Consider the following 228,593-nt stretch of genomic DNA (forward strand, 5'->3'; position numbering starts at 1 on the left):
AACGGCGGCCGTAACTATAACGGTCCTAAGGTAGCGAAATTCCTTGTCGGGTAAGTTCCGACCTGCACGAATGGCGTAACGACTTCCCCACTGTCTCCAGGATATGCTCAGCGAAATTGAATTCTCCGTGAAGATGCGGAGTACCCGCGGTTAGACGGAAAGACCCCGTGCACCTTTACTGCAGCTTCAGAGTGGCATTAGGAAAGAGCTGTGTAGCATAGGTGGGAGGCTTTGAAGCATTGGCGCCAGCCGATGTGGAGCCATAGGTGAAATACCACCCTGCTGTTTTCTGATGTCTAACTACGTACCGTGATCCGGTACTGGGACCCTCTGTGGCGGGTAGTTTGACTGGGGCGGTCGCCTCCTAAAGAGTAACGGAGGCGCGCGATGGTAGGCTCAGGACGGTTGGAAACCGTCTGCAAGAGTGCAATGGCATAAGCCTGCCTGACTGCGAGACCGACAGGTCGAGCAGAGACGAAAGTCGGTCATAGTGATCCGGTGGTCCCTCGTGGAAGGGCCATCGCTCAACGGATAAAAGGTACGCCGGGGATAACAGGCTGATGATTCCCAAGAGCTCATATCGACGGAATCGTTTGGCACCTCGATGTCGGCTCATCACATCCTGGGGCTGGAGCAGGTCCCAAGGGTTTGGCTGTTCGCCAATTAAAGTGGTACGTGAGCTGGGTTCAGAACGTCGCGAGACAGTTTGGTCCCTATCTGCCGTGGGCGTCGATACTTGAAAGGAGTTGCCCCTAGTACGAGAGGACCGGGGTGAACATACCTCTGGTGTACCTGTCATCCTGCCAAGGGTGCCGCAGGGTAGCTATGTATGGACGGGATAACCGCTGAAAGCATCTAAGCGGGAAGCCTCCCTTGAGATTAGGTATCTTAGAGTCGTGATAGACCATCACGTTGATAGGCCGGGTGTGGAAGTGCGGTAACGCATGAAGCTAACCGGTCCTAATAACTCTGTTCACGCTTGATGAATCCCACCATCAACGACAGGCCTGATAATCATCAGGCCCAAGTTGATCAAAGAACGTCATCACAGCCAGACAAACAAACATCGATTAACCCGCAGGCCACATTGCTTGGTGGCCATAGCGTCTGTGACCCACCCGATCCCATCTCGAACTCGGCCGTGAAACCAGACAGCGCCAATGGTACTAACGCTCAAGCGTTGGAAGAGTAGGACGTCGCCAGGCATTGTAGCCTGCGGGCAAAAACCCATCACAATACATCAAATGCCGCTGCCGGACAAAATCCGAGCGGCGGCTTTCGTGTCTCTAGTCACCAGAGATACAACACAACGCGGGGTGGAGCAGTCCGGTAGCTCGTCAGGCTCATAACCTGAAGGTCGTAGGTTCAAATCCTACCCCCGCAACCAAAAAAATCAAGGGCTTAGCCGAAAGGCTAGGCCCTTTGTTTTTGGATTTGGCACAATTTTGGCACAGTAAGCCAAAAAATGGCACAGCAAGTCACAGCAATTCTCAATGGCGATCAATCATCCGAGGGATGCCGACATCATCCGCCACCGCTTTACAGACCCTCGAGAGACGCTGCGGGAGTTGTTCTCGCGGATCGTGTTCAATATCCTCTCGGGGAACACCGATGACCACGCCCGTAACCACGCAGCATTCTGGGACGGCGAAATGCTGTCGCTCACCCCCGCGTATGACATTTGCCCGCAGGGGCGGGCGGGGCAGGAAGCTACACAGGCGATGCTCATTACCGACGAAAACCGCGCGAGCCGTGTCCAGACCTGTATTGAGGCAGCCCACCACTTCCTGCTGTCTCAGGATGAGGCGATAAGCATCATAGAAAACCAACTGCGCTACATTGCCAAGAATTGGGCAGCGGTATGCGATGAGGCAAGGCTTTCCGAAACTGAGCGGAACTTCTTCTGGGGGCGGCAATTCCTCAACCCCTATGCCTTCACAGCACTTGAAAGTGCTTCATCGGCGCTCACGGACCTGGCAGACGAACTGCGCAAAACTGTCGCTTAGATCGATGCTCAAGAAGGCTGACGGGAAGGGACGAAACCCTCCGGTCATATACAGCAATCGACAGAATGTCTGGCTCGCAATCCCGACCTGTCAGTTTTGACAGGGTCAGGCCAAAGAACGGCAGATTTCCGACCACTTCCATAAGTAGGCAGACCATCATAACCTATGAAAGGGTCTGTTCATGGATGGCGAAAACATCCTTACTATCGACCAGCTGGTCTCGGCCTTTCCCGCTTTTGGCGAGAAAACCGTCCGCTGGTGGATTTACAACGGCAAGATCAACGGCTTCGAGGCCTGCCTCATACGGATTGGCTCCCGCATCTATATCGATCGGAAGCGCTTCATCGATTGGGTCAAGAGCCATCGACCGGTGAAGGACGTTCCTCCGGAACATTTCGAACCGGCGGCGGAGCTCGAAGACGTTGAATAGGCCATTCCTCGCGAAACAAGAAACAGGCCGCTTGCCGTCCTCCAATGCGTTTCGGCCCCTTGATGCTCTTGGGGGTGCAGCGCCCGGCTGAGACGGTCTCTTTCTTTGGCCATGGAAAGGCTCGCGACGGTCGCGGGCTTCCGAACCAAAACAGGAGACACTTACCATGACCACCATCGCAACCTTCACCAAAACCGAGAACGGCTACATCGGCGCCATCCACACGTTGGCTCTGAAATCAAAGCTGACGCTGAGCCCCGCAGACAACACCAAGGGCAAGGCTCCCGACTTCCGCGTAATCGCTGAAGACGGCATCGAGATTGGCGGCGCCTGGAAGCGCAAGAGCAAGAGCGGCAATGCCTACCTGTCAGTCCGCCTCGACGATCCGAGCTTTACCGCTCCGGTTTACGCCAACCTCGTCGAACGTGACGGCCAGCACCTGCTGATCTGGAATCGCTAATGATGGCCATCGGATACCGCCGCCATGCATGGCGGCGGTATTTCGCGGGCTTCTCAGTGTCCAATTTCCTGCCTTCGATCCATCTTTCATGGTATAATTTTGCAAATACGAAAGGGTGGGAAATTGCAGATTACATTACCGCCGGATTTGGCGAAAATTGTTCAAAGAAAAGTAGACTCGCGGCTCTATAAGACGCCTGATGATGTCATACGGATGGCGCTTGAAGTTCTGGTCGAATACGACCGTGAAGACGAGGCGCGCCTGAAGGAATTGCAGGACATGGTTCGAGAGGCTGACGAGTCGTATGAACGAGGGGAATCCATAGAGTTTACGACTATGGAGGACTTGCTCAAGGTTGATGACTAAGGAAGCCATGTGGCGAAACCTCCGGCCCCGAAGATTGAATCGCCAGCCCGCAGTGACCTGCGACGGATTGGAAAGGAAACCGCTGAGCAGTGGGGTGAGGCGCAAAAGGCACGCTATCTTTCCAAAATCGAAACCCTGATAAAGACCATCGCTTTGCAGCCTCGAATGGGTCAGGCCAGAGATGACCTTCGGGGTGGTGTGAGAACTGTAGTCGCCGGGAAACATCACATCCTTTATTGCTTGCGCGATGACCGCGTTCACGTTCTGCGTGTTGTTCATCAGAATAGAGACTTGAAGCGGGAGATTGAGCGAAGCCGGTCCAGAGAGCTGGACCTTAGTCGATGACGAAAACCGCCCCCATCGCTGGGGGCGGTTTGTCGTTATGAGTGGCCTCAAGTGCTGGGCTTCGCACGGCTGTAGAGAGACCATTGGCCATGCTTTTCCCACCATTGGTAGACCTTGTTATCGGTCCCGAGGCCGTAGATCGTGCGGCCAGGCTCAGCCTGCCTGCGGCAGAACCAGTTCGTAGCTTGTGCTGCGCCCACCGCCGGGAAGCTGACGGAAAACGCCGAGGCCGGATAGTTCAGACAGATCGCGTGTCGCCGTTGCTTTCGAGCAGCCCGTGATGCTCACATATTTCTTGGCGCTCATGCCCCCAATGAAGCCGTCTGGCCCTTCGCGCATCATGCGCTTGATGACACGAGTCTGCCTTTCGTTCAGGGTGTCTTCGTGCGTTTCCCAGAAGCGTGCTTTGCCCAGCACGAACATGATCATCTCGCGTGCCTCCAATTGTGCCTGAAGGATAGTGTGCGCAAACCATTCGACCCAGCGAGTAATGTCGAGATCGCCGTGGCTGGCAAGGTTCAGCTCATCATAATACTCTTTCCGCCGCGTCTGGATGACTGACGACAGGCTTAATAGAACGGGACTTCCCAGTTCCTGCGACAGCGCTACTTCCGACAGGGCGCGCCCGATACGACCGTTACCATCGGCAAAGGGGTGAATGGTCTCGAAATAGAGGTGCAGAACCGCCGCACGGATTGGTGCAGGCATGTTTGCCTTCTCTCCCTCAGGTGCAGTTGCGTTAAACCACTCGATAAATCCTGTCATTTCATCGGGTACTTTGTCTGGTGGCGGGGCATTGAAATGCACTGTCTCGCGTCCGATCGGGCCAGACACGATCTGCATTTCATCATCGCGCCAGTTTCCGACGGGCACGCGCGTGCGCAGGCTATCGTCTGTCATGACCATATCGTGCCATTGAAAGAGGCGTTCTTTGGTCAATGGGGTGCGGAAGGCCTCCCGCGCGGAAATCATTAACGCGGAAATGCCATTTGCGCGGGGATCGCGCACAGGTTCGGGTACGCTGACCAAGCCGAGCTGGTTGCGGATGGATGAGCGCACATCATCGCGGTCATAATGCTCGCCTTCAATCTGCGAGGTGCGTATGGCTTCCGTCACCATCAGGTCGATGAGTGCTTCGCTTTTCTCTTCCTCATCAACACCGGCCAGCCGTCCAGCTAGGGCATTGGCTTCAGCCGCATATTTATAGAGGACATCCTGGAGGGCGTCCGTTTGGTAGGTAAATTGCGGCCATTCCGCGTGTTTCCAGATTGCTTCCATGCGTACCTCTAATCTCCTTTGAGCCGATTATATCGCATAATCGGCTCAGGAAATAGAAAAAAATGAGCCGAATAAGGTTGCTAATCGCCTCAAAGATGCGCTGGACGCATGTTTTTTTGGCCACGTTCAATCTGAGTATTCCTCCTGTGGCCAGGGTAGCAACCCGCTACGTTTGTCCCGTCTCAACGCCTTTGAGACAGTTTGGGTTTAACGGATAAGGGAGGATTTTGGCTCATCATAGCTCACGTAAAGGAAGTGACGATGAGACAGAAATCCGGGCTGCAGAAGCCGACGGCAGACAAGGCGATCAAGGATATCCGCCGCGCCACCCGCAAATCCTATTCCGCTGAGGAGAAAATCCGCATTGTGCTGGAAGGCCTGCGTGGCGAAGACAGTATCGCCGCGCTCTGCCGCCGTGAGGGTATCGCCGAGAGCATGTATTACACCTGGTCGAAGGAGTTCCTCGAGGCCGGCAAGCGGCGGCTGGCCGGCGATACGGCACGGGCCGCAACCACGGATGAGGTTAAGGCATTACGTCGGGAAACGCGTGATCTGAAAGAGGTCGTGGCCGAGCAGACGCTGGAGTTGCGCTTGCTCAAAAAAAGCATGATCGGGGATGGGGACGCAGAAGAATGAGATACCCCGCTTCTGAGAAGCTGGAAATCATCCGGCTGGTCGAGCAGTCCCATCTGCCGGTGAAGAAGACGCTGGAACAGCTCGCCATTCCACGACAGACCTTCTATCGCTGGTATGACCGCTTCCAGCGCTTTGGCGTAGAGGGGCTGGAGGATCGCTCATCCGCTCCGTCACGGGTATGGAACCGTATTCCCGATGATGTCAAGGAGGAGCTGATCGAACTGGCGCTTGAAGAGCCGGAACTGTCGCCGCGCGAACTGGCGGTGACGTTCACCGACACAAAAAGCTATTTCGTATCAGAAGCGTCCGTTTATCGTCTGCTCAAAGCCCACGATCTGATCACCTCGCCAGCCTTCATCGTCGTCAAGGCGGATAATGCGTTTAAGGACAAGACTGTTCGGCCCAATGAGATGTGGCAAACCGTTTTCACCTATCTGAAGGTGATCGGCTGGGGCTGGTTCTATCTGTCCACCATTCTCGATGATTTCTCGCGTTACATTGTGGGATGGAAGCTGTGCACGAACATGAAGGTCGACGATGTGACCGATACGCTGAACATCGCGCTTTCCGCATCCGGCTGCGATAGCGTCAAGGTGGAGCACAAACCGCGGCTGCTGTCGGATAATGGCGGATGCTATATCGCCGAAGATCTGGCGGACTGGCTGAAGGACAGGAAAATGGAGCAGCTTCACGGCGCCCCAGGCCATCCCCAGACGCAAGGCAAGATCGAGCGCTGGCACCAGACGCTGAAAAACCGGATCCTGCTCGAAAATTACTTCTTCCCCGAGGACCTGGAAGCTCAGATCGGTGCATTCATCGACCATTACAACAACCGACGATACCACGAGAGCCTCGGCAACCTCACGCCGGCAGATGTCTACTTCGGCAGAGGAAATGAAATCCTGAAACAGCGAAAAAGGATCAAGCAACAGACCATTCAGCACCGCCGCTTGCAACATCACGCAAACGCCGCTTAAATCAACAAACCAGACGAGCCAGACCCTCCTGATAGCCAGACCCCATTCTGTCCATAATCATTCGATGACGGACAGACCGGCCATGCACGTCTCAACAAATATCTCAGTTTCATTATGTGGCGTCGTTCACGATCTGCAGAGCGTGAACGCGCGCAGACTTCCATTGACCCCTTCGCCGGCTCCGGTGGCTCGTGACAAAAATAGCTATGGAGTATTTATGAAGTATATTTATGTGATGTATTGCACAAGTCCAACTGTTTAACAGAAAATATCGTATAAAGCGCATTATTCGATCGGATTAATTTTTGGATTCAAAGTGTATCTCCTCATTTGAATCAAAGTTTTGCCCGTTGTAAACAGTTGCAAGAAAATTTCACGTTTTTATATTTTGTCACCCTCGAATGCGCTCCTGGGTGTTGCCAATCTCTACCGGCTGCGTGTGGAACGTCTGACGGAGGCGCTAAACGATCCAGATGGCGGCAGGCAGGCGGCAGAGGCACTGCGCTCGCTGATCGGCGAGATCGTACTGACCCCCGGCACCAAGCGCGGGGAGGTTCATGCTGAGCTACGCGGCGAGCTGTTTGGCATTCTCGGACTTGCGAATGCGGAAGCAGGAGGGCCGCAGAACAGCCCTTTTATGCCATTCGTTGAAGCGAGCTCCCGCAACCATTCATAACTTCACAACATTAAACACAACTCTCAGGCAATCTAAAGGACGCCAGACCAGCAAGGTCCGACGTCCTTGTCCCAATGGCCTTATAACCCAGGGCTCCATGATGCCGGCAGCGTCAGAGCCGGCAGTTTGACATTCACCCTTTCCGTCATCGCATCGGCTGAACTGCCCAGCATGACCTGATAGGTGCCCGCAGCACGTACCCAACTGTTTGTCTTGGCGTCAAATACAGCTAGCAGGCGTGGATCAACCCTGACCGTGGCGCTGCTGCTTTCGCCCGGAGCAAGGTCGAGCTTGGCAAAACCGGCGAGGCGGCGGGGAGCTTCCCAGCCTTCACCTGCAACATAGATCTGCGCCACATCTTTGCCAGCGCGTTTGCCAATATTGCTAACGGTGAAGCTGGCTTCCACTGTATCACCCTGTGCTTGTGCACTGAGGCCGCTATGCGTGAAGTCAGTGTAAGAAAGGCCATGGCCAAAAGCGAATTGGGGGGCGTGATCCTTTGCGTCGAACCATTTATAACCCACCGTTGCCCCTTCGCTGTAAACAACATCGCCCTTTTGCGGCTTTTGCGGATGGGGAAGTTGGTCGAGGCTTTTGGGGAAGGTCATCGGGAGATGGCCTGACGGGTTCACCTTGCCAAACAAGATATTCGCAATCGCTGCGCCGCCCTGTGTGCCGGGGTACCAGGCTTCAACAATACCGCTGACCTTTTCGGCCCAAGGCGTGAACACAGCACCGCCCGTTTCGAGCACAACCACTGTGTTGGGATTGGCGCTCGACACCTGATCGATCACCGTATCCTGATCGCCCAGTGAAAGTGAGACGTCGAAGGCCTCACCTGCCCATTGAGTCGCAAAGATAACCGCCACATCTGCTTTGGCAGCCGCTTGTGCCGCTGCAGCCGGGTCTGTGCCGTCAACAAAGGTGATGGTCGCATTGGGCGCCTGTTTGCGGATTTCCTCCAATGGGGAGGAGGGGTAATACATGACAGGGCCAGGCCAGATTTTGGGTTCAAGTCCGGGCACTGCATTGCCATCCACCGGATAGACGAGCGACGAACCGCCCCCTGCCAGCACGCCCTTATCTGCGTGGCCGCCGATGATGGCGATGGATTCTACCTTTGGCGAAAGCGGGAGGATCTTACCTTTGTTCTGCAAGAGGACGATTGCTTCTTCGGCATCGGCCTGCGTCACTTTGGCATGGGCTGCCAACATATCGTCAGGCAGTTTCATCGGCGCGGACGTTACGGGCTGATCGAACAGGCCATGCGCAAACATCGGGTAGAGGATGCTGGACACCATCCGATCAAGATCGGCGGCAGAAACATCCCCCTTGTCGAGCGCTTCTTTCAGCAATTCGCCATAATAGGGCTTTTCATCAAAGGGGTAGCCTGATTGCTGATCAAGCCCGGCTTTCACGGATGCGACTGTAGAATGGGTGGCGCCCCAATCGGACATGACATAGCCTTTGAAGCCCCAGTCCTTGCGAAGCACTTCATCCAGCAGCCAGGGGCTTTCGCAGGCAAAAGGTCCATTCACCCGGTTGTAAGAACACATCACCGAACCGGCGTCAGATTTCTCCAGCGCGATATGGAAGGCCAGCAGGTCTGACATTTGTGCGGCAGCGGGCGTGATGATGGAATTGCCCGCATTGCGATCTGTTTCCTGATCGTTCACCGCGAAATGCTTGATGGTGGAGATGATGTTATTGGACTGAATGCCTGCGGTGGCAGCACCGGTCATGATACCGGCGAGATAGGGGTCTTCACCGCCATATTCGAAATTACGGCCGTTGCGTGGTTCGCGGTTGAGATTGACACCACCCGCCAGCATCACATTGAAACCGGAAGCGCGCGCTTCCGCGCCGATCATCTTGCCACCTTCATACGCTATTTCAGGGTTCCAGGTGGCCGCAGTGGCAACATTCGAGGGCAGGGCAGTGCGCCCACGCTTTTCTTTGGCACCGCCTTGTGTGGCCACGCCGATAGCGGCATCGGTCTGCCATTGAGGTGGAATGTTAAGCCGTGCAATTCCCGGCACATAGCCGGCAGATCCGGGGCGGGCACCTTCAGGGGGCGTGAATTGCTTGAAAGGCAGGTTCGAGCCGAAATAGCCGCGTACCAGCACAAGCTTTTCCGCCTCGGTCATTTGGGGCAACAGCATATCAACCCGCGCTTGCGGAGGGAGACTGCTATCGAGCCAGGGCTGGGCATCTGTTTTTGCAGCTTCTTGTGCGCTGGCCGTTGCCGGAATGCCTGACAAAGCCAGGCTTGCAAGGCTGACAGTGGCGAAAGCTGATGCAGTCAGCCTCATAGTACGAAATGAATGCATATTTCCTCCCCATTAAAATTAGTCAGGATTTTAGAATTTTCCCTGAGTCTTTTAATTGTATAAATTAATTTTTTAATTCTATGAATTTCTGAAAAATAGCAAATAGCTGTATGCAATTTCGATAAATCAGCAGAGGTGTTGGAGCGGCAGCTCAAGCGACAAAAAGCCTGAGGACCCGCTCAAGATAATTCTATAATGGCAATCGATGGAAAAGTCTTGCGCAGATGACAACGTAATCAATTACAAATTTCAATAGACCTATACAAAATTTCTATTTTGTAGGGCTAAAATATGGGTGCATATCAACCTGGTTGCAGTGTCGCGGTACCATAAAATGATGGGCCGTGATGCAGGGGGGACTGCGAAACAGCGCCAGAGAGGGAAATTACCCTGATCTGGGACTGTGTCTCCTGCAGAATTGATGCGGGAAGAAGCACTAAAAAATGCTCTCCCGCTGTAACCAGGGAGAGAGAAATGAATAATTCAAAGCGGTGGCTTCTGTGTTGTGCAAGTGTCGCTGCATTTTCATGCGGTGTGGCCTTTCCGGCCTATGCACAATCCAGTAACGCCGATGATAGCAGCGTCGGTGCTGATCCGATTGCGGAACCTCAATCCTTCGATCCTAAAACGGAAATCATTGTCACCGGTACGAATATTTCCGGTGTAAAGCCAGTTGGTTCGGAAACGATTGCGCTGGATCGCAATGCTATTCTCGACACCGGTCTGACCAATGTCAGTGAGGTTCTCAACACGTTGCCACAGGTGCAGAACAATCCTAACGCTGGTGGTTCAGGGCCAGTCTATCGCCAGGGCGGCACCTCCGGCTATGGCGGCAATCCGACGCAAGGCACGGCGATCAATCTGCGCGGTCTGGGGACATCTGCCACGCTGACTTTGGTGGATGGCCACCGGGTGGTGCCAAGCGGTGCATCCGATACATTCACCGAAGCCATTCAGGTGCCGATTGCAGCGGTTGAGCGGATCGAAATCGTGAGCGACGGTAATTCCGCCATCTATGGTTCCGATGCCATTTCGGGCGTTGTGAACTATGTTCTGCGCAAGGATTTTGATGGACTTGAAGTGTCCGGAAGGGACACATTTAACGACTTTTATAACACGTGGGGTGCGTCGGTCACTTTCGGCAAGAGCTGGGGCAGCGGGAACTTCATCGCTACGTATGATTATGAAAATCGTGGTAGCTTCAAGAGCAGCAAATCGCGTTTTACAAGGCAGGATCTGAGGCCTTTAGGCGGGCCGGACCGGCGGGCGATTGATGATAATCTCAGTGTCGCCAGTCCAACTCTGCTGGTGGGTGGTAATGGCCAGCCTTATAGCTATTACACCATCCCGGACAATGCGGCGCCGGGTGTCAGCTTTGGCGATCTTACTGAGGGTGCCAATCTCCAGGACGCTTCTGATTACACTGACTTTCTTGGTAAGCAGCAGCGCCATCAGGCGGCAGTGTTTATCAATCAGGATCTGTCAGACAGCTTGTCGGCTTATGTAGAAGCCTTTTACACCCATCGCGATACCAGCACGAAAAGCTATGGCAATTCGCGTGTGGGTTCCGATGTGACGGTTTGCCAGGGCAGCCCCTATTATATTGCGGATGCTCCGGCGGCGGCCTCCCGCTCCAGCGCATTATGCGGCGGCGGCCTGGGGCAGACGGTGAAAGTTGATCCGGTGAGCTTCTTTGGCTCCCCTTCGGTCACCGATAACACTACGGAAACGATCAGTGCCACCGCAGGGCTCAAAGCTGGCCTCGGTTCAGGCTGGAATGCTGACACCTATTTTACCTATGCACATGATTCCACCTGCGGCATCTGCAATTATGATAATAACGCGAATGGCGCGGCACTGGCGGAGCAGATTGTTCTGGGCAATATTAACCCCTATTCCACTGATACGCTGACCGAGGACCAGCTCTCCACATTCATGGGCTCGAATACACAGGATGCGAGCAATACATTCTATGATTGGGTGCTGAAATTTGACGGCCCTGTCTTTGATCTTCCTGCTGGGATGGTCAAAACCGCTTTCGGCGGGGAATGGGCACATAACAAGCAAAGTCTTGTCAATGGCAGCAACAATGCGTTCGAAAACTCGGACCCAACCAATAACGAATATACGATCACCAACGATACAACCAAGACGCGCACGACGGTTTCGGCTTTTGCAGAATTGTTCGTTCCTCTTGTGTCTGATGACATGGAAGTGCCACTGATTCAGGAACTGAATGTTGATGCTGCGGTGCGGTATGATCATTATTCAGACTTTGGCAGCACAACCAATCCCAAGATCGGTGCGACCTGGAAATTGACGGATTCGCTCGATCTGCGCGGGTCATGGGGAACATCTTTCCGTGCACCTTCGCTGACCGACACGAATATCTATAATTTCTCAGCCGCTGTGATCGGTGTGCCATGGGCCAATAATTCTGGCCGCAGCGATATTGCCAATATCTTCCCCGGCAATGCCAGTGGTTACCTTTTGATCGGAGCCAATCCTGATCTGAAACCCGAAACAGCCACGACGTGGTCTGCCGGGTTCGATTTTTCACCTGTGGGATCAGGCTTCCGCTTTTCCGGCACCTATTACAGCACGAAATATTCCCAGCAGATCATCGGTCAGAATACCGGCCTTTATCTCTCCAGCCCGGAAAATGCCGCGCTCTATTCCAGCTATTATACACCTGTCAGCAACCCTGGAACCTGCGTGAATGGTTCACCGTCAACCTATGATCCAGTGCTGGCCGCCTTCATCGAGGCCAATCCTGCCCTTTATAACACGCCGGTAATGGGGGCCTGTTCGGTTACGGTCATCCTTGATGGTCGTAAGACCAATGCGGCAACCACCTTTCAGGATGGTCTGGATTTTCAGGCAAACTACGCTTTTGATTCCTCGGTGGGGAATTGGACGCTTTCGCTCAATGTCACGAAAATCCTGAACCAGACGGTCGAATTCGTCGAAGGTGCTGGCAAGCAGGATGTGCTCGACACCTATTACTATCCCGTCAGCCTGCGCGGACGTGGCCAGATTGGCTGGAACAACGGCAGCGGGCTGGGGGCCAATCTTTTCGTGAACTATGTGGGGTCATACACCAACACCATCCCGCTGACAGGTCAGCCGGAAAGCAAGGTTCCTGAATGGGTGACAGTGGATCTCGGCCTCAATTATAAGGTACCAGATGATGCCTCTATTCTTGGCGGGCTGCGGATGTCGGTGAATATTCAAAATCTGACCGATGAAGACCCACCCGTCGTGCTGACGCAAAGCGGCAATAATTATTCAGCCTATGATGCTTCCAATGCCAATTTCTTTGGCCGCACGGTAAGTGTTCAGGTCACAAAGACATTCTAATTTATCTGGGGCGGGGGGAGCCGAAAGGCTATTGCCCGCCCGGATTTTACGCGGGAGATTGAACATAATGAAACGCATGACCATCGCCCTGTTGGGCCTTGCCGGAACTGCTCTGGCACTGGCTCAGCCGCTGGCGGCCCAAGATGCGGCCAGCCCGGTTGTCACCGTGGATACCGGCAAGCTGCGTGGAACCACCGAAGATGGCGTGGAAAGCTGGAAGGGTATCCCCTTTGCTGCTCCCCCGGTTGGTGATCTGCGCTGGCGGGCGCCGCAACCGGCTGCACAATGGAACGGCGTGCGCGATGCCACGCAATATAGCTCTGACTGTATGCAGAAGCCTTTCCCCAGCGATGCTGCGCCACTTGGCACAACCCCGGCAGAAGATTGCCTCTATGCCAATGTCTGGAAGCCCAGCAAGGCGTTGCTGGCAGCTCAGCCGCAAATGCCTTTTGGCCCACCAGCCAAGACCGATAAACTGCCGGTCATGGTGTGGATCTATGGCGGCGGCTTCGTGAATGGCGGCGCTTCACCGCCAACCTATTCCGGTGCGAATATGGCCAAGCAGGGCCTCGTATTTGTCAGTTTCAATTACCGCATTGGACGCTTTGGTACCTTTGCGCATCCCCAGTTGACTAAGGCGGATGCTGACAAGGGATTGCTTGGCAATTACGGGTTCCTCGATCAGATTGCTGCGCTCAAATGGGTGCAAAAGAATATCGCTCAGTTCGGCGGTGATCCAGACAATGTCACGATCATCGGCGAAAGCGCTGGGGGCATGTCGGTCAATAATCTGCTGACCTCTCCGATGAGCCAGGATTTGTTCGACAAAGCCATCATCATGTCTGGCGGCAACGGTCAGGCATTGGGGCAGACTGATCTCAAGGGCACGGAAGAAATTGGCGTCAATTTCGCCAATGCGCATGGGATTAAGCCCAACGATCCGCAGGCCCTGAAAAAGCTGCGCGCCTTGAGCGCTGAAGAAGTAACCGATGGGCTCAGTATGGCGGCCATGTTCGCTCCAAGCGGCGGACCGAAAACTTTTGCCAGTCCTTTTGTAGATGGCAAAATTGCGGTCAATCAGATGGATGCCTATCAGAGCGGCAAATTCGCCCATGTTCCGGTGATGATCGGTGCGACCAGCGCAGATATGGGTGGAATTGCCGGCATGATGGTCGGCGGGGCTCGCAGCATAGCTCAGGCGATCTCTGCACAGGGCGTACCGGTGTATGAATACCGCTTCTCCTATGTTGCGGATTCCGTCGGTCGTCCGGGCGCTGACCATGCCACGGATATCCCATTCTTCTTCGATAATGCCGCGATTAAATATGGCGACAAGACGACGGAGAAGGATGTGATGATGGGCAAATATATCAGCTCTTATCTCGCCAATTTTGCCAAACGCGGAGACCCCAATTTCTTCGGTCAGATGGAATGGCCGCGTTATGAAACCAAAACCGATATGGTGATGGATTTCGCTGCCGATGGCAAAGCAGAGCCCAAGGAAGACCCTTGGGGCGAATATATCGATGCCAAGCTTGCTGAAGAAGCAGCGGCAGCAGGCAAATAACCCTCTCCCCCCAGCATCAGCAATGATGCATCAGGGCCGGTCCTTTCGCAAAAGGGACCGGCCTTCTTTTTGGCTGTGTTTGGGCGCTTTGTGGTACAGTTGCAGGCGCTTCAGGCTCTTTTATGTCCTGCTGTGTTGCGTTCAGCGGCTTGAGACTCGCCAATATGGCCCGATTTGCTGGCTCTTCTTATTTTAGAACTGTGCTGGCTTTGGCTTCAGCAATCAGTTTTCGCGCGTCATCTGGCAGCAGCCAGCCACTTGCCTGCTGCCTGGCAACCGCTTCCTTTACCTTCTGCACAAAGCCCGCATGATCGCCATAACGCTCTTCCAGTGACAGGCGTGGATCGCCTTTGGCCTGCCGCTCTGCCTTGGTTTTGGCAAAAGGGATGAAACCGCCGATGAAAAAGCATCCACCGCCTTTGCCATAGCCGTTCTGCTGCATGTTCCACCCGGTGTACGTTCCCAGAGGAACCTGCAATTGCACCGAGGGAATACCTACGGTCTCATTTCCATCAGCGTTCACCCGGGGAACAAGCTGAGGGATGATTTGGCGAATGGCGGGTGGTTGCTTGGTCAAAACACCGCTTAAACTATTGTAATCCAAATCATCGCCGAAATCATAGTCCGGCATGATATTGATTTTGCCATCCGCCGTGGGTTCACCGGGGATAGCAGGCCAGCCCATCGCACGGGCGGTTGGTTGAACCAGATCACCATTGGCCAGCATGGGGTAGCGACTGGGCGGCGGGGCTTTACCTTCGGTTGCCCATGCGATCATCGCCTTCCAGGCAGCGTGCAGGGATTCACCCGAAGGGTTGGGATTGCCGGGCATTTGGCAGAGGTCACCGGGAATGCCGATCTTTTCTCCATCCGTTGAAAAACCACCGAGAGGTGAACCGCCATGGGTGACGCTGGGGAAGTAATAACGGCGCACATTATCGGGTAATGGAATATCTGCTCTGGTGTCTGTGCCGACGAGGTTGGGAGACATTCTCAAACCCCAAAACTCTGCCGAACCAAAGGTCTCCATCACCTTAGGGCAGGTGCCATTGGCATGGCAGCGATCAAGCAGGCTGCTTACACCGCGCCCGCGGGGCTGGTCATCATAGCTGGCCCACCACAAGGTTCCTTCGCTTCCCGGTTCGAACAGGCCAGCAGCACCTCCCGGCACGCCAAAGCGCAGATTCAGTGGAACCTGACGGGCGGCAATGTTGGGATTGATCGCATCAAAGACAATGCGTCCAGCTTCGTCTCCATTAAAGCCCAGATTGACAAAGCTGCGCAGGTAATTGCCCGATTGAGAGGTTCCACTGGCCACTGCCCATTGTGCAGGCTTGCCCAGCGGATTGGGATGGCCTGCATCGTCCGCACTGTCGCGACGGAGGAAAGAAACCAGATCGCGCGTTGCAGCAAAGCCGATGCCCAGAACCTTAGGGTCTTTGCCTTGATAGACCAGCGTATAGGCATAGGCCGGGTCGAAGCCGCCCTTGAGGCAGATTTTGGCTGGATCGGCGGTGCCTGGAAATGCTTGTTTCTCGCAATCAGCAAAGGCCCAGTCGCTGCTAGGAATGAGGTTGAGAGGCTGGTCGTCGGCCGATTGGCGAAACAGTTTGGCCTTGGTGGTATCCAGGCTGACAGGTGCCGGGCGTGAGGTCGGAAGGCCAATGCTGCCGGTGATCGGCAGGGTATTCTTACCTTTTGGGAATAGGCTGAAACGGTTGAGAACGGGTGTGGTGAGTGCAGTGCCATCCGCGCGGCGCGCGATGGGGACAGTCAGGGTCTGCAAGCCGCGATCAGTTGGCAAATCACCCTGCCAGCCGCTGATAAGCTGAATATTGCCATCGGGGTCGGCGTGCACTGCGCCATTGCCGCGATTGGGCACGTCATAAAAAATAACACCGCTCGATTGTGCCATATTCTTTGGTTTGGCGATCACGAATGTATTGGAATACTCAACTTTCCCGTCCGTATTGCGTGGGGCAAATTGAATGTCGGTGATGATGGCATTGGTTGGATCTTCGGGGTCAAGTTCCCCATAGGCCCGGCCTTTGAGTATCTCATATTCCGGTGCACCGTCCTTTTGTGCGGGCGCATCTTCCCGGCTTTCAATCACGATCCGGGTGGTTTTTGCCACAGCTGGGGTAGCGGTGATTGGCAGCAATGGAACGGCGCAGATTGCTGTGGTCGTCAGGCGCAAAATGCGGGTGTTGAGACTCTGCGTTTTCATACAGCCTTATCCATTACCGAGAGATTCTGAGCATCACCGACTGGCAGATCGAGCAATTGGGCACCCAGGCTCTTGCCATGCGCATCAAGCGCGAGAGACCGCGTAACGCCGCCTGTCAGCGCGCCTTCCAGAACGAAATTAAGCGCGCCCAGATTGGGCAGTTCATAGCGGTGAGCGTGGCGCACCGAAATGTTCGGCAAGTGGTCCAGAAGCCTTTCCACCGTGACTTCACTTTCGAGAAGGGCATAATCTTCGGTCGAAAAGGCGATCACAGAAATCTGCGATACGTCGCCTTTATCGCCAGTGCGCAGATGAGCGATATCTCTCAGCAGCATCTCAGGCGACTTCATAATGGATAGATGTTTTGACGGCTTCACGGGGGATGAGCGTGGAGGCGACCGCGATGACTTCGCGCGCAAGGCTGATTGCCCCTCCGCCGCCCAGCGGTCCATTGGTGTAAAGGGCTTCGACCTCGGCACCGATGGCGCGGGCATCTTCCAGCGTATCGGTGCGGCCAGCTACTCTCACCCGAACTTCGCGCAGGGCTGATGTGTCCGCCTTGCCGGTGCGATTGGTGGCATCCATGCCGATCAATTCACACCGTAACTCGCGCAAGGGGAGGTCGATGAGATCCAACCTTTCGCGGATGATGGCGATGGCGAGTTCACCACGTGCCACTGCGCCAGGCCCGGCATAGGAAATCTGCCCCTCACCAATAAAGCCATCCTTATAGCCGATGGAAACTTTGATATGTTGCGGGCGCTCTGTCCCGTGCCCGCCCGAAACTGCAATGCGGTTAGGGCCTAATTCCTTGAACCGGGCGGTGGTGAAATCGGCAGCGACATCAGCCTGAAGGTAACAGGATGGGTCGAGTATCTCATATAGCAACTGTTCCTTGCAGGTTGCGATGGACAGCAATCCGCCAGAGCCTTCAACTTTGCTGAAGATTGCGCTACCATCTTGCGAAACCTCTGCGATGGGAAAGCCAAGCCGGGCAAGATCGGGGACATCCTTGATGCCAGGGTCTGCAAAATAGCCTCCGGTCAATTGCCCTGCACATTCCAGCATGTGGCCGATCATGGTGCCGCGTCCGAGGGTGTTCCAATCATCTTCAGGCCATTGGAAATGGTGAATCAACGGGCCAAGAAACAAGGCCGGATCGCCCACGCGGCCCGTGATAACAATGTCGGCCCCCCCATCGAGAGCCTCGACAATACCGCGTGCGCCGAGATAGGCGTTGGCTGATAAAATCGCCTTTCCAAGATCGGCGCTGCTGCCTTCCCGATCCGTTAAAGGCCAGTCTTCTGCATTAATCAAATCCAGAACATCATCGCCGATTACGGCCGCAATTTTGATGCCGTCAAACCCCATTTCGCGGGCGATAGCCAATGTCTTGCGGGCTGCGGAAAGTGGATTGGCGGCTCCCATGTTGGTGACGATCCTGATGCCATTGGCTCGTGCTGCTGGAAGAACGGCGCACATCCGTTTTTCCAGCAGGGGATCATAGCCGGCTTCAGGATCAGATTGCCGCGCAGCCTGGGCGAGGGCAATTGTCCGCTCAGCGAGACATTCGAAGATAAGAAAATCCAGTTCGCCTTTTTCGGCCAGCTCTGCAGCAGGTTCAATTCTGTCACCTGAATACCCTGCGCCTGCGCCTATTCGAAGCGGTTGCTTTGCAACATTTGTCATATCGTGAATATCCCGAAGGCAATGGCGGCCAGCGTCATGATGACCGACGCAGCAAACAGCCATGGAATAGAAAACCGTTGGTGAGCGCCAAGCTCGATCCCGCTGAGACCCGCGACCAGAAAGGTTGCAGGGGTCAGCGGGCTGATGGGAAAGCCGGTGGTCATTTGTCCCAGCAAGGCAGCCTGTGCGACCTGCACCGCGGGCACATCGAAATGGCTACCGACTTGTGCGATCACCGGAAGGACACCGAAATAGAAACTGTCGGGATCAAACAGCAGGCTCAAAGGCATGGAGAGAAAGCCGAGGAAGACTGGAATATTGGCACCAACAGGATCGGGCACATGGGCAACCGATGCTTCTGCCATCGCACGGATCATGCCCGAACCGGTCATGATGCCGGTAAAGGCTCCGGCACCAAACAGGATTGCCGCCATCAACAGTGCAGCACGCGCATGAGCATCAATCCGCTGGCGTTGCTGGCTGGCTGAGGGGTAATTGATTACGAGGGCTACTGCCGTTCCGACCATGAAGACCACGGCCGGTTCCATCAACCCGCTGATCATCAGGCTGACAACGACCAATGTCAGCAATACGTTGACCCAGTATAGTTTAGGCCGCCGTAAAGCGATGGTTTCGGCATCTTCTTCCATTACCGGGATGGTTTGGCTCTGGACGCTGCTCTGCGGCAGTCCTGTACTCCCGGCGCTTGTGGTTGCTGCGCTGTGATTGGAGAGGCCCAGGCGCTTTTCTTCCCGCTTCCCCAACCACCAGCTTGCTGCAAACACAAAGACGAGTCCGGTCAATTGGACGCCGATCATCGGAGTGAAGATTTCGTAAACCGGAATGTCCAGTGAAGCGCTCGCGCGCAAGGTTGGCCCTGTCCAGGGAAGGAAGTTTACACCCGCAGCCATGGACGCCGTGCAGGCAAGGATTCTGCGGTCCATTCCCAACCTGTCGTATAAGGGACGAAGCGCCGGAATAGTGATCAGGAAGCAGACCGCGCCGGAACCGTCGAGATGGATGATCAGCGCAAGCAGCGCTGTGCCCACGGTAATCCGTGAAGGGCGCTCGCCCACAAGCTTCAGGATACGGTTCACAATCGGCGCCAGCAGGCCCGCATCTGTCATGACCCCAAAGAACAAAATGGCAAAGACGAACATGCCGGCAACAGGAGCAATATTTGTCAGGCCAGTGACGATATATTCCGGCACCGCCGGCCCTAAACCAGCGATTGTTGCGCCTATGACAGGGACAAGAATCAACGCCGCTAAGGGCGACACGCGGTTGGTCAGGATGATGGCCAACAAGGCAAATAATGTTACTGCGCCGATTGCTGCGAGCACCGCCTGTCCCTCCCTGCTGCATTCCTGTGTTTGTTACAGTCATGCGGGAGGAAAATTGATCCAACAATTACAATTATTGGATAGAATAATCAGCTTTGGCGATTGATTGCTTTGGTTTTGCCCTGATAGCGAGAGATTTCCTCCATCATGGAGGGTTTGCTGAGAAAGTGCTTCACGAAGGCTTGTGCCACCGGAGGCATGGTCCGGCTGGCAAGATAAGCTACCCCGATCTGCCGGGTTACAACAGGAGAAGACAGCCGATGCGAGACCAGATTGTCTCTTCCCAGCATCGCCAGTGTCGAGGCGGGGAGCGCTGTAATCCCAAGCCCTGCGGCCAGTAGTCCACCCATGGTCGCCAATTGGGTGCATTCATAGAGGGGTTTGACGCTCATCCTTGCGCTGGCAAAGGCCTGATCGGTGGCCGCCCGAACACTGCTTCTTGGGGTCATGGCCAGGAAGGGGCTCTTTGTGAAAACGGACCAATCTATCTCACCCTGCTGATCGAACTCAGTCCCTCTCTGGCAGACCATGACATATTCATCGCGGATCATGGGCAGAAACTCGAAGGCATCGCTCGTCGGCTCTGTGGTGATGGCAATGTCGATCTGCCGATCGTGCAACTGCTGATAGAGTGAACCATCCAGATGATCATGCACAATGATCTCTGTATAAGGATGCGCCTCCCGAAATTCTAAAATGCGTTCCGGCAAAACGGTCGCGGCAATGGATGGCAGTGCGCCGACTACTACACGGCCCCGCTCGCCTGCAAATGTCTGCTCAAGCGATACAAAGGCATGGTCAAAATCGGCAATCAGCCTCTCCACAATGGGGAGCAGCGTTTCACCAGCAGGGGTCAGAACGACATTGCGCGAATTGCGGTCAAACAGGCGGACATCAAGCTGTTCTTCCAGCAGGCGAATAGTCCGGCTCAAGGCTGGTTGTGATACATGGGCAAGACGAGCAGTTTTGCTGAAGCTGAGGTTGTGAGCCACCTGAACGAACAAACGAAGGCTCGCCATGCTTGGCGATCTCGACATCAATTTTCCCCTCCCTTCTGCGACTATCTATAAAGTAGTTCGATAGATCAATGCTTAAAATGTATTTTGGATATGGTGCAGAAAGAAAGATAACCTCGTTCACTCATAACGGGAGAGTTGAATATGAAGAGACTTTTGTTTGCCAGCGCTGCGGCGATAGCGCTCTTGTCTACAGCAGGGTGCAGCACATCATCCAGCGCAGACGAACGGCCCTGGATGAACACTTCGCTGTCTCCGGATCAGCGGGCGGATCTGGTCATCAAGGAGATGACGCTGGATGAAAAGATCGCCATGGTAAACGGCACCATGGGCATGGCTCTGCGCAAAGAAAACCCCGATGAAAAGCGGATTGGTGCAGGGCATGTTCCCGGCGTGCAGCGGCTGGGAATACCCGATCTTTACGAAACAGATGCAAGCCTTGGCGTCAGCAATGGCGGTGAAATGCGTAAAGGTGACGTCGCTACCGCACTGCCGGGCAGTTTGATGACAGCTTCAACCTTTGACCCGGCCATTGCCGAAGAAGGCGGCAAGATGATCGGGAGCGAGGCACGGGCCAAGGGCTTTAATGTCCAGCTCGCCGGGGGTGCCAATCTCGTCCGTGACCCGTGGAATGGGCGCGATTTTGAATATTTGAGTGAAGATGTGCTGCTGACGGCGGAGATGGCCGCTGCTTCAATCAACGGCATTCAGTCAAATGGCATCGTCTCCACGATCAAGCACTATGTGCTGAACGCTCAGGAAAGCGGCCGTAACGTGCTGGACGCAAAGCTGGGTGAAGCCGCTTTGCGGGAAAGTGATTTGCTGGCTTTCCAGCTCGCGATTGAGAAAAGCCATCCCGGTTCGGTGATGTGCGGTTATAACCAGGTCAATGGACATTATGCCTGTGAAAGTGATTTTCTGCTCAATGAAGTGCTGAAGCAGGATTGGGGCTATACCGGCTGGGTCATGTCGGATTGGGGGGCTGTCCATTCCACCGTCAAGGCAGCCAATGCTGGCCTGGATCAGGAATCCGGGCAGGAATTGGATAAGGAAGTCTATTTCGGCGCGCCCTTGAAGAAGGCGGTTGAAGATGGCGCAGTTCCGATGGCGCGGTTGGATAACATGGTTCATCGCATCATCCGGACGATGTTCGAACATGGTCTGGTCGACCATCCTGCGCCCGAAAAGCCGGAAAAGATTGATTATGACGCTCATGCCAAGGTCGCGCAGAAGACGGCTGAAGCGGGTATGGTGCTGCTGAAGAATGACAATGATCTGCTACCACTTGCCAGCAGTGCCAAAAAGATTGTGCTGATCGGTTCACATGCAGATGTGGGTGTGCTCTCCGGTGGCGGTTCTTCGCAAGTCCGCTCTGTGGGCGGGGATGCGCTACAATTGCCAATGCCTGATGGTGGCCCGCTGAGTGGTTTTATCAAGATCACCTACCATGCCTCATCTCCGTTACAGGCGATCAAGGCCCGCGCGGGGGCAGGGGCCGAGGTCAGCTATGTTGATGGCACAGATATCGAAGCGGCTGCCAAAGCTGCCAAAGATGCGGATATCGCAATTGTCTTTGGCTCGGAGTGGCGAACGGAGGCGCAGGATGTTGAAAACCTCAACCTCCCAGGAGACCAGGACAAGTTGATCGAGGCGGTTTCGGCGGCCAATGATAAAACTGTGGTTGTGCTCGAAACAGGCGGCCCGGTTGTCATGCCCTGGCAAAATAACGTCGGAGCGATCCTGGAAGCCTGGTATCCTGGGCAGAAGGGCGGAGAGGCTATTGCAGCCGTTCTGTTTGGCGATGTGAATCCTTCAGGCCATCTGCCAGTCACGTTTCCGGCAGCGCTTTCTCAGGCACCGCGCCCTCAGATTCCGGGTATCGATCTTGTTCATAAAGCGAAGGAAGACGCCAAGAACAAACCTGCAAATACCGATCTCAGCACTGTTGACCTGACCGGTGGCGTGCCACCCTTTCCGGTGGAATATCGCGAAGGGGCAGATGTTGGCTATCGCTGGTATCAGAAGAAGGGATTTACCCCGCTCTATCCCTTTGGTTACGGCCTGTCCTATACCAGCTTTGCCTATAGCGACCTCAAGATCACCGATGGCGAAAATCCGTCCATCAGTTTCAAGGTCACCAATACGGGCAAGCGTGCGGGGGCAGATGTTCCGCAAGTCTATGCCGCTCCGGACAATGAGATGCGTCGCCTTGTTGGCTTCCAGCGTGTCATGCTCGAACCTGGTGAAAGCAAGGTTGTGACGGTGAGCATCGAACCCCGTTTGATCGCGGATTATGATACCGGTAAACGCGGTTGGGTAATCAAACAGGGAGGTCTGCCAATCACGGTTGGGCATCACGCAGGGGATGCCAGCCTGACCGGTGTCGCCGAAGTGTCTGCACGGACGCTGAAACCGTAAGCTCTTCTAAGATAAGTTCAAAATGAAGCCGGCCTGTCATGTGATGGGCCGGCTTTTTTGTATCGCAATAATGACGGTGGAGCCTGTCGATGTACCTTCCTGCTCGATTGATAACTAATAGTTATCAATCAATCATAAAGTTGTATTTTTTGTTTTAGGTGTGGAGGAGTAGGCAAAATGTGAAGAGGGTAAACATACTTCACTTCACAAGGGAGAGGGATGCGGGATCGGGGCAAAAATATGCCTCCTTGCAGCTCCTCATGTCATGTCATCCGCTTGCACTGCGGACTGGGTTGCTGGCTTTTGTCGCAGAGACAATCTCTGTGTGCTCGGCGCAAGTGCGGCTGGATTCTGAAAGGGAGGAATCCGTGAAAAGTTTCATTCTATTGTGCTCTGCCGCTGTATTGGTGCCAGTAGCGACGCCGGCAATGGCTCAGGATGCTGCGCCGTCCAGTCCCAAAGTTGCTGACGGTGAAATCATCGTTACGGCCACCCGTAATGAAACGCTGGCGTCCAAGACGCCTATTGCGCTGACGGCTATGAGTGGGGATGACCTCCTGAAATCAGGCGTCACAGATCCTACCAATCTTGCAGAAGATGTGCCGAACCTTTCAATTGATCGCGGGAATGGCCTGCAGATCACGATTCGTGGCATTACCAGTTCAGATGGTACGGAGAAGGGCGATCCGTCGGCTGCTTTCATGCTGGATGGCATTTACATCGCGCGCCCTCAGGCTCAGGAAGTGAGCTTCTTCGACGTCAATCGGGTGGAAGTGCTGCGTGGTCCGCAAGGAACCTTGTTCGGGCGCAATACTACCGCAGGTCTGATCAATGTGATTTCGAACCATCCCACAGACCGGTTGGAAGGATCATTGGACGCCTCTTACGGCAGTTATAACGCAACCAATATCACCGGCGTGCTCAATGTGCCGGTGAACGATGCGATTGCTGTACGGGGCGCGGTGAATTATGATCGCCGGGACAATTATTACAAAGCGGGTGAGGCCCTCACTTCCGACATCGACCCTTACAAGAATAACGTGGCAGGGCGCCTGTCTGCATCTTTCGATATGGGGCCGGCGCAACTGCTCATCGTTGGCGATTATTCGAAAATCAAAGGCAAGACGTTAGGCAGTGTTCCGGTATCAAACCTCTATAGCGACTATAGCGACGCAGGCGTAAATCCAACATATGATCCCATCGGCGATAATTCCGCCGTGCGGACGAGCAATATTCCATATTCTGACAATTTGAATCGCGACAATGAAAGCTGGGGAGTTATGGCTGACTTCTCGTATGATTTTGGTCCGCTTCAGCTCAACTATCTTGGGTCACACCGGGAATTTGATCGGCGCGAAGAATTGTTCACAGGGCGCGATGATGCCAGCGCCGCCTATCGCTCCAACGCCAATGCGCAATTCAAGCAGGACAGTCACGAGCTTCGCTTCTCTACAACGGGCAGCGGTCCGCTTTCCTTACAGTTCGGCGGATATTATTTCAAAGAGAGTGGCTTCATGAAGTACTACATATATGGGCTTCTCTCGCCTGATGAAGGGACGCCCGGATATGTGTTTGGCTTCCCTCAGCGAGATGTCCAATCGGAAAGTTATGCCGCTTTCAGCCAGGCGACTTATGCCATCATTCCAGAACTGCGGCTGACTGCCGGAGTGCGCTATTCACACGATAAGAAGAGCCGTCTGGGTGCGACTGTTATCTGCGGTTCTGTAGCGTGTGATGGCGAAGGCGATAGTCAGACAGTGAACGATGCCTCGCGCTCCTTCTCCAAAGTCACATGGCGTGCCGGGCTGGACTATGACCTTGATGATCGCACGCTGCTCTACGCTACCGTTTCTACGGGCTATAAAGCTGGTGGGTTTAACGATGGTTGCGAAGAGGGCACAGGTAGCGGATGCACGCTCACAGCAGATGCCCTCTATTACAATCCCGAAACGCTGACATCTTATGAAGCTGGCGTCAAAACGCGCCTGCTTGATAATATGCTGCGGTTAAATCTCACTGCGTTTCACTATGATTTTAAAGGGATTCAACTTAGCCAGCTTAGCGAAATATGTGGCGGTCCATGCCAGGTCACGACCAATGCCGGTCAGGCTAAGGTTGATGGTGTGGAGCTGGAAACGACCCTTACACCGGCCAGCAATACTAAGGTCAATTTCTCCGCTTCCTGGCTCAATGCACGCTATACTGACTTCAAACCCAACCCTGATGTGAGCTGGGCCGGATATAAGCTGGATCGCTCGCCTGACTGGACGCTTACCGGCGGCATCACGCAGGGCTTCGATCTCGATAATGGTGGCAAGATCGAGCTGGGTGTCACCACGCGCTTTGTTGATCATTACACGATTGCGGCGCTTGGCACGCTCAACCAGTTCGAGCAGCCAAGCTATACCAAGACCGATCTTCAAGTGACGTATAACGCGCCCAATGATGTCTATTATGTACAAGGCTTTGTAAGGAATCTTGAAGATTCGCTGATCGTTACCGGCGCAGGATCGAGCACATATGGCACGGTCGTCCTCGCTGACCCACGCACCTATGGCGTTCGCGCAGGCGTTCGGTTCTAATGATCTGTTGAGCGATACGGAAACGCGCCACCCGGTTATGGCTAGGTGGCGCATTTCTTTTGCCTGCCATGGCTGAAGCAACATGACTTACCCAGTTTGGTTGCTGCCCAAACGGTGTATGGGGGGCACCCAGCGATGATCTGGCCATAAGAAAGTAAGATTGATGCACACCCCAGCGCTTCAATGGCGTTTGATGACCGTGGCGGACCTTCCGCAAGTATGCGCCTTGGCGGACGCTATTCATCAGGACTACCCGGAAGGGGCAGAAATCTTCGCAGAACGGCTGGCTCTATACCCGCATGGCTGTTTCATGCTGGCTGGTGCCGAGGGGGGCTTTGGCTATGCCATCAGCCATCCATGGACACGCGGCAGACCAGTGCCTTTGAACCAGCCACTTGGGGCGCTGCCGGAGGCTGCCGATGTTTACTACCTTCACGATCTTGCACTTGCCCCCCAGGCGCGAGGGCAGGGCGCTGGCGGGATGATCCTCAACCACTTGCACGAATGGGCGCGCTCTCAGGGGCTTTGTGCCATGGTTCTGGTCGCTGTGGGTAATGCTGGACCTTTCTGGGAAGGGCAGGGGTTCGAACCCAGGATGGATGAGGCCATGGCCCAAAAGCTTGCCCAATATGGAGGGCCTGCGATCTATATGGAAAAAGCCATCTCCCCGGCAATTTAGTTGCAGGCGTAAAGAAACAGACTTACTGTTTGGCTTATGCGTATTCTCTTTGCTGCTGCCCTTATGGCAACTGCCGCTCCGCTCGCTGCACAATCGAGCGCGTCTCCTGCACCGATCCTCACAACGCCAGAAGCGCTTGATGTGTGGACCCATGCCGAACCTACGGTTGCACGGGTCACTCATGTCGGGCTGGACCTGAATGTCGATTTTGCCAGCGAGACTCTGACAGGTTCGGCCAAGCTCGATATTCTGGCTCAGCCCGATGCCAAGCAAATCGTGCTCGACGTGGATGATCTTGATATTTCGGCTGTCACCGATGGCAGTGGCAAGGCCCTGCAATGGAATGTCGGCGCGGATGATCCGGAGCTGGGTTCCGCTCTGACGGTTCAGCTTGATGGTGCCAAGCAGATCATCATTACCTATCGTACACAGCCCGGCGCCACAGCGCTTCAATGGCTGCCGCCGGAAATGACAGCAGGCAAGAAAAAGCCTTACCTCTTCAGTCAGGGCCAGCCGATCAACAACCGGAGCTGGATTCCGACGCAGGATAGCCCCGGCATCCGCCAGACATGGGATGCTACGCTGACTGTGCCGGGTGATCTGGTCGCCGTGATGAGCGCCGAAAAGCTGAGCGGGGACAAGGGTGAGAAGCTGAAAGATGGCCGCCGTCGCTTCCGTTTCCGGATGGATAAGCCGGTGCCGCCCTACCTCATCGCTTTTGCCGTGGGTGATCTGAAGTTCAAACCTTTAGGCCCACGTTCTGGTGTCTGGACGGAACCGTCCATGCTCGATGCCGCAGCGCATGAATTTACCGATGTTGAAAAGATGATTGATGCGGCATCAGACCTTTATGGCCCCTATCGCTGGGGCCGGTATGACATGCTCGTCCTGCCACCATCATTCCCCTATGGCGGCATGGAAAACCCCATGCTTACCTTCCTGACGCCGACGATCATTACCGGTGATCGTTCCAACACGGATGTGGTGGCGCATGAGCTGGCACATAGCTGGTCGGGCAATCTGGTAACCAATGCGACATGGTCTGACAGTTGGCTCAATGAAGGCTTCACGACCTATTTTGAAAACCGCATCATGGAATCGGTCTATGGAAAGGAACGTGCCGCCATGTATGCCGATCTCGATTGGGACGGGATGAAGCGTGACCTTGCGCGTTATGGCGGCAAAACCCGAACGGGAGCCGCTACCCGTCTGCATGGTGATCCGGGCGCGACCGGCGGGCAGCTTGATTATTTCAAAGGCTCCAACTTCCTGCGGATGCTGGAAGTGACCGTGGGGCGCGAAAAGTGGGACGCTTATCTGCGGTCTTACTTTGATCGTCACGCCTTCCAACCGCAGACAACGGCTGGATTCCTGGCCGATCTTCGCGCAAATCTGTTGCAGGGCGATCCTGCGCTTGAACTGAAATTGCAGCTTGATCGCTGGGCCTATGCCGCTGGCCTGCCTGACAATGCTGTTCATATCACCAGCACTACGCTGGCGGCGGTGGATACCAAGCTTAAAGCCTTCAATGCTGGTGGACCTGCCAGCGCGGTGCAGACCGATGGGTGGAGCACGCAAGAATGGCTGCGCTTCCTGAACGGCATCCCGCGCAAGCAAACCCCGCAGCGTCTGGCTGAACTGGATAAAGCGCTGGGTCTGTCCGATTCCACCAATGCCTATGTACGTTCTGCATGGTTGGAACTGGCGATTGCCAATCGCTATGAGCCGGCACTGCCATCGCTACAGGAATTTGCCACACGCGTGGGGCGTGGGCTTCTGATCCGGCCGCTTTATACCGGGCTGATGCAGCAGGGTGATTGGGGTGCTGACATCGCGCGCAAGCTCTTTGCCGAAGCCCGCCCGACTTACCACCCAACCGTTGCCAGCGGGATCGAACAGATCATCGCAGGCAAGTGATAGCGCGGCAGGAAGGCGATGATTGAGCATAGCCGATGACGGCATTCTTCATCGCCTTCCTGACCTGTGCCTTTGCCAGTCTTGTTGGGCGGGAACCTATATTGGTTGCGCGCCTCTCTGAACGGCTGGGGCAAGGGCCGGGTCTTCTGGCGCTTATCTGGGTATGTTCTGCACTCAGTGCTGCCACGGCGGCATGGGCAGCGCAGACCATCGCTCCGATGTTGGTGCCTGCTGCAAAGCAGATTTTTGTCGCGGCTGCCTTGGGGCTGGCAGGGCTGGACACATTGCTCCGCCGCCAGCGCCGTTTGCCTGTGGAGCCGACCCGGTCCCTCGGCGCGATAGGGGCTGTGTTGCTTTTCGGGCAGCTTACAGGGTCTGCGAGCTTCCTGATTTTGGCATTAACGGTGCTGACTGGGGGGCCTTATCTACCTTTCCTGGGCGGAACACTTGGCTCGGCAGGCATACTGACATTGGCTTGGCTGGCGGGCGAATATTGGGAAAAAAGGCTACCTTTGCGGGTTTTTCAATATGTTGCTGGCGGCTTGTTCCTGCTCGCTGGGATAGTCGTTCTGCTACTTGCAAAGGGGTTGCTTGCGTGATCGAAAAAAACGATCAAAGCGAATTGTAACTTTCTCGAAACTGATCTGTGTTTTGGTGCGTTCCACCCACGTAATCTGACGAAAGGGGATCTAAAATGGCCCAATCTGGTGACAATTCGAAAAAAGCTCTGATCGCTGCACTTAATGGCGCGCTGGCGGATCATCTGGCACTTTATCTCAAAACCAAGAACTTCCACTGGCACGTAGCCGGTTCGCGCTTCCGTGATCTTCACCTGATGTTTGATGAACAGGCTGTGCAGATCGTCGGCCTGGTGGATATCATCGGTGAACGTGTCCGCAAGAATGGCGAATATACGCTTACCTCTATCGGTTCTGTGGGCAAGACGACCAACATCGCCGATCAGGATGATGTGACGATTACGGCTGACGATATGGTTCGCGAATTGCGTGACGATAACAAGAAGCTGCTCGAACGCCTCAAGGAAGTGAAAGAAACGTCTGAAGAAGCGGGCGACAATGCCACCAATGGCATGGTGGACGACTGGATCGATCAGGCTGAAGAACGCGTTTGGTTTCTTACTCAGACGCTCAAGTAATTTTGGCAAAAAGCTGATAGGGCGGTCGGCGCAGCGCAAGCTGTGTCGGCCGTTTTCGTTGAATAAGGATTATTATGGCGCATTGTGAAATCATCGAAGGGGCAAGTGATCATGACATCGCTGTATGGCTTGAAGGCCGCCTGACGCAGGCTCTGGAAGCAACCAGTGGGCCGATTGCCATCACCGTTCCCGGTGGCTCCACTCCCTTTCCCATTCTGAAGGAATTGGCGAAATCCGATCTCGATTGGAAGCGCATTTCAGTGTGGCCGGGTGATGATCGGCAGGTGCCTGAAACGCATGAGGCCTCCAACACGGGCAAAATCCGTGCCTTGTTGGAGCCTGCTGGCGCAGAGGTGGTTACGCTTAGCGAAATGGAGCAAGTGCCGCATTTCGCCTTGGCGTGGCTTGGCATGGGCGGTGACGGGCATATTGCCTCGCTGTTCCCCAACACCAATCCGCAGGTAAATGATGCCAAGAAGATTCGCACGCTAACGCCTGACCCATTGCCACCTGAAGCACCATTTGACCGGATCACGCTGACGATACCGTCCCTGCTGGCATCGGATGCATTACTGTTTGTTATTCGCGGTGACGAAAAGCGTGCCGTGTTTCAATCTGCGGTGAGCGGTGATAATGATTTGCCGATTGCACGCCTGTTGGGTGCGGCAGAACAGAAAGTCACATGCTTTTCCTGATCCCCAAAAGTCTGCACCGGGCGATGTTGCCCATAGCGCACCGCCTACGCAGTCTTTGGTGGGGCTGGCACAAACCACGCATACGCGGCGTCAGCATTTTGGCGTTCAATGCTGCAGGGGAAGTGCTGCTGGTGCGGCATTCCTATGGCCGAGATGTCTGGAGCTTCCCCGGTGGCGGGTGCGGCAAGAACGAAAAGCCGCTTGATGCGGCGAAGCGTGAATTTGCCGAAGAATTGCACTGTAGCGCTGAAAATTGGCAGGATCTGGGCGTGCTCAAGGAAAATCTCCATGGCGCGCGCGTTTCTTCGCATATTTTTCGGGCAGAGCTTGCCGGAGAGCCGCAGCCCGATAAGCGTGAGATTGTCGAAGCGCGCTGCTTCCCGCTGGACGCTTTGCCCAAGGGGGTAAGCCGAAGGGTACGCCCGCGTCTCGAAATGTTGCCTTAAGGCTGTTTGTTTTCGGCCTCAGCCGCAGCTTTGGCTTTTTCCTTTGCACTGGTCTGCAGAACCTTGCCGCCGAGACGGCACCAATTGACGAATTCTCCCGGCAAACGGCTGCCGGGGATTTCCAATGATCCACCGCCTGGAAGCGTCGCTTCCATTTCACGCGGGCCTGTAAAGACATCCAGTTCAGGCGCATCGGCGCGATAGGTGCCTTCCCAGCGCCATTCCCCATCATCCAGCGCGGCTTCCATCTTCAACCGGCTGATCATGCCATTGCCGATAATCGGGAATAGTGCGCTGGTACCGGGGCGTGCCTCAATATGGCGGATGATCTGCAATTGCGGCGGTGTTTCCTTGAGGCGGCAGGCGAGCGACAGATAAGGCTTCTGTTTGGGCAATCCGAAATTGATCGCTCGCCCATCCTTCGAAACGCTCCACAATGCGCCTTCCACATCGGGGGAAGGCAGCGGTTCTCGCGGGCGGGTAATCGGGTCCGCCTTGGGCAGATTAATCCGCACCGGCGCACTGGCATCGCTGTTTCCGCAAGCCGCGAGAAAGGGAAGGGTCAGAAGGCAAAGCAAACGGGGAAGGTTCTGCGGCAAGGTCGAAAAGCCCATGGCTGCGGGATGGAATAGGTGTGCAATAGGCGCGTTGGCCATGGGCATTCAAGGCATTAGCGCGGCAAAGTGTTGATAGGGGGAAATGGCGCGGGATGCGCGCCTACTTCCCCCATTTCTTTTGCGTTTTCCCATAGCGGGTTTTGCGCGTGCCCGGTTTGCCTTCATTGCTTCGGCCCACAATCTGCGCCTTGCGGTCCGGATCGGGGAGGCCCAGCTCCTCGCTTTGCAGCTTGCGGATTTCATCGCGTAACCGGCCGGCCTCTTCGAATTCAAGATCACCGGCAGCTTTGCGCATTCGGGCTTCCAAGTCCTCGATATGGGCACGCAGATTATGGCCGACGAGGGGGGGGCTATCCTCTTCATCAAATTCACCGCGCCGGTCATTGGCCGCGCTCTGCCCAACGATATCGGCAATGTCGCGCTTAATGGTCATCGGGGTGATGTTATGTTCAAGATTATAGGCGCGCTGCTTTTCGCGGCGGCGTTCGGTTTCTGCCAAAGCGCGTTCCATACTGCCCGTGGTCCGGTCGGCATATAGGATTACGCGCCCATCCACATTACGTGCAGCGCGGCCAATGGTCTGAATCAAGGATGTTTCGGACCGCAGGAAGCCTTCCTTATCGGCATCGAGAATGCAGACCAGGCCGCATTCAGGAATATCGAGACCTTCACGCAGCAGGTTGATCCCTACCAGCACATCATAGACACCGAGCCGCAAATCGCGGATCAGCTCGATACGCTCCAGTGTTTCTACATCGGAATGCATGTAACGCACACGCAGGCCCGCTTCATGCATGAATTCGGTGAGGTCTTCTGCCATCCGCTTGGTCAGAGTGGTGACGAGGGTACGGTAGCCTTTAGCCGCCGTCTCACGGCATTCATTGATGCAATCCTGCACCTGATCTTCGGTTGGGCGGATTTCTACCGGTGGGTCAATCAGGCCGGTTGGGCGAATGACCTGTTCTGCAAAAACACCGCCGGTCTGTTCCATTTCCCAAGGGCCGGGGGTGGCGGAGACGGCCACGGTTTGCGGGCGCATCGCATCCCATTCGTTGAAACGCAAAGGGCGGTTGTCAATGCAGCTGGGCAGGCGGAAGCCGTATTCTGCCAGCGTTAACTTGCGGCGGTGGTCGCCTCGCGCCATCGCGCCGACTTGCGGCACGGTCTGGTGGCTTTCGTCGCAAAAGAGAAGAGCATTTTCGGGCAAATATTCGAACAGGGTTGGCGGCGGTTCACCCGGCAGGCGGCCGGTGAGAAAGCGGGAGTAGTTTTCAATTCCCGCACACGATCCGGTGGCGGCAATCATTTCGAGGTCAAAATTGGTGCGCTGCTCCAGCCTTTGCGCTTCCAGCAACAGCCCTTCAGCCTGCAATTCCTTCAGCCGTTCTTCCAGTTCGAAACGGATTGCCGCCGCAGCCTGTTTCATGGTGGGGCCGGGGGTTACATAATGTGAATTGGCGAAGATACGGATCTTGTCCAGCTTGGCTCCAGCCTTGCCCGTCAGGGGGTCAAATTCGCTGATCTCTTCGATCTCATCGCCAAAGAAGCTGACGCGCCATGCAGCATCTTCATAATGGCTTGGAAAGATTTCGAGATTGTCCCCACGTACCCGGAAATTGCCGCGCGCAAAGGCTGCGTCATTGCGCTTATATTGTAGCGCCACGAGTTTGCGGATGATTTCGCGCTGGTCGGCACTTTCTCCCTTCTTCAGGTCGAAAATCATTGCCGAATAGGTTTCGACCGAACCGATACCATAGAGGCAGGAAACAGACGCCACGATGATGACATCATCGCGTTCCAGCAGAGCGCGGGTGGCCGAATGGCGCATCCGGTCAATCGCTTCATTGGTGCTCGATTCCTTCTCGATATAGGTATCGGAGCGGGCCACATAGGCTTCCGGCTGATAGTAATCGTAATAGGAAACGAAATATTCCACCGCGTTTTCGGGGAAGAAGCTCTTGAATTCGCCATAGAGCTGCGCGGCGAGAATCTTGTTGGGGGCAAGGATCAGTGCTGGGCGCTGCAATTCCTCGATCACCTTGGCCATGGTGAAAGTCTTGCCCGAACCGGTGACCCCCAGAAGAACCTGCGTCTTGTCGCCTTCCTTGATTCCATCCACCAATTCGCTGATCGCGGTCGGCTGATCGCCAGCCGGTTGATAATCCGAAACCAGCTTGAAGGGCTTGCCGCTGTGAGTCTTCTCAGGGCGTTGGGGCTTATGCGGTATGAAAGAGCCGGATGTATCAGGTTCTTCCAGTCCGCGACGTATTACGAGTTCAGCCATGCGGAACATATGGGGGACAGTGCGGCTTTACGCAATGTGCTGATATGCACAACATTGGCATGTTGCCCAAGGGTTGGTAGCACATGGTTATATGAATGTGTCTGGGGCAGCTATCTGACCCTGGTGATTTGGAGAATTTTATGCGTCTGGTTCACCTTTTCCCGATCGCGGCGGCCATTGCGCTTTCGGCTTGCGGCAGCAGTGATAGTGGCGAGGCAGCGGGCGATGCGAAGCCCATGTCAAAGGATGAAGTATCCGCGAAGGCGGGCAGCATGATCCATCAAAAGCCCGGTCAGTACGAAACACAGGCTGAACTCATTGATTTCACCATTCCGGGGATGAGCGATGAACGTGCCAAACAGATGAAAGGCATGTTTGCGGGTGCCTTGGAGAAGGGCAACAATTACTGCCTCACCAAGGAGGACGCCGATAAAGGGCCTGAACAAATGTTGCAGCAGATTGCGGAAGCGGACTGCACCGTTAATCAGCTTGATGTGCAAGGTGCCAAGATCAATGCTGATATGCAGTGCAACGCTGCTGGCGATAAGCCTGGAGACTTCAAAATCAGTGGGACCCTGGAAGAAGAAGGAAGCGATCTGACAATGCAAATCGCACAGCCTATTCCGAATATGCCGGGCGACGCCAAAATGACAATGAAGCTGCGCATGAAGTCGCGGCGCATTGGTGACTGCACTTAAGCCTCAGCATTTCGCTTTAATCTTAGACTAAAAGGGGCTGGGTACGCATGTATCCAGCCCCTTCTATATGTGACAGTTTCAAGACTCTGGAACATGATGGGTGGCTTTCTTGTTCATCCTGTAACAAGTCATTTTTGTTACAGAGACACTATGACCATGAACACTCAACTCAAAGCCCGCACAGGCTCTCCGACATCGGCAGTGAAAGCTGCGGCTCTTCGCGATGCGCTTGGCGCGCGCCTGTCATTGGCGCGTGAGCCGGCACCGGCCGACGTGCGTGGCCCCAAATTGCGTTACATGATGGGTGAACTTAGCGTTTTTGCGGAACCTTTCAGGCGTGCAAGGCGGGAAATGGACATTCCGCTGGCGACCAGCCCGCAGGTGGTGATGCTGCTTCCCGGATTTGCGACTCATCCGATCAGGATGCGCTATATGGCGCGGCAGCTTGAGAAGGCGGGGCATAAGGTCAAACGCTGGGGGCTGGGGTTTAACTTCGGCCCGACAGCGGAAAATCTCGATTTTTTGTCAGAGCGGCTCAATGCGCTTCAGGCGCGCTATGGTCGCCCGGTTGTGCTGGTCGGCTGGAGCCTTGGTGGCTTGTTTGCTCGTGAACTGGCCAAGCGCCATCCGCAATGTGTGCGCAAGGTCGTAACCATGGGCTCGCCCTTTTCGGGGGACCCCCACGCCAACAATGCCTGGCGTCTGTATCATCTCGTGACGGGCCATTCGGTCAGCAACCCGCCGATAGAACATCACATGGCGAGCAAGCCTCCGGTGGAGACGGTCGCGCTGTGGAGCCCGAGAGACGGGATCGTATCGCCCAGAAGCTCGCGCGGGTTTCGCGGTGAGCGTGATCGGGAAATCGGACTGCGCTGTACACATCTGGGATTTGCTTACTCTCCTGAGAGTATTCACACTGTTCTGCGGGAACTGGAGCGGCGTTAATGAATTCATAACTGTATACCGGTTGGCCCTTGGCAGCGTGTGAATAACGTGCACTATAGGGCAGCAGCATCGGGGGGTTATGAATCAGTCAGCGGACCAGAATTTCGATGAAATGCATAAGCCCGACGGTTCTATCCGCGAGGCCTATCATGGATACAATAATTGGTTGTCCAAGCAGGACGCGAGCCGAATGCGCCGCAAGGGTTCTGAAGCGGAAAGTGTCTTCAGACGAACGGGCATAACCTTCAATGTCTACGGGGAAAGCGACGCGGAAGAGCGGCTGATCCCCTTCGATATGATCCCAAGGATCATTACCGCAAATGAATGGCGACGCCTGTCGCGCGGGATTGAACAGCGTGTGCGGGCGCTCAATGCCTTCATGTACGATCTCTACCACCGGCAGGAAATCATTCGTTCGGGGCGTCTGCCGGAACGGCTGTTCCGGCATAATGCGGCATGGCTCCCGCAGATGGTGGGCTTTACGCCGCCAGGCAGCATTTACACCCATATCACCGGGGTTGATCTGGTGCGTACCGGGCCTGATGAATTCATGGTGCTGGAAGACAATGCCCGCACCCCCAGCGGGGTGAGCTATATGCTCGAAAACCGCGAAACCATGATGGCCATGTTCCCTGAGCTGTTCACGCAGGTGAAGGTGCGGCAGGTGTCCAATTATCCGCGCCAATTGGCCAAAAGTCTCGCTGCTTGCGCGCCGCCTTGTGCAGAAGGCAAGCCGACGGTCGCCGTATTGACACCGGGTATCTATAATTCCGCCTATTTCGAGCATGCTTTTCTGGCGGATCAAATGGGTGCCGAACTGGTTGAAGGCAGCGATCTGCGCGTGATCGACGGGCGTGTGCAAATGCGCACCACGCGCGGCTATCGCCCGATTGATGTGCTTTATCGCCGGGTAGATGATGATTTTCTTGATCCTTTGACCTTCAACCCCAACAGTGTGCTGGGCATTCCGGGTATTATGGATGTCTACCGGGCAGGGCGCGTCACGATTGCCAATGCACCGGGAACAGGCGTGGCTGACGACAAGGCGATCTATTCCTTCATGCCGGAAATCGTCGAGTTCTATACAGGGGAGAAACCGATCCTCGCCAATGTGCAGACATGGCGCTGTGCGGACCCTGACAGCCTCAAATATGTTCTCGAAAATCTGGCGGAATTGGTGGTCAAGGAAGTCCACGGTTCCGGTGGTTATGGCATGTTGATCGGCCCGACATCTTCCAAGCGCGAAATTCGTGAATTTCGTGCCAAGCTGGAAGCAAAGCCTGATAATTACATTGCGCAGCCAACGCTCTCGCTTTCGACCTGTCCGGTTTACACCCGCAAGGGGCTGGCCCCGCGCCATGTGGATTTGCGGCCCTTTGTGCTGATGTCGCCAGAGGGGGTGGACATTACACCGGGCGGCCTCACACGGGTGGCGATGAAGAAAGGCTCTCTGGTGGTGAATTCCAGTCAGGGTGGGGGAACCAAGGATAGCTGGGTGCTGGATGATTAAGGCGGAGACAGACCAATGCTAGGCCGGACCGCGCACAGCATCTTCTGGATGTATCGTTACCTCGAAAGAGCGGAAAACACAGCGCGCCTGCTTGAAGCCGGGCATCGCATGTCTCTGACGCGTGCAGAAGATGCGGCGAATGCCGAATGGCGATCTGTCATCACCACGCTCGGGATGCGCGGTGATTATGAACAGCATTTTGATGACTACACCGGCGCCCATGTTTGCGATTTTGTGTTGCGTTCCAAGCTCAACCCGCTTTCGGTGCTGACCATGCTGGAAAAAGCGCGCATGAACGCTCGTGCATCGCGTTCAGCCATTACCGGCGAAGTGTGGGAAGCGGTCAATGAAGGCTGGATGGTCCTCAGCGATATGCTGGCCAGGCAGGTGAAGGAAAGTGATCTTGGCACAGTATTGGCGAGTATCCGCCGCCAGTCCACGCTGGTTCGCGGGGCTACGCATGGCTCCATGCTGCGCAACGAGATTTACTCCTTTGCACGCACCGGCACATTCATCGAACGGGCGGATAGCACTGCGCGTATTCTGGATGTGAAATATTACCTGCTGCTGCCATCGCTTGCGCATGTCGGTACGGTGCTGGACACCAGCCAGTGGGACAATGTGCTTCAATCGCTGTCGGGTGAACGGGCCTATCGCTGGCTTAACTCTGGTCGGATGGATTCACGCTCCATCGCCGATTTTCTGATTCTCGACCCGCGCTTTCCGCGCAGTCTGGCGTTTTGTTATTCCGCTTTGCGGGAAAATCTTTCAGCGCTGGCGCAATTGCATGGCGAAGAGACGGATGCCCATGTGGCGATGAGAGCGGCAGAAATGGCGCTCAGCGACCGCCGGATCGAGGATATTTTCGATCAGGGGCTACATGAATTTCTTATCGAATTTATCGCTTCGAACCAGACGATTTCCAACACCATTGCTGAGGCTTACCGCTTTACCGCCTGAAGGAGTGCAATCGACCAATCCATGCGCCTGTCTGTCCGCCATACCACCCGCTATCGCTTCGCTGGCCCTGTGAATTACGGGGTGCAACGATTGCGCCTGACCCCGAAAGAGACGCAGGGGCAGAAGATTCTGAACTGGCAGATGGAGTATGAAGGGGCGCAGGAAGAACTGGTCTATGATGATCAGAACCACAACAGTGTCACGCTGATCTCAGCTTTTGAAGGGGCTGAGGAGATTGTCATTACTTGCCACGGTGAAGTGGAGACAGAAGATCATGCTGGTTTGATCGGCCATCATGCGGGGCATTTGCCCTTGTGGTCATTTCTTGGCTTTACCCCGCTCACGCAGCCAGGCCCGCAGATCAAGGCGCTGATCGCCAAGGTTGCCCGCAGCGAAGATGGGATGGTCAGCACATTGCACAACCTTTCCGATGTCATTCGCCAGAGCGTGAAATATGAAACGGGCACCACTGAAGTGACGACAACGGCGGAAGAAGCCGTGGGCCATGGGCAAGGTGTATGTCAGGACCATGCGCATATTTTCATTGCTGCGGCGAGGTCTTTGGATATTCCGGCACGGTATGTGAGCGGCTATCTCATGATGGATGACCGGATCAATCAGGAAGCGACTCACGCCTGGGCAGAGGCCTATGTGCAGAATCTGGGCTGGGTGGGCTTTGATATTTCCAACGGAATCAGCCCGGACCCACGCTATGTCCGGGTCGCTACAGGCCGCGATTATCGTGATGCTGCCCCCATCACCGGCATTAGCTACGGCGCGTCTACCAGGGATCTTAATGTCAATCTGGCGGTAGAACAAAAAGCCGTGGAGCAGTAAGGGCTGACCGAGGGTGGAAATATTGCCGCGATGATGCCGCCCCGGCAGTGAGGAAGTTTACATGACATATTGCGTAGGGCTGTCGCTTGATAAAGGTCTCGTGCTGATGAGCGATACGAGAACCAATTCCGGCGTCGATAATATCTCTGTGTTCCGCAAGATGTTTCATTGGTCCGTGCCCGGTGACCGGGTGATCACGCTGATGACGGCGGGCAATCTGGCCACCACACAGGCTGTGATCAGCCAATTGGAAGAACGCTCCAAGGCATTGGAAGATCGCCAGAATTCTCTGCTTGAACTTCCTTCCATGTATCGTGTTGCGGTGGAGGTTGGGCGCCTGCTGCGATCCACTGTGCGCGAAACACAGAATGAGAATGGCAATTCGGGCAAGGGGCGTTTTACCGCCTCGATCATCCTTGCAGGGCAGATCAAGGGCATGGAGCCGCGCCTGTTCATGATCTATCCTGAAGGCAATTTCATCGAAGCCAGCAGCGACACGCCGTTCTTCCAGATTGGTGAAACCAAATATGGCCGACCGATCATCCTGCGCGCTTATGATCCCAAGATGAGTTTTGAAGAGGCGGTAAAGCTGTTAATGGTCAGCTTTGATTCCACCTTGAAAGCCAATCTCTCTGTCGGCCTGCCGATGGATCTCATGGTGATCGAACGTGACAGATTTGAACCGAAATATGAACGCCGGATTGAATATGGCGATCCCTATTTTGAAACCATATCGTCGGGCTGGGGCGATGCTCTAAAAGATGCGTTTCAGGCGCTTCCCAGCTTCACTTTTGAAGAGTGAAATTTATAAAAATTAAGTAATAACACGTATTTACTTGTTAATAGGCAATTTGCCGGAGCGTGTGATTACTCAAGACCGTATCCAATATGGAGGGTTTTGAGAGTAGCGTTTTGGTGGCAAATCCCAATTAATGAATTGTTAACCATTCATTTCGGCGGAATGCTTCGGTGCACCGGCCACTATCTCGCTGCACATTCTACGCATGGAACAGCGACTGACGATCCATTTTGTCGATAATGACAGCCGGGCCAGGGCGGAAAAGGCACGTATCGCATATGCTTCGGGGCACCATGCTGAAGTATATTCCGATTTACAGGAATTGATCACCATTAAACCAAATAGCGGGATTTTGATGGTGGTTGACCGGATCATCTCAGGTGATCCCGAGGGGGTCATGACACGTTTGGGGGAGGCAGGAATTTCGCTCCCACTCGTGGTGACATCTGAACAACCTACGGTGGAACATGTAGTCCACACGATGAAGGCGGGGGCGCTGGATTATCTGAAAACCCCATTTACCCAGCCACAATTTGACAGTGTCATGGCATCTATCGCTCGGGAAGCCGAAGCGCATATGGAGGCGCGCCGAACCTTGATTGAAGCGCGTCAGCGGATTTCAAATCTCAGCAAACGGGAACGTGAAGTTCTGGACTGGCTGGCAGAAGGAAATTCCAACAAGGCCATCGCCAGAGCGCTCAATATCAGTCCACGGACGGTGGAAATTCACCGCGCCAATATGATGGAAAAATTGGGCACGCATCATTCGGCGGAAGCCGTGCGCTTGCGGATTGAAGCGCAATTGGAAGAAAATGCCGCCCGTCAGGGGGAAGAAGAACTGCCGCCACAGGTTACAGCCGTTCGGCGGACCAGTGATCGCTCGGTTTTTGCCAGATAGGCTGAAATCTGTTGGGGCTTGTAAAGTGGGCGCATTGGGAGCGCGCTCAGATGGTGGGGGGGCAGAGCCATAGGGCATTGAGAAGCAAGCAAGAGAGACATGCCAGGAACAATGCCTGGCCGCCCACAGGGTTCTCTTTCAGGGTGTTCAACGGCAGTAGCTTTTGCCGTCAATCACCCGCTCTACGTGGAAGTGATCTTTATGCGCGGCATTATAATCCGGGCCGAGAACGGTGGCGAAGCGTTTGCAGGCGCTTTTATGTACGACGCGGAGGAACTTGCGTTCGTCTGCAGTGCCGCCGTCCCAATCCTGTTTGACGCTGATCCGTCGCCCGTCGGTGAGCACGAAACCGGAAATGTCGATCGCTTGGGCCGTGGCATGAGCAGAGCGCCGATTGCTGCCAGCCACGTTACGGCAGGAATAGCTGCCAAAGGTCTCGATCCGGGCAATCGGCGCGCCAAGAATCGCTCTTGCGGCACGATCTACGCCGTAATGCGCCCAGCCGGCAAAGGCGGTGGCAACGGGGCAGGTAACGGGTCCGATATTGGCAACGCCCAGGGCAGATTTGTCAGAATAAACCGCAGACAGTTGCACCGTGTTGAGGTTGGAACAGCCTGAGCCATAATATTTATCAGGCAAGGGTTTAAAGCTGGCTTGTGTCAAACCCAATTCGTTGAGGCATTGGCCTGCTGCCGGGGAGTGTGAGATCGGTGCTTCCGCCCGCTGCGGCGCTTTCGCACCATTTGATGGGCCACCGCTATTTGATGGCATGATGGAGCAACCCGTCAGGGCGATAGCTGCAACGAGGGGAGGTATTGGGCGCAACATACTGATTGTTTAGCGGCTCATGCTTAACGCCTCACTAACAAAGTTGCTGGTGAGGCTCACTATGTCATCTGAAATATGAAACCTCTGATCGTGGTAACACATAACAACAGTTGACTTGGCACTGCGCATCTTTATTGCGGCGAGCGGGCCACGCGGTCCCAACGCCGCGCGTGCTCTCTGTGAGGAGAGTCTTAAATGACTGAATTAAACGTACCCGCGCGCAAACCTGCGCGTCCGCATTTCTCGTCCGGCCCCTGTGCGAAACCGCCAGGCTGGTCCCCCGAAAAACTGAACACTGAAAGCCTCGGTCGCTCGCATCGCAGCAAGATCGGCAAGTCGCGCCTTGCCTATTGCATCGATCTGATGCGCGAAGTGCTGCAGGTGCCAGAGACCCACAAGATCGGCATTGTCCCCGGTTCCGATACCGGCGCGGTTGAAATGGCGATGTGGTCGATGCTCGGCGCAAAGCCTGTGACAACGATTGCGTGGGAAAGCTTCGGTGACGGTTGGGTTACGGATGCGGTCAAGCAATTGAAGCTCGACCCGACAGTTATCAAAGCCGATTACGGCCAGCTTCCTGATCTGGATCAGGTCGATTGGTCCAATGATGTGATCTTCACCTGGAATGGCACCACCTCAGGTGTGCGCGTGCCCAATGGTGACTGGATTTCTGACAGCCGCGAAGGCCTGTGCATCGCTGATGCCACCAGCGCCGTTTTCGCGCAGGATATTGACTGGAACAAGGTCGATGTCCTCACTTTTTCCTGGCAGAAAGTGCTCGGCGGTGAAGGTGCGCATGGCGTGCTGATCCTCGGACCCCGCGCAGTTGAACGGCTCGAAACTTACACCCCTGAATGGCCACTTCCCAAGGTCTTCCGCATGACCAAGGGCGGCAAGCTGATTGAAGGTATCTTCAAGGGCGAAACCATCAACACCCCGTCCATGCTGGCGGTGGAAGATGCGATTTTTGCGCTGGAGTGGGGCAAGTCCCTGGGTGGCCTCGATGCGATGAAGGCTCGCGCCAATGCCAATGCGGCGGCGCTTGATGCCATTGTCGAGGAACGTGACTGGCTGGGCCATCTGGCTGCCGATCCTGCCTCGCGTTCCAACACCAGTGTCTGCCTGACGGTGGAAGGCGCGGATACCGATTTCATCAAGAAAATGGCTAAATTGCTTGAAGAGCAAGATGCAGCCTATGATGTTGCCGGTTATCGCGATGCCCCTGCCGGCCTGCGTATCTGGTGCGGCGCGACGGTCGATACGGCTGATGTCGAAGCGCTCGGCCCCTGGCTCGATTGGGCCTACGCCAGCGCGAAAGCCTAAGCGCTCGCAATCTCTATTTATGGTGCATCCCGGCTCTAGAGCCGGCCGGTTTTAAGCTGGGATGCCGCCCTTCCTTCGTTTCCGCGCCACAATGCGCAGGTCCCCGCAAATTATTCGGGTGATACGAATTTCAGGAATTTCTTATGACTAAGCCTAAAGTCCTTATTTCCGACAAGATGGACCCCAACGCCGCCAAGATCTTTGCCGATTCAGGCTGCGATGTTGATGTCAAAACGGGCATGACCCCGGAAGAATTGATCGCTGTTATCGGTGAATATGAAGGCCTTGCCATCCGTTCTTCCACCACAGTCACTAAGGAAGTGCTGGCTGCGGCGACCAATCTGAAGGTTATTGGCCGTGCGGGTATCGGTGTTGACAATGTCGATATTCCAGCCGCTTCTGCGCAAGGCGTGGTGGTGATGAATACGCCATTCGGCAATTCGATCACGACCGCTGAACATGCCATCGCAATGATTATGGCGCTGGCTCGCCAAATCCCGGAAGCCAATGAACTGACGCAAAAGGGCGAATGGCCCAAGAGCAAGTTCATGGGTGTCGAAGTCACCGGCAAGACGCTGGGTCTGATCGGTGCCGGTAATATCGGTTCGATCGTTGCCAGCCGTGCACAGGGCCTCAAGATGAAGGTTCTGGCCTATGACCCGTTCCTCACCGAAGAACGGGCCGTGGAACTGGGCATTGAAAAGGGTGATCTCGAAGCCGTCATCACGCGCGCTGATTTCATCACGTTGCACACTCCGCTGACCGATGAAACCCGCAATATTCTAAGTCGTGAACGTCTTGAAAAGACCAAGAAGGGCGTCCGTATTGTGAACTGCGCACGTGGCGGCCTGATCGACGAAGCAGCGCTCAAGGATCTGCTCGACAGCGGCCATATCGCTGGCGCGGCGCTGGACGTTTTCGCCAAGGAACCGGCCAAGGAAAGCCCACTGTTCGGCACGCCGAACTTCATCTGCACCCCGCATCTGGGTGCATCGACCACTGAGGCACAGGTCAATGTGGCGCTTCAGGTGGCTGAACAGATGAGCGATTATCTGCTGACCGGCGGCGTGACCAACGCACTCAACGTGCCATCACTGAGCGCTGAAGAAGCTCCCAAACTGAAGCCCTATATGGGTCTTGCGGAAAAGCTGGGTTCGCTGGTCGGCCAGCTTGCCCATGGGACACTGCCCAAGATCAGCATCGAAGTGGAAGGCGCTGCGGCCAAGCTCGATCAGAAGCCCATCACTTCGGCTGTGCTGGCAGGTGTGATGAAGCGCTATTCCTCCAGCGTGAACATGGTCAATGCGCCATATCTCGCCAAGGAACGTGGCATTGAAGTGAGCGAAGTGCGCAAGGAGCGTGAAAGCGTCTATCACACGTTGGTCCGCGTCACGGTGGAAACCAGCCAGGGTGATCGCTCTGTTGCAGGGTCGCTCTTCGGCAGCGGCGCACCGCGTCTTGTCAATATCTTCGGCATCGGGATCGAAGCTGATCTCGACGGCAACATGCTCTATATCGTGAATGACGATAAGCCCGGTTTCATCGGCCGTATCGGTTCACTTCTGGGTGAAAACGGCATCAATATCGGCACTTTCCATCTTGGCCGCCGTGAAGCGGGCGGTGAAGCGGTTCTGCTGCTGTCTGTCGATCAGCCGATCCCGGAAGATCTGGTGGACAAGGCTGCTGCCCTTGAAGGCGTGAAGCTGGTGAAGCCGCTCGCTTTTTGAGCCTTTGGCTGGAATGTAATGTCACTCGGGGCGCGGAAGGCAACTTTCGCGCCCCGTTTAGATTGGGGCCTAAGCTCTTTCGCCGGGCGCCTAATCATGCCATGGCGCTGCCCGTCGCTCGGGCCTTCGTGTCCGGCTCCGAAATTTGTGAAGCGGAACAATGACAGATTCGATCAACGACCTCCTCCCCGAAGGCCTGCAAGACCGTTTGCCACCGCTGGCGGGTCAGGCTGCCCATATCGCCCGTGCTATGCTCGATAATATGGACAGCCACGGCTATGACCGGGTCCATCCGCCTTTGATCGAATTTGAACAATCGCTTGCCGGGCGGATGGACGGGGTGCAGCCGCGCCAGATGTTCCGCTTTGTCGATCCGCGCAGCTTGCGGATGCTGGCGCTGCGTTCTGATATGACGGTGCAGATTGGCCGCATCGCTGCCACTGGCCTTGCTGACGCGCCGCGCCCTTTGCGCCTGTGCTACGCTGGCCCGGTTGCGCGGATGACGGGCGACCAGCTCGACCCATCGCGCGAGAATATGCAATTGGGTGCAGAGCTGATCGGCTCTGACACTGTGGCGGCTGCCGCTGAAATGGTATGTCTGGCGATTGATGCGCTGAAAGCTGCCGGGGCCACCGGGATTTCGGTCGATTTCACTCTGCCTGATCTGGTGGACACACTGGCCCGCGAAGCTCTGCCACTGGCGCCTGAACAGGTTGACGCGGTGCGCCGGGAGTTGGACGCGAAGGACGCCGGCGGCCTGCGTGATGCAGGCGGTGAAGCTTATGTGCCGCTGCTGTATGCCACTGGCCCGTTCGATGAAGCGATTGAAAAGCTCGCTGCGATTGATGCTGGTGGCACGCTGGCCACGCGGATCACGGCACTGCGCCAGATTGCGGCACAGGCGGCGGGCAAGGCACGGCTGACGCTAGACCCGTCAGAGCGCCATGGTTTTGAATATCAGAGCTGGTTTGGTTTCACGCTCTATGCCGATGGCGTGCGCGGCGTGATGGGGCGGGGCGGCACCTATCATATCAAGGGCAAGGAAGAACCGGCCACCGGCTTCTCGCTCTATCCTGAACAATTGGCTGATGCACAGGGATTGAGCGCAGACATTCGCCCCAAGCTGTTCCTGCCCATCGGGCATGACCGGGATGTTGCCGCTGCTTTGCGCGCTGAAGGCTGGCGCACGCTGGCGGCGCTTGATGCAGGTGATGATGCGGCAAAGCTTGGCTGCACGCACCGGCTGGATGGAACAGTGCCCGCTCCCTTGTGAAGCGGGCACCTGTCCGATTTACCAAGCTACGCCCCGATCAGGAGCCGGCGTTGACTTCGAGCGGATGCGGGCCAGTGCGGCCATCGGGATCATCCATTGTGTCGATCCGGTTCATCTGATCGTCATTCAGGGAAAAGTCGGTCGCGTCGAAATTGCCGGAGATGTGATCGCGTGATGTGGCCTTGGGAATTGGGGCCAGCCCGTGCTGTATATGCCAGCGCAGCACCACGGCGGAAGGCTCACGGCCCACTTCCTTGGCAATCCCGGCGATAATCGGATCATCAAAGCTTGCGCCCCGGCCAAGCGGGGACCAGCTCTGCGTGACGATGCCCTTTTCCTGATGATAATCCTGCAATTCGCGCTGCTGGAAAGTCGGGTGCAATTCGATCTGGTTGACCGCCGGCGTCACCCCGGTTTCAGCAATGATCCGATCGAGATGTTCGGGCAGAAAGTTTGACACGCCGATGGACTTGGCCAGCCCCGCTTCGCGCATCGCGATCAGCGCCTGCCATGTTTCGACATAGCGATCATCATCCGGGCAGGGCCAATGGATGAGGAACAAATCCACCGCATCCCGGCCCAACCGATCAAGGCTGCGCTTGAAAGCATCATGGGCCTTCTCTGCGCCCTGATCGGCGTTCCAGAGCTTCGTTGTCAGCCAGATGTCAGGCGCATCGGTCAGGGCTTTGCCCACCCCTTCTTCATTGTCATAGAAACTGGCGGTATCCACCAATTGATAGCCCTCGTCCAAAGCGATGGAGATCGGCTCACCAACTTTATCGTTGTCCAGCTTGTAAGTGCCGAAGCCCAATTGCGGCATAGTGCGCCCATCGTTGAGGGTGAGCATGGGGGAGGCGGGGCTATCTGTATCAGTCATCACGGTCCTTTTGGGGTTTGCGTGGGGCTTTGTGTACCTACGCATGGAACGCAAGGGCGTGCCATCAGGAGGGAAATTGTCCCCTAACAAGGCGGCGCGATGGATGAAATGTTTGTGGTGGGGGGTGGTGTTTAGGGGGAGCTTCAATCAGAAGTTCTATTAGCGGCGAATTATGGGTCGGGAGGGGCCGGCGGGTTCCGCGCGACTGACAAAGGATAAACGACCTACCGCTTCCAGTCATCCTTTAGTGTCGTCAGACCCATTTCCATTATTAGACTGGGTCTAGCGTTCTGCCTCCGGAGCCGTTCTTCCGCGTGCACGGCCAGGGGAAGATAAATCATAGCTGCGCGGGCGATCTTCAGAAGACGCAAGGACTTGGCCGCGAAGTCCATGACGTCAATCGAATATCCAACCCCTGCTGTGATTGGGTCGGAAAGCCCCATACGCTCGTAATGGATTTGCAGATATTTATGCTCGAGATGGTTGCGGATGATGAAGATTTCGCGCGCATCGGGAGTGGTGACGCGCTGCAATCGCTCGTCGAATAGATCCTTGGACAGCCAGAACAGTCCACGCAGTGGCCAGTTAGCATAAGTTTCAAACCGCGAATTTAGCCTACTCTCGCCGCTCGTATCATCGTACCAAACGCTGCGGAATCCCACGCGGTGTTTCTTTAGGCCTAGCTGCCAGTAGATGTTGATGAAGTACCCCACTTTGTCGAGAATCGAATAGGCTAGCCGGAAAGAGGTCCGCAACTTTTCCGTCGCGATCGAGAAGCTGGGATAATCGAGCGTATTGTGCAGTAGCACCCGGCGATCGGCGAAATGCACACTATCTTCAGGTTGACCTTCATACAGAAGCAGCCTGGCAAAGGCATATTCCTGTTTCATCTGATTATAAAGCCCGATGATCGCTGGCATGCCGGGCTCGTCAATTTCAGTCCAGAGCGTGGGAAGCATCAGCGGATCGCAGGCGGCCACCTGATGGGTGACCAGATCGTTAAGAGGATTGATGAATAGGCGCCGATCTAGTGACCAGCGACGATAGGATTTCTCTTCGTGACTGCGGCCGAGGGAAGCGCCTTTGGGATTGAGCTCGGTGGCAATAGCCGTCATGTCGAGCAATTCGGCGATTTCGCAGGCCTGTCTCCGGAATCCATCGGCCACGCTGGTGGGGTAGTCGCTATCCCAGAAGACGCCATCGGCGCTTGCGGCAGCGAAAGCGTCATGCGCGGCAACCGTCAATCTTTCGAAGTCCGATCCGTCCTCGCAGGCCCGGCCGTAATACTTGAGCCCTAAACCGCGACTGCCAAGCGCTATGGCGAAGTTCGGTATGATCGCGAGCGCATTGTCCCACAGTTCGATTGCTTCGATGAAGCGTCCAACTTCGTTGAGCCTAATACCGAGGTTAGTAAGGATTTGGCAGCGGCGAACTTTGTTTAACTTGCTGAAACCATCGTGATTGCAGGCCAGCGACAGCGACAGGATTTGTTCTTGCCAATTCGCCCGCTCCCAAGAGTCTGAGTCAGACTGAGGGTCGTGACGATGCTTAGTTTTCCAAGCATTGGCGCGAAAATAGTGCAGGAGAGCTTGGTCTTCCGGCAAAAGTTTCCGCCGCTCAATTTCGCTTAGCATGCTGAATGCGCGTTTGATGCCAGCTATCGAACCAATCTCGCCGGAGAAGTCGATTAACTCTGCCACGCATTTCAGTGCCGTGGCGTCAGACATTTCGCTTATGGGAGCCCTGATGAGCTTTTGGACCACGGCCTCTAGGGAAGAATCGGACATGTAGTAATTCTCGATGGTCTCAACGTGACAATCGTCAATACATGCTATCAAGGAGGCGCAGCAAGCACGCTATGACAATAGACATTCGCCCTCGCAAAGTTAGCAGCAAGCGCTGACTTTTCAGTCCGTATCAGCGCGTCCTTTTACAGGTTCAGGGAACGACAGCGAATGGATGCCCCCTTCTTGGTGCAATAATTTAGCATGTGAACAGCCGGATTTGGGGCGTAAAGCTGCTGTTAGGCCTGACATACAGAATTCTCTTCACTGAAAAGCATGAAGCCCACCCGTAAAGCCCCCCACCAACCATCTACCCAAACCACCCTCTCTTCACCAACTTCACCTTGACAGGCGCGCGGGGGAGGGCCTACCCGGCGCTCCGAATTTCCGGGCTTTGATGCCCCCTTGTTCCCGCCCCTGTGCCGAGTCCCGTCGAAGGGCGCAGCGGGTTCTCCTTGGCGGGGTGGAGGAATCTATCCATGGCTAATGTTACCGTGATCGGCGCCCAATGGGGTGACGAAGGCAAAGGCAAGATTGTCGATTGGCTCGCTGCGCGTGCCGATGTGGTGGTGCGCTTCCAGGGCGGCCATAATGCGGGCCACACGCTGGTGGTGGGTGATACGACCTACAAGCTCTCTTTGCTGCCATCGGGCATTGTCACCGGCACGCTGTCGCTGGTGGGCAATGGGGTGGTGCTCGACCCGTGGGCGCTGCGCGATGAAATGACGCGGCTGAAGGCACAGGGCGTGTCGATCACGGCGGCCAATTTCGGCGTGGCGGATAATTGCCCGCTGATCCTCCCGCTGCACCGCGATCTAGATGGTCTGCGCGAAGCTGCGGCTGGCAAGGGCAAGATCGGCACGACAGGGCGCGGCATTGGCCCGGCTTATGAAGATAAGGTCGGCCGCCGCGCGATCCGTGTTTGCGACCTGGCTCATCTCGATGCGCTGGAACCTCAGCTTGACCGGCTTTGCGCGCATCACGATGCCTTGCGCGCCGGTTTTGGTGAACCGCCGGTGGACCGCGAAAAGCTCATCGCGGAACTGAAGGAAATCGCGCCTTTCGTCCTCGAATTTGCGCAACCTGTGTGGAAGCGCTTGCGTGATGTGAAGAAGGAAGGGGCCAAGATCCTGTTCGAAGGCGCGCAAGGCGTGCTGCTCGATGTTGACCATGGCACCTATCCCTTCGTCACCAGCTCCAACACGGTCAGCGGCACCGTCGCTTCGGGGTCTGGGCTTGGGCCAAATTCTGCCGGTTTCGTGCTCGGCATTGTGAAAGCCTACACCACCCGCGTGGGGTCCGGCCCGTTCCCGACCGAACTGGAAGATGAAGTCGGCCAGCGGCTGGGCGAAAAGGGCCATGAATTTGGCACCGTCACCGCGCGCAAACGCCGCTGCGGCTGGTTCGATGCGGTGCTGGTGCGCCAGAGCTGCGCGATCTCCGGCGTGACCGGCATTGCGCTGACCAAGCTCGACGTGCTCGACGGGTTTGAAACGATCAAGATTTGCACCGGCTATAAGCTGCGTGGTGAAGTGATCGATTATCTCCCCTCCCACGCTGCCGATCAGGCTGCGGTCGAACCGATCTATGAAGAGATCGAAGGCTGGAGCGATACAACAGCAGGGGCCAGAAGCTGGGCTGAATTACCTGCTCAGGCGATCAAATATATCCGCCGGATCGAAGAATTGATCGATTGCCCAGTGGCCAGCGTTTCGACCAGCCCGGAACGTGATGACACGATTTTGGTGCGCGATCCTTTCGCGGATTGATGGATAGACAAGCGCGGCGGATGGTCTGCCGCGCTTGTCCTGTGTTTGGGCGCCTTTGTGATGCCTTTATGTGCTTTTGGGGCCTGCTAGGTTCTTTTCAGCACACCCTATAGCTCTCAAAAATTGCTGATTTCAGGGTCCGGGCGGTGCGCTGGGGATGCAGCTATGCTGTGTTTGAAGGTTGATTTCAGTCTTTCAATGGGGTTTTGGAGAATTACAGAATCCAAACCCGTGCAGAAATGAAAACAAAATAAGCGTATAAGAAACATAGCAAGAACAAACTTGACTTGATCCGTATTTGTACTCATCCTGTTCTCATGGATCAGGGGGAGTAAATCATGCTTCAGACCGACTTTAATTATCGCCAAAACAATGACTTAGGCGAAGCCACACTGTCCGTTTCCGTCTACGCCAATCGCGCCCATATCCGCGACATAATGCGCGAAGATGTTGAATCTGCAGGATTTTTTCTATGCGAAGCCACTGGCACTGATGCTCTGTTGGCCGACCCTGATCGAATACTCAGCGATGTAATCCTCCTAGATTATCCGCAATGCGATGCGCAAGGAATGGCGGAACTCTGCCATTTTGACATGCTGGCAGCGCGCAAAGGCTCCCGCATAATCCTCTCCACAACTGTCGATGCCCTCGACGCAGTTTTTGGCAGTTTTACGCAGGCTGAGGCGCAATTTCTCGTCAATCCGTCCCGCGCAGATCGGGTGATTGCTTTAGGCCAATTGCTGGCGGAAGTGCCGGGTGCAAGGGTGAGAGAATTGTCCGAGGAGGACCGGCTGGCCCTTCTGCGAATGACCGAACAGGTTAATCACATTGCCCGCAAAATTGACGGTTTAGGCCGTCAGGATGTTTCAGGAAATAGTGACCGGATAAGTGCTTTCTCATTTGGAAAACAAGATGATACACGGCCTTGTCATGAGGGTGATCGAATGTTCCGTTCGACCCGACCACCGCTGCCTGATCCCCGCCTTGTTCGCCAGATTATTCGCCAACGGCAATTGCGCGGCCGGTTTTTCGATTCCGATCTTTTCGCCGATCCAGCGTGGGATATTCTGCTCGATCTGACGGCAGCAAGGGCAGAACATTCTCGTGTTTCGGTTACGTCTCTTTGTATTGCATCAGGCGTGCCGCCTACCACGGCCTTGCGCTGGATTAGCCAGATGACCGAGGCGGAATTGCTGCAAAGGGTGGAAGATGAAACTGATCGCCGTCGGGCTTTCATCGTTCTGACTGACAAAGCAGCCGACGCGATGGCGCATTATTTTCATCAAGTCGGAAAGGATGTGATGCAGTTGCTTTAAAGTTGCTGCATGATCAGTCATGCTGGTCAAAGGCAGTTTGCAGGGAGGTCATGTCACGATGCCCTTCTGCGATGAGCAGTTGCAGTAAAATCCTCGCTTTTTGGGGGTTGTAGGCTCTTGCAGCAACGAAGCCAAAGGCGTCGTCATTAACTTCAACATTACGGTCGACCAGTCCGTCATCCACACGGCTTGCTCTTACAACAGGGATACCTGCTTCCACGGCTTCAGCCAATGCTGCGATAATTGCGGTGGGGGCATTGCCTTGTCCCAAACCTGCGATCACAACCCCCTCGGGTCTGGTTGATAGTATCGCATCCACTGGCTGCCGATCCATACCGGCGTGAAGATACAAAATATCCACACGGGGGAGGCTCTGGGGGAAACTATTGCGCGCGGTTGTTTCCATGCGATGGGGGGGCATAAACCAGTCCAGAGAGGATGGCGTCACCGTGCCTAAAGGCCCCCGGGGGAAGCTTCCAAATGCACTGACGCCCTGAGTTGCTGTTTTTCGGATGTCTCGTGCCGTGTGAACTTCGTCACCCATAACGACCATAACTCCGCGCTGCGCTGAATTGGTATCAGCTACTACGCGCAAGGCATTGGCAAGATTGCGCAAGGCATCGCTACCCAATGTGTCGCTTGTCCGCATCGCACCAACGAGAACAATTGGTTTTGGAGTGGTCAGCGTTCTATCGAGCAGCAAAGCGGTTTCCTCAGCCGTATCTGTTCCATGCGTTATTATGATGCCGGAGACAGTATCGTCATTCATCGCTTCCAGAACGGCTTTGTGCAGCGCCTGCCATTGCTCCCAGCCGATGTCTTGAGACCCGACGGATGAGATATCACGCGTTTCAACAGACCAGGACAGCCCCGCTTTTGCGATTTCATTGAGTAAAGGTGCAATGCCCATCTCGCCTGCTGTATAGGCTTTGCCCGAGAGAGAGGCTGCGCGCCCTGCGATCGTGCCGCCGCAAGACAGAATCCTGATATGTCCGATGCTCATTACGCCCGCTTAGCAGCCTGCCAAGAGCGGAGGAAGAGGTGAGCTGTTCCGAAGCGGTTCAACCCTATGCTGACGATCCCTTACTCAGTATTATTGCGGGTAGTTTTGGAGGTTAAAGGCAGGAAAAATAACACCTTCCAATCATATGATGAGAATATGATGGAGGATAATGAATGTGGTTTGACGGAACATCTCAGGCAACGAGAGTCTGCTTGCAAGGGCGACATGATGAGTGCTGATGCCGTCAAAACCGTACCGATCAACTGTACGCAATACGCTCAGCGGATCCGCGATCTTGAAGCGAAGTTGAAGAACGAAAAGCACGCGCGGCATCGGGCTGAAACGCTTGCCGAAACAGGTTTGCAAGAACTTCGTGAAAGCCAAAAGCGGTTGGCGCTGCTCCAGATTGTCACGGAAGGAGCAAACCGTTCATCAGATGTGAGCGCCTCTTTGAAACTCGCGCTTTCAGAGATATGTGAGCAGATGGGGTGGGCATTTGGTTGCGCCTATCTGGTGGAGAGAAGTGGCCTTGAAGCGGTAGGCTGCGACATCTGGTATGCCCGTGATCCGCAGAAACTTGCGCCGATGATTGAGCTTTCACGCAAGGCTCATTTCAGTGTTGGTGAGAGCATTCCGGGCCTAGCTCTGTCTGCTCGTGCACCAGTGATCATTAACCACCCATCGGCAAACCCCAAGCTGCTGCGGTTTTCAGCTGCTCGGCAATGCGGCCTTGTGGCGGCTTGCGCATTTCCGATCTGGACGGGTGAAGAAATAGCGGCCGTTATTGAATTTTCGTCCTTCGATACGATAGGTAAAGCACCAGAAACGATCAATCTTATACAGCAGATCGGAACGCAACTCGGCAGAGTGATTGAGCGTGAGAGAAGTCGCCAGATATTGCTGCGGGAGGCCCTGCACGATCCGCTGACCGGGCTTGCCAATCGCCTTCAATTCTCGCGCAAAGGAGAGCAGGCTTTTGCTGCATTACGTCGGGACCGAAAGGGGTTGGCAGTTATTGCCATCGATCTTGATGGCTTTAAGGCCATTAACGATTGCCATGGCCATGCTGCTGGTGATGCTGTGTTGGTGCAAATTGCCCGCAGCTTGCAGTGCGTATCGGCCGATTGGCAATCTGCATTGAAAATTACAGGCAAAGCGGTTGAGCTTTTGCCTGCACGGATTGGTGGAGACGAGTTTGTCATTATGATTCGAGGTGATGTTGGCCAAGAAGATTTGGCTGCGTTTGCAACCTTGATCCATGATCGTCTCAGAACCAGTCACGGGGCTTGCGATGCTGTCCATATGGCGCTTGGTACATCCATCGGAATCGCTCAGATTGGAACAGGTCATGTCGAATTTGAGCAACTCTTGCGCGATGCTGACCTTGCTATGTATCAAGGCAAAGCCGATGGCGGCGGGCAAGCTGTTTTTTTTACGGTCCAGCTCGGCAATGACGTGCGGGAAAGTCGGCAGTTATTGGCTGAGCTGCAACAGGCACCTGAATTGAACCAGCTCATATTGTATTATCAACCGATTGTTGATGTTGCCTGTCCCAGTCGGATCATCGGTTTTGAAGCGCTGGTAAGATGGGATCATCCTGTCCGGGGGCTGCTCGAACCTGGGGCGTTCATTCCTGTTGCTGAGGCAGGCGGGGTGATCGGTTCTATAGGCGGTTGGGTATTGGAAGAAGCGATTTGCTGCTTGCGGCGCTTTCAGGAAGAATTACCTGAAGAGCTACAGCCGGTGATCAGTGTTAATATTGCCGCAGCGCAATTTCTTGATGCTGGATTCGAAAATAAAGTTATCCAGCTTTTGCGCGATAATTGCGTACATCAGTCTGCTTTGACGCTGGAAGTCACCGAGAGTGTCGCCTTGGTCGACCCGGCCAGAACTGCGCGCGTGCTGAATCGACTGCGCAAATCGGGTGTCCGAACAAGCCTTGATGACTTTGGTACCGGCTATTCATCGTTGAGCTATCTTAAAAATCTGCCGTTCGATACGATCAAGATCGATCGCTCCTTTATTCAAGCGCTTGCAAATACGGGGTGTCGGAGCATCGTGCGTGCAATCCTTGATATTGCGGACAGTATGAATCTCAAGGTGGTCGCCGAAGGAATCGAAACTACGCAGCAATGTGAAACAGTACGCCTGATGGGGGTGGAGATGGGGCAAGGCTATCTGTTTGGTCGCCCAATGCCAGAACGCATGGCAATTGAATTGCTGACAGGTGGTCAAATACCGGATGCGAGTCTTCGCTACGGATAGACGGAATCGGAAATCCAAATTAAAGCGGTGGCTTATCCAGTTGAAAAAGCGAGAGCCCCCAGATGCAAGAAGCAAGCGATGGTTCCATGCTGCGCGATGGCTTCCTGCTCCTTAGCTTTGCTTTGGCTTTCGTGTTGCTGTTTCGCAAGATCGGTTTAGGCGCGACGTTAGGCTATCTTCTGGCAGGTGTGATGGTAGGCCCTTACGTGCTTGGGCTTGTGGGAGAGGCCGAAACCAAGCTGCATATAGCCGAGCTTGGCATTACCTTGCTGCTCTTTGTGGTTGGTCTTGAACTCAACCCTGCACGGCTGTGGCGCATGAAACGCGACATATTTGGCTTAGGCCTTTTGCAGGTTGCTTTATGCGGGCTGGGCGTGGCGGCGATCATCGCTTTGGCAACCGAATTTACGCCAGCCGCGGCATTGGCCCTGGGGCTTCCGCTGGGCCTGTCTTCCACTGCGCAGGTGCTGCCGATGCTGCAATCGTCGGGCAGGATGAAAACACCCTTTGGCGAACGGGCATTTTCGATTCTTCTCTTTCAGGATTTGTCGATCATCCCGCTGATCACTGTGATTGCTGCGTTGAGCCGTAACCCACTGGATGCACAGGGCCCTCCAGGCTGGTTGTTGATGCTTTATACGGTCGGTGCGATTGTCGGGCTTTTTCTTGCTGGCCGTTTTGTCATCAACCCTATCTTTCGGTTAATCAGCCGCTTGGGTGAACGCGAAATGTTCGTGGTGGCGGCCCTGTTCACCATCGTCGGTTCTGCTGCATTGATGGAATATCTTGGCCTGTCCACCGCTCTTGGCGCTTTCGTTGCCGGAGTGATGCTTGCGGATTCGCCTTATCGGCATGAGTTAGAGGCGGACGTTGAGCCGTTCCGTTCCATTCTGCTTGGCCTGTTCTTTCTTGCGGTGGGCATGATGCTCGATCTGCATGCGATCGCTGAGCGTCCGATCTTTGTTCTTTCAATGGCAGCTACCCTTATTGTGACCAAAGCGACGGTCATCTTTCTGATCGGTCTGGCCTTCAAGATGAAGTGGCGTAGTGCTTTCGCCCTTGGGTTGTTGCTGAGCCAGGGTGGCGAATTTGGATTTGTCCTGTTCTCTCAGGCTGAGAACGCATTGCTGATTTCGCCTGAGGCAAGCAGTGTTTTTGGTGCGGTGGTGACCTTGTCGATGGCTTCAACGCCGTTTCTGATGATGATGACCAGATGGCTCCGCACTCAGAAACCTGAAGGTGCCAAGGGTATGCGGGATGAGCCAACCGCTGATGGCGCTACTGCTCTGGTGGTGGGTTATGGCCGCTTTGGGCAGACTGTTGCGCAGATGCTGCTGGCTGCCAATATCTCTGTGACATTGATCGACCGCGATATCGACATGATCGACCGATCTGGCCGATTTGGTGCGAAAGTTTACTATGGCGACGGAACCAGGCTTGACCTGCTGAGGCAGGCGGGGGCTGGGGATGCGCAATTGATCTTGTTCTGTATCGATGGCGACCAGGTCACTGCGGAGATGCTGGCGGCCATTCATGAACATTTCCCGCAGGCAATGGTTTATGTGCGGATCTTTGACCGGCGCGCAGTGATGCATCTTGCTACCAGTCCGCAAAACGGGCTTGTGCGTGAAGTGTTTGAATCCGGCGTTGCCATGGCGCGAATGGCGCTGGAAGGCGTTGGCCTGAGCCAGGAAAAGATTGAGCGCGCAGAGGGTAATTATCGGGATACCGACAAGGACAGGATGAGGCAGCAGATTGAATCTGGCGATGTAACAACAGCCAGAGACCGTATCTTCACTGTGCCACAATCTTGAAATTGCCTGTGCAAAAAATCGCCTGATGATGATCTCTGGCTTGACCCCATCAGAAAAGCCGTTAAATGCCGGCTCCCGATGGGGCGGTTAGCTCAGCTGGTAGAGCATCTCGTTTACACCGAGAGGGTCGGCGGTTCGAACCCGTCACCGCCCACCATCTTATTTCTTAAAGCATGAAGTCTGGGCAAGATGCGTTGCAACTCCTCGCATTGCGGAATGTCGGCTGTTGAGGCGGCGGTCGCGATCCTCTATTTGCTTCCATCAACGAGAATTGCTGGCATATCTGTCTGATGGCGACGGTGCTTCTTCTGATCTGTTCCAACCTGTTTATGACAGTTGCCTGGTATTGGCATCTCAAGGGCGGGATGAACAAACCGCTTGCCGCTGTGATTGCGATCAGTTGGGGCCTTGCCTTTTTCGAATATTGCCTGGCAGTGCCGGCTAATCGGATTGGCTATAGCGGCGGGTGGACAGCCGGCCAGCTTAAGGTCACGCAGGAAGCGATTGCGCTGATTATATTTGGCGGTTTTATGGTTGTGGTTCTTAAGGAGCCACTGCATTGGCGCCATTTCGCTGCGTTTGGCTGTATCATGGCAGCCGTCGGCTTCCTGTTTGTGGGGCGCTAACCATCGCATTTTGCGCAAGGAGACCGGCAGGGTAATGGCTGTATTTGCCCTGCCATGATCTTTCGTGCAGCGATCTGGTGGTAACCTGTCTTAGCTGGGCTTCGCCGTTGCTTCATCAATCAGCTTTGCCGCGGCATTGCTTGTCCAGTCAAAACCGCCGGTAATCCGCCAGATTTCCTTGCCTTGTGCATTATACATGATCGTGAGCGGCAACTCACCACCGCCGAATGCGAAGATGAGATCATTTTCGGGGTCCATCCAGCGCGGAAGGTTCTCAAACTTCTTCTCTTCAAAGAAAGCGTTAACCTTTTCAGCGCCTTGCATGTCTTCGCTGATTGTCAGGAGGCGCAGGTCACCCTTGCGTTCACCGGCGATTGCATCAAGCTGTGGCATTTCCACGACGCAAGGGGCGCACCATGTCGCCCAAAGGTTGATCAGCACCGGCTTGCCGGTCAGTGACGCCAGATCAAGCGTGGTTCCGGTCGGGTCTTTCACGATGTTCTTGGGGAGAGGGGAACCTGCGTGAGAGCGGTCTACTGTTCCGCTCAGCTTGGCCGGCAAATTGTCGCCAGCAGCTTCCTTCTGTTGCGCGGGCTCTGCGCTTTGCCTATCGCAAGCTGAAAGCATGGAGGCAAAGGCAAGCGTGAGCGATACGGACAACACAGGCCCCGATAAGGCAGGCAAAGGCAGTTTGGGCACAGCGAAAAACTCCAACCAGATGTGGGGCGGGCGGTTTGCGGAAGGCCCCAGCGCCATCATGCGCGAGATAAACGCCTCTATCCCTTTCGACAAGGCGCTGTGGCGGCAAGATATTTCTGCCAGCAAAGCCCATGTCGCTATGTTGGCCCATTGCGGTATCGTTTCACGCGATGATGCCAGGCTGATCGAAGGCGGTTTGGACCGGATCGCTGGTGAATATGAAATCAACGGTGTGCCCGAAGATTGGGACCTGGAAGATATTCATATGACGACAGAAAGCCGTCTGGCGGAATTGATTGGGGCCGCGGCAGGGCGTTTGCACACAGCTCGCAGCCGTAATGATCAGGTGGCGACCGATTTCAAGCTCTGGACTCGCGATGCGATTGATCAGGTGGATGCGGGGCTGGCTGCCCTCCAGCGGGCTTTGGTGACCCGTGCTGCTGAAAATGCCGATTCCATCATGCCGGGTTTTACGCATCTTCAAACGGCGCAGCCGGTAACGCTGGGCCACCATCTGATGGCGTATTACGAGATGATCCGCCGCGATCGCTCACGCTTTCATGACGCACGGCAGAGGCTCAATCAAAACCCTTTGGGTTCTGCGGCTTTGGCAGGCACGGGCTTTCCCATTGACCGTGATATGACGACACAGGCGCTCGGCTTTGATGCGCCCACGCGCAACAGTCTGGATGCGGTATCAGATCGCGATTTCGCACTCGATTATCTGCAGGCCGCTGCGCAATGCGCACTTCATTTGTCGCGGCTGGCAGAAGAGTTCATTATCTGGGCCAGCCAGCCCTTCGGTTTTGTCCGGATGCCGGACACGCTGAGCACTGGCAGCTCCATCATGCCACAGAAGAAGAACCCTGATGCCGCTGAACTGGTGCGTGGTCATGCAGGGCGGATCATAGGGTGCCTGACATCGCTGATGGTTTCGATGAAAGGCCTTCCGCTGGCTTACTCCAAGGACATGCAAGACGATAAACCGCCGGTGTTCGAGGCCGCCAACTTGCTTGGTCTCTCCATCGCCGCGATGACCGGGATGGTCGCAGATACCACGTTCCGGACCGATAAGATGCGGCAGGCTGCCGAAATGGGTTTTGCCACCGCAACCGACCTTGCGGACTGGCTCGTGCGCGAAGCGGATATTCCTTTCCGTGAAGCTCATCATATTACCGGGGCAGCGGTGAAGCTGGCTGAGAGCAAGGGCGTAGCCTTGGAAAAGCTTAGCCTCGAAGAGCTGAAGGCAATTGACAATCGCATTGATGAAGGCGTTTACCCGGCTTTGTCTGTTGAAGCCTCTGTTGCCGCGCGTTCCAGCCTTGGGGGTACTGCACCCGAACAGGTGCGTATTCAGGTCGCCACTGCGGCTGCGGAATTGGGGATTACGGTGTAATGCGCTTGAAAACGCTTGGGTGTTGCCTGTCCTTTGCGATGCTGGCGGCTTGTGGCCAGAAGGCAGATCTTGCCCCTTTGCCGGGGCATGATCTGCCACCATCTCCTTATGGCCGCAGTGATAAGCCCAAGCCGGAAGAACTTTTGGAACTGCGTACACAAGCTGCACCTGAACGAAGCGTTGAGCTTCGTAAGCGCTCGGAAGAGCGCGAAGATGACCCTTTCGACCTGCCGCCGGATGATTGAGTAAACCATGGATTATTTTGAACTGAAGAACGGCGAGCTTTACGCCGAAGATGTGGCGCTGGCCGAAATCGCGCGCGAGGTCGGTACGCCCGTTTATATCTATTCCCGTGCCACGCTGGAGCGTCATGCGAGGGTGTTTCGGGAAGCACTTTCAGGTCTGAAACATGTTCACCTTGCTTTTGCAGTGAAGTCTAACCCCAACCTTGCTGTGCTCAGCCTGCTGCGTCAGGAAGGCTATGGCGCTGATGTGGTTTCCGAAGGCGAGATGAAGCGTGCGCTGACAGCGGGTGTTCCGGCTAAAGACATCGTTTTTTCGGGCGTCGGTAAGAGCAAACGGGAACTGGCGGCCGCATTGGATGCAGGTATTGGCCAGTTTAATCTGGAGAGCGAAGAAGAAGGCATTGAGCTTGCTGAGATCGCGGAGGCCAGGGGCAAGCAGGCGATAGCCGCACTTCGGGTCAATCCTGATGTGGATGCTCGGACCCACGCCAAGATTTCTACTGGCAAGGCCGATAATAAATTCGGTGTCGCCTATGGCGATGCTGCGGCGATTTATACGCGGCTTTCTGCGCTTGAAGGCCTGACAATGCGCGGCCTTGCGGTGCATATTGGCAGCCAGATTTCCGATCTGGAGCCATCGCGTGTTGCCTTCATCAAGATGGGCGCCCTAATGCGCGAATTGCGCGAAAGCGGCTCGTCGGTAACCCATATGGACCTCGGTGGGGGGCTGGGTGTGCCATATAAGCTTGGTGAGCAATTGCCCGGACCTGCCGATTATGGCGCAATGGTTGAAGAGGTTACCAAGGATTGGGATGCCACCATCATGTTCGAGCCAGGGCGTGTGATTACCGGCAATTCCGGTGTGCTTGTGACGGAAGTTATCCGCGTGAAAGCCGGCGTTACCGCGCCTTTCGTGGTGGTCGATGCAGCTATGAACGATCTTGCGCGGCCGGCACTTTATGATGCCTGGCATGATTTTCTGGCAGTTCGCCCGCGTGGCGAGAAGATGGTTGCGCATATTGTCGGCCCGATCTGCGAAAGCTCTGATACTTTTGCTAAAAATCGTGAGATCGATGTTGTGGAAGCGGGCGATCTGGCGATTTTCCGTACTGCCGGGGCCTATGGAGCCACCATGGCGAATACTTACAACAGCCGGGCGCTGGTGCCTGAAGTGATGGTGGATGGTGACAAATGGGCCGTGGTGGCTGACCGGCTTGAACCTGAAACGATCTTTGCCGCTGAGAGAGTGCCGGAATGGCTGATTTGAGCCCTATATGAGGAGTCTCCCGCTCTTCCATCGGATCGCCGGAAGGCCTGTGATTGTGCTCGGTAACGGGCCGATGGCGGAGCCTAAACGCCGGTTGGTGGAGCGGGCTGGCGGGCTGGTTATTGATGAGGAAAAAGCGGGGGTTCAGCAAGGTGCTCGGCTGGCTTTTATCGCGTTGGAATCCCCCGAAGACTGCGAGAAAGCGGCCACCCGATTGCGCGATTGCGGCGTGCTGGTGAATGTTGTGGATCAGCCCGATCTGTGCGAATTTACCACGCCCAGTATTCTCGAACGTGACCCTGTTTTGCTGGCGATTGGAACCTCTGGCGCATCGGCGGGGCTGGCCAAACAATTGCGGCTTCGGCTGGAGGCTTTGCTGCCGGCCGACCTTGGCAAACTGGCCCAGCTTTTAAGCGATAAACGCAAGGAAATCCGAGCAAAATTTCCCGATGGCGGAGAGCGCCGCCAAGCATTGGACGAGGCATTGGGCCAGGGGGGAATGCTCGATGTTCTGGATGAAAAAAGCGCCGCCAATTTCGCTGACTGGATAGGCGGTAGAGCCCCACAATCTGCCCAGGGTAAAGTGGTGCTATACATCACCAGTGATGACCCGGAAGAGCTGACTTTGCGCCAGTTTCGGCTGATGGGAAGTGCCGATCTGATCCTCTATGAAGAGGGGGTTTCATCGGCCATTCTGGACCGTGCCAGAGCCGATGCGGAGCGTATTAGGCTGGGTGACAGTGAGGTACCTAAAGGCACACAAAAGGGCCTGACCTTGATTTTGAAGCGCCAGAAGGAGGCCTGAAGCGCGCTTAGTTCCCCAAGCGGGCACGTAGCTCCGCAAGCTCTTGTGAAGAGGCGCGCGGGCGTTCGATCGCCTGCTTGCCTTCACGCAATCTTTTGGCGTCTTTCTTGCTCGGAGTGACGACGCGCACTCTCACCGGGGCGATGCCCCTGGCACGAATGCCGAGCTGCTCGGCAGCCCCTTTCGACAGGTCAATAATTCGCCCGGAGTTGGAAAATGGACCGCGATCATTGATCCGCACCAGAATGGTCCGGCCGGTATCAAGATCGGTCACTTCGGCATAGGTTGGGAGAGGCAGGGTGGTATGTGCTGCGCTAATGCCTTTGGCGCGGAAACGTTCGCCATTCGCCGTTTGGTGGCCTGATTCCGAACCATACCAGCTTGCGAGTCCCACTTCATCATAAGTTGGGTCAACAGCGGGCCGGTAGGTAACACCGCGAACAGTGTAGGGCTTCCCCACGCGAATGGGCGTGTCCGTGACCGGGCGATAATGCACACCGCCGCCACAGGCTGAGAGCGCCAGTACCAAACCGATCACCGCTGAGCGCTGGGTGATGACGGGAAGGCTTGCAAACAAAGGGTAAGGGCGTGCCATATCGATCCGGCCCGCCTAAAAAGCACTGCCCGCAGCAGCATCTATCGCGGCTTGCAGGATGATCGCGGCTGCATGGCTATCGATCCGGGTGGCGCGTTTGGTGCGGCTCATATCCTGAGCAATCATGGCGCTTTCCGCAGCGGCGGTGGACCAGCGTTCATCCCAGAGAAGGATGGGCAGGCCGAACTGTGCAAGATTGCGGGCATAGGCGCGGCTGGACTGACTGCGTGGGCCTTCGCTGCCATCCATATTGAGCGGCAGGCCGATGACGATGCCTTTCACGCCGCGTTCTTTCAGCAATTGTTCTATCGCGGCGCGGTCGCGGCTAAATTTTCCGCGCGGCAAAGTCTTACCGGGGCTGGCAAAGCTCCACCCGGCATCGCAAAAGGCGGTGCCGATGGTTTTGGTGCCAAGGTCCAGCGCCATCAGCACACCGCCATCAGGCAGTGCATCGCTAAAGCTGAGCGCGCCGGTAGTGATTAGTGTTTCTTCGCCCATATGCTCACTCGTCTGGCTACGTCTGTTTGCAGATTCTCCCAGAAAAGGGGGATGTCATAAACGTGATAATTGTTACCCGGCAGAACATAGGGGCCAAGATCGGGTGGATCACCAATCAGGAGAAGCCCCTGTTCGTCACACCGCGCAGACACAGCGCCAGGCACCAACTCACCCGAAGTGAGCGAGGCGTTGGGCACCAGCGTGCCCAGATTATCGCTCGCCGGAGCATCGCCATTGATCGTCCCGGATAGCGGATTGACGCAAAGGATCGGGCTGTCTCCACGCAATTGGCCGTCATATCCGTCTGAATCAGCATAAATATGCATCACCGGGCCGGGGTTCGCCGGTTCGCCAAAGCTCGACCATGTGGCAATGCAGCCACCTTGATCCGGCGTTTCGCAAGCGGGAAGGCCCAGCGCAGGCAAATCATGGTCCACCGATAATGGCCAGCCAATCGGATAGACCATTGCAATACGGTTCTGCAGCGGCGTGCCGGCGATGCGATCTTTCAGCAAATGCAGAATATGGAGCGAACCCTGACTATGGCCAGCCAGCACAATCGGCATGGTCGGCGGGATATGCTGCACGAAATAATCGAAGGATTGCTCCACGTCCTGATAGGCCGCTTCAATCGCCTGAGCAGCTTCCGGTGCATCGGTCAGAAAAGCGCCGAAGGCTGCCTGACGATAGCGCGGAGCCCAGATTTCTGCCGCCTGATTAAACGGGCTGGCAAGGCCGCGCACGAAAATCCTGGCCCGGCTTTGGGACTTGGGATCATCAAGCGGTGCGTTCCAATAGGACTTTTCCAGATAGCTGGTCGGATGCACGAAAAAGACCGCAAATTTGGGCACTTTCGCAAGGGTGGGAACAGGGGCATAGGCTGTGGGTGCATCACTTTGCGCTGCATCCGCCGCCGCCGTTTCTTCCAGCTTCACGGCATCGGCGTTGCTGTCTTCGGCTTCATCCGTTTCATCAGGCTTGGCAAATTCGGGTTGCCAGCGCGCAGGGTCCGTGCCTTCGGCCATGCCGGGGCGGGCGAACCACATCTTCGGGTCCTGATAGGCGTTTTCTTCTAGCGGCTTTTGTTCAATAAATTCCCCGGTGGGCACGAAGGCAAAGCGGGTCAGTTCATCGGACCAGATGCGCATCGCCAGCAAGGCTGCCAGCACCAGAACAATCAGAAATGCAAAAACATACAGAAACTTACGCGCCATCTTTGGCTTTTTCACCTTCCTGATATGCACGGTGTAATTCGGAACGACGTTCCAGTGCGACCTTGATCATGGCCAGCAGTGGATCGGCCAGAAACAGACCCAGAATACCGAACAATATGCCCATGATAAGCTGCATTCCCAGCACCAATGCCGGGGCAAGATCAACCGTCTTCTTGGCGATCAGGGGAATCACCACATAGCCATCAAAGGTCTGCACGATGACGTAAACGGCGATTGTATAAAGGCCCATATCGGTGCCGCCGGAAAAACCGACCAGCACCATCAATATGCCTGAAACCACCGCGCCAACATTGGGAATGAACGCCAGAAGCCCGGTCAGGATCGCCAGCAAAATGGCCATGGGCACGCCATACACCGCCAGCATGATATAGGTGAAAACGCCTTCGAACAGCATTCCCACAAGACGGCCAGCCATCAGGCGGCGCATCTTTTCGGCCATTTGCTTGATGGTCAGGAAGAAGTTTCTCCGGCGGCCTTTGGGCAGCATCCAAGCGACGCCGCGTTCATACAGGCGCGGCTCAAATGCGACATAAATGCCGATAATGACGATGAGAAACAGAGTGGTGAAACCGCCGACGACGCCAGTGAGCGCACGGGTGACTGTGCCCACGCCATCCACCAATTGCCCCGCTATGCTCTCCACATTGCGCGCTTCCACTTCAAAGCCATTGCTTTGTGCCCAGGCGATCGCGCGATTGGCCTGATGTTCGACAATGGAAGGAAGGGCAGCGGCCTGTTGAGTGACTTGAGAACCCGCGAAATAGGCAAGCCAGATCAGAAACGCCGTGGCCGTAACCAGCACGATGAGCAGGCGCACACTTCGGTTGATCGGCAGAACCTTGCCGAGCAGGCGAGAGCCGCCATCGATGATCGAGGCAAAGACCATTCCGCCGAAAATCACCAGCAGTGATTCAGAAATGTAGACACACAGCGCGGAAAGGCCAATCACCAGCACCCAGACGAAGGCTTTGCCAGCCTCCTGCCGCAGAACCGGATTGGAAATGAAGGTCGGGCTTACGCCGATATTTTCGCCAAATTCATCATCTGCATCACTTTTCGCCATCGCCTGTTCCTTCCGTGGCGAGAGCAGGCCGCAATGAGGTCCATGAACGGCCGCTCCGCAATGCGGTGAACCAGCTTATCGGATTCCAGGTAGAACTGCCATCCAGAGAAAACGTAATGAATTCAGCTCGGCCACCAACGTCAGCGATCGGAACCGGACCACCCAGGCCGTTGTTGAAAGGACCAGCCGGGACGCGGCTGTCTGCTGAATGATCGCGATTGTCGCCCATCAGGAACACATCGCCTTCAGGAATGGTGATCTCCGCCATATTATCATAGGGCTGCTGCATATGGTCGATGATCAGATAGGTTGCGCCATTGGGCAGCGTTTCACGATAGGTCGGCGGTTCATAGACCTGCGTCCCATCGGCAAGCGTGGTGCGATATGGTTCAAATTCTGAAAGACAATGCACCCCGTCACACATCTGCTTGTCAGAAACAGGGATGCGTACAGGTGGTTCCACCTGTTGCGGAACAGGGTTGCCGTTCAGAATGATTTGCCCATTGACGAGAGCGATCCGATCACCGGGCAGGCCGACCACGCGCTTGATATAATCTTCGTTCTTATCTGGCGGCACAGCAATCACGATGTCGCCATATTGCGGTGTTCTGGGGGCAATGCGCCAGTTGCTGCGGGGCAGCAGATGGAAGGAAGCGGAGACCCAGCTCCAGCCATAGGGATATTTGCTCACCACCAAACGGTCGCCCACCAGAAGGTTGGGAACCATGGAAGCAGAGGGAATATAGAATGGCTTGGCCACCAGCGTATGGAAGGCGAGCACGGCCAGCAGCATCAGCACCAATCCGCGCAATTCAGCGAACCAGTTTACTTTCTTGCTTGGCGTATCCTGATGTTCGGAAGAGGTCATCCCGGCCTGGTCTTTTCTTTATAAATTCAGATCAAATATGGTTCAAAGCGGGCGCGCTTCGAGGATCACGAAGGCTTGCGCCCATGGATGATCATCTGTGAGTGTCAGATGAATAAATATCTCATGTCCAGCGGGGGTGAGTTCTTCCAATCGTGCTTTTGCTCCACCTTCAAGGGCCAGCGTAGGCGCGCCGGAAGGGGCATTGACCACACCGATATCCTTCATGAACACACCACGCTTGAATCCGGTCCCGACGGCTTTGGAAAAAGCTTCCTTGGCGGCAAAGCGCTTGGCGTAGGTTCCGGCACGGGTGAAGGGACGGCGCTCGGCCTTGGCACGTTCTATCGCGGTAAAACAGCGTTGTTCAAACCGCGATCCATGGCGCTCCAGTGCCGCAGTGATGCGGTCAATATTGCACAGATCCGAACCCAGGCCGATAATCACCGGGCTGCATCCATTAACTCGCGCATCCTCAAAACAGCGCTTTCGAGGCCGGAAAAGACTGCTTCGCCAATGAGATAATGGCCAATATTCAATTCTGCGAGCTGCGGAATGGCGGCAATGGCCTGCACATTGTTATAAGTGAGGCCGTGGCCTGCGTGCGGTTCAATCCCGTTTTTGGCAGCCAGCGCGGCCATATCGGCGACACGCTTCAATTCACGTGCCTGCTCTTCGCCAGTGGCATTAGCATATTCGCCCGTATGGAATTCCACCACCGGGGCTTTAAGGCGAATGGCTGCTTCAAGCTGGCGTTCTTCAGGCGCGATAAACAGGCTCACGCGAATGCCCGCATCAAGCAGGCGGCTGACCACCGGCACGAGCTGGTTGTGGAGGCCAGCGGCATCAAGCCCGCCTTCGGTCGTCCGCTCTTCACGCTTTTCCGGTACGATGCAGGCCGCATGGGGCATATGGGCCAGCGCGATCTTCACCATATCCTCGGTTGCAGCCATTTCGAGGTTGAGCGGCAGATCCGTGGCGTCCTGAATGCGCCTCAGATCATCATCGCGGATATGGCGACGGTCTTCGCGCAGATGGGCGGTGATCCCGTCTCCGCCTACTTTTGCGACAATCTCAGCCGCGCGAACCGGATCGGGATGATCCCCGCCGCGCGCATTGCGGATGGTCGCCACATGATCGATATTGACGCCAAGGCGCAGCTTGCCTGGCTGCAAGGGATGGTTCAATTCTTGCGGCTCCCCGGCTTTTCGACCGGCTTTGCCGCCAGTTCTGCTGGGATGGCATCTTCCGCAAACGTTGGGAAGTTGAGCGCGACAAGCGGGAAGAAGGGCACATCAAACTGCACTTCACCGCCCGAACGATCAACAAGGGAAGCCACCGCAATGACCTTGCCGCCTTCTGCTTCGATCGCCTTGATCGCTTCGCGTGAAGAAAGGCCGGTGGTGATGACATCTTCCACCAGCAGAATTTTTTCACCCGGTGTGACTGTAAAGCCGCGGCGCAATTCAAAGGTGCCGGTCGGACGTTCAACGAACATCGCTTCCTTGCCCAATGCGCGGCCCATTTCGTGACCGATGATAATGCCGCCCATGGCCGGGGAAATCACCTTGTCGATCGCGTTGCGAACATCGCGCGGGATTTGCTGAACCAACGACATTGCGAGGCGGCTCGCACGTTCGGCGTCCATAAGAACACGCGCGCATTGTAAATAATGGGCAGTGTGAAGTCCCGATGACAGTTTGAAATGCCCTTCCAAAAGAGCACGACTGGCACGGAATTCCGCGAGGACCTCGTCTTCGGTCATGATAAGAAATCAAACCCTTGATTATTGTTTCCCAGCCAGACCAAATCATTGATTGTGATCATGGCTTTCGAAAAATCTCCCTAGAAGCGCTTGAGGCTGGGGGCAAGCATGCGTATACCTCTTCTGATAATAGGGGGCAGCTTTGGTAACAAAGCATGTCGTGCGCCTCAACTTTCGGATTCGGAAAGCGTGAGACATATGAGATTTGGGGATGTCGCTGAAAAGCGGTTTAATTTGAACGCAATGCCGGCTTTTGCGGCGGGTTTCCTTGCGTTATTGGTGCTTCTTTGTGTGGCCTTGGCCCCGCAAATGGCTCTGGCCCAAGATGGCGTGAACGGGGCGTCTGAAGCGATGAGTGTCGGCCAGGCCGATGCTCGTGCGGCCAATGTTGCCGATGATTCCATACCTGCTGCGCAAGCCGCTGAGGGGCAGACGGTTGAACCTGCCGCCGGTGCCGAGGCTTATAAGCCGCTGGGGCCGGAATGGATCAAGGGGCAACCGGAATCGGGCAAAACCAGCTTTCAGAAGCAATATTCCGACATCGGTGAATATGGCCTGTGGATGCATAATGCAGTGCTGCTGCCGGTTATCACCGCGATCACCTTGCTGGTTCTTGGCCTTATTCTCTGGGTTATCGCGCGTTATAATCGCCGGCGGAGCCCAGTGGCTTCGAAATCCAGCCATAATACGCTGATCGAAATCATCTGGACGATTTTGCCGGTCTTGATTCTGTTCGTGATCGCCATCCCTTCCATCACGCTGCTGGTTCGTCAGTATGAAAGCCCGCCCAAAGATGCGCTGACCGTCAAGGTGACGGGCTATCAGTGGTATTGGGGTTACAGCTATCCTGACAATGGCGGCTTTGAAGTCATCTCCAATATGTTGGATGATGAAGAAGCGGTGAAGCGCGGCCTGCCGCCCAAGCTTGCGGTGGATAACCGCCTTGTGGTGCCTGCCGGTGAACCGATTCGTATTCAGACGACCGGTGCAGATGTGATCCACTCCTTCGCAGTACCATCACTCTGGTTCAAGCTGGATGCTGTGCCGGGCCGGTTGAATGAACGCCAGCTCACGATCAAGGAACCGGGCATTTATTATGGCCAGTGTTCCGAATTGTGTGGTGTTCGCCATGGTTATATGCCGATCGCTATTGAAGCGCTGCCACGCCCGCAATTTGATGCCTGGGTTCGCGCTCAGGGCGGTACTGTTGGTGGGGAGGCAAGTGACGCCAAACCCGCCGCCGCTGATTTGCAGGAACCCGAAAGCTCTGTGGAAGGCGCGCCTGGTGCAGGTGCTCCGCCCACTCAACTCGATTCGCCCGCCGCTGATGCGGAAGTCTGAGCCCAGAGCTGAACTGAATAAGGTCCAAGTATAATGGCCACGACCGCAGATACATTCCAGGCTCACACTGAAGAGCACCACCATGACGCTGACCATAAGCCGGCGTTTTTCGCCCGTTGGTTCATGTCCACCAACCATAAGGACATCGGAACGCTCTATCTGATCTTCGCGATCTTCGCCGGGATCGTGGGGGGCGGCATTTCCGGCATCATGCGTTTCGAACTCAAAGAGCCGGGGATTCAATATCTCGGCTGGTGGGTCGAATTCATGGGCGGGGAAGCCGGTTTTGATCAGGCGCTCCATCTGTGGAACGTGCTGATTACTGCCCATGGCCTTATCATGGTGTTCTTCATGGTCATGCCGGCCATGATTGGCGGCTTTGCCAATTGGTTCGTGCCGCTGATGATCGGTGCGCCGGATATGGCCTTCCCGCGTATGAACAACGTTTCCTTCTGGCTGACTTTCGCGGGCTTCATATCGCTGATGATGTCCGCCTTTGTGCCCGGTGGCACAGGAATGGGGGCCGGGATTGGCTGGACGGCCTATGCCCCGCTATCAACTTCAGGCTCGCCCGGGCCGGCGGTTGATTTTGCGATTTTTGCGCTTCATCTGGCGGGCGCGGGCTCCATTCTTGGCGCGATCAATTTCATCACGACCATTTTCAACATGCGTGCGCCGGGCATGACACTGCATAAAATGCCGCTGTTTGTCTGGTCCGTTCTGGTGACGGCATTCCTGTTGCTGCTGGCTCTGCCAGTGCTGGCGGCGGCCATCACCATGTTGCTGACGGATCGCAATTTCGGCACGACATTCTTCGATCCGATGGGCGGTGGTGATCCGCTGCTTTACCAGCATCTGTTCTGGTTCTTTGGCCATCCTGAAGTTTACATCATGGTTCTGCCGGGCTTCGGCATGATTAGCCAGATCATTGCGACGTTCAGCCGCAAGCCGGTTTTCGGCTATCTCGGCATGGCCTATGCCATGGTGGCGATTGGTGTGGTTGGCTTCGTCGTCTGGGCGCATCACATGTATACTGTGGGCCTCAGTGTGAATGTGAAGATGTATTTCACCGCTGCCACCATGGTCATCGCGGTGCCGACGGGGATCAAGATTTTCAGTTGGATCGCCACCATGTGGGGCGGGTCCATCTCTTTCAAATCACCGATGGTCTGGGCACTGGGCTTTATCTTCCTGTTCACTGTCGGCGGTGTCACGGGTGTGGTGCTGGCCAATGGCGGGGTCGATGATAATTTGCATGACACCTATTATGTGGTGGCGCATTTCCATTATGTGCTTTCGCTGGGTGCAGTGACCGCCCTGTTCGCAGGCTTCTATTACTGGTTCCCGAAAATGAGCGGGCGGATGCATTCCGAATTCCTTGCTCACCTGCATTTCTGGGTCTTCTTCGTCGGGGTGAATCTGATCTTCTTCCCGATGCATTTCCTGGGCATGGATGGGATGCCGCGCCGTATCCCGGATTACACACCGGCGTTTGAATTCTGGAATTCAATCGCAACGCATGGCTATGAAATCATGGCTCTATCCATGCTGATCTTCTTTGCGAACATCATCTACAGCTTTGTTGCAGGCAAGAAAGCGCCGGCCAACTACTGGGGTGAAGGGGCAACAACGCTGGAATGGACCTTGTCCAGCCCACCACCCTATCACCAGTTCGAAACCCTGCCGATCATTGACGATGGTGAAGAAGTCCACCGCCACGGCAATGCGTCACCTTCGCAGGCCTGAACTGTCGGGGCATCAAGCGATACAGGCTGAGGCGCATCGTCATCGGTGCGCCTCTACCCTTATGGTGCGGCTTCCTGTATCACCGCCTCTGGAAAGTTCTTGAGATCGAATTAGAAAATATGACCACCGCTGCCTCTGCAACAACACGGCTCCCCACTGATTGGCGCGATTTCGTGTCGCTGACCAAGCCCAGGGTGATGAGCCTTGTGGTGTTCACCGGCCTGTGCGGCCTGCTGGCAGCCCCCGGTTCGATCAATCCGATCCTCGGTTTTACCGCGATTCTGTGCATTGCGGTGGGCGCGGGCGGTGCTGCGGCATTGAACCAATGGTGGGAAGCGGATCTGGATGCAGGCATGAAGCGCACCGCCAGCCGCGCTTTGCCGCAAGGACGAATGAACCGCACCGATGCGCGCGATTTTGGCATTGTGCTTTCGATTGGCTCGGTTCTGGTGATGGGTTTGGCGATCCACTGGCTCGCTGCGACTATTCTGGCCCTGTCGATCCTCTATTACGCGGTTGTTTACACGATCTGGCTGAAACCGCGCACCCCGCAGAACATCGTGATTGGCGGTGGGGCAGGGGCCTTTCCGCCGCTGATCGGGTGGATCGCGGTGACTGGCCACATCACGGCGATGCCGATCCTGCTGTTTGCGATCATCTTTATCTGGACGCCGCCACATTTCTGGGCGCTCGCGCTGTTTGTGCAGACCGATTATGCCAAGGTCGGCATTCCCATGCTGCCAGTGGTGGCCGGTGAAGCGGTAACCCGCCGGCAGATCCTGTTTTACAGCATTGCGCTGCTCCCGGTCAGCCTTGCGCCATGGTGGATTGGCGGAACCGGGCTGATCTACGGCATATCCGCGCTTGCCCTGTCCGGGCTGTTTCTGGTGCAGGCTTTGCCGGTGGCGTTTCGCCGTAAGCGCGGCGATGAAGACAGGATGAAGCCGGAAAAGCGCCTGTTTGCTTATTCCGTCCTCTATCTGTTTGCATTGTTTGCCGCGCTGGTGGCTGACCGGCTTATTCTGGGGGGAGGGCTGTCTTTATGATGACACCTGAAGAAGAACGCGAATTCAAGGCGCGCCGCCGGTCGCGCAATATTGCATTAGGCCTTACGCTGGCCGCATTTGTCGTGCTGTTTTACCTGATCACTATCGCACGGCTGGGAGGATAGGCATGGCAACCGCTTCACTGCATCAGAAAAACCGCCGCTTTGCGATTCTGTTTGCCGGTGTGGCGCTGGGCATGTTGGGGCTGGGTTATGCAGCGGTGCCGCTTTACCAGATGTTCTGTTCGGTAACCGGCTTTGGCGGGACCACGCAGCGGGCAACGCAAGGCGATGCAGACCTGGCGGCGCAATTTGCCAAAAGCGGGGCAGGCCATACGATTTCAGTGCGTTTCGATGCCAATGTCGAACGCAATATGCCGTGGGATTTCAAGCCCGTGCAGGTCAAGGATACGGTGACGATCGGCCAGCGCGATATTGCTGTGTTCACCGCGCGTAACAATTCGGACAAGCCGATTACCGGCACCGCCACTTTCAATGTCGAGCCGGAGCAGACCGGGGCCTATTTCAACAAGATTCAGTGCTTCTGCTTTACCGAACAGACGTTGCAGCCGGGGCAGGAAGTTCGGATGCCGGTGCTTTATTATATTGATCCTGCCATTCTAAATGATGAGAATGCAAAGGATGTCGAACAGATTACTTTGAGCTATACATTTCACGAGGCAGAGGACCCGGCTTCCTGAGTGATTGAACGATATGTTCAGCCGCCCATTTGGCCGATGCTTGAAAAAACAGGACGGAAAACCATGGCTGGTGCAAAGAACCACGATTACCATATTCTACCGCCCGATATCTGGCCATTTATCGGCTCGATGTCCGCCGTGACCTTCACGACCGGGATGGTATTGTTCATGCATGAAATGGCCATGGCCTGGCTCGTTCTGGGCCTTGGCATTGCTGGCCTGATTGCCACTTTCTTCAGTTGGTTCGGCAAGATCGTCAATGAAGCGGAGGCTGGCTTTCATTCGCCGGTGGTGCAGCTCCATTTCCGTTATGGAATGATCTTGTTCATCGCTTCGGAAGTGATGTTCTTTGTCGGCTGGTTCTGGAGCTGGTTCGATTTTGCCCTGTTCCCCACCAATCTGACCGATGTGATCGGCGGAGTGTGGCCACCCAAGGCAATTGAAGCGGTGATTAACCCGTTTGATCTGCCATTGCTTAACACGCTGATCCTGCTGTGTTCTGGCACCACGATCACCTGGGCGCATCACTCCTTGATCCATGGGAACCGCGAAGGGCTGAAGCAGGGCTTGTGGGCGACGATTGTTCTCGGCCTCGTGTTCAGTTGCATTCAGGCCTATGAATATATGCATGCGCCCTTTGGCTTTGGCGGCAATACCTACAGTTCTGCCTTTTACATGGCGACGGGCTTTCACGGCTTCCATGTGATTATCGGCTCGATCTTCCTGATCGTATGCCTGGTGCGTACCTATAAGGGCCACTTCACCCCCCGGCAGCATTTCGGTTTTGAAGCTGCTGCATGGTATTGGCATTTTGTCGATGTGGTGTGGCTGTTCCTGTTCATCACAGTCTATGTCTGGGGCGGCTGGGGTGCTGAAGTCCATGGTTGACGCTCTGCCGCATGGCGTGAGCGCATAAGTATTGGGGGTGGCCCTGCCGGATTATCGGAAAGGCCACCCCATTCATTTGGGAAACAGGGCCGATGATTCGTCGCTTGCCAATTCTGCCGACGCTGATTGTCGCGCTTTGCGTGATGACCATGATCGGGCTGGGCATTTGGCAATTGCAGCGGGCACAATGGAAGAATGGGCTTCTGCGCCATTATGCTGAAGCAGAAAACTTGCCACCGATTGCCTTCCCCATAAGCCCTGATGCGGTGGAGCCTGCGCTTTATCGCAAGAGCACGCTCGATTGCGTAAAGGTGCTGAGCCATGATGCGCTGGCCGGACGGAGCCGTGAAGGCCGGGCTGGCTGGGCGCAATCATCGCGCTGCATTCTGGCTTCTGGCGGGGAGGCTGATGTGGTGCTTGGCTGGCAGATTGAGCCGAAAATCGGTTCATGGGCAGGCGGGACGGTCAGCGGAATTATCGGGCCGGGGCGTGGGCATGAAGCGCGATTGATTGCAGACCCGCCACAGGCAGGGCTTGAAGCCAATGCACTGCCTGATCCGGGTGATTTGCCCAACAATCACCTGTCTTATGCCGTGCAATGGTTCTTCTTCGCGGCAACGGCGGTGGTGATCTACATTCTCGCGCTGCGGAAGAAGCTGCGGCCATAGGATAGGGCAATACTCAAACTTCACGGGCCAAAACGCGCCATATAGTTGCGTGAAAAGCAGGCTCACGCTAACGGCGCATCCATCATGGACTACATCTCTACACGAGGCAGCGCACCGGCGCTCAATTTCGAAGGCGTAACGCTCGCCGGTCTGGCATCTGATGGTGGCCTTTATGTGCCCCGTGAATGGCCGCGCTTTTCGATTGATGAGATCGCGGCGATGAAGGGCTTGCCCTATGCCGAACTCGCCACGCGGGTGATGATGCCATTTGTGAAGGGAAGCCTGACCGAAGACCAGTTGGCGCGCCTTTGCGCTGATGCCTATGGCAGCTTTTCGCATGATGCGGTGACCCCGCTCACGCAATTCAATGAACAGCATTGGCTGCTCGAACTGTTCCACGGCCCGACGCTCGCCTTCAAGGATGTGGCATTGCAATTGCTGGGGCGTCTGTTCGAAGAATTCCTCTCCCGCCGTGATGACCATCTGACGATTGTCGGCGCGACCAGCGGAGACACTGGCTCGGCGGCGATTGACGCGGTGGCAGGCCGGGAACGGATTGATGTGTTCATGCTCCATCCCGATGGCCGGGTGAGCGATGTGCAGCGCCGCCAGATGACCACGGTGCTGGCGCCCAACGTCCATAATATCGCCATTGACGGTAGCTTTGACGATGCGCAGGCGATGGTGAAGCGCATGTTTGGCGATACGGCCATGACCGGGCGTTTCCGCATCAGTGCGGTCAATTCGATCAACTGGGCGCGGTTGATGGCGCAGGTGGTGTATTATTTTGCCGCTGCGCTTCAGCTTGGCGCGCCCTATCGCAAGGTCGCCTTCAGCGTGCCGACGGGCAATTTCGGTGATGTGTTTGCCGGTTATGTGGCCGCGCAAATGGGCCTGCCGGTTGAGAAGCTGATCGTGGCGACCAATGTAAACGATATTCTCCACCGCGCCTTGTCCAATGGGGATTATTCCGCCGGGACCGTGACGGCCACCGATGCGCCATCAATGGATATTCAGGTCAGCTCCAATTTTGAACGCCTGCTGTTTCTGGAAGGGAGCCGCGATGGTCTGGCTCTGGCCGATCAGATGAGCGGGTTTGAAAAGACCAGGGCGATGCGGCTCACCAATGCGCAGCGCGAAGGATCAGCCGCGCTCTTCACCAGTGCGCGGGCGGATCGCTCTGACATGCAGAATGCGATGCATTGGGCAGCGGAAAAATGCGGCGAGATCATCGATCCGCATACTTCTATCGGCCTCCATGCCGCGCGGGCCGCAGGCATTGATTCGTCCATTCCCGTGGTGACACTGGCCACCGCCCATCCGGCCAAATTCCCCGATGCAGTGGAATCGGCCACCGGCCAGCGCCCGCATCTGCCAGCGCGTGTGGGGGATCTGTTCGAACGCGAAGAGCGCTATGATCGCCTGCCCGGTGATTATGACGCCATTGCCCAATATGTCGCGGAACGCGCGACCCCGTCAGCCTGATGGCAGAGCTGGTTCAACAGCCGATCCTGCTCGAAGGGCAGGGCTGGGCCGATTATGGCCTGGTGGATAGTGGCCATGGCCGCAAGCTGGAACGCTATGGCCCCTATCGCTTTATTCGCCCCGAAGCGCAGGCTTTATGGAGCCCGCGCCTCGCGGAAAGCGAATGGGAGGCGCATGGCGAATTTATTCCCGGTTCGGATGAAGATGGCGGTGGCCGCTGGCATTACAGCAAGCCCGTGCCCGAAGATGGCTGGGATCTGAACTGGAATGAAGTGTCCTTCACTGCGCAATGCACGCCCTTCCGGCATCTGGGGTTCTTTCCCGATATGTCGCCGGTGTGGGACTGGATGCGCGCGCAATTGGACGGCAAGACCGATGCCGAAACGCTGAACCTTTTTGGCTATACCGGGGTAGGCACGCTGGCATTGAGCAATAGCGGCTCTGTCACCCATGTGGATGCGTCGAAGAAATCAGTGGCGCAAGCGCGTGAGAATGCGGAAATTTCCGGCATGGCGGATCGCCCGATCCGCTGGCTGGTGGATGATGCAGGCAAATTCACCGCGCGTGAAGTACGGCGTGAAAAGCGTTATGACGGGATCATTCTCGATCCCCCCAAATTCGGGCGTGGTCCCAAGGGGGAAACCTGGCGGATTGAAAGCGGGTTGCCGGAATTGGTCGGTGATTGCCGCAAGCTGTTGGATGAAAATAGCCGCTTCCTGTTCCTCACCGTCTATGCGGTGCGGATGTCCAGCCTCGCGCTGGGCGGTTTGCTGGCTGAAATGTTCCGTGGTGCACCGGGAAAAATCGAACATGGCGATCTGGCGGTGCGTGAAGATGGCGAAAACGGGCGCTTGTTGCCCACGGCGATTTTCGCCCGCTGGTCCAACAATTGAGATAATCGCCAACAGGCGAAATTTTGGGAGAGCCGCATATGGCTGACAGTCTGACGCTCGAAATTGCTGATTTCGAACATGATGTGCTGACCGGGATTTATTCCGAAGAAACCGGCAAGCCGCAGCCTTTGCGCTTTACTATCACGGTCAAGTTCAGGGCGATTGACTATTACGATCCGGAAACTCCGCTGGAAGCCAGCAAGAATTACATGGATCTGAAATTTGCCGCGTCCGATGCTTTTCCGGAAGGGCTGCATTTCAAGCTGATTGAATCAGTGGCAGATCATGTGTGCAATACGCTGTTCATGCAAGATGAGCGGGTGGAAGCGGTGACAGTGAAGATCGTGAAGCTGGCGCTCAGCGAAAAGAACGAAAAGATCGGCATTACCCTGCACCGCGACAGGCGCTGATTGCCATGACGCAGGCCATCCTGCCGATTACTGATCTGCCAGCCCAAGCGCTGGATGCCGCTGCCCATTTCCATGCCGAATATCTGCCGCAAGCGCGGGAATTGCTGGAAGGGCCGGTGGATGCGCTGCTGCTGCACTTCCCGTCTGACGATCCGGCGCAGCGCGGCTGGCAATTGGCCGCAGTGCAATCGCTTGCCCGGATGGCCGCGCCCAAACGGGTGAATGGAATTGCCGGGCCAGAGCAGCCCTCTGCCGCCGATATTGCCGATTGGCTGGAGGCCGCACCGGGCATTACCGGGCAATTGCTTCGCTTTGGTGGAAACGCTCTGTAGTTTAATGCATTGTAAGCACATGAGTTGCGGGACCGGTCCTCTTGTGGATGCCTTCAACCGACGGATCAGCTATCTGCGTCTGTCGGTCACGGATCGTTGTGATCTGCGTTGCACCTATTGCATGCCTGAAAAGATGCAGTTCCTGCCGCGCAAGGATGTGCTGAGTCTGGAAGAGCTGCACAAGCTCTCGCTCGGCATGATGCAGCGGGGAATTACCAAGATTCGCCTGACCGGTGGGGAGCCGCTGGTGCGGCGTGACATGATGGACCTCGTGCGCGCCTTGGGCCGCCATGTCGGGCAGGGGTTGGAAGAGCTGACCCTTACCACCAATGGCACGCGTCTCGCAGAATTTGCTGATGATTTGGCCCGCGCCGGCGTGAAGCGGGTGAATGTCTCGCTCGATACGCTGGATGCTGAGGTATTTGCTGAACTTTCCCGGCGTGATCGGCTGGAGGCGGTACTGGAGGGTATTGCCGCTGCACGCACGGCAGGCCTGAAGGTGAAGATCAACACCGTAGCGCTGAAGGGCGTCAATGAAGCCATGATCCCTCAGATGATCGGCTGGGCACATGGTGAAGGCCATGATCTGACGCTGATCGAAGTGATGCCCCTGGGCGATGTCGATGGTGATCGGGTCGATCATTATCTGCCGCTCACTGCGGTGCGTGATGTGCTCGACCAACGCTTCACTCTCACGCCTTCTTCTGCCACCACTGGCGGCCCGGCGCGCTATTTCGATGTGGAAGAAACCGGCGGACGGGTGGGGCTGATTTCCCCGCTGACCAATAATTTCTGCGCTGGCTGCAATCGCATCCGGGTGACGGCCACGGGCCAGCTCTATGCCTGCCTTGGCGGGGCAGAGCGGGTTGATCTGCGCGCTGCCTTGCGTTCGGATGATCCGGATCGCCAGCTTGAAGCCGCACTCAATGAAGCGATGCGAATTAAGCCCGAAAAACATCATTTTCGCATTGATGAACGTGGCGCCATGCCTGCGCAGCCGCGCCATATGTCGATGACCGGCGGATAGGAATTTCCAGTGAGCGTTAAAGTGCTGTTCCTTGGGCGGCTGTCTGCAATGGTTGCGCCTGAACGCGATTACCCCGCGCCGCTTAACTGGCAGTACCTGCTAGATTCGCTCCCCGAAGAGGCGCGCGCGCTGGTGGCGGGCGAAAAAGTGCGCGTGGCGCTGGATGGCGCCTTGCTGGCCGATAAGACCAGTCTGATTGCGCAAAATGGCGCAGAAGTGGCATTGCTTCCACCCGTGAGTGGAGGCTGAGCGGATGAAGGATGTCCGGCTGCTTGATACGGGCTTTTCGGCAGGAGAAGGCTTGGCACATTTCGCGCAAAAAGTGCCCGATGCTGGCGGCATAGTCAGTTTTGTTGGCAAAGTGCGCGGTGAAGGTGATGTCAAAGCGCTCGAACTCTCGCATTATGAACCGCTCACACTGCCCGGAATGGACGCGCTGGCGGACCAGGCTTTGGCACGCTGGGCCTTGGAAGGCCTGATGATCTGGCACAGAATCGGTGTGATGCAGCCCGGTGCGCCGATTGTGCTGGTGTCCGCTGCGGCAAAACACCGTCGAGATGCTTTTGAAGCGGCCGATTTCGTGATGGATCACCTCAAAAGTGATGCGTGGTTCTGGAAACGCGAACGCCGTTCTGACGGCTGGCACTGGATTGAACCGCGCGAACAGGATCATGGCGATTTGGCAAGGTGGGACATTCTGCCCAAACAAGATTGACCGGCGTCAAAGAATCATGCCGCGATTCCCGACATTAAGACTGTGACTGGATAGCCGGACCTAGCGAAGCATTATGCGACCTGGCTTCGCGCTCTGCCCGACGCGCTTGCGTCCTTGCAGGGTTTCCGCGCTATCGAGCCAATGCTTTGCGTTTGACTGACGCTCAGGCATTCTCCCAATATCTCGGGGCTGGTTCGCCAGCCCCTTTTTTTGAGACGCGATGCTTAACGCAGGAGTGCGCCAATCTGGTCGATCACGGAATCTTCCTGAGCGACCAGAGCCATTACATCATTTCGCGCTGAAGCGAGCGGGCCAAGCTCTTTGGCATTGATCGCCGCATCAACATAGAGCCGGTCCAGATCTGCCAGAGCAATCATCGCATCGCTGCGACTCGATTCGAGTTCGGACAGGGCAATTTGTGCCACAGCCCATTTTTCACTTCCCTGAGAAGAATTGCGAGCGGCATTGGCGGCTTTGCGGGCTGCGGGCACGGCTGCGGTGAATTGGGCGTGGGCTTGCTCGGCGCTTTGGCGAAGGCCTGCAATATTGCTGAGAACATCCGGGCCGGTTTTGGGCGGAATATAAGGCTCTGCAGCCACAGGTTTCATCGAACCGCTCACCCGTTCTTCCGGTCGGATGGCCAAACTCGGGTATTCTCCGCGAGGTGTGGCGCAGGCTGATAGCGCGAGCGTGGCACAGCCAGCGGCGATCAGTGGGAACAGCGAGGCTGCATTGCTTTTCATCATCCCTTGGGCCATAGCCCCGTCGTCGGCTGCTTTCCAGCACGTGCTTTCGTATCGTGTGTTTTGCAAGAGACCCTGTTTTTTCCATGATTGATGACGCGCTGGCGTTGACAACATGGGGGCTTTCGCTTAACGGCAGCCATTCTTCCGGCGCTCTTACAGGGCGCGCGGCGCGTCGCTCTATTATCGGGCATTACTTCTTTTGAAGTGAGGTCAGGTGGCTCAGGCGGGGCGACAAAGCTTTAGATTGGATGGATGATACCATGTTCGCAGTAGTGCGCACGGGCGGCAAACAATACCGGGTCGCCGCCGGAGACAAGATTGCAGTTGAAAAACTGGCTGGTGAAGCTGGTGAAACTGTCACGTTGGGCGATGTCCTTCTGGCAGGCGAAGGTGACAAGCTGGCCGAAGTTGGCAAGGTCACTGTGTCGGCTGAAATCATCGCGCAGGCGAAGTCCGAAAAGGTCGTCGTCTTCAAGAAGCGTCGCCGCCACAACTACCGCCGCAAGCAGGGCCACCGCCAGCAGATGACTTTGCTGCGCATTCTGTCCGTTGGTGATTCGAAAGCTGCGTCCAAGAAGGCCGCGCCGAAGAAGACCGCTGAAGCCGCTAGCGCGGAATAAGCCGAGAGATTTGGAGTAGTTTGAGATGGCACATAAAAAAGCAGGCGGTTCATCCCGCAACGGTCGCGACTCAGCAGGCCGTCGCCTCGGTGTTAAGAAGTTCGGCGGTCAGGAAGTGATCGGCGGCAACATCATTATCCGTCAACGCGGTACACGTGTGTATCCCGGCGTGAATGTTGGCATCGGCAAAGACCACACACTTTTTGCGCTCGCGGAAGGCCGTGTGCGTTTCCACAGCGGCAAACAAGGCCGTAAATACGTGTCTGTGGACATGATGGCGCAAGCCGCCGAATAATCGGATGATTCACATACAGGGTCATCCAACGGGATGGCCCCGCCAGAGGTAGATCTGGCCAAGAGGGAGATGGGGCCAAACCGTCTCCCTTTTTTATGTCTCCCTCCGACGTATCGCGGCAATCGTGCCCGATGCGAAATAACCCTGTCACGAAAGCCCTTTAGCGGGGCGGTGTGAGGGGTTGAAGGAGGCGAAGCGCGATGTTCACTCGCACTGACAGATTATTCCTGAGGCCCGTCTTTGAAGAAGACTGGCGGTCAATTCATGATGGCTTGAGCGATCCGCAGGTTGTGCGGATGTTGAGCAATGCACCCTGGCCCTATCAGGCTGAGCACGCGCGCGAATTTGTGAAGCGCCCGCAGGACCCGTTCTTCCCGCGCTTTGCGATTACGCTGCCGGATGAAAAGGGCGCGCCGCTGATTGGCCATGTTGCGCTGACATTGCATGAAGATGGCCCGGAAATCGGCTATTGGATACGGCGTGATCGCTGGGGGCAGGGCTACGCCAGCGAAGCAGGCGAAGGTCTACTCAACGTCGCCAGAATGCTGGGCCACAAGCAGGTTTATGGCGGGCATTATCTGGACAACCCGGCCTCTGGCCGTGTGCTTCAGCGGTTGGGCTTTCAGCGCACCGGCGTGTTGCGCAAGCTGGCGAGCAAGGGGCGTGGCGGTGAAGCGGCCCCTGCCTATCGCTATGTCCGCACTCTCAATCCAACCGGGGCACCGGAAGATTTTCCGGATGCATCTGACTCCCAAATGCGCGCAGCGTGAAAAGTCTGAGATAGCAGGAACCCCACCTTACCTCCGGGCATGGGGTTCCTGCCAAGAATGGCGTATTTAGAAATGCTTGCGGCAGGCGCGGTTTGCCCTGCAAGGCGTTGACTGCCAGAACAGAGCCCTTAAACCTGCTCCCATGTGCAGGGGTAAAAGGGGTATCTGATGCCGGAAAGAAAACGCCTGTCTTCGCAGGAAAGCCGAAAGGCAGCGTTGGAAGCCGCTCGCACATTGTTGATTGAAACTGGTCCGCAAAGTGTGACGCTGAAATCCGTCGCGGCGAAAGTGGACCGGACTCACGCCAATTTGTTGCATCACTTCGGCTCGGCTGCAGGCTTGCAAGTGGCATTGTCCGAATATCTGGCGGAAACAGTTTGCTCCTCCATTGCTGACAGGATGCGTGCGCGGCGCGCTGGCCTTGCCTCTGCCCGTGAAGTGGTGGACCTCACCTTCGATGCATTTGACAAACAAGGCGGCGGGCAGCTCGCAAGCTGGATGCTGCTTTCAGGCAATGAAGATGCGCTTAATCCGATTGTCGAAGCTATTCACGCGCTGATCGACGAGTTTACGCCTGTCGATGGCGAAGCATCGGAGCAAGCAGCGCGTAATCTGAAGGAAGTTACCTTGACACTGGTGTTGATGGCTATGGGCGATGCGCTGTTGGGTAAGCAGCTTTCGTTGTCGCTCGGCCTTGATCGCAACACTGCACGGGCAAGCGCCGAAGCTCTCCTGCAACGTTCGGTTCCCGTTGAGGCGGATTCGCTGGACGACCAGCAGGCCGCCTGAGCGCTGTTATTCCGGGGCTTCCAGTGTCATCCATGTAGGCACCCATTCCGGGGCGATGTCTGCCACATGCAGATGATCCACCGCAAAACCCGATTCAGGATAAGCCACCTTGCGGCGTTTTTCCTGTGATTGATCGAGCGGCACTACGATCAGGCGGCGATTGACCTTCTGTCGCCAGTTCATGCGGGCCGTATTTTCCTGCCCGATATAGCAGCCCTTCTTGAAGCTGACGCCATGCAGTTCCACCGCATTGGTTTCGAGCCACAGAATATCGCCCAATTCCTCCACGCCTTCCGATACGCCAAGGGCGAGGCGGTGGGCCTGCCATGCTGCATCGGCGGCGATATCATGATCGGAAACTTTGGCGACCCAGCGTTCGCCCAGATCAGCGAGGCGCGGATCGGGCACACCCCCATCGCCCAGTTCTGCTTTCCAATAGACGCCCAGCGTATCGTCCCGTTCAATCGAGATTTTGCGGCGCAGGCGATAAAGAGAGAGGCGTTTCACCAGAGCATCTGCCTGTGCCGCTTCGCAATCGATCAGCAATTCGCCATGGCCTGCTGGCCAGACGATAAAATCAAACATCGCTTTGCCCTGTGCCGATAGCAATCCGGCATAGGTGGGAAGCTGACCGGTCACATCATTGGTGACGAGGCCTTGCAGAAAGCCAGCAACATCTTCCCCCGATTCCCCTTCGGAAATATCGGTGGCGCGAAGACGGATGAGCGAGCGGGAAAACAGGCGTGAATGAGACATGCGACTAAAGTGGCATATGCACGTCGAGAATCAACCAGCGCCGTTTGCCCTTTGCGCATTTTCACCATTACGCTTGTTGGCTGCCGCGATGAGAGGTCTGCCTGAGCCTCTGGGGGCACCCGCATCGAGTTTCATCCGATGCTTCGAACGCTTCCGGGATTCGCACTCTGTTGTCTCTCCTGTCTCTGTGGCATGGGATGGGGCAACTTTTGAATCTCCGAGCCGAGAGAGGCCTATCTGATGACGCAATCCCCCGAACTCGTTCTTACTGGCGGCACTGTTCATACACCTTCGGGCGCGGTGCAGGCCGATGTTGCTGTGCGCGATGGCAAGATTGTAGGGGTGGGATTCTACCCCGATGCAGGCCGAAAGATAGACTGCGCAGGGCTGGATGTGCTGCCCGGTGTGATCGACAGTCAGGTGCATTTCCGTGAGCCGGGGCTGGAACATAAAGAAGATCTCGAAACCGGTAGCCGCGCGGCGGTGATGGGCGGAATTACCGCCGTGTTTGAAATGCCCAACACCAACCCCAACACGGACAGCGTGATGCGGGTGCATGACAAGCTTGAACGTGCGCATCACCGGATGTGGTGTGATCATGCCTTTTATGTTGGTGCAACGGCAGAGAACGCGCCGGAACTGGGCGCGCTGGAACGGATTCCGGGCACGGCCGGAGTCAAGATTTTCATGGGCGCTTCCACTGGCAGCCTGCTGGTGGCAGAAGATAAGGAACTCGCCCGTGTGCTCGCCAATGGCCATCGCCGGGTGGCTATCCATGCCGAAGACGAAGAGCGGATGAATTCTCGCAAGGGTGAAAGGGTCAGCGGCGATCCTTCCAGCCACCCGGTGTGGCGCGATGATGAAAGCGCGATGCTGGCCACGCGCCGGATTCTGAAGCTGGCGCGTGAAGCGCGCCGCCCGATCCATATTCTCCACGTCACCACTCCAGCAGAGTTGGCGGTTATTTCGCAGCACCGCGATGTCGCCACTTGCGAAGTGACACCGCAGCATCTGACACTGGCCGCTGAAGATGCTTACCCGCGCCTCGGTTCCTATGCGCAGATGAACCCACCCATCCGTTCAGAAGCGCATCGCGCTGGATTGTGGGAGTGGCTGCGGGCAGGCGTGCCTGATGTCATCGGGTCTGACCATGCGCCACATACGATTGAGGAAAAGTCGAAGGAGTATCCTGACAGCCCGAGCGGAATGCCCGGTGTGCAGACTCTGCTTCCCCTGATGCTCGATCATGTGGCCAAGGGGCATATGACGCTGGAACGGCTGATCGATATGACCAGCTCCGGCGTACAACGGGTGTTTGGGCTTGTCGGCAAGGGCCGGATCGCGGCGGGTTATGATGCCGATTTCACTATTGTTGACCGTAAAGGCCACTTCACCATCACTGAGGACTGGCTGCAAAGCCGCGCTGGCTGGTCGCCCTTTACTGGTATGGAGCTGGAAGGCCGCGTGATCGGCACGATCATTCGCGGACACACGGCCATGTGGGAAGCGGAACTGGGTGAAGCTGCGCAGGGCGAAGCCCTACGCTTTGCTGGCTGCCTCTGATGGCTTTGGGCGGCGCAGCATTTCTCGAACGAACAATGCCGCCGCCGTCCAGATCAGGGCAAAGCTGATAAGCTGGCTGACATCCATTTTTTCCCCGAACACTGTCAGACCAAGAAGGAAAATGATGGAAGGAGGGAGAAACTGGAGAAAACCCATCAGCGAATAGGGCAGTCGCCGTGCAGCCACTGCAAAGAGCAGTAACGGAAGCGCAGTCATCGGCGCGCTCATTACGATAGCGCCGTTCAGAGCCCAATTGCTTCCCATGCTGATGCCCGGGCCAGCCGCCGCATACCAGATCAGAATGCCGAGCGCGATCGGGGCCAGCAGCAGGGTTTCCAATGCCAGCCCGACCATGGCACCAGCCGCCACGGTTTTCCGCATCAGCCCGTAAAAGGCGAAACTGGTGGCGAGTAACAGGCTGACCCACAAATTGTTCAAAGAGCCGCCCATGAGGGCCATCACGCCAAGCGCTGCAAGGCTAGCAGCAAACCACTGCCGGCGCGTCATCCGCTCTCCGAGCACGACATAGGCCAGCACCATCATGACCAGTGGTAAAATGTAATAGCCGATACTGGCAGCGTAGACATGGCCGGACTGGATCGCCCAGACATAGCTCAGCCAGTTGATGCCGATGGCAGCGGAGGTGCTTACCAGCGTGAGCACAACCTTTCGGCTGCGTAGCATGGCGCGGAATTCCGGCATCATTCCGCGAAACCACACGATGGCAAAGCAAAATGGCAGGGACATGATGATGCGCCAGGCCACAAATTCCACTGGTGGCACCGAATGAACCAGCAGCAGATATAGCGGTAACGAGCCCCAAATGGCGTGGGCAAACAGCACACAAGCCAACGCACCACGGTCTACTGGGGGTGATTCATCTCTCATAACGCGCCGTTACGCTCCTCAGAGTCTCCTCACAAGTTTCGTTTCATCGCAAAACATGGCTCAGCCTGTCGTGGATTTTGAAAAAATCGGCGAAGTTGCCAAATGTTCAGGAAACCAACGTTAAGTCTTAACCGTCTTAAAGGGGATTGAAGGAGATTGATGATGACTAACAGGATCAAAGCAACGATTTTCGCTCTCGCCGCTGGCGGCCTGGCGGTCAGTGCACCTGCTTCGGCTGTGGAATTCGTGCCCGCTGGCGCCAGCCATGCAGCACCAACCGAAGTGAGCTGGAATCATGGGCGGCATCATGATCGTTACGATCGTTATGATCGGTATGATCGCCACGACCGCAGATATTCCCGTAGCCGGTATCGTGGTGACCGCGTGACGCGCAACACGCGCGTATGGCGCGGAGATGATGGCCGGTGGCGCTGCAAGAAGGAAAATGGCACGACAGGCCTCCTGATTGGTGCAGCCGTTGGCGGTCTTGCGGGGAATACTGTTGCCGGTCGTGGTGACAAAACACTCGGTGCAATTCTGGGTGCCGTTGGTGGCGGTTTGCTCGGCCGCGAAATCGATCGTTCCGACTCGCGCTGCCGCTAATTGAGTAAAATCAGGGCTTTGGAGTCAGGACCTTTTGTTATAGAGGCCTCCAGATCACGCTGCCTCTGGGTCGCAAATTCCTGAAGAGGCGGCGTCAGGGTGCTTGCAGAGGGCGACTTCTGCAAGCACCTTGGAACCATGGTGCCAGCTTCCCAATTTGGCACGCCGGCTTATTGCCGCTGCGGTGATGTGCATTAAGCAGTAAATTGATAATTTGTTGCTGCCATCTCGACACAAATTGAGGTCTGCCATGTCCCGCATTTCATCGATCCTTGCTTTATTGGTGATTGTGTCACCGGCTGTGCTGGCTACCGGTTGCAGCAGCAAAAGGAGTGATGGCGAAACACCCGTGGCAGAAAATGACCCCGCACTTAGCGGAGCGCTGGGGGACCAGATCACTGTTGATCCCGACCTTGTCGGGCAAAATGGTGGCAGTAATGCTGCCTCTATCCGTTCAAGCCGTGGTGCTCTTCCACCGGAAGCGCGGGGGCGTCAGGCCATTGCTCTGGCTCGTACAGATGCCTTGCAGATGGTGGGTGGGGCAAACAAGTTAAAGCAGGTTCCCGATCCTGTTGAGGTGAAAGGCACCTTGCCACTCAGTGCGACGCTCACCGCCGCAGCACGGGCCGCCGCTTCCCCGGCTGGCCAGGGTGATTGTGCATCAAAAGCTACCTATACTATGCAGTGGGCGGCCAAATTGCCGCAGACTTTCCCGGTCTATCCACGCGGGTCCGTTCAGGAAGCTGCCGGAAATGATCAGGGGGCCTGTTCGCTCAGGGTAGTCAATTTTCAGACTGCCGTACCGCTGGGTGATGTGTTGAACTTCTATTTCACTCGTGCATCGACAGCCGGCTTTTCCGCACAGCATGTGCGCGATGGGAGCGATGATGTGCTGGGCGGGGTGAAAGGCAAGCAATCCTATGTGGTCTATGCTCGCAAGCTGGATGATGGTGCGACTGAAGTCGATCTGATCACCAGCGGGGGCTAAAGCGCTCACGCATTGCCGACAACAAAGCACCCTGCCGCCAACAACAGTCCTGCCATCCGGTTAGAACGGAAGCGAACAAGCGGATTATAGCCATCTGTGGGGTCAAGCGTTCCAGCCTGCCACAAAAGGTGCACGGCCACCGGAAGCAGCGCGAGGAGCGCCAGCCAATCGGGCCGCAGCATCCAGAAGCTGAGAGCCCAACAGGCAATCGCTGCGCCATAGAAACCAAAAATGCCCGGCTTTACCGCTTGGCCTAACCGCCTTGCGCTCGATTTAATGCCCACCAGCGCGTCATCTTCACGGTCTTGCAGCGCGTAGATCGTGTCATAACCCATGCACCAGAAGAACGCCCCGGCATAAAGCGCGGCGATCACTGGCAGGTGGTCGGAACGGATGGCGAACCAGCCCGTGGGCGCACCCCATGTGAAAACCAGCCCCAGCCACGCTTGCGGCCACCATGTGATTCGCTTCATGAAGGGGTAGGCGGCAACCAGCGCAAGGCTGCCCAGCGCCACCGCTTGTGCGATGGGGCGCAATTGCAGCAGCACGACCAGCCCAATAGCGCAAAGCACCAGTAACCAGACCCACGCAGCTTTCCTGCTCACCCGTCCACTGGCCACGGGCCGTTCTGCCGTGCGAGCGACTTGCCGATCAAGCTTGGCATCGACGATGTCATTGTAAACACAGCCCGCTGATCGCATCGCTACCGAACCCAGGAACATCCACGCCAGCAGCCCAAGCTGCCAGCCAGCGCCAGCCAGCCAGACGCTCCACGCACAAGGCCAGAACAACAGCCACCAGCCAATCGGTCGATCAAACCGGCCCAGCATCGCATAATCGCGCAAAGGTTGCGGCAGGCGGGCAATCAGGCCGCGATGTTCGCTATCGGGAACGATGTTTGCGGCGGGGTTGGAATGTGTCATGGCTTGCCTATTAGCCGCCTCGCGCTCTAGGGGGAAGCCATGCCTGCTACACCCGCCTGGCCTCCGCGCAGTGCGCCGCGCCTTTTCACCAAGGGGCCGCTCGCCCCGGATATGGATATCACGCTGGATGGGCAGGCCGCCCATTATCTGATGCGCGTCATGCGCATCAGGGAAGGCGATGCGATTATTCTTTGTGATGATGAAACGGGCGAATGGGCAGGGGAAGTCACTGCTGCTGCAAAGCGCGACTGCATCGTCCATCTAGTGCAGCATCTGCGCCCCCGCGAAGAAGTGCCCGATTTCATCCTATATGCTGCACTCCTGAAGAAAGACCGCTTTGATCTGGTGCTGGAAAAGGCGACCGAACTGGGCGTGCGCCATATTCAGCCGGTCATCACAAGGCGCTGTGTCGCTGATAAGCTGAACCATGATCGCGCGATGACGCTTATCACAGAAGCAGCTGAACAATGCGCCCGCACCGCGCTTCCGACCTTGGCAGAACCGATCAAACTGGATGCTTTGCTGCGCACATGGCCAGACAATCGGGCGCTCTATTTTGCGGATGAAATGGGCGGTGAAGCAGTTGAAAAAGTCTTTCCGCAAAATTCAGGTCCTGCCGGTCTGATTGTCGGGCCAGAAGGAGGATTCGATGATGCGGAGCGTGAGGCTATCCGCGCAATCAAGGCAACTCGCGCGATTACGCTAGGTCCGCGAATATTGCGGGGTGAGACAGCCACGATTGCCGCGATTGCTTTATGGATGGGCTTGGCAGGGGATTGGCGACAATAAGCTTTGCGGACATAGTCAACAAAAACGGTAATTTTACGCTGGCGTGATGGGCATTTCCTATTTAACGGCCTTTGTATGAGCACGCGTAAGGACTCCCTCGATAGTGATCCCGTCATTGAAAGCCGCGACCAGCTCGTGGCTCCGATGCAGGCGGGTGAAAAACCGCGTTCCGATTGGCGGATTGGCACAGAGCATGAGAAGCTCGTCTATAAAAAAGACGATAAACATGCGCCGTCCTATGAGGAAGAAGGCGGTATCCGCGATCTGCTGCTGCAATTGCAGCAATTCGGCTGGGAGCCGGTAGAGGAAGGCGGCAAGGTCATCGCGATGAGCGGGCCGGATGGCGCGATCAGCCTTGAGCCGGCAGGCCAACTTGAACTCTCAGGCGCGCCGCTCGAAAATCTCCATCAGACTTGCGCTGAAACGGGCCGCCATCTCGATCAGGTGAAACAGATCGGTGAAGAATGCGGCGTGGGCTATCTTGGCCTCGGCATGTGGCCGGACAAGACCCGCGAAGAGCTGCCGATCATGCCCAAGGGGCGTTATGGCATTATGCGCAAGCATATGCCCAAGGTCGGATCACTCGGTCTTGATATGATGCTGCGGACCTGCACCATTCAGGTCAATCTCGATTATTCGAGCGAAGCGGATATGGCCATGAAGTTCCGCGTCGGCCTGGCGCTGCAACCGCTGGCCACGGCGCTGTTCGCCAATTCACCCTTCACCGAAGGCAAGCCTAATGGCTTCCTGTCGTTCCGCAGCCATATCTGGTCAGACACTGATCCCCAGCGCACGGGCATGTTGCCTTTCGTGTTCGATGAAGATTTTGGCTATGAACGCTATGTCGATTATATGCTCGATGTGCCGATGTATTTCGTCTTCCGCGATGGCCAATATATCGATGCTGCCGGCCAGAGCTTCCGCGATTTTCTAAAAGGCGAACTGCCTGCACTTCCCGGTGAGAAGCCGCGTGAAAGCGATTGGTGGGATCACCTCTCCACCGCTTTCCCCGAAGTGCGCCTGAAGAGCTTCCTTGAAATGCGCGGGGCCGATGGCGGTCCGTGGAGCCGCATTTGCGCGCTGCCGGCCTTCTGGGTTGGCCTGCTTTATGATCAGTCCTCGCTCGATGCCGCCTGGGATCTGGTGAAAGACTGGACCATGGAGGAGCGTGAAGCCCTGCGCAATGCGGTGCCGAAGCTTGCGCTGGATGCACCATTGCCCGGTGGCGGAACTTTGCGTGATATTGCCGGCCCCGTGCTTGAAATCGCGCGTAAAGGGTTGTCCTCGCGCAATATGCTCAACGCCAGCGGTGACAATGAAACCGGCTTCCTTGAGACGCTGAGTGAAATTGTTGAAAGCGGTAAAGTGCCGGCCCAGCGCCTGCTCGATAAATATCATGGCGAGTGGAATGGCGATGTCAGCCGGATTTATAAATACAGCTTCTAAAGAGCGCTGAATTTTGCCCAAACGCTACAGGAGATCAGCTCTCCTGTAGCGTTTTGCGTATGCGGCTGCGAGCGATGAACTTCGCCGCTTTGGTGATACGGCTGGTGATCAGCCCATGGTCGCGCATCCATGCGTGATAGGCGCGGTATTTCGGATCTTCGCCCAGCAGATGGGCTTCTTCCGTCTTAGCACGCCAGAAATAGACCGCGCTGATACAGCCGAGGAAGAAGCAATTGCGCACCATGTCTACAGGATTGTCGCTGGTGACGAAGAAGGGCAGCACCGAGCACCACCAGAAGAGGTTCTTGGCAAGGTAAGCCGGGTGGCGACTGAAGGCATAAGGGCCATTGGTGATGACCCCGCGATAGGTGAGATTGGAAAAGCGGATGCCAAAGGCAATCGTCGCCCAGGCATAGATCGCGGTGAGGAGGACGAGCCAGCTCATCCAGATCCAGCCCAGCACTTCATGGTAACGCAGCCAATAGCCCCAATCGGCGGTGTTCACTTCATAAGAGATCGCGCCGCCGGGGCCGAGCAGGCCAATCACGAAAGGCGGATAGCACATGAGTGCGGCCACCCAGCCAGCCACCAAAGGGTTGCCGCTACGGATATGGGCGTCGAGCGGGCGCATGGTCAGCAGATAGCCAACCGTCCCGATCTGCACGTCGATAAGAAACAGGAGTTGAAACAGCACCTGCCCGCAGCGTGCCGGATTGCCCAGCAGGTCTGCGAACTGGGCATTGACGATAAAGCCAAAGCCACCGGGCAGGATCGAGATCATGAAAGCGCTGAAAAAGCCTTTGATGATCCAGCTACGCCAATGTTTGGCCACCTGTGCCGGGCTCCATGGTTCGCGCCCGATGAGCAGCGCGCCAAAGTGCCAGCTTGAATCGCGTGGCTCTACCATCACCCGGTCAAGCCACAGGACATAAGGGACAGAGAGCAGGAAAAGCGGCACCGCAGCGGTGGCAATGATGTCCATCGCGAAGAGGTATTGCCCCTGCCAATACCAACGCCCCACACAATATAGGAAACCGATGATCGCCCAGGTCACCCACAGCCCGGCCAGCTTGGTCACGGAGATATCGATAATCTGTGCAATCGTGCGGGGATTGTCCCAGTCAATCCCGGTGGAGGGGCGGCGGTGAACCTTGTTGACCAGCAAAGACCACAGAGCCATGGCGAAACCTGCCAAAACCATCGCCATGAGCGCTGCCATGGGGCCGTCCATAGGCTGATGCGGGCCGGGAAGGGTAAAGGCGTCAGCAATGGCCGGCCAATGCCGACAGAGCATGATCCAGCTCAGTAAAGTGGCAAGGCCAACAAAACCAACCACCCAAGATACATCGCTGGATGGGCGATGATGTTCGGCTGAAGTTTGTTCGTCCGCTGGGTTTTGGCTGGATAAAGTGTTGCTGGCAGTCACATGGGTCCCCTTATGCCGGCAGCGATAGGCCTGATTGGTTACCCTTTGGATAAGGGCCTATCGCCTGTCCGGCAATGGGACGTGTTATGTGCGCGCCAAAGGCTTAGCGCCAGGCGGTGAGGTTGCCGCCATCATCCAGAATATAAAGGGTTTTATTGGCCACGACGGGAGGCAGCGAAACCGGATCTTTCAATTCAGCGAATTTTGTCGGGACACCGGTGCCGACATCCACGGACATCACTTCTCCGCGTGAACTGGCAATCCAGAGCTTGTTATTGGCAAGCACGGGGCCTTTCCAGAAAATCGCATTATTGCGCTTCTTTTCGTTCTTCCACCGTTCCAATTGAGTCATCCATTTGATCCGTCCACTGGAGCGGGCGATGGCTAGCAATTGCGCATCGTCGGTCAGGGTGAAAATCCATTCCCCTGCGACGACCGGGGTAGAGATACCGGCAATGGTCAATTCCCAAAGCCGCTGTCCGGTGACGAGTTCATAAGCCGCCATGCGGCCACCCTGGCCCAGCGCATAGACCCGGCCATTATCAATGATCGGATCAGCATCCACGTCTGTCAGCGTGCCAACTTCTGTGGAAATGGATGTGCGGGCCAAGGCGTCAGACCACAAATTGCGTCCATTTTCATAGCGATAGGCGACCAGTTCACCAGTGCTGTAGCCTGCAACAACGGTGCTTTGCCCGGCAGCCGGAGCCGCCACACCGAAAATGCCGGACTGGCCAGAAGCGCCGAAATCCTGCCACACGACCTTGCCATCTTTCATATCGAGAGCAATGATCTGATTGTCCTGCGTCATCACATAGACCGCGTTGAACGCGACCGTTGGTGAGCCGCGCAAAGGACCAGCCGGGCGGACTTTCCAGATTTCGTTGCCGGTCTTGGCATCCAGAGCAGAGACTTCGCCTGCGCCATTGGTGGCATAGACCCGGCCTTCAAAATAGCTGACGCCGCCGCCGAAGAGAACTGCACGCTGATCGCTGGAGGCAGCCGTGTCATGCGTCCATATCTGGCTGCCGTCGCTCGCATTCAGCGCGTGGATCGTGCCATCAATATCATCAACGAAGACCATGCCATCGGCCACGACTGGAGCTGCAGCAAGGCGGGCCTTCTTCGAAGAACCCTTGATCTTGACGTTCCATGCCCGGGTTGGTGCATCAGCAAGTGCCAGATTGCCGGGATTGTTGGAAGCGTTGCCGCCAGGCTGTGACCAGGCGGCATTGACGACGGGTTGCGGCACCACGACCGATGTTGAGGACAAGGCTGGATCAGGTTTGATCTCGGATGCAATCTTCGAAAGAACCGGTTCCCGCTTGCCGATTGTAGGGGTGCTCACCCGATCTTTGCCTCCGCAGGCTGTGAGGGCGAGGCTGACGCCGACGAGGGTCGGAACAGCAAGGCGCCGCAAAGTGCCGCGATTGTCAAACAGCTTGGTCATTCGATTATCCTATTGGGCCGCTGCTGCTGCACCGGGAGCGGGCACATCGCCGCCCTCTACGCGCAATTGTTGCAGGGTTTTGTCCACATCATCAACCGCATCATAACCGAGCAGGCCGGCAAGCTGACGGGTGCGCGAACGAAGACCCTGAGGGGCGTTTTCATCCTTCGCGACTGAAGCGAAAAGGGGGCCGGCGAGATCGTTCTTGCCTTGGGCAAGATAGGCCATGCCGACGAGTTCTGCCGCGCTGCCGAACCATGGTTCACCCGGCACAGCGAGCGGCTTCAACCGATCAATGACTTTCTGAGGTTCCATATCGTCAAAGGTCGCGCTGACAGAGCGAATCGTTGCCAGATTGCGATAGGTTTCCGGCATGTTTTTATCAGCGGCGATGGAATCGAACAGTTTGGCCGCTTCTTTGGGCTTGTTCTGCTGAAGGGCCATGCCGCCTTCCAGCATGATCGCGGCGGCTTTCATGCCATTACTGCCATCTTGCGCCAAAGGCTTCAGATGCCCGTCAGCGGCAGCCAGATTATCGGCTTTAAGATTGTCGAGCGCTTTGACCAATTCTTCAGAATTGGCTTCCAGCTTGCTTTCCTGATGCGAATCCCACCAGAGCCAGCCGCCAAAGGCAAGCAGTGCCACGACGATGATAGCGAGGATCGGCTTGCCATATTTGCGGCCGATGTCAGCCATCTGATCCTGCCGCACCGCCTCATCCACTTCACGCAGGAGCACATCATGCTCTGCTGCTTGACGGATAGCTGCTTTATCGGCCGGGATTTGATTGTTCTTGGGTGTGAGAGCCACGATTTCAGGCGCTTCCTTGCACGACTAGAGACAGTTCGGAATGATCCGATTGGGGCGGTTGTTTAAAGCATGGCCCAGCCAATTCAATCAATGATTGCCCTAGTGTAGGCGCAAGCGTGAATGCGCGATGAAGCATCATTTGCCGCCAGAGCGCATAGAGGCGCGTCCCATCAGCCCCCAATAGAGCGATTTATAACGGGAAATCATTTGCTTTTCATCATATTCTGAATGGGCTTTGCGGCGGTTGGCCTTGCCAATGGCAGCGCGGTGATCTGGATCGCTGGCCAGCCTTTGGAGAGAATCTGTCAGGGCCTGCTCGTCTCCTGCCGGGGTGATGAGTGGTTCATTCTCAGGCGCGACCATCTGCATGACATCGCCCACATCGGGTGCGACCACGGGAAGGCCTGCCGCCATGGCTTCGACCACCGAGATCGGGAATTGTTCGGAGTGGGAGGAGAGGGCAAAGATATCAAACAGGCTCATCACCTTGTCCGGCTGGGCCACGTGGCCGGGCAGGTGAACCCGGTCATCAATATTGAGTCTTTCAGCTTCTGCCATGATTGCATCGCGTTCCGGGCCTTCTCCGCAGATCACCAGATGCCAGTAATCGGGCAGGCCGGTCATCGCGCGGACAAGGGCGGTGAGGTTCTTCACCGGGCGCAGGCCTGCAATGGTGCCGACCCAGTTTTCCTGCGGCCGCTTGACGAGATTAGGCATGGCGTCGGCTTTCGCCACCCGGTTGAACAGCAAGGTAGGGATGCCGTTTGAAATCCGCTGCACCCGGCTGCGCGGCTGCTGCCAGATGTTGAGCGCGATATCCTCCAGCTTCCTGGACGGGACCACCAGCGCCGCCGACCGGCCCAGAGCTATCCGGCGATAGAGGTTGCGGCTGGTCTTCAGCTTTGTTGCTTCATCAGAATTGAAGCCATCTTCATGATGCACCAGCGGGGCGAGCTTATAGACATCAGCGAATAAGGTGTGTGCCATTACCGCATCCATCGCGCCCCAATTATAGGTCAGAATCAGATCATAGCCCTGCATCGCGGCAGCAATTTTCTTGAGCCGTCCGGGTGTGGGCCTGCCTTTGAGTGCAGGAAATTCCGGAAAGCGGCAATTGGCGACATTGGAGAGCCGCGCCTTGGCCCCCAGTGCGTCAGGCTCGGCCGACACGATGGCATGGTCCGCTGCTGTGCCAAAGGCATTGATCAGCCGGACACAGCGTAATTCCTTGCCCCCTGCATTGAAGGTCGAATGAAGGTGCAGGAAGCGCGGGCGAAGAGGTGATTTTGCCATGGGGTCCGTCAGCTCGATTGGATGGGTTGGACGATGTGCCGGGTCAATTCTGCGCTGCCGATACCCGTGCGAGCAGCCTTGCGATGGCCGATTGGGCCACCTCTTCGCTCAACATCGGGGTATGGCCGACGCGGGGCACAGTGATGGTTTCCACATCAGGGATTTCCCGGCTCATCCGCGCCAGCGTGGTTTCCGAAAGGAGATCGGACAATTGCCCGCGAATGGCCAGCACGGGGCGTCCACTCAGTGCGCGATAGGCTTGCCACATGTCCACTTGCGGGCCTTCCGGCACGGTTTCGAAATTGTCGGCAATTTTCATGTCGTAATCGAACGTGATTCGGCCATTTCCGCTGAGGCACATCAGCCGTTTGGAGAGGGTCAGCCAGTCAGAAATATCAAAATCAGGATGGGCCGCCCCGGCGGTGTCTTTCATCGCGCGGGCCGCGTGCATCCAGGTGGGAAAGGTCCGTCCCTGTCCGACATATTCGCGGATACGGTCAATGCCAGCCGCTTCAATCATCGGGCCAATATCATTGAGCACCACACCGGCCAGCGGCGCTGGATTGCGCGCGGCGAGCAGCATGGTGACAATTCCGCCCAGCGAAGTGCCGATCACCACCACCTTTTCCAGCCCCAATTGCTCAAGCAGCGCCTCAATATCATCAACATAGGTTTCCGGCGTATAGCTCGCCGGGTCCTTGGCATAATCACTGAGGCCTCGTCCGCGCAGGTCGGGGCAGATGACGCGCCATTCCCCGGCGAAGGCATCCGCTATCGGCTCAAAATCGCGCGCATTGCGGGTCAGGCCGGGAATGCACAGAATCGGCGGGTGATCATTGTTGCCGGGATATTCCGTATATGACAGCGTCAGCCCATCGGCGCTTAGCCAGGTGCCATGGGTGAAGGTGGTTTCGCTCATGGTGGTGATCTCACACGGCCTTATAAAATGGGTTGCTGCAAATAGCGCATCTCCCAAGCTCTGCACCAGATTCGGTGTTGCTTGGCTTGCGCTCTTAGCCATCGGCCCCCACTAATGCCACATGAGAGCCGAACCGCAAGCCGCGCCCTACAGGGCTGACCCGCAAATTCTCTCCTTGGCCGATTGGCTGGGTGATCCGGTGGAGGCGGCAGACTTTCCCAAACAGCAATTGCGCTTCCGCAACAGGCGCTGGGACAGGGCTGTTGGTTTGCAGGATTTGCCCGAGGAGCAATGGCTTGCCCATTTCGGCGCGTTTGAGCCTTTGCCCGATAATCTGCCACAGCCTTTGGCGCTGCGTTATCATGGGCACCAGTTTCGCGTGTATAATCCCGATATTGGTGATGGGCGGGGGTTTCTCTTTGCCCAGATGCGTGATGGGGCCGGGCGCTTGCTTGATTGCGGCACGAAGGGCAGCGGCACCACACCCTATAGCCGCACCGCTGATGGCCGATTGACGCTGAAAGGTGCCGTGCGCGAAATCCTCGCCACGGAAATGCTCGAAGCTCTGGGCGCTTATACCAGCAAGACATTCTCCGTTGTGGAAACAGGGGAAGACCTGTGGCGCGGCGATGAACCTTCACCCACCCGCTCTGCGGTGATGGTCCGCCTCTCTCATTCGCATATCCGCATCGGCAGCTTTCAACGCCTTGCCGTGCTTGAAGAAGACGATCACTTGCGCGCGCTGGTTGATTATTGCCTGACGCAATTTCCGGGGCCACCTCCGCCAGAAGACGCTCCGGGCCGCGATGAACCGGCCGCCATTTTCCTGCATCACGTGGTGGAACGCCTCGCGGATCTTGCCGCAACCTATATGGTCTCCGGCTTTGTCCATGGCGTTCTCAACACCGATAATATGAACATTACGGGTGAGAGTTTCGATTACGGCCCATGGCGCTGGGCACCGCAATGGCAGCCGAGCTTCGTGGCGGCTTATTTTGACCATAACGGCCTTTATGCCTTTGGGCGGCAGGCCGAAGCGATCCGCTGGAATTGCGCGCAGCTTGCCATCGCCTTGCGCCGGATCTGTGATGCTGAACCGCTGATGGCGGCGCTGGACAGGTTTGGTGAATGCTACAAACAGGCCACCATGCGGCGTTTCTGCTGGCGATTGGGCGTCACCAGCCGGGGTGAGGAGGCCGATTTCAAACTGATCCAAAGCGCTGAACGCACCATGGTAGACAGCAAGATCAGCCCGGACGATTTCTTCTTCCGCCATCGCGGGGGCAGGGATGCTGAAGGCGATCTGGCAGAGGCGCTGCAGGGCTATGAGGCAACTGATCTCACCCATGAATATTGGGCACAAGGTGCGGTGCAATCCATGCAGATCGATGAAGTGGAAACCCTGTGGGCCGCCATTGCAGAGCGTGATGATTGGGCGCCGCTGGAAAATAAGGTAGCCGCACTTCGCCGGATGGGCGATGCGCTGGGTGAACCGCTGGCCCCGGCCGGGCACGTCACTGCTTAACTTCTGTGGCCGGGCATGGAACAAGCGGCTATCACCAGACAATATCCTGCAATTGAAAGCATTTGCGAGTGAGCAACAGGCATATCATTTCCGTTGAACCGGCCACAGGGGAGGCCTTCTGGGAAGGTGAAATCGGAAATGTGGATGCGGCCGTTGTCACTGCATGCAAGGCGTGGCGACATTGGGCGGCAGAACCACTTGCCAAACGGGTAGAACTGATGCGCCGTTTCGCCAATGAAGTGCGGCGGCAGGAAGAGGCGCTCGCAACGCTCATATCCCGCGAAACCGGCAAGCCCTTGTGGGAAGCGCGCAGCGAAGTCAGCGCGGTGATCGATCAGGTTGAAATATCGATCCGCGCATATGGTGAACGCACCGGGCAGCGGCGGCTGGACAGCGCCTTGCAGGGCACCAGTGCGCTGCGCCACAGGCCGCATGGCGTGATGGTGGTGCTGGCGCCTTATAATTCGCCCGCCCATCTGCCGAACGGGCATATCGTTCCAGCGCTTATCGCGGGCAATGTCGTGATCCTGAAACCGAGTGAGAAAACCCCTGCCGTGGGCGAATTTCTGGTCGGCTGCTTCCACCGCGCAGGCGTGCCCGAAGGCGTGTTGCAATTGCTGATTGGCGGCCCGGAAGAAGGGCAAATGCTGGTGGCGCATGCCGATGTCAGCGGCATCTTGTTCACTGGCTCTGCACCAACTGGCATTGCGATCAACCGCAAGCTGGCCAGCACACCGAACAAGATCGTGACGCTGGAAATGGGCGGGAATAATCCCATCCTTGTGTGGGACACGCCCAAGATAGGCGATGTGGCGGCGCTGATTATACAATCGGCCTTCACCAATGCGGGACAGCGCTGCACAGCGGCAAGCCGCCTGATCGTAAAATCATCGATGTATTTCGATCTTATCGCTGAATTGCTCAAGCTGCTCGACCGGATGGTGATCGGCGCGCCATTTGACCAGCCGCAGCCCTTTATGGGGCCGATGATCGACACGCGCGCGGCTGATTTGGTGACGGAGAGCTTCCTCTATTTTCTCTCCAATGGCGGCAAGGCGCTGGCCCATATGCGCCGCCCGTTTGGTGATCTTCCCTTTGTTACGCCGGGATTGATCGACGTCACCGGGGTGGAGGATCGCCCTGATGTTGAGATTTTCGGGCCGCTCCTCCAGATTATCCGGGCGGATGATTTTGATGAAGCTATCGCCGAAGCCAACAATACGCGCTTTGGCCTGTCAGCATCCTTGCTGGGTGGTTCGCCGGAGGAATATAACCGCTTCTGGAGCAATATCCGCGCTGGCATCATCAATTGGAACCGTCCGACCAATGCGCCCTCAGCCAGTGCGCCAGTGGGCGGGGTGGGGCTGTCCGGCAATCACCGTCCAGGCGCTTATTATTCTGCGGATCATTGCGCCTATCCGGTCTCCAGCTCCGAACTTGACCAGCCACGGGCGAGCGTGGGTGTTGGGTTTGAGCAATGACGTGCGCGCCTTCGTAAGCGGCTGAGCTTTCGCAAACAGTCCTTGGCGGGGCATGATCTCATTCATAGCTCACCACTTCAAATTCGATCCCGTCCCAATCGAAGAAATAGAACCGGCGGCCCGGTTCATAATCACCGTGATTAAAAGGTATCAGGCCAGCGTCAAAAACCACGCTTTCGGCGGCATCAAGATCATCGACCACAATGCCGATGTGGTTGAGTGGGCGGCCCTTATGGAAACGCTCCTGTTTCTTGTGGTTGGTATAAATCGCGAGGTAAGTCTCTTCCTCGCCGCAATGGATCGTTTCCCCGCCATTCAAGGCAGGCCCACGCCAGCGTTGATGCCAGCCACATAGTTTTTCAAACAAAGCGGCGGAACGATCAATATCGCTAACGAGAATGTTAACGTGTTCGAGCTTGCCTTTGGTCATGATGCTATCTCCAATTCATTCCATTTCATGTCTGGCAATTCAGCGGCTGGATGCGGCCCGATTGTGTCGATCGAAGGCCTGTTTCACCGCTGCTGCGAATCACCTGTTTGCTTCTTATGCAAGCTCAATCTAAGTTGAGGTCAAGCTATTACTGGAGATATGAAGTGGCGCACGAAAATCCCGGCAATCATTTGATCGCGATTGGCACACTTGCGCGGCGGACGGGTGTGGCCGTGTCTGCAATCCGATTTTATGAAGAGAAGGGATTGCTCCAATCTTTGCGCACAGCAGGTAATCAGCGACGCTTTTTGCGGTCAGACATTCGCCGGATCAGCTTTATCCTGATTGCGCAAAAATTGGGGCTGGGCCTGAAAGAGATCGAAGAACATCTCGCCACTTTGCCGCAAGGGCGCACGCCGACGGTGAGGGATTGGGAGCGGATTAGCAGCCATATGCGCGAGCGGATTGATGAACAGATTGATCTCCTGACTCGCACCCGCAAGCGGCTCGATCAATGTATCGGTTGCGGCTGTCTCAGCCTTGCAAAATGCGCACTTTATAATGCCGGGGACAAGGCAGCCGCCAAGGGGCCGGGGCCGCATATGGATTTGTAAGCGGCCTATTCGGCAGCGGCAAGCAATTCGGTGGCCCCGCCAAGATCCACGCTGACCAGCCGCGAAACGCCCTGTTCGACCATGGTCACACCGAACAAACGGTGCATTCGGCTCATCGTAACCGCATTGTGGGTTACGATCAGATAGCGGGTGTGCGTTTCGCGGGCCATCTGGTCGAGAAGATCGCAAAACCGGTCAATATTGGCATCATCGAGCGGGGCATCCACCTCGTCCAGCACACAGATCGGGGCCGGATTGGTGAGGAACAGGCCGAAGATCAGCGCGCAGGCGGTCAGCGCCTGTTCCCCGCCTGAGAGAAGCGAAAGCGATTGCAGCCGCTTGCCGGGCGGCTGGGCATAGATTTCCAACCCTGCCTCCAGCGGATCATCGCTATCCACCAGTGCCAGATGCGCCTGTCCGCCTTGGAAGAGCCGGGTGAACAGCCGCATGAAATGTCCATTCACCGCTTCAAAAGCGGCGCGCAAGCGTTCACGCCCTTCGCGGTTGAGATTACCGATGGAGCCGCGCAGGCGGTGGACTGCTTCAGCCAGTTCTGCCTGCTCTGCCGCGCTTTCGCCATGGCGCGCTTCGATGGCGGCGAGTTCATCGGCGGCCACCAGATTAACCGGGCCAATTCGTTCACGGCTGGTGGTGAGTTTTTCAAGCGCGCTGTTCTCCAGTTCCGCACTGGCCACAGAATCAGGATCAAAGTTGAAATTGCGCGAGAGGACGGGGGCTGGGCATTGAAAACGCTCACCCGATTGGCGGCCCATCTCTTCCCGCCGCGCTTCTTCGCTTTCGGCGCGCGCAGTGGCTCCGGCGCGGGCTTCGCGTGCAGCAGACAGGGTTTCATTGGCTTCGGCCAGCGTTACATCGGCCAGGCGCGATTGTTCGGTGATGGCGTTCACCGCTGCGTCAGCTTCCGCCAGTTCTGCGGCGAGCCTCTCACGCACAGCTTCGCCCTGCTCAATCTCGCGCATCAGTGTTTCAGGCTTGGCGGCGATGACGGTGCGTTCTTCGGCAATTTCATCGAAACGACGACCCATTTCAGCGAGGCGGCTGGCGGCATCGCCGGCGCGACGTTGCCACCCCTTGATGTCGGCGCGCTGGGTGACGGTGCGTTCCTGCGCAACAGCGAGCGCCTGATCATGCGCGGCCAGAGCAGCGCTTGCGCTTTGCATGGCAGAGCGCGCCGCTTCATGGCGGGCCTGCGCGGCATCCAGCGCAGCGCGGCCGGTCGCCGGATCGGGGAGGGCGGCTTTGCGCGCATCGGTGGCGGCGACATCACGCTCCGCCTGTTCGACTTGGGATGCCAAATCGCGCGTCGCTTCATCCAGCTCTTCCATCCGTCGGACATAGCGATCACGCGCTACTTCTGCCTGATCGAGTGCACGCAATGCCTGCCGTTCCGCCTCCACCGATTGCGTGACAGCGCGTTCCTTGGCCACTAGATCATTCTGCAAAGTGCTGAGCTTTTCTTGCGCAGATATCTGCCGGGCTTCAGCTTGGCGGACAGCCTCTTGCAGAGGAGGAAGCGCGGATTCCAATTCGGCAAAGCGGTTTTCGGCTTCCAGCCGCGCCGCTTCTGCCGCCCCTTCGCCCCGCGCGACAAAACCATCCCATCGGCGCAAGGCCCCGGCCGTGGTCACCAACCATTCGCCGGGATGCAAAAGGCGGTCATCATCAGCCTCCACCACATGAACCAGCGCCAGCCGAGCGGCGAGTTCCGGCGGGCAATCAGGCACATGGGCGACCAGAGTATCGGCCACCGGGGAAGGCGCAGCATCGCCACTTCCACGCCAGAATCGCCCTTCCGGCTGGCCTTCCGGCATCCCCAAGGGCGCCCTGGCATCGCGCCCCAGAACAGCGGCGAGCGCACGTTCATAGCCCTTATCGGCCCGCACCCGGTCCAGCGCCGATGGCAGGCCATGCTTGTTGGACGCCTGCCGCTGCCGCGCCTGTCGATCCCGCAAAAGGGCCTGATATTCCCGCTCCATCCCGGCAAGATCGGCCTTGGCGGCTGAAACCGCACTGGCCGCCGCATCGCGTTCTTCAGCCAGAGCAATCTTCTGCTCTTGCTGCACTTCCAGAGCTTTCCGCGCGGCACTGAGAGAGGCAGCCGTGGCTTCAACCTGCTGCTGAGCCTCTTCCACCGCCGCAGCCGGATCGCCCTGCTCATTCAGTGCATCGCGCATCTGGCTTTGCCGCGCATGTTCTGCCGCCAGGCGATCATATCGTGCACGCGCCTGCGCCACTTCGCTTTCAGCCACGCGCCACTCCGCTTCAACGCCTGCATGATCCGCTGTCGCTTTGGCGAGCGCCAGTTCTGCCGCACGGGCGGCACGTTCAGCATTGTCTGCCTCAGCCGCCATGGCAGGCCTTGCGGCTTGATCCGCAGCAAGCGCCTTTTCATTGGTGGCGAGTTCATTTTCCAGCCGCTGCAATTGTTCAGCGGCATCGCGGGTGATCCGGTCTGCTTCACTGCGATCATTGTCCAGACGCTGCTTCTGCCGGTCGAGATCGGCGAGCCTTTGTTCGGCCGCTTCCAACTGGCTGGTGAGCGTGACCATGCGATGCCCCTGCGCCTGCGCATCATCGCGCCGGTCGGCCAGAAGATCACGTGCTTTGGCGAGTTCTGCTGCCAGCACATGTTGCGCATCCTGCGCTTGTTTGGTGAGGCTTTGCGCGGTTTGCACCCGTTCATCACAGGCCTTGGCTTCGGCCCGTGCTGCCTTGGCTGCTTCTGCTGCATCGCGCCAGCGGGCAAACAGCAACCGTGCCTCTGCGTTGCGAATCTCACCCGATAATTCCTTATAGCGTTCAGCCTGCCGGGCCTGCCGCCTCAGCGTGGCCATCTGGCTATCGAGGCCTGCCATCAGATCATCGAGCCGGGCCAGATTGCTTTCCGTCTGGCGTAATTTGCTTTCTGCATCGCGCCTGCGGACATGCAAGCCGGCAATCCCGGCCGCTTCTTCCAGCATTTGCCTGCGTTCGGCAGGTTTGGCCGCGATCACTGCGGCGATCTTGCCCTGGCTGACAAGGGCGGGGGAATGCGCGCCGGTCGCGGCATCGGCAAAGGTCAGCGCGACATCCTTGGCCCGCACATCCCGGCCATTCACACGATAGGCACTGCCCGCCCCGCGCTCTATCCGCCGGGTGACTTGCAATTCTTCGCCTTCGGAATCGATGGCGTTGAGGATAACTTCGGCAAAATCACGCGGGGGGCGCTGTGCGGTTCCGGCGAAGATCACATCTTCCATACCGCCAGAGCGCAGGCTCTTGGGGGAGTTTTCCCCCATCACCCAGCGAATAGCTTCCAGCAGGTTGGACTTGCCGCAACCATTGGGGCCGACGATGCCCGTCAGCCCCGCTTCAATATGAAGTTCGGCTGGCTCGACGAAGCTTTTGAATCCGGAAAGTTTGAGCTTTCGGAAATGCATCGGCAGGCCAGCGCAATGGTGCCCGGCTTAGCGGGCGCCAGCCTTTTGCAGAGCCGGTTCGATCTGTGCCCAGGTGTTGCCTTCCAGCAATTTACCATTGAGGAAGAACGTAGGTGTGCCGGTAACATCCAGCTTATTGGACTGGGTTTCAGAATTGCTGGCGATCTGTTCGGCTTCCTTGCCATTGGCGAGGCACTTCATCGCCTGATCGCGGCTGATTCCACGCGCAGCAAAGAAATCAATCAGACCCGCTGCTTCCGCGATCTTCTGATAGCGCGTGTTGGCATCGGCTTGAATCGCGGCATTCAGAGCCGCAGAATTGCTTTGTGCCTTGGTGATGATCGGCTCAAGATTGGCCCAGACCTGCGTGGACAGCGGGTGGAAGCTTTCATCTGTTCCGCAACGCACCAGCATGGCCATGGTCAGATCGAGCGGATCGTGAATCTGGTTGCGCAATTCATAGCTCACCACGCCGGAATTGATATATTTCTCGATCGGGCCGCTCGCATCCTGAGAGAACACTGCACAATGCGGGCATGTCAGCGAGGCATATTCCATCAGCTTCAAAGGCGCATCAGGATTGCCGACAATGTAGCCACCTTCAGGGCTTTCACTGGCTGTTTCATTCCAGCTTTGGCCAGCAGGAGCGGGGATGGCAGCGATCGCTTCGCCAGCGACTTCGCCTGTTCCGGCCTTGTCATCGCTCGATCCACAAGCAGAAAGAGCAAGAGCAATCGGGGCGGCCATCAGAGCCAGAGTAGTGCGGCGAAACAGGGTCATAGATGATATCCGTCTATCAATATGTTCGGAAATAAAGAGCCTAGCGCAAGGGCAGCGCTTGGCAAAGTGCTGGAAAGGCCGGGCAGGGCAAATACGCAAATCCTGCGCGCCTGCCCGGCGTTAAGATCAGATGCCGAGCTTCAGATCAAGTTCGGGCTTCAGCGTATCCCAGCTATGCGCATCGTCGATCAGTTCGCCGTTTAGCACAAAGCTTGGTGTGCCTTTGATGCCATATTTATTAGCACCGGTTGTGGATTGCTTCGCCAAGGTCCGCATTTTGGCTTCATCGCTGAGGCATTTGTCGAGTGCGGGCTTGGCCACCCCACGATTTTCCATCGTGCTGTAAAGATCAAGATCGCTGGCGATCAGCCTGAATTTCTGGCTGAGCGGGGCTTCATTCCAGCCTTTGATCTGATCGGCTGAAGCGGCTTTCACCTTGTCCATATAATCATCATAGCGGCTGAAATAGGCGCGGTGATTGCCAAAGAACTTATTAGGGTCACCGCAATTGGTGAGCAACGCGATGGTCATATCGATGGGATCGCGGATCAGGTGGCGCACTTCCACGCGAACCTTGCCATCGCGGATATATTCGAGCCGCATCGGACCATCAGATTCCTGCGCAAAATGCGCGCAATGGATGCAGGTGTAGCTGACGAATTCGCGCAATTGCACCGGTGCTTCAGGATTACCGACCCAATGGCCGCCATCCTCGGTTTGGGCGAAGGTCTGGTTCCAGTCCTTACCAGCAGCATAGGCCGGCGCCATGACAGTGACGACAGCGAGCGGAAAAGCGGTTGCCAGCGCGGCAGCCAGTAAACGGCGTTTCATTTGCTTCGGTCCTCCTGCGCGCCAAGGCTGCGCGCCAATCCTTCCAATACTTTGCGCAATTCGGGATCGCCAATATCGCGCAGGGAATCCCCCAGCTCCAACGGGATCGGTTTCAGACTCGGTGGTGATTCCGCGGGTTTTTGAGCAGAAGGCCCCTGAACCTCGCCTTGCCGAATTCTGACCTGTGCAATCGCATTATAGCCAAAGAAGCGATTCACCCGCTCGATAATTTCCGGAAACACATGTTGAATCAGTGGGGCATGGGCCGGGCGGACCACCAGATACAGGGTGCCCTGACTTTTTTCACCTTGAGGAAAACGGATCGATTCCGGGGCGCAAACTTCGGCATGGCGGGCGCCGACAATTTCGGGCCAGCGGGTGACGACACTCGATTGCACAAAACCAAAACGCCGGAAGGCCGCGCGGCCAATTTGCGGCATCAAATCGGCAATCTGGCGCGCGGGGCCACCGCGCGGGCGTTCATAGACCTTTTGAGCCTTCTCAGCACGCTTTCGGGGCTTTTGTGGTGTCTTTGTGTTACGCTCGGTGCCCTTCACATCAGGGTTTTTCGGCGTTTTTCCACCCAGATCATGTGGCTTGCTTTCCATTATGACCATGCTCATGCCATAGGCCGATGATGGATGATAGGGTCTCAACACAGCTTCTCAACTGGTATGATCGCAATGCCCGCAGCTTGCCATGGCGCGCTTTGCCGGGTGAGAAAGCACCCGATCCGTACCGCGTGTGGCTGTCTGAAGTCATGCTACAACAGACCACAGTGGCGGCGGTAAAGCCGTATTTTCAAAAGTTTACGCAAAAATGGCCGACAGTGCAGGATCTCGCTGCTGCATCGGATGAAGATGTGATGGCTGCCTGGGCGGGATTGGGCTATTACTCCAGAGCCAGAAACCTTGCGAAATGCGCGCGTGAAGTTGCTGAAATAGGAGGGTTTCCTGAGAATGAAGCCGCACTTCTGAAGCTTCCTGGCCTTGGCGCTTATACCGCCGCTGCGGTTGCTGCCATCGCCTTTGGAAAGCGAGCGGTAGTGGTAGATGCCAATGTCGAACGGGTTGTCGCTCGCCTGTTTGCGATCACAGAGCCGCTGCCCGCAGCGCGCAAGGTGATCAGGGAGGCCACCGATACCATCACGCCCACCGAACGCTCAGGTGATTTCGCTCAAGCCATGATGGACCTAGGTGCAACTATCTGCACGGTCCGCGACCCTAAATGTCTGCTGTGCCCCCTATCCGTCGATTGTCGGGCAAAGGAGGCGGGCGATCCGACGGAACTTCCTAAGAAAGCGCCGAAAAAACAACGGCCTGAGCGGTTGGGGCGGGCGTTTTGGATTGAACAGAACAGTAAGGTCTGGCTGGTTCGCCGCCCCGGAACGGGAATGCTCGGCGGAATGCGCGCTTTGCCTGATGATGGCTGGTCTGCCCGCTCAGACGGCCATGGCGAGCCCCCGCTTGCAGGCGATTGGGAAAGCTTCGGGGCGATCCGCCATGTATTCACTCACTTCGGGCTAACGCTTGAGCTGCGAGCTGTCACCGATCTGGCCAAACAACCTGAAGGGGATGGCGAATGGTGGCCGATTGAGCAGCTTGAAGAGGCAGGCCTGCCCACCGCATTTGCGAAGGCGGCAAGCCTGGCGCTGGCGCGTAAGTAGCTAGGTTTCTTAGATAAAGCCGCCGCCGAGTGCCAGGCGGATCACCGCGATGACAAAGACGATCAGGCAAAAATTGTGCCCGCCATTGGTACTGGAAAGTGCTCCAATCCCAGCACCAATCACCGCGATAGGAAGCACAAACCAATTGCCCCAGCCGAGAAAAGGAATGCTCGATGGGATGGCCAGTGCGAGAGCAAAAACGCCGATCAGGATCGAAAGAATATTCAGCGTGTGTTCTATATAGATAATACACCTCAAAACGCAAGCTTGTATGGCGGTCATCTTCCCTTAACTTAGCTTCGCAGATAGGGAGGTGGAGGTGATTGAGATGATCGATACCAATGATATCTCCCGGCGCAATTTGCTTCGCGGAACTGCTTTATTGGCAGCAGGTGGAGCCTTTTCCGGGCTGCCTTTCGGGAAGAGCGTATTTGCGCAGACTCCACAAAAATGGGCGCATGTCGAAGCGCTGATTGCGCGATATGTCTCGTCCGGCAAGGTCGCCAATATCGTCGCGGCTTTGGGGCGAGAGCAGCAGGCAACCCAATTTTATGCGCAAGGAACGGACAGTTTGCGTGGGGTACGGCCATCCGATCAAAATAGTATCTATCGCATTTATTCGATGACCAAACCTGTCACCGGCATGGCGGCGATGATTTTGGTGGATGAAGGGCTGATGGGATTGGATCAGCCGATTTCCGACTTCCTGCCTAAATTCAGGAAGATGCAGGTGCAGAAGGTCTATGATGGCCCGATCACGCCGGATAATCTGGAACCGGCGATCCGACCTGTCACCATTCGCCATTTGCTCACACATACTGCGGGGCTTGGCTATTCCATCGTGCAGCAGGGGCCGATTTCCAAAGCCTATACGCAAAATGGCTTGATTCCGGGGCAAGTGACCAAGCTTGATCTCAGCCAGATATTCGGGGGCAAGCCCGTGACGAGCCTCAGCGCATTTGCCGACAGGCTGGCGGAAATGCCGCTGGTCTATCAGCCCGGCACGCGCTGGAGCTATTCTGTCGGGCTGGATCTGATGGGGCGGATTATTGAGATTGTATCGGGCCAGCCCTTTGAAGAATTTCTTCAGCAGCGCATTTTTGATCCCTGCTCCATGGCCGATTCAGGCTTTATCGTTCCGCAGGAAAAGCTCACCCGCCTGACGACCAATTACCTTGTGATGGACGGGGTGTTGCTGCCCATCGATGGTCCTTCCAATTCAGTCTATGCCGAAAAGCCTGCCTTTCCCTTCGGTGGGGCCGGGATGGTCAGCACGCCGCGTGATTATGACCGGTTCCTGCAGATGCTTGGTGGGGAAGGGGTGATTGATGGCCGCAGAGTCATGACGCGCTCTGCCGTCCAGCTTGGCACATCCGATCTCTTTCCCGATACGCTGAGCCCCAGTGATCCCTTTGCCCAGAATTATGGCTTTGGAGCTGGCGGGCGGGTTGGCAAAGGTTCTCAGGCGGGCGTGTTCGGCTGGACTGGTGCTGCTGGAACCATAGGATTCGTGGACATGAAACGCGGTTTGCGCCACAGCCTTTACACCCAATATATGCCCTCTTTCGCATACCCTCTCACAGAGGAATTTTCGCAGGCCGTCACTACGGACCTTGCCGTTTAACAGGATAATTTATGACATCGTTGCTTGCCGGGCCGCAATTCACAGGTTCTCCGATTGACCGCGCTGACCATGTTCGATCTGACCCTGCGCGTCTGGCGGAAGTGATGGTTCCATCAGCGCGGCTGCTCAAGCTGGATGGGCTGGCTCCGGTGATGGATGAACATAATAGTCTGATCTGGGGCGCCTTGTCGGAAGCGCCGGGTGATGCGGAACTGGTATTTCTGGGGTTGCGGGATGGCGTTGCCCATGTGGCAATGGTGCCGGACAAGGGCAGTATAGACCCTGCCTATGCGCATCGGCATAGCTGGGCTGCCATGACCCTCCTTCAGCCGGACGATCTGGCGATCTATGGCACGGCGCGCAGTCTGGTGGACTGGCATGCAAGGCATCGCTTTTGTGCGGTTTGTGGCAGCCATTCACGCCCGGCCAAGGGTGGCTGGCAGCGTGATTGTGTGAATGAGGAATGCGGCGCATCGCATTTCCCACGCACCGATCCGGTGGCGATTATGCTGGTTGAACATGACGGCCGCCTGCTGCTGGGGCGCGGGCTAAACTTCCCTGAACGGCGTTATTCCGCGCTTGCTGGTTTTGTGGAGCCGGGTGAATCTATTGAGGAATGCGTTGCACGTGAAGTGCTGGAGGAATCGGGTATAGTCGTGGGTGATGTGCGCTATATTGCCAGCCAGCCCTGGCCGTTCCCGTCCCAATTGATGCTTGGCTGCCATGGAATCGCGCAGAACTCAGACATTACCCGTGATGAGACCGAGCTGGCTGATGTGCGCTGGTTTACGCATGATGAAGTCCGCGCTGCGATGGCAGGTGATGGTGAAGATGCACCATTCCTTGCTCCACCCCCTCAGGCGATTGCGAATTTCATGCTGCGTTGGTGGCTGGAGAGGGGCTGAGGACACGGTCCTTTGCCGTTAGACCAGCCCTAAGCGGTGGAGTTCGTTCAGCATTTTGCCCGGTAGTGCCTCTGCATTGGTGGCACCATCAGGAAGATCGGGCGGGGCGTTATCATCGTTAAGATAGCGCCAGCCCTGATGGGCGCGCTTGGGTTTGCCTTCCACCGGGATCAACTTCGGGCTGAGCCGCACCCACCAACGCCCATCTTCACTGCGTTGTTCGAAACCCAGAATGGGAGAACGTGCCACCAGCGTATGATCAAGAATCCAGTAGAGCGATCCATCCAGCATCTCTTCATGCCGTTTGGGCAGGTAGCGCGTGACGATACGGGTTTCACCGCCGCCCCATTCCTCTGCCCGTGTTTCCAGCCGCTCCCGCAATTGGTCAAGATGGGCAATTCCAAAGGCGATCTTGGTCATGTGCAAGGGCATGGGAAGCTAGATAAGCGCTATCGCCCCTTGCTCAAGAGCGGTTCAGCTATAGGGGAGCAGAATCTCCGGCAGGCTGCGCGGTTTCTGATTGTTATCCAGCGCGAAGGTGACATCGGCGCGGGCAGGCATTTCCTCCAGCATGAACCGTGTCAGCCGTTCATAATGACTGATAAAGCGCGCCAGTGCGGTTTCATCCAGCAGGGCGGTGCCACCGGGATTGCGCGCGGCGAGCTTTTCTTCCTGCAATTGCCGATAGGCGCGGACCTGTGCAAAATCGCTGACTTTGAGCATCACCAAAAGATCGATCATGCGGAACAATTTGGCATAATTCTGCGCCAGTTCGCGGTTGATGTGCCGCCGCCAGATAGCGTCCTGATCTTCCTGTGCTTCCAGCCGGTTGATGGGTTCTGCCAGGCGATCTTCCGGCATCGGCTTTGCACCAACGCACCAGCCTTCAAACAACACCACATCGACCGGCCCGGCAAAGGGGACACCCGCATCGGCCCGATCATCCACGCTTTTGTCAAACCTTGGGAGATTGACCGATTTGCCTGCCAGCAGATCTTTCAAGAGCTTCATGCCCAGTGCAACATCATGTGTGCCCGGCACCCCGCGCGTGCGGAAAAGTGGATGGATCGTGCGAGCTTTGTCCTCCCGCTCTTCGCGCGTAGCGTAAAGATCGTCGAGTGAGAGGATGACTGTTTTAAGGCCGTGGCGTTCTTCCAGAAGGTAGCGCAAAAACAGGCAGGCGGTGCTTTTGCCAGACCCTTGCGCGCCGTTGATGCCGACCAGCAAAGGTGATTGCGTTCCGGCTCTGTCCGCGATCATCCGGGCGAGTGGACGCCAGAAATTATCGACGATCTCAGCATAGTCGGCGGGCAGGTGCTCTGCTTCGATGAGCTTTGCGATGGCCTGTTCGATCCCCGGCTTCATGCTACCTGATCCGGCAAATGCTGGCCCTTGGTCCAGGCGTGGATATTGGCGATGACCTTGCGCCCCATGGCTTCACGCGCTTCATGTGTCGCACTGCCAAGATGCGGCAGAAGCACGACATTTTCGAGACCAAGGAGCGCTTCCGGGATCTGCGGTTCTTCCGGATATACGTCCAGCCCTGCGCCGCTCAGGTGGCCATTGCGCAAGGCTTCAGCCAGCGCATCATGGTCCACCACTTCGCCGCGCGCCGTATTCACCAGATAGGCCCCTTTGCGCATGGACTGAATCGCGGCAGCATCGATCATATGGCGGGTTTCTGCGCCGCCCGGTACATGGAGCGACACCACATGCGCGGCGCGCAGCAATTTATGGAAATCAGAATAATAATGCGCATCAAGGTCACAGGCAGTCTTATGGGAGACTGGATGGCGACCATAATAGGCGATCTTCATGCCGAAGGCGCGGGCGCGGCAGGCGGTTGCCTGCCCAATGCGGCCAAAGCCAACCAGACCCAGCACCTTGCCATGCAATGATGTGCCAAGCATGTGGGTGGGACGCCAGCCAGTCCATTGGCCGCTGCGCAATTCGCGTTCCCCTTCGCCGCCCCGGCGAACTGCCATCAGCAGTAAAGCCATCGTCAGATCAGCGGTGGAATCGGTCAGCACACCGGGTGTATTGGTGACAGCAATCCCGCGTTCGTGTGCGGCATCAAGGGCAATATGATCGAAGCCAACACCGTAATTGGCGATCAGCTTTACCCGATCACCAGCCTTGATAACATCGGCATCAATCCGATCAGACACGGTGGGGGCGAGCACATCATATTCGCCCATCGCGGCCGCCAGAGTCTGCTGATCAAGTGGTGTATCGCTGGCATTGAAAGTGACATCGTAAACCTTCGCCAGTTCCTGCTCAACCGCTTCGGGCCAGCGGCGGGTTACAAGGATACGGGGTTTTACCAAGTCGCTCTCCATGACGTTTCAAACGAGTGTGTGGATGCTATGGCCGGGCAGAGTCAATCGCTGGTGTTGATTGCCGGGGTAAATCCAAAGCGCTTGAACAGTGACTGGCCGCGTTCGGAAGCCAGATAATCAAGGAAACCTTCGGCATCCGGATTGTTCGATGTCGCAAGGATAGCTGCGGGATAGATAATGGCGGGGTGGCTGTTATCGGGGAAGGTGGCGAGTATCCGCACCTTATCGCTTGCCGCCGCATCGGTGGCATAGACTATGCCAAGCGGAGCCTGCCCGCGTTCCACCAATGCCAGGGCTGCACGGACATTTTCGGCACTGGCTACTTTGCCTTGTACTTTGTCCCACAGGCCGAGGCTTTCCAGAGCAGCCTTGCCATATTTGCCCGCCGGAACCGCATCAGGGTCTGCCATGGCGAGGCGTCCATCACCCAGTGCCGCAAGCAACTGATCGCTCTTTTCCAGCATGTTAGCATCCGCATCACCGGAGCCTGCCGGGCCAATCAGAACAAGTGAATTGCCGAGCAGGGTGCGGCGGGTTTCCGGCTTGATATGGCCAGATTTGGCGACCTCATCCATCCAGTCCTGATCGGCGGAAACAAACAGATCACCCGGTGCGCCGCTGTCAATCTGACGGGCAAGGGCAGAGCTTCCGGCAAAAGAGAGGATGGGGTGAGGGTGGCCATATTCGGCCCAATCATCGGCTGCCGCCTCCATGCTTTCCTGCAGGCTGGCGGCGGCGAGGACCACCGGGCCTTTCGCCACCTCCTGCCTCTCCACGTTTCCGCTGCACGCTGCCAGCAGGGCACAAAGCCCTGCCAGCAATGCGATAAACGGTGTTTTAGAGCCCTGCTTGGCAGAGATATTTGACATTCAGATATTCCTCCAGCCCATGGTGCGAGCCTTCACGGCCAAGGCCTGACATTTTAACCCCACCAAAAGGGGCGTGTGGCGTGGAAATCAGACCGGTATTGATGCCGACCATGCCGCTTTCCAGCCCCATGCTTGCCCTTTCGATAGTCTTCGGGTCCGAAGAACACAAATAGGCAGCAAGGCCAAAGGGTGTATCATTGGCCAGGCGCAGAGCCTCTTCGAAGCTTGAGAAGGTGATCACCCCAGCCAGCGGGCCGAATGTCTCTTCCTTGGTGAGCTGGGCATCCTGTGGCACATCGCCCAATAGTGTTGGTTCGAACAATAAGCCACCCGGCTCACCGCCACCTGCCAGACATTGTGCCCCGACCTTCAATGCAGAGTCGCGATGTTCCTGCACTTTTTCAAAGCCCTTCTGGTCGATCAGCGGGCCGACATCGGAGTTCTCATCAAAACCATCGCCTGCCTTCATAGCTTTAACCTTTTGGGCAAAGGCGGAGAGGAAGCGATCCTTGATGCCATCCTGCACATAGATGCGGTTTGCGGCCACGCAGGTCTGCCCGCTGTTGCGGAATTTGGCGACCATGGCCGTATTAATCGCGGCATCCAGATCGGCATCGTCAAAGATCAGGAGCGGGGCATTACCGCCCAGTTCCATCGAGATCTTCTTCATCGTGGCGGCGCAATCCTGATAGAGCTTTACGCCCACTTCGGTTGAGCCGGTGAAGGTCAGTTTGCGAACCCTGGAAGATGATGTCAGCACTTCTCCCAGCACCGACGCCTTGCCGGTAATGCAGTTGAACACGCCTTTGGGAACGCCTGCTTCTTCACCCAACTTGGCAAAGGCGAGTGCCGTCAGCGGGGTCTGGCTGGCAGGTTTGGCAATCATCGTGCAACCCGCTGCGAGCGCTGGCCCGACTTTGCGGGTCAGCATGGCTAGCGGGAAGTTCCAGGGTGTGATCGCGGCGCAAACCCCTACCGGCTGGCGATCTGCCTGCATCCGGCGGCCCGGCTCATTGGCGGGAATGATTTCCCCCATCCGGCGGGTGGCTTCATCTGCGTAGAATTCGATGAAGCCATTGGCGTAGGCGACTTCGCCTTGTGCTTCCTTGAAAGTCTTGCCATTTTCCAACGTCATCAGACGGGCCAGATCATCGGTATTGTCTGCGATCAGTTCAAACCATTGGCGCAGAATTTTGCCGCGTTCAGCGGCGGTTTTTCCGGCCCATGCCGGAAAAGCATCATGCGCGGCATCAATCGCGCGGGTAGCATCTTCCTTGCTGAGCGATGGGACAGTGGCAAAGCTCTTTTGGGTGAAAGGATCATCGACTTCGATCGGTTCGGCGGACCCGGTGACCCATTCCCCACCCATCAGTGCTTTTTCAATGAGCAGGTCTGGGTTGGAGAGTTTTACGCGGGGGTCTGACATGGAGGTCTCCTTTATTTATCACTTGCAAGACCAATGCATGAGCCGCCGAAATGTGGCCGAAATTCCCGCTGTCAGGCAGCGCGAAGCTGCTTGAAGCCGCCGAAGATCGAGGCAACAAGCGCAGCTGCGGCAATTCCTCCGATGAGATTGCAGGTGAGTTCCGCCGCATAGACTGCTTCTGGCCCCCAATAAGGGCGCATGACGGCGGCAAAGGGCACCATGATGAGCAATACGCGGGCGAGCGAGAGCAGCAATGTGGTGCTTGCCCGGTCAATCGCGTTCAACGCGCCATTGCATGTGATGAGCAGGCCATAACCACCATATCCCCAGACGGAGATTTTGAGATAATTCATCGTGGCGGCCATGGTCGCCGGATCATCGCTGAAGAGGCTGGCGAGCCAGCCCCTTCCGAAATAGAGCGTGGCCCCGGCAATCAGGCCGTAGGCAAGGCAAAACCCCCCAGCGCCCAGCATGGCGGTGCGGGCACGATCAAACCGGCGCGCACCCCAATTCTGGCCAACGATGCCGCCGATGGAGCTCGACAGCGCGAGCAGCGGCACCACGGCAAAGGTCTGCAAACGCCCGCCTGCACCAAAGCCTGCCACCTGTGCCTGGCCTTCCATGGCCAGAAAGGCGGTCAGGATGGAAAGGCCCACCGGGTTGATCGAATTGGAAAAGGCGGCGGGCGCGGCAACGCGGGCGATGGCGAGCGTGCCTTCTTTCCAATGGTTGCGGGTGAGAGTGGAGGGGGCAAAGTGGATGTCGCTGGTCTGAAGCATGACAAAGCCAACGCCAAGGCCCGTCAGCCAGCCGAGATTGGTAGCGTAGGCAGCGCCAGCTATACCGAAGCCCTGCCAGCCAAAGGCGCCGTCAATCAGAATGGGGTCAAAGATGCAATTGGTGATGGCATAGGTCATCAAAATGGCCGTGCTGCGGTTCGCAGCGCCTTGCGCGCGCAGCACACCGTTCAGGCCATTCATCATCAAGAGGAGCGGAAAGCCAAAAGCAAATGGCGTCATGTAGTCGTCAATCAGCGGGAGCAGCGCTTCATCGGCCTGCATCAGCCGGAACAGTGCATGACGCAAAGCGTAGAGCGCCAACCCCAGTGTCAGCCCTAGAATGATTGCCAGCACGATACCGAGATTGGCCCGCCTTTCGGCCTGTTCATGGGCGCCGGCTCCCAAGGCCCGCGATACCACCGAGGCGATGCCCACCATCACCCCTACGCCAAGGCTGGAAAGAGCCGTGATGACCGGGAAAATGAAGCTCACCGCAGCCAGTGCTTCGCCACCGATCTTGCCGATGAAGAAAGCATCGATCAGCCCAACCGAAACAATGGCGGCAATGCCGATTGTTGCAGGTGCTGTCTGAGTGACGAGGTGGCCGAGAATCGAACCGTGAGTGAGTTTCGCCTTGCGGGTTTCAGCCATGGCTCACTTAATGGGGATCGACGGCACGGTTGCAAAGTGCAGACTGTATATTATCCGCAATGAAGATGCTGAAGCGGGATTCAGTAAAGGGGTGGGCTGGCACCCGAATATCTGCGCGACGGGGTGCCAGCCGGCGAAAGGGTGGCTTACGCCTCTTCTGCGATCCTCAGCACGGGCTTTACCACCGTACCATTTTCGCTGGATTCGATAGCTTCGTTGATTTCTTCAAACGGGAAGTAACCGATCAGCTTGTCGAATGGGAATTGGCCGTTCAGGTGATATTCGATGAGCTTGGGAAGGAAGTGTTTCAAATCACTGTCTCCACCCAGAATCCCCATTACGCGGCGGCCACCGCCCATGAATTCCGCTTCGTTGAATTTCAGCATATGCGAAGGGTCTGATGCGCCCACCATGCCGACAATCCCCATGGGGGCAAGCAGGCCGAACAGGTCTTCGATCACCTTGTTGATGCCGGTGGTGTCAAAGGCATAGCCCAGACCCTGCGGCACCAGTTCCTTGATCTGGCCCATTGCATCATCCTTGGCGTTAAAGGCATGGGTCGCACCCAGTTCCTTCGCCAGTTCAAGGCGGCTGTCATTCATATCCACCGCAATGATCGGATCAGCACCAGCAATTTTGGCCGCCATAATGGCTGCCATGCCCACGGTACCAACACCCACCACGGCGATAGGCAACCCTTTGCGCACTTTCATACTGTTGAGAACCGCACCGGCACCGGTCATCAATCCGCAGCCGATCGGGGCGAGGCGTTCAAGCGGGAGGTCCTTGGCGCTGTCTGGCACTTTTACCACATTGCGATCATGGGCGATGGCATGGGTGGCAAAGCTCGACTGGCCAAAGAAATTGGCATTCATCTTCTCGCCCTTCTGGAGCAGGGTTGCGCTGCCGTCAGGCCTTCCACCAGACCAGTTTTCGGGAAAGAAATTGTAGCAATAAGTAGGCGCATCAATGTCACAGCTTGGGCAGTGGCCGCAGCTGTTGAAACTCATCACCACCCGGTCACCCACTTTAGCGGATGTTACATCACTGCCCACTTCCTCCACAATGCCTGCACCTTCATGGCCAAGGACCACTGGCATCGGCACGGGCAATTGCTGATCGCGCACGGCCATGTCGGTATGGCAGACGCCGCAAGCGATGATCTTGACGCGCAACTCGTCGGGGCGAAGTTCTGCCAGTTCTACATCTTCGATGGCGAAGGGTTCAGAATTGCCGCGGCAAATAGCAGCGCGTGCATTGGTAGCCATTACGATCCTCCAATTATGTCTTCGGGCGATTGGGTAGCCGAGGCCACCGCTCGCCATGTATTATAACTTCCGATACTATCCTATCGCACCGGCGGGCGAACGCCACTGGAAATAATCAAACGCAGCACGGTTTTTTCACTTGGCGATGAGTCTGCATATGCCCCGCTATGAAACGAAGGTCCGGCATGAGAGCAGAGTGCTGGCGCTTGCCCGAACTTGGCGTTAGACAAGATTTCATGTCCAGCATGACAGTCAATGGCAGCCCGGTTCGCTTTGATCTGGACCCCGATACCCCGCTGTTGTGGGCCTTGCGCGATGCAGCCAATCTCACCGGCACGAAATATGGCTGTGGCGTGGGCGATTGCGGCGCCTGCATGGTGTTGATTGACGGGGAAGCCTTGCGCTCCTGTCTGGTTACTATCGGTGAAGCGGAGGGGCGGCTGATCACCACAATTGAAGGTCTGGCGCGCGATCGCTCGCATCCGGTACAGCAGGCTTTGGTGGCTGAGCAAGCGATTCAATGCGGCTTTTGCACACCTGGTATCGTGATGGCGGGCGCGGCCTTGATTGCCAAAAACCGTTCACCCAGCAAGGCAGAGATTATTGCCGCGATTCCCAACCTCTGCCGTTGCGGAGTCTATCCAAGAATCGTGCAAGCGATTGAACGTGCAGGCAGAGTGGCGGCAAGGCGTGAAACTATCAGTGCAGCACCTGCCCCCGGAATTGATGCAAGCGACGCTGCGCGGGCGGTGCCCGCCATGCGCGTTCCATCCAAAAAGCCTGCGCAGTGATCGGCCTTGCCCCGTCCAGTCTGCAAGCCTAGTGCGAATTTAGAGTATTCAGGAGATATGGCCTCAATGAAAGCAACGATCTGGCATAATCCCAATTGCAGCAAATCCCGCGCGGCTCTGGCCACACTGGAAAGCAATGAGGGCATTGATCTGGAAGTTGTCCAATATCTCAAAACCCCTCCGTCAAAAGAAAAGCTCGCGCAGCTCTATCGTGATGCGGGCATGTCACCTGCCGATGGTTTGCGCCTGAGCGGAACGGATGCGAAAGAGCGCGGCTTGGTGGAGGCTGATCCTGACACCGTGCTCGATGCGATGATCCAGAATCCCAAATTGATTGAACGGCCACTTGTGGAAACCGAAAAAGGGGTGCGACTTTGCCGCCCTTCAGACGTGATTCAGGATATTATTTAGATGGCATGACGCAGTTCTGCGGTTTTGCCGGAGGCTGTTCTTGCAAATAGGCGGCATTTTTGCGAACGCCGCTATCTTGTTTACCCGCCCCGCTGGAAGGGGTGCAATTTTAGGAACGTGTTTTGGTGGACGGAAGTGAGCTGGTCGGCCAGCGTAAGGGCGTTAAGCTAAAACAAAAAATTTCCCGCGCGTTAGGTCCAGCAGGGGTGTTTTTTAGAGGCTTTCTTGAGCATCCCGTGATGGTCGGGTCCATCATCCCCTCATCGCGATATACGATCCGCAAAATGCTGGATCGCGTGAAATGGGATGAATGCAAAGTCTTCGTCGAATATGGCCCCGGCGTTGGCACCTTTTGTCAGCCCGTTCTGGATCGTCTGCCCCGTGATGGCGAATTGATCGTCATCGACACCAACCCCCTCTTCATCGACTTCCTCAAGCGCACCATCACCGATAGCCGCTTCCGGCCGGTTCTGGGTTCTGCTGCCGATGTTGAAGAAATCGTCCAGGCATGTGGCCATGACCATGCCGATTACGTGCTGTCTGGCCTGCCATTCTCAACCCTGCCGGACGGGGTCGCCCCTGAAATTGCTGCTGCAACCTATCGTGTTATTCGTTCTGGTGGGGCGTTTCTGACCTATCAGTTCAGCACGGTTGCCCGCGATTACACTGAAAAGCATTTTGAACGGGTGGATAAGGGCTTTGAATGGCTCAACGTTCCACCCTGCGTTCTGGGATGGGGCTGGAAAGCCTGAGTTAAACCTCTCAGCATTCATAACAAAAGGCCCGCTGTCCAATCAGGAAAGCGGGCCTTTTGTTTGGGCTGAAGCAGGCTTGCTTATTTGAATGCCTCGCTGATCGCATCAGGGGAAGCACCTGCCAACTGGCGGTGAATAGCAGCCAGAATCGCCACGAAAACCACCGTTGCAATCGCGCCGACAAGGCCATTCACCAGGCCGTTGATGATTTGCATGGCAAGGGAGTTAGGCCCGATAGCAATGCCAAGCCCCTGCATGACCATGCCAATAATGATCGATATGATCAGATAGACAATTCCGATGAGCATGAAAAAACCGAAAATCCTGAGGCTGTTGCCTTTGGTCACGGTCCAGCTCCGTTTCAGGATGGTGATGGGATTGTAGGTCTTCTCAATCGCAACGATGGCCGGGGTGAGCGAGCATTTGATCATGGCATAAATTGCAAAGATCAGTGCTGCGAAAGTGGCAACAATAATCAGTGCGGCTACATTGGTCAGCGCAACGATCGTAAGAATGATCCCGATGATGAGGCCAAGGGCGATACAAAGCAGCACATAAGCGGCGAAATAAGGCAAGAAGCCTTTAAGGCCAATTTGCAAAGCTTCACTGACAGTGGGGCGGTTGGAATCCCTGAGCAGTGCGAGGATCGCAATAAAGCCGATGGACTGGATGAGCGTCATCAGCAGGAAGACCCACCAATAATTCGCATACATCTGGGTCACTTGCTCCAAAGCCGCTTCAGTGGAAGCCGGGTTATCCATAGCCATAGTGGCCTGCATGGGAGGAACCAGAAAAGACGCGGCGAGCGTGGGCAGGAAGGAAAATATCCCTGCTACAATCAGTAATACTTCGCGATTGGCATTCAGCATCGACATTGCGTCGCGCCAGGCCGTGCTCATATCGAATTTCACTTTTTCATTCCTCTGTTGCAGCTTGGCTCTTGATAAGATGCCGCGAAGGTTTCACGCAAATCTTATGTCTCACATACATGCACTCGAAGTTGATACAAATGTCGAATGGCGTCAGGAAGTCACCCCTGTGCCTTATCTTGCTGCTTTGGCTGAACAGGAAGCACGCAATGCGGCGATTGCCTCTGGCCCGGCGCGGGAACTGATCTGGATGCTGGAACATCCGCCAGTCTATACGGCAGGCACCAGCGCTTCCCTGGAAGATTTACGCAATCCGCAATTTGAAGTGATCGAAACCGGGCGGGGCGGGCGGTATACCTATCACGGGCCAGGCCAGAGAATTGGCTATGTCCTCCTCAACCTTGCAGAACGGGGCCGCGATGTACGCAGTTTTGTTCATGCGCTGGAAGGCTGGGTGATCGGGACGCTGGCCGATTTTGGGGTGGAGAGCTGGCGCGCTGAAGGGCGCATCGGTATCTGGACCCGCGATATCGACGGGGGCGAAGCCAAGATCGGGGCAATCGGCGTGCGGGTGCGCAAATGGGTGACGATGCATGGTTTTTCGGTCAACATTGCCCCCAATCTCGATCATTTCGGCGGGATTGTGCCTTGCGGTATCAGCGAATTTGGTGTCACCAGTCTCGAACGGCTAGGGCTGGATGTTTCCCTTGAACAATGGGATAGCGCGATGGAACGCCGCGCTGGTGAATTTCTTAGCGCACTTAATGGCAACACAGTGAAATGAAGATGCTGACCATGAAAACTCGCCACATTCTTACCATCACTGTCATGCTGGGTGCTCTGTCTGCCTGCGGTGGCGATAAGCCTGCTGCTTCCGATGCAGATAGCAACGCCACGGGGAAAGTTCTGGACGGCACGATCAGCGATGCCATGATCACAACGGATCAGGTCACATCACAGGCTCCGCCGATGAAAGTAGTTCCGGGGCGCAGCGATGCCTCTTCTGACGAAGGTGATGACGATGCGACGGATGCCATCGATGCAGGGGATGCCGCCGCCGATGCGGCTGATGCTGCCGCAGCAGCGGCAGACAGCGCCAGCACAGAGGCTGGCACCGCCAACTGACACTGCCTGACTGGCACCGGGTCACTGGAGCCCAGTGCTTTTACTTATCGCGCCATTTGCAGCATATTTTGTGCCTGGCGCAGATGCGGTGTTTCGATCATGCGGCCATTGAGTTGCAGCACGGCAGCTTCAGGGTTCGCTGCAAAAGCGTCTACAATGGCACGGGCTTGCGACAATTTTTCGGCGCTGGGGCTAAAGGCCTCGTTGATGATCGGGATCTGTGCCGGGTGAATGGCAAGCATCCCTGAAAAGCCATCGGCTGCCGCTTCATGTGCGCTTTTGGCCAGCCCGTCCAAGTCGCGGAAATCGGCATAGACGGAATCCACGGCCAGCCCGCCAGCGGCATGAGAAGCGAGAAGCACATTGGCTCGGACCATGCGGAAGACATCCGTCCATTGCCCGGCTGCATCGCGCTTACGGGTCGCGCCAAGGGAGGTCGTCAAGTCCTCCGTGCCCCATGTGATCCCGGCAAGCCGATCAATCTCCAACGTACCATAGTCTGGAATGGTGAGCGCGGCGCGTGGGCTTTCCCCTACTTGCGGCATGATTTTGGTGGCGCCAGCCTTGATCCCGATCCGCTGTTCCCACGCGCTGACTTCTGCATCAAGAATCTCCAGCTCATCCGTCCCACTTGATTTGGGGAGAATGACACCGGCCGGACGGCCATGCATGACCATCCCGAGGTCTTCGCGCCAGAAGGGTGTGTGAAGAGCATTGATCCGCACCCAGCGGGCTGGGCCTGTGCCGCTATCGGCCAGCCATTCGGCCGCCTGCTGACGCGCAATTGTCTTGTCATCCAGCGGCACGGCATCTTCGAGATCGACGATTACCGCATCAGCACCGGACGAGGGGGCCTTGGCCAGTTTTGCCGCGCTGTTGCCGGGGACGAAGAGCCAGGACCGCATATGTGTTACTCCGAGGATATATTATGTTGAAAAGATAGCCGAGCCTTTGTGTTCCGCCAATCGCTCACTTGTTTCATTCTCCATTACGCGCAACAGTCCGGCCCGAGGGCGCTTGGGCGCTGAAATGATTGAATAACAGGAGTTATGACTATGCGCAGGCTGATCGGGGCGATGACAGGGCTGGCACTGGCCGGATGTGCAACCAGCCAAGGCCCGGTGGCAAGCAGCCCGCCACCTGCGGAAGAAAAAGCGGGGCAGGGCTCTTCCGCTGCAAAGGGTGAAATGAACACAGCGTTCAAAGCCATTTCTGACACCTATATCAAAGTGCTGACCAAGCTGAACCCGGTCAACGCGACGCAGCTTGGCGATCACACTTATGATAGCGAATTGCCCGCCATCGACGCTGCCGGACGCAATGCCCGCCTCACCGCGAACAAGGCTTTGCTGCAAGGGCTCAATAGCCTCGATTTCAATCAGCTCAGCCGTGACAATCAGGTGGATTACAAGCTGCTCAAGAATGCGCTGGAATATGCCATCTGGGACGATGAAGTGCTGCGCGAATGGCAGTGGAACCCGCAATATTACAATGATACCGCGAGCTATTCGCTCTACAGCCTCGTGCAGCGCGATTTCGCGCCCTGGCCGGAGCGTTTCCAGTCCATTGTCAGCCGGATGGAAAAGCTCCCCGCCTTCATGGCAGAATCGCGCAAGCAGCTTGATCCCAATCTGGTGCCCAAGGTCTATGCTGAAACGGTTTCCAAGCAGAATGAAGGCATTCTCGAAATCGTCAACGCGGTGCTTCTGCCGGAAGTGGAAAAGAGCGGGGTGCCGCGCACGCGCTTCGATGCTGCGCTTGCCAATCTGAAAAAGGCTGTGGCGGAACAACAGCGCTGGATTGATGATACGCTGGTGCCCAATGCCAGGGGCGATTTCCGCCTTGGGGCTGAGCATTACGACCAGAAAATGAAATTCGCTTTGATGAGCGATATGACCCGGCCGGAACTGAAGCAGCGCGCGCTTGAAGCTAAGGCTGCGATCCGTAGCCAGATGTATGAGCTTTCGCGCAAAATCCTCAAGGATCGCGAAGACCAGACTTTTCCCGATAATCCCGATGCCGCCACCCAGCAAAGCGTGATCGAACGCGGGCTGGCCTATAGCTATGCCGTGCGTCCCAAGCGGGATGAGCTGGTAGAAAAGGCGCGGGAAACACTGGCTGACACCACGGCTTTCACGCGCGAAAAGGGCTTCGTTGCGATGCCCCGCGGTGAAGTGAAAATCATCACCGTGCCCAAATTCCTGCAAGGCAATGCGGTGGCCTATGATGATGCGCCGGGGCCGCTGGAAAGCAATCTGCCCAATTTCTATGCCATTTCGCCGATCCCGGATGATTGGACCAACGAACAGGCCACCAGCTTCCTGTCCGAATATAACATGTATATGCTGCATGATCTGTCGATGCATGAAGGTGTTCCGGGCCATTATCTCCAGCTCGATCATGCCAATAAGAACAAGGATTTGCTGCGCGCTGTCTTGATGAGCGGGCCTTTTGTTGAAGGCTGGGCTGTCTATTCAGAAGGCGTGATGGTGGACCTTGGCTATATGACCAATGACCCTCTGTTTGAACTCACCGTGCTGAAAATGCGGCTGCGCTCTGTCACCAATACGCTGCTTGATATCGGCGTGCATACCGAAGGCATGACCCGCGATCAGGCGATGGATCTGATGATGAAGGGCGCTTTCCAGCAGGAACGTGAAGCAGCTGGCAAATGGATTCGGGCCAACCTCTCATCCGTGCAATTGCTGAGCTACTTTACCGGCTATGAAGAACACCGCGCCTTGCGCAAGGAAGCGGAGGAGCGCTGGGGCAAGGATTTTGACCTGCGCCGCTATCATGACAGCGTGCTGAGCCACGGTTCACCGCCGGTGAAATATGTGCGTGAATTGCTGTTCGATCTGCCGATTGACTGAGTGATCTTATGTTTGAGGGCGGCGGGCGATGGATGTCTGCCGCCCTTGAATTTTAAACGGGCAAATTGCTGGCCATTTCGCGCAGAGCTTTGGCCGCAGCATCCACATCATCGGCGCTGTTAAACAAGGCCGGAGTGATGCGCACGCATGCACCGCCATCCACGCCATCGCGGTGAACGGTGAAAATCCCGTGGCGTTCAAGCAGGGCCTTGGCCACGGCCTTATTATCCTCAACACTGATTTTTCCGGCAAAGCGGAAGGATGTGATCCCGGCGTGCATTTGCGGATCGTTCGGCGTCAGCACCTGGATATTGGGCGCATCCGCCACTTGGCTGACCCAGCGGTCACGCAGATATTGCAGGCGAAGCTGGATCGGGGCGGCACCAATAGTCTCACGAAAATTCAGCGCATCGGGCACGCTGAGGAGGGCGGCAAAATCAGTCGTGCCGGTATGAACGCGGGAATAAATTCGATCGATATCATGGCTGGTATCGGCTGGATCAGGATCAATCGCGGATAGTCGTGACTGGCGGATATAGGCCGCACCCACGCCAAGCGGTGCACCAATCCACTTATGCAGATTGAGGCCGACGAAATCGGCATCGAGATCAGGCAGGGCAAAATCGAGTTGGCCCCAGCTATGCGCCGCATCGACAATCGCATCGATCCCACGTTCACGCGCGATCTTTACGATCTCGTGCACTGGAATCACCAGGCCGGTCCGGTGGCTAAGATGGGTCAGCAGCACCAGTTTCAGATCAGGATTGGCTTCGAACGCTTGCACATAGGCATCAATCACAGCGGCACCGTCCGCCGGTTCAGGCATCGTCATACGAACAATGCGCGCGCCTGCTTGCCTGGCTTTGGACACCAATGCGCTCTGCATGGAATCATAGTCCAAATCTGCATAAAGCACTGCATCACCGGGCTTTAGCTGATTATATCCGCCAATCAGGGCTTTGAGCGCTTCTGTCGCATTGCGAGTGAAGACGATCTCATTCGGGTCCACCCGCAACATAGCAGCTACGCGCAGTTGCACGTCGATCGCATCATGCCCAAACTTGCGACGTGTATAATAGCTGGTGTCGCGATTAACCCGCTCAAGGTGGCCCTTATAGGCATCCAGCACAGGCCGGGCCATCATGCCCCAATTGCCATTTTCGAGCTGGATCACTTCCTGGGTGACATCGTAATGCGCTGCCACTTTAGCCCAATAGGCTTCATTATCGGCAACAGGTTTTCCGGCTAGCGCTGCTGGCGATGCAGCACGTAAATCGGAAGAGGCAAGGGCGGCACTTGTCAGCGCCGCCCCTTTCACGAACATTCTGCGATTGAGTGTCAAACGATCGTCCTCAGAATTGGAAACCCAGGCGGATATAATACTGCCCGCCATCTGTATCATAAGGGGCGTTTCGTGAATAAATCAGCCCGCGCACGGCTTGATAGGTCGCTTCATCAGGATAGGCGTCGAACAGGTTTTCGGCACCTGCGCGAATAGTGAAATTATCTGTCAGGTCATATTTTACCGAAAGATCGACCAGGATCATCGAACCGAAATCCTGGAAAATCTGGCCATTGGCATTGTCGGAATAGTCGGTCCAGGATCCATAATAACGCGCTTTGGTCAGCACGCCGAACCGGCCAATGTCATAGCCCAGCGATGCGGTGGCGTTATGTTTGGGCAGCCCTTTTTCGAAGCGTTCCTTCTGGTCTTCGCTGCCGATGGTGGAGGACAGGCCATTGCGCACTTCCGTGTCATTGTAATTATAGGCCAATGTCGCCTTCATCGTGCCATCGCCAAGGCGGGACATGTAGCTCAGCACAAGGTCCACCCCTTGCGTGCGGGTGGCGAAGTCATTGGTATAGTAATTGACCGAGGTATAGCCATTGGGGTTGGGGGTTCCGGCTGGCACGGAGAAGCTCTTGGACAGGCCGAAACGGTCATTCACATCGACCCGGTAAAGATCGACACTGGCAGACAATCCACTGAAGGGCTGGGCGGTGAAACCCAATGTCAGCGATTTCGATGTTTCTGGCTTCAAGGGTTTCGCCCCCAGCGCTACGGCGATTGGATCACTGGGTGACAAGCGGCCCGCTGTGAAGATCGTCATCGTGCTGGTGTCGAGGCCCTGCGTCGTGCGCGAGGTGTTGAGCTGGCCCGGTGTCGGTGCATGGAAGCCGGTGGAATAGGTGCCGCGCAAAGCGAAAGCGTCGCTCAATGCCGCGCGGGCAGAAAGCTTATAAGTGAACTTGCTGCCAAATTCGGAGAAATCTTCGTAACGCCCGGCAGCGCCGAGGGTGAGCATTTCAACCGGTTGCCATTCAAGGTCACCATAGCCAGCGTAGCTGGTCTGGTTCCATTCGCCGGCGATCTTGTCGCTGAAACCGGGGAAGCCGTTGGAATTGGCGGCCAGGCCAACAGCTGCACCGGGGCCGATGGCGTAGCTGGCTGGATCGCCCGCGGAAACGCCATAGGTTTCAACCCGGCGTTCGCCACCAAACGCCACGTTGATCGGGGCATAACCACCTGCATCAAGGCGATAGACGAAATCGGCATTGAGGTTGAATTCGCGCTGCTCCAGCCGGCCGAGGTAGAAGCTGGTCGGGCTCTTCGGGCCAAGCGAGGCATTGAGCGATTCATCCATTTTATATTCGATCCGGCTGCGGCCCCAGCTCGCACTCAGATCATAGGTGAAGGCAGAGTCACGGTCGGCACTGCGCACACCGCCAACGGTCTGGATATCGTTGAAATCCGTCCCGAAGCGGGGGGTGAAGCCAGTTGGATAAATACTGGTGAAATTGAAGCCGGGGAAGACGTCTGTGTCCTTGAACACATTGCCGGTGTTGGCCGGGTTGCGCCAGTTGAAGTCGGTCACGCCATTGCCGTCATTCACCGTTCCGAAGCCGTAAAGCTGTGCACTGTCGGTTACATCGTAATGGGCATTGACTGCGCCGCGCACGGTTTCGAGGTCCGGCTGACCCCAGCGTTGCACGGGATTGGGAACGTCAAGCTCAGGGTGGGCTTCCTGAAAGGCAATCGCATCGGCGCGCTGGCGGGTGCGCGACGTGGCATCGGACTTGTTATATTCGCCCGAAAATACGATGGAGCCGCGTTCCCCAAGGGCAAAGCCTGCTTGCAGAGCACCCTGATAATTTGTGCCATCACCCTTATAATATTGCGAAAACTGGGCGGTGCCGTTGATACCCGGTTCGTCATCGAGAATGATATTGATCACCCCGGCAATCGCATCCGAGCCATATTGCGCCGATGCGCCATCGCGCAAAACTTCGATGCGCTTGATGGCGGAATTGGGGATGGAGGCGAGGTCGGTTGCCTGCGCACCGCGCCCGCCCAGCAGGGCCGAGCGGTGATAGCGCTTGCCATTCACCAGCACCAGGGTCTGATCGGGTGACAGCCCGCGCAAAGTGGCGGGGCGGACAAAGGCTTGCCCATCGGCTGCCGGAAGGCGCTGTACGTTGAAGCTTGGCAGCAATTGCGCCAGCGTATCGGAAAGGTCATCCGATATACTGGATTTCACGGCATCGGCGCTCAGCACATCGACAGGTGCCATCGTATCGAATTGCGTGCGCGTGGCTTCGCGCGTGCCGGTGACGATGATCGTCGGGTTAAGGTCGGCATTGGCCTCGCTGGCCATTGTATCGGCGCTGTCAGTGGCAGCAAAGGCTGGTGCACAATAGATAAGCGGAAGCGCCGCAGCAATGCGGGCAAACTTGAAACGCATGGTATGATTTCCCTGGACCCTGAAGTTCTGAAACGGGCCTTTAGGAACGATTCATGACAGCGTTGCTTCTGATTGGCGGCAAATAGAATACTTTATTACAAATCAGTTGCGGCTGCGCTGGCCAGCGTTCGAGTTCACTCCATCCGATGACAAAAGCTGACATAGCGGGCATCGACATCATCCATGGCCGGGCCGGTCAGAAATTCGCGAGCCTGTGCGATCAGTAAGTCACCTTCGCGCTGCAATTGGCTTTTGCGTGTTTCATCATTGAGTGTGACAGAAGCATTGGCCAGCGCATCGAACATCACAAGGCAGGCGATGCGGTTACCCGCTACGGCGCTGCGGATGGCTCCAAAGCCGCGAAACAGGAAGTGATTGTAATCATCATCCAGCAGCACCAGCAGATCATCTTCGGGCCGTTCAGCTTCGCCAAACCGCATTCGTAAATCGCGCTTACCCAATTCCGCCGTGGCCGCGCCGAGCCAGTGCAGGACCGTGACAGCAGTGAAGGGGTCGTTGATACCGGGAGAAAGGGCGCGGCAGCCGATTTCCACCAGCTCATCAATCAGGAACTGGATGTCTTGTCCCGGCGTGCGCATTCCGCCGAGCGAGAAGCAATCACGAATCTCTTCATCGGGCGATTCATCAATCGCGGAAAAATCGCACCAGAATGCCAGTGGCACACCGGGGTGTACGAAATCACCCGGTCTCAGGCCCAGCACGAGCTTGCCGCCTTTGCGCTCGGCTATTTTCTGCAATTGGCCAAAATCGACAAATTGCACATAGCCTGACCCTGCTGCTGCAATGGGATGGCCTTCTGGCCGGGCGAGGGGCGTTTCGCCGCGATTATCGCCGGGGAAGCGGTCTTTAATGCCTTTGAGCAGACGCTGGCCAATTCCTTCCAGCACGGTGTTCACCCGGATCGAGGCTGGAATATGGTTGAGGAAATAGACCAGTACCATGATCGACAGGCCCATCAGCGCATAGGCCACCAGCAGCGACAATTGCGGCACGAAACCGGGCAGGGCATCATGATCGGCCAGCATGAAGCCAGCGCTTTCATTCTCCCCACGCACGGTGCGCAGCACGGTGATCGCATAGACAAAGGTGCCGATGAAGGTGGCGAGGCTCAATTGGTTACCCCGGTCCTCCATGAAATTGGTCAGCAAGCGCGGGCCATAATTGCCGCTGGCATAGGCCACAGCCGCAATGGTGATCGAGAACACCGTTGCCGCCACACTGATCATCGAACTGGCGATCACGCTGAGCAGCGTATTCGCACCATCGGGGCGGGCCGTGTGGATTGCGGGAATGTCGTTGATCCAGTCCGCCCGGCCGGTGCGATCAATCCAGATGGTGGTGAGTGCCAGGAGCAGAGCGCTCAGGGCAAAAAGCGCTGGGTAGAACCAATAGCTGGCATTCAACCGCCGCCAGATTTCGCGGACTCTGCTAATCACGTAAATGCCTCCTGACAACGGGCAAGCGCGGCCATCAGATCATCCCGGTCTGCATCCAGTTCAGCCTTGCTGATGGTATGGGTGGCCAGACGTTCAGCTTTATTGTTCAAAAATACCATAAGCCCCAATGGGGCATCCCCTTGGCGAAACTGCCGGATCAATCGGGTATAATTGTCAATCATCCGCACCGATACGGCAGGGTAATCTGCTGCTGCCTGACGCAACTGCGCCAGCGGGGCGGCGAACAATCCGGCAAAATCCTGCCCCGGCAATTCGAAATGCGAAATTTCGGCATGATGCGGGGTAAGCCCCTCATCCACCCAATTATCAGCCTGACCTGCCATGGCATCGGTCAGCGCATCAACAGAGGTGAGGGCAGTATAAAAGTCGTTGATGCCGGGAGACAGCGCCCGCGCAGCAATTTCCACCAGCAGGCGAATTTCAAACACCGGGCCTTGTCCGTTGGAACGGTAATCCCCGATAGCGATGCATTTGATGGCTTCTTTCTCACAGTCCTGTTCGCGCTCAAGCTGCAGGATCGGTTCGCCCTTCAAGACATGCGCGCCGGGTGCCACGCAAAAGCGCAATTTCCCCGGACTTCTGCCCAACCTTTCATTCAGCCGATCCGTATCGATGCCTTCGATATAGCCCGTGCTCGGGGCCTTCACTTCCATTGCCCAATCACCTTGATGGGCAGGCGCGCCCACGACATTCACAATCGTCTTGCCGGAATTATGGCCGATGATCTCAATGGATGTATCGATGAACATGGTGCGGCCCAGATCATGCAAGGCCACTCCCATCAACCCGATCATGGCGACTTGAAAGCCAATGACCAGCAGGATCGAAAGCAGCGGCAATTTTGGCATTGGGGCTGCCGGATCGACAGCGGCTAGAACAATAAGTGCATATACAAGGCTGAAGGCCAGCGCGCTCATCGCGATGCGGACCATGCTCTTGTCCAGCCAACGCTCCACAAGGCGGACGCCCAGATTGCCCGCCGCCAGCGTCAAAACCAGCAGCGTGATCGAGAAGTAAAGCGTGATAAAAGCCGCGCCCACAGCAACGGCGGTGCTGACAACTTCCTTGGCCGTTTCAGCACTGGCAATGGGGGTGAGCGAATGGTCCAGCAACCAAGCGGTTGCTCCTTCGCGGTCGAACCAGATCGTGAGCAGCGCAAACAAGGGCGCAAACAGCACTGCCACCATCGGAAGTGACCAATAATTGGCCACCAACCGGTGCAATGCCCATGATGTTACGCCGTTTAGCGATGCCCTGCGCGCCACGCGCCAATCCCCTTGGTTCAACCGTCTCGTCAGCTAAGGGAATGCGCCGGGGAAGCAGAAGTGCCCGGAGGCTGGGCTTCAATCTCTATCCGCCACCCCTGCACATGCAGGAGCGGCGGTTTAAAAATTACTGACCTTCGGCGCGGATACGGCCAAGATCGCCCTGGCCAATGGTGCCAGCAGCCATGCCTAACATATTGTCAAGGCTGCGCTTGGCGCGAAGGCGCAGGCCTTCTTCAATCTCGATCCGTGGTTCGAGATCGCGTAGGCAGGTGTAGAGCTTTTCCATGGTGTTAAGCGCCATGTAGGGGCAGATATTGCAATTGCAGTTGCCATCTGCGCCCGGTGCACCGATGAAATTCTTCTCCGGCAGCGCCTTTTGCATCTGATGAATGATATGCGGTTCCGTTGCCACGATCAGCGTATCGCCGCTGAAAGTTTTGGCGAATTGCAAAATTGCACTGGTCGAGCCGACATGATCGGCGTGGTCCACAATATGTGGTGGGCATTCCGGATGGGCTGCAATCGGCGCATCGGGATATTGCTCTTTCAGCTTCAGCAATTCGCGCTCGCTGAAGGCTTCATGCACGATGCAGACACCGGGCCATAGCAGCATATTGCGGTTGAATTTGCGGTTGAGATAGCCGCCAAGATGGCGATCCGGCCCGAAGATGATCGGTTGATCTTCCGGAATCTGCTGCAAAATGGTTTCTGCGCTGGAACTGGTTACAATCACATCGGACAGGGCTTTCACCTCGGTTGAGCAATTGATGTAAGTCAGCGCGATGTGATCAGGATGCTTTTCGCGGAAGGCTTTGAACTTTTCCGGCGGGCAACTGTCTTCCAGGCTGCAACCGGCATTCATATCCGGCAGAACCACGATCTTTTCGGGGCTGAGAATCTTGGCCGTATCGGCCATGAACTTCACACCGCAAAAGGCGATCACATCGGCATCGGTATCAGCGGCCTTGCGGGACAGTTCCAGACTGTCTCCCACAAAGTCAGCCAGATCCTGAAGCTCAGGGCGCTGATAATAATGGGCGAGGATGACGGCATTGCGTTCCTTGCGCAGCCGATCAATTTCGGCGCGCAGATCGGTGCCAGTCGGGAGTTTTGTCTCGACGCTCATGGTTTGCTTTCTTCTTCCCCATCGAAGCGAACATTCACTGTGACATCCCCATAGCCTGCTACTTCGAGAGGTATAGCCAAATTCTGGTGAATGGCTTCTTTGGCAGCCACCCGTGCTAAATTCATCAACACTGGATTGGCCGCCTGTTTTACCGCCTGTTGTTCAGCAAGGCGGGTGTTGTCGCGAGTCAATTTATCCTGCGCATCGCGGCTGATCCAAATGCCTTCGCGCAAATATTGTGCCCGTGCTTCATCCAGATTGGGCTTGCTTACCTGAACAGGCGGCAGCACCACATTCAATGTGCGGCTGGCTTCATTCCATGAAAGGCGGCTGGAATCCACTTGGGACAGATCAAGCGTGTAATTCACCCGTGCCGGGATCACGGCAACTTGCCTGCTCTGAATCGCTCCGAACAGGCGGCTATCGGTCGATGCCACCACGGGGGAGAGCTGGGCGGAGAAAACGGTCAGCTTGTTCTGCTTTTCAAATGCGGTGATGCTGGTGGCCAGCGGATCGCCAATGTCTTCAGGCGCATAGGCCCGCCATGCGAAGAATGCAGCCAGTCCCAGCATGGCAATGAACAGCAGCCAGGGCACGGCCTGAATCCGCGCGAGGGACTTCTGCCGTTCCGGTGCCACTTCGGGCGCCAGTTCAGATGTTTGACGGATGGGCGTTTCCGAAGGCGTTAGTTTATTGTCCATAGATCACCTGAACGAACCACACAGCTCCTACGTTCCAGATCGAGAAGATGGGCTTTGACAGATTGTGCTGCAGCAGGAAGCAGTCTTTCGCTCAGCCCCTTATACATCAGAGGAACCATATCGCTCAGCATATGGGGTTGCTGTTCCAACAGGCGCAGAATTTGCCGTTCGCGCTGGCGGCGATGGCCGATCATGCCGCGCACCAATTGCCGCGTTTTTGTAATCGCAGGGCCATGGGCAGGGTAATAAATCCGATCATCACGCTGATAGAGTTTGTCGAGGCTGGCAAGGTAATCAGCCATATCCCCATCAGGCGGCGCAACCACGCTGGTGGACCACGCCATGACATGATCGCCGGTAAACAAAGCGCCGCTTTCTTCCAGTGCAAAACACAGATGGTTGGAAGTATGGCCCGGTGTCGCCACTGCCTTCAGTGTCCAGCCGGGGCCGGAAAGGCTATCGCCATCTTCCAGCACCTGGTCAGGGCGATATTCGAGATCAAAGGGCGCATCGGCGCGCGGCTCATCACTTTGCAACATCACCGCACCGCATCCTATGATCGGTGCGCCGGTCATCCGGGAAAGAGGAGCGGCGGCTGGTGAATGGTCCCGATGGGTATGGGTGCAGGTGATGGCGACCACTTTAGCCGCTCCGATAGCGGCGGTGAGGGCGGCCAGATGCTCTGCGTCATTTGGGCCGGGATCTAGCACCGTCAGTGCCTCTTGTGTCCCGATCAGGTAGCTTTGTGTTCCCGTGTAGGTATAGGGCGAGCCATTGGGCGCAAGCACCCGGCGGACCATGGGTTCCAGTTCTTCACACAGGCCAGTGGGCCAAGGTTTCGGGGGCATTGCCATGGCTCGCCTATGGGCTTTGGCCCCGGAAAAGTCGAGCGTTTGTGCGGGTTTCTTACGGTAGAGCGATCAGTTCAGGCGCGAAATTTTGCGGTAACCTGCGCAGACGGAGCGGGGTTGCTAAAGGCAGCGAGGCACGCATATCCAACCTCTCAACGCGGTTATGCAGTGCTGTGATGTGTTGTGCCAGATCCTGCATTTCCTGTGGCAGAAGGAATATTTCTGGCAATTTTTCAGAGAGATAGGTTGGTTTCTTGAGGCGGCAATAGTGGCGTAATTCCTGCTCACTCAATTCCCCGTCCAGGCAGGCTTTATGATTCAAAAGCCAAGCCAGTACATTCATCAGTAAAGTTCGACTGCGTGTAATCTGGCGCGCCAGTGCGACACTTCTTTCGATGTCATCAGAATTGTCAATGATATCAGAGTATTCAAAGACTACGCGTGCCTCTTCAGCAAGCGTAATAGCTTCCAAATAAAGTGATTCGATGATGGTGGCATGAAGTTTCATTGTGTGCTTTTTCATTCGGTGCGACCCGTTATCAGGATGAGATTTGCGGAACTGTTTTGTTCTCAGCTAGCCTGATACAGGGTTTTGAAGCGCACCCAAGATGGGGCAAATGCTTACTTTGTACCGACATCTCCTGATTGATTATGCAATGATATCAGGGGTTAAGTAGTCTTCGATGATCGATAATTGGTCTCGAAGGCGAAGTTTGCGCTTCTTGAGCCGGGCAATCTGCAACTGATCTTTATTGTCAGAGGCGCTCAGTGCTTCAATCGCTGCATCGAGGTCACGATGCTCTATGAAGAGCGCAGTACGGCGTTTGCGCATCTCATCTTCGGTCATTGCGCGGTTCATTCCTCATCATCAATGCCGGCAGTTTATCGCCGTTCACACCCTATTCGACGCGATGGTATTTGCGGCCCTAGAAGTATTATGTTTTGATGACAATCGCGAGGCTCAATAACAATAAGTGAGTCGCGCAAAGGGGTACATCGAGGGAGCAACTCAACCCAAGGAGAAGCGTATGATTACGTCACATGTCACTGCTCTAAATGCCAAGCATCAAGGGCTTGAACAGAAATTGCGTGATGAAATGAATAGACCGGTGCCGGATGTGGTCGTGCTTCAATCTCTTAAAAAACAGAAATTACGAATCAAGGAAGAGATCGCGTCAAGCTAAGTCTGCTTGAGCGTTAGTCGGAGCGTTTCACTGGTTAGTGCCGGTGAGGCGCTCCTTGTCATTATGCCTCGGTGCAATATACGAATATTATTCAGGCTGAGCTTTTGTTAAAGACATTGCGCCGATGAGATGTTTTAGAAAACTCTTGAACAGTAGTTATTCCCAAAACTCTTGCCATGCTATAGGCGGATAATATGTCCGCAACTGTCGCAGCCCGTTCTATCCTGACCCAGTTACATGAACTGATGGCATCGCGTATGCACGCGCAGGGCAAGCTCAATCAGGTTGTCGATATAATCGGTGAAGCACTGCATAGCGAAGTGTGCTCAATCTATCTGCTGCGTGAGGGGATGCTGGAGCTTTACGCGACCCGCGGCCTCAATCAGAGCGCTGTCCATGTTACTAGAATGGGGGTGGGTGAAGGGCTGACAGGCACAATCGCACGCAATGTTGAGACACTCAATCTAGCCCATGCTGCGGCTCATCCTGAATTTCAATATCGCGAAGAAACAGGCGAAGAGAAATTCCATTCCTTTGCTGGCGTGCCCATCGTTCGGCGAGAGCGTGCGATTGGTGTGGTGACGGTCCAGCATCTTGATCCGCGCCGCTATGACGATGTCGAGATTGAGGCGTTGCAGACTGTAGCCATGGTTCTGGCTGAAATGATTCAGAATGCCGGGCTGGTGGATGAAGAAGGAATGGACGGGCTGTCGCTGAACCATTCCGGGCAGGAAATTCTCACTGGTCTTGCTCTGGTTAAGGGCCTTGCTCGTGGACATGCGGTTTTCCATCAGCCGCGCATTACGATCGAGCAAACTGTGGCGGAGGATATCGAGGCGGAGCGCCAGCGTGTCTATCTGGCGTTCGATAAGATGCGCGAGCAGATTGAGCTGATGTCAGGCCAAGCTGAATTTGGCGTGGAAGGTGAGCATGAACAGGTCATCGAGACCTATAAGATGTTTGCCTATGATGAAGGCTGGTCACGTCGCATCAATGAAGCCATCGATTCCGGGCTGACGGCCGAAGCTGCTATTGAGCGTGTGCAGCAGCGCACACGCATGAGAATGCGCGAGATTGACGACCCCCTTCTGGCAGACCGGATGCATGATCTGGAAGATCTGGCGAACCGTTTGCTTCGGATTGTATCAGGGCAGTTGGGCACAGCAGCCAGTGGAGCATTGCGTGAAGATGCAATCCTGATTGCGAAGAATCTCGGTCCTGCGGAACTGCTGGAATATGATCGCCGGCGCCTGAAAGGTGTGATCCTGGAAGAAGGGTCGCTAACGGCGCATGTCGTGATTGTTGCACGGGCAATGGGCATTCCTGTTCTAGGCCGCGTGCGCAATGTGCGCGCGTTGGTGAGAGAGGGGGACGAATTACTGCTGGATGTAACCGTCAGTTCGATGGTCATTCGCCCGTCTGCTGATGCGCTGGAATCCTTCAGCATGCGGCTCGCCCGTTCCCAGGAACGGCAGGCTGAATATGCCAAATTGCGTGATGTTAAGCCGGTCACGCTTGATGGTGAACGCATTCAAGTGATGATGAATGCCGGGTTGCGCGATGACATTCCCATGCTGGGCCTGATTGGTGCCGATGGAGTTGGGCTGTTTCGGACTGAGTTCCAGTTTCTCGTCTCTGCTGCGCTGCCTGCACGGGAGCGGCAGGCACGGCTCTATCGAGATGTGCTGGATGGGGCTGATGGCAAGCCGATTATATTCCGAACGCTGGACATTGGCGGTGATAAATCGCTTCCTTATCTCCGCAATGAAACTTCGCGGGAAGATGAAAATCCTGCCATGGGTTGGCGCGCGCTGCGCTTGGCGCTTGAGCGTGAAGCATTACTCAAGGTTCAGGCCAGAGCGCTTATTGAAGCGGCGGCGGGGCGCACATTGAATGTCATGTTTCCGATGGTTTCCGAACCTTGGGAGTTTGAAGCTGCCCGGACTATTTTTGAAAAGCAGGTTGCTTTTCTTAAAGGTCAGAAACGTATCTTGCCCGAAGCCATTCGCTATGGCGTGATGCTGGAAGTGCCGTCGCTTGCAGAAATGCTCGATCAATTGCTGCCCAAACTGTCTTTTATGTCCATCGGTACCAATGACCTCACGCAGTTCCTTTTGGCAGCAGATCGTTCAAACCCCAAGTTGGCGGAACGTTACGACTGGCTCAGCCCTGCAATTTTACGCTTTTTGCAGCGTGTAGTGAATATTGCGAAAGATTATCCGGTTGATCTTGGCGTGTGTGGTGAAATGGGCGGACGCCGTTTGGAAGCACTGGCTTTGATCGGGCTTGGTATCCGCCGGCTGTCCATTACCCCGGCGGCGGTGGGGCAGATCAAAGAGCTGGTCTGCAAGATCGATACGCGCGAAATCGGAGAAGCGATGAAAGGGTGGCTGGCAAATCCACCAGCCGATATGCGGCAAACTTTGCAGCAATGGGCTACAGAAAGAAATATTGAAGTCGATTAGGGGTTTACCTGAGTGAAGGTCAAAGACAAATGGCCTTAGAACCCAGTTGGGGCTGCTTGACAGGTTGGTTGGCCCCGTCATTTTTGCAGGCAGGTGACTCGTGTCGGGTCAGGCGCCTCTAGCGGATGTAAAATGGTAGACGAACACTCTGAATCAGAACCTGAACTGCAGCTTGATCATGCCGGGCCGCGTTTGCGCGCCGAACGGGAGAAGCAGGGCCTTTCGCTGGAGGATGTTGCCAAGGACAGCCGCATTCCATTACGACATCTGGAAACCATGGAGAGTGGCCGCTTTTCCGATTTACCGGGCCGCACTTATGCTTTCGGTTTCACGCGTACTTATGCCAAGTTGTTGGGGCTGGATCAGGATGAACTGGTCGCTCAGGTCAATTCGGAATTGGAAGCACAGGAGCCTGACACTCCGCCAAGGCCTGCGCATTTTGAACCCGGTGATCCGGCTCGTGTACCTTCTGCCAAGCTTGGCTGGGTGGCTGTGGTTGCCGTTATCGCTTTGCTGATTGCAGGTTTCGTATTTCTGAAGCCAATTTACGCACCTTCGGGTGAGTTACCTCCGCTTACAGAGCAGGAAGGGGCAAAAACCGCAGTAGCCAATGCGTCACAAGTTAAGGGTGGGAAAGTGTCAACGCCTGCCGCTACCTCTGTTGCCGATGGACCGGTTGTGTTCACTGCCATGGAGGATAACGTGTGGGTTAAATTTTACGATGGCGATGGCCAACAACTGATGCAAAAGATCATGTCCAAGGGTGAAAGCTACACTGTGCCTGCTGACGCGAAAGATCCGCAGATATGGACTGGCCGCCCTGATGCTTTGTCTATCACGATAGGCGGCAAGGACGTTCCCCGTCTGGCGGAAGATGACATGGTCATGCGTGATGTGAAAGTAAGCCCCGAGGCACTGATGGCTCGCAACTCTGCGGAAAAGGTCTCTTCACCCACAGATTAAGGTTAACAGCAACTCGACAAGCGAATTGCTGCTTGGCATTATCATTTTATCCGTGTTCAGCCGATGTTGTCGGAAGGCATGGCACAGAATAGCTATTGATCCGATTACAGGAGAGTTGCCAGTGATTATCTCCGGATGGGCAAGGCCACGCGCTTTGGCTGCTGCCTTGGCAGTAGTCGCGGTGAGCGGGACTGTTATGCCATCTGCCGCCCAAGCACAGGACGCCGATATGCGGCTCCGTAAGCTTGAGGCAGAAGTGACTGCTTTGCAGCGCAAAGTCTTCCCCGATGGGGGAACCAAATATTTTACGCCTGAAGTGAACACTGCCCCTGCGCAGCCAGCCCAGACGATCGGAACGCCCTCTACCTCAGTTGTTACGGATATTCTCGCGCGTCTGGATGCGCTGGAAAATCAGCTCACGCAGTTGACCGCGCGGAGCGAGGAAAATTCCAACAAGATCAATAAGCTGCAAGCACAGTTGGAAGCGATGACTGCTGAACGCGCAGCAGCGACATCTGCCTCGTCTGAACCTGTTGGGGTGATGCCCCTTCCAGGAAACAGTTCAAGTGCTGCGGCAAAGCCTACGGCAACACAGCCCGTTGCAGCGGCTCCTAGCCAGCAGCGGGTGGACGCGGTTAAAGCGATTGTTAAGCCGTCAACCGATGACGCAGGGGATGACGAATACACCTATGGCTATCGTCTTTGGGACGCAGGTTTTTTTCCTGAAGCTGAGCAGCAACTTGCTTTGTTCCTGAAGAAATATCCGTCCCATTGGCGCACAAGCTATGGCCGCAACCTTCTTGGCCGTGCCTATCTTGATGACAATAAACCTCGGGAAGCTGCCCCTTATTTCCTTGAAAATTATCAGTCAGATAAGCAAGGCGTTCGCGCACCGGACAGTCTGCTTTATCTCGCTGAATCGATGATCAAAATGGGCGATACCAACCGCGCGTGTATCGCTCTGGCTGAATTTGGAGACACCTATCCTGCTCTGGCAACAGGGCGTCTGAAACAGCAATATGACACTAACCGTTCCAGCGTCACCTGTAAGTGAGGCTCTGCCACATCGCCTGATCGCCCGGTTTACGGGTGATCTAGCGCGATTGTGGCCAGAGGGGGAGCGATTGGGGCTCGCTGTTTCAGGTGGGCCTGATAGCCTCGCACTGTTGTTGCTTGCGAAGGCTGCGATGCCTGGCAAGATTGAGGTTGCAACTATTGACCATGGATTGCGATCGGAAAGTGCCAGTGAATGCGCGATGGTCAAGGAACTGTGCTCCGCTCATAATATTCCGTGCGAAATGATCAGCGTGACGGTGGGGGCGGGAAATGTGCAGGACCGCGCAAGGCGCGCCCGTTACGCTGCTTTTGCGAAATGGATGAAGCGCCGTGATCTGGGGGCCATTGCTACTGCTCACCATGCTGACGATCAGGCAGAAACACTGGTTATGCGGCTTAATCGGGGCAGTGGGATTAATGGACTAGCGGGTGTTCGCCCGCGCGGTGTCGTACCGGGCACAAAGCTTGCTTTGGTACGGCCACTGATCACTTGGCGGCGTTCTGAACTGGCAGAGATAGTGAAATCCGCTGGCCTTGATGCGGTGAATGACCCCAGCAATGCTAACCCGCAATTTGATCGTGTCCGTATTCGGCAGGCATTAGCGGAAGCTGATTGGCTGCAACCTCAGGCTTTGGCTGCAAGTGCCAGTCATCTCGCTGATGCCGAGGAAGTGCTCGCTTGGGCATCCGATCGCGAGTGGAAGGAACGGGTGGTAGTCGAAGAGGGTGGAGTCATTCGCTATCGCCCCCATAGCCCCAAACTAGTGGTGATGCGGGTGGTGCTCAGGGCAATTACGCTGCTAGGTGGAAATCCACGCGGTGGCGCTTTGGCAGCTCTGGTCATGCGGCTGCAAAATGGGAAGGATTCGACCCTTGGCGGTGTGATCGCGCGCAATGAAAATGGCGCCTGGACCTTCCGCAAGGAACCCCCTCGCCGGATTGCGGGGCCTTAAACTGGTCATCAGTTGATGATGAGGGGATCACCGATGGTGGCGGTTTTTCCTTTTGTGATGATGACCTTGTCACCCTTTTTAGCGATCGCAAAAAGCTTGGCAGCAAAGGGATTTGGTGCGCCAATACAGCCATGGCTGGCATAGCCATTCTGGACTTTCGATCCGTGGATCGACACGCCATCCCAAGTGAGGCGCATGGTGTAAGGCATCGGGGCGTTATCATAGATCGAGGAATAATTATCCTTCTTCTTCTCCAGAATCGGAAACACGCCAAGTGGGGTGGGGTGATCTTGTGTCCCAAGCAAAACAGCCGATGCGCCGATTTCATACCCGTCACGAAAGACGGAAATTACACGGGCATCAAGATCGACCGTAATAACGATAGGGCCATCGGGTACGTCACTATCATCCCAATACCATTGCCCATATTTGATAGGCCCTTCGATTGGAAGAATGCGCTTGATCACGAAGGGGTGATCAGCATCTATTGCCGGCGCGCTGGTTGAAGCTGCTTCCAGCTCCGGTTTCATAGACGTGGCGAGAACGTCGTTCGCGTCTTCTGAACGCTTCACCTCAGAGGAAATAGTCGGCGTAGCGGCAGGTGTGGGCGATACGCTGCGCCCTGCGACAAATGCCGCGCCAAGTCCCAGCGCCACTGCGAAGGTGGCGCCAAGAATCCATTTCATCGCTCTGTCCATGGGCTTACTATCAGCGCGATTTTCCTATTCGCCAAGCCTTGCCGCGCAACGGTCCCCTAGAGAGACAATCTTACTCTAACCATGTGCGCCAAATTCATTGGCAATGGCAGTGGTGATCCTGCGGGACAGGGCATAGGCTTGGTCAATCGGATCGATATAGTCGCGCCGAATTGCGTCATAGCCTGCGTCATCACCATCGGGATAATCGGTGGGTTCTGTAAGATCGAAATCTTCAATTCGGGGGAATTCGGTGGGGAATGCGCGGCGCAACTGGGCCAATGCGTCGTCTACCCTTAGAGTGAAAACCATTTCCAGCACGTCTTCCCGGCTGATGTCATTGGCGCGGCTGAAGGCAGGAATCGATACCACCCGGATGAACATGTGCTGGAACAAGGCAAGGCGTACGGCTTGCAACACGCCAATCGCGCGGCGAACCGGTTCGCGATCAGCCAGCGATGTTTCAGTTGGGATCAGTTCCAGTAAGCGGTGCAGTTTCAGCGCATCGACCCGTAAGCGTGAAGCGAGGCGGCGAAACACACCCATCCGGTCATCCTTGACGAGATACTCGCTCAAGGCTTCACACGGTTCTGACAAGTAGCTTTCCGTCCCGCGATAGGGACGACTGGCCCAATAGGCGGAGTTGAACAGTTCGCCATAGGCAGCAACCGTTTTAACACTGGCCAGTGAATTTGCGGCCCGAGCAAGGCGGATAAGCTGCTTTCCTCGCTCACTGCTGCTCAGGAGTTGGGCAACTTCTTCATATTTGCCATCTGCCGCGCTGCCGATGCCAGAAATTACATTCACCGGATAGCCAAGCTGCTGGAGAATGGAATTATGTGGAATCGCGCGAATTTGGCGCAGGCTCATTTCACGGTCTGCCGACAGGTCGGATTGTCGGCGTGAAACACGGCTGCCGGTAGAGTTGAGCATCCCCAAACCAAAAGCCGTCACGGCACGAGAGTAGGTGCGGCTTTCGAGGTGATCATGCTGATGATCACGGATCGCGCGATAGAAATCGAGGCTGAGATCAGTACGGCGATAGAAGGGGTCTGGTGGAAGATCAGTCTCGGTTTCGGCAGGACGAATTTCAGCAATGCGGGTGAGGGAGGCTAGCGCCAATTCGGGGTTGGCAAAGAACATATAGCCATCGCCGCCCTGAAAACTGACCTCTGGTTCCAGCCTTATACCTGCGCGCACGAAGCGCCGCCGTGCCCATGGGCTGAGCGGCCATGCCAGACGATCTTCGAAGCTTTCGGGATGTGCGCCACGACCCATGCTTTCGCCATGAGTGTTGAAGATCAATGCGGCTACATCGGTGAGACCATTTTCCTTCATCGCGTCTGCCAGGCGCCCCTGAAGGCGTTCAATGGCAAGGCTGGCTGGTATCTGCCCCACAAACCGGCCAGCATCGGAAAAGCCTGTCTGGATAGAGACACGACCACGTTTGCGGACATAGTTCTGATAGACTGGCTCTGCCAAAAGCGCATCCAGAAAGCGCCCACCATGTTCAAGCGCCGTTTCGGTCTCAAACAAGGGTGACACGTCCACCTTGTCATCGACACCGAACAAACGCGCGAAATAGAGTGCGGCCAGAATGGTTGCAGGCTCTTCACACTCGGCAATGAGCATCCGGATCGGTGCATCTGCATCTACATGGTGCAAAATCTGCGCCATGACGAGGAATTGCCGGATCGCGGTACTGCTTTCAATCGCCAAGCTGCCAAAGTTCGTGCGCAGTGGCTTGAGTTCTTCCACCGCTTTACGAAGCCGGGCAATGGCACCTTTGCTTGACAAGTCCAGCTCGCTGCCATGGCCATCATCGAGCCGGCGGCGAATGGCGTTGTGAAGCTGCTTGGCATTTACTCGAAAGTGAACCCAGCCCATGCCCAACCCATCGGCGCGCATGGCTGCGGAGAGGGTTTTAAGCTTAATGGCGCGTGGACCGTCGCTGGTGGTGTTGGCTTCCTCTTCAAGCCGATCAATATAGCTGGAGAGCGAGAGGAGCTTGCGCGGATCGGTCGCTGTCAACCGGTTTGCCGCGACAGACAGGGCGGCAGGATCGGAAAGGTCGGCTGAAAAGTCCTGCGCCCGTTCTTGCGCATAAGCAGTTGCGGGGCGCAACTCGCGCAAAAGGGGATGGTCGCTGTCAATCTGTTCGAGAGACACCAGATAACGCTGTAAACGCTGAGCTTTTTCGGAGAGCCGGAAGCCAATGGAATCGAACCATTTTATATCGGTTCGTCCGTCCATGTCATATCCGACCCAACTGGCGAAGCGGAAGGGTAATGGGCTGAACTTCTGCCATCCCTCAGGCCAGCTTTTCTGTGCCTTTTCAAGCAGCAGTGATACCAATCGATCACGGGCGCCGGCAGCTTGCGCAATGGCTTGCATCGCGCGGTCATGCTCATAGCGCAGCGTTACTGCGGGGCGTTCTCCGGGAACAGGGCACGCGCTTTCATCAATGTCACCACCCATGGCCGCGTTGGTGGCCACGGCTTCACTCTCTTGCGGTGTCAGCAGAAAAGTGGGGTGAGCTGTAAATACGGCATGAAGTTGCGGGTTTTCCCAGCGCTGCCTGAACGTCGCCAGGTCATCGCTTGCTTCGGTAAGCATTGCTGTGAAGCCAGAAGTATTCTCCTCTGGCTTCACCGGTTGCACGAGCCGCCGCAATTGGGCGGCGCGGCTCTGCAATGCGTCGCATTCCAGTTCGGAAATCCAGTTTTCGAAATCTTCAAGACTTCGTTCTCCGGATTCCAGTAATCGAGAGAGGTCCAGCGATAGCTGAAATACAGGATTGAAAAGCGGTGTTTCATTGGTCCGCTCCCTCAGTTCCTGCAGGCGATCGAGTAACTCTCCGACTGTTTTCATCTGGCCAATCCTGAAGCTTCACGGGCAAGAGTTTCAATATGGGCTGGATCGGGCTCGCCCTTCGGGGCTACCCAGCTTCCTCCAACGCATAATACCGGATCAATCGCCAGCCATTCCGGGGCATTTTGCAGGCTAATTCCACCAGTAGGGCAGAATTTGCACTGGCCGAAAGGTGCTGCCAGCGCTTTGAGGGCCGGGATGCCACCATTGGCCACAGCAGGGAAGAATTTGAAATGGCGAAGGCCCAGATCCATGCCCAGCATGATATCGCCAGCATTGGCGATGCCGGGAAGGAAGGGTGTATTGTCAGCCATCACTGCAGTGCCGAGTTTTTCGGTCAGGCCGGGGGAAACGATGAATTCGCTACCTGCATCCATAGCGGCGCGATATTCAGCTTCGTTGGTGACGGTACCCGCACCAACAATGGCACCTTCAACCTGTTTCATGATCGCAATGGCCTCAAGCGCTGCGGGTGTGCGCAAGGTGACTTCCAGCACTTTGAGGCCGCCAGCGACCAACGCCTTGGCCAAAGGCAAAGCGTGAGCAACATCTTCAATGACCAGCACGGGAATTACCGGCGCTGTCAGCATGATTTTTTCTATTGGGGCTGGGGTTGCAGCGTTCATACTGTCTCCAAAAAATGTTCGCGCTGGAAAGCAGCGGCCGCGCCAAACAGGCCCGGTTGGGGATGGGTAATCAATTTGACGGGAATATTGGCCATCAACGGCTCGTAACGGCCCTTGAAGCGGAAGCGTTCGGCAAAACCAGAATATCGCAGCGTATCGCGAATCCGATAACCAAGACCGCCCGCCATCACCACTGCACTGGCACCGTGGGACAGGGCGTAATCTCCCGATGCACTACCAAGAGCCATGCAAAAGCGTTCGATCGCGGCAACTGCCAGATTGTCCGTATGGGCCAGACCGCGTTCCCACACAGTGCGGTCATCGAGTTGTTCCACACTACGATGTTCCAGCGAGGCCAAGGTTTCATAGATTTCGACAATGCCAGGGCCAGCCACCACACGTTCCACTGAAACGCGGCGATGCTGGTTGCGAAGGCGCTTTAGCAAAGCATCTTCGACGTGATCTACGGGCGCAAAATTGACATGCCCGCCTTCAGTCGCCTGCACATGATATTGGCCATCCACGCGCTTGAAATGGGCGACGCCAAGCCCTGTGCCCGGTCCAATAACACTCACCGTGCCATTTTGGGGTAGTGGCTCATCAGGGCCGCTCAGATGCAGAAACTGGTCTTCTGGCACGCGAGCGACGGCATGGGCTACCGCTGCAAAATCATTGAGAACAACCACACGATCAAGGTCAAGCTGCTTATCGAGTGAACCTGTCTGGATGACCCAGCTATTGTTCGTCAGACGCACTGTTTCGCCCGTTACGGGGCCGGCAATCGCTAGTGCTGCGGCACGCGGAACAGGCCCTGTAACCTGCCTTTCAAATTCTTCCCATGCAGTTTGAAGGCTCACGTAGTCGCTTGTTTTCAATGTGATGGGATCATCCATGATGATGGCCCCATCATCACCAAAACGCACCAACGCAAACCGTGCATGGGTACCACCAATATCAAGTGCGACGAGGTCGCTTACCTGCCCCCTCATCACTTACATGCCTCCCATTGCAAGCATGGCTGAGCCGCCCTGTTCAGCACCATCGGCATTGCTGCGGAACATGCCGAACAATTCGCGGCCCATGCCTTGTTCTGGTTCGGGCGCTTCTGCAGGCTCGCGGGTGGACAGGTCTGCGGTAGTGGAAAGCGTGCCATCCTCACCCGAAATGCGGACGATGTCACCATCGCGCAGGAGAGACAGCGGGCCGCCACCGAGTGCTTCAGGCGTGCAGTGAATGGCTGCGGGCACTTTGCCGCTGGCACCCGACATCCGGCCATCAGTAACGAGTGCTACCTTGTAGCCACGATCCTGCAACACGCCGAGCGGTGGTGTCAATTTATGCAATTCTGGCATCCCATTCGCACGCGGGCCTTGAAAGCGCATCACGACGATAACATCGCGGTTGAGTTCACCAGCCGCGAATGCTTTGGAGACATCTTCCTGCGTTTTGAAAATCCGGCAGGGTGCTTCGACCGTCCAGCGTTCCTTTTCAACGGCACTGGTTTTGAAGCAAGCACGGCCAAGATTGCCTTCGACCAGCCGCATTCCGCCATCGGACTGGAACGGTTGCGCCACCGGGCGAAGCATCTCTTCATCGCCGCTTGGACCCGTATCACGCCAGATTAGTTCAGAACCGTCATAGATTGGTTCCTTGGCATAATCGCGCAGGCTTGCGCCACCCACGGTAATGATGTCTTCATGGGCAAGCCCTGCATCGAGCAATTCGCCAATGACATAGCCGATACCGCCAGCAGCGTGGAAATGGTTCACATCTCCTGAACCATTAGGATAGACCCGGCAAAGCATCGGTGTGACCGATGAAAGTTCGGAAATATCCGTCCAGTCAATCGTGATACCGGCAGCGCGAGCCATGGCTGGAATGTGGATGGCATGGTTCGTGGAACCACCTGTCGCCATCAGGCCAACCACAGCATTAACGATTGCCTTTTCATCCACGCATTTCGCGAGCGGACGATAATCGTCACTCTCACGTGTAATGGCTGCAAGCTGGTGAACTGCCGAGCGTGTAAGGGCTTTGCGCAGTTGCGTGTCAGGCGGGACAAAGGCCGCGCCGGGCATATGCAGGCCCATCAACTCCATCATCATCTGATTGGAATTGGCGGTGCCGTAAAATGTGCATGTGCCGGGAGAGTGGTAGCTTTTGCTTTCGCTTTCCAGCAGTTCAGCACGGGTAGCCTTGCCTTCAGCATAAAGCTGCCGCACGCGCTGCTTTTCCTTATTGGCAATGCCGCTTGGCATCGGGCCTGATGGAATGAACACACTTGGCAAATGGCCAAAGCGCAAAGCGCCGATCAGCAGGCCGGGCACGATCTTGTCGCAAATGCCGAGCAGGGCAACGCTGTCATACATTGCATGACTGAGGCCAACCGCTGTTGCCAAGGCAATGACATCACGGGAAAAGAGCGATAGCTCCATTCCGTCCTGCCCTTGTGTCACACCGTCGCACATGGCTGGCGTTGCGCCGGCAACTTGCGCCGTGGCGCCGATTTCGCGAGCATAAAGCTTCATCTGCGGAGGGTAGGCGCCATAGGGCTGATGTGCCGAAATCGTATCATTATAGGCGCTGATGATGCCGATATTCGGGCCGCGCTTCGTGGCGATGGATTCCTTATCCTCGCCAGCGGCGGCAAAGCCGTGGGCAAGGTTGGAACAGGGCATTACATTGCGATCTTGATGCTTTTCGCCTTCGCGCTCCATCAAGTCCAGATAGGTTTTACGGCTATCTTTTGATTTATCGATGATGCGCTGCGTGATGCGCTCCACCACTGGGTGTAGCTTACTCATGCCAGCTTACTCCGTCTCTTTCTGCCAGCGCAATGGCTGCGCTTGGGCCCCAACTTCCCGCACTGTAAGTCTTGGGTGTCAGGTTCTCTTTGGTCCAATTTTCACGAATGCGATCGACCCATGACCATTGCGCTTCCACTTCGTCGCGGCGGACAAACAGCGTCTGATCCCCTTCGATGAGATCCAGCAGCAAGCGTTCATAGGCAATGCGGCGATGAACACCAATGAAGGCATCAGGCATCGCAATGTCGAGCGGTACGGGGCGCAACGTCAGCCCATCACGATCAAGCCCGGGCACTTTGGCCATCAGGGTGAGCGAGATGTTTTCTTCCGGCTGAATACCGATTACCAGCTTGTTTGGCGCGGTCTTCGCACCTTCGAAGATGGAATGCGGTACTTCGCGGAATTGCACGACGATTTCAGTCTTACGCTGATAGAGGCGCTTGCCGGTACGCATGTAGAACGGCACGCCGCGCCAGCGCCAATTATCGACATGGGCTTTGAGGGCTACGAAGGTTTCGGTGTTGCTATCACGGCCCAGTTCTTCGTCATAGCCCGGCACAATCTGTCCGGTGACAGCGCCTGAGCGATATTGTCCGGTGACGGTTTCTGCCGAGGTCACTTCGCGAAGCGCGCGCAGCACTTTCACCTTTTCATCCCGCACGCCGCCAGCCTTGAAGCTGGTGGGAGGTTCCATTGCCACAAGTGCGAGCAATTGCAGCATATGGTTCTGGACCATATCGCGCATTGCCCCGGCATCGTCGTAAAAGTCGATCCGGCTTTCTAAACCGACTGTTTCTGCCACGGTAATCTGGACGTGATCAATGTAGTTGGCATTCCACAGCGGTTCGAACAGGATATTGGCAAACCGCAATGCAAGAAGGTTCTGCACCGTTTCCTTGCCAAGGTAATGATCGATCCGGAATGTGCGATCTTCTGGGAAAGCAGAGGCTACAGCATCATTGATTTCGCAGCTCGATTTGAGATCAACACCGAGAGGTTTTTCAAGGCCGATCCGCACATTGTCTCCGGCAAGCCCACCATGTTGCAACCCCTTGATGGTTGCTTCAAACAGGCTGGGAGCCGTGGACAGGAAAATCGCAAGGCCGCGCTCTGGAGCACCGACTTTTTCAGCCAGCGCTGCGTAGCCATCCATGTCATTCGCATCAAGCGGCTGAAAGCTCAGGCGGTTGAGGAAGTCAGCGAGGCCACTGCGCCGGTTGGCGGGCAGATATTTTTCTAAAGCTTCACGAGCAAAATTGCGGAACTCAAGATCCGACAATTGAGAACGTGCGGTGCCAATGATTTTCAACTCAGGGGCAAGCAACCCGTCTGCATCCAGCGCGCAGAGTGAAGGCAGCAGCATTCTCTGGGAAAGGTCGCCTGTTGCGCCGAAAAGGAGAAGGCGGTCGGCAGTGAAAGTCATATCCAGATAATCTCCCGAAGGATCCCAAATCCCATGTCAAACGAATGGGGTGTTTTATAATTTTATTGCAGTGCAAAACGGTTTAACAGCGCACTGGTGATGTTTCTAGAGGCCGATACGCCTCAATGCACACTCCCGTTCGCGCAATTGGCTTGCGCTGTCAATCGCTGAAAACTTCCGTTGTGACAGTCTTTTCCTTGAAGTTGCACAGTCCAAAGCTGGTAAGGAAGCTCACATCAGCGGCATCGCGGCCTACGCCAATCTTCACGGTCTTGCTTGGATCGGCCATGAATGTCCCATCCACCATATGCCAAGTGCCGCTGCCCGAATCGTCTGGGTCGGCGAGGAAAACCTCTGCAATGGCATGAAAATCTGGCGGTGAAACGTCGGGAGCATAGACACTTACATAACGTGCCGGAAAGCCGCAGGCTCGTGCCATGGTCACGATGACATGAGCATAGTCCCGGCAGATTCCTCGCCGTTCGACGAAGGAATCAAGTGCGGTGGTGTTGGCATTGCTACTGCCGGGCTCATAGCTCATATTTTCAGCGACCCAATCGCGCATGGCGACAATTTTGGCTCCGCCAGTCAGGTCGCCAAATTGGGTTTCGACAAAAGAGTGGAACCGTTCCGCCGGACAATAGCGCGAATCAAAGAGATACTGAATCGTTTCGCCGGGCAGTTTGTGTTGCTCCATCATATCGAGCGTAGAGAGATCGGCGGTAATCCGGTGGATTGCCACGCGCGCCTTGTAATCCACTTCGCAATGGCCATCTTTGCGCATCCAGATGCGTGTGCCGATGCTGTCCTGCGCTGCAACACGGGCAAAATAATCTGATGTATCGAACTGGCTATTGGTGGAGAGGATACTTTGTTCGGGGAGTTCCGCCGCTTCATATTGCAGCAGAATATCCGTCGGCCCGTTCAGCTCAAAGGTGAAATGCGCGGATATATCTATGACCATGTGAAATCGAACGCATAGAACTGTGGCTTGTTTCGCATAAAGTCTCTTATTCTCCCAAAAGATGCAGAACCACGCGCCGCCTATGCGGCATGGCCCGGTGTTCGGCGAGGAAGATGCCCTGCCATGTGCCCAGCGCCATCCGGCCAGCGATGACCGGAATTGTCAGACTGTTGCCGGTCAACATGGATTTGATATGTGCAGGCATATCATCCGGCCCTTCATCGTCATGAGCGTAATGTTTGCCTTCCGGAACGGCCCGGTCGAGCCAGCGAAGCAGATCACCGGGCACTTCGCGGGCCGCATTTTCGTTGATGAGAAGAGACGCAGAAGTGTGTTGACAAAAGACTGTCAGCAACCCGGCATTGATGCCGCTCTGCGCGATCCATTCTGCAATGTCGCTGGTGCATTCACACAGGCTTTGGCCACGTGTCGCAATTGAAAGAGTTGTGTGTATTTGCCGCATGGGGAGGATGTAGCCATTCTGCAGCCATCCTTCATCCCCAAAGCGGCAAAAGTGAATTATTCTACGATGACACCATAAAGGTCATGCGCATCGGCATCTTCCACCAGCACATTGACAAAGGCACCTGGTGAAAGACTTTCGGGCACATTGCGGAGGTAAACCGCCCCGTCAATTTCTGGAGCATCAGCGCGGCTGCGGCCTGTTGCACCGATATCGCCATCTTCATCCGGCTCACCGACATCATCGATGATGACCGTTTGTATTGAACCAATCTTCGCTGCGAGTTTGGCGGCGCTGATGGCTTCGGTTTTTTCCATCAGGCGGGCGTAACGCTCTTCCTTGATTTCTTCGGGAACTGCGCCAGGAAGATCGTTGGCTTCAGCACCTTCGACAGGTTCGAACCGGAATGCGCCCACGCGGTCAAGCTGGGCTTCATCCAACCAATCGAGCAAATATTGGAAATCTGCTTCGGTTTCACCGGGGAAGCCAACAACGAAGCTCGACCGGATGGTGATGTCAGGGCAAATCTCGCGCCATTTTTTCAGGCGGCTGAGCACCTTGGCTTCATTGGCCGGCCGCTTCATGGCTTTGAGTACGGAAGGCGCTGCGTGCTGAAATGGAATATCCAGATAAGGCGTGATGAGTCCTTCAGCCATCAACGGAATCACCTGATCCACATGTGGATAGGGATAGACATAATGAAGGCGAACCCATGGGGTCTCCCCTTCCGGGGTTTTCAACTGGCCAAGCTCGCGAGCAAGGTCGGTCATATGCGCACGGGTTTCGCGGCCCTTCCACAACCTTGTTTCATGGCGCGTATCCACGCCATACGCGCTGGTATCCTGCGAGATGACCAGCAATTCCTTCGTACCAGCTGCTACCAGTTTTTCGGCTTCACGCAAAACGGCATCAATCCGGCGACTGGCTAGCTTGCCGCGTAATTGCGGGATGATGCAGAAAGCGCAGGAGTGGTTGCAGCCTTCTGAAATCTTCAGATAGGAATAGTGGCGTGGGGTCAGTTTGATATCGGGCTGGGGGACCAGGTCGATAAAAGGTCCCTGACTTGGTGGCGCGGCTTCATGCACAGCTTCCACCACATCTTCATATTGATGCGCACCGGTGATTGCCAGCACCTGCGGGAAGCGGGTGCGGATGGTTTCGGCTTCTTCCCCCATGCAGCCAGTCACAATGACGCGGCCATTTTCCTTGATGGCTTCACCAATGGCGGAAAGGCTTTCCTCTTTGGCGGAATCAAGAAAGCCGCAAGTGTTGACGAGCACGACATCAGCCCCGGCATAATCGGGGCTCATTGCGTAGCCGTCAGCACGCAGCTTGGTGAGGATACGTTCGGAATCGACAAGTGCCTTGGGGCAGCCAAGGCTAACCATGCCGACACGGCGTTGTTCAGGAATGCGGGTGGCCATAGTGCGCGCCCCTAGCTACTAGAAGAGGAGGAGTCACGCGCCAAGATGCGCGCGCGTTCATTCATAAAGGTGAGGGCAGTCATGGGCAATATCAATATACTGGCAGTATTCTGCGCTGCTGCTGCCTTCTTCCTTTTCGGTATGGTCTGGTATGGATGGTTATTCAACAAGGCCTGGTTCAAGTCTGCCCGCATGACGGAGGCGGATATTCGCGAAGGCCACAATATGGTGCTGATTCTGGCGCTGGCTTTTGCTTTTGAACTGTTGATTGCATTGATGTTGGGCCATCAATTCGCCCGAACGATGCCAAGCCCGCGCGCCATGATGATGATTTCGACAGGGTTCGGTGCGACCATTATGACCCCGGCGCTGGGGATCAATTATCTGTTTCAGCGCAAGCCAGGCAAGCTGTTCGCCATTGACGCTGCACATTTGATCATTGGGATGACATTGATGGGTCTGGTGTTCCTTGCCTTTCGATAGGCGTTGAACAGAGATTTAGCTGCGAATCTCACCGTCAGCTTTGGGGTCGTCTCCGCAAGGGCGGATTTCTACCACGATATCACCAGCCTGAAGCGTAACAGCGTCATCTTCCCAGAAGCCATGAGTGGTGCCTCCACGATAGATACGCAGGCCTTTCCCTCCAGTGGCCAAATCCGCGAGAGGCTTGCCAACTTCCTCTGGCATGACCGGGCGTTCTACCAATTGCACGCGCCCTGCCACCGAAGCGAGGTCTGCCAGATATTCCGCAATATGAGCGCCTTGCGCACTGCCAGCGAGCAACAGGCCAGTGAAGCGAACAGGGTTGATGACATTGTCAGCCCCGGCTTGCTTGGCCAGAATTTCATTGTCAGCCGCGCGAACAACCACACTGATCGGCACGTTGGGTGCGAGATGGCGGACTGTCAGCACGATCAGAATGGATGAATCATCTCGTCCGGCTGAGACCAGCACGGTTTGCGCTTCGGCAATACGCACAGCAATCAGGCTTTCATCGCGGGTCGCGTCGGCTTCGATAATATTACAGCCGAGCGCTTCTGCATGAGACAGGCGTTCGGCGCTGGTGTCCATAACCACGATGCAACTTGGATCAGTGCCACGCTCTATCAACTCGCCCACCGCTTCGGAGCCAGAGACACCAAAACCCAGCACGACAACATGATCGGAGAGCTGGTCCTGAATACGGGCCATGCGAAATTTCTCCCAGCTTCGTTTAATGATAAAATTATAAGCGGTGCCGACGAAAATGAAAATCACGGCAAAACGGATTGGCGTCACGATAACAGCTTCGACCAGTCGCGCCCTGTCACTGATGGGCGCAATATCGCCAAAACCGGTGGTGGTGATCGAAATCATCGTGAAATAGACGACGTCGAGGAAACTTACCTCTCCATCGAGATTATCTACCAAGCCATCCCGGTCCCACCAGTGAATCATCACCACGAGGAAAACGAGGCCCAGTGCAGCGAACAACCGGATGCCAAGGTCCGCCCATACAGGTACCTTTATGGCTCTCTTCAACGGCGTGAAACGCCGTGCATGAGCCATCTGTGCCCTGTTTGTACGGATGTTATGAGACTTCGCCATGCTCAGCCTCCCGCTTTAAGGCCCAGTTCCATTGTAGGATCGACCGGAGTTCCATTCCGACGAATTTCGAAATGAAGTTCAGGACGTGTTGCCATACCGCTTTGCCCGCCAAGCCCGATACGTTCACCAGACTTGACAGTATTGCCCTTGGTTACAGTAACTTGCATTAAGTGGCCATAGGCGGTTTGCCAGCCATTGCCATGGTCGATCACCACCAATTTGCCAAATCGCTTGGGCTCATTCCCGGCAAATATCACTGTGCCTGAAGCTGCCGCGGGAATCATGTCTCCTTTATTGACAGCAAAGTCGATTCCATCATGTCCCCCGCCATCTGCACGCCGTTGCCAGCTGAGCAGCACGTTACCCGTGGCCGGTAGGCGGAAATGAGGTTTGCGTGGGGTCTTACTTGAATTGGAAGATGGGGCGGGTGCGTCAAAAACCGCAGGTATAATAAGCTTTTGACCTGTCTTCACAGTGCCATCGTCTGGCAGATTGTTGGCCAGTGCAATCTGTTTGAATGGCACGCCATAGCGATAGGCAATAGCAAAGCCGGTATCTCCCTGCTTCACAACATGAATGCGCTGGCGGGGGATTTTCAGCATCTGGCCCAGCTTAACCACATAAGGATCAGTCAGCCCATTGGCTTCGGCAATAACTATCAGCGGCACATTTGCTCGATTGGCGATGCCTGCCAGCGTTTCGCCTTCTTTAACTTTATGGATAGTCTCGGTCGCAGGATCTGTTGCTGCCACTAACAATAATGCAAAGGGGGCAATAGCTACGGCGAGACCACGGCGTATTATCACGGATTAAAACTCTCTCCCAATGCGCCGAGTGAAGCATAATGCGTCAGATCAAGCTGGAGAGGTGTCACCGAAATATAGCCTTCGGAAATGGCTTCAAGATCGGTCCCGTGATCCAGCGAATGCTCAATATCATCGAGACCAAACCAGAAATAGGGTCGCCCCCGTGGGTCCGTCGCTTCGACCAGTGAACCACGTGTGTAATCATGAAAGCCCTGCCGAACGACACGAATGCCCTTTACGGCATCGGCGGCAAGTGGCGGGAAGTTTACATTGACAATGGAGCGCTTTGGCATCGGCATATCAATCAGTGGGCGCAGCACTTTGAGTGCCCATTCTTGTGCTGCAGCGAAGCCATGTCCGCCGTTGCGCATTGCTTGGCTGAGTGCGATGGAGCGGATACCAGCCAGTGCGCCTTCCATTGCGGCTGACACCGTGCCCGAATAGGTCACGTCATCTGCCAGATTTTCACCATTATTAACCCCGGAAAGGATCAGATCGGGTGGTGTGTCATTGAAAAATTTGCGAAGAGCAAGATTGACTGAATCCGTTGGTGTGCCGGTGACCGAAAAGCGCTTCTCACCGTGCTCCCGCAAACGCACCGGTTGATGCAGTGTAAGCGAATGCCCTGCGCCTGAATTTTCCTCCGCAGGTGCGCATACCCAGACATCGTCTGACAATTGGCGCGCGATTTCTTCGAGAACAGCAAAGCCGGGAGCATTGATGCCGTCATCATTGCTAAGGAGAATGCGCATGGAAGAGGCCTTTACAGAACAGGAGAGCTTTGGGTGAACACATATGAGACGGGGGGCGAGATGCCTCTTCATACCGGTGTGAGTATTTCCAAACCACCACAATAGGGTTTCAGGGCTTCTGGCAGCAAGACTGAGCCATCTTCCTGTTGCCCATTTTCGAGCACGGCAACCAGTGTCCGCCCGACCGCAAGGCCAGAACCGTTGAGTGTGTGAACAAACTCGGTTTTCTTCGCGCCTTCGGGGCGGAAGCGGGTGTTCATGCGCCGGGCTTGATAATCACCACACCAACTGACCGAGCTGATTTCGCGATAGGCGCTCTGCCCGGGCAGCCAGACTTCAAGATCGAAGGTCTTCTTCGCGGTTGCCCCCATATCACCGGTGCACAGCAGTACTTTGCGATATGGCAGTTCCAGTGCTTGCAGGATGCCTTCTGCCGAAGCGATCATATGGTCATGCTCTGCCTGCCAATCATCCGGGCGGCAAATCGTAACCATTTCCACCTTTTCGAACTGATGCTGGCGGATGTATCCGCGCGTATCACGTCCAGCGGAGCCTGCTTCGGAACGGAAGCAAGGGGTGAGCGCCGTCAAGCGCAAGGGCTTGGCCAGATCATCAATAATCTGCTCTCGTACAGAATTGGTCAGGCTTACTTCTGCCGTCGGTATCAGCCAGCGGCCATCTGTGGTCTGGAAAAGATCTTCATAAAATTTGGGCAATTGCCCCGTTCCAAACACAGCTTCATCACGCACCAGAAGTGGGGGAGCGCATTCAAGATACCCGCGCTGAATGGTCTGATAGTCGAGCATAAATTGCCCGATACCACGTTGGAGCCGCGCTATCTGACCCTGCAAGAAGGTGAAGCGGGCTCCGGAAATGGCAGTACCGGTTTCAAAGTCGAGACCAAGCGCCGGGCCAAGATCCGCATGTTCTTTGGGGTCAAAAGCGAAATCACGCGGAGTACCCCAGCGGGCGACTTCTACGTTATCATCTTCATCCGCACCTTGCGGCACATCATCGGCGGGCAAGTTCGGCAAGCGCGACAGCACATCGTGAAGTTCAGTCGCAAGCGCTCGTTCTTGTTCTTCCAGTGCTGGCAGAGACTGTTTTAGCTCAGCCACTTCGGCTTTTAGCTTCTCAGCCGTTTCGCTATCGCCTTGGCCCATCGCCTTACCGATGGCTTTGGATGCTTCGTTGCGACGGCTTTGGGCCATTTGCATCTGGGTGGTGATGGCGCGGCTTTTTTCATCCAGTGCCAAAATGGCAGCAGACGCAGCCTCAGCCCCGCGCGCGGTCAGTCCGGCGTCAAAGGCACTAGGGTTCTCACGGATAAATCGCAGATCATGCATGGCCCGCGCTATGCCCGTTTTAGGTAACGGATGTCTAGTATCGAAAGGGCAGAAGTGGGAGGTTATCTGCTGAGGTCGTGAGGCTATAAATTGTCTGGAAGGTGCCCTGCATAGAGTTTGCGTAGGTTTTGAGAACCTCACACCCGAGGAGGTCTACCTGTATAACGTTGCAGAGATATCTGGGGTAGGGCAGGCTCTATAGAAAAGCAGGCCACCTGTATCCCATCGACAGACCTGAAATCGCGCAAGTCATTGCCACGTATTAAAAAAAGGCCGGCAAGCGAACTTGCCGGCCTTTTTGCTTAGGCTCAGGACTCATTTCTCATAGCCAGAAGAGTACGGTTGCGGCAAGAGCGATGGCGGAGAGGAAAGCCATTGAGCAACTGTCATAGCGTGTCGCGACACGCCGCCAGTCTTTGAGACGCCCGAACATTATCTCGATGCGGTTGCGCCGTTTGTATCGGCGCTTGTTGTATTTGATGATTTTGTTGCGGGATTTCCGACCCGGAATGCAGGGCGTGATCCCCTTCGCCTGTAAAGCGTCACGATACCAGTCGGCATCATAGCCACGGTCGGCCACAGCACCGGTGTAATCGCTGACCTGACCGGCTGTTATGAAGAAACTGATTGGGCGACCATTCGCATCCGTTACAGCATGAAGCTTGGTGTTCATGCCACCTTTCGTGCGTCCGATCAGGCGGCCCGGGCTCCCTTTTTAACCCGCAGGCTGGAAGCCGTGCGGTGGGCCTTGAGATAAGTTGCGTCGATCATGACCGTCTTGTGATCCGGTGTCTCCGGCAATCCCGGGGCGGTTCAATCATCTGGAGAAAGATACCCTTGTCATCCCAGCGTTTCCACCGGTTGTAAAGCGTCTTGGATGGACCGTATTCCTTCGGTGCATCGCGCCATCTGAGACCGTTGCGGTTGACGAAGATGATGCCGCTCAGAACGTGTCGATCATCAACGCGCTGGCGACCATGGCTCTTGGGAAAATAGGGCTGAAGACGAGCCATTTGCTCGTCCGTCAGCCAAAACAAATTACTCATCAGTCAGGCTCCTATACGCCCGTCTGAATCACAACCGTCAGTTCAAATCAATGGGTCTTGACCCTAAGGATATTGAGCGAGGCAAGGTCCGTGTGCGCCAGTTGAAAACGGGTAAGCATATGATGATTCCGATTCACGCTGAGCTTGCTAAAACCATTGCTGCCTCATCGATCACCGATGAGGTCTTTGTGACCACAGAGAGAGGTGCAGCGTATCAATCCGATGCAAGCTTTGGAAACTGGTTCTCGAATCGATGTGTAGATGCGGGGCTTAAAGGCTTCAGTATGCATGGATTACGCAAAGCAGCGAGCTGGCGGATGGCTGAAATGGGGCTGAGCATTCAGCTTATTAAATCAATTACCGGCCACACAAGTGATTCTGAAGCCTCTCGCTACACCCGTGAGGCAGAACAGGAGGCTATGGCCGATCGCGCAATGGAGATCATGAGTTTGGCTAACTTTTCTAAATAAAGTTTGGCTAACCTAGGAATAAGATACTGTTTTAAAAGATGAAACGCGAAGCGATGGTGGGCCCGGCAGGACTCGAACCCGCGACCTAGCCGTTATGAGCGGCCAGCTCTAACCAACTGAGCTACAGGCCCGTATCGCTTCGCGCGGTGCTGTGCCTAGCTTGGCATTTCAAAGCTGGCAAGCCTCGCAATCGCACTCTAGCGGACGACGTTTTCCATTATCATACGTACCGAAGTGGATTGAACGTTGTTATTTCTGAGATGGCTGAAAATAAGCCGAAACCACTCATATAAACGATCGAGATCGGCGTCATTACGAACATAGGGTGTATGCCCTGGAGCGAGTGACGGACTATGAAGCGAGAAGACGAGCAGTGGAAGAGAGTCTTCGATTCCCAAATTAATGGCTCGGATAGCTTCGTCAGCGCTTATGCCTTCTGGAGTGAGAGGAATGCGCTCCATTAATCCAAGACGTGAGAATACACCGCGCAAGAATGGCGCACGCCAAAAAGCAGGGTAAATCGTGTCAGCAGTGGCCCGCAACAGACCGGAGAAAACAGTTGTCAGCGGCAATTCGAGCAACTGGTGTTCGTCGTCTAGCCAGTAGGGCGCAACAGGATGCGCGGTATAGTCAGGCCCACCGTCTGCGCGATAGTTGAACTTCGGTCTCACCGAGCTATCTATCGCAATGCCGCCACTCCGCAGAATTTCTGAGGTGTTCGGGCCTGCGCCATATCTGCCTGCACGATACATCACAGGAGCGGTTCCAAAGCGGCTTTCAATCATATCACGCAATAAGCGAAATTTGCTCCGTTCCAGCGTCGGTGTAAGATTGCCTGCGAATGAGTTCTGTTGCGTGACCTCCTCTTCAAATGGAGGGTTTACCCAAGGGTGGAGCTGGATGCCGACTTCAGCTTTGCCGCTTTCCAAAGCAGGGCCAAGTATCTTAACCGCCAGTTCTGAGTTGGCGATTGGCCAGTCAATAAGATAGACTGGAGTTATGCCTTCACCTTCGCAAAATTGCTGAAATCGTCCGATGTGAACGACGTGCCGTAAATCATACTCATTACGTGATAACGGCTTTGCCCAGTCAAATTCTTCTTCGGTATCCACCGTCAGAAGAAAACGCTTGCCAAAGTTATTCTGAAACTGCGCTAGGGCAGAGACTGGCGGGGCATCGATAATGGAACGCATCGGCAGCCTCTTCCCTATTTCATTGCAAAATGGCGGAGGGTTGCTCTGCCTTCCTTTCTGTCTGGCTATGAGTGTCGACCTGCGTCGTCAAGGCAGGCAGAGTTAACAACAGTTTGCCTTTATCGACAAGGCAGTGGCCACCAGCGGCCTTACTTTCAGCGCGCGCCAAACGAAGTGTGAAACCCTGTCCGAACATTCCGGCAGACAATGGACGTGAGCGTGTATCTATCGAAGGTGCGAAAATGTCCTCCAAGTCTTTGAGGGCTGCCGGTAAATCCGTTGTCAGAGTGATCGTATTATCTTCATGGGAAAGTGTGACTTCGATGACTTCACCGGGTGAAAGTGCGCCTGCGATTGTGGCTAGAACGCGCCAGATCAACTGCTGGGCATCTTCATGCGCAAGGCCTATGTTGAACTGATCGCCGGAAAGGCGGAGGCCGAGCGCAGCTCCGCGAGGGCGAAGCGGTCCTTCCAGCCGTTTAATTGTATCGGTGACAACGCCGTGTAAATCGCATTGTCCGGTATTGATCTCAATCGCGCCGGATTGAAGCTTTGTCAGTCGGTCAACTTCTTCAAACCCCGCCATGAGACGTGCGGCGTCGACTGCAATACCGGCGGACAGTGCGCGATATTCGTTAGGGGCGGGGCCAAGAACCTGCTGCTGAATGACTTCCGCAAAGCCTTGAATGGCATTCACTGGAGTGCGCAATTCATGCAGCATCTGTCGAATGCGATCAGTGGGGCTATCGGGCAGGACATTCAAATTGTCTTTGCTGATTTGACTTCGCCGGGCCAGTCGCCCTGCATATCCTGTGAAACGCCCTGTATTGCGATCAAACATTGGCGTTGCATCGAGTTGCCAAAGACCATCAATACCGTTTGGAATATCCATCTTGATGGAGAAGTTCTTCAAAGGCTGGCGTCGTCTCATCACTATGGAAAGTCGAGGGTGAGTGCTATCAATTTGGCGGACGTGAGTATGTAGCAGCTTTCCAACCAGAAAAGGGGCTGCATCTTTAGTCGCCCAAATGATCAAACCATTCCGATCCGTTCCGAAATCGCAAAAGTCCCATTGCTTCTGAGCGGGCTCAGGGGCGGTTTGTTCTTTCAAATCTATGGCTTCAATCTCATTCGAACTACCCTCTACATAGTTTGCGACTTGATCCTTTTCATCATCATTGATGACCAGAGAATCGTTACCAACTGTGGTAGCTTTGATGTTTGGAATATCCTGGGGGCCTGCAAGTACCAAATCTTCTACGCCCAATTCGTGTAAAATACGTTCAGCCGACTTAGGGAGATCATCGCGATGGCGTAGGAAACCACGTGCGGCAATCGGAAGCTGGGGGATGAGTGTGTCCCATTCATCCTGATTCAGTCGTGCAGCCGCGAGAGAAGCTGCTGCCACGCGTGAGTTACCGCTACATAAAAACGCTAATAAGTCAGGGTTGCGTAGTCTTGTGCCAGGAGTCCGAATAAGGTCTACCAGAGTTTCTGAGGGAAGATTTTCAACCAGCCACGCCAAGCGTGCCAGAGCAGCCTTTCCAATTGCGTCGCTAGGTATAGATTGTCTTGCGCCTAGAATATCAAGCAATTGCCTGAATTGTATGCATGCGGCGTGCTTGTTACCGGCGCGGGCGCACATAACGGTTTCAAGGCGATCGTCGATATGCATTTAGTCTCCGCGTCAGGAAAGGTACGGCGCACCACGGTTCTCCTTAACGCTTCAATAGTGGTATGAAAGTCGTACAGTTAGTGCGTTGCAAAGCGGGACAATTGCGTTCATACATAATATAATTATCGCACCGTTGGAGCGATGTTAGTTTAATTGCGAGTAGGGTGGGAAATCCCGTCCTTACAGATACGGGGCACAGACCGATGGCAACGCTCGATAAGATCGATCGCCGCCTTTTGGCCGAATTACAGTCAGAAGGTCGAGTCACTAACGTTGAATTGGCGCAGCGCGTCGGGCTAACCGCCCCACCATGTTTGCGCCGTGTTCGTGCACTGGAGGACGATGGCGTCATCCGGGGTTATCATGCTGACCTCAATGCATCCAAGCTTGGCTTTGCTATCACTGTCTTTGCAATGGTGAGTTTGCGTAGTCAGGCTGAAGAATCATTGAGGGCATTTGAAGAGCACATCATGACGCTTCCTGAAATCCGGGAATGTCACATGCTCAATGGCGAGATCGATTTTATTTTGAAGATCGTCAGCCGTGATTTGCAGAGTTTTCAGGAGTTTCTGACGAGCAAACTTACGCCTGCACCGAATGTTGCCAGTGTGAAGACTTCTTTAACCATTCGCACGGCCAAGCACGTTCCTGGTGTGCCGCTGGATGCTTCCGGCGAATGAGTGTAACTATATAGATGAGACGAAAAAGGGGCAGATCACTCTGCCCCTTTTTATAAGAAATCGCGATTTGAAAATCAGCTTTCGCGTTTGGCGAGCCATTCTTCCAACCACTTGATCGAATAGTTTCCATCCAGAATGTCCGGTTCTTCGAGCAAGGCTGCATGGAGCGGGATTGACGTTTTGACGCCGTCGATCACCATTTCTTCAAGTGCCCGCTTTAACCGCATAATGCAGCCTTCACGTGTGCGACCGTAAACGATCAGTTTGGCGATCATCGAATCGTAATAAGGTGGAATACGGTAACCGGCATAAATTCCGCTATCGACCCGCACATGCATCCCGCCAGCAGCGTGATAAGCCGTTATCAGGCCGGGAGAAGGCGTGAAACTGAATGGGTCTTCCGCATTAATGCGGCATTCGATTGCATGCCCCTTGAATTCGATCTCTTCCTGCTTGAACGATAGTGGCTTGCCATCAGCCACGCGGATCTGCTCGCGAACCAGATCAACACCGGTTATCGCTTCGGTCACCGGATGTTCAACCTGCAAGCGGGTGTTCATTTCGATGAAATAAAACTCGCCATTTTCCCACAGAAATTCGATCGTACCTGCGCCGCGATAAGCCATATCGGCCATCGCTTTGGCGACGATACCACCCATTCGGTCGCGATCTTCCTGAGAAAGCACGGGAGAGGGGGCTTCTTCCAGAACCTTTTGGTGCCGGCGCTGGAGTGAACAGTCCCGTTCACCCAGATGTGCGGCATTGCCGTTACCGTCACCAAATACCTGAAATTCAATATGGCGAGGATTGCCAAGGTATTTTTCAAGATAGACGGTGTCATCCCCGAATGCGGCCTTGGCTTCGTTTTTTGCGCCGGTGATGGCGCTTTCGAGGTCAGCTGGTGTGGGGACCACTTTCATGCCCCTGCCACCGCCGCCAGATGCCGCTTTTACCAGAACGGGATAGCCGATTTCTTCCGCAATGCGGCGTGCTTCGTCCATCGTCTCGATGGCGCCATCGGAACCTGGTACCAGTGGGAGCCCCAAGGCGCCAGCAGTACGCTTGGCCTGAACCTTATCACCCATCGTGCGAATATGCTCAGGTTTCGGACCGATCCACTTGATGTCGTGTGCTTCGACGATTTCAGCGAATTGCGCATTTTCCGACAGGAAGCCATATCCAGGGTGAATCGCATCCGCGCCCGAGATTTCGGCTGCGGAAATGATTGCTGCCTGGTTGAGATAGCTGTCTTTTGCAGCAGGGGGGCCGATGCAAATGGCATGATCTGCCAAGCGCACATGCATCGCATCCGCATCGGCTGTCGAATGAACAGCCACTGTCTCGATACCCATTTCATGGGCAGCCCGATGGATGCGCAGAGCGATTTCGCCGCGATTGGCGATTAATATGCGGGAAATGCCCATGGTTTAGCCGATCACGGCCAGCGGTTGATCGAATTCGACCGGCTGGGCATCTTCGATCAGGATTTGTTTGACCGTGCCTGCGTGCGTTGCAGTGATGGGGTTCATGACCTTCATCGCTTCGACGATCAGTAGAGTGTCACCAGCTTTCACCGTGTCACCAACTTTCACAAAATTGGCTGCGCCCGGTTCCGCAGCGAGATAGGCTGTACCCACCATTGGCGATTTAATTGTTCCCGCAACATTTGTCGCGGTCTCGGAACTGGCTGCTGGCGTTTCGGGAGCAGCAGGTGCTGGAGTGGCAGCTTGTGCGACCGGTTGCTGCACTTGCGGTGCAACCATCATGCCTCCACCGCGAGAAACGCGAATCTTACGATCCCCGTCTTCTACTTCGATTTCAGTCAGGCCTGTTTCAGCCAGCATGTCCGCCAGTTCGCGAACGAGTGAGCTATCAATGTTCATACCATTATTGCGCTCGGAAGCGCCCTTGCTATCGCCCATAATTTCCCCACGGGTCATCGAATTATGCGGGCGCTATGCGGATGAACAGCCTGAATGGCAAGAGCGCGCCCATGAGATCACTGTGTTACAGCTTAGCGGCGGCGTCCAGAGCGAGCTCATAGCTCAATGGCCCGAAGCCGGAAATTGTACCGGTTGCAGCCATTCCAACATAGCTTTTGTGCCGATATGTTTCTCGCGCGTGCGGGTTGGAAAGATGCACTTCAATTACGGGGAGGCCGATTCCACGGATGGCATCATAAAGAGCAAGGCTGGTATGGGTGAGGGCGCCAGCGTTAAGAATAACTGCCTTTGCACCTTCAGCCTGTGCTTCATGCATCCAGTCAATCAGATGGCCTTCATGGTTCGACTGACGAACCTCGATATCAAGATCAAGCGCTTTGGCCTTATCTTCCAGGCCACCTGCAATTTCATCCAGAGTAGCCGCGCCGTAGATTTCAGGTTCGCGCACACCGAGAAGGTTGAGGTTCGGGCCGTTAAGAATGTAAACTGTTTCGGACATTGGCTATCCTTTGATATTCATTTGCTGGAAGCAATAACGCTTTGCGGAGGTGATGGCAAAGGCACGACGTTACAAGGGAAAATCTCACAGTGCTGCAGTTTGGTGACGCCTGCGGTAAAAGGCTCAAGGTGCAAATGCCATGGCGAAAATGGTGCTTCTGGAATGGCAATACCTGGGAATCAATATCTGGTTAGATGGGCTAAGGTGTTCTCGAAGAAATCTACTTTTCAGACCCTTTGGCTTTTCCCCATTGGCGTGCAGCAGTATAGCCAAGGTAACCGGTGCCGAATAAGGCGTAGAGCGGTTCAGGTAGCCCGTTGAGATAGGCGTTCATACCTTTTGCAATATCTTGCGCGGTATCTGGTCTAAAGGCAGCAAGAACGCCCATGGGTAACGCCCAAAGCAGCAATATATAAATGACATAAAGGAAACTTGGTCGAGCGCGACTGGTCCAAGGGTCTTTGGATTGGGCTTCGGCAACAATCGCGGTAAGGCGGGCTTGAATTGCCTCCATTTCCTGAGATCCTTCAAGCCGGATCAGTTCAATCTTGGCTTTGTCACGCGCTTCCTTGTCTGGAATGATCTTGTCGATGATCGAAGCGATTGGCCCGACAAGCGAATCGAGGATAGGCATAAAAATCTCCGCTGGTTGGTTTGGCGAAGAATTTTGAACCTATATGGTTCTTGTAGGAAAGCTATTATAGTGAATGCACCGCCGAATTACTCCTATTCAGCGGTGCGTGCGCGTCATCTATCTGCGGCTGGCGGCACTTTCATCACGCCTGCCCTTGAATTCAGAACCAGGCTTCCATTCTGGCCATGTATCGGAATTGGCGAGGCTTTCACCGATCGTGCCGATCAGGTCGATGTCTTGCTTCGCACCAGCCATGTTCCAATTCTCGCTCCACGCATCACATGCCTGATGGTAGCAATTGCCGGTGTAATCGTCGATCCACGCTTGCCCTGCGGCCCGCCCTCCATTACGAAGATCAGCCGCTCCGGCGATGCCCATCAAAAGTAGCACAGGCACGCCGCGTTTGGCGAAAGAGAAATGGTCTGCGCGATAGAACAATCCGCGTTCAGGAAGGCTTTCCGGGGTGACAGTACGGTCTTGAGTCGCGGCAACGCGGGCCATATCATCTTCCAGAGTATTTTGTCCTTTGCCGACCAGCACCACATCGTTGGCGGCACCTGCGGTTTGCAGAATATCAATGTCCAGATTGGCAACTGTTTTCTCCAATGGGAAAACCGGATTAGCTGCGTAATATTCCGATCCTAAAAGGCCCCGCTCTTCTGCGGTCCATGCGGCAAAAACGACGCTGCGATCAGGGGCAGGGGCTGCCTTCATCTGGCGAGCAATTTCGAGAATGCCGGCAACGCCCAGCGCATCATCATTCGCTCCAGCGCGATAGATACGTCCCTGTTCATCAGGCGGACCTTCTCCATACGCATCCCAATGTGCCCCATACATGACGATTTCGTCGGGCCGCTTGGTGCCGGGAATCTTGGCCAGCACATTATGGCTTTCCACTTCTTCGTGAGTAACAGGGATGTCAGCTGAGAAATGAATATTTTTCAGTGCAACGGGTTTGAATTTCGGGCTGCGCGCTTGTTTTCGCAATACGGCCAAATCAAGCCCGGCGCGGGAAAAGAGATCCTTCGCGGCATCCCCTGAAATCCAGCCTTGCAGCGCCAATGTGGTAAGATCTTTCGGCGGGCGGACCACATCGTAATTTTCACCGCCGGGGCTGGCAACGACATTCCAGCCGTAACCCGCTGCTTCTGTTTCATGTACGATCAACGCGCCGATTGCGCCCTGTCTTGCCGCTTCTTCAAACTTATAGGTCCATCGTCCGTAATAAGTCATCGTCCGGCCGCCGAACTTGCCAACTGACGGCTCGCCTGACTTGGCGGCAAAGTCAGGGTCGTTTACGAGAAAGACAACGACCTTACCTTTCAGGTCTGCGCCCTTGAAATCGTCCCAACCACGTTCCGGGGCGTCTACCCCATATCCGACGAACACGACATCGGCATCGTTAATCTGTGCCTCATTGCTCGGGCGAAGTGTGGATAAGTAAATTTCCTTACCGCGTGTTACAGGCATGATGCCTTGAGGGGTATTAAATTGAAGCGTGGTAGGGGTGCCAAGTTGTGTGTGAAGCAGAGGCACCTTTTGTAGCCATTCACCGTCCGGCCCGGCAGGCTCAAGCCCTAAGTCCTGAAATCGTGCGATAAGATAGCCAATCGTGCGATCTTCGCCTGTCGTACCGGGGGCACGGCCTTCAAATGTGTCAGACGCGAGGGTTTTGACCGTTTGCTCAATCCTGTCTGTATCGACGGATATATCGGCAAAAGCGGGCTGAGCAATGCCGACGCAAAGCGTGGCAGCGAGTGTAAGTGTGCTGATTTTCATGGGTGTTACTATAGGCAGGAGAGGGCTGCCGACAAGCTGCTGTCAAACAGATTTGATGCGCATCAATCCTGATGCGTTTCATCGTGTCTCAGGCCATTGCGAAAAGGCGTGGAGGCTTTCGGCGCAAGCTCCAAAAGCAAAACGGGCAGCTTCCGCTGCCCGCCTAAGTCTCATCAATTGAGCTTTTACCACTGGTCGGGACGATAGGATTCGAACCTACGACCCCCACACCCCCAGTGTGATGCGCTACCAGGCTGCGCTACGTCCCGTTCCAGTGGTTGGGCGCCTATACGGCGCTTGTTTTGTCTTGGCAACCCGCTGCGTTGCCAGTCTCTCGCTTTACTGCTAGTCGCGGCTCCAAGGGATGGATCAAAGGACGTAGAAGCCTTGTGCTTTGTAGCGTCATAAGGTCTTCTCCCATCGAATTTTCATATATTCTCGACAGAATGAGTCGTCTTTATGCTTGATTTTCTTTCCGCCGGTGCAGCCGGCGCCGGTGCTCCGGGATGGTTCAGTTTCCTTCCCCTCGTTGGCATGGCGCTGATCTTCTGGTTCCTTATTATCCGTCCACAGATGAAGCGGCAGAAGGAACATCAGCAGAAGATTTCTGGAATCCGCAAGAATGACAGAGTTGTTACTGCTGGTGGTCTTGTAGGCAAGATCATGAAGGTGGAAGACGATTACGCTGAAGTCGAAATTGCCCAGGGCGTACGCGTCAAGGTCGTGAAAAGCACGATAGGCGATGTGATCGAATCTGGTAGCAAACCCGCTAACGACTGATAGCCTGTCTAGCAGGCGTTGATACAGGACAGATTGCGCAAATATGCTCGATTTTCCCCGCTGGAAAAAGATTTGGTTATGGGCGGTGGCACTTGTCATCGCTGCAGCCTCTCTCCCGTCGCTATTCTCCATAACAGGGGAACCCTGGCCGAGCTTTTTGCCCGACCCTGAAGTCAACCTTGGCCTAGATCTTGCCGGGGGCAGTCATATTCTGCTCGAAGCAGATCCTTCTCAGGTTGCTCGTCAGCGGTTGGAAAGCATGGAAGAGGCCGTTCGCGGCGCACTTGGCAATGCCAAGCCGCGTATTCGCTATGGTGATTTTTCCAGTGCGAATGGCCGTCTGTCCTTCATGGTAGAAGACGCCAACCAAGTAGATGCAGCGCGTGAAGCCATCCAACCCCTGACCACAGGCGCGGGCCTTACAGGACAGCGCGATTGGACTATCGAAGTGGTCGATGGCACGCGTTTTGTCATTAAACAGACACGCGCTGGCCTTGATCAGGCGGTGACGCAGGCGATGGACAGCGCGACCGAAGTGGTCCGCAAGCGAATCGACTCTCTTGGCACGCGTGAGCCGACTATTCTTCGTCAGGGTGATGATCGGATTGTCGTTCAGGTGCCGGGTCTGCAGGACCCGAAGGCGCTGAAGGAACTGCTTGGCAAGACCGCCAACCTCGAATTCAAACTGGTGGATACGACAGCTCTGCCGTCTGACATTGAACAGGGCATTGCACCTCCGGGCAGTGAAATTGTTCCTTATGCTGAAGGTGCTAATGCTGGCGCCAGCGCCATCGCGGTTAAGCGCCTTGGTGGCATCCGTGGGGATTCGCTGACCAATGCTCAACAGACCTTTGATCAGAAAAATACCCCGGTCGTTGCGATCACATTCAATCAGCAGGGCGGGCAGAAATTCGCCAAGTTGACGAGTGAAAATGTCAACAAGCCGTTTGCGATCATCCTTGATGGCAAAGTGCTGAGTGCCCCGAACATTAACGAACCAATCCTCGGTGGCAGCGCGCAGATATCGGGCAATTTCACGGTTGATTCCGCTAATCAGCTCGCGATTGCTTTGCGTTCAGGTGCTTTGCCAGTCGATCTGACTGTCGTGGAGGAGCGTACGGTCGGGCCTGATCTTGGTGCTGATTCGATCCGTAAGGGTCTGATTGCCATGGGCATCGGCTCATTCCTCGTGATCGCGCTGATGATCGCTCATTATGGGCGCTTTGGTATTTATGCTACGGTGGCACTCGTCATTAACGTGCTGATGATCCTTGGTATCATGGCGGTTATCGGAACGACGCTCACTCTGCCGGGTATCGCTGGTTTCGTCTTGACCATCGGTGCGGCGGTGGACGCCAACGTGCTCATTAACGAACGTATACGCGAAGAACGAAAGCGCGGGCGGCGGGTCTTCACTGCAGTTGAAAATGGTTATCGTGAAGCGAGTCGCGCGATTTACGATGCTAACGTCACCAATTTCATTGCTGGCATGCTGCTGTTCCTGTTCGGTTCAGGTCCGGTTCGCGGATTTGCCATGGTTCTGATCATTGGTTTGTTCACATCTGTCTTCACGGCGGTTCCATTGACCCGCATGTGGGTCGCTGGTTGGTTGCGCAAAACGCGCCCATCCGACATCAACATTTAAGGGGCCAGGACAATGAGACTGCTCAAACTCGTCCCCGAGGACACCAATATCCACTTTCTGAAGTGGCGTTTGCCCTTTTACCTTGTCGGGCTGTTACTGATTGCCGCAAGTTGGGGCCTGGTGATGGCCAAGGGCCTGAATTACGGCGTTGATTTCGCCGGTGGTCAGGAAATCCGCGCTACTTTTACGCAGGATAAAGAGGCCCCGATCGCTGAGCTTCGCACCGATATCAGTAAGCTTGGTTATGGGGACCCCATCATCCAGCGTTTTGGTGCACCGAACGAGATTTCGATCCGTGTAGCCTTGCCCGAAAGCGCGGAAGGGCAACCTGGTGCGGCTGAGGCCATGTCACAGAAAATCGTTTCCAACATGAAAGGCAATTATGCAGGCCTTCGTGTGGATGGGGTGGACACCGTTTCCGGCAAGGTTTCAGGTGAATTCCGCACCAATGCGATTTACGCACTTTTGGCTGCGATGCTGGCTATTGCGCTCTACATCTGGATACGCTTCGAATGGCAATTCGGCGTGGGTGCCTTGTTTGCGTTGTTCCATGACGTGTCGCTGACCTTGGGCATGTTCGCGCTTTTCCAGCTTGAATTCAGCTTGCAGATCATCGCGGCAATTCTTGCGATCATTGGTTATTCGCTGAATGACACGATCGTGGTGTATGATCGCATTCGTGAAAATCTTAAAAAATATCGCAAGATGCCGATTGTTGAACTGCTGGACCTTTCAGTGAATGAAACGCTGGCCCGCACCGTGATGACGTCGCTGACCATGTTGGTTGCGCTGATCCCGTTGCTGTTCTTCGGGCCTGAAAGCCTGTTCGGGCTGGTTGCGGCGATCACACTTGGTATTTTCATCGGTACCTATAGCTCGGTCTATATGGCTGCGCCGATCCTGACCTGGTTGGGGGTCAATTCTACCAGTTTTGTGCCGGTTGAAACTGCGACCGACAAACAGGACAGGGCTGCGCGCGAGCAGGGCTAATCCTGATCACCAAGGTTGTGGGTTAGTTTGACCGGCTCGCAACCTTGGTGAAATAGTCTGCCAATTGGGCAGCGTTATTTTCCCAACTGAAATTGCTCACATTCGCCGCAACTTCTTGTGCAGAATAGGCGTTACCCAGCACTTCTTTGATGCCAGAGGCAATGGCAGGCGCATTGCGCTCAACGATTTGCCCGGCGGATGGGTGCCTCACCAATTCTGCTGCGCCACCTGCTTTTGTGATAACCAGCGGAGTGCCACATGCTAGGGACTCCACCCAGGCGTTGGCGAGCCCTTCGCTGGCAGATGGCAAGACCATTGCATCTGCAGCATTGAGCACTACCGGCAGCATGTCATGGTCAAGAGAGCCCAGAAAGTGCACACGCTCTTCCACACCCAATTCACCGGCAAGTTGTTTGAGCAGAACGGCATCCGGCCCCGTACCGACGATCAACAAGTGCGCCCGCTCGATTTGAAGCAGGGATTCGATGACCAATCTCTGACCTTTGCGTGGGATGAGTGCCCCTACGGTTGTTAGAAGGGGGGCGTCGTCAGGAATGGCCAGGTTCAATGCAGAACGCAGGCTCTTGCGGCTATCAGTTGTATCCCGCGGGAGAAAAAGCGCCCGGTCAAGACCAGTATAATGGATGGTGATTTTATCGCTCGGCAGGCCAATCTGTGCCATGTCTTTTGCCAATGCGCCGGAAACTGAAAGTAGCGCGGCGGCTTTTTCTGCCGCTGCCAGCATCTGCTTCTTTGGCGAGGCAAGTTTGCCCCAATAGGAAATGTCTGCGCCACGGGCTTTGATCGAAAAGGGCAGCCCAAGCGCAGTGGCAATTCTTTCCGTCGCAGGTCCATCAGGGAAAAAGAACTGAGCATCCAGCAGATCGAATGGCTGTTCAGCATGAAGTTTGCGCGCGAGCGGGAGTACGGCGCGCGTGATCATCGCAGGGTTGATTGTGCCACCCCATTTCGGAATCAGAGTGAAACGCGGGCGATAGACCGTAACGCCATTTTCAATACCGTTGTGCATAGACTTGGCGAGCTGTCGATAGTGGCCGAAAGCGACAGGTGGCAAACCAATCGGGTTGATAAGCGTAACATCCCAATCGCCACGTGCTGCCAGTGCCTCTAATTGCCGCGCAACGAAGGTTCCGAAACGGGGCTGCGCCGCGTTAGGGTAAAGCGTGGCGAGGGAGAGGACCCGTTTCACAGTTTTCGCACCAGCATCTCTGCCACCGCGAACCATGCAGGATTGTCTACCACGATCTGCCTCTGCCCCGCGCCAGGTGGAAGAATGCCAACCAATTGCCCTTTCCGGTCGATCAATCGCCCAAACGCAAACCGCCCACCTTTACGTGGTACCAACACATCTCGGTTGATACACTTGGGTGCATCTTCAGGTGCCAATTGCCGCATCCAGAGCTGGTCACCGGAGCGGTATTCACCTTGTGGAACTTCGATATCAACGCATATCAATGGCAACTTGCTGTCCAACTGCGTCGGCAGGATAGCATCATGCGGATTGTTGAGCGGTTCTGCCCCTTTATCTGTTAGCTTTGCGACAAATTGAGGGTGAGGTGCTTGATCACCTTTCACAAGCATATCGGGCTCAATGTTGAGCGCTTCTGCAATCCGATTCATCCAGACAAGGGAGAGGTTGCGCATCCCCGTTTCCAGTCGCCCGATCGTTTGAGCAGTGGTCGGGGGATCGCATCTCTCAGCCACTTCCGCCAGCGTCAGGCCCTTGCTCTTGCGAATGTCGCGAATGCGATTGATCACGCTAAAACCTCTCTGGTAACCAAAATGGTTTTTTAACTTTCCTACATGAACCGCTCTTTGGCAAGTCTCGGGTTTGCAAGTAGAGGAGAATTGGTCATGAAAGCCGAATATGCAACTGTCCCGCTGACGAGCGAAGGGCCAAGGCATGGTGGAAAAGTCCGGCGGCGAGGGCGCTCTGTCACAGTGAATCTGAGCGAATCGCCATTATCATGGCTTCATGCGCATGGGCACCTTGATGATCGGCTATTTGCAGCGGGTGAGCAATTGCGGATAGATTATGAAAGAGCTCAGCTTTCTGCCAATGTCACAATGAGCTGGGAGCCCGTACGGGTCAAAAGTGGGCGGGGGCAAGGCCTCAACTCGGCGGAACGTCAAATTGCAGCAAAGCAGAGATTTGATGGGGCGCTTGGCAATGCTGGCCGCGGTTTGCAGGACATCCTCTGGCGCGTGGTCTGCGCCGGAGAAGCTGTTTCGGCAGCAGAAAAGGCGCTGGAATGGCCAGCAAGAAGCGGCAAGCTCGTGCTTAGGCTGGCACTTGATCGCGTTGCCGATTTCTATCGTATCCGTTGACTGAGGGTAGAATTGGCAGAAGGGGTTTTACCCTTCCGCTAATTCCACCTGCTCTGCCAGTTCCAGCCAACGTTCCTCTGCCGTATCCTTATCAGCGCGAACCTTTTCGAGAGCTTTCGTTAACTGCTGAAATTTGGCCGGGTCGCGGGTGTAAAGTTCCGGATCTGAAAGAGCCTCTTCCCCGCGCGCAATTTGAGCTTCAAGCTTTTCGATTTCAGCCGGTAGTCTGTCATAATCGCGCTGATCCTTATAGCTCAGCTTCCGGCTTTTCGGTGGGGGCGGTGCGTCTGGAGATGACTTCCTGGTAGAAGAGCTTCTGGAATTGGCTGTGTTGCGTTCAATACGTTTAGCCTGCCAATCAGCATATCCGCCAGCAATCACATCGATATAGCCACTGCCATCAAGCCCTAGTGTAACATTCACCGTGCGATCCAGAAAATCACGGTCATGGCTGACGATCATCACCGTGCCGTCATAATCCGCGATCACTTCCTGAAGCAGGTCCAGCGTTTCAAGATCAAGATCATTGGTCGGTTCGTCGAGCACCAGAAGGTTGGATAGGCGTGAGAATTCGCGGGCCAGCAGCAGGCGGGATTGTTCGCCACCTGAGAGCGTTCCGACACGGGCTTCGATCAGGGCAGGATCGAAGAGAAAGTCCTTCATATAGGCCTGAATATGCTTTCGTGTACCGCGAACATCAATCCAGTCTCCGCCCTCAGCAATGATATCGCGCACGCGTTTTTCTGGTGAGAGGAGGCTGCGTTGCTGATCGATCATCACGCTATCGAGTGTCTTGGCCAGCGTTATGCTGCCAGTATCAGGTTGCAACTGGCCGGTGAGCATTTTGAGTAGCGTGGTCTTGCCTGCGCCATTCGATCCGACGATGCCGATCCGATCACCGCGTTGAATACGCAGGTTGAAATCGCGAATGATCGTATGATCACCAAAACTCTTGTTGACGTTTTCCGCGACGATCACCGATTTGGTTTTAACGTCATCGCTGCCAAGAGACATCTTGGCTGTGCCTTGTGGTGAAATCATCGCAGCGCGTTGTGCACGCATTTCCCACAATTTCGACAAACGACCCTGGTTGCGTTTACGCCGGGCGGTGACGCCGCGTTCAAGCCAATGGGCTTCGATTTTGAGCTTGGCATCCATCTTTTCAGCGGCGCGGGCCTCTTCAGCGTAAACCTGTTCTTCCCAGGCCTCATATCCGCCAAAGCCGATATCTTTGCGGCGCAAAGTCCCGCGATCAAGCCAGATAGTGGCATTGGTCAGCTTCTTGAGAAAGGCGCGGTCATGGCTGATAGTTACAAAGGCGCCCTTGTAGCGGGATAGCCAGCTTTCCAGCCATTCAATGGCGGCAAGGTCAAGGTGGTTTGTCGGTTCGTCCAGCAGCAGCAAATTCGGTTCCATCGCAAGTGCACGGGCGAGCGCTGCACGGCGTCTCTCACCACCGCTTGCGCTTTTCGCGTTGCGCTCCATATCGATGCCGAGCTGATCTGCAATCGCTTCGACCTCATAGCGTTGCGGAGCGTCCTTGCCGCTCAGGGCATAGTCTATCAGTTTTTCAAAAGAGCTGAAATCCGGGTCCTGTTCCAACACAACGATACGATTACCGGGCTGGACAGAGCGGGTGCCCTTATCGGCATCCACTTCGCCTGAAATCAGTTTGAGCAAAGTCGTTTTACCCGCACCATTGCGGCCAATCAGGGCCAAACGGTCCCTTTGCCCGATGTTGAGGTCAAGATCTTTGAAGAGCCAGCCTGTACCTTGATTAAGGCCCAGGCCCTCCCAGCTTAAAATTGGTGCTTCCGCCATGCGCGGCAATTAGGGACACTTATGTCCGGTGGCAAGGAACGCGCGGTTCATCGAGGCGTAATTCACCTGAGCGCAGTTACAGCGCATTCTATCGAGGAGAGTTAGCCTATGTTCCGTTATGCCATTCCACTTCTGGCGGCGAGCGCGATTGCCAGCCCTGCTATGGCAGCAGAAGTTCAGCTTCAGGCTACAGGACCGGTGATCGAACTGACTGTAAATGAAACTGTCAAAGCCGATCCGGATATTGTGAATATGAGCGCCGGTGTCACCACTGAAGCACCTACGGCTGTAGAGGCTATGCAGCAGAACGCCAAAGCTATGACGGCTGTGATTAAAAAGATTAAGGCGCTTGGTATTGCCGAGCGCGATATTCAGACATCAGGGATCAACCTTGGTGCGCGGTATGATTACGACCAGCAAAACAGCAAGCAGGTCTTCCGCGGGTATCAAGCGAGCAACCGAGTGAATATTGTCCTACGCGACACGAAAAAGATTGGTCAGACATTGGATGCGCTCGTAGCCTCCGGGGCTACCGATCTTAACGGGCCTAATTGGTCACTGGAAAATGATCAGGCTGCCAAGGCTGAAGCGCGTCGTAATGCTCTGAACAGCGCCAAGGCACAGGCAATGGAATATGCTAAATGGGCTGGCTATCCGAATATTCAGTTGCTGGAAGTGAGTGAATCTATTTCACGTAGCCAGCCAATGATGAGTGATCGTATCATGGCTACAGCTCATGCAGTGGCTGAATCCACACCAGTCCAGCCCGGCATGGTGGAGACCGGTGTGACGGTTTCAGTTAAATATCAAATGGTGAAATAAAGCATTGTAAGGGCTAGGGAATTTCTCTGGCCCTTCATTTATTGACGGATGGCTCATTCAGTCATTGTTCAACGCATCAAGCTTATGCATGATAGCATGATGCGAAAGCTTACTGCTATCTCACTCTTTCCGGTCATTTTGAGCCTTGGTCTCTCGAGCGTTGCGCCTGCTCAATCGCGCGATGAGCAGGGTCAAGTGCGTAAAGCTATGCGGGAAGGCAACGTTCAATCGCTGCGCGATATTGAACGCCGGGTTCTCCCGCAGATGAAGGGTCACGAATATTTAGGACCGGAATATGATGTTGCGGCCAAGATCTATCGATTGAAGTTCATTCGCGATGGTCGGGTCGTTTTTGTGGATGTCGATGCTCGGTCTGGGCGGATTATCGGCCGCTCAGACTGATTTTATGCAATGAATGTCTCCCCAATTGAAACTTGTCGTGTGGTTGACGTGTTTCATAGAAGAGTCCACATCACGGGCCGCTTAACCGCAGGGGAATGTGCATGCGTATCCTGATTGTCGAGGACGAACCCACCCTCGGCCAGCAATTGAAAACGTCGCTTGAACAAAATGGCTATGCCGTCGATCTTTCGGTTGATGGAGAAGACGGCCATTTCATGGGCGTAACCGAAGAATATGATGCAGTTATCCTCGACCTCGGGCTGCCTGAGATCGATGGCCTCACCGTGCTGGGTATGTGGCGCAAAGAAGGCCGTAATTTCCCGGTTCTGGTTCTCACCGCCCGCGATAGCTGGTCTGACAAGGTGGCGGGTCTTGATGCGGGCGCGGATGATTATCTTGCCAAGCCGTTTCAGACTGAAGAATTGATCGCACGCCTGCGCGCCCTTATCCGCCGTGCATCTGGTAATGCGTCGTCTGAACTGTCTGCCGGTATGGTGCGGCTTGATACGCGCTCCGGTAGGGTGACGCTCGACGGTGAGCCAGTGAAACTGACGGCGCAGGAATATAAGCTCCTGTCTTACCTCATGCACCACAAGGGCAAGGTGGTTAGCAGAACGGAGCTGATCGAACATATTTACGATCAGGATTTTGACCGCGATTCCAATACAATCGAGGTTTTTGTAACGCGTATCCGCAAGAAGCTCGGTGCGCATATCATCACGACAATCCGTGGCCTCGGTTACAGCCTCGACGACCCCGCTGACGCCCCGCGCGAGTAAGCCTGGCATTTCTGGCGAAGCCGTTTCTGTTGGAGACGGCTTGCTGGAAAAGCAGGCGATCGCTGCTGGCGCAGCCCCCCCACATACCGGGAGCCTTGCCCGGCGCATGATGCTGATTGCAGCCGGGTGGATTTCCATTCTGTTGTTGCTCGGCGGATTTGCGCTTGATCGCACATTGGCTGGCCTCGTCACTCGTCAGTTTGACGACCAGTTGAACTATGTTTTGACGGCGATGATCGGTTCGGCAGAGATCGGCCCGGAAGGAGAGGTTTATTTCAATCGTTTGCTCGGTGATCAGCGGTTTTTAGAGCCTAATAGTGGGCATTATTGGCAAATCAGCGGTGATGGGCATGATGTGTATCCTTCACGATCCTTATGGGATCGCACGCTGGAAGTGCATGATGTCGGCAATGATTTTCAGCCATATTATTATGACAGTAAGCAGTTCCACAACGAGCCTTTAAGGGTGGTAGAACGCACCATAATGCTACCTGAAAGTAACACAAAGTGGCATTTTGTGGTTGCTGCCGACCGGCAGGGGCTGAACGCTCAGATTGCACAATTTCGTTGGATCTTGGTCTGGAGTTTTGCAGTTCTTGGTATCGGCCTGTTGCTGATGGCGACGATGCAGATTTTCTATGGTCTGAGCCCATTGCGCCGGGTGCGATTGGCGATCGCTCGTATTCGAACTGCCGGGGCGAACCGGGTCACTGATCCTCTGCCCTTGGAAGTGCAGCCGATGGTTGAGGAATTAAATGCACTGCTGGCCCATTCTGAAAAGCAGGCCGAGGAAGCGCGCACCCATGCTGGCAACCTTGCCCACGCACTCAAGACGCCGCTCACTGTACTGACAAATGCGGCAAGTGCCCATGCGCCGGACCTTGACCATACTGTTTTGAGAGAAGCTGCCGTGATGCGGCGACAGGTTGACCATCACCTTGCTCGGGCGAGGGCGGCAGGGCGGCGCTCAGTCGGCTTCGCCAGGGCTAATGTGCTTGATAGTGCCGTGGCTGTGCAACGCGCCGTTTCCAGGCTCTATCCTGATGTTCGGTTTGACATTGATGGTAGCAAAAACTCTGAAGTTGCGATTGAGCGACAGGATCTTGATGAGATTTTCGGCAATTTGATTGAAAATGCTGCAAAATACGGCGGTGGAAGTGTGTTCGTCACGGTTGATGCCGAACCTGAGAAGCGCTTGTGCCGCGTGTGGATTGAAGATGACGGAGTCGGTATCCCCAGCAAGGATAGAAAGAGCATTTTTGCGCGTGGTGCCAGGCTCGATACTGAAAAGCCCGGCACCGGGCTTGGGCTCGCAATTGTGAGCGATGTTGTCCATATTTACGGCGGTAATGTGAGCTTGCATGAAAGTGAGGATCTGGGCGGTTTACTTGTTCAACTCGACCTCCCGCGCGCAGGCAATTGAGCGCACAGCTTGTGCAATACCTAACATTGATGTAAATAGGATACTCTTCTGAAAGGAGGAGCTTTTCATGTTTCGTTATACCGCCGACATCGCCGGATCGGACATTGACCACATGGGTCATGTGAATAATGCCGTCTATCTCAGATGGGTTCAGGATGCGGTGGTCAAATATTGGGAATCCGTCGCCCCAGCGGAAGCGGTCGCAACACACCTTTGGGTCGCTCTCAAACATGAGATCACCTATCGTAAGCCAGCATTCCTGAATGATCTGGTCTTTGCAGATGTCATCGCGCAGGAAGTGAAGGGGGCGAGAACCTTTTTCAGCACTCTCTTCCGCCGAGGTGAAGAAACCATCGCCGAAGTGACGAGCTGCTGGTGCTGCCTTGATTCGGTGTCACGCCGCCCGATGCGGGTTGCCACTGATCTGGCAAACCGCTTTATCGGGTCGGATAGAAAATAGATTGAAATGTTTGCCTCATCCGGGTGGGGCAAAATGTCCGCCTGCAGTTTAATCTTCGCGGGCGAGTCTGTGGTGACGGATCACTTCATCAATCACGAAACGAATGAATTTTTCACTGAATTCAGGATCAAGATCAGCATCTTCAGCCAGCGCACGCAGGCGCTTGATTTGCCGCTCTTCACGCGCAGGATCTGCGGGGGGGAGCGCGGTTTTGGCCTTATATTCACCGACCGCCTGCGTGATCCGAAAGCGCTCAGCGAGCATATGAATCAGCGCGGCATCAATATTATCAATGCTCTTGCGGAAGCTGTTCAGAACCTCATCAGGGCTGGATTGAGGCGGCGTTTGATCTTGCGTATTGGACATGGCGCCCTTGCTAGCAGCTATTCGGCGCTTGCCAAGCAGGGCAATTCCGACCATTTGCGGCAGATATGAGCGCAGAGGCAGTTTCCGTTAAGATGAAGGATCGTTCGAGCCAGCCAAGTCTGGACCCGATCCTGTCGCTGACAGCCCCATCTATGGAGGCGGTCAATGCTGTTATCCTCGACCGGATGCAGAGCGAAATTCCGCTTATTCCGGCACTTGCTGGCCATCTGATTTCAGGTGGCGGGAAGCGGATGCGGCCCATGCTGACACTCGCTGGTGCTGAACTGGTTGGCTATAAGGGCAATCATCATCACAAGCTGGCAGCAGCAGTGGAATTTCTTCACACCGCCACTTTGCTGCATGATGATGTAGTCGATGGGTCTGAAACACGGCGTGGCAAAGAAGCGGCCAACATGATCTATGGCAATCCGGCAACTGTGCTGGTGGGCGATTTTCTGTTTGCACGTGCTTTTGAATTGATGGTCGATGCAGACAATCTGCGCGCGCTGAAAGTTCTGTCTGACGCCAGCGTGATTATCGCGCAGGGCGAAGTTGATCAATTGACTGCCCAACGCAAGATTGAAACCAGCGAAGAACATTATCTGCACATTATCGGTGCGAAAACGGCAGCACTGTTTTCCGCTGCTAGCCGGATTTCTGCGGTGATTGCAGATTGTCCGCCTGAGCAGGAAAAAGCGCTCGACGATTATGGTCGCTATCTTGGCATTGCTTTCCAGCTTGTTGATGATGCGATCGACTATGATTCTGAACGTGCCGAAATGGGCAAGGATCAGGGCGACGATTTCCGCGAAGGCAAGATGACCCTGCCGGTGATTCTGGCCTATGAAAAAGGCACGAGCGAAGAGCGCAAATTCTGGCAGGAAGCGATTGCAGGCTTCCGCACGGAAGATGAAGATCTGGCCCATGCGGTCCAGCTGATCAATCGCCATGGCACGATTGCTGCTACGCGCGAGCGTGCGCTTGAATTTGCCGATAAGGCTTGTGACGCTCTGTCGATCTTCCCGGACAGTAAGGCCCGCGCCGCGATGGTGGAAGCGGCGCAATTTGCGGTATCGCGGCTTTACTAAAAATCAGGGAGGGAAGCATAACCCCTCTTTGTATTGTTTGGCCGGGATGATCGGGGGCCAGGATGAGTGATACAGGCCTGATGACTGATCTGCCGATCCACAAAATTCTGCCTGACCTGCTGAATGTGCTACGCAGTCGAAATTCGGCTGTCCTGATCGCACCACCGGGGGCAGGCAAGACAACAGCCGTTGCACCCGCGTTGCTCGATGAGGAATGGTGCACTGGCAACATCATTCTCCTTAGCCCGCGCCGTGTGGCGGCACGCGCGGCAGCAGAACGCATTGCCCAGATGCTTGGTGAGAAAGTGGGGGAGCGGGTCGGCTATCTCACACGGCTCGATACCAAGCGGTCGGCGCAAACCCGCATTCTGGTGATGACAGAAGCGATTTTTCTCGCGCAATTGCTGGAAGATCAGGAATTGTCTGGCGTGTCTGTGGTCTTGTTTGACGAAGCGCATGAACGGCATCTTGATTCCGACCTCAGTCTCGCTTTGGCATTGGAGAGCCAGCAGATTTTGCGGGAAGATCTGCGGTTGTTGGTGATGTCTGCCACCATCGATGGCACACGATTCGCGAGCCTTCTGGGAGAAGATGCTCCGGTGCTGGAGAGTGAAGGCAAGGCCTGGCCACTGACGATCAAATGGCTGGGAAGTCGCCCGGAACTGCGCATAGAAGATGCCATGACTTCCGCGATTTTGCAGGCATGGCGCGAAGAGGAAGGTGATATTCTCGCCTTCCTGCCGGGTGTTCGTGAAATTGAGCGCACGCGGGAGCGGTTGGAGGCGAAACTGCCTCATGTGCCGATCTTACCTCTGCACGGGCAGGTAGAACCCGCCGCACAGCGTGTGGCCATACGGCATGACAGCGAAGGCCGTCGCAGGATTGTGCTGGCCACTTCCATCGCTGAAACATCCATTACGCTGGAAGGTGTGTCAGTCGTGGTGGATAGTGGCCTATCCCGGGGCGCGGAATTTGATCTGGCAGCGGGTCTCACTCATCTGGTGACCACGCGGGCCAGTCAGGCTTCCACAGCACAAAGGGCAGGGCGTGCTGCACGCACCGGGCCGGGTGTCGCCTATCGCCTGTGGGAAGAAGGCGCCCATGCTGGCCGTCCGCCATTCGCTTCACCGGAAATTCTGACGCAAGACCTCGCGCCCTTATCTCTCAGTCTCGCACAATGGGGGGTGGTCGACCCGGCATCACTGCAATGGATCGACGCACCACCTGCCAATGCGCTTTCTGCGGCACGCCAACGGTTGCAAGCATTGGACGCGCTTGATGAACATGGTGCTATTACCGATTGGGGCCGCAAGGTGGCCTCTCTCCCTATGGAGCCTTGGCAATCGGCGATGCTGCTGTTTGGTGCGCGCTATGGCGCGGCCCGCGATGCGGCTCGGCTGGCGCTGCTGTTGCAGGAGCGTGGGCTTGGTGGGCGTGAGGAGGATTTGGCGCAGCGTCTGTCGCGGTGGAATAGCGACCGTTCTGGCAAAGCCGAAGCTTCCCGTAAACTCGCTGATGGTTGGGCACGGCGAGCTCAGAAGCTGGTCAGCCAAGCCGTCGATACGCCTCCGCCTTTGGGCATCATTCTGGCGCATGCCTTGCCGGAAAATATCGCCAGACGACGCGATGCTTCGGGCGAAAACTGGCTTTCATCAGGTGGGCGCGGGTATTTCTGCGATCCGGCTTCTCCGCTTGCCAGTAGCGAATGGATGGTGATCGGTGATGCCCAGGGGCAGGCGCGTGGGAGCCGGATTACTGCCGGACTGCCACTGAGCGTAGCCGAGGTGGAGCAGTGGCTTGGTGACCTGATGGAGCGGCGTTCCACTCTGCGCTGGGCAAATGACCGGGTGGAAGCGCGGTTAGAGCGCAGGCTTGGTGCGATCACATTGGCCAGTGGTCCTGATCCGGAGCCTGATTCGGCGGCAGTGGAGGCTTTGTTGCTGGAAAAAGCGATAAGCCGCCTCGATTCGCTGCTACCAAATGAACTGCTCGCCCGGGCGCGTTTCGTTAGGATTGAGGCTCTGGCGGTTGAAAAGCTGGTAGCAGAGGCGGAAGAATGGCTTGCTCCAGCTTTATTGGGGCGGCGCGATTTGAAGCTTCCCAAAGGGGTTTTGGTTGATTCGCTAATGGCGCGGCTGGATTGGGATTCGCGCCAGAAGCTTGATCGTGAAGCACCCAGGGACTTCGCGACGCCGGCAGGTAGTCATCACAGGATAGACTATGCTGGCGATGGCGCGCCTTCTGTGGAAGTGAGGGTTCAGGCGCTTTTCGGGCTGGATTCGCACCCGATGATTGGGCGGACCCCATTGCTGCTGAACCTTACCAGCCCTGCTGGCAGGCCGATTCAGGCGACCCGTGATTTGCCCGGTTTTTGGCGCGGAAGCTGGCGGGATGTGTGTAAGGATATGAAGGGGCGCTACCCCAGACACCGCTGGCCGGAGGAACCCTGGACCGAGCGCCCGAGTTTAAAGACGAAGAAAGCCTTCGATCGCTCTTGATTTTCACGCCAATTCGCAGGAAAGCGACATTTATGCAGGCACGTATCTACAAACGACCGAAGAATGCGATGCAATCCGGCAAGGCGCTCGTGGACCAGTGGGTTCTCGAATTTATGCCTGCCGAAGCCAAGAAGGCTGACCCTTTGATGGGTTGGGCCGGAAGTGGCGATACGCAGCAGCAGGTCCAGTTGAAGTTTCCCTCACAGGAAGCCGCTCAAGCCTATGCGGATAAGTATGGCATCACTGCCATCACCCATACCGTTCCCGCTAAGCGTCTGAAAATCCAGGCTTACGCAGATAATTTTCGCTGATTGACCCGGCGCAGTGCGGCTAGTGGTTGCAATATTTTCGTAACCCAGCCATACGGCGCGCCGGGAGTCGGGCGGACGTTTGCGTTCGCTAACCTGGTCAGGTCCGGAAGGAAGCAGCCATACCGGATTGCGACGGGTCGCTCGGCTCCTTTTTCTCCTGACATTCTGGCCGCCAGCCCCTACCTTGACCGCTATGAATGATTCCGCGGACATGTTTGGCGATACGCCCCCTGAAGACGAGCGTGATGACACGCAGCCCAGCGCTGAAGAGCTTGAAGAAGCCGGGCAATCCGCGCTTTTTGAGCCTGAAGCGCTGCCTTGGAAGCAGGATGACGAGCCTGCGAAAGCGGCTCCAGAGCCTGTTCCTGCAAAAGAGCCAGAACAGGACATGACAGCGCCTGAAAGGGCTCTAACAGCGCCAGAAAGCGACACAGCAGTGGCAGTATCTGAAGTGGCGCAACCTTACCGCGTTCTCGCTCGAAAATACCGGCCGCAAACCTTCTCCGAACTGATCGGACAGGATGCGATGGTCCGCACGCTGGCCAATGCGATTGAGCGTGATCGGCTGGCCCATGCCTTTTTGATGACTGGCGTTCGTGGGGTCGGCAAGACTTCCACCGCGCGTCTGATCGCCAAGGCGCTCAACTGCATCGGGCCGGATGGGCAGGGCGGGCCGACGATTGATCCTTGTGGGAAGTGTGAGCCTTGCATCGCGATTGCTGAGGGCCGCCATATTGATGTGATCGAAATGGACGCTGCCTCGCATACTGGTGTTGATGATGTGCGCGAGATTATCGAAGCGGTGCGTTATGCCGCTGTTTCGGCGCGCTATAAAATTTACATCATCGACGAAGTGCACATGCTGTCCCGCAATGCCTTCAACGCTTTGCTGAAGACGCTGGAAGAACCGCCGGCGCATGTGAAATTCCTCTTCGCCACCACCGAAGTTGATAAGCTGCCTGTTACCGTGCTGAGCCGGACGCAGCGTTTTGACCTTCGCCGGATTCCAACCCCAATGCTCCAGCAGCATTTTGCCAGCATTTGCCGGCAGGAACGGGTGGAGGCGGAGGATGAAGCTTTGGCCATGGTCGCCGCGGCGGCGGAAGGCTCGGTACGCGATGGCTTGTCGATTCTCGATCAGGCGATTGCCCATGCCGATCTGAACGAAGGCGGCACGGTGACGGCGGAGCGGGTGCGCGATATGCTGGGCCTGTCTGACAAGACGGCACAGCGGGCATTGTTCGGCGCGGTTCTGGAAGGTGACGCGAAGGCTCTGCTTGATGCGATTGCGCGGCAATATTCGCTGGGCGTAGAACCGCTGGCGCTGCTGCGTGGGGCGATGGACCTGACGCATAAGATTACCGTGGCGCAGGTGGGCGGCAGTGCTGAAGATGCGCCGACGCTGGAAGAGCGGCAAGCGATTGAGGAATGGGCAGGGCGGCTTTCAGCGGCGCAATTGCACCGCCTGTGGCAGCTTCTCCTCAAAGGGTATGACGAGGTGCGCCAGGCACCCGATCCGCTGGTGGCCACACAAATGGCGCTGCTGCGGGTGATGCATGCGTCCAATATGCCCGACCCCGGCCAGCTTGCCCGCACTTTGCAGGATATGGCGACCAATGGCATCGCGGTTGCACCAGCACCGTCTGGAGATGCTGTTGCAAGTGGCGCGCCATCTGCCACAGCGCCGGTGGCCGTTCAGGCACCGCCGGTTCACTGGCAGGATCTGGTCGATCAGGTGGAACATTCCGGCCAGCTTCGCGCTTGGCAAATGATGCGCGACTGGGTGCGGGTGATTTCGCTGAAATCGGGCGAATTGATCTTCACGCTGGCCCCCGGAATGCCGGACGATCCAACGGGCCTGCTGCGCGAAGCCTTGTTTCAGGCCACCGGGGAACGCTGGCAGGTGGAACGCGGTGAAGGCGAAGGCTCGCCCTCTTTACGGGAAGTGAAAGAGGCGGAAAAAGCCGCTGAAGAACGGAAAATTCGTGAAGCTCCCTTGGTCATGGCTGCATTTGAAGCCTTTCCAGGAGCGCAATTGGTTGATGAATCAGACACGCTGAAAAGCGATACGAAATGGAGCAGAAGCGCATGAAGTCGATGGAAGAAATGCTGCAGGCAGCACAGCAAGCCGCTGAAACTATTCAGAAGCAGATGGGCGATGCCCAAGCCAAGCTTGACGCGATTGAAGTGGAAGGCACTTCGGGTGGCGGTCTCGTCAAGATTCGCTGCTCTGCCAAGGGCCGCATTCTGGGCGTTGCGATTGATGACAGCCTGATGAAGCCGGAAGAAAAGCAGGTTCTGGAAGATCTGGTCACGGCGGCATTCAACGATGCACGCGGCAAGGCTGACCGGGTGGCCAATGATGAGATGGGCAAGGTCCAGCAGGGCATGGGCCTGCCACCGGGCTTCAATTTCCCCGGCATGGGCTGAGGCGCATAAAGGGTAGGCAGGCACTGCTTTTGCCAGCCCTGCGCATCTTATATCCCAGGAAACAACCAAAACCGCGCAGAAATCTTGGGATTTAACCCCATTTTAGGGGTTTCTGCGCTGTTCTTGGCTGAAAATATGCCCATACTTCTCAACTAGGCCGGAGAAGTGAGGATGCGCGGATGTTGCACCGCAGTCAGTGCGTTCCCATATCAGGGCCAAGCCGGTTTTACCGGGAATGGTGCATTATTGCGCCGGAATTGAACGGACAGAATTGCTGATGAATTTATACCCCCTGCTTCCCTTGCGCGATATTGTCGTTTTCCCCGGCATGGTCGTTCCGCTGTTTGTGGGCCGTGAAAAGTCCGTGGCAGCGCTTGAAGCGGCGATGGAAGGTGACAAGGATATTTTCCTTCTGGCGCAGCTCGATCCGGGCTGTGATGATCCTGAACGCGCGGACCTCTATGATGTGGGCGTTGTGGCGCAGGTGCTGCAACTGCTGAAACTGCCTGATGGTACGGTGCGCGTGCTGGTGGAAGGCAAGCAGCGTGCCCAGATGGACAATATGCGCGAAGAAGGCGGCCTCGTCGTTGCGCAGGTTGAATTGCAGGATGAAGTGACATCGGCTGGCAATGAAGTTGCCGCGATGATGCGCTCTGCGCTCGAACAGTTCGGCGAATATGCCAAGCTCAACAAGAAGCTCCCTGAAGAGCTGGATGAAGAGCTGGCCAATATTGATGATGCGGGAAAATTGTCAGACACGATTGCCGCTAATCTGACCGCCAAGGTGTCAGACAAACAGGCCGTGCTGACCGAACCTGAGCCGCTGAAGCGCCTCGAAATGGTGTTCTCCTTCATGGAAGGCGAACTCTCCGTCCTTCAGGTGGAGCGCAAGATCCGTGGCCGTGTGAAGCGCCAGATGGAAAAGACCCAGCGGGAATATTACCTCAACGAACAGTTGAAAGCGATCCAGTCTGAACTCGGCAATGGCGACGGTGAAGAAGCCGATGAACTGGCCGAATTGCAGAAACAGATCGACACGCTGAAAATGTCGAAGGAAGCCAAAGCCAAGGCGCAGTCTGAGCTGAAAAAGCTCAAGCACATGCAACCGATGAGCGCCGAAGCGACCGTGATCCGCAATTATCTCGATGTGTTGCTGGGCTTGCCTTGGGGCAAGAAATCCAAGCTGAAAAAGGACATCGGCAAGGCGCAGGAAGTCCTTGATGAGGATCACTATGCGCTGGATAAGGTGAAGGACCGGATCGTCGAATATCTGGCGGTTCAGGCACGCACCAATAAATTGAAAGGCCCGATCCTGTGCCTCGTCGGCCCTCCGGGTGTCGGCAAGACCAGCCTTGGCAAGTCTATCGCCAAGGCCACAGGGCGTGAATTTATCCGCCAGTCGCTGGGCGGTGTGCGTGATGAAGCTGAAATTCGCGGCCATCGCCGGACCTATATCGGCTCGCTGCCGGGTAAGATCGTGACCAATCTCAAGAAGGCTGGTGCATCGAACCCGCTGTTCCTGCTCGATGAGATTGACAAGCTGGGGCAGGATTTCCGGGGTGATCCGGCATCTGCCCTGCTCGAAGTGCTGGACCCGGAACAGAATTCGAAGTTCCAGGATCACTATCTTGAACTCGATGTAGACCTCAGTGATGTGATGTTTGTCTGCACGGCAAACTCGCTCAATCTCCCGCAGGCGCTGCTGGACCGGATGGAGATCATCCGTCTGGAAGGTTATACGGAAGATGAAAAAGTCGAGATTGCGCAACGGCATCTGATCGCCAAGCAGATCGAAGCCCATGGCCTGACCGAAGGGGAGTTTGAACTCACCGAAGCTGGTCTGCGCGATCTGATTCGCTATTACACCCGCGAAGCTGGCGTGCGTACGCTGGAGCGGGAAATTGCCGCATTGTGCCGTAAGGTGCTGCGCAAAATTCTCGAAAAGGAAGTGAGTTCCGTTTCCATCACGCCCGAAAATCTGGGGGACTTCGCCGGTGTGCGTAAATTCCGCCATGATATGTCGGAAGAAGAAGCGCAGGTCGGGGCCGTTACGGGTCTTGCCTGGACAGAAGTGGGCGGCCAGCTCCTGTCAATTGAAAGCGTGACGACGCCCGGCAAGGGGGAAATCCGCACAACCGGCAAGCTCGGTGATGTGATGAATGAATCCATCCAGGCTGCTTTCAGCTTTGTGAAGGCGCGGGCTCCTGCTTATGGGATCAAGCCATCGCTGTTCCAGCGCAAGAACATCCACATCCATCTGCCCGAAGGGGCCGTGCCCAAGGATGGGCCAAGTGCTGGTATCGGCATGGTCACTTCCATCGTTTCAACGCTCAGCGGCATTCCGGTGCGGCCTGATGTTGCGATGACAGGTGAAGTCACTTTGCGTGGCCGTGTGCTGCCTATCGGTGGCCTTAAAGAAAAGCTGCTCGCGGCACTTCGCGGGGGAATCACGACGGTGATGATTCCCGAAGAAAACGAAAAAGACCTCGCTGAAATTCCCGATAATGTGAAGCAGGGCATGAAAATCATCCCTGTGAAGCATGTCGATGAGGTTTTGGAGATTGCTTTGACGTCAAAGCCCGAACCGATCGAATGGACAGAGGCGGATGACCTCGCCAGCCAACCCGTGCCTCAGGTTCCGGATTTGACACGTGGTATGGCGCACTAAATGCACGACCGGTCGAGAGTGCAGCGCAATATATAGGTATGTCTCCCTAATCTGTCGTTTTCAGCTTGGGGAGCTTCCTTTTTTGCGCAGTGCAACAATAAGCAAGCCAATGTAATAATTTTAAAAAAACCGCTCTTTTCTGCGCCTTAGGCTTTGACAGATGCATCAAAAACGGCTCAATTCCATGCATCGCGAGGCGATTCAAATTTACTATCCCACACGAACAACCTGAGGGGGTTATTCACTTATGAACAAGAACGAACTGATCGGCGCAGTCGCTGATGCCAGCGGCCTTACCCGCAACGATGCCACCAAGGCTGTTGAAGCGGTTTTTGAAACGATCACCTCTGCTTTGGCCAAAGAAGACGAAGTTCGTCTGGTTGGCTTTGGCACATTCTCAGTCGCTAAGCGCAAGGCGTCCACCGGCCGCAACCCACGCACTGGCGAACCGATGACCATCAAGGCATCGACCCAGCCAAAGTTCAAGGCCGGCAAAGGTCTCAAGGATGCTGTAAACTAAGCATTTTAATCAATTTATCCGGTAGGCTTGGCCTCCGGATAGGCAAAAGGCCGCTCCTCGTTTGAGGAGCGGCCTTTTTGTTGCCCTGAGCAATCAGAGTGCACGTCGTCTATTTTTGCAGCGCAATCAGCGCTGTCGGGGCGACCTTGGTCCGGCTGTTGATGACCCATTCCAGCACTTTGCCATTTGAGGAAGCGCGTGGCCCTTCATCAGTGTTATTGGCCAGAATTGTGCCATTGGTGATGATGCGGAATGTCCCTTCAAGCTTGGGAAGTTCCGAAGTGTCAGCATTCTTGCTTTCGCCAGCCGCTGCCAGCAAGGCTCCCATTCCTGACGGATTGCTATTGTCTTGCGCTGAAAACCCCGGTGCGGTGATCCGCACGCTATTATCAGCGCGGCGCGTGAGCATGACGAACTTTTCAACCATTGGCATGTCTTCGATGGTCGGAAAAATAAAATCATGAGTCAGTTTGCTGGTGATTTCAAACTCCACGTTGAACAGGCCTTTCCCAGCATATTCGACGTTTTTCCAGCCTTTCTGACGGCGCAACTTAGCCGCTATTTCTTCCCCGACATCTGGATCAGAGGGATCAATACCACCCATCATGGATTGCATAATACCAGCGTTTTTCTGTGCCTCATTCTTGCGGCTGGAGTTGAAGGTTTCCCATTCCTCGCGCTGGGTTTCGATCTCCTCTTGTGTGCAATCACGCTGTGCGTTGGTCTCTTCATCCCAGCAGTGGGGTAAGAATTCTCCGTTGTCTTTCTGCTCGGCGGCCATGGCGGCCAGTTCACTCAGGCCGAGCATGGTGATTTCACCAGTGTAATTATAAGTGAAGCTGCCATCGCGATGCAGATTGAGCGTTGAATCAAATTTTCCCGGCACCAGCATACATGCGGCCAGCAATAATGCTGTGCTGGCCGCACATAGGGCGACTATTGGCCTGCGGATCTCAGTCCAATGAATCATGAGTTCATCCTCAGTTGCGAATCGCTGCGGCGTAGAGCGCGATGGCCGCAGCATTGGAGACATTGAGGCTTTCCATCTGCTCGCTGATGGGAAGCCGGGCGAGGGCATCGCAATGTTGCGCGATATTATGCCGCAAGCCTTCACCTTCTGCACCAAGCACCAGAGCAACCGGGCCGGTTGGCAGAGCTTCAGCAAAAGTGGCTTCGGCTTCACCGGCAAGTCCGATTCGCCAATAACCGGCGTCTGCCATCTCATCGAGCGCACGTGCCAGATTGACCACACGCACCCAAGGCATTGTTTCCATCGCACCGGAGGCAGATTTTGCCACAACGCCGCTTTCTGGCGGAGCATGGCGATCCTGCGTCACAATGGCGACCGCGTTGAAAGCAGCGGCAGAGCGTAGAATCGCGCCAACATTGTGCGGGTCTGTGACCTGATCGAGCACGACGATTGGGCGTGATGAATCCCCATCCAGCACTTCATCGAGATGCAAATCTTCCAGCGGTTCGCATTCCAGAACCAGCCCCTGATGTGGCGTGTCCCGTGTGACGAGGCGGGCCAGGTCAGTGACGGCGGCATATTCCACAGGAAAATTTTCTGGCAATTCGCCGTCCAACGCTTCCAGTGCTTCTCGAGTTGCCCACAGCTTTTTATGTTGCCTGTTGGGATTCATCAGTGCTGCTTCGACTGCATGACGACCCCAGAGCCGCACAACGCCTGCTGCGCTGCGGCCAGAGCCACGCCCGCCCTGCATACGGCCTGCGCGCCCCCGCAAAGCCTTTTTATCAACATTTTTGGCCATAAAATCTCCTTATTTGTGCGCGCATGCCAGTAGCCCCATTGACAGGCAAGCGCCGCTTCGCCATTGAGCCCCCCACTCGGCCGGACGGTTCCTCTCTCGAGAGGCACTTCAAGTGGAATAAACCCCGCAACCGGCGAACCGGTGGACAGGTGGCCGAGTGGTTAAAGGCAGCAGACTGTAAATCTGCCCGCGCAAGCGTACGCTGGTTCGAATCCAGCCCTGTCCACCACTTCGCCCCTCTCAAAACTCAACGCTATATCACTACTGGCGTGGTGGATATTGTTACTTGCTGTGCAGCCTTAATGCTGCCGTTTCCTATGATATCTGTTCGGATGTGTTTCTGCATCTCGCGAAGATAGGCAGGCGCGTATTTGGGATATTCTTTATTCTTTTAAAGAATGCTTGTTCTTCTGGTTCCTTTTGAAAGACAAGAGGAGAAGAGGGGGGCATGAAAATTGGATCTTTGCTGGAATTTGCGCAAGATATTTAAATTGGCTGGGCTGGTGCTGACAGGCTTTGGGTTTATGCAGCCAGCCCATGCCAAATGGCGCGAAGCATCGAGCGAGCATTTTGTCATCTATGCTGATGAAAGAGAGCACAGTCTCCGCCGTTTTACGGAGAGCCTTGAGAATTTTCATGCTGCACTGAAACTGATTCTGGCGACGGAGCCTGACACGCCGAGCCCATCCAATCGAGTCACCATCTATCAGGTGGATAGCCAAAAAGACGTTCGTGAACTTATCGGCAGCAAGAGCCGTTACATTCAAGGTTTCTATGTCCCCAGTGCAGGTGGCTCTCTAGCGATTGTTCCAGACGGAATTTATGGGGGCAAAAGAATCAGCTCTTCGATGAGTGTGTTGCTTCACGAATATGCGCATCATTTCCAATATGCTGCATCGACTGCGCCGCCTGTTAAGTGGTTGACTGAAGGTTCCGCAGAATTCTGGGCCGCGGCATCATTTGAACGAGATGGCACGGTGAATGTTGGCGGTGTTCCGATGTCTCGGGCCCATGAGCTACTGAACCTGCCAAAAGTTCCGATCGAGCAATTGCTGGATAGTGACCTTTACGAAGCCAATCGGGGGCGCAGCTACGATTCGTTCTATGGTCGCAGTTGGCTGCTTTATCACTACCTGATCTTCAATAAGGAGCGGCAGGGCCAGTTGATGCAATATATGCGGCTGGTTAGAACAGGCACGCCATCGCTTGAGGCAGGCAAGCAGGCTTTCGGCGATCTGGATCAGCTCGAAAAGGAACTGTCCGCCTATTTGATGAGTAGGCGCATGAAAACCTTTTCACTTAAGCCTGGCATGTTGGAAATTGGCGATATTACGATCCGCGAACTGCGTGATGGTGAAGCTGCGATCATGCCCACCAAAATTGTTTCGAAAACCGGTGTGGATGAAGAGTCGGCGCAGGAAGTGCTGATGGATGCCCGTAAAATTGCTGCCAGGTTTCCAGATGACGCTGTGGTGCTGGCAGAGCTTTCAGAGGCGGAGCTGGATGCCGGTAATATCGATCAGGCGGTTGCGTCGGCTGATGCGGCTATCGGGCGCGATGATGCTTATGCTGATGCCTATGTTCGCAAGATATTTATGCACTCTTCGCGAAGGCTGATGCCGAAAGAATGCGCAACCCACATATGCTGAAGCGCGCAAAACCATCATTGCTCTCAATCGGCTGGAAAACGATCATCCGATTCCGCTGATTTATTTCCATCGGCTCTTTGCCGAGCAGGGGGAGGAAGCCCCCGATATCGCGGTGGATGGGCTGGAGCGTGCGGTGGCCTTGGCACCATTCGATCTCAGTCTACGAATGACGGTCGGGCAATTGATGCTGCAAAAGGGACGCAAGGAGGCTGCTCGGGCCTATCTCGCTCCAGTTGCTTTTAACCCTCATGGCGGTGAAATGGCGGAGGCCGCCCGTCAACTGATCGAGAATGGTGAATATGTGCCGACTGCTCCGGTGATAGTGGCGACTTCGCCGGAAGAGGGTGAGACGTAAGCTCTAAGCTCTAAGCTCAAGCGAATTGACCCTTCACGCTGCGCAGGGTGTCGGGGAAGATCCAAAGCTGGCTGGACGACCTGTCAGCATAGCGTTCGTCAAAGATGTTATCTGCCTCCAGGCGTAGAGCGACACGGCAGGAAAGTGCATATTCCACTGCTGCCTTGGCGGTCACGTAATGGGGCAGGATAAAACCTGCTGCCATCCAGTGCGAGCGGGTCCAGGCGTAATTGCAATGATCTGCCAGTTTTCATCGAGCTTTGCACAAAGCGTCGAATTCGATGCCTTTTCTCGACAAGCTGCCCACAGGGACGAGGAAGTTGGGATCGACCGGGTCATTGGTGAGAATGTCACGCTTGCCGATGTCAAACCATGTCACAGCCACGTCAATGCCGGGCAGGGCGGCGATTACACCCAATTCGTAGCCATGGCCGCTTTCGGGGGCAAATCCTGCGCCATCGCGGCCAGTGCCCGAATTGAGCAGGAAGCTTTAGCCCCAGTTACCATGGAGTGCGAAAATATCACTCACTGCTTTCATAAGCAGCTTCAGCTTCGGCATAGGCCGGGGTGGCAAAACAAATGGTGGGAAGGGTTGCAGCAGCAAGAGCGAAGCATTTGAACAGGTACGAGGGTTGATTTTTGCGATATGTTGTATCATCGCAATTGCGAAAGGAGACCCATCCTGTCAACCGAAGTTCTCTCTAAACCTGCGAAATTGCTGAAATCTTCCACATCCATTCCGTCCAGCCGCATCACTTCCATTGATGCACTGCGAGGGCTGGTGATGCTCTTGATGCTTGTCGATCATGCGCGTGAATCCTTCTTCATGAAGTATCAGGTGAGCGACCCCATGGGGCTGGATTCCACGTCGCCCGATCTGTTCTTCACCCGGTTGGCGGCGCACTTCTGTGCGCCCGTTTTTGTGGGCCTGACCGGTGTTGCTGCGTGGCTTTACGGGCAGGGGGAGGGGCGTGCCGACACCCCCGCAGCCCATCGCGCAGCCTCAGCCTTCCTGTTCAAGCGAGGGCTGTTCCTGATTGTGCTGGAATTGACGCTGGTGAGCTTTGCCTGGACCTTTTCTTTCACACCGGAGATTTTCTACCTGCAAGTGATCTGGGCGATTGGCCTATCCATGATTGTTCTGGCGGCAGCGGTGCATTTGCCGCGATTCTGGCTGGTGATGTTGGGTGCCGCGATCGTTCTGGGGCACAATCTGCTCGATCCGATTGCGGTTGCGCCGGGGGAGGCAGGCCATGTCCTCTGGGCCATGCTGCATGATCGTGGAATGATTGACCTGCCGTTTGGAGCGCAAGCCCGCACGTCCTATCCCTTACTGCCTTGGTTTGGGGTTATCATGCTCGGCTATGCCTTGGGGCCGGTATTTGCACGCCATTTTGCAGGGGCAATGCGGCGGCATATTCTGTTTATCCTTGGCCTTGCTTCATTGGCAGCATTCGCTGTGGCGCGCTTCATTAACATTTATGGTGATCCAACGCCTTGGGAACAGGGGGCAACGCCTTTGCTGAGCGTGATGAGCTTTCTCAACGTCACCAAATATCCACCCTCGATGGACTTTCTCTTACTCACCCTTGGTGGCGGGCTGCTGTTGCTCGCTGCCTTTGAAAAACTGCCTGACTGGGCGAATTGCATCTTGAGTATTTTCGGTTCAGTCCCGCTGTTTTTTTACCTATTCCACCTTTACGCGCTGAACCTGCTCAATCGCGCAGTGCAGCCTGTTCTGGGGGTGGATGAGAGCGGCTTTTATTCGGTGCACCATGTCTGGCAGATATGGGCCATCGCGGCTGCATTGGCAGTGCCAAGCTGGTTCCTTTGCCGCTGGTTCGCGCGGCGCAAACGCGCGAGCAACCAATGGTGGATGCGCTATTTGTGAACGCAGTGGCGGGTTTCAGAACCAGAAGCGAATGCCCGCCACAAAATTCGTGACGCTGGGATCATCCCCCTTGGCCCGGGCATAATCGGCGCTCTGGCCCAATTTCCATTCCTGAGCCACGCCAATATAGGGCGCAAATTCGCGCGTCACCTCATAGCGCAGGCGAAGGCCCAATTCGGCTGTATCGAGCCCCGCACCGATACCCAGCTCGGGAATATCCTGCGCGGATAGCTTCACTTCGGCACGCGGCTGGATAATCAGCCGCTGGGTGATGCGCTGATCGATTTCAGCTTCTACCCGGGCAGTCAGATCGCCTTTCTGGGACAGGAAGGCGGCCGCATCCACTTCAAACTGATAGGGTGCAAGCCCCTGAATGCCGATCACCGCATGGGTGCGGTCTGGCCCGGCGAAGTCCTGACGAACACCCGCCTGAAGATCGAACCATGGGCCAATCGCATGGCTGTAAAGCGCCTGCACTTCGGCCTGTTCGGGCTTTTTGCCAAAGCTGCCTTCGCCTTCGCTCTTGATCCAGAGAGCGTTAAGGTCCCCGCCATAACGGGCCTGCGCATCCCACAAATACCCATTGGCTCCATCGCGGGCGCGATATTCCAGCCTGTCCGCCATCATGAACAATCGCGTCTGGGCACCCATATGGTGGGCCAGTTCTTCGCGCGAGGCTGCCATCGCCTCGGCCCCCCAGATGGCATCTGCCGCGCGGGCAGGGCCGCTGCCCGCAGCGGGCGGCGGCGGGGCCTGCGTGGTGGGAACGGTGATGTCTGGCTCAGCTGCTTCATCCATCATCATCGCGTGATGATCATGCGCGCCATGATCCATCGGCATGTCCTGCATCTGCGCCAGAGCAGGCGTGGAGATGGCCAAAAGGGGCAAGCCCAGAAATGGAAGATAAAGGAGCCGTTCCATTAGCCATTCTCCTGCGGGCTGGCAACGCTGACGATTTGAAACATGCCCGCGTGCATGTGGTAGAGAAGGTGGCAATGAAAGGCCCAGTCGCCCGGTTCATTAGCGGTCAGGTCAAACTGCGCACTGCCTCCGGGTTGTACAATCACCGTATGTTTGCGCGGTTGGTGGGGCGCATCTTCTCCATTCACCAGCTCAAAGAAATGGCCGTGGAGGTGGATGGGGTGGGCCATCATCGTGTCATTCACCAGCTTCACCCGCACCCTTTCATTATAGGCAAAGCGGATCGGCTGATCGCTGACGGCAGAAAATGTCTGCCCGTCAAATGACCACATATAGCGTTCCATATTACCGGTCAGATGCAGTTCCATGAAGCGCGAGGGCTTGCGCGTGTCTGGATTGGCTTCAAGCGCCGACAATTTGCGATAATTGAGCGTGCGATGCGCTACTTTGTCCAGCCCAAGGCCGGGGAAACCCATCCGGTCAACCGGGGCCATGGACACCATGTCGATGCCGGGGCCGACTTTTACCGTATCGGGCAGCAGCGAGGTATCGCGCATCGACATGCCAGACATATCCATTGCGCTGCTGCCGGGCTTGGCCACCTTGTCCATAGCCACGGATGCATGGTTCATCCCCATCGTGGAATGATCCATCTCCATGGCTCCGTGGTTCATCCCCATGTCGGCCATGGTAAGAAGCGGCGGATTGCGTAGAGCCGGGATATCAGCCCGCGCACCGGGCGCAGAAGTGAGGGTGGCTACGGCCATGCCCGAACGGTCCATGCTTTCGGCCGCGATCGTATAGACCCCTTCATGGCGAGGTTCGACAATCACATCATAAGTTTCGGCCACTCCGATCTGGAATTCATCCACTTCTACCGGGCGGATATTCTGCCCATCGGCAGCCACCACGCTCATGGCGAGGCCGGGGATGCGGATGTTGAAGAATGTCATGGCTGAACCATTGATGATCCGCAGCCGAATACGCTCACCGGGGCTGAACAGAAATTCCAGCCCCTCCTGTGGCCCGTGGCCATTGGCAAGATAGGTATAGGTGGAGCCTGTCACGTCGAGAATATCGGTCGGCATCATCCGCATCTTGCCCCACATGCGGCGCTGTTCACCCGTCAGCGGATAATCATCAGTCCAGCTTGTTTGCTGGTAGTTGAAATAGCCTTCGCCCTTTTTGAGCTTGTCAAAAATGGTGTGTGGGGAAAGCGGCGTAAATTCGCTCAGCAGCAGCACATAGTCACGGTCGGCCTGCACCGGGTCAGCGCCTGCCGGATCAATTACCAGCGGGCCATAATGGCCGGTCTGTTCCTGCAAGCCTGAATGGCTATGCCACCAATAGGTGCCGGACTGCCGCACGGGAAATGTGGCGGTGAAGTGGCCGCCTGCCGGAATGCCCGGAAAGCTCACACCGGGCACACCGTCATATTGGAAGGGCAGCAGCAGCCCGTGCCAATGGATCGAGCTATCCACATCCAGCATGTTGTGGATAGCGAGTTGAGCGATGGTGCCTTCCTTCAGGCGGATGAGCGGGCCGGGCACGCTGCCATTCACTGCAACGGCATGGGATGTGCGGCCCTGAACGCGATGTGTTCCATTACCGATGGTGAGCTTGATGGCGCCGCCGCTGACTTCATCAAAGCCGGAACGGATAGTTGCGTTCGAAATGCTCATGCCGCGCGCCCAATTGGGCAGGGCGAGCGAGGCTCCGCTCAGAGCCATCGTGCCAAACAGCTTTCTGCGTGTGAAACCAGCCATTGCGCGCCCCTTGGAATTTCCTACCATGAGATAAATGATAAATACCCCATAGGGGTATATCAAGGAGCAATGATGAAAGAAGGAAGCAAGGCCACTATCAATCGCCTGCGTCGGATTGAAGGGCAGGTGCGCGGATTAGCGCAAATGCTGGAGGATGATCGCTATTGCATTGACATTTTGCACCAGCTTCAGGCGGTGAAATCAGCACTCGACAAGGTGGAAAGCGCCGTTCTGAAAGATCACGCATCTTGCTGTGTGGCTGATGCGATCAAGTCCGGTGACGTGGAAGAGCAGAAAGCAAAGTTCGCTGAATTGATTGATTTGTTTGAGAAAGTGAAGCGCTAGGCTTCGAGGGCCAAATCCAGATTTGGCCTTGGGATTTGCTTTGCATAGTTTCCGGTCAGGGAGCGGTTTCTGGCACATGGCTCTATTGCGGGTGTTTGTGCAAAGGTTCAAAATGACCATATGACATTGCTTGGAAAGCTCGGAATTGCACTCCCGATTGTGCAGGCGCCCATGGCAGGCGTATCGACACCGGAATTGGCAGCCGCTGTATCCAACGCTGGCGGTCTGGGCTCTATTGGGGTTGGGGCTACGAATGCAGCCGGAGCCCGAGAGATGATCGAGGCCACTCGCGCAAGAACCAGCCGTGCCTTCAACGTAAATCTGTTTGTCCACGGCGCTGCTTATGCAGATGCGAAAAGAGAAAATGAATGGCTGGAGGCATTACGGCCGTTGTTCCGGCAGTTCGGTTCGGAGGCTCCTGCCAGGCTGGAGGCGATTTATCCCAGTTTCGCTGAGGATGATGGAATGCTCGCTATGCTCCTTGAGGCAGCTCCGCCAATTGTCAGCTTTCACTTCGGCTTGCCTGCCGCTGACCGAATCGCTGCACTGAAGAATGTTGGCTGCACATTGTTTGCTACTGCAACGAATTTAGCCGAGGCCAGGCTCATAGAAGCGGCAGGGGTCGACGTGATCGTAGCGCAGGGGTGGGAAGCAGGCGGGCACCGAGGGGTGTTCGATCCGACAGAGAATGACAGTAAACTTGGCACCATGGTTCTTACCCGCTTGTTGGTGGCCAAGACAAAACTGCCAGTCATTGCTGCCGGCGGCATCATGGACGGGGCAGGGATTCGCGCGGCATTGGATTTGGGAGCTGTCGCCGCTCAACTGGGGACGGCATTCATTGCTTGCCCTGAAAGTAATGCAGATGAAGCCTATCGGGCAGCGATTGTCAGTGAGAGCGCGCATCGCACAGTGATGACCCGCGCGATTTCGGGCCGCCCCGCGCGATGTCTGAGCAACCGCTTTACGCAATGGGCGGCAGAAAATCGGCTGACACCGCCCGATTACCCCATTGCCTATGACGCAGGGAAAGCACTCAACGCTGCTGCCAAAAGGGCCGGGGAAAACGGCTTTGGTGCACAATGGGCGGGCCAGGGCGCACCGCTTCATCGGGCCATGCCGGCTTCGAATTTGGTTGAATTGCTCTGGAGCGAGTTTGATTCATTGTCGGATTAAGCGAGGGGTTCGTTCGCTTCCACCCAGCGATGCCGTTGAAGGCAATTTTCTGGCGCGACAATAGCGGGGCGCCCTTCCTCGAAAAATTTGCGCCTATTTCATCGCTTCATCTCAGCTGAAATAGCTTTCAGCTTGTGGCTCCGCCACCCAGTCTCTAGATGATGGGGATGGCCGGAGATTTAACTGACAACAGGGGACGGGGGGATGCAGCCTGGGGCTGGCCTCCGATTCACCCTGAAGGACGCAAATTCGGACTGATCGCTGTGGGCATCAGTCTGATATTCTTGTTGCTTTTGGATTGGGAGATTGTCGGCTGGCCGCTTTTGGCTTTGTCAGCCGGTGTTTTCGCTTTCTTCCGCGACCCGGAACGGGTCGTGCCGCAAGGTGATGATATGATCGTCGCTCCGGCAGACGGGCTGGTGACCCTGATCATGCAGGTCCCGCCGCCGGTAGAATTGCAAGCACCTGATTCACAAGGTCTTCCTGGTCTTGGAACAGAACCGGTCACACGGATTTCCATTTTCATGTCCGTGTTCGATGTTCATATCAATCGTGCCCCAGTTGGGGGTATTGTTCGCCGGGTGCATTACATCCCTGGCAAATTTATGAATGCCGATCTCGACAAGGCGAGTGAAGAAAACGAACGCCAGCATGTCTTGATTGAACGTTCCGATGGCCGGGTGATTGGTTGCACACAGATTGCCGGGCTGGTCGCCCGTCGTATCGTGCCATTCGTCAAGCCCGGTGATATTGTTGCGGTTGGCCAGCGTATTGGCCTGATCCGCTTCGGTAGCCGTGTGGACGTTTATCTGCCGCAAGGGACGGATTCGAAAGTTCTTCTGGGTCAGCGCATCGTCGCTGGTGAAACTGTGCTCGCCGAAATCGGAAAACAGAAATTGATTGAGGGTGTGAGCCAATGACAGATCGGGGAACAGGCGAAGGCCCATTCGGGCCGAAAGCCAGCGAAGATGAAGTGCCCTCGCTCGGTGGAAGAGAAGCACGCCGCTTGGGTGGCGGACTTTCTCTGCGCTCTGTTCTCCCCAATGCCATTACAGCTGCGGCCCTATGTTCCGGCCTTACTGGCATTCGTTTTGCGATTATTGGTGACTGGGAACGGTGTTTGTTTGCCATCATCCTTGCCGGTATGCTTGACGGGATCGATGGCCGCATTGCCCGGCTCTTGAAAGCACAGTCCCGGTTCGGGGCTGAACTGGATAGTCTCGCCGATTCGCTGAGCTTTGGCATGGCGCCTGCCTTGGTCCTGTTCCTGTGGTCCCTGCAGGATTTGCCCCGTTTCGGCTGGTTTGCATCATTGGCCTTTGCCATTTGCTGCGCTTTGCGCCTTGCGCGCTTCAACGCCCAGATTGATGTGGACGACCAACCCCATAAGTCGGCCGGTTTTTTGACCGGCGTTCCGGCGCCCTTGGGGGCAGGCCTCGCCTTTTTGCCAATGTATCTATGGATCGCCAGCGGTGAGCCTATTTTCCGCGATCCCATTCTTGTGGCGATTTGGGTGGCATTGATGGCGTTCCTGATGATCTCCAACCTTGCAACCTTGAGCTGGACCTCCATTCGCCCGCAGCGCTCCATTCGTCTTGGTGCAATTGCAGGCGCGGGTCTTGTGTTTGCTGCTTTACTGACAGAGCCCTGGTGGACGTTGGCGGTATTGTCTGTGCTTTACCTGCTGCTCATGCCTTATGCGGTGTTTAGCTATGCCAAAGTCAGGCGGCGGCGGAGCAGTGAGGCGGCTGTTCCTTCCGAAATATAATCGGCCTGTATATGACCGGCCCGGCAGCTGTTGCAGAATGCTGCTGATGACGTGTGGTATCAGCAGCAGGTGAGGCCCAATCAGCGGTGCGATAGTCTGTAGATGTAGATTGGACTTTTTCTGTCGGTGTAGCTTGCTGAGCTGCAAAGCTATCAATTGCTTCGATGAAGGCCAGCTCCTGATATAAGGCACGTGCAGCCAGCACGCTGTTGTAGAGGCTATGAGCGATTACCGCAGTTGCCGCCAATCCGGAGGTAATGAACAAAAGGCCAAGAAAAACCGTCGTCATTTGCTGTTCCCCTTCAAGCTCGTAGAATCGGGCTTTCTGTGTGAATGGCCGGAGCAAGACTGTTGGAAATGAGGGATTTCCGGCCTGTTTGTTCTTCTTGTGTTCAATGTTCCTTATTTGTTCCTGTTGGTCAAGCGGATTCTTCTCCACATTGGATCAGTCAGCTGAAATCCGTGTTCTTGTGATGTTCCATCCGTTTCCATGGTGGGCGTGGATTGGAAATTTGATGCTGGATTTCTGTGGCGGATATGGCTAAGGCGCGCGCTGTCGCGTGACATTTTGGACTTGTTTCAAGTGTCTTCGTGGCAAATCCACATGGAAAGCACTTCACACCGGTGCTCCTGGCGGGATCTCCGCCTGAGTCTCCAGCCGCTTTCCAGAGGCATAACCGGAAAGGAATTTTATTATGGCGGCTCCTACCGTCTCAATGCAGCAGCTTATCGAAGCCGGCGCTCACTTCGGTCACCAGACCCACCGCTGGAACCCGCGCATGAAGCCTTACATCTTCGGCGCTCGTAATGGTGTTCACATCATCGATCTTTCGCAGACCGTGCCACTGTTTGCACGCGCTCTCGATTTCGTGAACGCAACCGTTCGTGCAGGCGGCAAGGTGCTGTTCGTTGGCACCAAGCGTCAGGCACAGGAACCGATTGCTGAAGCAGCACGTGCATCTGGCCAGCATTTCGTAAACCATCGCTGGCTTGGCGGTATGCTGACCAACTGGAAGACCATTTCCGGTTCGATCAAGCGCCTGAAGACCATCGAAGAAAAGCTTTCGGGCGATACTTCGGGCTTCACCAAGAAGGAAGTTCTTCAGATGACTCGCGAACGCGACAAGCTGGAACTTTCCCTCGGCGGTATCCGCGATATGGGCGGCATTCCTGACGTGATGTTCGTGATCGATGCGAACAAGGAAGAACTCGCCATCAAGGAAGCCAATGTTCTTGGTATTCCAGTGATCGCCGTTCTCGACACCAACACTGATCCTTCAGGCATCTCTTTCCCGGTTCCGGGTAACGATGACGCCAGCCGCGCTGTGCGCCTCTATTGCGATGCGATCGCTCAGGCTGCTTCGACCGGTACGAAGGAAGGTATTGCTGATTCGGGTGCCGATATCGGCGCTATGGAACAGCCGCTTGAAGAAGCTGCTGTTGCCGAAGCTGCGCAGGCGTAATCGCCGCGTCACCTACTGCTATTAGGCGCCGGGCGTTACGACAATCGAACGGTCCGGCGCCGTCACATTATTCAAGAGGTATCAACCCATGGCTGCATATACTGCTGCTGACGTGAAGAACCTGCGCGAGAAAACCGGCGCGGGCATGATGGACTGCAAAAAAGCTCTCGACGAAACCAATGGTGACGTTGAAGCTGCTGTTGACGCATTGCGTGCCAAGGGTCTCGCTGCGGCTCAGAAGAAGTCCAGCCGTACCGCTGCTGAAGGTCTTGTCGGCATTGCTGTTGCGGGCACCAAGGGCGTTGCTGTTGAAGTGAACTCCGAAACCGATTTCGTTGCCAAGAACGACCAGTTCCAGAGCTTCGTCACCAATGTGACCAAGAAGGCTCTCGAAGTGTCGGGCGATGATGTGGAGGCTCTCAAGGCGGCTGACTACCCCACGGGCGGCACGGTTTCCGATGCGCTGACCAACAATGTTGCCACGATCGGTGAAAACCAGCAGATCCGCCGCATGAAGACTGTTGAAGTCTCCAATGGCGTTGTTGTGCCTTACATGCACAATGCTGTGACTTCAGATCTCGGCAAGATCGGCGTTCTCGTAGCTCTGGAAAGCGATGCTCCGGCTGACGTTCTTGAACCGCTTGGCAAGCAGCTTGCGATGCACATCGCTGCCGCTTTCCCGCAGGCTCTGAACGCTGACGGTCTCGATGCAGATCTGATCGAACGTGAACGCGCCATCGCTGCTGAAAAGGCTGCCGAAAGTGGCAAGCCTGAAAACGTTCAGCAGAAGATGATTGAAGGTGCGGTCAGCAAGTTCGCCAAGGAAAACGCACTGCTCAGCCAGATTTTCGTGATGGACAACAAGACCCCGATTGCACAGGTCGTCGAGCAGGCTGGCAAGGCTGCTGGTACGTCGATCGTGCTCAAGGATTATGTCCGCTTCCAGCTCGGTGAAGGCATCGAGAAGGAAGAAAGCGATTTCGCTGCTGAAGTGGCTGCTGCCGTCAAGGGCTAAGCTGTTTCATAACAGACACCTGGCTGCTGATGCGATCGGGTTGAAATCAAGCCGCTGCTCCGACCATGGAGCGGCGGCTTTTTTCATGGGGTCGATGGCAAGAGTTGCGAACAGAGTTGCGTTGTATTGTCTGAGTTATTATTGCTGCTCTCAATCATGAGAGAGGGATAGCCGGATGAAAGACAATATGACGATGGAGCGCCGTAAATTTTTGGCTGCTGGAGTGGGGCTGCCAATGGCCGCATCACTGCCTTTGGCCGCTTGTAGCAAGAGCGAGCCTGCCAGTGATGCTGATGCGGCGACGGCAGAAGACGGCATCATTAATCCACTGATCCTGCAACGGGCCGACCCATGGGTCTATCTCAAGGATGGCTATTATTATTTCACCGCATCGGTGCCGGAATATAACCGGGTGATTCTGCGCCGCTCCAAAACGGTAGCAGGCCTGTCTGATGCGGAAGAGCGTGTGCTGTGGAATGCACCCAAAAGCGGACGGATGTCCGGCAATGTCTGGGCACCGGAAATTCATCATTTCGGCGGCAAATGGAACATTTACTTCGCCGCCGGGGAAGGGGATGGGGAGGACCCTTTCCGCATCCGCACCTATGTTTTGCAAGCCGACGGCGATGACCCGATGAAAGCTGACTGGTCAGTTATCGGGCAGTTGCAGACCCCGTGGGATAGCTTCACGCTGGATGCTACCAGCTTTGAGCATAAGGGCACCCGCTATCTGTGCTGGGCGCAAAAGGAAGATGGGATTGATACCAACAGCAATCTCTATCTGGCCCCGCTTGATACACCGCTGACTTTCGCTGCTGAGCCTGTTCGTCTGTCTGTGCCAACTCTGCCATGGGAGATTCAGGGTTATAAGGTGAATGAAGGGGCGGCCTATCTCAACCGCAATGGCAAGGTCTTCATAACCTATTCTGCCAGCGCGACGGATGCACGCTATTGCATGGGGATGCTGACGGCGGATGAAAATGCAGACCTGATGGACCCGGAAAGCTGGACCAAATCGCCGGAGCCGGTTTTCCAGACATCGGAGAAAAACAAGGTTTATGGGCCGGGCCACAACAGCTTTACGGTCGATCAGCAGGGCCGCGATTTGCTGATTTACCACGCGCGCAATTACAAAGAGATCGAAGGCGATCCTTTGTTCGATCCGAACCGCCACACCCGCGCACAATTGTTCACCTATCGTGAAGACGGCTCGCCCGATTTTGGTGTTCCGGTGAAGAACGGTCCCATGCCGAAGGCGTGACTTCGGCATCTATGGCCAGTGGATTGAGCTACCTTCTCAAAAAAAGGGTTGGTGGCTCTTTCTGCATTTACATGCGGCCTCATCATGTATTGCGGGGAGCCCCTACTTCATAGAGGTGCAAATTGCGTTCGCCGATATTGAGGTCAGCCCAGCTCGCCCGCCATTGCTTGATATGGGCGCTGGCAAAATGACGATCGAGCGCGGTTTGATCGCGCCAAAGTTCTTTTACGTGAATCAACCCAGGGTCCAGCACATCCTGAGCATATCCATATTCAAGGCATCCCTCTTCTGCCCGGCTAGCCTCTGTCATGCGCTGCATGGCAGGGAGTGCTTTGGAGAGATTTTCAGCAGGAAGGCGGATGGTTCCAATAATAAGCAGCATTCGCAAATCCGTATAACATATGTGGGCCCTCCCAAAGTGGAATGGGCTGGCGTCACTGGCGATAGGTAGATGGTGGAGAAAGGATGGTTTGCATCACATTTGCGGCCCTTTCCCTTTGCGTGATCGGGCAGAGGCGCTAAGGACGCGGGCAACCACCTCATTGCCGGAGACTAGGTCTATATGCCGCATTCTCGCTTCAAGCGCGTCCTTCTTAAACTGTCGGGCGAAGTTCTCATGGGTGAACAGCAGTTCGGAATCGACCCGAGCTATGTTGCTCGTCTCGCTGAAGAAGTAAAAGCGGCCAAGGATACTGGCCTCGAAGTGTGTCTGGTGATCGGCGGGGGGAATATCTTCCGTGGGATTTCCGGTGCTGCCAAGGGCCTTGACCGGACGACCGGCGATTACATGGGTATGCTGGCGACGGTGATGAACGCACTGGCCATGCAGAATGCATTGGAAAAGGCTGGCGTGCAGACGCGGGTGCAATCTGCGATCCCGATGGCCTCTGTATGTGAACCCTATATCCGCCGCCGTGCGGAGCGCCATCTTGAAAAGGGGCGCGTGGTGATCTTTGCTGCTGGCACCGGCAATCCGTTTTTTACCACGGATACGGGGGCTGCTTTAAGGGCTGCTGAAATGGGCTGCGACGCGCTGTTCAAAGGCACCAGCGTTGATGGTGTCTATGATTGCGACCCGAAGAAATTTCCGGATGCGACTCGTTTCGAAACAATCACCTACTCAAAAGTGTTATCTGACAATCTGAAGGTTATGGATGCTGCTGCTGTGGCATTATGCCGCGAGAACAATATTCCGATCGTGGTCTTCTCGATTCGCGAAAAGGGTAATCTTGCGCATGTGCTGGCAGGCAATGGCATACAGACCACTGTTCAAGAGGAAGCCGAATAATGGCAAAGTATGACAAGGCCGATATCGAACGCCGGATGCAGGGCGCAGTGGAAAGCCTTAAAAGTGACCTTTCCGGTCTGCGTACAGGCCGTGCGAACACTGCCTTGCTCGACCCTGTGCATGTAGAAGTCTATGGCGCGATGATGCCTATCGGGCAGGTCGCTACTGTCTCCGCACCAGAAGCACGGATGTTGGCGGTGCAGGTCTGGGACAAGGCCAATGTCAGCGCGGTCGAAAAGGGCATTGCGAAATCAAATCTCGGCCTCAACCCGATGACCGATGGTCAGACCATCCGTCTGCCGCTGCCAGACCTTACTGAAGAGCGTCGCCGGGAATTGGCCAAGCTTGCTGGCCAATATGCTGAAAAGGCCCGTATCGCGATCCGCAATGTGCGCCGCGATGCAATGGAGGCCTTGAAGACGGACGAAAAGAAAAAAGAAATCAGCGAAGATGATCGCAAGCGTTCTGAAGATGAAGTTCAGAAGCTGACCGATAAATATGTCGCTGATGCGGATTCTGCGGCGGAAGCCAAGGAAAAGGAAATCATGACTCAGTGAAGGGTGAAGAGCACTCTCCCGCCGATGCTGACGCTGACCAGTGCGTCAAAGATCTTGCCAAAGATCCAGGTCACGTCAACAAGGCGGGAGGGGGTGTGGCCTGTAGTATGAATCAAGTGGCAAGCCACGGTGCAAAACACGTGGCCATCATCATGGACGGGAACGGCAGATGGGCGAAGAAACGCCACTTGCCGAGGGCAATGGGGCATCAGCGGGGCGTCGAAGCGGTCCGCAAGCTGGTGCGCGCATTGTCATCCAGTGGCCTTGAGTGTCTGACCCTTTATGCTTTCTCGAGCGAGAATTGGAAACGTCCTGAAGAGGAAGTGTCCGATCTGATGAAGCTGATGCGCAGGTTTATCAAAAGCGATCTGCCAAGTTTCATATCCAACAATGTTCGGCTTAAAATTATCGGCGATTACAAGGCTCTGGCGCCTGACATTGTTGAAATGCTGGATGATGCGCTGGAGCGGACCGCTCATGGCACACAGACCGTTGCGGTGGCATTGAATTATGGATCGCAGCAGGAAATCGCCCGTGCAGCCGCCAAAGCGGCCGAGCATGGTGAAGTGACTGTGGAATCCATTGCAGCCCATCTCGATACAGCTGATTTGCCGCCGGTTGATCTTCTGATTCGTACCTCTGGCGAAGTGCGTCTGTCTAACTTCTTGTTATGGCAGGCAGCTTATGCAGAAATGTGGTTCACAGATGTGCTATGGCCTGACTTTACGCCTGCACATCTGCAGGATGCTCTAACGAGTTTTGCCACAAGGGAGCGACGCTTTGGCGGACGCTGACATGACAGAAACGGTTGCCAAGGCAGGTCAACGAAAGCGTGATCGGCTAAAACGTTATATGGCTGTGCCGCTTTCGGTGCGGACCTCTGACCTTCCCAAGCGTGTGGCATCTGCTGTGGTCATGCTGGCTGTTGCGGCGGGCGCGGTGATTGCTGGCGGGTGGTGGCTCAAGGGCTTTATCGCTGTCGTTGCGCTGGCTGGATTTGGCGAGTTTATCCGCCTGATCTGTAAAGCCACAGCCAATTTACCCTATCGAATGGCCGGGATTCTAGCTGCGGCCCTCTATGTCGGCATTGCTGCAGCTTTGCTGATGCAGATGCCCCCGTTCGTTCAAATCATCACGGTAGTGACGGTCATCATGACCGATACCGGAGCCTATTTTACAGGGCGTGCGATTGGCGGACCCAAGATTGCACCGCGTATCAGCCCCTCCAAAACCTGGGCTGGCTTGCTGGGTGGGATGATCGGCTCTGGCCTATGGCTGGTCATTGTCACGATCTTTATCGGCGCAGCCTTGCGCGGGCTGTCACCAGACAGTGGCTCTGGCCTTCAGAGCAGTGCTTTGCCGATGGTCGTGATGCTGGGGGCTGGTCTTGCGGTTGCCGCTCAGGCAGGTGATTTCTTTGAAAGCTGGTTGAAGCGCAAAGCCGGCGTGAAAGACAGTTCTGCCCTGATTCCGGGGCATGGCGGCGTGCTGGACCGGCTAGATGGCCTGCTCCCGGTTGCCATCATCGTTGGTTTGCTGTCCAGCTGGGCTGGCTTGTAACCATGCGCTCCATTTCCATTCTCGGGGCGACAGGCTCCATCGGTGCCTCCACGCTCGATCTTATCCGGCGGGAGCGAGACAAATGGCGGGTGGTTGCGCTGACTGCCAACAGCAGTGCGGAAAAGCTCGCTGAACTGGCGCGTGAATTTGATGCTGAAGTGGCAGTCGTTTCCCAAGAATCGAACCTTGGTGATCTGAGAGCCGCGCTGGGTGATAGCGGGATTGAAGCGGCTGCTGGCAAGCAGGCTTTATGCGACGCGGCATCCCGTAATGTGGATCTGACCGTGGCCGCGATTGTCGGCTGTGCAGGTCTAGCGCCGACAATGGCTGCGATCCAGCAGGGGGGCACGATCGCTCTGGCCAATAAGGAAGCGCTGGTTTCTGCAGGCGATGTGATGACCGCAGCGGTCAGACAATATGGCGCGACTCTGCTTCCGGTTGATTCTGAGCATAATGCGATTTTCCAGTGTCTGCAGGGCAATCGCCTGAGCGATGTTCGCTGGATTACGTTGACCGCCAGCGGCGGCCCGTTTCGCACCTGGAGCGCCGAGCAGATTGCGCTTGCAACACCAGCACAGGCTGTAGCCCATCCGAATTGGGACATGGGTGCCAAGATCAGTGTCGATAGCGCGACGATGATGAACAAGGGCCTCGAATTTATCGAGGCGCATCATCTCTTCCCTGTTGGCCTCAATCACTTGCGGATTATTGTTCACCCACAATCCGTGATTCATTCCATGGTCGAATATCGTGATGGATCGACACTGGCGCAGCTTGGACCGTCCGATATGCGCGTGCCCATTGCCTCTGCATTGGCATGGCCCCACCGGATGGATTCACCCTGCAATCCGCTTGATCTTGCCGCAATTGGCGAACTCAGCTTCTTTGCTCCCGATGAGATGCGCTTTCCCGCAACCCGTCTGGCGCGTGAAGCGGTGAATGCGGGCGGGGCGGCTCCGGCTATGCTCAATGCGGCCAACGAAGTCGCTGTAGCGGCTTTTCTGGCTGGTCAGATAGGGTTCACGCGGATTGCGGCATTGGTTGAAGACGTGCTCAACCAAACGGCCCGCACTGCGCCGACAACGCTGGAAGAAGTGCTAGCGCTCGACATGGAAGCCAGAGTACGCGCTGAACAGATGCTGGAGACTGTCTGAAGTGATCGATTCGCCGCCTGTATGGATGTGGATTATCGGCTTTTTGCTGGTTCTCGGCCCATTGGTCACCTTGCATGAACTGGGTCACTATCTCGTGGGCCGTTTCTTTGGTGTGAAGGCCGATGCTTTTTCGGTTGGCTTTGGCAAGGAACTGGCAGGCTTTACTGACAAGCGCGGAACACGCTGGAAGCTCTCAGCATTGCCTTTGGGCGGCTATGTGCAATTTGCAGGGGATATGAATCCCGCCAGCCAGCCGAGCGAAGAATGGCTGGCCTTGCCTGAAGAAGAGAAACGGAAGACCTTTCCGTCCAAACCGCTATGGCAAAAAGCGCTGATCGTCGCGGCTGGCCCGTTTACGAATTTTGCCATTGCTGTGGTAATCCTCGCGGCGTTCAGTCTGGCCTATGGCAAGATTGAAATCCCACCTGTGATCGCCGCTGTGAGCGAAAATAGCGCGGCTGCCGAAGCAGGTTTGCAGGCAGGGGACCGCATTGTTTCGGTGGATGGTCGCCCGCTCAACAGCTTTGATGAGCTGAGCGATGTTGTGCTGCCAAATCCAGGGGGTAAGTTAACCCTCGGTGTGAAGCGCAACGGACGCGATCTCAATTTTGATTTCACCATTCCTACTATCGTCGAGAGGGATCGGTTCGGGAATGAATTCCGGATCGGGCGTCTTGGTGTGGCGTCAGGCCCGGGTGAAGTTGTCCCTGTAGGTCCGTTCGAAGCGGTTGGCCTGGCGACTGTGAAAACAGTCGACATTATGAAAATGATGGTCAACGGGATCGGTCAGATCATTACCGGGCGTCGTCCGGTGGATGAATTGGGTGGTCCGCTGAAGATCGCCAAATTCTCTGGTGAACAGCTGAGTCTCGGATGGCGGGAGTTTGTATCCTTTGCCGCATTGGTTTCGATTAACTTAGCATTCATTAACCTGCTGCCAATCCCTGCTCTCGACGGTGGGCACCTGGCTTTCTACGCGGCTGAGGCCATCCGTCGTAAGCCGGTAGGGCAGCGCAGTCAGGAATGGGCGTTCCGCACCGGCATGGCACTTTTGCTAACGCTGATGTTGTTCGTCACAATTAACGATGTAATTTCACTGCCGATTTTTAGCAGTTGAGTTATAAATTTTAAGGATGGCTGACGCTTCACAATCCCGCGAAACTTATCATGCTTGCTTGATTGGCTTGCCAGCTTCGGGCACATGGCGGCTGCTCCTGTTTAGGGAAACTCCGCATATGGGGGCATGGTAAAGGGAATGACAGCGTCGGGACGTTGCGAAACGAGACACGCCGTGTCAGAGATTGGACGGAATATGAGCCGTAAGGCGAAAACCATTGCAGCCTCGCAATTCGCTGTAGCCCTTATGGGATGCACAATGCTGGCCGGTTTACCGGTGGCAGCCTATGCTCAGGATGAGCAGGTCGAAGATACGACTGCCACTTCTAAACCGGATGCCAACCCTGCTGGCGAAACGATCCGCTCGCTTACCGTGGTGGGGGCTGAACGGCTCGAACCCGATACGATTCTGAGCTATATCAAGCTGAGAGTTGGCGGAACCTACACGGCTGCGGCAGCCGACCAGGCGCTGAAAGACCTTTCGGCAACAGAACTCTTTGCAGATTTTTCCATCCGCAATGACAATGGCAATGTTGTGGTCGAGGTGAAAGAAAACCCGATCATCAACCGGATTGTGCTGGAAGGGAACAAGAAGCTGAAGGATGACAAGATCCTTCCTGAAATTCACCTTGCTGCACGTCAGATATTTACCCGTTCCAAAGTTCGTGCCGATGTAGCCCGTATTATCGAGCTGTATAAACGGCAGGGACGCTTTGCTGCGACGGTTGACCCCAAGATGGTCATGCTCGACCAGAACCGCGTGGATATCATCTTCGAAATCACCGAAGGTCCCAAGTCCAAGGTTCGCAAGATCAACATCATCGGGAACGATCATTTTTCTTCAGGTGAACTGAAGGGGGAGATGGTCACCAAGGAGACGGGGCTGCTGAAGATCTTCAGCTCCAACACCAGCTATGACCCCGATCGTTTGGCTTTTGATCAGCAGAAGCTGCGCCAGTTTTATCTGACGCAAGGTTACGCTGATTTTCGCGTCGTATCCGCTGTGGCTGAACTGACGCCGGATAAGAAAGACTTCATCATCACCTATGTGGTTGAAGAAGGCGATCGATACAAATTTGGCGATGTGAAAGTCGATAGCCAGTTGCGCGATTTTGACAGCAATCGACTGACATCCAGCCTGCCGATGCACAAAGGGGACTGGTACAACGCAAAGCTCGTGGAAGATACGGTTGAACGCCTGACCGAATCTGCCGGTGCCTATGGCTACGCTTTTGCTGATGTCCGCCCGCAGTTTTCCCGCGATCGTAAAGATCTGACGATGGGCGTCACCTTCACGATTGCTGAGGCACCGCGTGTGTATGTTCAGCGCATCGACGTGAACGGTAATACGCTGACGCAGGATAAGGTTGTACGGCGTGAATTCCGCGTGGCTGAGGGCGATGCCTTCAACTCACTGGCGGTGAAACGTTCTACCGCGCGAATCAATTCGCTGGGCTACTTCCAGCAGAATTTCGAAGTCACTCAGGTTGAAGGCGATGATCCGGGCAGTATTGTTCTGCAGGCCAATGTCCAGGAACAGCCCACTGGTGAACTGACACTTTCCGCTGGCTTTTCCAGCCTTGAAAGCTTCATTCTTTCCGGTTCAATCCGCCAGAAGAACTTCCGCGGCCGTGGTCAGACAGTGGGCCTCAGCGCCAATCTGTCGAGCTATTCGCGCAGTGCCTCGGTCAGCTTCAGCGAACCTTATCTGTTTGATAAGAACATCTCGACGAGCATCGATATCTATCGTCGCGATTATGACAATGATTATTACAATAACGACAATGCGACCTATTCCAGTTCAACCACTGGTTTCCAGACCCGTGTCGGTGTTCCGCTGACAGAATATCTCTCGGCTCTTGGGCGTTATACGCTTAACTTCGATGATATTTCGCTCGATAAGAACACGTTTTACAGTACCAATGATAGCGGCGACTTGACATGTAACCCTCTTCTGGCCGGGCGTTATTTGTGTGAAGCCGTTGGTAAGCGGACCACTTCCATGGTTGGCGCTTCCCTGATTTACAGCAACCTTGATAGCCGCATTCGCCCAACACGGGGCGAGCGTGCCACGGTCAGTGTCGATTTTGCGGGGCTTGGCGGTGATGTTAAATATGCCCGTATCCGTGGCGATGCCGGGAAATATTGGAACGTCGGTAGCGGCTTCATCTTCTCTGTCACGGGTGAAGGCGGTTATATCAAAGGTCTGAAGGATCGTGGTGAGGGCGCTAATGACGTTCTGCTGACTGACCGCTTCTTCCTGGGTGAACCGCAAATGCGTGGTTTTGATATTCGCGGTGTTGGTCCAAGAGTGTTGCGTGTGCCTTATGTCACCGACGACGAAGGCAATAAGCAATTGGTGGATTATAATTCCAATTCTGTGACGGATGATGCGCTCGGAGGTAACGCTTATTACCTGGCTCGCGCTGAGCTTGAAATTCCGCTTGGTTCCGGCGCTCGCGAAATGGGTCTTCGCCCTTCGATCTTCCTTGATGCAGGTTCTGTTTTCAGTTTGACCACACCGAATACGGTGGATCGGCCAAATGGCGATTTTATTGCGACCCGCAATTCTGATGGTGCAGCCTTGTGCCAACAGAAAAATGGTACTGAGACGAACGTTGTTGTTTGCCCGAATAATGGAACTAGCGATCCGCTGCCTGATGGCGTTACCGCGCTAGGCCGCTCAATCAGCCCCTTTAAGGAGGTCTATGTTGGCAATACGGCGAAGCCACGTGTTGCGATTGGTTTCGGTGTGGACTGGAACTCGCCATTCGGCCCGTTCCGTATCAATATCTCTCATCCGCTGCTCAAATATGAAGGTGACGATACGAAAACCTTCTCCTTCAATGTAGGGACACAATTCTGATGAAAAATCTTCTTAAGCCCGCTTTCGCAGCAGGTATTGCGCTTGCTTCACTGACTGCTCCACTTGCTGTTGCTCCAGCATCCGCGCAGGTCGCGCAGGGTATTGGTGTGGTCAATCCTGATGCCGTTGTGGTCAATTCGGCTGCTTTCAAAGCGGCTCAGCAGCAGCGCCAGACCACTTACCAGGCTCAGATTCAGCAAGCCACGCAGCGCCGTGATCAGATTCAGGCTGAACTGGACCCGTTGATCAAGAAGCTTCAGGCAGACAGTCAGGCAGCCAATGCGAATCAGCAGGCCTTGCAGCAGCAGGCTGCACAGATTCAGCAGCGTGAGCAGGCTGGACAGCGCGAGTTGCAGCAGATTCTGGCACCTTACTCGCTGTCGCAGGCTTATATTGAAGAGCAGATCAATGATAAGTTGATGGACGCTGTGCAGGCCGCCGCGAAGAAGCGTAAGATGACCCTCATTCTCGATGCGACGAACGGTTCCGTTGCTTATGCCGAAGCTGCTTATAACATTACGCAGGATTCGGTGAATGAACTCAACACGCTGCTGCCAAGCGTTCAGGTTGTGCCGCCACAGGGTTGGTTGCCACGCCAGATGCGCGAACAGCAGGCTCAACAGCAAGCCGCGCAGCAACAGGCGCAGGCTCAGCAACCGGCAGCGACAACAGGCCGCTAGGGCCTGCTGTGCAAGCGCTGCCGAGAATCGAATAGAAAGATATGGGCATGAGTGAAAACACGGGGGCACCCGCCTACGATATTGGCAAGATCCTTCAGGCCTTGCCGCATCGTTATCCGCTGCTTCTTGTGGACCGGGTGCAGAGTCTGGAAGTGGACAAGGAAATTCACGCCATCAAGGCGGTGAGTTTCAATGAACAATTCTTTCAGGGTCATTTCCCTGGTCGCCCTATCATGCCGGGTGTGTTGCAGATTGAAGCCTTGGCGCAGTCCGCAGCCATTCTGGCGATTGAAACGTTGGAATTGGCTGGCTCTGGCAAGCTTGTTTATTTCATGGCGATTGATGGAGCCAAGTTCCGCAATCCTGTGGAACCGGGCTGCCTGCTCGACTTGCGGGTTGGCTTTGTCCAGAAGCGGGCACGGGTCTGCAAATTCTGGGGCAAGGCCAGCATTGGCGATAAGGTCACCTGTGAAGTAGAATTCACGGCAATGATTGCCGATCCGCCGGCTGAAGGCTGAAGACTTGCCAAACAGGCGCGGCGCGTTTAAGTGCCGCGCTTTCTTGAACTATCCGAAGCAGCCGGTCGGTACCGGCGCATCCAGACGGAGCATATGCCATGAAGGCTGATTTACACCCCGATTACCACATGATCACGGTCAAGATGACCGATGGCACCGAATTCCAGACGCGCTCCACATGGGGCAGCGAAAACGACACGATGACGCTCGAAATCGATCCGACCAGCCACCCGGCTTGGACGGGCGGTACGCAGCGCCTTCAGGAAGGTGGCCGCGTGGCACAGTTCAACAAGCGTTTTGGTGGTCTTTCGCTCAAGAAGAAGTGAGTCAGGACTTCATACGTTCCAAAAGGGCGGCCTTCGCGGGCCGCCCTTTTTTATTGCGCGATGTAAAGTGATGAAGTGACAGTGGGCAATCTGTGAAAGCCCCTCGCATTCATTTTTCAGAGCTGGGCTGATGGCCGTGCTTTGCGTTGGTTGCATCTTGAAGGCTGAGCAAGGAAGCGTGCAATGCTTCGATTTGCGCTAGACGCTCTTCTTCAGGAGACGTTTCTATAGCGCTCTGCAAACTTTCAACCGCTCGTGCGAGCCAACGTTGCAAAATCTGATTTTCTTGCTCGAGATTCCTGAGCCGATGCTCAAAATCATTCTCTGACTGGCTCAAAAACGATTCCAATCCCATCAATTGAAGCCTGGATTGAAGACAATCTTCTTAAATCCAGGCTTCTCATACGACCCAAATGGCTGAGCATCTGGTTACGCTTTGTGTCTTTATGACATTTTTTAGCGTCTAAAAAATTCATAATGGTGCATTTTTTATCTGTCAACGGAGCATTATGATCCATCATGGTGCTTTTTTTGAAAAAATGGATGCTTTTGGTTCTTTTTACGCTATGGCGGTTGCACGAATAATTTTTGAGGTTTCCATGAGTTGGAACGATATTTCCGATGATTGTCTTGTCCGCTTTTTGAGGGGAATAGCGCGTGTCACATTTCTGGTTTCGGCCTCAGGATATTCGATAGATATCGATGAATGGACCAAATTAACCGGACAGACCCGTGAGGAAATACGCGGGCTTGGCTGGATCGGCGCTTTGCACAAAGATGATGCGGCAAGGGCAGAGGCTGCATGGCAAACGGCGATTACACATGGCACATCATATAATACCGATTACCGTATTCGCTGCACTGATGGAATTTATCGCTGGTTCAATGCCCGTGCCGAACCAGTGTTCAATGAAGATGGCCGAATTATCCATTGGGTTGGTGCGATTCTCGCTATTGCCGGCTCGAACCGCTTCAACACCAAAGACATGATTGGCGATAATTTTGAAGATATTCGCCCAGCAGCGCTTCGTGCGGCGCGGGCGATGCTCAATTGGTCGGCTGAGAGGTTGGCAGAGGAAGCGGGAATTTCACGCTCTACTATTCGCCGTCTGGAGAGCGATCATTCCCATGTATCTGCAAGGCGCAGCAATATTATTCGTATTCTCGACGCGTTTCAGGCCGCCGGGTTAATCCTGATCGGAGAGCGTGGAGTGGTGACCGGTGTTTCTGAGGATGCAATGCATCTCAGCGAAGCTTCGCCGGTGTGAGGGGCAGCGTTGTACAACTCAGCTTTTGACTGCCTCACCCCCAGGGCTTTTCCCGGTACCATTTGGTGATGACATATTTCAGACCTTTGCGAATCTTCATTGCATGATGAAGCGTCGCCGGGTTGAGAGTGCCATCGGGGCGGTGGTTGTTCCAGCACACTAACATGCCGCGTTCAGGCTGGAAGGTCTTCTTGATAACCTTGAAGCGCGTGCCACCACCGGCTTCCACATTGTTGAGATAGACCATGAAGGTCCATGTTCTCTGTCCGGCAACCGAGCAAAAGCGGTGGAAATCCTCGCCATTGGGTTCAAAATAATCGGTATGGGCTTTGAATTCCTGCCCTAGTGAGTAGCGTTGTCCTTGAACCGGTTCGCCATGCGCGGGATCAATCGCGTTGAGTGAGAAGAGCTTATGTTCAAGCTCTTGCACTCTCACATCTGTTTCATCGAGGTCGCATGTTTCGCTGGTTCTGAAATAATCATCGCCATTGGGATCAGCGATGGTCGAGGGGCGCCGGTCACGATCAATCATCTCTATCAACGAATCGCATAATTCGTCTGACAGGAAATGAGGTTGAAAGAAGAGTTCGATCCTTGGGGAGGGGACTCGCCGCACCCCATCCTGTTTCAGGAGAATCTCTGCCGAAGTTTCACCGGGATTCGTCATAAAGGGGTGATAATCGGGTCATTGGGCAATTCAAGCGAAACAGGGTCACGAAATAATCTTGCCGAATTTCGATTTTAGCGACTTTTTGCTTTTCAATTTGCACTTCTTGTGCAAGAGGCGCGTTCCCAAGCCAATCGGCTCTTGACCGAGCGGCAATGAAGCCTGACAGCGCGCCTTGTGGCAAGTATGTCAGGTCGATGTGGCGACTATAGCTCAGTTGGTTAGAGCGCCGGTTTGTGGTACCGGAGGTCACGGGTTCGAGCCCCGTTAGTCGCCCCACTTTCCTCTGATCTTGTCGCGCTGGATACCCTTTTGGAGTACGCACAAGATGACCGCTTTCTGGACCGAAGCTGATTTTGACGAGCACGAACGGATTGAGTTCGTGCATGATCGCGCATCCGGTCTGTCGGCCATTATTGCTATCCATTCCACCCATCTGGGACCAGCCGCAGGCGGTACGCGCTTCTGGCATTATCCCAAGGCCGAAGCCGGTATGCGCGATGCGCTCCGCCTGAGCCGGGGCATGAGCTACAAGAATGCCATGGCTGGGCTGCCCATGGGTGGCGGCAAGGCTGTGATGCTGCTTGATGAGAAGGGCACCAAAACACCTGAAATGCTCCGTGCTTATGGCGATGCCGTGGAAGCACTCGGCGGCGCTTATGTGACAGCAGAGGATGTCGGCGCATCGGTGCAGGATATGGTGACCATTTCCGAACGCACGCGCCATGTTTGCGGCTTGCCTGCTGCAGAAGGCGATGCGGGCGGTGATCCTAGCCCTTACACGGCCATGGGGATTTTCCTCGGCATCAAGGCGGCGGTGTCGCATCGGCTGGGCAAGGATGAACTGGACGGCGTGCATGTCGCTCTGCAGGGTTGCGGCAATGTCGGCAGCGGCGTGGCGCGTTTGCTTGCCAGTGAAGGCGCGCGTTTAACGCTGGCTGATATCGATACGGATCGCGCCAAAAGGCTCGCTAGTGATCTGGACGGGGAGGCTGTTTCCACAAGTGACATTCTGAGCGTGGAATGTGATGTTCTCAGTCCCAACGCATTGGGCGCAATTCTCGATGATGACAGCATTGCCCGGCTCGCGACACCGATCGTGGCGGGTGGTGCCAACAACCAGCTCAAGCGGGCAGAACATGGTGCGATGCTGGCTGAACGCGGCATTCTCTATGCTCCTGACTATGTCATCAATGCTGGCGGCATTATCGACGTGGCGCTGGAATATCTGGCACGCCAACAGGGCAAACCCTGTGATATTGATGAAGTGCGTGAACGGATCGAACAGATTCCAGTTCGCCTTCAGCAGATCTGGCGCGAAAGCGACACCACCGGGCTTTCATCTGATATTGTGGCCGACAAGATGGCGCAGAAACTGATCGGCCGCGGCTAAAAATAAGCCAAGAGCTGTGTAGCGTCAGCCAGGCTCACCGGTTCCTCTCTTGCAGGAGGGGGGCGGCCCTGCCAAAGAGGCCGCGGAGAGCGATGGTCGACAATGCATATTTTTGCGAATCCAAAGCGGTTTTTGAGTCTTGCCACATGGCTGACACCAATGTGTCTGGTGATCGGCCTGGTGATGGCCGGGGGCGCTTTGGCCTATGGGCTGCTTTACGCACCGGCTGACCGGCTGATGGGTGAAACGGTCCGCATTCTTTACATCCATGTGCCCGCTGCATGGCTGGGAATGGGCGGCTGGACCACCATTGCCGTGGCCAGCATTGTCGAACTGGTCTGGCGGCATCCTCTGGCAACGATTGCGGCACGCGCTGCGGCGGTTCCGGGGGCGGTGTTCACAGCCATCTGTCTGATCACCGGCTCTATCTGGGGGCGCCCGACATGGGGAACATGGTGGGTATGGGATGGGCGGCTGACTTCCATGCTGATTCTGTTGTTTCTCTATTTTGGCTATATCGCGCTGGCAGGCGCCGTGAACCGGGAAGGGGCATCAAGCCGTATTCCGGCAATTTTCGGCATTGTCGGGGCGATCAATATTCCCATTATCAACCGTTCTGTCGTGTGGTGGAATTCGCTTCATCAGCCACCCAGCATCACCTTGGGTAAATCAGCGATTGATCCGGCTTTTCTCTGGCCGCTGCTGATCGCCGCTGTGGGATTTTCCTTTATCTTCGGCGGCGTGGTGCTTGCACGGATGCGGATGATCCTGGCAGACATCCAGACCGAAGCGCGCTTGCGGCGCAAAGCTCTGGCAGCATAAAGGATAGCCATGCGCGAGGCTCTCGATCAATGGCACTTCGTGGCCGCAGCCTATGCGGTAGGAATTATCGGCACGCTGGGAATGGTCGGGTGGAGCTGGATATCCATGCGCCGCGCTGAAAAGCGGCGTGAGAAGGCGCGCCGCAAGTGAGTGCGATAAAGCCCAAACATCAACGGCTGGTGCTGCTGGTAATCGCGTTGATTGCGCTCATCGGTGCTGGCTTGCTCGCCGCATGGGCTTTGCGCAATCAGGCCAGCTATTTCTATGTCCCGAGCGAGATTGTCGCGCATCCGCCAGAGGCAGACCGTGCAGTGCGCCTTGGCGGAATGGTGCAGGCAGGTTCGATAAAAACGGACCCGGATGGTGTCACGATTCATTTCATGGTTGGCGATGGCAAGGCCAATGTGCCGGTGGTCTATGCCGGGATCGTGCCCAGCCTCTTCGTCGAAGGGTCAGGTGTCGTGGCAGAAGGCAGGATGGGGAAAGATGGCACTTTCGTGGCTGATAACCTCCTCGCCAAGCATGATGAAAATTATGTTCCGCGTGAATTGAAAGATATGTCAGGCGCGCAGGCCAAAGCGGTCGTGTCGGAAACATCGCAATGATTGCAGAATTTGGCCTTGCGGCTTTATGGCTGGCTGCCGCACTGGCAGCCTTGCAATTGCTGAGCGGATGTTTGTCTCTCACCGAGAAGGGGCAGAATCTGGCATTACTGGTCCGTCCGGCGGCTGTGATTCAGGCGGTCCTTTGCGCGGCGGCCTTTGGCAGCCTGCTATTGCTGTTTGCCCGAACGGATTTGTCGGTTCTTCTGGTGGCGATGAATTCACATTCTGCCAAACCGATGATCTTCAAAGTGGCTGCCACCTGGGGCAACCATGAAGGTTCCATGTTGCTTTGGGTCACCGTGATGGCATTGGCGGGCGGGTTGATCGCATTGATCGAAAAGCGCCTTCCAGAACGCACTATGTTGGCAACGCTTGGCGCGCAGGCCTTCGTTGGTCTGGGCTTTTATGCCTTCCTTCTGTTCAGTTCAAACCCGTTTGAACGGCTTTCTCCACCTGCTGAACAAGGCATGGGGCTCAACCCCCTGTTGCAGGATATCGGTTTAGCTTTCCATCCACCGACACTTTATCTGGGTTATGTTGGCCTGTCTGTCGCGTTCAGTTTTGCCGTGGGGGCGCTGCTGACCCGCAATGTTACACCCGAATTTGCTCGCGTGATGCGGCCTTGGATATTGGGTGCATGGATATTTCTGACATTGGGCATCACTGCAGGGAGCTATTGGGCTTATTATGAGCTTGGCTGGGGTGGTTGGTGGTTCTGGGACCCGGTTGAAAATGCTTCGCTGATGCCGTGGTTGGCAGCAACGGCTTTGCTCCATTCCGCTAGTGTTCTCGCCTCGCGCGATGCTTTGCGGACATGGACGATCATGCTGGGCGTGATTGCCTTTTCCATGTCGATGATGGGCACGTTCCTTGTGCGCTCTGGCATTTTGACCAGTGTTCATGCCTTTGCTGTGGACCCAGAAAGAGGCAGCTTCATTCTGGCACTTCTGGTCCTCAATATTGGCGCCGCTTTGGTGCTTTTTGCCTTGAGGGCCAACACGATATCCGAAGGGCAACAGTTCAGGGCTGTAAGCCGTGAAGGCGCTCTGGTCATCAACAATGTCGCGCTGTCCGCCATCCTCGGCATTGTGCTGCTCGGCACGCTCTACCCTTTGCTGACCGAAGCATTCGGCATTCGGGTTTCGGTTGGCCCGCCCTATTTTAACCCGGTGAGCGCCATCTTTGCGGTACCCATGCTGATCGTGCTGGCGGTCGGCCCGATGCTGCGGTGGCGGCGAGATAGTCTGGGCCGGATCGAGAAACCGATCATTGCGGTGATTCTGGCCGGGCTTGTGGGGATTATTGTCGCCTTTTCGCTCGGCGGAATCGAATTGCTGCCCTTTATTGGCATTGTGCTTTCATTGATGGTTGCTGTGGGCAGTGTCCTGCCACTGAAAGGCCGGTCGCTTCGTCGTTTGCCACTGGCTGTCTGGGGAATGGTCATAGCCCATCTGGGCATTGCCGTGGCTCTGTTCGGCATGTCAGCCGATTCAGCCTTTACGCAGCAGACATTGGTCGCCGCCAGTCCCGGTGATGTGGCCAAGGTTGGCCCCTGGACCATCACGCTGGAATCGGTTGATCCGGTAGCAGGGCCAAACTGGACCGCGCTTGAAGGCAGGATGGCGGCATCCTATCGCGATGAACCCGCACAGCGCATCGCTCCGCAATCGCGGACCTTTTGGGCACCACCGCAGCAGACAAGCGAATCCGCGCTGCTAACCCGCTGGAATGGGCAGCTTTATGCAGTGATTGGCAATGAGGCTGAGGATGGCCGCTGGCAATTGCGCCTGTGGTGGAAGCCCTTTGTCACTTTCATCTGGTATGGCGGCATCATGATTGCCTTGGGTGGCCTGCTCGCCTTGATGGGAAGGGTGTCGGTCGATCTGCGTCGTCGTCATGCGCAAAGGCGTATTGAACAGCGGCACGAAGGTTATGTCCAATGAAAGGCTTTCGCATTGGCTTGTGGCTGATCGTAGCCGTTGCATTAGGGGTGCTGGCGCTTTTCGCCACGCAGCTTTCCAAGCCTAAAGATGATCTCGTCAGAAGCCAGATGATTGGCAAGCCTGTCCCGCAGTTCAAGCTGGATGCGATTGTGCCGGATCGTCCGGGTCTTTCCAGTGCAGACCTTGCCGATGGGAAGCCCAAACTTCTCAACATTTTTGCCAGCTGGTGCGTGCCATGTGCCGCAGAAGCGCCGCAACTGGCTGCGCTTGAAGCGCAAGGTGTGAATATTGTTGGGGTCGCCATTCGTGATAAGCCAGCGGATGCCAGCCAGTTCCTTCAGCTTTATGGCAATCCCTACAGCAGAATTGGCGCGGACAATCTCTCTGCAGTGCAGCTTGCAATAGGCTCCTCTGGTGTGCCTGAGAGCTTTGTGGTCGATGGCAAGGGCATCATTCGATACCAGCATATCGGTGATATTCAGGATCGAGATGTGCCGGTATTGTTGCAGAAGCTACGTGAGGCAGGGCAATGAAACGCCTCAGCATCTTCGTTATTGTTCTTGCAACATTGGGATATGGTCAGGTGGCTCTTGCGCAGGACAGCCTTCCGCCGGCACCCTATGCCTATCGCCAGCTTGATGATCCTCAGCAGGAACATGAAGCCGAAGAATTGATGGAAAGCCTGCGCTGCCTGACGTGCCAGAGCCAGTCCATCGCTGATAGCGATGCGCCCATGGCGGGCGATATGCGTCATCAGGTTCGCACTCGTATCGCCGCCGGGGAAAGCCCGGAGCATATTCGCCAGTGGCTGATGGAACGGTATGGCGATTATATCAGCTATACCCCACGGATGAGTAACGATACCTGGCCGCTATTTGCAGTGCCTGTGCTGCTCTTTCTAGGGGCAGGGCTAATCGTCTGGCGACGGATCGGGCGGCGCTCAGGAAAGGATTCACAATGAGCTGGGTCTTTGCCATTGGACTCGCGCTTGCAGCTTTTGTCGCAATGGTGCTGCTTTTCCGCCTGCCGCGCATAGTGTGGAGCGCAGTGCTTGCGGCACTGACGCTGGGCCTTGCTGGCTACGCTTTTCAAGGGCATCCCGATGAAGTGGGTGCACCTTCAGCCTATCACCCTGTTGCACCCGGTGACGGATGGGCTCTGGTTCAGGCGCGCAAGGAAGTTCTAGGCGAGGACCGTCTATCTCAAAACAGCCTGATGCTCGTTTCTGATGCCTTTATGCGCAAAGGGCAATTTGCCAATGCAGCGGCTGTTCTTGGGCGACTGGTTCAGCAAGATCCGAAGAATGTCGAAGGCTGGGTTGGGCTCGGAAATGCGCTGGTTGAGCAGGCAGATGGAACGATGACACCGGCTGCATTGTTCAGTTTTAACCGTGCGACTCAGGCCGATCCGGCGAGTCTGGCCCCGGCATTCTTTGTCGGCGCGACATATTTACGACAGGGTAAGCTCATTGAAGGTCGTAAGATTTGGGCTCAGGCCGTTGAAAATTCACCAAAAAATACTTGGTGGCGAAACGAGTTGCAGCAGCGGCTTGATCGTCTAGATGAGCTGCTGAACCGTCTGGCTGCAATGCCAGAGGGTAACACAGAGTAATGTGCTGCACCGCAATATGTTGCCCATGCATGAACACGCTGCTAAGCGCGTGTGTCTTGCATATGGTTGCAAGAGGGGGCTTTTCTTCCCGATGAGTAACGATATCGAACCTTCTGGGCACGGCGATGAGGCCGGGCGCACTCCATCTGCCAAGGTGAAGATGGCGGCTGCGGCTGTTGGTATTGTGTTTGGCGATATCGGGACCAGCCCGCTTTACGCCTTCCGAGAGACCTTTGTCGGACCTCACCCGCTGGCTCTGGATGATCTTCACATCCTCGGGGTTGTGAGCCTGATTTTTTGGTCGATGACGCTTGTCGTTTCGATTCAGTATGTCGCCATTTTGATGCGCGCGGATAATAAGGGGCAGGGCGGGACACTTGCCCTTGTTGCGATGATTTCGCGCTACATCAAGAAGTCGAGCTATGGCTGGCTGACGGTGATGTTAGGCGTTTTTGCTACGGCGCTGTTTTACGGCGATTCCATGATTACCCCGGCCGTTTCGGTTTTGTCCGCTGTCGAAGGCCTGACTGTGGTTGAATCCCGGTTGGCACCGTTGGTCATTCCAATTGCGCTGGTGTTGCTGGTGCTGCTGTTTATCCTCCAGAAGCGCGGTACGGCGCGGATCAGCACCTTATTTGCGCCTATCATGGTGATTTATTTCGTGACGCTGGCCATTCTCGGCATCGTGCATATCGTCCAAATGCCGGAAGTGCTGTTTGCTCTGAACCCCTGGTATGCCGTGCAATTCTTCATGACGGATAAGATGCTTGGCTTTCTGGCGTTGGGTTCCGTTGTGCTCGCTGTCACCGGGTCAGAAGCGCTTTATGCAGATATGGGCCATTTTGGTCGTGGCCCTTTGCGTCTTTCATGGTTCGGTTTTGTGATGCCGTGTCTGCTCCTGAACTATTTCGGGCAAGGTGCGATGATCCTCAGCCTCGGCGATGCCGGGGCGGCTGAGGCCATTCAAAGCCCGTTCTTCTTTCTTGCTCCTGAAGCGTTACGCTTGCCGCTGGTTTTCCTGGCGACTGCTGCGACCTTCATTGCCAGCCAGGCGGTGATTACGGGTGCCTATTCGATCACCCACCAGGCCATTCAGCTCGGCTTCGTTCCGCGTCTGTCGATCCTGCACACCAGTGAGACGGAGCAGGGGCAGATCTATATTCCGCTCGTCAACTGGCTGTTGATGATCGCGGTGATCATTCTTGTGCTGTTCTTCCGCAATTCGTCCAACCTCGCTTCGGCATATGGTATCGCCGTGACCGGTGCGATGTTGATCGACACCTGCTTGATGGCAGTTCTGCTGATGGCGGTGTGGAAATGGCGCTGGTGGTACGCGATTCCGGTTATGCTGGTGTTCTTCATTGTTGATGGAGCGTACTTCGCGGCGAACTTCACGAAGGTGCCTGATGGCGGCTGGTTCCCTCTCCTGATCGGTGCGATTGCCTTCACCTTGCTGACAACATGGGCCAAGGGCCGTAAGCTGATGCGTGCAAGGATGGCGGAAGTTGGTCTTCCGCTCGACATCTTTGCCAAGTCAGGCCGTAACAGCACTGCACGCGTTCCCGGCACGGCGATCTTTATGAACTCCGGATCGAGTGGCACGCCGTCTGCGCTGCTGCACAACATCAAGCACAACAAGGTTCTTCATGAGCGCGTGGTCGTGCTCACCGTTTCTATCGGCGATATTCCCTATGTTGATGAGCAGGACCGGGTGGAAGTGAAGGATTATGGCGATGGCTTCTATCGCGTCATCCTGCGCTATGGCTTTATGGAAGAAACCGATATTCCGGCAGCCCTGACGCAGATTGATATGTGTGGCGAGCCGTTTGACATGATGAACACCAGCTTCTTCCTGTCTCGCCAGACGCTTCTGGCGGCAGAAAAACCGGGCATGATGATCTGGCGTGAAAAGCTGTTCGCCTGGATGATGCGCAATGCGGCAACGCCGATGGACTTCTTCCGCCTGCCCACCAACCGCGTGGTCGAACTGGGCAGTCAGATCGCTATTTAACGGGTGGGGGCGCTATGCCCCCATTCCAACTTTGTTTGGAAGGGCAATTGATGGTGTCTGCTGTATCCGCCGTTCCCGCAGCACCAAGCCATTCCGCTGAAGAGCATTTCGCGGCACAATTCGCTTATGAGACCGATTGTTGGGATGTACATGAAGCCATGTCTGGCGGCGTGCCCGATTTTATCTTGCTCGATGTTCGCAGCCCTGCGCTTTATGCCAAGGGGCATGTGCCCGGTGCGATTAATCTTCCGCATGGCAAGATCATCGCATCCAAGATGGCGCAATGGCCTGAAGACACGCTGTTTGTAACTTATTGCGCTGGCCCGCACTGCAATGGCGCGGCAAGAGGGGCTTTGCGGCTCGCCAGGCTTGGCCGTCCGGTGAAATTGATGACAGGTGGCATCACCGGATGGATAGATGAAGGGTTTGAACTGGCCACCAGCCCAGCAGTGTAAGCCGGTGGCCGATTAAATCACTCTGTCGGAGGGTTCTTCACCACTTCGTCTTCATCGCTCACAGACAGGCCATGTTTGAGCAACATTGGCAGTTGGGTGAAGGTGAAGAGGAAAGACAGGGGCATGAATACCCAGATCTTCGTGGCGAGCCAGTCACCGAATGACAGATAGTGGCGCAGCACTTCATTCAGTACTGCCAGAAACAGGAAGAAGACACCCCAATTGCGGGAGAGTTTGAGCCAGCCTTCCTTGTTCAGGCCTTCAAATGCCGCTTCCAGCAACCATTGGAGGAAAGCCTTGCCTCTCATCCACCCAACTAGCAGCACAACGCCAAAGAAGACGTAGAGCGCAGTCGGCTTGACCTGGACATAGAACGGATCGCGCAAAAGGATCGTCAGGCTGCCAAAGCCCACGATCAATGCGGTGGAAAGCCACAACATGCGCGATACCGATCCAAGCCTCCACTTGGAGACGACCAGCGCCACGATCGCTGCAATCATAAACGCGCCTGTGCTCTTGATAACAGCGACAATTGCACCAACACCGGATGTGTCATGCGCGGGAGAGGCAATCTTATAAACAGCCAGAAAAACCAGCAGTGGTCCATAATCGACCAGCAGATTGATCCAGCTTGATTTTGGCTTCTTGGGGGTGGGGGTAGTTTCAGCCATGTCAGGCAACTCCGGCAATCACACGCGCCACGAGATCAGGATCGAAGGGGCGCAAATCTTCGATTGTTTCACCCACACCAATCGCATGAATCGGTAGGCCATATTGTTCAGCCGCAGCAACCAGAACACCGCCACGAGCGGTGCCATCGAGCTTGGTCATGATAAGGCCGGTGACGCCGGCCACTTCCTTGAAAGTTTCAATCTGTGACAGCGCATTCTGGCCGTTGGTCGCATCCAGAACCAGCACCACATCATGCGGCGCTTCGGGGTTGAGGCGGCCAAGAACCCGGCGGATTTTGGCCAGCTCGTCCATCAATTCGCGCTTGTTTTGCAACCGGCCAGCAGTGTCGACTACCAGCGCGTCAATCCCGGTGTCGGTGGCCAGCTTGACGGCATCAAACACTACACTGGCCGGATCGCCCTGTTCCGGGCCGGTGACGATGGGGACACCCAACCTGTCTGCCCAGACTTTGAGCTGGCCAATGGCAGCAGCGCGGAACGTGTCACCCGCCGCCAGCATGACTCCATAATCATCTTCCTGAAAAAGATGGGCAAGCTTGGCGATGGTGGTGGTCTTGCCTGATCCGTTGACACCAATCATCAACACCACTTGCGGGCGTGGGAAAGCGGTGACTTCGAGCGGTTTTGCCACGGGCCTCAGGATGGCGGCGATTTCTTCCGCCACAGCTTCCTTCAATTCGCGTTCCGTGATGGTGAGGCCAAAACGCTTTTCTGCCAGTTTGGCTCTGATCCGTGCGGCCGCGCTCGGGCCGAGGTCTGACAGGATCAACGCGTCTTCAACATCATCCAGCGTTCCATCATCAAGCTTGGCCGTGCCGACCGCGCCTGTGAGATTTTGCGACAGTCGCTCAGATGTCTTGCGAAAGCCGCCAAGCAGCTTTTCGGACCAGCCATTGTCGCTCATTGCAGCAGACCTTCTTCCAGTTTTGTCGGTGTGATGGTGACGATGCGCCCGGCGGCAATTCCTTCGGGCACCGCGACGCGGGCGAAGGAGGGGCCATAGCCGGTGCCATCCTTTTCGGCGAGCACTTGCTGCTCCCTGCCGATCAGGCTGCGTAGCCATTCGTCTCGGATTTTTAGTGTTTCAGCCCGCAGTTCAGACGCGCGCTGTTTTACAATCGCGCGGTCAACTTGCGGCATACGGGCAGCCGGTGTTCCGGGGCGGGGCGAATAAGGAAAGATATGCCCATGCACTATGCCCAGTTCCGCAATGATCGAGAGGTTATTCGCGTGCATCGCATCCGTTTCGGTCGGGAAACCGGCGATAATATCCGCGCCGATGGAAAGGTTAGAGCGATGGCGTTTCAAACGCTCTACCAGATCAACCGCATCGCGGCGTAAATGGCGGCGCTTCATGCGCTTCAGGATCATGTCATCGCCTGATTGCAGTGACAGATGCAGATGCGGCATGATGCGTTCTTCAAACGCGAACAGCTCAAACAGCTCTGCATCAATCTCTACACCATCAAGCGAAGACATGCGCAGGCGTTCCAGTGTAGGAAATTGATCGAGAATGCTGCGAACCAACCGGCCAAGTGGCGGGCGATCGGGCAAATCTTCGCCCCAACTGGTGACGTCGACGCCTGTCAGCACCACTTCCATTGCGCCTTGAGACAGGTGGCGTTCGACTTCTCCCAGCACTTGCGGAATGGTGAGCGAGCGGCTGGTGCCGCGCCCCTGCGGGATTACGCAGAAGGTGCAGGCATGGTCGCAGCCATTCTGCACTGTGACAAAGGCGCGTGTGTGCTTGGGCAGCACAGGCTCAGCCTGAACCGGCACATTCCATGCGCGCGCGTCAAGCTTTTGGGTGTTTGCGATCAGCCCATCCACTTCGGGCATGGCGGCAAGCTGTTCGCGTTCAATCTCTGCTGCGCATCCTGTGACTAGCAGCCTTGCATCGGGTCGATTGCGGCGAGCGCGGCGAATGGCCTGCCGTGTCTGGCGCACAGCTTCGCTCGTCACCGCGCAGCTATTGATTACGATGACGTCGCTTTCATCGGCGAGCATCGCGCGAATTTGTTCGCTTTCAGAGATATTCAACCGGCAGCCAAGTGAGATCACTTCGGCCTTGGAAGGTGTTGGTTGGGGAGCTGTCATGCAAACTGGCTCCAGTCGAAGCTCCCCGTGAAGCTGGCGGTGGCAGGGCCAGTCATGGTGATGCGATTGGCATCGCTCCATCCGATCATCAGATCACCACCGGGGAGGGTGACACGGGTTTCCCGCTCCACCAAGTCACGACGCATGGCGGCGATGGCTGTGGCGCAAGCGCCGGTGCCGCAAGCGCGGGTAAGTCCGGCGCCACGCTCCCAGACATGCAAGCGAATGGCAGAGCGGCTGTCCACCGTGGCGACATTCACATTCACACGATTGGGAAAGAGGGGGTCATTCTCAATCAATGGGCCAAGGCGAGCAAGGTCCACCGCATCGCAATCATCGACGAAGAAAATCACATGCGGATTGCCGACGTTTACGGCCACTGGGTTGTTCAGCTCTTCCCAGCCCACCGGCATGGATAGCGTGTCCATTGCAAAGGCCAAGGGAATGACCTCCCACTCAAAGCGCGGCTCACCCATATCAACAGCGATCCCGCCACCTGCAGGCTGGGCGAAGATCAAGCCGCCAGCAGTTTCGATTGTAGCAGGCTGGCCATGTAGCAGCGCAACAGCGCGGCTGGCATTGCCGCAAGCTTCCACTTCACTGCCATCGGGATTGAATATCCGCATCCGGAAGTCGCCTGCATCAGACGGGGTCAGCAGAATAAGCTGGTCGCAGCCAATACCTTCCCGGCGGTCCGCAATATTGCGGGCGAAGCGGGCATTCACTTCGGGCAGTTCTGCCGTGCGGGCGTCAAGCACCACGAAGTCATTGCCGAGCCCATGCATTTTGGTGAAGGAAACACGCATTGTGGCCACTTAGTCGCAGAACCGATCAATCGCAACGGAGCGATTGAAATGCGCGTGCTTATTGATGCGAAGGCCCGACTTTCCGAATGTCACTGGCTTCCAGTGGTTGAGGAGTGTCCGTGGAAGCCAATGTCGGTTTGCTCGGCTTAGTAGCGGCAAGGAGTTCCAGTGTCTTTCGGGCATCTTCTGGTTGGCCATAGAGGAAGCCCTGACCTTTCATGGCGCCAAAGGCTCGCAGGGTTGCCAGCGTGTCTTCATCCTCGATGCCTTCCGCAACGATGGGAAGGTTCAGGCCCGCGCCCAAAGAAACGATTGCTTCAACCAGCTTGGTATTGCCGCCTTGACGCGACATTTCATGCACAAAGCTGCGATCAATCTTGAGCCGGTCAAAGGGCAGGGCACGCAATTGGGCGAGGCTGGAATAGCCCGTTCCAAAATCATCCAGTGTGACGTGGATGCCCTGATTTTTCAGGCTGACCAGAACATTGCGCACTGCGGCAATATTATCATGGAGGCAGCTTTCCGTAATTTCGATATCGAGGCGCTCGGGTGGAAATCCATTCTCCACCACCAGGCGGAGCAGCTTTTGCGCAAACCAAGGGTCGCGCAGCTGGATCGGGGAGATGTTTACCGAGAGAGTGATCTTCGGGTCCCATTCCAGCGCATCTTTAAGCGCCTGCTTGATGAGCCTTTCCGAAATATCGGAAATAATGCCCATTTTTTCCGCAATGGGAATGAACGTATCCGGGCTGACCATGCCAAAATCACGGGATTTCCATCGCGCCAGCATTTCAAAACCAACAAGCTCGCCAGTTTCGAGATCAACTTGCTTTTGGTAGAATGGGACAAATTCGCCACGGGCAACGCCATGGCGAATGCCGTTTTCAACTTTCCGCCGGAACCGAAATTCGGTGTTCATACGGTTTTCGAACCAAGCGGAATTATTGCGGCCATTATTCTTGGCAAAATACATCGCAACATCGGCATGGTGCAGCAATTCTTCGGCATCATGTATCTTCGAGGCGGGGTCGCCCAGGGCTTGCGCAATCCCCAGAGACATGGTGACCTCCACGCTTTCACCATTCAGTTCGATAGGCTCGGAAACTTTACGCACTAATCTGTTGGCAAGGGCAGTGATGGCTTCTCTGTCTTCGCCCTTGAATGGGAGAACACAGATAAATTCATCTCCTCCGATCCGTGCCACTTCGCCTTCAGGCGGCAAAGCCATTTTCAACCGGTTGGCAGTTTCTACGAGAACACAGTCACCGAGCTGATGACCATTGAGATCATTAATATGTTTGAAATTGTCGAGGTCGAGCAGAAGGAGCGCCACATCACTGTCGTTCTTGCGTGCGGTGAGGATCATTTCATCGATGATGGCGCGGATACTTCGACGATTATGGCAGCCGGTGAGGTGATCTATGGCCGCCAGTTTCAATGCTTCCTGTTCAGATGCGCCGACTTCAGCCAGTGTCCGCTGCAAGGATTTATAATGACGCCAGCCTAATAGGAAAATGGCAATATTGAGCAGGAGCATGCACACCATTGTCGGATCTGGCGCTGGCGCTTTTCCGGCCAGGTTGAGGGCAGCTTGTGGCAGGACACGGCCACCAATGCCGACGAACAGGATCAGCGCGGCAAAGGCTATTCCCAATGCGATGACATCCCGTTCGCTTCGGCCGAACCGTGATTTCCACCCATTTTTCTGTATGGTATTTATGTTTGCCAACCCAACCACCTTATAGTGTTCAGCAGTTATCATGGCATTCGAGCTTCAAAATTTGGTTAACCAGAACCAATAGTAAACAACGACATAGCGGAATTTACGAAAGACAATTATGGCAAAACGATATTGGCTCATGAAGTCAGAGCCGGATGCGTATGGCTGGGATGATCTTGTTAAAGAGGGGGAGGGCACATGGGATGGTGTCCGCAACCATAAGGCAGCCAATAATCTACGCAGCATGGAGAAGGGGGATCAGGTCTTCTTCTATCATTCGAATATCGGGCGTGAAATTGTCGGAATCGCCGAAATCAGTGTGAGCGGAATAGCTGACCCATCCGATCCCGATCAAAAATGGGCTGCGGTGAAGTTAAAGCCGGTCCGCTTGCTTGCCCGTCCAGTGACGCTGAAGGAAATCAAGGCCTGCGATGCGCTGGCAGATATGGAGCTGGTTCGTCTTTCGCGCCTTTCCGTGTCGGAAATAAGCCCAGACGAATGGAACAAAATTCTTTCTATCTCAGAGGCTTAATGCAGGGAACTGCATGACTTCTGCTTCGTAGGATGAAGGTAAGGCGGCGACGGAGCTGCCATTATTTGAAAGGATTTTGGTCATGGGTGAACTGAAGAGCAAAGCAAAAGGTCTTGGCAATGAAATCGCTGGCAATGTGAAGCAGCAGTCCAGCGATCCGGAAACCCGCGCTGAAGGTAAAGCTCAGGAGAAAAAGGGCGAAGCCCAAAATCTCAAAGGCAAGGTTGAAGGCGCTTTGGGCGACAAAATCTGACCTGACTGATTGCTATTATTCCATAAAGAGCCGCCTTACGAGGCGGCTCTTTTAGTTTACCAAGCAGCGATGGGATTTACTGCTTGTCTCATTGCGTGACACCGGATGATTGCCGGGCCGTGGGAGCTTCCACAATAGTTACCATCTGGTTAACACCGCCAGATGAACCCATCTTCGATACCCGCTCTTCGCCCGGTTGGTCACCGCTTTCTTGATGGTCTTCCCATAGGCGTTCGAGCGCTTGACCAGGAGATGGCGCAAAGCTCCTACAGGAGCGGATTTTTTGCCAGCCTATGCCGGCAGGATTATTACGATATTCTTGGCGTCTATTGCGCGGTCTTTCTGGCAACCTTGCTGTACATTATGTAGGAGGGTGGGCGCGTGGACGGTGCGTTTCCGCCCAGGTACCCGTTCTGTCAGGATTCAGCCGCTAAAGCAGCCTCCTTCTCAGCCTTGTAGAGCACGGCACCCAGCCATGCAGAGATA

223 protein-coding genes, 6 tRNA genes, 2 rRNA genes, 1 other RNA gene and 1 pseudogene (1 of these 233 running past the window's edge) are annotated in these 228,593 nt (G+C 55.7%); 136 read left to right on the forward strand and 97 right to left on the reverse strand.

Annotation, left to right across the window (positions count from 1 at the left end):
- The 8 genes from GRI39_RS00005 to GRI39_RS14800 form a co-directional block, all read left to right on the forward strand.
- Positions 1-983 (forward strand): 23S ribosomal RNA (locus tag GRI39_RS00005); the annotation flags it as partial.
- 107 nt (positions 984-1,090) lie between these two features.
- A 5S ribosomal RNA gene (gene rrf / locus GRI39_RS00010) occupies positions 1,091-1,205 on the forward strand.
- Between the two features lie 105 nt (positions 1,206-1,310).
- A tRNA-Met gene (locus GRI39_RS00015) sits at positions 1,311-1,387 on the forward strand.
- Between the two features lie 106 nt (positions 1,388-1,493).
- A complete protein-coding gene (locus GRI39_RS00020) occupies positions 1,494-2,006 on the forward strand; it encodes a HipA domain-containing protein (protein ID WP_160737676.1) in 513 nt (170 codons plus the stop codon).
- Between the two features lie 181 nt (positions 2,007-2,187).
- The gene (locus tag GRI39_RS00025; RefSeq protein ID WP_160737677.1) at positions 2,188-2,436 is read left to right on the forward strand and encodes a MerR family transcriptional regulator; all 249 of its coding nucleotides are present in this window, start codon (positions 2,188-2,190) and stop codon (positions 2,434-2,436) included.
- Positions 2,437-2,602: 166 nt separating this feature from the next.
- Positions 2,603-2,896: a DUF736 domain-containing protein gene (locus GRI39_RS00030; protein ID WP_160737678.1), complete on the forward strand. Its 294-nt coding sequence runs from the start codon at positions 2,603-2,605 to the stop codon at positions 2,894-2,896.
- 123 nt (positions 2,897-3,019) lie between these two features.
- Complete coding sequence (locus GRI39_RS14795; RefSeq protein WP_160737679.1) at positions 3,020-3,262, forward strand: ribbon-helix-helix domain-containing protein; 243 nt, start codon at positions 3,020-3,022, stop codon at positions 3,260-3,262.
- A gap of 9 nt (positions 3,263-3,271) precedes the next feature.
- Complete coding sequence (locus GRI39_RS14800; protein ID WP_160737680.1) at positions 3,272-3,607, forward strand: type II toxin-antitoxin system RelE/ParE family toxin; 336 nt, start codon at positions 3,272-3,274, stop codon at positions 3,605-3,607.
- A gap of 153 nt (positions 3,608-3,760) precedes the next feature.
- On the opposite strand, the gene GRI39_RS00045 is transcribed toward GRI39_RS14800, so the two are convergent.
- Positions 3,761-4,885, reverse strand: coding sequence for a Fic family protein (locus GRI39_RS00045; RefSeq protein ID WP_160737681.1), 1,125 nt, complete (start codon positions 4,883-4,885; stop codon positions 3,761-3,763).
- 261 nt (positions 4,886-5,146) lie between these two features.
- On the opposite strand from GRI39_RS00045, the gene GRI39_RS00050 reads away from it, so the two are divergent.
- Together GRI39_RS00050 and GRI39_RS14415 are read left to right on the forward strand one after the other, a co-directional pair.
- Positions 5,147-6,498 (forward strand): IS3 family transposase gene (locus GRI39_RS00050; protein ID WP_160737682.1). Its coding sequence is split into 2 segments (ribosomal slippage): positions 5,147-5,483 and positions 5,483-6,498, totalling 1,353 coding nucleotides; the frame shifts between segments, so codons are not numbered across the junction.
- A 388-nt stretch (positions 6,499-6,886) separates the two neighbouring features.
- Complete coding sequence (locus tag GRI39_RS14415) at positions 6,887-7,174, forward strand: hypothetical protein (protein WP_211371376.1); 288 nt, start codon at positions 6,887-6,889, stop codon at positions 7,172-7,174.
- Between the two features lie 80 nt (positions 7,175-7,254).
- Here the strand turns inward: GRI39_RS14415 and GRI39_RS00060 are convergent, their stop codons facing one another.
- The gene (locus GRI39_RS00060; protein WP_246204790.1) at positions 7,255-9,504 is read right to left on the reverse strand and encodes a beta-glucosidase family protein; all 2,250 of its coding nucleotides are present in this window, start codon (positions 9,502-9,504) and stop codon (positions 7,255-7,257) included.
- A gap of 474 nt (positions 9,505-9,978) precedes the next feature.
- On the opposite strand from GRI39_RS00060, the gene GRI39_RS00065 reads away from it, so the two are divergent.
- Together GRI39_RS00065 and GRI39_RS00070 are read left to right on the forward strand one after the other, a co-directional pair.
- A complete protein-coding gene (locus GRI39_RS00065) occupies positions 9,979-12,864 on the forward strand; it encodes a TonB-dependent receptor plug domain-containing protein (protein WP_160737683.1) in 2,886 nt (961 codons plus the stop codon).
- Positions 12,865-12,931: 67 nt separating this feature from the next.
- Positions 12,932-14,431, forward strand: a complete 1,500-nt coding sequence (locus GRI39_RS00070) for a carboxylesterase/lipase family protein (protein WP_160737684.1) — start codon at positions 12,932-12,934, stop codon at positions 14,429-14,431.
- Positions 14,432-14,618: 187 nt separating this feature from the next.
- On the opposite strand, the gene GRI39_RS00075 is transcribed toward GRI39_RS00070, so the two are convergent.
- The 5 genes from GRI39_RS00075 to GRI39_RS00095 all read right to left on the reverse strand — a co-directional run bounded on the left by GRI39_RS00075 (position 14,619) and on the right by GRI39_RS00095 (position 20,727).
- A complete protein-coding gene (locus tag GRI39_RS00075; RefSeq protein WP_160737685.1) occupies positions 14,619-16,658 on the reverse strand; it encodes an alpha/beta hydrolase domain-containing protein in 2,040 nt (679 codons plus the stop codon).
- Positions 16,655-17,008 carry an AtuA-related protein gene (locus GRI39_RS00080; RefSeq protein ID WP_211371377.1) on the reverse strand — a complete coding sequence of 118 codons (354 nt, stop codon included), beginning with the start codon at positions 17,006-17,008 and terminating at the stop codon, positions 16,655-16,657. The genes GRI39_RS00075 and GRI39_RS00080 overlap by 4 nt, the downstream gene beginning before the upstream one ends.
- Positions 16,995-18,347, reverse strand: a complete 1,353-nt coding sequence (locus tag GRI39_RS00085) for an acyclic terpene utilization AtuA family protein (protein ID WP_160737686.1) — start codon at positions 18,345-18,347, stop codon at positions 16,995-16,997. The genes GRI39_RS00080 and GRI39_RS00085 overlap by 14 nt, the downstream gene beginning before the upstream one ends.
- Positions 18,344-19,690, reverse strand: coding sequence for a citrate:proton symporter (locus GRI39_RS00090; protein ID WP_160737687.1), 1,347 nt, complete (start codon positions 19,688-19,690; stop codon positions 18,344-18,346). The genes GRI39_RS00085 and GRI39_RS00090 overlap by 4 nt, the downstream gene beginning before the upstream one ends.
- 89 nt (positions 19,691-19,779) lie before the next feature.
- Positions 19,780-20,727 (reverse strand): LysR family transcriptional regulator, encoded by a 948-nt coding sequence (locus GRI39_RS00095; RefSeq protein ID WP_160737688.1) that lies wholly within the window; start codon positions 20,725-20,727, stop codon positions 19,780-19,782.
- Positions 20,728-20,850: 123 nt separating this feature from the next.
- Between GRI39_RS00095 and GRI39_RS00100 the strand changes: the two genes are divergently transcribed.
- The 8 genes from GRI39_RS00100 (at position 20,851) to GRI39_RS00135 (ending at position 30,599) form a co-directional block, all read left to right on the forward strand.
- Positions 20,851-23,124: a beta-glucosidase family protein gene (locus tag GRI39_RS00100; RefSeq protein WP_160737689.1), complete on the forward strand. Its 2,274-nt coding sequence runs from the start codon at positions 20,851-20,853 to the stop codon at positions 23,122-23,124.
- A 368-nt stretch (positions 23,125-23,492) separates the two neighbouring features.
- Positions 23,493-25,706, forward strand: a complete 2,214-nt coding sequence (locus GRI39_RS00105; RefSeq protein WP_343033256.1) for a TonB-dependent receptor — start codon at positions 23,493-23,495, stop codon at positions 25,704-25,706.
- Between the two features lie 163 nt (positions 25,707-25,869).
- Positions 25,870-26,385: a GNAT family N-acetyltransferase gene (locus GRI39_RS00110; RefSeq protein ID WP_160738534.1), complete on the forward strand. Its 516-nt coding sequence runs from the start codon at positions 25,870-25,872 to the stop codon at positions 26,383-26,385.
- A gap of 36 nt (positions 26,386-26,421) precedes the next feature.
- The gene (locus tag GRI39_RS00115) at positions 26,422-28,302 is read left to right on the forward strand and encodes a M1 family metallopeptidase (RefSeq protein WP_160737691.1); all 1,881 of its coding nucleotides are present in this window, start codon (positions 26,422-26,424) and stop codon (positions 28,300-28,302) included.
- 35 nt (positions 28,303-28,337) lie between these two features.
- Positions 28,338-28,901 (forward strand): TMEM165/GDT1 family protein, encoded by a 564-nt coding sequence (locus GRI39_RS00120; RefSeq protein ID WP_160737692.1) that lies wholly within the window; start codon positions 28,338-28,340, stop codon positions 28,899-28,901.
- A gap of 95 nt (positions 28,902-28,996) precedes the next feature.
- Positions 28,997-29,458 carry a Dps family protein gene (locus GRI39_RS00125; protein WP_160737693.1) on the forward strand — a complete coding sequence of 154 codons (462 nt, stop codon included), beginning with the start codon at positions 28,997-28,999 and terminating at the stop codon, positions 29,456-29,458.
- A 74-nt stretch (positions 29,459-29,532) separates the two neighbouring features.
- Entirely contained in the window at positions 29,533-30,153 is a 621-nt protein-coding gene (locus tag GRI39_RS00130; protein ID WP_160737694.1) for a 6-phosphogluconolactonase, read from the forward strand.
- Positions 30,141-30,599: an NUDIX hydrolase gene (locus GRI39_RS00135; RefSeq protein WP_160737695.1), complete on the forward strand. Its 459-nt coding sequence runs from the start codon at positions 30,141-30,143 to the stop codon at positions 30,597-30,599. Before GRI39_RS00130 ends, GRI39_RS00135 begins: the two co-directional genes overlap by 13 nt.
- Here the strand turns inward: GRI39_RS00135 and GRI39_RS00140 are convergent.
- Positions 30,596-31,255: a hypothetical protein gene (locus GRI39_RS00140; RefSeq protein ID WP_160737696.1), complete on the reverse strand. Its 660-nt coding sequence runs from the start codon at positions 31,253-31,255 to the stop codon at positions 30,596-30,598. The genes GRI39_RS00135 and GRI39_RS00140 overlap by 4 nt on opposite strands.
- 61 nt (positions 31,256-31,316) lie before the next feature.
- On the reverse strand, positions 31,317-33,500 hold the full coding sequence (gene uvrB, locus GRI39_RS00145; RefSeq protein ID WP_160737697.1) for an excinuclease ABC subunit UvrB: 2,184 nt from the start codon (positions 33,498-33,500) through the stop codon (positions 31,317-31,319).
- A 140-nt stretch (positions 33,501-33,640) separates the two neighbouring features.
- Between uvrB and GRI39_RS00150 the strand changes: the two genes are divergently transcribed.
- The 7 genes from GRI39_RS00150 (at position 33,641) to GRI39_RS00180 (ending at position 40,147) form a co-directional block, all read left to right on the forward strand.
- Complete coding sequence (locus GRI39_RS00150) at positions 33,641-34,198, forward strand: DUF3617 domain-containing protein (RefSeq protein WP_160737698.1); 558 nt, start codon at positions 33,641-33,643, stop codon at positions 34,196-34,198.
- Between the two features lie 150 nt (positions 34,199-34,348).
- Entirely contained in the window at positions 34,349-35,143 is a 795-nt protein-coding gene (locus GRI39_RS00155; RefSeq protein WP_160737699.1) for an alpha/beta fold hydrolase, read from the forward strand.
- A gap of 79 nt (positions 35,144-35,222) precedes the next feature.
- Complete coding sequence (locus GRI39_RS00160; protein ID WP_160737700.1) at positions 35,223-36,653, forward strand: circularly permuted type 2 ATP-grasp protein; 1,431 nt, start codon at positions 35,223-35,225, stop codon at positions 36,651-36,653.
- 15 nt (positions 36,654-36,668) lie between these two features.
- A complete protein-coding gene (locus GRI39_RS00165) occupies positions 36,669-37,613 on the forward strand; it encodes an alpha-E domain-containing protein (RefSeq protein ID WP_160737701.1) in 945 nt (314 codons plus the stop codon).
- A 21-nt stretch (positions 37,614-37,634) separates the two neighbouring features.
- Positions 37,635-38,450, forward strand: a complete 816-nt coding sequence (locus GRI39_RS00170) for a transglutaminase family protein (RefSeq protein ID WP_160737702.1) — start codon at positions 37,635-37,637, stop codon at positions 38,448-38,450.
- A gap of 61 nt (positions 38,451-38,511) precedes the next feature.
- A complete protein-coding gene (locus tag GRI39_RS00175; protein ID WP_160737703.1) occupies positions 38,512-39,252 on the forward strand; it encodes a proteasome-type protease in 741 nt (246 codons plus the stop codon).
- Between the two features lie 202 nt (positions 39,253-39,454).
- Positions 39,455-40,147 carry a response regulator transcription factor gene (locus tag GRI39_RS00180; RefSeq protein ID WP_160737704.1) on the forward strand — a complete coding sequence of 231 codons (693 nt, stop codon included), beginning with the start codon at positions 39,455-39,457 and terminating at the stop codon, positions 40,145-40,147.
- Positions 40,148-40,294: 147 nt separating this feature from the next.
- On the opposite strand, the gene GRI39_RS00185 is transcribed toward GRI39_RS00180, so the two are convergent.
- On the reverse strand, positions 40,295-40,975 hold the full coding sequence (locus tag GRI39_RS00185; protein ID WP_160737705.1) for an extensin family protein: 681 nt from the start codon (positions 40,973-40,975) through the stop codon (positions 40,295-40,297).
- A gap of 195 nt (positions 40,976-41,170) precedes the next feature.
- Here GRI39_RS00185 and GRI39_RS00190 point away from each other — a divergent pair, with 195 nt between their 5' ends.
- The 3 genes from GRI39_RS00190 (at position 41,171) to GRI39_RS00200 (ending at position 45,298) form a co-directional block, all read left to right on the forward strand.
- Positions 41,171-42,298, forward strand: coding sequence for a phosphoserine transaminase (locus tag GRI39_RS00190; protein ID WP_160737706.1), 1,128 nt, complete (start codon positions 41,171-41,173; stop codon positions 42,296-42,298).
- 143 nt (positions 42,299-42,441) lie between these two features.
- Positions 42,442-44,025: a phosphoglycerate dehydrogenase gene (gene serA / locus GRI39_RS00195; RefSeq protein ID WP_160737707.1), complete on the forward strand. Its 1,584-nt coding sequence runs from the start codon at positions 42,442-42,444 to the stop codon at positions 44,023-44,025.
- Positions 44,026-44,185: 160 nt separating this feature from the next.
- Positions 44,186-45,298: an ATP phosphoribosyltransferase regulatory subunit gene (locus GRI39_RS00200; protein ID WP_160737708.1), complete on the forward strand. Its 1,113-nt coding sequence runs from the start codon at positions 44,186-44,188 to the stop codon at positions 45,296-45,298.
- 37 nt (positions 45,299-45,335) lie between these two features.
- Here GRI39_RS00200 and GRI39_RS00205 read toward each other — a convergent pair whose 3' ends face one another.
- Both GRI39_RS00205 and GRI39_RS00210 read right to left on the reverse strand, forming a co-directional pair.
- Complete coding sequence (locus GRI39_RS00205; protein WP_160737709.1) at positions 45,336-46,175, reverse strand: aldo/keto reductase; 840 nt, start codon at positions 46,173-46,175, stop codon at positions 45,336-45,338.
- Between the two features lie 224 nt (positions 46,176-46,399).
- A complete protein-coding gene (locus GRI39_RS00210; RefSeq protein WP_160737710.1) occupies positions 46,400-47,962 on the reverse strand; it encodes an LA2681 family HEPN domain-containing protein in 1,563 nt (520 codons plus the stop codon).
- A gap of 476 nt (positions 47,963-48,438) precedes the next feature.
- On the opposite strand from GRI39_RS00210, the gene GRI39_RS00215 reads away from it, so the two are divergent.
- Both GRI39_RS00215 and GRI39_RS00220 read left to right on the forward strand, forming a co-directional pair.
- Positions 48,439-49,728 (forward strand): adenylosuccinate synthase, encoded by a 1,290-nt coding sequence (locus GRI39_RS00215; RefSeq protein ID WP_160737711.1) that lies wholly within the window; start codon positions 48,439-48,441, stop codon positions 49,726-49,728.
- Positions 49,729-50,066: 338 nt separating this feature from the next.
- Entirely contained in the window at positions 50,067-51,044 is a 978-nt protein-coding gene (locus tag GRI39_RS00220) for a winged helix DNA-binding protein (RefSeq protein ID WP_160737712.1), read from the forward strand.
- 13 nt (positions 51,045-51,057) lie between these two features.
- On the opposite strand, the gene GRI39_RS00225 is transcribed toward GRI39_RS00220, so the two are convergent.
- Complete coding sequence (locus GRI39_RS00225; RefSeq protein ID WP_160737713.1) at positions 51,058-52,047, reverse strand: asparaginase; 990 nt, start codon at positions 52,045-52,047, stop codon at positions 51,058-51,060.
- Positions 52,048-52,113: 66 nt separating this feature from the next.
- Here GRI39_RS00225 and GRI39_RS00230 point away from each other — a divergent pair, with 66 nt between their 5' ends.
- The 4 genes from GRI39_RS00230 to GRI39_RS00245 all read left to right on the forward strand — a co-directional run bounded on the left by GRI39_RS00230 (position 52,114) and on the right by GRI39_RS00245 (position 56,752).
- Complete coding sequence (locus tag GRI39_RS00230) at positions 52,114-54,312, forward strand: bifunctional diguanylate cyclase/phosphodiesterase (protein ID WP_160737714.1); 2,199 nt, start codon at positions 52,114-52,116, stop codon at positions 54,310-54,312.
- A gap of 62 nt (positions 54,313-54,374) precedes the next feature.
- Complete coding sequence (locus GRI39_RS00235) at positions 54,375-56,126, forward strand: cation:proton antiporter domain-containing protein (RefSeq protein WP_160737715.1); 1,752 nt, start codon at positions 54,375-54,377, stop codon at positions 56,124-56,126.
- Positions 56,127-56,207: 81 nt separating this feature from the next.
- Positions 56,208-56,283: transfer RNA gene (locus tag GRI39_RS00240), tRNA-Val, on the forward strand.
- 133 nt (positions 56,284-56,416) lie between these two features.
- A complete protein-coding gene (locus GRI39_RS00245; RefSeq protein ID WP_160737716.1) occupies positions 56,417-56,752 on the forward strand; it encodes a DMT family protein in 336 nt (111 codons plus the stop codon).
- 90 nt (positions 56,753-56,842) lie between these two features.
- Here GRI39_RS00245 and GRI39_RS00250 read toward each other — a convergent pair whose 3' ends face one another.
- Positions 56,843-57,415: a TlpA family protein disulfide reductase gene (locus GRI39_RS00250; protein WP_343033257.1), complete on the reverse strand. Its 573-nt coding sequence runs from the start codon at positions 57,413-57,415 to the stop codon at positions 56,843-56,845.
- A 55-nt stretch (positions 57,416-57,470) separates the two neighbouring features.
- Here GRI39_RS00250 and argH point away from each other — a divergent pair, with 55 nt between their 5' ends.
- The 4 genes from argH to GRI39_RS00270 are packed head-to-tail and all read left to right on the forward strand — an operon-like array spanning position 57,471 to position 61,164.
- Positions 57,471-58,847 (forward strand): argininosuccinate lyase, encoded by a 1,377-nt coding sequence (gene argH / locus GRI39_RS00255; RefSeq protein ID WP_160738535.1) that lies wholly within the window; start codon positions 57,471-57,473, stop codon positions 58,845-58,847.
- The gene (locus tag GRI39_RS00260) at positions 58,847-59,092 is read left to right on the forward strand and encodes a hypothetical protein (protein WP_160737718.1); all 246 of its coding nucleotides are present in this window, start codon (positions 58,847-58,849) and stop codon (positions 59,090-59,092) included. Before argH ends, GRI39_RS00260 begins: the two co-directional genes overlap by 1 nt.
- Before the next feature lie 7 nt (positions 59,093-59,099).
- Complete coding sequence (gene lysA, locus GRI39_RS00265; protein ID WP_160737719.1) at positions 59,100-60,359, forward strand: diaminopimelate decarboxylase; 1,260 nt, start codon at positions 59,100-59,102, stop codon at positions 60,357-60,359.
- A 7-nt stretch (positions 60,360-60,366) separates the two neighbouring features.
- Positions 60,367-61,164, forward strand: a complete 798-nt coding sequence (locus GRI39_RS00270; RefSeq protein WP_160737720.1) for a precorrin-2 dehydrogenase/sirohydrochlorin ferrochelatase family protein — start codon at positions 60,367-60,369, stop codon at positions 61,162-61,164.
- A 7-nt stretch (positions 61,165-61,171) separates the two neighbouring features.
- On the opposite strand, the gene GRI39_RS00275 is transcribed toward GRI39_RS00270, so the two are convergent.
- Genes GRI39_RS00275 through pyrE form a run of 8 tightly spaced genes read right to left on the reverse strand, consistent with a single transcriptional unit; the run spans position 61,172 to position 67,185 of the window.
- Positions 61,172-61,759, reverse strand: a complete 588-nt coding sequence (locus GRI39_RS00275) for a septal ring lytic transglycosylase RlpA family protein (RefSeq protein WP_160737721.1) — start codon at positions 61,757-61,759, stop codon at positions 61,172-61,174.
- Positions 61,760-61,774: 15 nt separating this feature from the next.
- The gene (gene ruvX / locus GRI39_RS00280) at positions 61,775-62,257 is read right to left on the reverse strand and encodes a Holliday junction resolvase RuvX (RefSeq protein WP_160737722.1); all 483 of its coding nucleotides are present in this window, start codon (positions 62,255-62,257) and stop codon (positions 61,775-61,777) included.
- Positions 62,239-63,471: a DUF3089 domain-containing protein gene (locus GRI39_RS00285; protein WP_160737723.1), complete on the reverse strand. Its 1,233-nt coding sequence runs from the start codon at positions 63,469-63,471 to the stop codon at positions 62,239-62,241. Before GRI39_RS00285 ends, ruvX begins: the two co-directional genes overlap by 19 nt.
- Positions 63,461-64,555, reverse strand: coding sequence for an AI-2E family transporter (locus GRI39_RS00290; protein WP_160737724.1), 1,095 nt, complete (start codon positions 64,553-64,555; stop codon positions 63,461-63,463). The genes GRI39_RS00285 and GRI39_RS00290 overlap by 11 nt, the downstream gene beginning before the upstream one ends.
- Positions 64,542-65,423 carry a signal peptidase I gene (gene lepB, locus GRI39_RS00295; RefSeq protein ID WP_160737725.1) on the reverse strand — a complete coding sequence of 294 codons (882 nt, stop codon included), beginning with the start codon at positions 65,421-65,423 and terminating at the stop codon, positions 64,542-64,544. The genes GRI39_RS00290 and lepB overlap by 14 nt, the downstream gene beginning before the upstream one ends.
- A 42-nt stretch (positions 65,424-65,465) precedes the next feature.
- Positions 65,466-65,867 (reverse strand): holo-ACP synthase, encoded by a 402-nt coding sequence (gene acpS / locus GRI39_RS00300; protein WP_160737726.1) that lies wholly within the window; start codon positions 65,865-65,867, stop codon positions 65,466-65,468.
- Complete coding sequence (locus GRI39_RS00305) at positions 65,864-66,607, reverse strand: pyridoxine 5'-phosphate synthase (protein ID WP_160737727.1); 744 nt, start codon at positions 66,605-66,607, stop codon at positions 65,864-65,866. The genes acpS and GRI39_RS00305 overlap by 4 nt, the downstream gene beginning before the upstream one ends.
- Positions 66,604-67,185 carry an orotate phosphoribosyltransferase gene (gene pyrE / locus GRI39_RS00310; RefSeq protein WP_160737728.1) on the reverse strand — a complete coding sequence of 194 codons (582 nt, stop codon included), beginning with the start codon at positions 67,183-67,185 and terminating at the stop codon, positions 66,604-66,606. The genes GRI39_RS00305 and pyrE overlap by 4 nt, the downstream gene beginning before the upstream one ends.
- Before the next feature lie 309 nt (positions 67,186-67,494).
- Between pyrE and coxB the strand changes: the two genes are divergently transcribed.
- The 14 genes from coxB to GRI39_RS00375 all read left to right on the forward strand — a co-directional run bounded on the left by coxB (position 67,495) and on the right by GRI39_RS00375 (position 78,436).
- The gene (coxB, locus tag GRI39_RS00315; protein ID WP_160738536.1) at positions 67,495-68,526 is read left to right on the forward strand and encodes a cytochrome c oxidase subunit II; all 1,032 of its coding nucleotides are present in this window, start codon (positions 67,495-67,497) and stop codon (positions 68,524-68,526) included.
- A 33-nt stretch (positions 68,527-68,559) separates the two neighbouring features.
- Positions 68,560-70,272, forward strand: a complete 1,713-nt coding sequence (gene ctaD, locus GRI39_RS00320; protein WP_160737729.1) for a cytochrome c oxidase subunit I — start codon at positions 68,560-68,562, stop codon at positions 70,270-70,272.
- Between the two features lie 119 nt (positions 70,273-70,391).
- The gene (locus tag GRI39_RS00325; protein ID WP_160737730.1) at positions 70,392-71,318 is read left to right on the forward strand and encodes a heme o synthase; all 927 of its coding nucleotides are present in this window, start codon (positions 70,392-70,394) and stop codon (positions 71,316-71,318) included.
- Positions 71,315-71,443: a hypothetical protein gene (locus GRI39_RS14665; protein ID WP_281351821.1), complete on the forward strand. Its 129-nt coding sequence runs from the start codon at positions 71,315-71,317 to the stop codon at positions 71,441-71,443. The genes GRI39_RS00325 and GRI39_RS14665 overlap by 4 nt, the downstream gene beginning before the upstream one ends.
- Before the next feature lie 2 nt (positions 71,444-71,445).
- Positions 71,446-72,018 carry a cytochrome c oxidase assembly protein gene (locus tag GRI39_RS00330; RefSeq protein ID WP_160737731.1) on the forward strand — a complete coding sequence of 191 codons (573 nt, stop codon included), beginning with the start codon at positions 71,446-71,448 and terminating at the stop codon, positions 72,016-72,018.
- A 63-nt stretch (positions 72,019-72,081) separates the two neighbouring features.
- The gene (locus tag GRI39_RS00335; protein ID WP_160737732.1) at positions 72,082-72,906 is read left to right on the forward strand and encodes a cytochrome c oxidase subunit 3; all 825 of its coding nucleotides are present in this window, start codon (positions 72,082-72,084) and stop codon (positions 72,904-72,906) included.
- A 92-nt stretch (positions 72,907-72,998) separates the two neighbouring features.
- Positions 72,999-73,574, forward strand: a complete 576-nt coding sequence (locus GRI39_RS00340) for an SURF1 family protein (RefSeq protein WP_211371379.1) — start codon at positions 72,999-73,001, stop codon at positions 73,572-73,574.
- 84 nt (positions 73,575-73,658) lie between these two features.
- A complete protein-coding gene (gene thrC / locus GRI39_RS00345) occupies positions 73,659-75,059 on the forward strand; it encodes a threonine synthase (RefSeq protein ID WP_160737733.1) in 1,401 nt (466 codons plus the stop codon).
- Positions 75,059-75,952 carry a class I SAM-dependent methyltransferase gene (locus GRI39_RS00350; RefSeq protein ID WP_160737734.1) on the forward strand — a complete coding sequence of 298 codons (894 nt, stop codon included), beginning with the start codon at positions 75,059-75,061 and terminating at the stop codon, positions 75,950-75,952. The genes thrC and GRI39_RS00350 overlap by 1 nt, the downstream gene beginning before the upstream one ends.
- A 38-nt stretch (positions 75,953-75,990) precedes the next feature.
- Entirely contained in the window at positions 75,991-76,362 is a 372-nt protein-coding gene (locus GRI39_RS00355; protein ID WP_160737735.1) for a dihydroneopterin aldolase, read from the forward strand.
- Between the two features lie 5 nt (positions 76,363-76,367).
- Entirely contained in the window at positions 76,368-76,694 is a 327-nt protein-coding gene (locus tag GRI39_RS00360; protein ID WP_160737736.1) for a Rossmann fold domain-containing protein, read from the forward strand.
- Positions 76,695-76,713: 19 nt separating this feature from the next.
- Complete coding sequence (moaA, locus tag GRI39_RS00365) at positions 76,714-77,721, forward strand: GTP 3',8-cyclase MoaA (RefSeq protein ID WP_160737737.1); 1,008 nt, start codon at positions 76,714-76,716, stop codon at positions 77,719-77,721.
- Positions 77,722-77,730: 9 nt separating this feature from the next.
- Positions 77,731-77,970, forward strand: a complete 240-nt coding sequence (locus tag GRI39_RS00370; RefSeq protein ID WP_160737738.1) for a MoaD/ThiS family protein — start codon at positions 77,731-77,733, stop codon at positions 77,968-77,970.
- A 4-nt stretch (positions 77,971-77,974) separates the two neighbouring features.
- Positions 77,975-78,436: a molybdenum cofactor biosynthesis protein MoaE gene (locus GRI39_RS00375; protein ID WP_160737739.1), complete on the forward strand. Its 462-nt coding sequence runs from the start codon at positions 77,975-77,977 to the stop codon at positions 78,434-78,436.
- A 224-nt stretch (positions 78,437-78,660) separates the two neighbouring features.
- On the opposite strand, the gene GRI39_RS00380 is transcribed toward GRI39_RS00375, so the two are convergent.
- Entirely contained in the window at positions 78,661-79,182 is a 522-nt protein-coding gene (locus GRI39_RS00380; protein ID WP_160737740.1) for a hypothetical protein, read from the reverse strand.
- Between the two features lie 260 nt (positions 79,183-79,442).
- On the opposite strand from GRI39_RS00380, the gene rplU reads away from it, so the two are divergent.
- From rplU to GRI39_RS00400, 4 genes are all read left to right on the forward strand, one after another.
- Complete coding sequence (gene rplU, locus GRI39_RS00385; RefSeq protein ID WP_160737741.1) at positions 79,443-79,802, forward strand: 50S ribosomal protein L21; 360 nt, start codon at positions 79,443-79,445, stop codon at positions 79,800-79,802.
- A 25-nt stretch (positions 79,803-79,827) separates the two neighbouring features.
- Positions 79,828-80,097 (forward strand): 50S ribosomal protein L27, encoded by a 270-nt coding sequence (gene rpmA, locus GRI39_RS00390; protein WP_160737742.1) that lies wholly within the window; start codon positions 79,828-79,830, stop codon positions 80,095-80,097.
- A 200-nt stretch (positions 80,098-80,297) separates the two neighbouring features.
- On the forward strand, positions 80,298-80,867 hold the full coding sequence (locus GRI39_RS00395) for a GNAT family N-acetyltransferase (RefSeq protein WP_160737743.1): 570 nt from the start codon (positions 80,298-80,300) through the stop codon (positions 80,865-80,867).
- Positions 80,868-81,035: 168 nt separating this feature from the next.
- On the forward strand, positions 81,036-81,656 hold the full coding sequence (locus GRI39_RS00400) for a TetR/AcrR family transcriptional regulator (RefSeq protein ID WP_160737744.1): 621 nt from the start codon (positions 81,036-81,038) through the stop codon (positions 81,654-81,656).
- Between the two features lie 6 nt (positions 81,657-81,662).
- Here GRI39_RS00400 and ygfZ read toward each other — a convergent pair whose 3' ends face one another.
- Positions 81,663-82,412 (reverse strand): CAF17-like 4Fe-4S cluster assembly/insertion protein YgfZ, encoded by a 750-nt coding sequence (ygfZ, locus tag GRI39_RS00405; protein ID WP_160737745.1) that lies wholly within the window; start codon positions 82,410-82,412, stop codon positions 81,663-81,665.
- A 240-nt stretch (positions 82,413-82,652) separates the two neighbouring features.
- Between ygfZ and GRI39_RS00410 the strand changes: the two genes are divergently transcribed.
- Positions 82,653-83,975, forward strand: coding sequence for a dihydroorotase (locus tag GRI39_RS00410; protein WP_170324271.1), 1,323 nt, complete (start codon positions 82,653-82,655; stop codon positions 83,973-83,975).
- Here the strand turns inward: GRI39_RS00410 and rarD are convergent.
- A complete protein-coding gene (gene rarD, locus GRI39_RS00415; protein ID WP_160737746.1) occupies positions 83,952-84,863 on the reverse strand; it encodes an EamA family transporter RarD in 912 nt (303 codons plus the stop codon). The genes GRI39_RS00410 and rarD overlap by 24 nt on opposite strands.
- Before the next feature lie 162 nt (positions 84,864-85,025).
- Between rarD and GRI39_RS00420 the strand changes: the two genes are divergently transcribed.
- Both GRI39_RS00420 and GRI39_RS00425 read left to right on the forward strand, forming a co-directional pair.
- Positions 85,026-85,466: a glycine zipper 2TM domain-containing protein gene (locus tag GRI39_RS00420; RefSeq protein ID WP_160737747.1), complete on the forward strand. Its 441-nt coding sequence runs from the start codon at positions 85,026-85,028 to the stop codon at positions 85,464-85,466.
- Positions 85,467-85,716: 250 nt separating this feature from the next.
- Positions 85,717-86,454, forward strand: coding sequence for a hypothetical protein (locus tag GRI39_RS00425; RefSeq protein WP_160737748.1), 738 nt, complete (start codon positions 85,717-85,719; stop codon positions 86,452-86,454).
- 5 nt (positions 86,455-86,459) lie between these two features.
- On the opposite strand, the gene ubiA is transcribed toward GRI39_RS00425, so the two are convergent.
- The gene (gene ubiA / locus GRI39_RS00430) at positions 86,460-87,377 is read right to left on the reverse strand and encodes a 4-hydroxybenzoate octaprenyltransferase (RefSeq protein WP_160737749.1); all 918 of its coding nucleotides are present in this window, start codon (positions 87,375-87,377) and stop codon (positions 86,460-86,462) included.
- Between the two features lie 39 nt (positions 87,378-87,416).
- Here ubiA and GRI39_RS00435 point away from each other — a divergent pair, with 39 nt between their 5' ends.
- Positions 87,417-88,166: a 16S rRNA (uracil(1498)-N(3))-methyltransferase gene (locus GRI39_RS00435; protein WP_160737750.1), complete on the forward strand. Its 750-nt coding sequence runs from the start codon at positions 87,417-87,419 to the stop codon at positions 88,164-88,166.
- A gap of 75 nt (positions 88,167-88,241) precedes the next feature.
- A complete protein-coding gene (locus GRI39_RS00440; RefSeq protein ID WP_160737751.1) occupies positions 88,242-89,612 on the forward strand; it encodes a glutamate--cysteine ligase in 1,371 nt (456 codons plus the stop codon).
- 34 nt (positions 89,613-89,646) lie between these two features.
- Here the strand turns inward: GRI39_RS00440 and GRI39_RS00445 are convergent, their stop codons facing one another.
- The 5 genes from GRI39_RS00445 to GRI39_RS00465 all read right to left on the reverse strand — a co-directional run bounded on the left by GRI39_RS00445 (position 89,647) and on the right by GRI39_RS00465 (position 95,510).
- Positions 89,647-91,038: a methyltransferase family protein gene (locus GRI39_RS00445; RefSeq protein ID WP_343033258.1), complete on the reverse strand. Its 1,392-nt coding sequence runs from the start codon at positions 91,036-91,038 to the stop codon at positions 89,647-89,649.
- Between the two features lie 103 nt (positions 91,039-91,141).
- Positions 91,142-92,488 carry a PQQ-binding-like beta-propeller repeat protein gene (locus GRI39_RS00450; protein ID WP_160737752.1) on the reverse strand — a complete coding sequence of 449 codons (1,347 nt, stop codon included), beginning with the start codon at positions 92,486-92,488 and terminating at the stop codon, positions 91,142-91,144.
- 9 nt (positions 92,489-92,497) lie between these two features.
- Positions 92,498-93,298, reverse strand: a complete 801-nt coding sequence (locus GRI39_RS00455; protein ID WP_343033260.1) for a tetratricopeptide repeat protein — start codon at positions 93,296-93,298, stop codon at positions 92,498-92,500.
- A gap of 135 nt (positions 93,299-93,433) precedes the next feature.
- Complete coding sequence (locus tag GRI39_RS00460) at positions 93,434-94,591, reverse strand: glycosyltransferase family 4 protein (protein ID WP_160737753.1); 1,158 nt, start codon at positions 94,589-94,591, stop codon at positions 93,434-93,436.
- A gap of 43 nt (positions 94,592-94,634) precedes the next feature.
- Complete coding sequence (locus GRI39_RS00465; RefSeq protein ID WP_160737754.1) at positions 94,635-95,510, reverse strand: alpha/beta fold hydrolase; 876 nt, start codon at positions 95,508-95,510, stop codon at positions 94,635-94,637.
- 121 nt (positions 95,511-95,631) lie between these two features.
- On the opposite strand from GRI39_RS00465, the gene GRI39_RS00470 reads away from it, so the two are divergent.
- Positions 95,632-97,035 carry a protein adenylyltransferase SelO family protein gene (locus GRI39_RS00470; protein ID WP_160737755.1) on the forward strand — a complete coding sequence of 468 codons (1,404 nt, stop codon included), beginning with the start codon at positions 95,632-95,634 and terminating at the stop codon, positions 97,033-97,035.
- A gap of 68 nt (positions 97,036-97,103) precedes the next feature.
- Positions 97,104-98,516: a succinylglutamate-semialdehyde dehydrogenase gene (locus GRI39_RS00475; RefSeq protein ID WP_160737756.1), complete on the forward strand. Its 1,413-nt coding sequence runs from the start codon at positions 97,104-97,106 to the stop codon at positions 98,514-98,516.
- Between the two features lie 58 nt (positions 98,517-98,574).
- Here GRI39_RS00475 and GRI39_RS00480 read toward each other — a convergent pair whose 3' ends face one another.
- Positions 98,575-98,946, reverse strand: coding sequence for a VOC family protein (locus GRI39_RS00480; RefSeq protein WP_160737757.1), 372 nt, complete (start codon positions 98,944-98,946; stop codon positions 98,575-98,577).
- A 164-nt stretch (positions 98,947-99,110) separates the two neighbouring features.
- Here GRI39_RS00480 and soxR point away from each other — a divergent pair, with 164 nt between their 5' ends.
- A complete protein-coding gene (soxR, locus tag GRI39_RS00485; protein WP_343033261.1) occupies positions 99,111-99,560 on the forward strand; it encodes a redox-sensitive transcriptional activator SoxR in 450 nt (149 codons plus the stop codon).
- Positions 99,561-99,565: 5 nt separating this feature from the next.
- On the opposite strand, the gene GRI39_RS00490 is transcribed toward soxR, so the two are convergent.
- From GRI39_RS00490 to GRI39_RS00505, 4 genes are all read right to left on the reverse strand, one after another.
- Positions 99,566-103,000, reverse strand: coding sequence for a chromosome segregation SMC family protein (locus GRI39_RS00490; RefSeq protein ID WP_160737759.1), 3,435 nt, complete (start codon positions 102,998-103,000; stop codon positions 99,566-99,568).
- A 27-nt stretch (positions 103,001-103,027) separates the two neighbouring features.
- Positions 103,028-103,780, reverse strand: coding sequence for a thioredoxin domain-containing protein (locus tag GRI39_RS00495; protein WP_160737760.1), 753 nt, complete (start codon positions 103,778-103,780; stop codon positions 103,028-103,030).
- Positions 103,781-103,906: 126 nt separating this feature from the next.
- Positions 103,907-104,611, reverse strand: coding sequence for a thioredoxin domain-containing protein (locus tag GRI39_RS00500; RefSeq protein WP_160737761.1), 705 nt, complete (start codon positions 104,609-104,611; stop codon positions 103,907-103,909).
- Positions 104,608-105,234: a DUF721 domain-containing protein gene (locus GRI39_RS00505; RefSeq protein WP_246204794.1), complete on the reverse strand. Its 627-nt coding sequence runs from the start codon at positions 105,232-105,234 to the stop codon at positions 104,608-104,610. The genes GRI39_RS00500 and GRI39_RS00505 overlap by 4 nt, the downstream gene beginning before the upstream one ends.
- Before the next feature lie 14 nt (positions 105,235-105,248).
- Here GRI39_RS00505 and mutY point away from each other — a divergent pair, with 14 nt between their 5' ends.
- On the forward strand, positions 105,249-106,277 hold the full coding sequence (gene mutY, locus GRI39_RS00510; RefSeq protein WP_160737762.1) for an A/G-specific adenine glycosylase: 1,029 nt from the start codon (positions 105,249-105,251) through the stop codon (positions 106,275-106,277).
- A gap of 9 nt (positions 106,278-106,286) precedes the next feature.
- Here mutY and GRI39_RS00515 read toward each other — a convergent pair whose 3' ends face one another.
- Entirely contained in the window at positions 106,287-106,559 is a 273-nt protein-coding gene (locus GRI39_RS00515; protein WP_160737763.1) for a hypothetical protein, read from the reverse strand.
- Positions 106,560-106,605: 46 nt separating this feature from the next.
- On the opposite strand from GRI39_RS00515, the gene GRI39_RS00520 reads away from it, so the two are divergent.
- Complete coding sequence (locus GRI39_RS00520) at positions 106,606-107,901, forward strand: serine hydrolase domain-containing protein (protein ID WP_160738542.1); 1,296 nt, start codon at positions 106,606-106,608, stop codon at positions 107,899-107,901.
- 11 nt (positions 107,902-107,912) lie between these two features.
- Entirely contained in the window at positions 107,913-108,806 is an 894-nt protein-coding gene (gene nudC / locus GRI39_RS00525; RefSeq protein WP_160737764.1) for an NAD(+) diphosphatase, read from the forward strand.
- A gap of 18 nt (positions 108,807-108,824) precedes the next feature.
- Here nudC and GRI39_RS00530 read toward each other — a convergent pair whose 3' ends face one another.
- The 7 genes from GRI39_RS00530 to GRI39_RS00560 all read right to left on the reverse strand — a co-directional run bounded on the left by GRI39_RS00530 (position 108,825) and on the right by GRI39_RS00560 (position 116,138).
- Entirely contained in the window at positions 108,825-109,238 is a 414-nt protein-coding gene (locus tag GRI39_RS00530) for a DUF1489 family protein (RefSeq protein ID WP_160737765.1), read from the reverse strand.
- A gap of 42 nt (positions 109,239-109,280) precedes the next feature.
- Positions 109,281-110,171, reverse strand: coding sequence for a kinase (locus tag GRI39_RS00535; RefSeq protein WP_246204795.1), 891 nt, complete (start codon positions 110,169-110,171; stop codon positions 109,281-109,283).
- Entirely contained in the window at positions 110,168-111,145 is a 978-nt protein-coding gene (locus GRI39_RS00540; protein ID WP_160737766.1) for a 2-hydroxyacid dehydrogenase, read from the reverse strand. Before GRI39_RS00540 ends, GRI39_RS00535 begins: the two co-directional genes overlap by 4 nt.
- Positions 111,146-111,186: 41 nt before the next feature.
- Positions 111,187-112,014 (reverse strand): molybdate ABC transporter substrate-binding protein, encoded by an 828-nt coding sequence (modA, locus tag GRI39_RS00545; protein WP_160737767.1) that lies wholly within the window; start codon positions 112,012-112,014, stop codon positions 111,187-111,189.
- Complete coding sequence (locus GRI39_RS00550; protein WP_160737768.1) at positions 111,983-113,440, reverse strand: NAD-dependent succinate-semialdehyde dehydrogenase; 1,458 nt, start codon at positions 113,438-113,440, stop codon at positions 111,983-111,985. The genes modA and GRI39_RS00550 overlap by 32 nt, the downstream gene beginning before the upstream one ends.
- 71 nt (positions 113,441-113,511) lie before the next feature.
- Positions 113,512-114,870, reverse strand: coding sequence for an MATE family efflux transporter (locus GRI39_RS00555; RefSeq protein WP_160737769.1), 1,359 nt, complete (start codon positions 114,868-114,870; stop codon positions 113,512-113,514).
- Positions 114,871-115,016: 146 nt separating this feature from the next.
- Complete coding sequence (locus GRI39_RS00560) at positions 115,017-116,138, reverse strand: NAD(P)-dependent alcohol dehydrogenase (protein WP_160737770.1); 1,122 nt, start codon at positions 116,136-116,138, stop codon at positions 115,017-115,019.
- 236 nt (positions 116,139-116,374) lie between these two features.
- Between GRI39_RS00560 and GRI39_RS00565 the strand changes: the two genes are divergently transcribed.
- The 3 genes from GRI39_RS00565 to GRI39_RS00575 all read left to right on the forward strand — a co-directional run bounded on the left by GRI39_RS00565 (position 116,375) and on the right by GRI39_RS00575 (position 118,092).
- A complete protein-coding gene (locus tag GRI39_RS00565; protein ID WP_160737771.1) occupies positions 116,375-116,929 on the forward strand; it encodes a (2Fe-2S)-binding protein in 555 nt (184 codons plus the stop codon).
- A gap of 66 nt (positions 116,930-116,995) precedes the next feature.
- The gene (locus GRI39_RS00570; RefSeq protein WP_160737772.1) at positions 116,996-117,340 is read left to right on the forward strand and encodes an arsenate reductase family protein; all 345 of its coding nucleotides are present in this window, start codon (positions 116,996-116,998) and stop codon (positions 117,338-117,340) included.
- 239 nt (positions 117,341-117,579) lie between these two features.
- Positions 117,580-118,092 carry a class I SAM-dependent methyltransferase gene (locus tag GRI39_RS00575; RefSeq protein WP_246204796.1) on the forward strand — a complete coding sequence of 171 codons (513 nt, stop codon included), beginning with the start codon at positions 117,580-117,582 and terminating at the stop codon, positions 118,090-118,092.
- Positions 118,093-118,175: 83 nt separating this feature from the next.
- Here the strand turns inward: GRI39_RS00575 and GRI39_RS00580 are convergent, their stop codons facing one another.
- Positions 118,176-119,006, reverse strand: coding sequence for a hypothetical protein (locus GRI39_RS00580; RefSeq protein WP_160737774.1), 831 nt, complete (start codon positions 119,004-119,006; stop codon positions 118,176-118,178).
- Between the two features lie 64 nt (positions 119,007-119,070).
- Here GRI39_RS00580 and lipB point away from each other — a divergent pair, with 64 nt between their 5' ends.
- A complete protein-coding gene (gene lipB / locus GRI39_RS00585; protein ID WP_160737775.1) occupies positions 119,071-119,748 on the forward strand; it encodes a lipoyl(octanoyl) transferase LipB in 678 nt (225 codons plus the stop codon).
- A gap of 11 nt (positions 119,749-119,759) precedes the next feature.
- Entirely contained in the window at positions 119,760-120,089 is a 330-nt protein-coding gene (locus tag GRI39_RS00590; protein WP_160737776.1) for a hypothetical protein, read from the forward strand.
- Between the two features lie 44 nt (positions 120,090-120,133).
- Here the strand turns inward: GRI39_RS00590 and GRI39_RS00595 are convergent, their stop codons facing one another.
- Positions 120,134-120,994 (reverse strand): HpcH/HpaI aldolase/citrate lyase family protein, encoded by an 861-nt coding sequence (locus GRI39_RS00595; protein WP_160737777.1) that lies wholly within the window; start codon positions 120,992-120,994, stop codon positions 120,134-120,136.
- 144 nt (positions 120,995-121,138) lie between these two features.
- Here GRI39_RS00595 and GRI39_RS00600 point away from each other — a divergent pair, with 144 nt between their 5' ends.
- A complete protein-coding gene (locus GRI39_RS00600; protein ID WP_211371381.1) occupies positions 121,139-122,962 on the forward strand; it encodes a DUF885 family protein in 1,824 nt (607 codons plus the stop codon).
- A 52-nt stretch (positions 122,963-123,014) separates the two neighbouring features.
- Here the strand turns inward: GRI39_RS00600 and GRI39_RS00605 are convergent, their stop codons facing one another.
- The 9 genes from GRI39_RS00605 to GRI39_RS00645 form a co-directional block, all read right to left on the reverse strand.
- Entirely contained in the window at positions 123,015-124,304 is a 1,290-nt protein-coding gene (locus tag GRI39_RS00605) for an aminotransferase class V-fold PLP-dependent enzyme (protein WP_246204797.1), read from the reverse strand.
- A 10-nt stretch (positions 124,305-124,314) separates the two neighbouring features.
- A complete protein-coding gene (locus GRI39_RS00610) occupies positions 124,315-126,705 on the reverse strand; it encodes a TonB-dependent receptor plug domain-containing protein (RefSeq protein ID WP_160737779.1) in 2,391 nt (796 codons plus the stop codon).
- Between the two features lie 134 nt (positions 126,706-126,839).
- Positions 126,840-128,162, reverse strand: a complete 1,323-nt coding sequence (locus GRI39_RS00615) for a DUF2254 family protein (RefSeq protein WP_160737780.1) — start codon at positions 128,160-128,162, stop codon at positions 126,840-126,842.
- On the reverse strand, positions 128,159-129,448 hold the full coding sequence (locus GRI39_RS00620) for a DUF2254 family protein (RefSeq protein WP_160737781.1): 1,290 nt from the start codon (positions 129,446-129,448) through the stop codon (positions 128,159-128,161). Before GRI39_RS00620 ends, GRI39_RS00615 begins: the two co-directional genes overlap by 4 nt.
- Positions 129,449-129,575: 127 nt before the next feature.
- On the reverse strand, positions 129,576-130,577 hold the full coding sequence (gene nadA / locus GRI39_RS00625; protein WP_160737782.1) for a quinolinate synthase NadA: 1,002 nt from the start codon (positions 130,575-130,577) through the stop codon (positions 129,576-129,578).
- Positions 130,574-131,278: a DUF4230 domain-containing protein gene (locus GRI39_RS00630; RefSeq protein ID WP_160737783.1), complete on the reverse strand. Its 705-nt coding sequence runs from the start codon at positions 131,276-131,278 to the stop codon at positions 130,574-130,576. Before GRI39_RS00630 ends, nadA begins: the two co-directional genes overlap by 4 nt.
- Complete coding sequence (locus GRI39_RS00635; protein ID WP_160737784.1) at positions 131,263-132,132, reverse strand: MBL fold metallo-hydrolase; 870 nt, start codon at positions 132,130-132,132, stop codon at positions 131,263-131,265. Before GRI39_RS00635 ends, GRI39_RS00630 begins: the two co-directional genes overlap by 16 nt.
- A gap of 52 nt (positions 132,133-132,184) precedes the next feature.
- Positions 132,185-132,652 (reverse strand): DUF1465 family protein, encoded by a 468-nt coding sequence (locus GRI39_RS00640; protein WP_160737785.1) that lies wholly within the window; start codon positions 132,650-132,652, stop codon positions 132,185-132,187.
- Between the two features lie 126 nt (positions 132,653-132,778).
- Positions 132,779-132,976, reverse strand: a complete 198-nt coding sequence (locus tag GRI39_RS00645) for a YdcH family protein (protein WP_160737786.1) — start codon at positions 132,974-132,976, stop codon at positions 132,779-132,781.
- A 181-nt stretch (positions 132,977-133,157) separates the two neighbouring features.
- On the opposite strand from GRI39_RS00645, the gene GRI39_RS00650 reads away from it, so the two are divergent.
- From GRI39_RS00650 to tilS, 5 genes are all read left to right on the forward strand, one after another.
- Positions 133,158-133,313 (forward strand): YdcH family protein, encoded by a 156-nt coding sequence (locus GRI39_RS00650; protein ID WP_160737787.1) that lies wholly within the window; start codon positions 133,158-133,160, stop codon positions 133,311-133,313.
- 194 nt (positions 133,314-133,507) lie between these two features.
- The gene (ptsP, locus tag GRI39_RS00655; RefSeq protein ID WP_160737788.1) at positions 133,508-135,778 is read left to right on the forward strand and encodes a phosphoenolpyruvate--protein phosphotransferase; all 2,271 of its coding nucleotides are present in this window, start codon (positions 133,508-133,510) and stop codon (positions 135,776-135,778) included.
- Between the two features lie 132 nt (positions 135,779-135,910).
- Positions 135,911-136,741, forward strand: coding sequence for a helix-turn-helix domain-containing protein (locus GRI39_RS00660; RefSeq protein WP_160737789.1), 831 nt, complete (start codon positions 135,911-135,913; stop codon positions 136,739-136,741).
- 121 nt (positions 136,742-136,862) lie between these two features.
- Positions 136,863-137,795 (forward strand): tetratricopeptide repeat protein, encoded by a 933-nt coding sequence (locus tag GRI39_RS00665; protein ID WP_343033263.1) that lies wholly within the window; start codon positions 136,863-136,865, stop codon positions 137,793-137,795.
- On the forward strand, positions 137,761-138,750 hold the full coding sequence (gene tilS / locus GRI39_RS00670) for a tRNA lysidine(34) synthetase TilS (protein WP_160737790.1): 990 nt from the start codon (positions 137,761-137,763) through the stop codon (positions 138,748-138,750). The genes GRI39_RS00665 and tilS overlap by 35 nt, the downstream gene beginning before the upstream one ends.
- Positions 138,751-138,758: 8 nt before the next feature.
- Here tilS and GRI39_RS00675 read toward each other — a convergent pair whose 3' ends face one another.
- From GRI39_RS00675 to rimO, 9 genes are all read right to left on the reverse strand, one after another.
- Positions 138,759-139,436: a L,D-transpeptidase family protein gene (locus tag GRI39_RS00675; protein WP_246204798.1), complete on the reverse strand. Its 678-nt coding sequence runs from the start codon at positions 139,434-139,436 to the stop codon at positions 138,759-138,761.
- An 87-nt stretch (positions 139,437-139,523) separates the two neighbouring features.
- Complete coding sequence (locus GRI39_RS00680; protein WP_160737792.1) at positions 139,524-142,316, reverse strand: phosphoenolpyruvate carboxylase; 2,793 nt, start codon at positions 142,314-142,316, stop codon at positions 139,524-139,526.
- A complete protein-coding gene (eda, locus tag GRI39_RS00685; RefSeq protein WP_160737793.1) occupies positions 142,313-142,942 on the reverse strand; it encodes a bifunctional 4-hydroxy-2-oxoglutarate aldolase/2-dehydro-3-deoxy-phosphogluconate aldolase in 630 nt (209 codons plus the stop codon). The genes GRI39_RS00680 and eda overlap by 4 nt, the downstream gene beginning before the upstream one ends.
- Entirely contained in the window at positions 142,939-143,931 is a 993-nt protein-coding gene (glk, locus tag GRI39_RS00690) for a glucokinase (RefSeq protein WP_160738546.1), read from the reverse strand. Before glk ends, eda begins: the two co-directional genes overlap by 4 nt.
- Before the next feature lie 3 nt (positions 143,932-143,934).
- Positions 143,935-145,746, reverse strand: a complete 1,812-nt coding sequence (edd, locus tag GRI39_RS00695) for a phosphogluconate dehydratase (protein ID WP_160737794.1) — start codon at positions 145,744-145,746, stop codon at positions 143,935-143,937.
- Complete coding sequence (zwf, locus tag GRI39_RS00700; protein ID WP_160737795.1) at positions 145,739-147,172, reverse strand: glucose-6-phosphate dehydrogenase; 1,434 nt, start codon at positions 147,170-147,172, stop codon at positions 145,739-145,741. Before zwf ends, edd begins: the two co-directional genes overlap by 8 nt.
- A 160-nt stretch (positions 147,173-147,332) precedes the next feature.
- Positions 147,333-148,136: a transglutaminase-like domain-containing protein gene (locus tag GRI39_RS00705; protein ID WP_160737796.1), complete on the reverse strand. Its 804-nt coding sequence runs from the start codon at positions 148,134-148,136 to the stop codon at positions 147,333-147,335.
- A 46-nt stretch (positions 148,137-148,182) separates the two neighbouring features.
- Positions 148,183-148,599 carry a secondary thiamine-phosphate synthase enzyme YjbQ gene (locus GRI39_RS00710; RefSeq protein WP_160737797.1) on the reverse strand — a complete coding sequence of 139 codons (417 nt, stop codon included), beginning with the start codon at positions 148,597-148,599 and terminating at the stop codon, positions 148,183-148,185.
- Positions 148,600-148,655: 56 nt separating this feature from the next.
- Positions 148,656-150,023 (reverse strand): 30S ribosomal protein S12 methylthiotransferase RimO, encoded by a 1,368-nt coding sequence (rimO, locus tag GRI39_RS00715; RefSeq protein ID WP_160737798.1) that lies wholly within the window; start codon positions 150,021-150,023, stop codon positions 148,656-148,658.
- Between the two features lie 81 nt (positions 150,024-150,104).
- Here rimO and GRI39_RS00720 point away from each other — a divergent pair, with 81 nt between their 5' ends.
- A complete protein-coding gene (locus tag GRI39_RS00720; RefSeq protein ID WP_160737799.1) occupies positions 150,105-150,506 on the forward strand; it encodes a DUF1761 domain-containing protein in 402 nt (133 codons plus the stop codon).
- 15 nt (positions 150,507-150,521) lie between these two features.
- Here GRI39_RS00720 and GRI39_RS00725 read toward each other — a convergent pair whose 3' ends face one another.
- From GRI39_RS00725 to GRI39_RS00745, 5 genes and pseudogenes are all read right to left on the reverse strand, one after another.
- Positions 150,522-151,610: a potassium channel family protein gene (locus tag GRI39_RS00725; RefSeq protein WP_160737800.1), complete on the reverse strand. Its 1,089-nt coding sequence runs from the start codon at positions 151,608-151,610 to the stop codon at positions 150,522-150,524.
- Positions 151,611-151,612: 2 nt separating this feature from the next.
- Entirely contained in the window at positions 151,613-152,416 is an 804-nt protein-coding gene (locus tag GRI39_RS00730; RefSeq protein WP_160737801.1) for a peptidoglycan DD-metalloendopeptidase family protein, read from the reverse strand.
- Complete coding sequence (gene surE / locus GRI39_RS00735) at positions 152,413-153,168, reverse strand: 5'/3'-nucleotidase SurE (protein WP_160737802.1); 756 nt, start codon at positions 153,166-153,168, stop codon at positions 152,413-152,415. The genes GRI39_RS00730 and surE overlap by 4 nt, the downstream gene beginning before the upstream one ends.
- Before the next feature lie 68 nt (positions 153,169-153,236).
- Complete coding sequence (serS, locus tag GRI39_RS00740) at positions 153,237-154,514, reverse strand: serine--tRNA ligase (RefSeq protein WP_160737803.1); 1,278 nt, start codon at positions 154,512-154,514, stop codon at positions 153,237-153,239.
- Between the two features lie 322 nt (positions 154,515-154,836).
- A pseudogene (locus GRI39_RS00745) lies at positions 154,837-155,560 on the reverse strand (IS5 family transposase).
- Between the two features lie 50 nt (positions 155,561-155,610).
- On the opposite strand from GRI39_RS00745, the gene GRI39_RS00750 reads away from it, so the two are divergent.
- Positions 155,611-156,030 carry a tyrosine-type recombinase/integrase gene (locus tag GRI39_RS00750; RefSeq protein ID WP_160737804.1) on the forward strand — a complete coding sequence of 140 codons (420 nt, stop codon included), beginning with the start codon at positions 155,611-155,613 and terminating at the stop codon, positions 156,028-156,030.
- Between the two features lie 54 nt (positions 156,031-156,084).
- On the opposite strand, the gene GRI39_RS00755 is transcribed toward GRI39_RS00750, so the two are convergent.
- The 3 genes from GRI39_RS00755 to GRI39_RS00765 all read right to left on the reverse strand — a co-directional run bounded on the left by GRI39_RS00755 (position 156,085) and on the right by GRI39_RS00765 (position 158,898).
- Positions 156,085-156,161: transfer RNA gene (locus tag GRI39_RS00755), tRNA-Ile, on the reverse strand.
- A gap of 66 nt (positions 156,162-156,227) precedes the next feature.
- Entirely contained in the window at positions 156,228-157,223 is a 996-nt protein-coding gene (locus GRI39_RS00760; protein WP_343033264.1) for a polysaccharide deacetylase family protein, read from the reverse strand.
- Between the two features lie 19 nt (positions 157,224-157,242).
- Positions 157,243-158,898, reverse strand: coding sequence for a histidine kinase dimerization/phospho-acceptor domain-containing protein (locus tag GRI39_RS00765; protein WP_160737805.1), 1,656 nt, complete (start codon positions 158,896-158,898; stop codon positions 157,243-157,245).
- Between the two features lie 203 nt (positions 158,899-159,101).
- Here GRI39_RS00765 and GRI39_RS00770 point away from each other — a divergent pair, with 203 nt between their 5' ends.
- A complete protein-coding gene (locus tag GRI39_RS00770; RefSeq protein ID WP_160737806.1) occupies positions 159,102-159,578 on the forward strand; it encodes an Lrp/AsnC family transcriptional regulator in 477 nt (158 codons plus the stop codon).
- A gap of 74 nt (positions 159,579-159,652) precedes the next feature.
- Here the strand turns inward: GRI39_RS00770 and accC are convergent, their stop codons facing one another.
- The 6 genes from accC to GRI39_RS00800 form a co-directional block, all read right to left on the reverse strand.
- Positions 159,653-161,002, reverse strand: a complete 1,350-nt coding sequence (gene accC, locus GRI39_RS00775; protein WP_160737807.1) for an acetyl-CoA carboxylase biotin carboxylase subunit — start codon at positions 161,000-161,002, stop codon at positions 159,653-159,655.
- 3 nt (positions 161,003-161,005) lie between these two features.
- Entirely contained in the window at positions 161,006-161,518 is a 513-nt protein-coding gene (gene accB / locus GRI39_RS00780; protein WP_246204799.1) for an acetyl-CoA carboxylase biotin carboxyl carrier protein, read from the reverse strand.
- Positions 161,519-161,585: 67 nt separating this feature from the next.
- Positions 161,586-162,020 (reverse strand): type II 3-dehydroquinate dehydratase, encoded by a 435-nt coding sequence (gene aroQ, locus GRI39_RS00785; protein ID WP_160737808.1) that lies wholly within the window; start codon positions 162,018-162,020, stop codon positions 161,586-161,588.
- Between the two features lie 220 nt (positions 162,021-162,240).
- Entirely contained in the window at positions 162,241-162,654 is a 414-nt protein-coding gene (locus GRI39_RS00790) for a holin family protein (RefSeq protein WP_160737809.1), read from the reverse strand.
- Between the two features lie 117 nt (positions 162,655-162,771).
- A complete protein-coding gene (locus GRI39_RS00795) occupies positions 162,772-164,433 on the reverse strand; it encodes a M28 family metallopeptidase (protein ID WP_160737810.1) in 1,662 nt (553 codons plus the stop codon).
- Between the two features lie 192 nt (positions 164,434-164,625).
- Positions 164,626-164,702: transfer RNA gene (locus GRI39_RS00800), tRNA-Pro, on the reverse strand.
- A gap of 190 nt (positions 164,703-164,892) precedes the next feature.
- Between GRI39_RS00800 and yajC the strand changes: the two genes are divergently transcribed.
- From yajC to secF, 3 genes are read left to right on the forward strand one after another with little or no spacing between them, the layout of a single operon-like run.
- Positions 164,893-165,213 carry a preprotein translocase subunit YajC gene (gene yajC / locus GRI39_RS00805; RefSeq protein ID WP_160737811.1) on the forward strand — a complete coding sequence of 107 codons (321 nt, stop codon included), beginning with the start codon at positions 164,893-164,895 and terminating at the stop codon, positions 165,211-165,213.
- Positions 165,214-165,256: 43 nt separating this feature from the next.
- Positions 165,257-166,858: a protein translocase subunit SecD gene (gene secD, locus GRI39_RS00810; RefSeq protein ID WP_160737812.1), complete on the forward strand. Its 1,602-nt coding sequence runs from the start codon at positions 165,257-165,259 to the stop codon at positions 166,856-166,858.
- Positions 166,859-166,870: 12 nt separating this feature from the next.
- Complete coding sequence (secF, locus tag GRI39_RS00815; protein ID WP_160737813.1) at positions 166,871-167,848, forward strand: protein translocase subunit SecF; 978 nt, start codon at positions 166,871-166,873, stop codon at positions 167,846-167,848.
- Between the two features lie 22 nt (positions 167,849-167,870).
- Here secF and GRI39_RS00820 read toward each other — a convergent pair whose 3' ends face one another.
- Together GRI39_RS00820 and GRI39_RS00825 are read right to left on the reverse strand one after the other, a co-directional pair.
- Positions 167,871-169,058, reverse strand: coding sequence for a glycosyltransferase (locus GRI39_RS00820; RefSeq protein WP_343033265.1), 1,188 nt, complete (start codon positions 169,056-169,058; stop codon positions 167,871-167,873).
- Entirely contained in the window at positions 169,055-169,627 is a 573-nt protein-coding gene (locus GRI39_RS00825; protein WP_160737815.1) for a helix-turn-helix domain-containing protein, read from the reverse strand. The genes GRI39_RS00820 and GRI39_RS00825 overlap by 4 nt, the downstream gene beginning before the upstream one ends.
- Positions 169,628-169,723: 96 nt before the next feature.
- Here GRI39_RS00825 and GRI39_RS00830 point away from each other — a divergent pair, with 96 nt between their 5' ends.
- Positions 169,724-170,197: a DUF6456 domain-containing protein gene (locus GRI39_RS00830; protein WP_160737816.1), complete on the forward strand. Its 474-nt coding sequence runs from the start codon at positions 169,724-169,726 to the stop codon at positions 170,195-170,197.
- 27 nt (positions 170,198-170,224) lie between these two features.
- Here GRI39_RS00830 and GRI39_RS00835 read toward each other — a convergent pair whose 3' ends face one another.
- Entirely contained in the window at positions 170,225-172,018 is a 1,794-nt protein-coding gene (locus GRI39_RS00835; RefSeq protein WP_160737817.1) for an ABC-F family ATP-binding cassette domain-containing protein, read from the reverse strand.
- Between the two features lie 108 nt (positions 172,019-172,126).
- Between GRI39_RS00835 and GRI39_RS00840 the strand changes: the two genes are divergently transcribed.
- The 5 genes from GRI39_RS00840 (at position 172,127) to GRI39_RS00860 (ending at position 175,904) form a co-directional block, all read left to right on the forward strand.
- Positions 172,127-172,840, forward strand: a complete 714-nt coding sequence (locus tag GRI39_RS00840; RefSeq protein ID WP_160737818.1) for an SIMPL domain-containing protein — start codon at positions 172,127-172,129, stop codon at positions 172,838-172,840.
- Between the two features lie 96 nt (positions 172,841-172,936).
- On the forward strand, positions 172,937-173,242 hold the full coding sequence (locus GRI39_RS00845; protein WP_425482294.1) for a PepSY domain-containing protein: 306 nt from the start codon (positions 172,937-172,939) through the stop codon (positions 173,240-173,242).
- 101 nt (positions 173,243-173,343) lie between these two features.
- Positions 173,344-174,021 carry a response regulator transcription factor gene (locus GRI39_RS00850; RefSeq protein ID WP_160737819.1) on the forward strand — a complete coding sequence of 226 codons (678 nt, stop codon included), beginning with the start codon at positions 173,344-173,346 and terminating at the stop codon, positions 174,019-174,021.
- Entirely contained in the window at positions 173,972-175,444 is a 1,473-nt protein-coding gene (locus GRI39_RS00855) for a sensor histidine kinase (RefSeq protein ID WP_425482295.1), read from the forward strand. Before GRI39_RS00850 ends, GRI39_RS00855 begins: the two co-directional genes overlap by 50 nt.
- Before the next feature lie 67 nt (positions 175,445-175,511).
- Positions 175,512-175,904 (forward strand): acyl-CoA thioesterase, encoded by a 393-nt coding sequence (locus GRI39_RS00860; RefSeq protein ID WP_160737820.1) that lies wholly within the window; start codon positions 175,512-175,514, stop codon positions 175,902-175,904.
- 48 nt (positions 175,905-175,952) lie between these two features.
- Here GRI39_RS00860 and GRI39_RS00865 read toward each other — a convergent pair whose 3' ends face one another.
- Positions 175,953-176,270, reverse strand: a complete 318-nt coding sequence (locus GRI39_RS00865) for a chorismate mutase (protein ID WP_160737821.1) — start codon at positions 176,268-176,270, stop codon at positions 175,953-175,955.
- Between the two features lie 65 nt (positions 176,271-176,335).
- Here GRI39_RS00865 and GRI39_RS00870 point away from each other — a divergent pair, with 65 nt between their 5' ends.
- From GRI39_RS00870 to GRI39_RS00905, 8 genes are all read left to right on the forward strand, one after another.
- The gene (locus tag GRI39_RS00870) at positions 176,336-177,358 is read left to right on the forward strand and encodes a polyprenyl synthetase family protein (RefSeq protein WP_160737822.1); all 1,023 of its coding nucleotides are present in this window, start codon (positions 176,336-176,338) and stop codon (positions 177,356-177,358) included.
- A gap of 80 nt (positions 177,359-177,438) precedes the next feature.
- Positions 177,439-179,856, forward strand: a complete 2,418-nt coding sequence (gene hrpB / locus GRI39_RS00875; protein ID WP_160738551.1) for an ATP-dependent helicase HrpB — start codon at positions 177,439-177,441, stop codon at positions 179,854-179,856.
- A 32-nt stretch (positions 179,857-179,888) separates the two neighbouring features.
- Complete coding sequence (locus GRI39_RS00880) at positions 179,889-180,167, forward strand: ETC complex I subunit (RefSeq protein ID WP_160737823.1); 279 nt, start codon at positions 179,889-179,891, stop codon at positions 180,165-180,167.
- A gap of 60 nt (positions 180,168-180,227) precedes the next feature.
- Positions 180,228-180,322: signal recognition particle sRNA small type (ffs, locus tag GRI39_RS00885), an RNA gene on the forward strand.
- A 38-nt stretch (positions 180,323-180,360) separates the two neighbouring features.
- Entirely contained in the window at positions 180,361-182,259 is a 1,899-nt protein-coding gene (locus tag GRI39_RS00890; RefSeq protein ID WP_160737824.1) for a DNA polymerase III subunit gamma/tau, read from the forward strand.
- On the forward strand, positions 182,256-182,597 hold the full coding sequence (locus tag GRI39_RS00895; protein WP_160738552.1) for a YbaB/EbfC family nucleoid-associated protein: 342 nt from the start codon (positions 182,256-182,258) through the stop codon (positions 182,595-182,597). The genes GRI39_RS00890 and GRI39_RS00895 overlap by 4 nt, the downstream gene beginning before the upstream one ends.
- A 277-nt stretch (positions 182,598-182,874) precedes the next feature.
- Positions 182,875-185,265 (forward strand): endopeptidase La, encoded by a 2,391-nt coding sequence (gene lon / locus GRI39_RS00900; protein ID WP_160737825.1) that lies wholly within the window; start codon positions 182,875-182,877, stop codon positions 185,263-185,265.
- Between the two features lie 247 nt (positions 185,266-185,512).
- Positions 185,513-185,785, forward strand: coding sequence for an HU family DNA-binding protein (locus GRI39_RS00905; RefSeq protein WP_160737826.1), 273 nt, complete (start codon positions 185,513-185,515; stop codon positions 185,783-185,785).
- A gap of 109 nt (positions 185,786-185,894) precedes the next feature.
- Here GRI39_RS00905 and GRI39_RS00910 read toward each other — a convergent pair whose 3' ends face one another.
- Both GRI39_RS00910 and rlmB read right to left on the reverse strand, forming a co-directional pair.
- Positions 185,895-186,755: a hypothetical protein gene (locus tag GRI39_RS00910; RefSeq protein WP_160737827.1), complete on the reverse strand. Its 861-nt coding sequence runs from the start codon at positions 186,753-186,755 to the stop codon at positions 185,895-185,897.
- A gap of 10 nt (positions 186,756-186,765) precedes the next feature.
- Complete coding sequence (gene rlmB / locus GRI39_RS00915; protein WP_160737828.1) at positions 186,766-187,557, reverse strand: 23S rRNA (guanosine(2251)-2'-O)-methyltransferase RlmB; 792 nt, start codon at positions 187,555-187,557, stop codon at positions 186,766-186,768.
- A gap of 143 nt (positions 187,558-187,700) precedes the next feature.
- Between rlmB and GRI39_RS00920 the strand changes: the two genes are divergently transcribed.
- The 3 genes from GRI39_RS00920 (at position 187,701) to GRI39_RS00930 (ending at position 189,561) form a co-directional block, all read left to right on the forward strand.
- Positions 187,701-187,786 (forward strand) — tRNA-Tyr (locus GRI39_RS00920).
- A gap of 244 nt (positions 187,787-188,030) precedes the next feature.
- Positions 188,031-189,206, forward strand: a complete 1,176-nt coding sequence (locus tag GRI39_RS00925) for a tetratricopeptide repeat protein (protein WP_160737829.1) — start codon at positions 188,031-188,033, stop codon at positions 189,204-189,206.
- A 133-nt stretch (positions 189,207-189,339) separates the two neighbouring features.
- Complete coding sequence (locus GRI39_RS00930; protein WP_211371384.1) at positions 189,340-189,561, forward strand: hypothetical protein; 222 nt, start codon at positions 189,340-189,342, stop codon at positions 189,559-189,561.
- A gap of 16 nt (positions 189,562-189,577) precedes the next feature.
- On the opposite strand, the gene GRI39_RS14505 is transcribed toward GRI39_RS00930, so the two are convergent.
- Positions 189,578-189,766 carry a TonB-dependent receptor gene (locus GRI39_RS14505; protein ID WP_246204802.1) on the reverse strand — a complete coding sequence of 63 codons (189 nt, stop codon included), beginning with the start codon at positions 189,764-189,766 and terminating at the stop codon, positions 189,578-189,580.
- 30 nt (positions 189,767-189,796) lie between these two features.
- On the opposite strand from GRI39_RS14505, the gene GRI39_RS14805 reads away from it, so the two are divergent.
- Together GRI39_RS14805 and GRI39_RS00940 are read left to right on the forward strand one after the other, a co-directional pair.
- Complete coding sequence (locus GRI39_RS14805) at positions 189,797-190,180, forward strand: hypothetical protein (RefSeq protein WP_425482296.1); 384 nt, start codon at positions 189,797-189,799, stop codon at positions 190,178-190,180.
- A 96-nt stretch (positions 190,181-190,276) separates the two neighbouring features.
- Positions 190,277-191,452 (forward strand): acetyltransferase domain-containing protein, encoded by a 1,176-nt coding sequence (locus GRI39_RS00940; RefSeq protein ID WP_246204804.1) that lies wholly within the window; start codon positions 190,277-190,279, stop codon positions 191,450-191,452.
- Positions 191,453-191,467: 15 nt separating this feature from the next.
- On the opposite strand, the gene GRI39_RS00945 is transcribed toward GRI39_RS00940, so the two are convergent.
- Positions 191,468-192,373, reverse strand: a complete 906-nt coding sequence (locus GRI39_RS00945; RefSeq protein WP_160737832.1) for a copper resistance protein B — start codon at positions 192,371-192,373, stop codon at positions 191,468-191,470.
- Positions 192,373-194,139 carry a copper resistance system multicopper oxidase gene (locus GRI39_RS00950; protein ID WP_160737833.1) on the reverse strand — a complete coding sequence of 589 codons (1,767 nt, stop codon included), beginning with the start codon at positions 194,137-194,139 and terminating at the stop codon, positions 192,373-192,375. Before GRI39_RS00950 ends, GRI39_RS00945 begins: the two co-directional genes overlap by 1 nt.
- A gap of 72 nt (positions 194,140-194,211) precedes the next feature.
- On the opposite strand from GRI39_RS00950, the gene GRI39_RS00955 reads away from it, so the two are divergent.
- The 4 genes from GRI39_RS00955 (at position 194,212) to GRI39_RS00970 (ending at position 197,428) form a co-directional block, all read left to right on the forward strand.
- On the forward strand, positions 194,212-194,484 hold the full coding sequence (locus GRI39_RS00955) for a metal-sensitive transcriptional regulator (protein WP_160737834.1): 273 nt from the start codon (positions 194,212-194,214) through the stop codon (positions 194,482-194,484).
- 120 nt (positions 194,485-194,604) lie between these two features.
- Positions 194,605-195,660, forward strand: coding sequence for an NAD(P)H-dependent flavin oxidoreductase (locus GRI39_RS00960; protein WP_160737835.1), 1,056 nt, complete (start codon positions 194,605-194,607; stop codon positions 195,658-195,660).
- Between the two features lie 167 nt (positions 195,661-195,827).
- A complete protein-coding gene (locus GRI39_RS00965) occupies positions 195,828-196,580 on the forward strand; it encodes a phosphatidylserine decarboxylase (protein ID WP_160737836.1) in 753 nt (250 codons plus the stop codon).
- Positions 196,577-197,428 carry a CDP-alcohol phosphatidyltransferase family protein gene (locus GRI39_RS00970; RefSeq protein ID WP_160737837.1) on the forward strand — a complete coding sequence of 284 codons (852 nt, stop codon included), beginning with the start codon at positions 196,577-196,579 and terminating at the stop codon, positions 197,426-197,428. The genes GRI39_RS00965 and GRI39_RS00970 overlap by 4 nt, the downstream gene beginning before the upstream one ends.
- On the opposite strand, the gene GRI39_RS00975 is transcribed toward GRI39_RS00970, so the two are convergent.
- Entirely contained in the window at positions 197,382-197,867 is a 486-nt protein-coding gene (locus GRI39_RS00975) for a hypothetical protein (protein WP_160737838.1), read from the reverse strand. The two genes, GRI39_RS00970 and GRI39_RS00975, sit on opposite strands and share 47 nt — an antisense overlap.
- 256 nt (positions 197,868-198,123) lie before the next feature.
- Between GRI39_RS00975 and rpsB the strand changes: the two genes are divergently transcribed.
- The 3 genes from rpsB (at position 198,124) to GRI39_RS00990 (ending at position 201,167) form a co-directional block, all read left to right on the forward strand.
- Positions 198,124-198,891 (forward strand): 30S ribosomal protein S2, encoded by a 768-nt coding sequence (rpsB, locus tag GRI39_RS00980; protein ID WP_160737839.1) that lies wholly within the window; start codon positions 198,124-198,126, stop codon positions 198,889-198,891.
- A gap of 88 nt (positions 198,892-198,979) precedes the next feature.
- Complete coding sequence (gene tsf, locus GRI39_RS00985; RefSeq protein ID WP_160737840.1) at positions 198,980-199,906, forward strand: translation elongation factor Ts; 927 nt, start codon at positions 198,980-198,982, stop codon at positions 199,904-199,906.
- A gap of 175 nt (positions 199,907-200,081) precedes the next feature.
- Positions 200,082-201,167 carry a glycoside hydrolase family 43 protein gene (locus tag GRI39_RS00990; RefSeq protein WP_246204805.1) on the forward strand — a complete coding sequence of 362 codons (1,086 nt, stop codon included), beginning with the start codon at positions 200,082-200,084 and terminating at the stop codon, positions 201,165-201,167.
- Between the two features lie 82 nt (positions 201,168-201,249).
- Here the strand turns inward: GRI39_RS00990 and GRI39_RS00995 are convergent, their stop codons facing one another.
- Complete coding sequence (locus tag GRI39_RS00995; protein WP_160737841.1) at positions 201,250-201,549, reverse strand: putative quinol monooxygenase; 300 nt, start codon at positions 201,547-201,549, stop codon at positions 201,250-201,252.
- A 180-nt stretch (positions 201,550-201,729) separates the two neighbouring features.
- Between GRI39_RS00995 and pyrH the strand changes: the two genes are divergently transcribed.
- The 10 genes from pyrH to rpmE all read left to right on the forward strand — a co-directional run bounded on the left by pyrH (position 201,730) and on the right by rpmE (position 211,232).
- The gene (gene pyrH / locus GRI39_RS01000; protein ID WP_160737842.1) at positions 201,730-202,455 is read left to right on the forward strand and encodes a UMP kinase; all 726 of its coding nucleotides are present in this window, start codon (positions 201,730-201,732) and stop codon (positions 202,453-202,455) included.
- Positions 202,455-203,012 (forward strand): ribosome recycling factor, encoded by a 558-nt coding sequence (gene frr / locus GRI39_RS01005; RefSeq protein WP_160737843.1) that lies wholly within the window; start codon positions 202,455-202,457, stop codon positions 203,010-203,012. The genes pyrH and frr overlap by 1 nt, the downstream gene beginning before the upstream one ends.
- 107 nt (positions 203,013-203,119) lie before the next feature.
- Complete coding sequence (uppS, locus tag GRI39_RS01010) at positions 203,120-203,806, forward strand: polyprenyl diphosphate synthase (RefSeq protein ID WP_160737844.1); 687 nt, start codon at positions 203,120-203,122, stop codon at positions 203,804-203,806.
- On the forward strand, positions 203,793-204,572 hold the full coding sequence (locus GRI39_RS01015; RefSeq protein WP_246204806.1) for a phosphatidate cytidylyltransferase: 780 nt from the start codon (positions 203,793-203,795) through the stop codon (positions 204,570-204,572). The genes uppS and GRI39_RS01015 overlap by 14 nt, the downstream gene beginning before the upstream one ends.
- A 2-nt stretch (positions 204,573-204,574) precedes the next feature.
- Positions 204,575-205,726 (forward strand): 1-deoxy-D-xylulose-5-phosphate reductoisomerase, encoded by a 1,152-nt coding sequence (locus GRI39_RS01020; RefSeq protein WP_160737845.1) that lies wholly within the window; start codon positions 204,575-204,577, stop codon positions 205,724-205,726.
- A 1-nt stretch (position 205,727) separates the two neighbouring features.
- Positions 205,728-206,843 carry an RIP metalloprotease RseP gene (gene rseP, locus GRI39_RS01025; RefSeq protein ID WP_343033266.1) on the forward strand — a complete coding sequence of 372 codons (1,116 nt, stop codon included), beginning with the start codon at positions 205,728-205,730 and terminating at the stop codon, positions 206,841-206,843.
- Positions 206,844-207,038: 195 nt separating this feature from the next.
- The gene (gene bamA / locus GRI39_RS01030) at positions 207,039-209,708 is read left to right on the forward strand and encodes an outer membrane protein assembly factor BamA (RefSeq protein ID WP_160737846.1); all 2,670 of its coding nucleotides are present in this window, start codon (positions 207,039-207,041) and stop codon (positions 209,706-209,708) included.
- Positions 209,708-210,388 carry an OmpH/Skp family outer membrane protein gene (locus GRI39_RS01035; RefSeq protein ID WP_160737847.1) on the forward strand — a complete coding sequence of 227 codons (681 nt, stop codon included), beginning with the start codon at positions 209,708-209,710 and terminating at the stop codon, positions 210,386-210,388. Before bamA ends, GRI39_RS01035 begins: the two co-directional genes overlap by 1 nt.
- Positions 210,389-210,435: 47 nt before the next feature.
- Complete coding sequence (fabZ, locus tag GRI39_RS01040) at positions 210,436-210,906, forward strand: 3-hydroxyacyl-ACP dehydratase FabZ (RefSeq protein WP_160737848.1); 471 nt, start codon at positions 210,436-210,438, stop codon at positions 210,904-210,906.
- Between the two features lie 98 nt (positions 210,907-211,004).
- A complete protein-coding gene (rpmE, locus tag GRI39_RS01045; protein ID WP_160737849.1) occupies positions 211,005-211,232 on the forward strand; it encodes a 50S ribosomal protein L31 in 228 nt (75 codons plus the stop codon).
- Positions 211,233-211,341: 109 nt separating this feature from the next.
- On the opposite strand, the gene GRI39_RS01050 is transcribed toward rpmE, so the two are convergent.
- Positions 211,342-211,587, reverse strand: a complete 246-nt coding sequence (locus GRI39_RS01050) for a hypothetical protein (RefSeq protein ID WP_160737850.1) — start codon at positions 211,585-211,587, stop codon at positions 211,342-211,344.
- A 244-nt stretch (positions 211,588-211,831) separates the two neighbouring features.
- On the opposite strand from GRI39_RS01050, the gene GRI39_RS01055 reads away from it, so the two are divergent.
- Positions 211,832-212,500, forward strand: a complete 669-nt coding sequence (locus GRI39_RS01055; RefSeq protein ID WP_160737851.1) for a PAS domain-containing protein — start codon at positions 211,832-211,834, stop codon at positions 212,498-212,500.
- Positions 212,501-212,534: 34 nt separating this feature from the next.
- Here the strand turns inward: GRI39_RS01055 and GRI39_RS01060 are convergent, their stop codons facing one another.
- Positions 212,535-213,167, reverse strand: a complete 633-nt coding sequence (locus GRI39_RS01060; protein WP_160737852.1) for a prolyl hydroxylase family protein — start codon at positions 213,165-213,167, stop codon at positions 212,535-212,537.
- A gap of 202 nt (positions 213,168-213,369) precedes the next feature.
- Between GRI39_RS01060 and GRI39_RS01065 the strand changes: the two genes are divergently transcribed.
- The 11 genes from GRI39_RS01065 to GRI39_RS01110 all read left to right on the forward strand — a co-directional run bounded on the left by GRI39_RS01065 (position 213,370) and on the right by GRI39_RS01110 (position 222,007).
- Positions 213,370-213,446: transfer RNA gene (locus GRI39_RS01065), tRNA-His, on the forward strand.
- Between the two features lie 49 nt (positions 213,447-213,495).
- Entirely contained in the window at positions 213,496-214,560 is a 1,065-nt protein-coding gene (locus GRI39_RS01070) for a Glu/Leu/Phe/Val family dehydrogenase (RefSeq protein WP_160737853.1), read from the forward strand.
- A 102-nt stretch (positions 214,561-214,662) separates the two neighbouring features.
- Positions 214,663-215,382, forward strand: a complete 720-nt coding sequence (ccmC, locus tag GRI39_RS01075) for a heme ABC transporter permease CcmC (protein ID WP_160737854.1) — start codon at positions 214,663-214,665, stop codon at positions 215,380-215,382.
- 9 nt (positions 215,383-215,391) lie between these two features.
- Complete coding sequence (locus GRI39_RS14360; protein WP_170324272.1) at positions 215,392-215,532, forward strand: hypothetical protein; 141 nt, start codon at positions 215,392-215,394, stop codon at positions 215,530-215,532.
- 5 nt (positions 215,533-215,537) lie between these two features.
- Entirely contained in the window at positions 215,538-215,987 is a 450-nt protein-coding gene (ccmE, locus tag GRI39_RS01080; protein WP_160738556.1) for a cytochrome c maturation protein CcmE, read from the forward strand.
- Entirely contained in the window at positions 215,984-217,930 is a 1,947-nt protein-coding gene (locus GRI39_RS01085; protein ID WP_160737855.1) for a heme lyase CcmF/NrfE family subunit, read from the forward strand. The genes ccmE and GRI39_RS01085 overlap by 4 nt, the downstream gene beginning before the upstream one ends.
- Positions 217,927-218,463 carry a DsbE family thiol:disulfide interchange protein gene (locus GRI39_RS01090; RefSeq protein ID WP_160737856.1) on the forward strand — a complete coding sequence of 179 codons (537 nt, stop codon included), beginning with the start codon at positions 217,927-217,929 and terminating at the stop codon, positions 218,461-218,463. Before GRI39_RS01085 ends, GRI39_RS01090 begins: the two co-directional genes overlap by 4 nt.
- The gene (locus GRI39_RS01095; protein ID WP_160737857.1) at positions 218,460-218,891 is read left to right on the forward strand and encodes a cytochrome c-type biogenesis protein; all 432 of its coding nucleotides are present in this window, start codon (positions 218,460-218,462) and stop codon (positions 218,889-218,891) included. The genes GRI39_RS01090 and GRI39_RS01095 overlap by 4 nt, the downstream gene beginning before the upstream one ends.
- Complete coding sequence (locus GRI39_RS01100; protein WP_160737858.1) at positions 218,888-219,541, forward strand: tetratricopeptide repeat protein; 654 nt, start codon at positions 218,888-218,890, stop codon at positions 219,539-219,541. Before GRI39_RS01095 ends, GRI39_RS01100 begins: the two co-directional genes overlap by 4 nt.
- 91 nt (positions 219,542-219,632) lie before the next feature.
- Complete coding sequence (locus GRI39_RS01105; protein ID WP_160737859.1) at positions 219,633-221,552, forward strand: potassium transporter Kup; 1,920 nt, start codon at positions 219,633-219,635, stop codon at positions 221,550-221,552.
- Positions 221,553-221,602: 50 nt separating this feature from the next.
- Positions 221,603-222,007: a rhodanese-like domain-containing protein gene (locus GRI39_RS01110; RefSeq protein ID WP_160737860.1), complete on the forward strand. Its 405-nt coding sequence runs from the start codon at positions 221,603-221,605 to the stop codon at positions 222,005-222,007.
- A 17-nt stretch (positions 222,008-222,024) separates the two neighbouring features.
- Here the strand turns inward: GRI39_RS01110 and GRI39_RS01115 are convergent, their stop codons facing one another.
- The 5 genes from GRI39_RS01115 to GRI39_RS01135 are packed head-to-tail and all read right to left on the reverse strand — an operon-like array spanning position 222,025 to position 227,331.
- Positions 222,025-222,678, reverse strand: a complete 654-nt coding sequence (locus GRI39_RS01115; protein WP_160737861.1) for an inner membrane-spanning protein YciB — start codon at positions 222,676-222,678, stop codon at positions 222,025-222,027.
- Between the two features lies 1 nt (position 222,679).
- Positions 222,680-223,603, reverse strand: coding sequence for a signal recognition particle-docking protein FtsY (ftsY, locus tag GRI39_RS01120; protein WP_160737862.1), 924 nt, complete (start codon positions 223,601-223,603; stop codon positions 222,680-222,682).
- Positions 223,600-224,796 (reverse strand): tRNA (N(6)-L-threonylcarbamoyladenosine(37)-C(2))-methylthiotransferase MtaB, encoded by a 1,197-nt coding sequence (gene mtaB / locus GRI39_RS01125; protein WP_160737863.1) that lies wholly within the window; start codon positions 224,794-224,796, stop codon positions 223,600-223,602. Before mtaB ends, ftsY begins: the two co-directional genes overlap by 4 nt.
- Positions 224,793-225,602 carry a diaminopimelate epimerase gene (gene dapF, locus GRI39_RS01130; RefSeq protein ID WP_160737864.1) on the reverse strand — a complete coding sequence of 270 codons (810 nt, stop codon included), beginning with the start codon at positions 225,600-225,602 and terminating at the stop codon, positions 224,793-224,795. Before dapF ends, mtaB begins: the two co-directional genes overlap by 4 nt.
- Positions 225,603-225,660: 58 nt before the next feature.
- A complete protein-coding gene (locus GRI39_RS01135; RefSeq protein WP_246204807.1) occupies positions 225,661-227,331 on the reverse strand; it encodes a putative bifunctional diguanylate cyclase/phosphodiesterase in 1,671 nt (556 codons plus the stop codon).
- A gap of 109 nt (positions 227,332-227,440) precedes the next feature.
- Between GRI39_RS01135 and GRI39_RS01140 the strand changes: the two genes are divergently transcribed.
- Both GRI39_RS01140 and GRI39_RS01145 read left to right on the forward strand, forming a co-directional pair.
- Positions 227,441-227,854 carry an EVE domain-containing protein gene (locus GRI39_RS01140; protein ID WP_160737866.1) on the forward strand — a complete coding sequence of 138 codons (414 nt, stop codon included), beginning with the start codon at positions 227,441-227,443 and terminating at the stop codon, positions 227,852-227,854.
- 82 nt (positions 227,855-227,936) lie between these two features.
- The gene (locus GRI39_RS01145) at positions 227,937-228,107 is read left to right on the forward strand and encodes a CsbD family protein (RefSeq protein WP_160737867.1); all 171 of its coding nucleotides are present in this window, start codon (positions 227,937-227,939) and stop codon (positions 228,105-228,107) included.
- Positions 228,108-228,523: 416 nt separating this feature from the next.
- Here GRI39_RS01145 and GRI39_RS01150 read toward each other — a convergent pair whose 3' ends face one another.
- On the reverse strand, positions 228,524-228,593 hold the end of the coding sequence (locus GRI39_RS01150) for an MFS transporter (protein WP_246204809.1). The gene runs 1,247 nt beyond the window's last position; the window shows 70 of its 1,317 coding nt (coding positions 1,248-1,317); its start codon lies off the right edge, out of view — the gene reads right to left on this strand; it ends in the stop codon at positions 228,524-228,526.

Origin of the sequence: Altericroceibacterium indicum, assembly GCF_009828105.1 — a bacterium.
Classification (GTDB): Bacteria; Pseudomonadota; Alphaproteobacteria; order Sphingomonadales; family Sphingomonadaceae; genus Altericroceibacterium; species Altericroceibacterium indicum.

Bases quoted from the DNA above. Each gene is read 5' to 3' on its own strand.
- GRI39_RS00020 (WP_160737676.1), top strand. From the start codon at position 1,494: ATGGCGATCAATCATCCGAGGGATGCCGACATCATCCGCCACCGCTTT.
- GRI39_RS00025 (WP_160737677.1), top strand. From the start codon at position 2,188: ATGGATGGCGAAAACATCCTTACTATCGACCAGCTGGTCTCGGCCTTT.
- GRI39_RS00030 (WP_160737678.1), top strand. From the start codon at position 2,603: ATGACCACCATCGCAACCTTCACCAAAACCGAGAACGGCTACATCGGC.
- GRI39_RS00045 (WP_160737681.1), bottom strand. From the start codon at position 4,885: ATGGAAGCAATCTGGAAACACGCGGAATGGCCGCAATTTACCTACCAA.
- GRI39_RS00060 (WP_246204790.1), bottom strand. From the start codon at position 9,504: ATGCATTCATTTCGTACTATGAGGCTGACTGCATCAGCTTTCGCCACT.
- GRI39_RS00065 (WP_160737683.1), top strand. From the start codon at position 9,979: ATGAATAATTCAAAGCGGTGGCTTCTGTGTTGTGCAAGTGTCGCTGCA.
- GRI39_RS00070 (WP_160737684.1), top strand. From the start codon at position 12,932: ATGAAACGCATGACCATCGCCCTGTTGGGCCTTGCCGGAACTGCTCTG.
- GRI39_RS00075 (WP_160737685.1), bottom strand. From the start codon at position 16,658: ATGAAAACGCAGAGTCTCAACACCCGCATTTTGCGCCTGACGACCACA.
- GRI39_RS00080 (WP_211371377.1), bottom strand. From the start codon at position 17,008: ATGAAGTCGCCTGAGATGCTGCTGAGAGATATCGCTCATCTGCGCACT.
- GRI39_RS00085 (WP_160737686.1), bottom strand. From the start codon at position 18,347: ATGACAAATGTTGCAAAGCAACCGCTTCGAATAGGCGCAGGCGCAGGG.
- GRI39_RS00095 (WP_160737688.1), bottom strand. From the start codon at position 20,727: ATGTCGAGATCGCCAAGCATGGCGAGCCTTCGTTTGTTCGTTCAGGTG.
- GRI39_RS00100 (WP_160737689.1), top strand. From the start codon at position 20,851: ATGAAGAGACTTTTGTTTGCCAGCGCTGCGGCGATAGCGCTCTTGTCT.
- GRI39_RS00110 (WP_160738534.1), top strand. From the start codon at position 25,870: ATGCACACCCCAGCGCTTCAATGGCGTTTGATGACCGTGGCGGACCTT.
- GRI39_RS00115 (WP_160737691.1), top strand. From the start codon at position 26,422: ATGCGTATTCTCTTTGCTGCTGCCCTTATGGCAACTGCCGCTCCGCTC.
- GRI39_RS00120 (WP_160737692.1), top strand. From the start codon at position 28,338: ATGACGGCATTCTTCATCGCCTTCCTGACCTGTGCCTTTGCCAGTCTT.
- GRI39_RS00125 (WP_160737693.1), top strand. From the start codon at position 28,997: ATGGCCCAATCTGGTGACAATTCGAAAAAAGCTCTGATCGCTGCACTT.
- GRI39_RS00130 (WP_160737694.1), top strand. From the start codon at position 29,533: ATGGCGCATTGTGAAATCATCGAAGGGGCAAGTGATCATGACATCGCT.
- GRI39_RS00135 (WP_160737695.1), top strand. From the start codon at position 30,141: ATGCTTTTCCTGATCCCCAAAAGTCTGCACCGGGCGATGTTGCCCATA.
- GRI39_RS00140 (WP_160737696.1), bottom strand. From the start codon at position 31,255: ATGGCCAACGCGCCTATTGCACACCTATTCCATCCCGCAGCCATGGGC.
- uvrB (WP_160737697.1), bottom strand. From the start codon at position 33,500: ATGGCTGAACTCGTAATACGTCGCGGACTGGAAGAACCTGATACATCC.
- GRI39_RS00150 (WP_160737698.1), top strand. From the start codon at position 33,641: ATGCGTCTGGTTCACCTTTTCCCGATCGCGGCGGCCATTGCGCTTTCG.
- GRI39_RS00155 (WP_160737699.1), top strand. From the start codon at position 34,349: ATGACCATGAACACTCAACTCAAAGCCCGCACAGGCTCTCCGACATCG.
- GRI39_RS00160 (WP_160737700.1), top strand. From the start codon at position 35,223: ATGAATCAGTCAGCGGACCAGAATTTCGATGAAATGCATAAGCCCGAC.
- GRI39_RS00165 (WP_160737701.1), top strand. From the start codon at position 36,669: ATGCTAGGCCGGACCGCGCACAGCATCTTCTGGATGTATCGTTACCTC.
- GRI39_RS00170 (WP_160737702.1), top strand. From the start codon at position 37,635: ATGCGCCTGTCTGTCCGCCATACCACCCGCTATCGCTTCGCTGGCCCT.
- GRI39_RS00175 (WP_160737703.1), top strand. From the start codon at position 38,512: ATGACATATTGCGTAGGGCTGTCGCTTGATAAAGGTCTCGTGCTGATG.
- GRI39_RS00180 (WP_160737704.1), top strand. From the start codon at position 39,455: ATGGAACAGCGACTGACGATCCATTTTGTCGATAATGACAGCCGGGCC.
- GRI39_RS00185 (WP_160737705.1), bottom strand. From the start codon at position 40,975: ATGTTGCGCCCAATACCTCCCCTCGTTGCAGCTATCGCCCTGACGGGT.
- GRI39_RS00190 (WP_160737706.1), top strand. From the start codon at position 41,171: ATGACTGAATTAAACGTACCCGCGCGCAAACCTGCGCGTCCGCATTTC.
- serA (WP_160737707.1), top strand. From the start codon at position 42,442: ATGACTAAGCCTAAAGTCCTTATTTCCGACAAGATGGACCCCAACGCC.
- GRI39_RS00200 (WP_160737708.1), top strand. From the start codon at position 44,186: ATGACAGATTCGATCAACGACCTCCTCCCCGAAGGCCTGCAAGACCGT.
- GRI39_RS00205 (WP_160737709.1), bottom strand. From the start codon at position 46,175: ATGACTGATACAGATAGCCCCGCCTCCCCCATGCTCACCCTCAACGAT.
- GRI39_RS00210 (WP_160737710.1), bottom strand. From the start codon at position 47,962: ATGTCCGATTCTTCCCTAGAGGCCGTGGTCCAAAAGCTCATCAGGGCT.
- GRI39_RS00215 (WP_160737711.1), top strand. From the start codon at position 48,439: ATGGCTAATGTTACCGTGATCGGCGCCCAATGGGGTGACGAAGGCAAA.
- GRI39_RS00220 (WP_160737712.1), top strand. From the start codon at position 50,067: ATGCTTCAGACCGACTTTAATTATCGCCAAAACAATGACTTAGGCGAA.
- GRI39_RS00225 (WP_160737713.1), bottom strand. From the start codon at position 52,047: ATGAGCATCGGACATATCAGGATTCTGTCTTGCGGCGGCACGATCGCA.
- GRI39_RS00230 (WP_160737714.1), top strand. From the start codon at position 52,114: ATGCTGACGATCCCTTACTCAGTATTATTGCGGGTAGTTTTGGAGGTT.
- GRI39_RS00235 (WP_160737715.1), top strand. From the start codon at position 54,375: ATGCAAGAAGCAAGCGATGGTTCCATGCTGCGCGATGGCTTCCTGCTC.
- GRI39_RS00245 (WP_160737716.1), top strand. From the start codon at position 56,417: ATGGCGACGGTGCTTCTTCTGATCTGTTCCAACCTGTTTATGACAGTT.
- argH (WP_160738535.1), top strand. From the start codon at position 57,471: ATGTGGGGCGGGCGGTTTGCGGAAGGCCCCAGCGCCATCATGCGCGAG.
- GRI39_RS00260 (WP_160737718.1), top strand. From the start codon at position 58,847: ATGCGCTTGAAAACGCTTGGGTGTTGCCTGTCCTTTGCGATGCTGGCG.
- lysA (WP_160737719.1), top strand. From the start codon at position 59,100: ATGGATTATTTTGAACTGAAGAACGGCGAGCTTTACGCCGAAGATGTG.
- GRI39_RS00270 (WP_160737720.1), top strand. From the start codon at position 60,367: ATGAGGAGTCTCCCGCTCTTCCATCGGATCGCCGGAAGGCCTGTGATT.
- GRI39_RS00275 (WP_160737721.1), bottom strand. From the start codon at position 61,759: ATGGCACGCCCTTACCCTTTGTTTGCAAGCCTTCCCGTCATCACCCAG.
- ruvX (WP_160737722.1), bottom strand. From the start codon at position 62,257: ATGGGCGAAGAAACACTAATCACTACCGGCGCGCTCAGCTTTAGCGAT.
- GRI39_RS00285 (WP_160737723.1), bottom strand. From the start codon at position 63,471: ATGGCGCGTAAGTTTCTGTATGTTTTTGCATTTCTGATTGTTCTGGTG.
- GRI39_RS00290 (WP_160737724.1), bottom strand. From the start codon at position 64,555: ATGGCGAAAAGTGATGCAGATGATGAATTTGGCGAAAATATCGGCGTA.
- lepB (WP_160737725.1), bottom strand. From the start codon at position 65,423: ATGACCTCTTCCGAACATCAGGATACGCCAAGCAAGAAAGTAAACTGG.
- pyrE (WP_160737728.1), bottom strand. From the start codon at position 67,185: ATGACCGAAGACGAGGTCCTCGCGGAATTCCGTGCCAGTCGTGCTCTT.
- coxB (WP_160738536.1), top strand. From the start codon at position 67,495: ATGGCTCTGGCCCAAGATGGCGTGAACGGGGCGTCTGAAGCGATGAGT.
- ctaD (WP_160737729.1), top strand. From the start codon at position 68,560: ATGGCCACGACCGCAGATACATTCCAGGCTCACACTGAAGAGCACCAC.
- GRI39_RS00325 (WP_160737730.1), top strand. From the start codon at position 70,392: ATGACCACCGCTGCCTCTGCAACAACACGGCTCCCCACTGATTGGCGC.
- GRI39_RS14665 (WP_281351821.1), top strand. From the start codon at position 71,315: ATGATGACACCTGAAGAAGAACGCGAATTCAAGGCGCGCCGCCGGTCG.
- GRI39_RS00330 (WP_160737731.1), top strand. From the start codon at position 71,446: ATGGCAACCGCTTCACTGCATCAGAAAAACCGCCGCTTTGCGATTCTG.
- GRI39_RS00335 (WP_160737732.1), top strand. From the start codon at position 72,082: ATGGCTGGTGCAAAGAACCACGATTACCATATTCTACCGCCCGATATC.
- GRI39_RS00340 (WP_211371379.1), top strand. From the start codon at position 72,999: ATGATTCGTCGCTTGCCAATTCTGCCGACGCTGATTGTCGCGCTTTGC.
- thrC (WP_160737733.1), top strand. From the start codon at position 73,659: ATGGACTACATCTCTACACGAGGCAGCGCACCGGCGCTCAATTTCGAA.
- GRI39_RS00350 (WP_160737734.1), top strand. From the start codon at position 75,059: ATGGCAGAGCTGGTTCAACAGCCGATCCTGCTCGAAGGGCAGGGCTGG.
- GRI39_RS00355 (WP_160737735.1), top strand. From the start codon at position 75,991: ATGGCTGACAGTCTGACGCTCGAAATTGCTGATTTCGAACATGATGTG.
- GRI39_RS00360 (WP_160737736.1), top strand. From the start codon at position 76,368: ATGACGCAGGCCATCCTGCCGATTACTGATCTGCCAGCCCAAGCGCTG.
- moaA (WP_160737737.1), top strand. From the start codon at position 76,714: ATGAGTTGCGGGACCGGTCCTCTTGTGGATGCCTTCAACCGACGGATC.
- GRI39_RS00375 (WP_160737739.1), top strand. From the start codon at position 77,975: ATGAAGGATGTCCGGCTGCTTGATACGGGCTTTTCGGCAGGAGAAGGC.
- GRI39_RS00380 (WP_160737740.1), bottom strand. From the start codon at position 79,182: ATGATGAAAAGCAATGCAGCCTCGCTGTTCCCACTGATCGCCGCTGGC.
- rplU (WP_160737741.1), top strand. From the start codon at position 79,443: ATGTTCGCAGTAGTGCGCACGGGCGGCAAACAATACCGGGTCGCCGCC.
- rpmA (WP_160737742.1), top strand. From the start codon at position 79,828: ATGGCACATAAAAAAGCAGGCGGTTCATCCCGCAACGGTCGCGACTCA.
- GRI39_RS00395 (WP_160737743.1), top strand. From the start codon at position 80,298: ATGTTCACTCGCACTGACAGATTATTCCTGAGGCCCGTCTTTGAAGAA.
- GRI39_RS00400 (WP_160737744.1), top strand. From the start codon at position 81,036: ATGCCGGAAAGAAAACGCCTGTCTTCGCAGGAAAGCCGAAAGGCAGCG.
- ygfZ (WP_160737745.1), bottom strand. From the start codon at position 82,412: ATGTCTCATTCACGCCTGTTTTCCCGCTCGCTCATCCGTCTTCGCGCC.
- GRI39_RS00410 (WP_170324271.1), top strand. From the start codon at position 82,653: ATGACGCAATCCCCCGAACTCGTTCTTACTGGCGGCACTGTTCATACA.
- rarD (WP_160737746.1), bottom strand. From the start codon at position 84,863: ATGAGAGATGAATCACCCCCAGTAGACCGTGGTGCGTTGGCTTGTGTG.
- GRI39_RS00420 (WP_160737747.1), top strand. From the start codon at position 85,026: ATGACTAACAGGATCAAAGCAACGATTTTCGCTCTCGCCGCTGGCGGC.
- GRI39_RS00425 (WP_160737748.1), top strand. From the start codon at position 85,717: ATGTCCCGCATTTCATCGATCCTTGCTTTATTGGTGATTGTGTCACCG.
- ubiA (WP_160737749.1), bottom strand. From the start codon at position 87,377: ATGACACATTCCAACCCCGCCGCAAACATCGTTCCCGATAGCGAACAT.
- GRI39_RS00435 (WP_160737750.1), top strand. From the start codon at position 87,417: ATGCCTGCTACACCCGCCTGGCCTCCGCGCAGTGCGCCGCGCCTTTTC.
- GRI39_RS00440 (WP_160737751.1), top strand. From the start codon at position 88,242: ATGAGCACGCGTAAGGACTCCCTCGATAGTGATCCCGTCATTGAAAGC.
- GRI39_RS00450 (WP_160737752.1), bottom strand. From the start codon at position 92,488: ATGACCAAGCTGTTTGACAATCGCGGCACTTTGCGGCGCCTTGCTGTT.
- GRI39_RS00460 (WP_160737753.1), bottom strand. From the start codon at position 94,591: ATGGCAAAATCACCTCTTCGCCCGCGCTTCCTGCACCTTCATTCGACC.
- GRI39_RS00465 (WP_160737754.1), bottom strand. From the start codon at position 95,510: ATGAGCGAAACCACCTTCACCCATGGCACCTGGCTAAGCGCCGATGGG.
- GRI39_RS00470 (WP_160737755.1), top strand. From the start codon at position 95,632: ATGAGAGCCGAACCGCAAGCCGCGCCCTACAGGGCTGACCCGCAAATT.
- GRI39_RS00480 (WP_160737757.1), bottom strand. From the start codon at position 98,946: ATGACCAAAGGCAAGCTCGAACACGTTAACATTCTCGTTAGCGATATT.
- GRI39_RS00490 (WP_160737759.1), bottom strand. From the start codon at position 103,000: ATGCATTTCCGAAAGCTCAAACTTTCCGGATTCAAAAGCTTCGTCGAG.
- GRI39_RS00495 (WP_160737760.1), bottom strand. From the start codon at position 103,780: ATGACCCTGTTTCGCCGCACTACTCTGGCTCTGATGGCCGCCCCGATT.
- GRI39_RS00500 (WP_160737761.1), bottom strand. From the start codon at position 104,611: ATGAAACGCCGTTTACTGGCTGCCGCGCTGGCAACCGCTTTTCCGCTC.
- GRI39_RS00505 (WP_246204794.1), bottom strand. From the start codon at position 105,234: ATGAGCATGGTCATAATGGAAAGCAAGCCACATGATCTGGGTGGAAAA.
- mutY (WP_160737762.1), top strand. From the start codon at position 105,249: ATGGATGATAGGGTCTCAACACAGCTTCTCAACTGGTATGATCGCAAT.
- GRI39_RS00515 (WP_160737763.1), bottom strand. From the start codon at position 106,559: ATGACCGCCATACAAGCTTGCGTTTTGAGGTGTATTATCTATATAGAA.
- GRI39_RS00520 (WP_160738542.1), top strand. From the start codon at position 106,606: ATGATCGATACCAATGATATCTCCCGGCGCAATTTGCTTCGCGGAACT.
- nudC (WP_160737764.1), top strand. From the start codon at position 107,913: ATGACATCGTTGCTTGCCGGGCCGCAATTCACAGGTTCTCCGATTGAC.
- GRI39_RS00530 (WP_160737765.1), bottom strand. From the start codon at position 109,238: ATGCCCTTGCACATGACCAAGATCGCCTTTGGAATTGCCCATCTTGAC.
- GRI39_RS00535 (WP_246204795.1), bottom strand. From the start codon at position 110,171: ATGAAGCCGGGGATCGAACAGGCCATCGCAAAGCTCATCGAAGCAGAG.
- GRI39_RS00540 (WP_160737766.1), bottom strand. From the start codon at position 111,145: ATGGAGAGCGACTTGGTAAAACCCCGTATCCTTGTAACCCGCCGCTGG.
- modA (WP_160737767.1), bottom strand. From the start codon at position 112,014: ATGTCAAATATCTCTGCCAAGCAGGGCTCTAAAACACCGTTTATCGCA.
- GRI39_RS00550 (WP_160737768.1), bottom strand. From the start codon at position 113,440: ATGTCAGACCCCCGCGTAAAACTCTCCAACCCAGACCTGCTCATTGAA.
- GRI39_RS00555 (WP_160737769.1), bottom strand. From the start codon at position 114,870: ATGGCTGAAACCCGCAAGGCGAAACTCACTCACGGTTCGATTCTCGGC.
- GRI39_RS00560 (WP_160737770.1), bottom strand. From the start codon at position 116,138: ATGGCTACCAATGCACGCGCTGCTATTTGCCGCGGCAATTCTGAACCC.
- GRI39_RS00565 (WP_160737771.1), top strand. From the start codon at position 116,375: ATGTCCAGCATGACAGTCAATGGCAGCCCGGTTCGCTTTGATCTGGAC.
- GRI39_RS00570 (WP_160737772.1), top strand. From the start codon at position 116,996: ATGAAAGCAACGATCTGGCATAATCCCAATTGCAGCAAATCCCGCGCG.
- GRI39_RS00575 (WP_246204796.1), top strand. From the start codon at position 117,580: ATGGTCGGGTCCATCATCCCCTCATCGCGATATACGATCCGCAAAATG.
- lipB (WP_160737775.1), top strand. From the start codon at position 119,071: ATGTCTCACATACATGCACTCGAAGTTGATACAAATGTCGAATGGCGT.
- GRI39_RS00590 (WP_160737776.1), top strand. From the start codon at position 119,760: ATGAAAACTCGCCACATTCTTACCATCACTGTCATGCTGGGTGCTCTG.
- GRI39_RS00595 (WP_160737777.1), bottom strand. From the start codon at position 120,994: ATGCGGTCCTGGCTCTTCGTCCCCGGCAACAGCGCGGCAAAACTGGCC.
- GRI39_RS00600 (WP_211371381.1), top strand. From the start codon at position 121,139: ATGACTATGCGCAGGCTGATCGGGGCGATGACAGGGCTGGCACTGGCC.
- GRI39_RS00610 (WP_160737779.1), bottom strand. From the start codon at position 126,705: ATGCGTTTCAAGTTTGCCCGCATTGCTGCGGCGCTTCCGCTTATCTAT.
- nadA (WP_160737782.1), bottom strand. From the start codon at position 130,577: ATGAGCGTCGAGACAAAACTCCCGACTGGCACCGATCTGCGCGCCGAA.
- GRI39_RS00630 (WP_160737783.1), bottom strand. From the start codon at position 131,278: ATGGACAATAAACTAACGCCTTCGGAAACGCCCATCCGTCAAACATCT.
- GRI39_RS00635 (WP_160737784.1), bottom strand. From the start codon at position 132,132: ATGGCAATGCCCCCGAAACCTTGGCCCACTGGCCTGTGTGAAGAACTG.
- GRI39_RS00640 (WP_160737785.1), bottom strand. From the start codon at position 132,652: ATGAAAAAGCACACAATGAAACTTCATGCCACCATCATCGAATCACTT.
- GRI39_RS00645 (WP_160737786.1), bottom strand. From the start codon at position 132,976: ATGACCGAAGATGAGATGCGCAAACGCCGTACTGCGCTCTTCATAGAG.
- GRI39_RS00650 (WP_160737787.1), top strand. From the start codon at position 133,158: ATGATTACGTCACATGTCACTGCTCTAAATGCCAAGCATCAAGGGCTT.
- ptsP (WP_160737788.1), top strand. From the start codon at position 133,508: ATGTCCGCAACTGTCGCAGCCCGTTCTATCCTGACCCAGTTACATGAA.
- GRI39_RS00660 (WP_160737789.1), top strand. From the start codon at position 135,911: ATGGTAGACGAACACTCTGAATCAGAACCTGAACTGCAGCTTGATCAT.
- tilS (WP_160737790.1), top strand. From the start codon at position 137,761: ATGACACTAACCGTTCCAGCGTCACCTGTAAGTGAGGCTCTGCCACAT.
- GRI39_RS00675 (WP_246204798.1), bottom strand. From the start codon at position 139,436: ATGAAATGGATTCTTGGCGCCACCTTCGCAGTGGCGCTGGGACTTGGC.
- GRI39_RS00680 (WP_160737792.1), bottom strand. From the start codon at position 142,316: ATGAAAACAGTCGGAGAGTTACTCGATCGCCTGCAGGAACTGAGGGAG.
- eda (WP_160737793.1), bottom strand. From the start codon at position 142,942: ATGAACGCTGCAACCCCAGCCCCAATAGAAAAAATCATGCTGACAGCG.
- glk (WP_160738546.1), bottom strand. From the start codon at position 143,931: ATGAGGGGGCAGGTAAGCGACCTCGTCGCACTTGATATTGGTGGTACC.
- edd (WP_160737794.1), bottom strand. From the start codon at position 145,746: ATGAGTAAGCTACACCCAGTGGTGGAGCGCATCACGCAGCGCATCATC.
- zwf (WP_160737795.1), bottom strand. From the start codon at position 147,172: ATGACTTTCACTGCCGACCGCCTTCTCCTTTTCGGCGCAACAGGCGAC.
- GRI39_RS00705 (WP_160737796.1), bottom strand. From the start codon at position 148,136: ATGGTCATAGATATATCCGCGCATTTCACCTTTGAGCTGAACGGGCCG.
- GRI39_RS00710 (WP_160737797.1), bottom strand. From the start codon at position 148,599: ATGCGGCAAATACACACAACTCTTTCAATTGCGACACGTGGCCAAAGC.
- rimO (WP_160737798.1), bottom strand. From the start codon at position 150,023: ATGGCCACCCGCATTCCTGAACAACGCCGTGTCGGCATGGTTAGCCTT.
- GRI39_RS00720 (WP_160737799.1), top strand. From the start codon at position 150,105: ATGGGCAATATCAATATACTGGCAGTATTCTGCGCTGCTGCTGCCTTC.
- GRI39_RS00725 (WP_160737800.1), bottom strand. From the start codon at position 151,610: ATGGCGAAGTCTCATAACATCCGTACAAACAGGGCACAGATGGCTCAT.
- surE (WP_160737802.1), bottom strand. From the start codon at position 153,168: ATGCGCATTCTCCTTAGCAATGATGACGGCATCAATGCTCCCGGCTTT.
- serS (WP_160737803.1), bottom strand. From the start codon at position 154,514: ATGCATGATCTGCGATTTATCCGTGAGAACCCTAGTGCCTTTGACGCC.
- GRI39_RS00750 (WP_160737804.1), top strand. From the start codon at position 155,611: ATGGGTCTTGACCCTAAGGATATTGAGCGAGGCAAGGTCCGTGTGCGC.
- GRI39_RS00760 (WP_343033264.1), bottom strand. From the start codon at position 157,223: ATGCGTTCCATTATCGATGCCCCGCCAGTCTCTGCCCTAGCGCAGTTT.
- GRI39_RS00765 (WP_160737805.1), bottom strand. From the start codon at position 158,898: ATGCATATCGACGATCGCCTTGAAACCGTTATGTGCGCCCGCGCCGGT.
- GRI39_RS00770 (WP_160737806.1), top strand. From the start codon at position 159,102: ATGGCAACGCTCGATAAGATCGATCGCCGCCTTTTGGCCGAATTACAG.
- accC (WP_160737807.1), bottom strand. From the start codon at position 161,002: ATGGGCATTTCCCGCATATTAATCGCCAATCGCGGCGAAATCGCTCTG.
- accB (WP_246204799.1), bottom strand. From the start codon at position 161,518: ATGACCCGTGGGGAAATTATGGGCGATAGCAAGGGCGCTTCCGAGCGC.
- aroQ (WP_160737808.1), bottom strand. From the start codon at position 162,020: ATGTCCGAAACAGTTTACATTCTTAACGGCCCGAACCTCAACCTTCTC.
- GRI39_RS00790 (WP_160737809.1), bottom strand. From the start codon at position 162,654: ATGCCTATCCTCGATTCGCTTGTCGGGCCAATCGCTTCGATCATCGAC.
- GRI39_RS00795 (WP_160737810.1), bottom strand. From the start codon at position 164,433: ATGAAAATCAGCACACTTACACTCGCTGCCACGCTTTGCGTCGGCATT.
- yajC (WP_160737811.1), top strand. From the start codon at position 164,893: ATGCTTGATTTTCTTTCCGCCGGTGCAGCCGGCGCCGGTGCTCCGGGA.
- secD (WP_160737812.1), top strand. From the start codon at position 165,257: ATGCTCGATTTTCCCCGCTGGAAAAAGATTTGGTTATGGGCGGTGGCA.
- secF (WP_160737813.1), top strand. From the start codon at position 166,871: ATGAGACTGCTCAAACTCGTCCCCGAGGACACCAATATCCACTTTCTG.
- GRI39_RS00830 (WP_160737816.1), top strand. From the start codon at position 169,724: ATGAAAGCCGAATATGCAACTGTCCCGCTGACGAGCGAAGGGCCAAGG.
- GRI39_RS00835 (WP_160737817.1), bottom strand. From the start codon at position 172,018: ATGGCGGAAGCACCAATTTTAAGCTGGGAGGGCCTGGGCCTTAATCAA.
- GRI39_RS00840 (WP_160737818.1), top strand. From the start codon at position 172,127: ATGTTCCGTTATGCCATTCCACTTCTGGCGGCGAGCGCGATTGCCAGC.
- GRI39_RS00845 (WP_425482294.1), top strand. From the start codon at position 172,937: ATGATGCGAAAGCTTACTGCTATCTCACTCTTTCCGGTCATTTTGAGC.
- GRI39_RS00850 (WP_160737819.1), top strand. From the start codon at position 173,344: ATGCGTATCCTGATTGTCGAGGACGAACCCACCCTCGGCCAGCAATTG.
- GRI39_RS00860 (WP_160737820.1), top strand. From the start codon at position 175,512: ATGTTTCGTTATACCGCCGACATCGCCGGATCGGACATTGACCACATG.
- GRI39_RS00865 (WP_160737821.1), bottom strand. From the start codon at position 176,270: ATGTCCAATACGCAAGATCAAACGCCGCCTCAATCCAGCCCTGATGAG.
- GRI39_RS00870 (WP_160737822.1), top strand. From the start codon at position 176,336: ATGAGCGCAGAGGCAGTTTCCGTTAAGATGAAGGATCGTTCGAGCCAG.
- hrpB (WP_160738551.1), top strand. From the start codon at position 177,439: ATGACTGATCTGCCGATCCACAAAATTCTGCCTGACCTGCTGAATGTG.
- GRI39_RS00880 (WP_160737823.1), top strand. From the start codon at position 179,889: ATGCAGGCACGTATCTACAAACGACCGAAGAATGCGATGCAATCCGGC.
- GRI39_RS00890 (WP_160737824.1), top strand. From the start codon at position 180,361: ATGAATGATTCCGCGGACATGTTTGGCGATACGCCCCCTGAAGACGAG.
- GRI39_RS00895 (WP_160738552.1), top strand. From the start codon at position 182,256: ATGAAGTCGATGGAAGAAATGCTGCAGGCAGCACAGCAAGCCGCTGAA.
- lon (WP_160737825.1), top strand. From the start codon at position 182,875: ATGAATTTATACCCCCTGCTTCCCTTGCGCGATATTGTCGTTTTCCCC.
- GRI39_RS00905 (WP_160737826.1), top strand. From the start codon at position 185,513: ATGAACAAGAACGAACTGATCGGCGCAGTCGCTGATGCCAGCGGCCTT.
- GRI39_RS00910 (WP_160737827.1), bottom strand. From the start codon at position 186,755: ATGATTCATTGGACTGAGATCCGCAGGCCAATAGTCGCCCTATGTGCG.
- rlmB (WP_160737828.1), bottom strand. From the start codon at position 187,557: ATGGCCAAAAATGTTGATAAAAAGGCTTTGCGGGGGCGCGCAGGCCGT.
- GRI39_RS14505 (WP_246204802.1), bottom strand. From the start codon at position 189,766: ATGGCAGCAGGTTTTATCCTGCCCCATTACGTGACCGCCAAGGCAGCA.
- GRI39_RS14805 (WP_425482296.1), top strand. From the start codon at position 189,797: ATGATCTGCCAGTTTTCATCGAGCTTTGCACAAAGCGTCGAATTCGAT.
- GRI39_RS00945 (WP_160737832.1), bottom strand. From the start codon at position 192,373: ATGGAACGGCTCCTTTATCTTCCATTTCTGGGCTTGCCCCTTTTGGCC.
- GRI39_RS00950 (WP_160737833.1), bottom strand. From the start codon at position 194,139: ATGGCTGGTTTCACACGCAGAAAGCTGTTTGGCACGATGGCTCTGAGC.
- GRI39_RS00955 (WP_160737834.1), top strand. From the start codon at position 194,212: ATGAAAGAAGGAAGCAAGGCCACTATCAATCGCCTGCGTCGGATTGAA.
- GRI39_RS00960 (WP_160737835.1), top strand. From the start codon at position 194,605: ATGACATTGCTTGGAAAGCTCGGAATTGCACTCCCGATTGTGCAGGCG.
- GRI39_RS00965 (WP_160737836.1), top strand. From the start codon at position 195,828: ATGGCCGGAGATTTAACTGACAACAGGGGACGGGGGGATGCAGCCTGG.
- GRI39_RS00970 (WP_160737837.1), top strand. From the start codon at position 196,577: ATGACAGATCGGGGAACAGGCGAAGGCCCATTCGGGCCGAAAGCCAGC.
- rpsB (WP_160737839.1), top strand. From the start codon at position 198,124: ATGGCGGCTCCTACCGTCTCAATGCAGCAGCTTATCGAAGCCGGCGCT.
- tsf (WP_160737840.1), top strand. From the start codon at position 198,980: ATGGCTGCATATACTGCTGCTGACGTGAAGAACCTGCGCGAGAAAACC.
- GRI39_RS00990 (WP_246204805.1), top strand. From the start codon at position 200,082: ATGAAAGACAATATGACGATGGAGCGCCGTAAATTTTTGGCTGCTGGA.
- GRI39_RS00995 (WP_160737841.1), bottom strand. From the start codon at position 201,549: ATGCTGCTTATTATTGGAACCATCCGCCTTCCTGCTGAAAATCTCTCC.
- pyrH (WP_160737842.1), top strand. From the start codon at position 201,730: ATGCCGCATTCTCGCTTCAAGCGCGTCCTTCTTAAACTGTCGGGCGAA.
- frr (WP_160737843.1), top strand. From the start codon at position 202,455: ATGGCAAAGTATGACAAGGCCGATATCGAACGCCGGATGCAGGGCGCA.
- uppS (WP_160737844.1), top strand. From the start codon at position 203,120: ATGAATCAAGTGGCAAGCCACGGTGCAAAACACGTGGCCATCATCATG.
- GRI39_RS01020 (WP_160737845.1), top strand. From the start codon at position 204,575: ATGCGCTCCATTTCCATTCTCGGGGCGACAGGCTCCATCGGTGCCTCC.
- bamA (WP_160737846.1), top strand. From the start codon at position 207,039: ATGAGCCGTAAGGCGAAAACCATTGCAGCCTCGCAATTCGCTGTAGCC.
- GRI39_RS01035 (WP_160737847.1), top strand. From the start codon at position 209,708: ATGAAAAATCTTCTTAAGCCCGCTTTCGCAGCAGGTATTGCGCTTGCT.
- fabZ (WP_160737848.1), top strand. From the start codon at position 210,436: ATGAGTGAAAACACGGGGGCACCCGCCTACGATATTGGCAAGATCCTT.
- rpmE (WP_160737849.1), top strand. From the start codon at position 211,005: ATGAAGGCTGATTTACACCCCGATTACCACATGATCACGGTCAAGATG.
- GRI39_RS01050 (WP_160737850.1), bottom strand. From the start codon at position 211,587: ATGGGATTGGAATCGTTTTTGAGCCAGTCAGAGAATGATTTTGAGCAT.
- GRI39_RS01055 (WP_160737851.1), top strand. From the start codon at position 211,832: ATGAGTTGGAACGATATTTCCGATGATTGTCTTGTCCGCTTTTTGAGG.
- GRI39_RS01060 (WP_160737852.1), bottom strand. From the start codon at position 213,167: ATGACGAATCCCGGTGAAACTTCGGCAGAGATTCTCCTGAAACAGGAT.
- GRI39_RS01070 (WP_160737853.1), top strand. From the start codon at position 213,496: ATGACCGCTTTCTGGACCGAAGCTGATTTTGACGAGCACGAACGGATT.
- ccmC (WP_160737854.1), top strand. From the start codon at position 214,663: ATGCATATTTTTGCGAATCCAAAGCGGTTTTTGAGTCTTGCCACATGG.
- GRI39_RS14360 (WP_170324272.1), top strand. From the start codon at position 215,392: ATGCGCGAGGCTCTCGATCAATGGCACTTCGTGGCCGCAGCCTATGCG.
- GRI39_RS01085 (WP_160737855.1), top strand. From the start codon at position 215,984: ATGATTGCAGAATTTGGCCTTGCGGCTTTATGGCTGGCTGCCGCACTG.
- GRI39_RS01090 (WP_160737856.1), top strand. From the start codon at position 217,927: ATGAAAGGCTTTCGCATTGGCTTGTGGCTGATCGTAGCCGTTGCATTA.
- GRI39_RS01095 (WP_160737857.1), top strand. From the start codon at position 218,460: ATGAAACGCCTCAGCATCTTCGTTATTGTTCTTGCAACATTGGGATAT.
- GRI39_RS01100 (WP_160737858.1), top strand. From the start codon at position 218,888: ATGAGCTGGGTCTTTGCCATTGGACTCGCGCTTGCAGCTTTTGTCGCA.
- GRI39_RS01105 (WP_160737859.1), top strand. From the start codon at position 219,633: ATGAGTAACGATATCGAACCTTCTGGGCACGGCGATGAGGCCGGGCGC.
- GRI39_RS01110 (WP_160737860.1), top strand. From the start codon at position 221,603: ATGGTGTCTGCTGTATCCGCCGTTCCCGCAGCACCAAGCCATTCCGCT.
- GRI39_RS01115 (WP_160737861.1), bottom strand. From the start codon at position 222,678: ATGGCTGAAACTACCCCCACCCCCAAGAAGCCAAAATCAAGCTGGATC.
- ftsY (WP_160737862.1), bottom strand. From the start codon at position 223,603: ATGAGCGACAATGGCTGGTCCGAAAAGCTGCTTGGCGGCTTTCGCAAG.
- mtaB (WP_160737863.1), bottom strand. From the start codon at position 224,796: ATGACAGCTCCCCAACCAACACCTTCCAAGGCCGAAGTGATCTCACTT.
- dapF (WP_160737864.1), bottom strand. From the start codon at position 225,602: ATGCGTGTTTCCTTCACCAAAATGCATGGGCTCGGCAATGACTTCGTG.
- GRI39_RS01140 (WP_160737866.1), top strand. From the start codon at position 227,441: ATGGCAAAACGATATTGGCTCATGAAGTCAGAGCCGGATGCGTATGGC.
- GRI39_RS01145 (WP_160737867.1), top strand. From the start codon at position 227,937: ATGGGTGAACTGAAGAGCAAAGCAAAAGGTCTTGGCAATGAAATCGCT.